The organism is Mesorhizobium sp. CA5 (genome assembly GCF_020165105.1).
Taxonomy (GTDB): Bacteria; Pseudomonadota; Alphaproteobacteria; order Rhizobiales; family Rhizobiaceae; genus Mesorhizobium.
Genome location: NZ_JAIUHJ010000007.1, coordinates 55,930 through 282,159 on the forward strand (window position 1 = coordinate 55,930; position 226,230 = coordinate 282,159).

General features: G+C 64.1%; 197 protein-coding genes, 2 other RNA genes and 1 pseudogene. 68 read left to right on the forward strand and 132 right to left on the reverse strand.

Features of this window, described 5'->3' with window-relative positions:
• Nucleotides 1-76 precede the first annotated feature (76 nt).
• The gene (locus tag LB529_RS11225; protein WP_095764800.1) at nt 77-487 is read right to left on the reverse strand and encodes a winged helix-turn-helix transcriptional regulator; all 411 of its coding nucleotides are present in this window, start codon (nt 485-487) and stop codon (nt 77-79) included.
• Nucleotides 488-753: 266 nt separating this feature from the next.
• On the opposite strand from LB529_RS11225, the gene LB529_RS11230 reads away from it, so the two are divergent.
• The gene (locus tag LB529_RS11230; RefSeq protein WP_224711107.1) at nt 754-1,647 is read left to right on the forward strand and encodes an SDR family oxidoreductase; all 894 of its coding nucleotides are present in this window, start codon (nt 754-756) and stop codon (nt 1,645-1,647) included.
• 145 nt (nt 1,648-1,792) lie between these two features.
• Here the strand turns inward: LB529_RS11230 and LB529_RS11235 are convergent, their stop codons facing one another.
• The 3 genes from LB529_RS11235 to LB529_RS11245 form a co-directional block, all read right to left on the reverse strand.
• Nucleotides 1,793-3,709: a potassium transporter Kup gene (locus LB529_RS11235; RefSeq protein WP_224711108.1), complete on the reverse strand. Its 1,917-nt coding sequence runs from the start codon at nt 3,707-3,709 to the stop codon at nt 1,793-1,795.
• A gap of 147 nt (nt 3,710-3,856) precedes the next feature.
• Complete coding sequence (locus LB529_RS11240) at nt 3,857-5,770, reverse strand: potassium transporter Kup (RefSeq protein ID WP_095765532.1); 1,914 nt, start codon at nt 5,768-5,770, stop codon at nt 3,857-3,859.
• A gap of 86 nt (nt 5,771-5,856) precedes the next feature.
• Nucleotides 5,857-6,597, reverse strand: coding sequence for a pyridoxine 5'-phosphate synthase (locus LB529_RS11245; protein ID WP_095764797.1), 741 nt, complete (start codon nt 6,595-6,597; stop codon nt 5,857-5,859).
• A gap of 109 nt (nt 6,598-6,706) precedes the next feature.
• On the opposite strand from LB529_RS11245, the gene LB529_RS11250 reads away from it, so the two are divergent.
• Entirely contained in the window at nt 6,707-7,105 is a 399-nt protein-coding gene (locus tag LB529_RS11250; RefSeq protein ID WP_140626916.1) for an STAS/SEC14 domain-containing protein, read from the forward strand.
• A gap of 230 nt (nt 7,106-7,335) precedes the next feature.
• Here the strand turns inward: LB529_RS11250 and LB529_RS11255 are convergent, their stop codons facing one another.
• The 9 genes from LB529_RS11255 to LB529_RS11295 form a co-directional block, all read right to left on the reverse strand.
• The gene (locus LB529_RS11255) at nt 7,336-8,463 is read right to left on the reverse strand and encodes an ATP-dependent RecD-like DNA helicase (protein ID WP_224711109.1); all 1,128 of its coding nucleotides are present in this window, start codon (nt 8,461-8,463) and stop codon (nt 7,336-7,338) included.
• A gap of 135 nt (nt 8,464-8,598) precedes the next feature.
• The gene (locus LB529_RS11260) at nt 8,599-8,949 is read right to left on the reverse strand and encodes a nitrile hydratase accessory protein (RefSeq protein ID WP_224711110.1); all 351 of its coding nucleotides are present in this window, start codon (nt 8,947-8,949) and stop codon (nt 8,599-8,601) included.
• A complete protein-coding gene (nthB, locus tag LB529_RS11265) occupies nt 8,936-9,595 on the reverse strand; it encodes a nitrile hydratase subunit beta (protein ID WP_224711111.1) in 660 nt (219 codons plus the stop codon). Before nthB ends, LB529_RS11260 begins: the two co-directional genes overlap by 14 nt.
• Complete coding sequence (gene nthA, locus LB529_RS11270; protein ID WP_224711112.1) at nt 9,592-10,209, reverse strand: nitrile hydratase subunit alpha; 618 nt, start codon at nt 10,207-10,209, stop codon at nt 9,592-9,594. Before nthA ends, nthB begins: the two co-directional genes overlap by 4 nt.
• 64 nt (nt 10,210-10,273) lie before the next feature.
• Nucleotides 10,274-13,426, reverse strand: a complete 3,153-nt coding sequence (locus tag LB529_RS11275) for an efflux RND transporter permease subunit (RefSeq protein ID WP_224711113.1) — start codon at nt 13,424-13,426, stop codon at nt 10,274-10,276.
• Nucleotides 13,423-14,727, reverse strand: a complete 1,305-nt coding sequence (locus LB529_RS11280) for an efflux RND transporter periplasmic adaptor subunit (RefSeq protein ID WP_224711114.1) — start codon at nt 14,725-14,727, stop codon at nt 13,423-13,425. The genes LB529_RS11275 and LB529_RS11280 overlap by 4 nt, the downstream gene beginning before the upstream one ends.
• A gap of 356 nt (nt 14,728-15,083) precedes the next feature.
• On the reverse strand, nt 15,084-15,680 hold the full coding sequence (locus LB529_RS11285; protein ID WP_095764789.1) for a LysE family translocator: 597 nt from the start codon (nt 15,678-15,680) through the stop codon (nt 15,084-15,086).
• A gap of 105 nt (nt 15,681-15,785) precedes the next feature.
• Nucleotides 15,786-16,361, reverse strand: coding sequence for an acetolactate synthase small subunit (gene ilvN, locus LB529_RS11290; protein WP_027169049.1), 576 nt, complete (start codon nt 16,359-16,361; stop codon nt 15,786-15,788).
• Nucleotides 16,362-16,503: 142 nt separating this feature from the next.
• Nucleotides 16,504-18,285 carry an acetolactate synthase 3 large subunit gene (locus tag LB529_RS11295; protein ID WP_224711115.1) on the reverse strand — a complete coding sequence of 594 codons (1,782 nt, stop codon included), beginning with the start codon at nt 18,283-18,285 and terminating at the stop codon, nt 16,504-16,506.
• A 344-nt stretch (nt 18,286-18,629) separates the two neighbouring features.
• Here LB529_RS11295 and LB529_RS11300 point away from each other — a divergent pair, with 344 nt between their 5' ends.
• Both LB529_RS11300 and LB529_RS11305 read left to right on the forward strand, forming a co-directional pair.
• Entirely contained in the window at nt 18,630-18,785 is a 156-nt protein-coding gene (locus LB529_RS11300) for a hypothetical protein (protein WP_224545423.1), read from the forward strand.
• An 83-nt stretch (nt 18,786-18,868) separates the two neighbouring features.
• Complete coding sequence (locus LB529_RS11305; RefSeq protein WP_224711116.1) at nt 18,869-20,677, forward strand: NAD(P)/FAD-dependent oxidoreductase; 1,809 nt, start codon at nt 18,869-18,871, stop codon at nt 20,675-20,677.
• 52 nt (nt 20,678-20,729) lie between these two features.
• On the opposite strand, the gene LB529_RS11310 is transcribed toward LB529_RS11305, so the two are convergent.
• The 3 genes from LB529_RS11310 to LB529_RS11320 all read right to left on the reverse strand — a co-directional run bounded on the left by LB529_RS11310 (nt 20,730) and on the right by LB529_RS11320 (nt 24,347).
• A complete protein-coding gene (locus LB529_RS11310; protein WP_224711117.1) occupies nt 20,730-21,890 on the reverse strand; it encodes a PcfJ domain-containing protein in 1,161 nt (386 codons plus the stop codon).
• Between the two features lie 718 nt (nt 21,891-22,608).
• On the reverse strand, nt 22,609-23,199 hold the full coding sequence (locus LB529_RS11315) for an HD domain-containing protein (protein WP_224711118.1): 591 nt from the start codon (nt 23,197-23,199) through the stop codon (nt 22,609-22,611).
• Complete coding sequence (locus LB529_RS11320; RefSeq protein ID WP_224711119.1) at nt 23,196-24,347, reverse strand: gamma-butyrobetaine dioxygenase; 1,152 nt, start codon at nt 24,345-24,347, stop codon at nt 23,196-23,198. Before LB529_RS11320 ends, LB529_RS11315 begins: the two co-directional genes overlap by 4 nt.
• A 109-nt stretch (nt 24,348-24,456) precedes the next feature.
• Here LB529_RS11320 and LB529_RS11325 point away from each other — a divergent pair, with 109 nt between their 5' ends.
• Nucleotides 24,457-25,341: a LysR family transcriptional regulator gene (locus tag LB529_RS11325; protein WP_224522806.1), complete on the forward strand. Its 885-nt coding sequence runs from the start codon at nt 24,457-24,459 to the stop codon at nt 25,339-25,341.
• Here the strand turns inward: LB529_RS11325 and LB529_RS11330 are convergent.
• The 3 genes from LB529_RS11330 to LB529_RS11340 are packed head-to-tail and all read right to left on the reverse strand — an operon-like array spanning nt 25,333 to nt 26,791.
• Nucleotides 25,333-25,872 carry a GNAT family N-acetyltransferase gene (locus LB529_RS11330; RefSeq protein WP_224522807.1) on the reverse strand — a complete coding sequence of 180 codons (540 nt, stop codon included), beginning with the start codon at nt 25,870-25,872 and terminating at the stop codon, nt 25,333-25,335. The genes LB529_RS11325 and LB529_RS11330 overlap by 9 nt on opposite strands.
• A 38-nt stretch (nt 25,873-25,910) precedes the next feature.
• Nucleotides 25,911-26,219, reverse strand: coding sequence for a hypothetical protein (locus LB529_RS11335; RefSeq protein ID WP_095764783.1), 309 nt, complete (start codon nt 26,217-26,219; stop codon nt 25,911-25,913).
• 5 nt (nt 26,220-26,224) lie between these two features.
• Nucleotides 26,225-26,791 (reverse strand): helix-turn-helix domain-containing protein, encoded by a 567-nt coding sequence (locus LB529_RS11340; protein ID WP_224600842.1) that lies wholly within the window; start codon nt 26,789-26,791, stop codon nt 26,225-26,227.
• A 153-nt stretch (nt 26,792-26,944) separates the two neighbouring features.
• Here LB529_RS11340 and LB529_RS11345 point away from each other — a divergent pair, with 153 nt between their 5' ends.
• Nucleotides 26,945-28,777, forward strand: coding sequence for an ATP-binding protein (locus LB529_RS11345; protein WP_140839838.1), 1,833 nt, complete (start codon nt 26,945-26,947; stop codon nt 28,775-28,777).
• 182 nt (nt 28,778-28,959) lie between these two features.
• On the opposite strand, the gene LB529_RS11350 is transcribed toward LB529_RS11345, so the two are convergent.
• Nucleotides 28,960-29,751, reverse strand: coding sequence for a GGDEF domain-containing protein (locus LB529_RS11350; RefSeq protein ID WP_140839836.1), 792 nt, complete (start codon nt 29,749-29,751; stop codon nt 28,960-28,962).
• 125 nt (nt 29,752-29,876) lie between these two features.
• On the reverse strand, nt 29,877-30,821 hold the full coding sequence (gene miaA / locus LB529_RS11355; protein WP_224600995.1) for a tRNA (adenosine(37)-N6)-dimethylallyltransferase MiaA: 945 nt from the start codon (nt 30,819-30,821) through the stop codon (nt 29,877-29,879).
• On the opposite strand from miaA, the gene serB reads away from it, so the two are divergent.
• Nucleotides 30,811-31,698 (forward strand): phosphoserine phosphatase SerB, encoded by an 888-nt coding sequence (serB, locus tag LB529_RS11360; RefSeq protein ID WP_224711120.1) that lies wholly within the window; start codon nt 30,811-30,813, stop codon nt 31,696-31,698. The two genes, miaA and serB, sit on opposite strands and share 11 nt — an antisense overlap.
• The gene (locus LB529_RS11365; protein WP_224711121.1) at nt 31,695-32,267 is read left to right on the forward strand and encodes a GNAT family N-acetyltransferase; all 573 of its coding nucleotides are present in this window, start codon (nt 31,695-31,697) and stop codon (nt 32,265-32,267) included. The genes serB and LB529_RS11365 overlap by 4 nt, the downstream gene beginning before the upstream one ends.
• A 46-nt stretch (nt 32,268-32,313) precedes the next feature.
• On the opposite strand, the gene LB529_RS11370 is transcribed toward LB529_RS11365, so the two are convergent.
• The 6 genes from LB529_RS11370 to LB529_RS11395 all read right to left on the reverse strand — a co-directional run bounded on the left by LB529_RS11370 (nt 32,314) and on the right by LB529_RS11395 (nt 38,013).
• Nucleotides 32,314-33,831, reverse strand: coding sequence for a DegQ family serine endoprotease (locus tag LB529_RS11370; protein WP_140545373.1), 1,518 nt, complete (start codon nt 33,829-33,831; stop codon nt 32,314-32,316).
• A 147-nt stretch (nt 33,832-33,978) separates the two neighbouring features.
• Entirely contained in the window at nt 33,979-34,164 is a 186-nt protein-coding gene (locus LB529_RS11375; RefSeq protein WP_224711122.1) for a DUF2065 domain-containing protein, read from the reverse strand.
• A gap of 5 nt (nt 34,165-34,169) precedes the next feature.
• Complete coding sequence (gene hflC, locus LB529_RS11380) at nt 34,170-35,120, reverse strand: protease modulator HflC (protein ID WP_224522814.1); 951 nt, start codon at nt 35,118-35,120, stop codon at nt 34,170-34,172.
• The gene (gene hflK / locus LB529_RS11385; RefSeq protein ID WP_140839826.1) at nt 35,120-36,235 is read right to left on the reverse strand and encodes an FtsH protease activity modulator HflK; all 1,116 of its coding nucleotides are present in this window, start codon (nt 36,233-36,235) and stop codon (nt 35,120-35,122) included. The genes hflC and hflK overlap by 1 nt, the downstream gene beginning before the upstream one ends.
• 246 nt (nt 36,236-36,481) lie before the next feature.
• Nucleotides 36,482-37,000, reverse strand: a complete 519-nt coding sequence (locus LB529_RS11390) for a dihydrofolate reductase (protein WP_224522816.1) — start codon at nt 36,998-37,000, stop codon at nt 36,482-36,484.
• The gene (locus LB529_RS11395; RefSeq protein ID WP_224711123.1) at nt 37,000-38,013 is read right to left on the reverse strand and encodes a DUF4424 domain-containing protein; all 1,014 of its coding nucleotides are present in this window, start codon (nt 38,011-38,013) and stop codon (nt 37,000-37,002) included. The genes LB529_RS11390 and LB529_RS11395 overlap by 1 nt, the downstream gene beginning before the upstream one ends.
• 143 nt (nt 38,014-38,156) lie before the next feature.
• On the opposite strand from LB529_RS11395, the gene cobF reads away from it, so the two are divergent.
• A complete protein-coding gene (gene cobF / locus LB529_RS11400) occupies nt 38,157-38,921 on the forward strand; it encodes a precorrin-6A synthase (deacetylating) (protein ID WP_224711124.1) in 765 nt (254 codons plus the stop codon).
• A gap of 101 nt (nt 38,922-39,022) precedes the next feature.
• On the opposite strand, the gene LB529_RS11405 is transcribed toward cobF, so the two are convergent.
• From LB529_RS11405 to LB529_RS11430, 6 genes are all read right to left on the reverse strand, one after another.
• On the reverse strand, nt 39,023-39,364 hold the full coding sequence (locus LB529_RS11405) for a winged helix-turn-helix domain-containing protein (RefSeq protein ID WP_224711125.1): 342 nt from the start codon (nt 39,362-39,364) through the stop codon (nt 39,023-39,025).
• An 87-nt stretch (nt 39,365-39,451) separates the two neighbouring features.
• Nucleotides 39,452-40,564 (reverse strand): molybdenum ABC transporter ATP-binding protein, encoded by a 1,113-nt coding sequence (gene modC, locus LB529_RS11410; RefSeq protein WP_224711126.1) that lies wholly within the window; start codon nt 40,562-40,564, stop codon nt 39,452-39,454.
• Nucleotides 40,561-41,265: a molybdate ABC transporter permease subunit gene (gene modB / locus LB529_RS11415; protein ID WP_095764769.1), complete on the reverse strand. Its 705-nt coding sequence runs from the start codon at nt 41,263-41,265 to the stop codon at nt 40,561-40,563. The genes modC and modB overlap by 4 nt, the downstream gene beginning before the upstream one ends.
• A gap of 22 nt (nt 41,266-41,287) precedes the next feature.
• Nucleotides 41,288-42,082, reverse strand: a complete 795-nt coding sequence (gene modA / locus LB529_RS11420) for a molybdate ABC transporter substrate-binding protein (RefSeq protein ID WP_224711127.1) — start codon at nt 42,080-42,082, stop codon at nt 41,288-41,290.
• Between the two features lie 387 nt (nt 42,083-42,469).
• Nucleotides 42,470-43,264 carry a thymidylate synthase gene (locus LB529_RS11425; RefSeq protein ID WP_224711128.1) on the reverse strand — a complete coding sequence of 265 codons (795 nt, stop codon included), beginning with the start codon at nt 43,262-43,264 and terminating at the stop codon, nt 42,470-42,472.
• Nucleotides 43,265-43,495: 231 nt separating this feature from the next.
• Nucleotides 43,496-43,807: a DUF2853 family protein gene (locus LB529_RS11430; RefSeq protein ID WP_042644091.1), complete on the reverse strand. Its 312-nt coding sequence runs from the start codon at nt 43,805-43,807 to the stop codon at nt 43,496-43,498.
• A 166-nt stretch (nt 43,808-43,973) separates the two neighbouring features.
• Between LB529_RS11430 and ssrA the strand changes: the two genes are divergently transcribed.
• Together ssrA and LB529_RS11440 are read left to right on the forward strand one after the other, a co-directional pair.
• Nucleotides 43,974-44,334, forward strand: a transfer-messenger RNA (tmRNA) gene (ssrA, locus tag LB529_RS11435).
• A gap of 100 nt (nt 44,335-44,434) precedes the next feature.
• Nucleotides 44,435-44,992 (forward strand): AAA family ATPase, encoded by a 558-nt coding sequence (locus LB529_RS11440; protein ID WP_224711129.1) that lies wholly within the window; start codon nt 44,435-44,437, stop codon nt 44,990-44,992.
• 46 nt (nt 44,993-45,038) lie between these two features.
• Here LB529_RS11440 and LB529_RS11445 read toward each other — a convergent pair whose 3' ends face one another.
• Complete coding sequence (locus LB529_RS11445) at nt 45,039-46,244, reverse strand: multidrug effflux MFS transporter (protein WP_224626163.1); 1,206 nt, start codon at nt 46,242-46,244, stop codon at nt 45,039-45,041.
• A gap of 188 nt (nt 46,245-46,432) precedes the next feature.
• Between LB529_RS11445 and LB529_RS11450 the strand changes: the two genes are divergently transcribed.
• From LB529_RS11450 to LB529_RS11465, 4 genes are all read left to right on the forward strand, one after another.
• Complete coding sequence (locus LB529_RS11450; protein ID WP_095764764.1) at nt 46,433-47,116, forward strand: TetR/AcrR family transcriptional regulator; 684 nt, start codon at nt 46,433-46,435, stop codon at nt 47,114-47,116.
• 116 nt (nt 47,117-47,232) lie between these two features.
• Nucleotides 47,233-47,763, forward strand: coding sequence for an SspB family protein (locus tag LB529_RS11455; protein WP_095765528.1), 531 nt, complete (start codon nt 47,233-47,235; stop codon nt 47,761-47,763).
• A 9-nt stretch (nt 47,764-47,772) separates the two neighbouring features.
• Nucleotides 47,773-47,970, forward strand: coding sequence for a DUF4169 family protein (locus LB529_RS11460; protein WP_224711130.1), 198 nt, complete (start codon nt 47,773-47,775; stop codon nt 47,968-47,970).
• Nucleotides 47,971-47,978: 8 nt separating this feature from the next.
• Nucleotides 47,979-48,206, forward strand: coding sequence for a ribbon-helix-helix domain-containing protein (locus LB529_RS11465; RefSeq protein WP_140545388.1), 228 nt, complete (start codon nt 47,979-47,981; stop codon nt 48,204-48,206).
• Here LB529_RS11465 and LB529_RS11470 read toward each other — a convergent pair.
• Nucleotides 48,203-50,008, reverse strand: coding sequence for a chloride channel protein (locus LB529_RS11470; RefSeq protein ID WP_224602048.1), 1,806 nt, complete (start codon nt 50,006-50,008; stop codon nt 48,203-48,205). The two genes, LB529_RS11465 and LB529_RS11470, sit on opposite strands and share 4 nt — an antisense overlap.
• A gap of 170 nt (nt 50,009-50,178) precedes the next feature.
• Here LB529_RS11470 and LB529_RS11475 point away from each other — a divergent pair, with 170 nt between their 5' ends.
• Nucleotides 50,179-50,607: a MarR family winged helix-turn-helix transcriptional regulator gene (locus LB529_RS11475; protein WP_224549771.1), complete on the forward strand. Its 429-nt coding sequence runs from the start codon at nt 50,179-50,181 to the stop codon at nt 50,605-50,607.
• 36 nt (nt 50,608-50,643) lie between these two features.
• Here LB529_RS11475 and LB529_RS11480 read toward each other — a convergent pair whose 3' ends face one another.
• Entirely contained in the window at nt 50,644-54,564 is a 3,921-nt protein-coding gene (locus LB529_RS11480) for an AsmA-like C-terminal region-containing protein (protein ID WP_224711131.1), read from the reverse strand.
• 196 nt (nt 54,565-54,760) lie between these two features.
• On the opposite strand from LB529_RS11480, the gene LB529_RS11485 reads away from it, so the two are divergent.
• The gene (locus tag LB529_RS11485) at nt 54,761-55,729 is read left to right on the forward strand and encodes a Dyp-type peroxidase (RefSeq protein ID WP_224711132.1); all 969 of its coding nucleotides are present in this window, start codon (nt 54,761-54,763) and stop codon (nt 55,727-55,729) included.
• A 15-nt stretch (nt 55,730-55,744) separates the two neighbouring features.
• Here LB529_RS11485 and LB529_RS11490 read toward each other — a convergent pair whose 3' ends face one another.
• On the reverse strand, nt 55,745-57,160 hold the full coding sequence (locus LB529_RS11490) for an FAD-binding oxidoreductase (protein WP_224711133.1): 1,416 nt from the start codon (nt 57,158-57,160) through the stop codon (nt 55,745-55,747).
• Between the two features lie 151 nt (nt 57,161-57,311).
• On the opposite strand from LB529_RS11490, the gene LB529_RS11495 reads away from it, so the two are divergent.
• Both LB529_RS11495 and LB529_RS11500 read left to right on the forward strand, forming a co-directional pair.
• Complete coding sequence (locus LB529_RS11495) at nt 57,312-57,797, forward strand: thioesterase family protein (protein ID WP_224711134.1); 486 nt, start codon at nt 57,312-57,314, stop codon at nt 57,795-57,797.
• A gap of 145 nt (nt 57,798-57,942) precedes the next feature.
• Nucleotides 57,943-58,140, forward strand: coding sequence for a hypothetical protein (locus LB529_RS11500; protein WP_140839787.1), 198 nt, complete (start codon nt 57,943-57,945; stop codon nt 58,138-58,140).
• Nucleotides 58,141-58,200: 60 nt separating this feature from the next.
• Here the strand turns inward: LB529_RS11500 and LB529_RS11505 are convergent, their stop codons facing one another.
• Complete coding sequence (locus tag LB529_RS11505; protein ID WP_224711135.1) at nt 58,201-58,677, reverse strand: Lrp/AsnC family transcriptional regulator; 477 nt, start codon at nt 58,675-58,677, stop codon at nt 58,201-58,203.
• A gap of 88 nt (nt 58,678-58,765) precedes the next feature.
• On the opposite strand from LB529_RS11505, the gene LB529_RS11510 reads away from it, so the two are divergent.
• Nucleotides 58,766-59,689, forward strand: coding sequence for an EamA family transporter (locus LB529_RS11510; RefSeq protein ID WP_411962481.1), 924 nt, complete (start codon nt 58,766-58,768; stop codon nt 59,687-59,689).
• A 60-nt stretch (nt 59,690-59,749) separates the two neighbouring features.
• Here the strand turns inward: LB529_RS11510 and LB529_RS11515 are convergent, their stop codons facing one another.
• Complete coding sequence (locus LB529_RS11515; RefSeq protein WP_224522834.1) at nt 59,750-60,652, reverse strand: dienelactone hydrolase family protein; 903 nt, start codon at nt 60,650-60,652, stop codon at nt 59,750-59,752.
• Nucleotides 60,653-60,889: 237 nt separating this feature from the next.
• Here LB529_RS11515 and LB529_RS11520 point away from each other — a divergent pair, with 237 nt between their 5' ends.
• Complete coding sequence (locus tag LB529_RS11520; RefSeq protein ID WP_140839779.1) at nt 60,890-61,327, forward strand: hypothetical protein; 438 nt, start codon at nt 60,890-60,892, stop codon at nt 61,325-61,327.
• Nucleotides 61,328-62,443: 1,116 nt separating this feature from the next.
• Here LB529_RS11520 and LB529_RS11525 read toward each other — a convergent pair.
• Complete coding sequence (locus LB529_RS11525) at nt 62,444-64,756, reverse strand: glucose/quinate/shikimate family membrane-bound PQQ-dependent dehydrogenase (RefSeq protein ID WP_224711136.1); 2,313 nt, start codon at nt 64,754-64,756, stop codon at nt 62,444-62,446.
• Between the two features lie 182 nt (nt 64,757-64,938).
• On the opposite strand from LB529_RS11525, the gene LB529_RS11530 reads away from it, so the two are divergent.
• The gene (locus tag LB529_RS11530) at nt 64,939-67,689 is read left to right on the forward strand and encodes an ATP-dependent helicase (RefSeq protein ID WP_224711137.1); all 2,751 of its coding nucleotides are present in this window, start codon (nt 64,939-64,941) and stop codon (nt 67,687-67,689) included.
• Between the two features lie 9 nt (nt 67,690-67,698).
• On the opposite strand, the gene LB529_RS11535 is transcribed toward LB529_RS11530, so the two are convergent.
• From LB529_RS11535 to LB529_RS11555, 5 genes are all read right to left on the reverse strand, one after another.
• Nucleotides 67,699-68,757 carry an ABC transporter permease gene (locus tag LB529_RS11535; protein ID WP_224711138.1) on the reverse strand — a complete coding sequence of 353 codons (1,059 nt, stop codon included), beginning with the start codon at nt 68,755-68,757 and terminating at the stop codon, nt 67,699-67,701.
• Nucleotides 68,754-69,545 carry an ATP-binding cassette domain-containing protein gene (locus LB529_RS11540; RefSeq protein WP_140543322.1) on the reverse strand — a complete coding sequence of 264 codons (792 nt, stop codon included), beginning with the start codon at nt 69,543-69,545 and terminating at the stop codon, nt 68,754-68,756. The genes LB529_RS11535 and LB529_RS11540 overlap by 4 nt, the downstream gene beginning before the upstream one ends.
• A 76-nt stretch (nt 69,546-69,621) precedes the next feature.
• Nucleotides 69,622-70,629 carry a substrate-binding domain-containing protein gene (locus LB529_RS11545; protein WP_224626199.1) on the reverse strand — a complete coding sequence of 336 codons (1,008 nt, stop codon included), beginning with the start codon at nt 70,627-70,629 and terminating at the stop codon, nt 69,622-69,624.
• A gap of 106 nt (nt 70,630-70,735) precedes the next feature.
• On the reverse strand, nt 70,736-71,644 hold the full coding sequence (locus LB529_RS11550) for a sugar phosphate isomerase/epimerase family protein (protein ID WP_224711139.1): 909 nt from the start codon (nt 71,642-71,644) through the stop codon (nt 70,736-70,738).
• Nucleotides 71,641-72,672: a Gfo/Idh/MocA family protein gene (locus LB529_RS11555; RefSeq protein ID WP_224711140.1), complete on the reverse strand. Its 1,032-nt coding sequence runs from the start codon at nt 72,670-72,672 to the stop codon at nt 71,641-71,643. The genes LB529_RS11550 and LB529_RS11555 overlap by 4 nt, the downstream gene beginning before the upstream one ends.
• Nucleotides 72,673-72,868: 196 nt before the next feature.
• Here LB529_RS11555 and LB529_RS11560 point away from each other — a divergent pair, with 196 nt between their 5' ends.
• From LB529_RS11560 to LB529_RS11575, 4 genes are all read left to right on the forward strand, one after another.
• The gene (locus tag LB529_RS11560) at nt 72,869-73,894 is read left to right on the forward strand and encodes a LacI family DNA-binding transcriptional regulator (RefSeq protein ID WP_224600810.1); all 1,026 of its coding nucleotides are present in this window, start codon (nt 72,869-72,871) and stop codon (nt 73,892-73,894) included.
• A gap of 150 nt (nt 73,895-74,044) precedes the next feature.
• Complete coding sequence (locus LB529_RS11565) at nt 74,045-75,517, forward strand: esterase-like activity of phytase family protein (protein ID WP_224711141.1); 1,473 nt, start codon at nt 74,045-74,047, stop codon at nt 75,515-75,517.
• 117 nt (nt 75,518-75,634) lie between these two features.
• Complete coding sequence (locus tag LB529_RS11570) at nt 75,635-76,207, forward strand: MATE family efflux transporter (protein WP_224711142.1); 573 nt, start codon at nt 75,635-75,637, stop codon at nt 76,205-76,207.
• The gene (locus LB529_RS11575; protein WP_224711143.1) at nt 76,162-77,106 is read left to right on the forward strand and encodes an MATE family efflux transporter; all 945 of its coding nucleotides are present in this window, start codon (nt 76,162-76,164) and stop codon (nt 77,104-77,106) included. Before LB529_RS11570 ends, LB529_RS11575 begins: the two co-directional genes overlap by 46 nt.
• Before the next feature lie 32 nt (nt 77,107-77,138).
• Here LB529_RS11575 and LB529_RS11580 read toward each other — a convergent pair whose 3' ends face one another.
• Entirely contained in the window at nt 77,139-78,347 is a 1,209-nt protein-coding gene (locus tag LB529_RS11580) for an MFS transporter (protein ID WP_224711144.1), read from the reverse strand.
• A gap of 137 nt (nt 78,348-78,484) precedes the next feature.
• Between LB529_RS11580 and LB529_RS11585 the strand changes: the two genes are divergently transcribed.
• Nucleotides 78,485-79,060, forward strand: a complete 576-nt coding sequence (locus LB529_RS11585; protein ID WP_140839754.1) for a TMEM175 family protein — start codon at nt 78,485-78,487, stop codon at nt 79,058-79,060.
• A 3-nt stretch (nt 79,061-79,063) separates the two neighbouring features.
• On the opposite strand, the gene LB529_RS11590 is transcribed toward LB529_RS11585, so the two are convergent.
• Nucleotides 79,064-79,345 carry a hypothetical protein gene (locus tag LB529_RS11590; protein WP_140626825.1) on the reverse strand — a complete coding sequence of 94 codons (282 nt, stop codon included), beginning with the start codon at nt 79,343-79,345 and terminating at the stop codon, nt 79,064-79,066.
• Nucleotides 79,346-79,516: 171 nt separating this feature from the next.
• Here LB529_RS11590 and LB529_RS11595 point away from each other — a divergent pair, with 171 nt between their 5' ends.
• Nucleotides 79,517-80,383, forward strand: a complete 867-nt coding sequence (locus LB529_RS11595; RefSeq protein WP_224626217.1) for an SDR family NAD(P)-dependent oxidoreductase — start codon at nt 79,517-79,519, stop codon at nt 80,381-80,383.
• Nucleotides 80,384-80,391: 8 nt separating this feature from the next.
• On the opposite strand, the gene LB529_RS11600 is transcribed toward LB529_RS11595, so the two are convergent.
• From LB529_RS11600 to LB529_RS11610, 3 genes are all read right to left on the reverse strand, one after another.
• Nucleotides 80,392-80,886: a low affinity iron permease family protein gene (locus LB529_RS11600; RefSeq protein WP_181174725.1), complete on the reverse strand. Its 495-nt coding sequence runs from the start codon at nt 80,884-80,886 to the stop codon at nt 80,392-80,394.
• Between the two features lie 297 nt (nt 80,887-81,183).
• Complete coding sequence (locus LB529_RS11605) at nt 81,184-81,852, reverse strand: DapH/DapD/GlmU-related protein (protein ID WP_224711145.1); 669 nt, start codon at nt 81,850-81,852, stop codon at nt 81,184-81,186.
• 64 nt (nt 81,853-81,916) lie between these two features.
• A complete protein-coding gene (locus LB529_RS11610; protein ID WP_224600994.1) occupies nt 81,917-82,345 on the reverse strand; it encodes a CreA family protein in 429 nt (142 codons plus the stop codon).
• Between the two features lie 230 nt (nt 82,346-82,575).
• Here LB529_RS11610 and LB529_RS11615 point away from each other — a divergent pair, with 230 nt between their 5' ends.
• The 3 genes from LB529_RS11615 to LB529_RS11625 all read left to right on the forward strand — a co-directional run bounded on the left by LB529_RS11615 (nt 82,576) and on the right by LB529_RS11625 (nt 85,975).
• Nucleotides 82,576-83,160, forward strand: coding sequence for an SCO family protein (locus tag LB529_RS11615; RefSeq protein WP_224549661.1), 585 nt, complete (start codon nt 82,576-82,578; stop codon nt 83,158-83,160).
• The gene (locus tag LB529_RS11620; RefSeq protein ID WP_224711146.1) at nt 83,160-84,032 is read left to right on the forward strand and encodes a 50S ribosomal protein L11 methyltransferase; all 873 of its coding nucleotides are present in this window, start codon (nt 83,160-83,162) and stop codon (nt 84,030-84,032) included. Before LB529_RS11615 ends, LB529_RS11620 begins: the two co-directional genes overlap by 1 nt.
• A gap of 98 nt (nt 84,033-84,130) precedes the next feature.
• Nucleotides 84,131-85,975 (forward strand): aminopeptidase P family protein, encoded by a 1,845-nt coding sequence (locus tag LB529_RS11625; protein ID WP_224711147.1) that lies wholly within the window; start codon nt 84,131-84,133, stop codon nt 85,973-85,975.
• 446 nt (nt 85,976-86,421) lie between these two features.
• Here the strand turns inward: LB529_RS11625 and LB529_RS11630 are convergent, their stop codons facing one another.
• The 11 genes and pseudogenes from LB529_RS11630 to LB529_RS11680 form a co-directional block, all read right to left on the reverse strand.
• Nucleotides 86,422-86,718, reverse strand: a complete 297-nt coding sequence (locus LB529_RS11630; RefSeq protein WP_224708530.1) for an AzlD family protein — start codon at nt 86,716-86,718, stop codon at nt 86,422-86,424.
• Nucleotides 86,715-87,443 (reverse strand): AzlC family ABC transporter permease, encoded by a 729-nt coding sequence (locus LB529_RS11635; RefSeq protein ID WP_095769034.1) that lies wholly within the window; start codon nt 87,441-87,443, stop codon nt 86,715-86,717. The genes LB529_RS11630 and LB529_RS11635 overlap by 4 nt, the downstream gene beginning before the upstream one ends.
• Before the next feature lie 224 nt (nt 87,444-87,667).
• Nucleotides 87,668-89,062, reverse strand: a complete 1,395-nt coding sequence (locus tag LB529_RS11640) for a glutamine synthetase family protein (RefSeq protein ID WP_224711148.1) — start codon at nt 89,060-89,062, stop codon at nt 87,668-87,670.
• A gap of 22 nt (nt 89,063-89,084) precedes the next feature.
• The gene (locus LB529_RS11645) at nt 89,085-90,182 is read right to left on the reverse strand and encodes a branched-chain amino acid ABC transporter permease (RefSeq protein WP_224711149.1); all 1,098 of its coding nucleotides are present in this window, start codon (nt 90,180-90,182) and stop codon (nt 89,085-89,087) included.
• Nucleotides 90,183-90,197: 15 nt separating this feature from the next.
• On the reverse strand, nt 90,198-91,097 hold the full coding sequence (locus tag LB529_RS11650; protein ID WP_224522853.1) for a branched-chain amino acid ABC transporter permease: 900 nt from the start codon (nt 91,095-91,097) through the stop codon (nt 90,198-90,200).
• Nucleotides 91,098-91,103: 6 nt separating this feature from the next.
• A complete protein-coding gene (locus tag LB529_RS11655; RefSeq protein ID WP_224600797.1) occupies nt 91,104-91,808 on the reverse strand; it encodes an ABC transporter ATP-binding protein in 705 nt (234 codons plus the stop codon).
• Nucleotides 91,809-91,824: 16 nt separating this feature from the next.
• Entirely contained in the window at nt 91,825-92,979 is a 1,155-nt protein-coding gene (locus tag LB529_RS11660) for an ABC transporter substrate-binding protein (protein ID WP_095769010.1), read from the reverse strand.
• A gap of 42 nt (nt 92,980-93,021) precedes the next feature.
• Nucleotides 93,022-93,687 (reverse strand): annotated as a pseudogene (locus LB529_RS11665) (ABC transporter ATP-binding protein); the annotation flags it as partial.
• 199 nt (nt 93,688-93,886) lie between these two features.
• The gene (locus tag LB529_RS11670) at nt 93,887-94,471 is read right to left on the reverse strand and encodes a helix-turn-helix domain-containing protein (RefSeq protein WP_224711151.1); all 585 of its coding nucleotides are present in this window, start codon (nt 94,469-94,471) and stop codon (nt 93,887-93,889) included.
• Between the two features lie 71 nt (nt 94,472-94,542).
• Entirely contained in the window at nt 94,543-95,382 is an 840-nt protein-coding gene (locus LB529_RS11675) for an N-formylglutamate amidohydrolase (protein WP_224711152.1), read from the reverse strand.
• Nucleotides 95,360-96,769, reverse strand: a complete 1,410-nt coding sequence (locus LB529_RS11680; protein WP_224711153.1) for an aldehyde dehydrogenase family protein — start codon at nt 96,767-96,769, stop codon at nt 95,360-95,362. The genes LB529_RS11675 and LB529_RS11680 overlap by 23 nt, the downstream gene beginning before the upstream one ends.
• On the opposite strand from LB529_RS11680, the gene LB529_RS11685 reads away from it, so the two are divergent.
• Together LB529_RS11685 and LB529_RS11690 are read left to right on the forward strand one after the other, a co-directional pair.
• Nucleotides 96,768-96,947, forward strand: coding sequence for a hypothetical protein (locus LB529_RS11685; protein ID WP_224711154.1), 180 nt, complete (start codon nt 96,768-96,770; stop codon nt 96,945-96,947). The genes LB529_RS11680 and LB529_RS11685 overlap by 2 nt on opposite strands.
• Nucleotides 96,948-97,706, forward strand: a complete 759-nt coding sequence (locus LB529_RS11690; RefSeq protein ID WP_224711155.1) for an SDR family NAD(P)-dependent oxidoreductase — start codon at nt 96,948-96,950, stop codon at nt 97,704-97,706.
• Nucleotides 97,707-97,731: 25 nt separating this feature from the next.
• Here LB529_RS11690 and LB529_RS11695 read toward each other — a convergent pair whose 3' ends face one another.
• The 21 genes from LB529_RS11695 to mraZ all read right to left on the reverse strand — a co-directional run bounded on the left by LB529_RS11695 (nt 97,732) and on the right by mraZ (nt 123,714).
• On the reverse strand, nt 97,732-98,424 hold the full coding sequence (locus LB529_RS11695) for a DUF2461 domain-containing protein (protein WP_224711156.1): 693 nt from the start codon (nt 98,422-98,424) through the stop codon (nt 97,732-97,734).
• The gene (ligA, locus tag LB529_RS11700) at nt 98,424-100,631 is read right to left on the reverse strand and encodes an NAD-dependent DNA ligase LigA (protein ID WP_224600790.1); all 2,208 of its coding nucleotides are present in this window, start codon (nt 100,629-100,631) and stop codon (nt 98,424-98,426) included. Before ligA ends, LB529_RS11695 begins: the two co-directional genes overlap by 1 nt.
• A gap of 137 nt (nt 100,632-100,768) precedes the next feature.
• Nucleotides 100,769-102,442, reverse strand: a complete 1,674-nt coding sequence (recN, locus tag LB529_RS11705) for a DNA repair protein RecN (protein ID WP_224711157.1) — start codon at nt 102,440-102,442, stop codon at nt 100,769-100,771.
• Between the two features lie 8 nt (nt 102,443-102,450).
• The gene (locus LB529_RS11710) at nt 102,451-103,320 is read right to left on the reverse strand and encodes an outer membrane protein assembly factor BamD (RefSeq protein WP_095769002.1); all 870 of its coding nucleotides are present in this window, start codon (nt 103,318-103,320) and stop codon (nt 102,451-102,453) included.
• Between the two features lie 202 nt (nt 103,321-103,522).
• Nucleotides 103,523-104,470 carry a UDP-3-O-acyl-N-acetylglucosamine deacetylase gene (gene lpxC / locus LB529_RS11715; protein ID WP_224711158.1) on the reverse strand — a complete coding sequence of 316 codons (948 nt, stop codon included), beginning with the start codon at nt 104,468-104,470 and terminating at the stop codon, nt 103,523-103,525.
• 356 nt (nt 104,471-104,826) lie between these two features.
• A complete protein-coding gene (gene ftsZ / locus LB529_RS11720) occupies nt 104,827-106,476 on the reverse strand; it encodes a cell division protein FtsZ (protein ID WP_224711159.1) in 1,650 nt (549 codons plus the stop codon).
• Nucleotides 106,477-106,543: 67 nt separating this feature from the next.
• Complete coding sequence (gene ftsA, locus LB529_RS11725; protein ID WP_095768999.1) at nt 106,544-107,851, reverse strand: cell division protein FtsA; 1,308 nt, start codon at nt 107,849-107,851, stop codon at nt 106,544-106,546.
• A complete protein-coding gene (locus LB529_RS11730) occupies nt 107,848-108,792 on the reverse strand; it encodes a cell division protein FtsQ/DivIB (RefSeq protein ID WP_224635991.1) in 945 nt (314 codons plus the stop codon). The genes ftsA and LB529_RS11730 overlap by 4 nt, the downstream gene beginning before the upstream one ends.
• Complete coding sequence (locus LB529_RS11735; protein ID WP_224711160.1) at nt 108,780-109,706, reverse strand: D-alanine--D-alanine ligase; 927 nt, start codon at nt 109,704-109,706, stop codon at nt 108,780-108,782. Before LB529_RS11735 ends, LB529_RS11730 begins: the two co-directional genes overlap by 13 nt.
• Before the next feature lie 312 nt (nt 109,707-110,018).
• Nucleotides 110,019-110,984 carry a UDP-N-acetylmuramate dehydrogenase gene (gene murB / locus LB529_RS11740; protein WP_140839711.1) on the reverse strand — a complete coding sequence of 322 codons (966 nt, stop codon included), beginning with the start codon at nt 110,982-110,984 and terminating at the stop codon, nt 110,019-110,021.
• Nucleotides 110,981-112,387: a UDP-N-acetylmuramate--L-alanine ligase gene (gene murC, locus LB529_RS11745; RefSeq protein WP_140839709.1), complete on the reverse strand. Its 1,407-nt coding sequence runs from the start codon at nt 112,385-112,387 to the stop codon at nt 110,981-110,983. Before murC ends, murB begins: the two co-directional genes overlap by 4 nt.
• The gene (gene murG, locus LB529_RS11750; protein WP_224711161.1) at nt 112,384-113,508 is read right to left on the reverse strand and encodes an undecaprenyldiphospho-muramoylpentapeptide beta-N-acetylglucosaminyltransferase; all 1,125 of its coding nucleotides are present in this window, start codon (nt 113,506-113,508) and stop codon (nt 112,384-112,386) included. Before murG ends, murC begins: the two co-directional genes overlap by 4 nt.
• Nucleotides 113,509-113,514: 6 nt before the next feature.
• On the reverse strand, nt 113,515-114,666 hold the full coding sequence (gene ftsW, locus LB529_RS11755; RefSeq protein WP_140839705.1) for a putative lipid II flippase FtsW: 1,152 nt from the start codon (nt 114,664-114,666) through the stop codon (nt 113,515-113,517).
• Complete coding sequence (gene murD / locus LB529_RS11760; RefSeq protein ID WP_095768992.1) at nt 114,666-116,066, reverse strand: UDP-N-acetylmuramoyl-L-alanine--D-glutamate ligase; 1,401 nt, start codon at nt 116,064-116,066, stop codon at nt 114,666-114,668. The genes ftsW and murD overlap by 1 nt, the downstream gene beginning before the upstream one ends.
• A gap of 10 nt (nt 116,067-116,076) precedes the next feature.
• The gene (gene mraY / locus LB529_RS11765; protein ID WP_095768991.1) at nt 116,077-117,159 is read right to left on the reverse strand and encodes a phospho-N-acetylmuramoyl-pentapeptide-transferase; all 1,083 of its coding nucleotides are present in this window, start codon (nt 117,157-117,159) and stop codon (nt 116,077-116,079) included.
• A gap of 26 nt (nt 117,160-117,185) precedes the next feature.
• Nucleotides 117,186-118,619, reverse strand: coding sequence for a UDP-N-acetylmuramoylalanyl-D-glutamyl-2,6-diaminopimelate--D-alanyl-D-alanine ligase (locus LB529_RS11770; protein WP_224711162.1), 1,434 nt, complete (start codon nt 118,617-118,619; stop codon nt 117,186-117,188).
• Nucleotides 118,616-120,070: a UDP-N-acetylmuramoyl-L-alanyl-D-glutamate--2,6-diaminopimelate ligase gene (locus LB529_RS11775; protein WP_224711163.1), complete on the reverse strand. Its 1,455-nt coding sequence runs from the start codon at nt 120,068-120,070 to the stop codon at nt 118,616-118,618. Before LB529_RS11775 ends, LB529_RS11770 begins: the two co-directional genes overlap by 4 nt.
• 54 nt (nt 120,071-120,124) lie before the next feature.
• Nucleotides 120,125-121,846 (reverse strand): peptidoglycan D,D-transpeptidase FtsI family protein, encoded by a 1,722-nt coding sequence (locus LB529_RS11780; RefSeq protein ID WP_224632943.1) that lies wholly within the window; start codon nt 121,844-121,846, stop codon nt 120,125-120,127.
• Complete coding sequence (locus tag LB529_RS11785; protein WP_095768987.1) at nt 121,843-122,238, reverse strand: hypothetical protein; 396 nt, start codon at nt 122,236-122,238, stop codon at nt 121,843-121,845. Before LB529_RS11785 ends, LB529_RS11780 begins: the two co-directional genes overlap by 4 nt.
• A 4-nt stretch (nt 122,239-122,242) precedes the next feature.
• Nucleotides 122,243-123,259 (reverse strand): 16S rRNA (cytosine(1402)-N(4))-methyltransferase RsmH, encoded by a 1,017-nt coding sequence (gene rsmH, locus LB529_RS11790; RefSeq protein WP_224711164.1) that lies wholly within the window; start codon nt 123,257-123,259, stop codon nt 122,243-122,245.
• Nucleotides 123,256-123,714 carry a division/cell wall cluster transcriptional repressor MraZ gene (gene mraZ / locus LB529_RS11795; RefSeq protein ID WP_140839693.1) on the reverse strand — a complete coding sequence of 153 codons (459 nt, stop codon included), beginning with the start codon at nt 123,712-123,714 and terminating at the stop codon, nt 123,256-123,258. The genes rsmH and mraZ overlap by 4 nt, the downstream gene beginning before the upstream one ends.
• A gap of 389 nt (nt 123,715-124,103) precedes the next feature.
• Here mraZ and LB529_RS11800 point away from each other — a divergent pair, with 389 nt between their 5' ends.
• Nucleotides 124,104-125,219 (forward strand): cystathionine gamma-lyase, encoded by a 1,116-nt coding sequence (locus LB529_RS11800; protein ID WP_224711165.1) that lies wholly within the window; start codon nt 124,104-124,106, stop codon nt 125,217-125,219.
• A 5-nt stretch (nt 125,220-125,224) separates the two neighbouring features.
• Here LB529_RS11800 and LB529_RS11805 read toward each other — a convergent pair whose 3' ends face one another.
• The 7 genes from LB529_RS11805 to LB529_RS11835 all read right to left on the reverse strand — a co-directional run bounded on the left by LB529_RS11805 (nt 125,225) and on the right by LB529_RS11835 (nt 129,200).
• Nucleotides 125,225-125,515 carry a type II toxin-antitoxin system RelE/ParE family toxin gene (locus tag LB529_RS11805; protein WP_140839689.1) on the reverse strand — a complete coding sequence of 97 codons (291 nt, stop codon included), beginning with the start codon at nt 125,513-125,515 and terminating at the stop codon, nt 125,225-125,227.
• Nucleotides 125,512-125,796, reverse strand: a complete 285-nt coding sequence (locus tag LB529_RS11810) for a type II toxin-antitoxin system ParD family antitoxin (protein ID WP_224711166.1) — start codon at nt 125,794-125,796, stop codon at nt 125,512-125,514. Before LB529_RS11810 ends, LB529_RS11805 begins: the two co-directional genes overlap by 4 nt.
• A gap of 156 nt (nt 125,797-125,952) precedes the next feature.
• Nucleotides 125,953-126,349: RNase P RNA component class A (gene rnpB, locus LB529_RS11815), an RNA gene on the reverse strand.
• Between the two features lie 136 nt (nt 126,350-126,485).
• Complete coding sequence (locus LB529_RS11820; protein ID WP_140839685.1) at nt 126,486-127,187, reverse strand: lytic transglycosylase domain-containing protein; 702 nt, start codon at nt 127,185-127,187, stop codon at nt 126,486-126,488.
• A gap of 185 nt (nt 127,188-127,372) precedes the next feature.
• Entirely contained in the window at nt 127,373-128,140 is a 768-nt protein-coding gene (locus tag LB529_RS11825; RefSeq protein WP_224522877.1) for an N-acetylmuramoyl-L-alanine amidase, read from the reverse strand.
• A complete protein-coding gene (locus LB529_RS11830; protein WP_224711167.1) occupies nt 128,137-128,856 on the reverse strand; it encodes a J domain-containing protein in 720 nt (239 codons plus the stop codon). The genes LB529_RS11825 and LB529_RS11830 overlap by 4 nt, the downstream gene beginning before the upstream one ends.
• 131 nt (nt 128,857-128,987) lie before the next feature.
• Nucleotides 128,988-129,200 (reverse strand): hypothetical protein, encoded by a 213-nt coding sequence (locus LB529_RS11835; RefSeq protein WP_095768981.1) that lies wholly within the window; start codon nt 129,198-129,200, stop codon nt 128,988-128,990.
• Between the two features lie 175 nt (nt 129,201-129,375).
• On the opposite strand from LB529_RS11835, the gene LB529_RS11840 reads away from it, so the two are divergent.
• From LB529_RS11840 to LB529_RS11850, 3 genes are read left to right on the forward strand one after another with little or no spacing between them, the layout of a single operon-like run.
• Nucleotides 129,376-133,008 (forward strand): hydantoinase B/oxoprolinase family protein, encoded by a 3,633-nt coding sequence (locus LB529_RS11840; RefSeq protein ID WP_224711168.1) that lies wholly within the window; start codon nt 129,376-129,378, stop codon nt 133,006-133,008.
• 32 nt (nt 133,009-133,040) lie between these two features.
• On the forward strand, nt 133,041-134,339 hold the full coding sequence (locus LB529_RS11845; RefSeq protein WP_224711169.1) for a DUF3419 family protein: 1,299 nt from the start codon (nt 133,041-133,043) through the stop codon (nt 134,337-134,339).
• The gene (locus tag LB529_RS11850) at nt 134,336-135,001 is read left to right on the forward strand and encodes an SAM-dependent methyltransferase (protein WP_224711170.1); all 666 of its coding nucleotides are present in this window, start codon (nt 134,336-134,338) and stop codon (nt 134,999-135,001) included. Before LB529_RS11845 ends, LB529_RS11850 begins: the two co-directional genes overlap by 4 nt.
• 10 nt (nt 135,002-135,011) lie before the next feature.
• On the opposite strand, the gene LB529_RS11855 is transcribed toward LB529_RS11850, so the two are convergent.
• Nucleotides 135,012-136,394: a serine hydrolase domain-containing protein gene (locus LB529_RS11855; RefSeq protein ID WP_224711171.1), complete on the reverse strand. Its 1,383-nt coding sequence runs from the start codon at nt 136,392-136,394 to the stop codon at nt 135,012-135,014.
• A 234-nt stretch (nt 136,395-136,628) separates the two neighbouring features.
• Between LB529_RS11855 and LB529_RS11860 the strand changes: the two genes are divergently transcribed.
• Together LB529_RS11860 and LB529_RS11865 are read left to right on the forward strand one after the other, a co-directional pair.
• Nucleotides 136,629-137,420, forward strand: a complete 792-nt coding sequence (locus LB529_RS11860) for a GH25 family lysozyme (protein WP_224711172.1) — start codon at nt 136,629-136,631, stop codon at nt 137,418-137,420.
• Between the two features lie 183 nt (nt 137,421-137,603).
• Nucleotides 137,604-138,782 (forward strand): lytic murein transglycosylase, encoded by a 1,179-nt coding sequence (locus LB529_RS11865; RefSeq protein WP_224711173.1) that lies wholly within the window; start codon nt 137,604-137,606, stop codon nt 138,780-138,782.
• Nucleotides 138,783-138,876: 94 nt separating this feature from the next.
• Here LB529_RS11865 and LB529_RS11870 read toward each other — a convergent pair whose 3' ends face one another.
• Complete coding sequence (locus LB529_RS11870; protein WP_224711174.1) at nt 138,877-140,097, reverse strand: alanine racemase; 1,221 nt, start codon at nt 140,095-140,097, stop codon at nt 138,877-138,879.
• Nucleotides 140,098-140,313: 216 nt separating this feature from the next.
• Between LB529_RS11870 and LB529_RS11875 the strand changes: the two genes are divergently transcribed.
• Nucleotides 140,314-141,234, forward strand: coding sequence for a DMT family transporter (locus LB529_RS11875; protein WP_224711175.1), 921 nt, complete (start codon nt 140,314-140,316; stop codon nt 141,232-141,234).
• A gap of 371 nt (nt 141,235-141,605) precedes the next feature.
• Here LB529_RS11875 and metF read toward each other — a convergent pair whose 3' ends face one another.
• Together metF and LB529_RS11885 are read right to left on the reverse strand one after the other, a co-directional pair.
• Nucleotides 141,606-142,523, reverse strand: coding sequence for a methylenetetrahydrofolate reductase [NAD(P)H] (metF, locus tag LB529_RS11880; protein ID WP_224522885.1), 918 nt, complete (start codon nt 142,521-142,523; stop codon nt 141,606-141,608).
• Nucleotides 142,523-143,545, reverse strand: a complete 1,023-nt coding sequence (locus tag LB529_RS11885; protein ID WP_224711176.1) for an ArsR/SmtB family transcription factor — start codon at nt 143,543-143,545, stop codon at nt 142,523-142,525. The genes metF and LB529_RS11885 overlap by 1 nt, the downstream gene beginning before the upstream one ends.
• Before the next feature lie 139 nt (nt 143,546-143,684).
• Between LB529_RS11885 and tsaA the strand changes: the two genes are divergently transcribed.
• From tsaA to LB529_RS11900, 3 genes are all read left to right on the forward strand, one after another.
• Complete coding sequence (tsaA, locus tag LB529_RS11890) at nt 143,685-144,191, forward strand: tRNA (N6-threonylcarbamoyladenosine(37)-N6)-methyltransferase TrmO (RefSeq protein ID WP_224544846.1); 507 nt, start codon at nt 143,685-143,687, stop codon at nt 144,189-144,191.
• Complete coding sequence (locus tag LB529_RS11895; protein WP_224544847.1) at nt 144,188-144,502, forward strand: DUF2293 domain-containing protein; 315 nt, start codon at nt 144,188-144,190, stop codon at nt 144,500-144,502. Before tsaA ends, LB529_RS11895 begins: the two co-directional genes overlap by 4 nt.
• A gap of 145 nt (nt 144,503-144,647) precedes the next feature.
• Nucleotides 144,648-145,490 (forward strand): SDR family oxidoreductase, encoded by an 843-nt coding sequence (locus LB529_RS11900; RefSeq protein WP_224711177.1) that lies wholly within the window; start codon nt 144,648-144,650, stop codon nt 145,488-145,490.
• A gap of 40 nt (nt 145,491-145,530) precedes the next feature.
• On the opposite strand, the gene LB529_RS11905 is transcribed toward LB529_RS11900, so the two are convergent.
• Nucleotides 145,531-146,160, reverse strand: a complete 630-nt coding sequence (locus LB529_RS11905; RefSeq protein WP_224711178.1) for an MOSC domain-containing protein — start codon at nt 146,158-146,160, stop codon at nt 145,531-145,533.
• 184 nt (nt 146,161-146,344) lie between these two features.
• On the opposite strand from LB529_RS11905, the gene LB529_RS11910 reads away from it, so the two are divergent.
• A complete protein-coding gene (locus LB529_RS11910) occupies nt 146,345-146,911 on the forward strand; it encodes a methyltransferase family protein (RefSeq protein WP_224711179.1) in 567 nt (188 codons plus the stop codon).
• A 10-nt stretch (nt 146,912-146,921) separates the two neighbouring features.
• Here LB529_RS11910 and LB529_RS11915 read toward each other — a convergent pair whose 3' ends face one another.
• Nucleotides 146,922-148,043 (reverse strand): beta-ketoacyl-ACP synthase III, encoded by a 1,122-nt coding sequence (locus LB529_RS11915; protein WP_224711180.1) that lies wholly within the window; start codon nt 148,041-148,043, stop codon nt 146,922-146,924.
• Nucleotides 148,044-148,162: 119 nt separating this feature from the next.
• Nucleotides 148,163-148,936, reverse strand: a complete 774-nt coding sequence (tam, locus tag LB529_RS11920; protein ID WP_224709570.1) for a trans-aconitate 2-methyltransferase — start codon at nt 148,934-148,936, stop codon at nt 148,163-148,165.
• 148 nt (nt 148,937-149,084) lie between these two features.
• Between tam and LB529_RS11925 the strand changes: the two genes are divergently transcribed.
• Nucleotides 149,085-149,729: an MT-A70 family methyltransferase gene (locus LB529_RS11925; RefSeq protein WP_224711181.1), complete on the forward strand. Its 645-nt coding sequence runs from the start codon at nt 149,085-149,087 to the stop codon at nt 149,727-149,729.
• 7 nt (nt 149,730-149,736) lie between these two features.
• Here the strand turns inward: LB529_RS11925 and LB529_RS11930 are convergent, their stop codons facing one another.
• A complete protein-coding gene (locus LB529_RS11930; RefSeq protein ID WP_224709572.1) occupies nt 149,737-150,546 on the reverse strand; it encodes a BglII/BstYI family type II restriction endonuclease in 810 nt (269 codons plus the stop codon).
• A 3-nt stretch (nt 150,547-150,549) separates the two neighbouring features.
• Nucleotides 150,550-152,199, reverse strand: a complete 1,650-nt coding sequence (gene ettA, locus LB529_RS11935) for an energy-dependent translational throttle protein EttA (RefSeq protein ID WP_224711182.1) — start codon at nt 152,197-152,199, stop codon at nt 150,550-150,552.
• Nucleotides 152,200-152,463: 264 nt separating this feature from the next.
• Between ettA and LB529_RS11940 the strand changes: the two genes are divergently transcribed.
• A complete protein-coding gene (locus tag LB529_RS11940; RefSeq protein WP_224711183.1) occupies nt 152,464-153,741 on the forward strand; it encodes a sensor domain-containing diguanylate cyclase in 1,278 nt (425 codons plus the stop codon).
• 28 nt (nt 153,742-153,769) lie between these two features.
• Here LB529_RS11940 and LB529_RS11945 read toward each other — a convergent pair whose 3' ends face one another.
• Entirely contained in the window at nt 153,770-154,777 is a 1,008-nt protein-coding gene (locus LB529_RS11945) for a ribonuclease T2 family protein (RefSeq protein ID WP_224711184.1), read from the reverse strand.
• A gap of 194 nt (nt 154,778-154,971) precedes the next feature.
• Here LB529_RS11945 and LB529_RS11950 point away from each other — a divergent pair, with 194 nt between their 5' ends.
• The 3 genes from LB529_RS11950 (at nt 154,972) to LB529_RS11960 (ending at nt 158,808) form a co-directional block, all read left to right on the forward strand.
• Nucleotides 154,972-155,904: an alpha/beta fold hydrolase gene (locus LB529_RS11950; protein WP_224711185.1), complete on the forward strand. Its 933-nt coding sequence runs from the start codon at nt 154,972-154,974 to the stop codon at nt 155,902-155,904.
• 82 nt (nt 155,905-155,986) lie between these two features.
• Nucleotides 155,987-157,162, forward strand: coding sequence for a CaiB/BaiF CoA transferase family protein (locus LB529_RS11955; RefSeq protein ID WP_224711186.1), 1,176 nt, complete (start codon nt 155,987-155,989; stop codon nt 157,160-157,162).
• Nucleotides 157,159-158,808, forward strand: coding sequence for a thiamine pyrophosphate-binding protein (locus LB529_RS11960; RefSeq protein WP_224711187.1), 1,650 nt, complete (start codon nt 157,159-157,161; stop codon nt 158,806-158,808). The genes LB529_RS11955 and LB529_RS11960 overlap by 4 nt, the downstream gene beginning before the upstream one ends.
• Before the next feature lie 65 nt (nt 158,809-158,873).
• Here the strand turns inward: LB529_RS11960 and LB529_RS11965 are convergent, their stop codons facing one another.
• The 5 genes from LB529_RS11965 to LB529_RS11985 all read right to left on the reverse strand — a co-directional run bounded on the left by LB529_RS11965 (nt 158,874) and on the right by LB529_RS11985 (nt 163,776).
• Nucleotides 158,874-159,311: a CHRD domain-containing protein gene (locus LB529_RS11965; RefSeq protein WP_140839627.1), complete on the reverse strand. Its 438-nt coding sequence runs from the start codon at nt 159,309-159,311 to the stop codon at nt 158,874-158,876.
• A 169-nt stretch (nt 159,312-159,480) separates the two neighbouring features.
• Nucleotides 159,481-160,452 carry an ABC transporter substrate-binding protein gene (locus LB529_RS11970; RefSeq protein WP_095768959.1) on the reverse strand — a complete coding sequence of 324 codons (972 nt, stop codon included), beginning with the start codon at nt 160,450-160,452 and terminating at the stop codon, nt 159,481-159,483.
• A gap of 39 nt (nt 160,453-160,491) precedes the next feature.
• Nucleotides 160,492-161,646, reverse strand: a complete 1,155-nt coding sequence (locus LB529_RS11975; protein WP_224711188.1) for an ABC transporter permease — start codon at nt 161,644-161,646, stop codon at nt 160,492-160,494.
• Nucleotides 161,643-162,521, reverse strand: coding sequence for an ABC transporter permease (locus tag LB529_RS11980; RefSeq protein WP_224711189.1), 879 nt, complete (start codon nt 162,519-162,521; stop codon nt 161,643-161,645). The genes LB529_RS11975 and LB529_RS11980 overlap by 4 nt, the downstream gene beginning before the upstream one ends.
• Nucleotides 162,522-162,984: 463 nt before the next feature.
• Nucleotides 162,985-163,776 (reverse strand): ABC transporter ATP-binding protein, encoded by a 792-nt coding sequence (locus LB529_RS11985; protein ID WP_224711190.1) that lies wholly within the window; start codon nt 163,774-163,776, stop codon nt 162,985-162,987.
• A 119-nt stretch (nt 163,777-163,895) separates the two neighbouring features.
• Between LB529_RS11985 and LB529_RS11990 the strand changes: the two genes are divergently transcribed.
• Nucleotides 163,896-164,300, forward strand: a complete 405-nt coding sequence (locus LB529_RS11990; RefSeq protein ID WP_411962116.1) for a cupin domain-containing protein — start codon at nt 163,896-163,898, stop codon at nt 164,298-164,300.
• A 17-nt stretch (nt 164,301-164,317) separates the two neighbouring features.
• Here LB529_RS11990 and LB529_RS11995 read toward each other — a convergent pair whose 3' ends face one another.
• The 3 genes from LB529_RS11995 to LB529_RS12005 all read right to left on the reverse strand — a co-directional run bounded on the left by LB529_RS11995 (nt 164,318) and on the right by LB529_RS12005 (nt 167,461).
• Nucleotides 164,318-164,692, reverse strand: coding sequence for a hypothetical protein (locus LB529_RS11995; RefSeq protein ID WP_224711192.1), 375 nt, complete (start codon nt 164,690-164,692; stop codon nt 164,318-164,320).
• 2 nt (nt 164,693-164,694) lie between these two features.
• Nucleotides 164,695-166,146: a dihydropyrimidinase gene (gene hydA / locus LB529_RS12000; protein ID WP_224711193.1), complete on the reverse strand. Its 1,452-nt coding sequence runs from the start codon at nt 166,144-166,146 to the stop codon at nt 164,695-164,697.
• A 64-nt stretch (nt 166,147-166,210) separates the two neighbouring features.
• Nucleotides 166,211-167,461, reverse strand: coding sequence for a Zn-dependent hydrolase (locus tag LB529_RS12005; protein ID WP_224711194.1), 1,251 nt, complete (start codon nt 167,459-167,461; stop codon nt 166,211-166,213).
• A gap of 121 nt (nt 167,462-167,582) precedes the next feature.
• Between LB529_RS12005 and LB529_RS12010 the strand changes: the two genes are divergently transcribed.
• A complete protein-coding gene (locus LB529_RS12010; RefSeq protein WP_095768951.1) occupies nt 167,583-168,221 on the forward strand; it encodes a TetR/AcrR family transcriptional regulator in 639 nt (212 codons plus the stop codon).
• An 84-nt stretch (nt 168,222-168,305) separates the two neighbouring features.
• Here LB529_RS12010 and LB529_RS12015 read toward each other — a convergent pair whose 3' ends face one another.
• On the reverse strand, nt 168,306-169,634 hold the full coding sequence (locus tag LB529_RS12015; RefSeq protein ID WP_224711195.1) for an aspartate aminotransferase family protein: 1,329 nt from the start codon (nt 169,632-169,634) through the stop codon (nt 168,306-168,308).
• 239 nt (nt 169,635-169,873) lie between these two features.
• Between LB529_RS12015 and LB529_RS12020 the strand changes: the two genes are divergently transcribed.
• Nucleotides 169,874-170,503, forward strand: coding sequence for a TetR family transcriptional regulator C-terminal domain-containing protein (locus tag LB529_RS12020; protein ID WP_095769027.1), 630 nt, complete (start codon nt 169,874-169,876; stop codon nt 170,501-170,503).
• A 306-nt stretch (nt 170,504-170,809) separates the two neighbouring features.
• Here the strand turns inward: LB529_RS12020 and LB529_RS12025 are convergent, their stop codons facing one another.
• On the reverse strand, nt 170,810-171,682 hold the full coding sequence (locus LB529_RS12025; RefSeq protein WP_224711196.1) for a helix-turn-helix transcriptional regulator: 873 nt from the start codon (nt 171,680-171,682) through the stop codon (nt 170,810-170,812).
• A gap of 104 nt (nt 171,683-171,786) precedes the next feature.
• Between LB529_RS12025 and LB529_RS12030 the strand changes: the two genes are divergently transcribed.
• Nucleotides 171,787-172,632, forward strand: coding sequence for an SDR family oxidoreductase (locus tag LB529_RS12030; RefSeq protein ID WP_224711197.1), 846 nt, complete (start codon nt 171,787-171,789; stop codon nt 172,630-172,632).
• On the forward strand, nt 172,629-173,351 hold the full coding sequence (locus tag LB529_RS12035; RefSeq protein WP_224711198.1) for an SDR family oxidoreductase: 723 nt from the start codon (nt 172,629-172,631) through the stop codon (nt 173,349-173,351). The genes LB529_RS12030 and LB529_RS12035 overlap by 4 nt, the downstream gene beginning before the upstream one ends.
• A gap of 41 nt (nt 173,352-173,392) precedes the next feature.
• Here the strand turns inward: LB529_RS12035 and LB529_RS12040 are convergent, their stop codons facing one another.
• The 5 genes from LB529_RS12040 to LB529_RS12060 all read right to left on the reverse strand — a co-directional run bounded on the left by LB529_RS12040 (nt 173,393) and on the right by LB529_RS12060 (nt 178,280).
• Nucleotides 173,393-173,851 (reverse strand): carboxymuconolactone decarboxylase family protein, encoded by a 459-nt coding sequence (locus LB529_RS12040; RefSeq protein ID WP_224602168.1) that lies wholly within the window; start codon nt 173,849-173,851, stop codon nt 173,393-173,395.
• Nucleotides 173,852-173,887: 36 nt separating this feature from the next.
• The gene (locus LB529_RS12045) at nt 173,888-174,406 is read right to left on the reverse strand and encodes an RrF2 family transcriptional regulator (RefSeq protein WP_224711199.1); all 519 of its coding nucleotides are present in this window, start codon (nt 174,404-174,406) and stop codon (nt 173,888-173,890) included.
• A gap of 344 nt (nt 174,407-174,750) precedes the next feature.
• A complete protein-coding gene (preA, locus tag LB529_RS12050; RefSeq protein WP_224626322.1) occupies nt 174,751-176,064 on the reverse strand; it encodes an NAD-dependent dihydropyrimidine dehydrogenase subunit PreA in 1,314 nt (437 codons plus the stop codon).
• Between the two features lie 2 nt (nt 176,065-176,066).
• On the reverse strand, nt 176,067-177,431 hold the full coding sequence (locus LB529_RS12055; RefSeq protein ID WP_224626325.1) for an NAD(P)-dependent oxidoreductase: 1,365 nt from the start codon (nt 177,429-177,431) through the stop codon (nt 176,067-176,069).
• A gap of 114 nt (nt 177,432-177,545) precedes the next feature.
• Nucleotides 177,546-178,280 (reverse strand): gamma-glutamylcyclotransferase, encoded by a 735-nt coding sequence (locus LB529_RS12060; RefSeq protein ID WP_224626327.1) that lies wholly within the window; start codon nt 178,278-178,280, stop codon nt 177,546-177,548.
• Between the two features lie 424 nt (nt 178,281-178,704).
• On the opposite strand from LB529_RS12060, the gene LB529_RS12065 reads away from it, so the two are divergent.
• A complete protein-coding gene (locus tag LB529_RS12065) occupies nt 178,705-179,481 on the forward strand; it encodes a VOC family protein (protein WP_224626329.1) in 777 nt (258 codons plus the stop codon).
• 28 nt (nt 179,482-179,509) lie between these two features.
• On the opposite strand, the gene LB529_RS12070 is transcribed toward LB529_RS12065, so the two are convergent.
• Nucleotides 179,510-179,998, reverse strand: coding sequence for a hypothetical protein (locus LB529_RS12070; RefSeq protein ID WP_224626331.1), 489 nt, complete (start codon nt 179,996-179,998; stop codon nt 179,510-179,512).
• A 196-nt stretch (nt 179,999-180,194) separates the two neighbouring features.
• Here LB529_RS12070 and LB529_RS12075 point away from each other — a divergent pair, with 196 nt between their 5' ends.
• Nucleotides 180,195-180,587 (forward strand): DoxX family protein, encoded by a 393-nt coding sequence (locus LB529_RS12075; RefSeq protein WP_224600748.1) that lies wholly within the window; start codon nt 180,195-180,197, stop codon nt 180,585-180,587.
• 186 nt (nt 180,588-180,773) lie between these two features.
• On the opposite strand, the gene LB529_RS12080 is transcribed toward LB529_RS12075, so the two are convergent.
• Nucleotides 180,774-183,200, reverse strand: a complete 2,427-nt coding sequence (locus LB529_RS12080; RefSeq protein WP_224711200.1) for an FAD-dependent oxidoreductase — start codon at nt 183,198-183,200, stop codon at nt 180,774-180,776.
• Between the two features lie 64 nt (nt 183,201-183,264).
• Nucleotides 183,265-184,803 (reverse strand): trimethylamine methyltransferase family protein, encoded by a 1,539-nt coding sequence (locus tag LB529_RS12085; protein WP_224711201.1) that lies wholly within the window; start codon nt 184,801-184,803, stop codon nt 183,265-183,267.
• Between the two features lie 211 nt (nt 184,804-185,014).
• Here LB529_RS12085 and LB529_RS12090 point away from each other — a divergent pair, with 211 nt between their 5' ends.
• Complete coding sequence (locus LB529_RS12090) at nt 185,015-185,605, forward strand: hypothetical protein (protein WP_095768936.1); 591 nt, start codon at nt 185,015-185,017, stop codon at nt 185,603-185,605.
• A gap of 367 nt (nt 185,606-185,972) precedes the next feature.
• Here LB529_RS12090 and LB529_RS12095 read toward each other — a convergent pair whose 3' ends face one another.
• The 6 genes from LB529_RS12095 to LB529_RS12120 all read right to left on the reverse strand — a co-directional run bounded on the left by LB529_RS12095 (nt 185,973) and on the right by LB529_RS12120 (nt 200,629).
• Nucleotides 185,973-188,306: an ABC transporter ATP-binding protein gene (locus LB529_RS12095; RefSeq protein ID WP_224711202.1), complete on the reverse strand. Its 2,334-nt coding sequence runs from the start codon at nt 188,304-188,306 to the stop codon at nt 185,973-185,975.
• Between the two features lie 50 nt (nt 188,307-188,356).
• A complete protein-coding gene (locus tag LB529_RS12100) occupies nt 188,357-189,514 on the reverse strand; it encodes an ABC transporter permease (RefSeq protein WP_224711203.1) in 1,158 nt (385 codons plus the stop codon).
• Between the two features lie 12 nt (nt 189,515-189,526).
• Entirely contained in the window at nt 189,527-190,561 is a 1,035-nt protein-coding gene (locus LB529_RS12105) for an ABC transporter permease (protein ID WP_140699362.1), read from the reverse strand.
• A 148-nt stretch (nt 190,562-190,709) separates the two neighbouring features.
• Nucleotides 190,710-192,368 (reverse strand): ABC transporter substrate-binding protein, encoded by a 1,659-nt coding sequence (locus LB529_RS12110; protein WP_140839585.1) that lies wholly within the window; start codon nt 192,366-192,368, stop codon nt 190,710-190,712.
• Between the two features lie 276 nt (nt 192,369-192,644).
• Nucleotides 192,645-198,698, reverse strand: coding sequence for a translocation/assembly module TamB domain-containing protein (locus tag LB529_RS12115; RefSeq protein WP_224711204.1), 6,054 nt, complete (start codon nt 198,696-198,698; stop codon nt 192,645-192,647).
• 2 nt (nt 198,699-198,700) lie between these two features.
• A complete protein-coding gene (locus LB529_RS12120) occupies nt 198,701-200,629 on the reverse strand; it encodes an autotransporter assembly complex protein TamA (protein WP_224711205.1) in 1,929 nt (642 codons plus the stop codon).
• A 277-nt stretch (nt 200,630-200,906) separates the two neighbouring features.
• Here LB529_RS12120 and LB529_RS12125 point away from each other — a divergent pair, with 277 nt between their 5' ends.
• The 7 genes from LB529_RS12125 to LB529_RS12155 all read left to right on the forward strand — a co-directional run bounded on the left by LB529_RS12125 (nt 200,907) and on the right by LB529_RS12155 (nt 213,703).
• Nucleotides 200,907-206,387, forward strand: a complete 5,481-nt coding sequence (locus LB529_RS12125) for an alpha-2-macroglobulin family protein (RefSeq protein WP_224711206.1) — start codon at nt 200,907-200,909, stop codon at nt 206,385-206,387.
• Nucleotides 206,388-206,496: 109 nt separating this feature from the next.
• Nucleotides 206,497-208,602, forward strand: a complete 2,106-nt coding sequence (pbpC, locus tag LB529_RS12130; protein WP_411962487.1) for a penicillin-binding protein 1C — start codon at nt 206,497-206,499, stop codon at nt 208,600-208,602.
• 1 nt (nt 208,603) lies between these two features.
• Nucleotides 208,604-209,542 (forward strand): M15 family metallopeptidase, encoded by a 939-nt coding sequence (locus LB529_RS12135; protein ID WP_318012556.1) that lies wholly within the window; start codon nt 208,604-208,606, stop codon nt 209,540-209,542.
• A gap of 201 nt (nt 209,543-209,743) precedes the next feature.
• A complete protein-coding gene (locus LB529_RS12140; protein WP_140839575.1) occupies nt 209,744-210,772 on the forward strand; it encodes a sulfate ABC transporter substrate-binding protein in 1,029 nt (342 codons plus the stop codon).
• Between the two features lie 90 nt (nt 210,773-210,862).
• Nucleotides 210,863-211,714 (forward strand): sulfate ABC transporter permease subunit CysT, encoded by an 852-nt coding sequence (gene cysT, locus LB529_RS12145; protein ID WP_140839573.1) that lies wholly within the window; start codon nt 210,863-210,865, stop codon nt 211,712-211,714.
• Nucleotides 211,707-212,591: a sulfate ABC transporter permease subunit CysW gene (gene cysW, locus LB529_RS12150; RefSeq protein WP_140839571.1), complete on the forward strand. Its 885-nt coding sequence runs from the start codon at nt 211,707-211,709 to the stop codon at nt 212,589-212,591. The genes cysT and cysW overlap by 8 nt, the downstream gene beginning before the upstream one ends.
• Nucleotides 212,592-212,662: 71 nt before the next feature.
• Entirely contained in the window at nt 212,663-213,703 is a 1,041-nt protein-coding gene (locus LB529_RS12155; RefSeq protein ID WP_095768924.1) for a sulfate/molybdate ABC transporter ATP-binding protein, read from the forward strand.
• Nucleotides 213,704-213,718: 15 nt separating this feature from the next.
• On the opposite strand, the gene LB529_RS12160 is transcribed toward LB529_RS12155, so the two are convergent.
• Both LB529_RS12160 and LB529_RS12165 read right to left on the reverse strand, forming a co-directional pair.
• Nucleotides 213,719-214,117, reverse strand: a complete 399-nt coding sequence (locus LB529_RS12160) for a type II toxin-antitoxin system VapC family toxin (protein ID WP_224711207.1) — start codon at nt 214,115-214,117, stop codon at nt 213,719-213,721.
• Nucleotides 214,117-214,389, reverse strand: a complete 273-nt coding sequence (locus LB529_RS12165; RefSeq protein ID WP_095768922.1) for an antitoxin — start codon at nt 214,387-214,389, stop codon at nt 214,117-214,119. The genes LB529_RS12160 and LB529_RS12165 overlap by 1 nt, the downstream gene beginning before the upstream one ends.
• A gap of 231 nt (nt 214,390-214,620) precedes the next feature.
• On the opposite strand from LB529_RS12165, the gene LB529_RS12170 reads away from it, so the two are divergent.
• The 3 genes from LB529_RS12170 to LB529_RS12180 all read left to right on the forward strand — a co-directional run bounded on the left by LB529_RS12170 (nt 214,621) and on the right by LB529_RS12180 (nt 217,538).
• Nucleotides 214,621-215,607, forward strand: coding sequence for a sulfate ABC transporter substrate-binding protein (locus LB529_RS12170; RefSeq protein ID WP_224711208.1), 987 nt, complete (start codon nt 214,621-214,623; stop codon nt 215,605-215,607).
• 246 nt (nt 215,608-215,853) lie between these two features.
• Nucleotides 215,854-216,303: an RrF2 family transcriptional regulator gene (locus LB529_RS12175; protein WP_040984137.1), complete on the forward strand. Its 450-nt coding sequence runs from the start codon at nt 215,854-215,856 to the stop codon at nt 216,301-216,303.
• An 89-nt stretch (nt 216,304-216,392) separates the two neighbouring features.
• The gene (locus LB529_RS12180) at nt 216,393-217,538 is read left to right on the forward strand and encodes a hypothetical protein (protein ID WP_224711209.1); all 1,146 of its coding nucleotides are present in this window, start codon (nt 216,393-216,395) and stop codon (nt 217,536-217,538) included.
• Nucleotides 217,539-217,550: 12 nt separating this feature from the next.
• Here LB529_RS12180 and LB529_RS12185 read toward each other — a convergent pair whose 3' ends face one another.
• The 7 genes from LB529_RS12185 to LB529_RS12215 form a co-directional block, all read right to left on the reverse strand.
• On the reverse strand, nt 217,551-218,054 hold the full coding sequence (locus tag LB529_RS12185) for a gluconokinase (protein WP_224711210.1): 504 nt from the start codon (nt 218,052-218,054) through the stop codon (nt 217,551-217,553).
• Between the two features lie 44 nt (nt 218,055-218,098).
• A complete protein-coding gene (locus LB529_RS12190; RefSeq protein ID WP_263497228.1) occupies nt 218,099-219,070 on the reverse strand; it encodes an ABC transporter permease in 972 nt (323 codons plus the stop codon).
• A 23-nt stretch (nt 219,071-219,093) separates the two neighbouring features.
• Nucleotides 219,094-220,074 carry an ABC transporter permease gene (locus tag LB529_RS12195; protein ID WP_095768918.1) on the reverse strand — a complete coding sequence of 327 codons (981 nt, stop codon included), beginning with the start codon at nt 220,072-220,074 and terminating at the stop codon, nt 219,094-219,096.
• Nucleotides 220,071-221,615: a sugar ABC transporter ATP-binding protein gene (locus tag LB529_RS12200; protein ID WP_224711212.1), complete on the reverse strand. Its 1,545-nt coding sequence runs from the start codon at nt 221,613-221,615 to the stop codon at nt 220,071-220,073. The genes LB529_RS12195 and LB529_RS12200 overlap by 4 nt, the downstream gene beginning before the upstream one ends.
• A 70-nt stretch (nt 221,616-221,685) precedes the next feature.
• Nucleotides 221,686-222,810 carry a sugar ABC transporter substrate-binding protein gene (locus LB529_RS12205; RefSeq protein ID WP_224531863.1) on the reverse strand — a complete coding sequence of 375 codons (1,125 nt, stop codon included), beginning with the start codon at nt 222,808-222,810 and terminating at the stop codon, nt 221,686-221,688.
• Between the two features lie 295 nt (nt 222,811-223,105).
• Complete coding sequence (locus tag LB529_RS12210) at nt 223,106-224,134, reverse strand: LacI family DNA-binding transcriptional regulator (RefSeq protein ID WP_224531865.1); 1,029 nt, start codon at nt 224,132-224,134, stop codon at nt 223,106-223,108.
• A gap of 165 nt (nt 224,135-224,299) precedes the next feature.
• Nucleotides 224,300-225,529: an MFS transporter gene (locus LB529_RS12215; RefSeq protein WP_224711213.1), complete on the reverse strand. Its 1,230-nt coding sequence runs from the start codon at nt 225,527-225,529 to the stop codon at nt 224,300-224,302.
• Between the two features lie 155 nt (nt 225,530-225,684).
• Here LB529_RS12215 and LB529_RS12220 point away from each other — a divergent pair, with 155 nt between their 5' ends.
• Nucleotides 225,685-225,972 (forward strand): DUF3175 domain-containing protein, encoded by a 288-nt coding sequence (locus tag LB529_RS12220; protein ID WP_140544432.1) that lies wholly within the window; start codon nt 225,685-225,687, stop codon nt 225,970-225,972.
• Nucleotides 225,973-226,230 lie beyond the last annotated feature (258 nt).

The window sequence follows — 226,230 nt, forward strand, 5'->3', positions numbered from 1 at the left end:
CAACCCGACCCTGCGGGGACAATCCCGCTTGGAACGCGCCGGATCAATCGGGCGCTTTGACGCTTGTGTCGAGAGATCAGCCCTGGGCGGTGTCGAAGGCGGCGCGCGCGTCGCGCACCGCGTCATGATTGAGTTCGGCCCATTGAACGAGCTGTTGCAGAGGCAGGAACATCGAGCGTCCAAGATCGGTCAGGCTGTATTCGACGCTCGGCGGCTTGGTCGGGAACACCTCGCGGTGCACGTAGCCGTCCCGCTGCAGATCATGGAGCGTCTGCGTCAGCATGCGCTGCGAGATGTCGGGAACCAGCCGGCGCAGCTCGCCAAAGCGATAGGGCTTCTCGGCCAGTGCCATCACCAGCAGCGAGCTCCATTTGCCGCTGATGCCCTGGATCACGTCGCGGACCGGACAATCGGCGAAATTCGCGCCGTTCGTCATGGCCTTGTAGACCTCGAGCTTGGCTTTCAGATTGAAGATCTTGCTGTCCATCGCGACACCCGCTGATCGAAACTAAAGCATCTCCCGAAAGTGGGAACCGGTCTCGGGATAAAGACATGCGTAAATCAAACCTAAAGCGCATGGAGCGAATCTGAAAGATCGCGACGCGCTTTAGGCCGGCCGGGGTGGTTCCCTGGCAGTGCCTACCTCCCGAAAAACTGCCTTCTTTACGGCCTGCGGTCAATTCCTATTTTAGCGCTGGTCTCTTTTTGAGACCATCGATCAGACCCGCCATTGGCATTTTCAAGGGATACCCGATGACCGAAACCCTTCTCGTAACCGGTGCTTCCGGCCATCTTGGCCGCGCCGTCATCAATCATCTGCTTGGCGAACGGAAAGTCGCGCCAGCCAATATCATCGCCACCACACGCAACCCGGAAAATCTCGCCGATCTGGCTGCGCGGGGCGTCGCTGTGAGAGTTGCCGACTTCGACGATAAGGCTTCGCTGGAAGAAGCGTTCACGGGCGCCGACCGGGTGCTTGTCATCTCGACCGGCGAGCTCGACCTGAAAAGCGACCGGCGCCTGAAACAACATCAGACAGCGGTGGCGGCGGCCAAGGCGGCCAAGGTCTCGCACCTGCTCTACACCTCGATGCCCAATCCGGAGCCCGGCTCGCCGGTGCTGTTTGCTGGCGACCATTACGGCACCGAAGAGGCGATCAAGGCGAGCGGCATCCCCTACACCATCTTCCGCAACGGCTGGTATCAGGAGAACCTGTTCAGGTCGCTGCCGCATGCCATTTCGTCGGGCAAGTGGTACAGCTCGGCCGCCGACGGGCGCATCGCTCACGGCGCGCGCGACGATATGGCGGCCGCCATCGCCGCCGGCCTCGCATCCGGCTCCAAGGAAAGCCACATCTACACGCTGACCGGCCCGCAGGCCTATACCACGAATGAAATTGCGGCGCTGGTAAGCGAAGTGACCGGCAAGCCGCTGGAGGTCATCCAGTTGCCGGACGAGGCGCTGACCGAAGGGGTGAAAGCGGCGGGCGTTCCCGAGGATTTCGCCCGTATCATCGTCTCCTTCGATGCCAACACCCGCGCCGGCCGCATAGGCGAGGTGACCGATGCGGTCGAGAAGCTCTCAGGCCGCAAGCCGCGGACGCTGAAGCAGTTCCTCGAAGCGAACAAGGCCGCATTGCTCGGCTGAAGTCTGGCGCGCCTGGGAGGTCGTCCCCCCGGCGCGCTTCACTTCGATTTCTTGGGCATCCGAGCCGGATCGGGCTTTCACCGGTCGCGACAAGCGCGCCTTTCCGAGATGCGGTGTCCAGCCGCGGCAGGCATCGCCCAGCCTCTCAGATCGCGACCTGCGTGCCAATCTCCACCACGCGTCCGGTGGGAATCTGGAAATACTCGGTCGCGTCCGACGCCGTCTTCGCCAGGCCGATGAACAGGCGATCCTGCCAGATCGGCATGCCGGAATTGGGCGAGGCTTTCAGCGAACGGCGCGACAGGAAGAAGGACGTCGTCATGATGTCGAACTTCCAGCCCTGCTTGCGGCAGATGGCCAAGGCACGCGGAATGTTGGGCTGCTCCATGTAGCCGAAGGTCAGCGTCACCCGCATGAACAGCTCGTTGACCGTCTCCAGCTTGACGCGCTCGCTGTCGGGCACCACAGGCTGCGGCGCCGTCACCACCGACAGGATGACGTTCTTTTCGTGCAGCACCTTGTAATGCTTCAGGCTGTGCATCAGCGCCGTCGGCGCGCTCAGCGGATCGCTGGTCAGGAACACGGCGGTGCCCGAGACCAGCTGCGGCTTCTTCTTCAACAGGTTTCCCGCCAGGAAATCGAGCGGGATCTCGTTACGGCGCGTCTTGTCGAACAAATAGCGGCTGCCGCGCACCCAAGTCCACATGCCGAGGATAATGGCGAAGGCGACCGCGAGAGAGGCCCAGCCCCCCTCGAACACCTTGACGATGTTGGAGGCGAAGAAGCCTATGTCGATCAGGGCGAACACCGCCGTCAGGCCGATCGCCGGCCAGATATTCCACTTCCAGATGCGTGTCATGACGATGAACAGCAGCGTCGTCGTCACCAGCATGTTGCCTGTGACGGAAATGCCATAGGCTGAGGCGAGCCTGCTGGATTCGCCGAAGCCAACCACCAATAGCATCACCACCAGCGCCAGGAGCATGTTGACGCGCGGCATATAAACCTGGCCGGACTGCTTCTCCGACGTATGCAGGATTTCGAGTCGCGGCAGCATGTTGAGCTGCACCGCCTGTCTGGTCAGCGAATAGGCGCCGGAGATGACGGCCTGGCTGGCAATCACGGTCGCTGCGGTCGCAAGGACCACCATGGGGATCAGCGCCCAGCCCTCATTCATCTCGAAAAACGGGTGGCCGACCGTGCCCCCCTTGGCAAGCACATAGGCCCCCTGCCCGGCATAGTTCAAAAGCAGGCAGGGAAACACGATCGCAAGCCAGGCCAGCACGATCGGCTTGCGGCCGAAATGGCCGAGGTCGGCATAGAGCGCCTCGGCGCCGGTGACGGCCAGGAAGACGGCGCCGACCGTGACGAAGGACACGTCGGGCGAACTGATGAAGAAGGCCACGATGTAGTGCGGGCTTATGGCCCACAGGATTTCCGGGTCCGAGATGATGTGCTTCAGCCCGGAAACGCCGATGGCAAGGAACCATATGGCGGTGACCGGCCCGAACACCAGGCCCACACCGCCCGTGCCGAAACGCTGCACCGCAAACACGGCTGCGAGAATGAGCAATGTCAGCGGCACCACATAGGGCTGGAAGGCGGGTGTGACGACGTTCATGCCCTCGACCGCCGACAGCACCGAGATGGCTGGCGTGATGACAGCATCGCCGAAGAACAGCGACGCGCCGACGATGCCGATGCCGAGCACGATCGCCGAGCGTGTCGGAAAAGTGCCGCGCGCCAGCGCCATTAGCGACAGCACGCCGCCCTCGCCGCGGTTGTCGGCGCGCAGCACGAACATGATGTACTTCACCGTGACCGTGATGGTGAGCGACCAGATAATCAGCGACAGCACGCCGAGAATGTCGGCGCGGTTGGCCACGTCGCCGCCCGACGAGGCGTGCAGCGCCTCGCGGAAGGCGTAGATCGGGCTCGTGCCGATATCGCCATAGACGACGCCGAGCGCCCCCAGCATCAACACCTTGGCGCTGTGCTGTTCGATCTCTGGATGGCTCGATTGGTCGACGGGTTCTGCCTCAGCACCATTGGCAAGGGCCATGGACCACACTCCGATAAAACGCGCGGTGCTCTACGCTTGCTGCAGTGCAATATCAAGTGCCCTAGCGTGAGGGCTCCCATGCCGCCGACGCACGGCTTCACTGTGCACGGAGCGCGCCTGCATCGTCATCCGATAGAAACGGCCTCGTCAGATAGCGACCTGCGTGCCGATCTCGACCACGCGTCCGGTGGGAATCTGGAAATACTCCGTCGCATCCGCAGCCGTCCGCGCGAGGCCGATGAACAGGCGATCCTGCCAGACCGGCATGCCGGAATTGGGCGAGGCCTTAAGCGAGCGGCGCGACAGGAAGAAGGACGTCGTCATGATATCGAACTTCCAGCCCTGCTTGCGGCAGATGGCCAAGGCGCGCGGAATGTTCGGCTGCTCCATGTAGCCGAAGGTCAGCGTCACGCGCATGAAAAGCTCGTTGACCGTCTCCAGCTTGACGCGCTCGCTGTCGGGCACGACCGGCTGCGGCGCCGTCACCACCGACAGGATGACATTCTTTTCGTGCAGCACCTTGTAGTGCTTCAGGCTGTGCATCAGCGCCGTGGGGGCGCTCAGCGGATCGCTAGTCAGGAACACGGCGGTGCCCGAGACGAGCTGCGGCTTCTTCTTCAACAGGTTCGCCGCGAGGAAATCGAGCGGGATCTCGTTGCGGCGCGTCTTGTCGAAGAGGTAGCGGGTTCCGCGGATCCAGGTCCACATGATCAGGCCCATGAGGCAGGCGACGGTGATCGACACCCAGCCCCCTTCGACGATCTTGACAACGTTGGCCGAGAAGAAGCCGAGATCGATGACGCCGAACAGCAATGCCAGCGCCAGTGCGGCCGCAACCTGCCATTTCCAGAGCCAGCGCATGACGACGAACAAAAGGATTGTCGTCATCAGCATCTCGCCGGTCACCGAAATGCCGTAGGCCGAGGCGAGCGCGCTCGAGCTGCCGAAACCGACGACCAGAAGCATGACGCCGAGTGCCACCAGGAGATTGACCCTCGGCATATAGATCTGGCCGCTCTGCATCTCGGATGTGTGCTGCACTTCGATACGGGGCAGAAGGTTGAGCTGCACGGCCTGCCGTGTCAGCGAGAAGGCGCCGGAAATGACGGCCTGGCTGGCGATGACGGTGGCCGCGGTCGCCAGGCCCACCATCGGCATCAGCGCCCATTCGGGCAGCATCTGGAAGAACGGGTTGGTGGGCTTGCCGCCATGCGAGAGCACGAAGGCGCCCTGCCCGAAATAATTCAGGAGCAGGCAAGGAAAAACGATTGCGAACCAGGCCATCACGATCGGCTTGCGGCCGAAATGGCCGAGGTCGACATAGAGCGCCTCGGCGCCGGTGACGGCCAGGAACACGGCACCCACGGTGACGAAGGCGCCCGTCGGCGTGGTGGCGAGATAATAGATCGCGTAATATGGATTGATCGCCAGGAAGACGGATGGGTCGTCGACGATATGATAGACGCCAGCCGCTCCGATGGCCACGAACCATGTCGCCGTCACGGGTCCGAACACCGCCGCCACCTTGCCCGTGCCGAAGCGTTGCACGGCGAAAAGCACGGCCAGGATGACCAGCGTGATCGGGACCACATAGGCATCGAGCGCCGGGGTGACGACTTTCAGGCCCTCAACCGCCGAAAGCACCGAGATCGCCGGCGTGATGATCGAATCGCCGAAGAACAATGCCGCGCCGCAAAGGCCGATAACCAGGATGAAACGCGAGCCCGGGGGGTAGGCGCTGCGCGCCAGCGACATCAGCGACAGCGTGCCGCCTTCGCCCTTGTTGTCGGCCCTGAGCACGAAGGCGACATATTTTATCGTGACGATGATGGTGAGCGCCCAGACGATCAGTGACAGCACGCCGAGCACGTCATGGCGGGCGACCGAGCTCGACGAGGCATGCAGCGCCTCGCGGAAGGCGTAGATCGGGCTCGTGCCGATATCGCCGTAGACGACGCCTAGCGCGCCAAGCATGAGAACCTTGGTGCTGTGCTGCCGCTCGGTTTCGGCATGGCCCGAGCGTTCGAGGGATTCCGTCTCGCTGGCGTTGGCTAGCACCATGAACCCCATTTCATCAGATTCGCCACGCTTCGAGGTCGCCGCAACGCGCGGGACGCACCGAAACTGCCGGAGTTACGCAAGGCGCCCTACCATCCGCAGGCCTTCAAGAACCGCCCGACAGTGCCGGCCATGCCATACTCCAGCGCATCCGCTGTCAACCCATGTCCGATCGATACTTCGGCTAATGCCGGAATGCGTTTGGCCAGCGGCGGCAGGTTCTTCACGGTCAGATCGTGGCCGGCATTGACACCGAGCCCGGCCGCGAACGCCGCATCAGCGGTTTTTCCCAACCTTTCCAGTTCTTTCGCCGCCTTTGCGGAATCAGAATGGTAACCTCCATATGGCCCGGTATAGAGCTCGATGCGGTCGGCGCCGGTGTCGCGAGCCGCACTGACCGCGTCCGGATCCGCGTCGGAAAACAAAGACACGCGAAACCCGCCCTTCTTCAACCGCTTGACGATCGGAGTGAGGAACGCCGCCTGGGCGACGAAGTTCCAGCCATGGTCAGAAGTCGCCTGCGCAGGGTCGTCCGGCACCAGCGTCACTTGCTCGGGCTGGTTCTTTTCGACAAGCGCCAGGAAATCCTCGGTCGGATAGCCCTCGATGTTGAATTCCGCGCCCGGAAACTCGTCGTCGATCAGCGCCCTGATCTCCGGCAGGTCGGAATGCCTGGTGTGCCGCTCGTCAGGGCGCGGATGGACCGTCAGCCCGTGCGCGCCGGCGGCAAGCGCTATGCGGCCAAGTCCGGTCACGCTCGGCCATGGCAGGTCGCGACGGTTGCGCAGCATGGCGACCGCGTTGAGATTGACCGAAAGCTTGGCGGGCATGAGCTGGGGTCCAGTGGATCGGCGCGCATCTATAGCGCCTTTGACGGGAACAGATAGAGGGTTTCGCGTGTTCCAGGGGATAGATGGAGGCTAAGATAAGGATTTGCCAGTGAATTTCCTCGAAGCCGTGCCGGCGATCCGCCGCATCGAGACCAATCGCGATGCGCTTTTCGCCATCGACGTCGTCGGCGATGTCTCGCCGGCCGATGCGGAAAACCTGTTCGGCCTGCTGGAGGCCGCCTACGCGCTGCATCCCAGGATCGACGTGCTGGTGAGGTTGACCGACGAGGAAAGCGTCGACTGGGCCAATATCAAGCAAGACACGCTCAAGCAGGGCGTGGCCGACGCGATGCAACATGTCGTGCGCTGCGCGGCCATCGGCGAGCCGAGCTGGGCCCCCCTCGTCGCCGGCCTTTTCCCCAAGACGCTGCCTTTCGAATTCAGGCGCTTTGGCGTCGACGACGAGGAAGCCGCCTGGCAATGGCTTGGCGCAAGACCAACGGACTAGGGTTGTTGAGATTCAGGTCAGGCCGAGCCGGAGTCGAAGACGGGCGCGAAGCGACCAAACTGGATGGTTTCCGGGAACCGGCCTACGCCGGCCGGAGCCTTCATAGAGCGGAGACGCTTATGAGAGCTTCGGCCGGCGAAGGCCGGAGCGGAGCGTGCCTGACGTATGTGCGCACCGGAAGCGCAGGAAGCCGCCATTTGCAGGCCGGCCTCACCTGAATCCCAACAACCCTAGCGCACGACCGTCAGCCGCTCGGCGGCGCGGGTGATGGCGGTGTAGAGCCAGCGCTGCCTGGTTTCCTTGAACGCCCAGCTCTCGTCGAACAGCACCACGTCGTTCCACTGCGAGCCCTGCGCCTTGTGCACGGTCAGCGCATAGCCGTAATCGAAATCGTCGAAGCGCTTCTTCTGCTGCCAGGGGATTTCGGCATCCGGATCCTCGAATGCCGCCTTGAGCAGCTTGATCTTGGCGACGCCGCGGTCGGGGTCGTCCTCTTCCGGCGAGACCAAAAGGTTGATGCCGGGCTTCACCGTCTCGCGCGACGAGGTCATCACCTTCCACAGCGAACCGTTGAGCAGCCCCTTGGCCGGGTCGTTGCGCAGGCAGACCAGCTTGTCGCCGGCTTGCGGGAAGTCGGCGTTGAACCCCTTCAGCTCGCGCAGCCTTTGATTGTAGCGCCGGCGCGTGCGGTTGGTGCCGACCAGCACCTGATCGGCCTTGAGCACCAGCTCCTGGTTGACTGCTTCCCTGCCGATCACCTGCGCCGTACCGTAGTCGCCATGCATGAATTCGCGGCCCTCGCGCACGTCGAGCGCCAGCCGGATGATCGGATTGTCGCGCGCTTGGCGATGGATCTCGGTCAACAGAACGTCCGGCTCATGCTCGGTGAAGAAGCCGCCGCCCGAGATCGGCGGCAGCTGCGCCGGGTCGCCGAGCACCAGGATCGGCGTGCCGAAACTCTGCAGGTCGCGACCGAGCTGCTCGTCGACCATCGAGCATTCGTCGATGACGACAAGCTTGGCGCGCGAAATCGGGCTTTGCCGGTTGAGCGAGAAGGTCGGCGACATCGAGGTCTTGCCGGTCACCTCGTCCTCGACCGATTCCTCGCCTTTCGGCCTGTAGATCAACGAATGGATGGTGCGGGCGTTGGTCGCCCCCTTCGAGCGCAGCACCTGCGCCGCCTTGCCGGTGAAGGCGGCGAACTGCACCTGGCCGTCGACATGCTCGGCGAAATAGCGCGCCAGCGTCGTCTTGCCGGTGCCGGCATAGCCGAACAGCCGAAAGACCTGCGGCCGGCCCTCCTTGAGCCAGCGCCCGACCGCTCTCAAAGCCTCATCCTGCTGGGGAGAAAATTCCATCAGTGCGACAGACCGGATTCGCAGGCGAAAGACAAGATTGGCCGCCATATCGACCGTTGTCGGCTGCGGGCGCAAACGCCTCCGACAACTCAGGCTATCAGTCGCAAACCGGAACGTAAAGAGAACAAAGACGATCTATCGGCCTGCGCCCGGATCATTCTCCAGCAGGATCGGCTTGCCATGTGGCGTGGCGTGCGCGGCGCGTTCCCAGGCGGCGGCGAGTTCATCCACCTCGCCCTTGCGGGCGACACCCTTCCTGGACAAAAGCTTCTCCAGCGCCGCCAGCCAATGCTCGTAGTAATCGTGACCGTCCGTTGCGGCGCTTGGCTGCTTCACCTCGGCTGAAAGCGCCTCCGCCCATTCGCTCCACGAAAACAGGCCCTTGCCGTGCAGCGCAACGGTCAGTGCGAAGGCTTCGGCCTGCCACGGCTCGGCGAAGACCGGCTCGTCGAAACCGGCCGGCAACGCACCTTCATGCCGGCTCAAGATAACTCTCCCAGGCATCGATCGAGACGCTGAGCGTCGGATCGGCGCCTTCGCCCCAGATTTCGGCCCCGTCGAACACCACGGTGTAGACCCATTGCGGGTTCTCGCCCTTGCCGTGCGCATTGCTGTCGGGGAAGACGAAGCTGTCGCGCACCGCCTCAATCCTGCCGTTCTTGCCGCGCGCATAACTCGGCAGGCGCGTATGGCCGGTCGGGTTGAAATTCTTTGTGCGCACGCGATCGCCCGCTCGGAAACGCGCCGGGGTAGCGACCGGCCGGTTGCAAGGCCCGCCCTTGGCGAGCACCGCCGGCACATCCGCCGCCTTCAGCACTCTCTTCGGCGTCGCGGCGGGATCGACTGCCTTGCCGGCGGCAAGGTCGCGCTCGGTGACGAAGCCGTGGCGTTTCAGGAGCACTTCCAGCGCCTTGATCCAGATCTGGTAGTAGCTCGATGAGTAATAGTCGGCGGGATGCAGCGATTCCCGCGCATGCCGGCTCTCGTCGATATTCCAGGCGCCCATGCCGCCGGCGGTGAGCGTCACGCCCAGCGCGCGCTTTTCCCACGCCGCGTGGAAATAGGGCTCGTCCTTCTCGGGCGCGACCGGCCCGAAACCCATTTGACCGCCGAGATCCTGCGGTCCGTTCATGCGGGTTCCCCTTCCGGCTCTTTGGCAAGCGCGGTGCCGATCATCGCATCGCGGCTGACCAGTCCGGCGAGCTGCTCTTCGCTCCAGCCCTCGGTCCCCTTGGGACGCATCGGCACCACCAGGTAGCGAAGCTCGGCTGTCGAATCCCACACACGGATCTTCTTCTGCGCCGGCAGCGTCAGCCCGAACTCCTCCAGCACGCCGCGCGGATCGATGACCGCCCGCGAGCGGTAAGGCGGCGCCTTGTACCAGACCGGCGGCAGGCCGAGCACCGACCACGGATAGCAGGAGCAGAGCGTGCAAACGACGAGGTTGTGCGTCTCCTCGGTGTTGAACACGGCCTGCATGTGCTCGCCCTGCCGGCCGGTGTAGCCCAGCGACGCGATCGCCGCGGTCGCGTCGCGCTTGAGCCATTCGGCATAGTCAGGATCGTTCCAGGCCTTCGCCACCACCCGCGCCCCGTTGCGCGGGCCGATCTTCGTCTCATAGGTGTCGACGATGACGTCGATGGCCGCAGGGTCGATCAGGCCCTTTTGGGTCAGAATCGTCTCCAGCGCGCGCACGCGCGCCGCGAACGGATCGAGCTCGTTGTCGTGGTCATGATCATGGGACATGGTCACAGACTAGGATCGGCTGCGGCTGGCCGCAAGCGCCACGGCTTGGGCCAGTCGGAGCGATCTACTCGGCTGCCGTCTTCTGCGGCTCGGGTTCGCCGTCGAACAGCGAGGCTTGCTCGCCGCTTTCCACCACATGCAGCGCCGGCCGGCTCTTCTTCGACGAGAAGCTGAGCAGCCAGCCCGAGAAATTCTCGAAATAGACGTAGATCACCGGCGTGACGAACAGCGTCAGCGCCTGCGAGGCGAGCAGGCCGCCGACCACGGCAACGCCGAGCGGCTGGCGCAATTCGGCGCTGGCGCCGGTGCCGAGCGCGATCGGGAACGTGCCCATCAACGCCGCAAGCGTCGTCATCATGATGGGCCGGAAGCGCATCAGGCAGGCTTTGTGGATGGAATCCCTCGCCGACATGCCCTGCCGCCTGAGCTCCAGCGCGACGTCGACCATCATGATGCCGTTCTTCTTGACGATGCCTATCAGCATCAGGATGCCGATCACCGCGATCACCGACAGATCCATGCCAGCGAAGCGCAGCGCCACCACGGCGCCCAGCACCGCCGACGGCAGGCCGGTGAGGATGGTGAGCGGGTGGATGAAGCTCTCATAGAGCATGCCGAGCACGATATAGATCGTCAGGATCGCGCCGCCGATCAGCAGCCCCTGATTGGCAAGCGAATCCTGGAAGGTCTTGGCCGTGCCGGCAAAGCTCGTCGAGATCTCCTTCGGCATGCCGATCTGGTCTTTGAGCTGGTCGATGCGGGTCACCGTGTCGCCGAGCGATACGCCTTGCGGCAGGTTGTAGGAGATCGTCACCGCCGGAAGCTGACCGAGCTGATTGATCGTCAGCGCGCCGGCCGTGCGGTCGACATGGGCGAAGGCGCCGAGAGGCACCAGGCTGCCGCTCGCCGTCCGCATCTGGATGGCGAGCATCCGCTCGGGCGACCATTCGATCTCGGGATCAAGCTCGGTGATGACCTCATAGCTGTCGGCCGAACCGAAGATCGTCGAAACCTGGTCGGTGCCGAAGCCGCCATAGAGGGCGGAACGCAGCGTGTCGGTGTCGATGCCGAGCTGGGCGGCCTTGTCGCGGTCGATCACCAGCGAGGCCTGCAATGCGTTGTTTTGCAGGTCGCTGGTGACGTCGGTGAATTTCGTATGGTCCGCGGCCATCGCGTCGTTCAGCTTCTGCGCCCAGATGTCGGTCTGGCCGGTGTCGAGCCCCTGCACCACGAGCTGATAGGCGCTGGCCGACGACCGCGAGCCGAGCCGCAGGTTCTGCACGGGCTGCATATAGGTCTCGATGCCCGCCACGCCGGCCAGCTGGCGTCTCAGATCCGAAAGCACCTTCTCGATGTTGGGCCGCTGATCCTTGCCCTTGAGCTGGACGAAGAGCTGGCCCTGGTTGAGCGCGTTGTTGCCGCTACCCGCCGACCAGGCCACATGGTCGACATAGGGCGACTTCGAAAACACGCTGGCCACCTGCCCTTGCAGCTTCGCCATGGCGTCGAACGAGATGTCCTGGCGCGCGATCGTGGTCACCGATATCTGGCCGATATCCTCCTGCGGAAAGAAGCCCTTCGGGGAGACCTGGATCACCCACACCGACGCCGCGGCGGTCGCGATGAAGACGAGGAACACCAGGAAAGTGTTTCGCAGGCAGAAGCCCAGGATCCGGTCATAGCCGCGCGTGATGAGGTCCGGCTTATGGCCGGGGGCGTGCTTTTCGCGATCGGCCTTGGTCACCGACAACAGACGCGAGCAGAGCATCGGCGTCAGCGTCAGTGACACGAACATCGAGGCCAGGATGGCGACGGTCACCACGACGGCGAATTCGTTGAAGATGCGGCCGATGACGCCGCCCATCAGAAGCACGGGAATGAACACCGCCACCAGCGAGATCGAGATCGAGATGATGGTGAAGCCGATTTCGCGCGCTCCCTTCAACGAAGCGTCGAAGGCGGACAGCCCGTCCTCTTCCATATGGCGGAAGATGTTTTCCAGCATGACGATGGCGTCGTCGACGACAAGACCGACAGCCAAAGTCAATCCCATCAGCGAGATATTGTCGATCGAGAAGCCGAACAGGAACATCGCGCCAAGCGTGGCGATCAGCGAGATCGGCACCGCCACCGCCGGGATGATCGTCGCCGTCACCCGGCGCAGGAATACGAAGATCACCAGCACCACAAGCGCGATGGTCAAGAGCAGCGTGAACTGGACGTCGTCGACGGCCTGGCGGATCGATGTCGAGCGGTCATTGAGCAGCTTGATCTGGGCGGCGCCCGGCATCTGGTCCTGGAAGGACGGCAGCATCGCCTTGACCTTGTCGACGACGTCGACGGTATTGGCGTCGGGCTGGCGCTGCACGGCCATGATGATCGCGCGCGTGCCGTCATACCAGCTCGCCGTCGTCGTGGTCTGCACGGAATCGACGACGCGCGTCACGTCGCCCAGCCGCACCGGGCGGCCGTTCTTGGTGGCGATGATGAGGTTGGAGAAGCCTGCGGCGTCGGTAAGCTGCGTGTTGGCAGTGATCGTCAGCTGCTGCTTGTTGTTCTGCAGCACGCCGAGCGGAGTGTTGCTGTTGGCCGAGGTAATGGCGGCCTGCAGCTGATCGATCGAGATGCCGCGCGCGGCGAGCGCGGTCGGATCGATCTGGATGCGCACGGCGTATTTCTGCTGGCCGAAGATCGAGACCTGGGCCACGCCGTCGATGGTCGACAGCGACGGTGACATGACGTTTTCCGCGAAGGCGTCGAGGTCGGTCAGCGGGACCGTGTCGCTGACCAGCGACATCAGAAGGATCGGCGCGTCGGCCGGATTGACCTTGCGATAGCTTGGCGGCGAGGTCATTTCCGGCGGCAGCGATCTTTGCGTGCGCGCGATCGCCGCCTGGACGTCCGCCGCCGCGGCATCGATGTCGCGGTTGAGCACGAACTGGATGGCGATCGAGGTCTGGCCGAGCGAATTGGTGGTCGAGATCGAATCGATGCCGGCGATCGTCGCGAATTGCTTGATCAGCGGCGTCGCCACCGATGTCGCCATCGTCTCGGGCGAAGCACCGGGAAGGCTGGCCGAAACGTTGACCACCGGAAATTCAGCGCTGGGCAGCGCCGCCACCGGCAGGAACTTGTAGGCAAAAATACCGCCCAGAATGAGGGCGAACGACATCAGAAGGGTGGCGACAGGCTTGCGGATGCAGAATTCGGAGATCATTGGCTCGCCCCGCCGGCCTTGTCGGCCTCCGCGACCTTGGGCGATGCCTGTTCACCGGATCCCGCGGCGGCTTTGCCTTCATGCACCGCCGCGCCGTTTTTCAACCGTGTCTGGCCTTCGACGACGACCTTCTCGCCGCTCTTGAGCCCATCGCTGATGGCGCTGTTTTGGCCTTCCGTCAGCGCCACCTGCACCGGCCGCATCTCGACGGTGTTGTCCGGCTTGACGACGTAGACGAACGGCCCCTTCTGGCTCGGCTGCACCGCGACCGTGGGAACGGAGGTCATCTGCGGCATGATGCCGGCCTCGAGCACCACGTTCACATACTGCCCAGGCCACAGCGAAAGATCCGGATTCGGTATGCTCGCCCGCGTGGCGATGGTGCCGGAGGCCGTATCGACGCTGGAATCGACGAAATCGAGTGTGCCCTTGCCGATCGGCGTGGGATCGCCGGTCTTGGTCAGCGTCACGTCGCCTTGCTGCGGGTCGGCGAGCGCCTTATGCAAAAGGGCAAGGTTGCTCTCGGGCAGCGTGAAGTTCACCTGCAGCGGATCCATCTGCGTGATGGTGACCAGCGGCGTCGAGCTGCTCGCGTTGCCGTTGCTGGTGGTGACGAGATCGCCGACCGACACATTGACCGCGCCGAGCCGGCCCGAGATCGGCGCCGTGATCGTTGCATAGCTCAATTGCACGGTGTCGGCATCAATGGTCGCCTTGTCGGCGTCGATGGTGGCGGCCGCGGCCTTCTGGGCCGCCAGCGCCTGATCGTAGGTCTGCTGCGTGCCGGCCTGCTTGGCGACGAGGTCCTTCGCACGCTGCAGATCGGCCTGGGCGCTCACCAGCATCGCCTGGTCCTTGGCGAGCTGCGCCTGATCCTTGGCGAGCTGCGCCTTCAGCGCGCGGTCATCGAGCGAAATGAGCAGATCGCCGGCCTTGACCATCTGCCCGTCCTTGACCGCGATCGACACGATCTGGCTCGAAACACGGGCATTGATATTGACCACCTCCGGTGACGAGACGAAGCCGATGGCATAGCGGCGGATCGGAAAATCGGCTGTCGTCGCGGTGGCGGAGACGATCGAGGCCGAACGCGGACCACCGGCTTTCGCATTGTCGCTTTTCGCATTGTCCGGGGCACCGGCCGCTTTATCGCCGCTCGCCGTCTTGTCCGTGGCGGCCGCGCTTTCCTGCTTGCCCGAAATCAGCTGCTGGACCTTGGCCGACGTCGTGGGCGAAAGATAGAGCCCGGCGCCCGCCAAACCGGCGACCGCAACAACTGCAAAGGCGATTTTTCCGCGCATCGACAAATAAGCCTTCTACCCGACACGCCGATCCCGGTGGTCCATTCTAGCTCGCTTCACGACCTCGTGCCGCGATTTTCGTGGAGTAGATAGGACAAGGCTTTGGCCGAAAAGGGCCAAAACGGGGCATTACGAAGATTTAATGTGCACTGCACAATGGCTAGGCAGCCGGCAAACGAATCCAACGAACGCCTCTGCGACCAGTCCGAAAACTGTCAGATGTGTTGAGATTCAGGTCAGGCCGAGTCGAAAAGGATGGTTTTCGAGAACCGGAGCGGAGCGTACTTTTCGTACGTGAGCACCGGAAGCGCAGAAAGCCAGCGTTGGCAGGCCGGCCTCACCCTGAATAGGCATATCTAACGGAGCATCGGCCACAGCGTCGCCGCCAAGAGCACGCCCATGGCGATATTGAACCATTTCAGCCGCACCGGATCCGACAGAAAGCCGCGCAGCGCCGTGCCGAAGCCGGCCCATACCGAAACGCTGGGCAGGTTGACGATGGTGAAGGCGATCGAGATGAGCGCCACCGAGACGAACGGGTGATCGGCATTGGTGTAGACGGCCATCGCGGTGATCGCCATCACCCATGCCTTGGGATTGACCCACTGGAATGCGGCGGCGTCGATGAAGCGCATCGGCCGTCCCTGCGCCCCCTTTCCGTCGCTTATCGAGCGCGACATGGCGATCTTCCAGGCGAGGTAGAGCAGGTAGGCGGCGCCGGCGATCTTCAGCGCCGTATGCAGCGCCGGCACCGCGGTCAACACCGCGCCGAGCCCGAAGCCGACGGCCAGCAGCAGGACCAGAAAGCCGATGCTGATGCCCAGCATGTGCGGAACCGTCCTGGCGATACCGAAATTGACGCCGGAAGCCAGCAGCATGAGGTTGTTCGGCCCCGGCGTGATCGAAGTCACGAAGGCATAGACCAACAGGGCAAGGAATGTGTCGAGCGACATGTTATCCTCCCAGATATGTCAGCCTTACTGTCCTTTTAGCAAATGCGCAAAAGCCAGAAACGGGCAACCGCCGGGCCAAAGTTTGAAACAGGACGGTCGCCCTGTTCACATTCCCTGCGGGCCGCGGTTCATCGCGGCGACGCCGGTGCGGCAGATCTCGACCAGGCCGAGCGGCTTCATGATGGCGATGAACTGGTCGAGCTTGGACCCCTTGCCGGTGATCTCGAAGATGAAATGCTCGGTGTTGGCGTCGATGACCGAGGCGCGGAAAGCATCCGCGAGCCTCAGCGCCTCGACCCGGGCGTCGCCTGTGCCGGCGACCTTCACCAACGCGAGCTCACGTTCCAGCGGGCGCTCCTGCCCAAGCTCATGCGAGCGCACGGTCAGGTCGACCACCCGGTGCACCGGCACGATGCGCTCGAGCTGATGCTTGATCTGCTCCATCACATGCGGCGTGCCGCGCGTCACGATGGTGATGCGCGACAGATGCTTCTCATGCTCGGTCTCTGAAACGGTAAGGCTTTCGATGTTGTAGCCACGGCCTGAGAACAGGCCGATGACGCGGGCAAGCACGCCCGGCTCGTTGTCGACCAGCACGGAAAGCGTGTGCGTTTCCGGCTTTTCGGTTTCCTTGGCGATGAAATAGGCGGAGCCGGTCGGTTGAAGGTGCTGTGCGTTCATAAGGTGAATCTCGATTTCAGACTTTTGAGCTAATTCTCTGTTTGCGCACGGCTTTCTCGCGACAGCCCCGCCTTGATGGCTGGTGTTATGGATGGAGCATGATGTTGCCCGAAAACCGCTTCTCACTTTTCGGCATCATGCTCTAAACCAATTCCCTGCCCTTGGCGTCGATGGCGTTGGCCACCGCCTCGTCGGTCGCCTCGTCGGGCAGCAGCATCTCGTTATGCGCCTTGCCCGACGGGATCATCGGGAAGCAGTTGGCCAAGGTCGCCACGCGGCAGTCGAACAGCACCGGCTTCTTGACCGTGATCATCTCGCGGATCGCGTCGTCGAGCTCGTCCGGCTTGTCGCAGCGAATGCCGTGGCCGCCATAGGCTTCCGCCAGCTTGACGAAATCCGGCATCGCCTCGGTGTAGGAATGCGACAGCCGGTTGCCGTGCAGCAGCTGCTGCCATTGGCGCACCATGCCCATATACTGGTTGTTGAGGATGAATATCTTGATCGGCGCCTCGTATTGCACCGCCGAGCTCATCTCCTGCATGGTCATCTGCACCGAAGCGTCGCCGGCAATGTCGATGACCAGCGCGTCGGGATGCGCGATCTGCACGCCGAGCGCGGCCGGCAGGCCATAGCCCATCGTGCCGAGGCCGCCCGACGTCATCCAGCGATTCGGCTTGTCGAAATGATAGTGCTGCGCCGCCCACATCTGGTGCTGGCCGACCTCGGTGGTGATGTAGGTGTCCTTATCTTTGGTCAGTTCGTAGAGCCGCTGGATCGCGTATTGCGGCATGATGACCTCGTTGTTCATCTTGTAGGCGAGCGAATCCCGCGCCCGCCATTTCGCGATCTGCTCCCACCACGGATAAAGCGCCTTCTTGTCGACCTTGGCGGTCGCCCGCCATAGCCGCACCAGATCCTCCAGCACGCGGCCGACATCGCCGAGGATCCCGACATCGGCATGGACGTTCTTGTTGATCGAGGATGGATCGATGTCGATGTGGATCTTCTTCGAGTTCGGCGAGAACGCACTCAGCCGGCCGGTGATGCGGTCGTCGAAGCGCGCGCCGATGCAGACCATCACGTCGCAATCATGCATGGCCATATTGGCTTCGTAGGTACCGTGCATGCCGAGCATCCCGACCCAGTTCTTGCCGGAGGCCGGATAGGCGCCCAGCCCCATCAGCGTCGAGGTGATCGGAAAACCGGTGAGGTCGACCAGCTCGCGCAGCAGATGGCTGGCTTCCGGACCGGAATTGATGACGCCGCCGCCCGAATAGATGATCGGTCTCTTCGCGCCCGCCATCAGCTCGACCGCGGCCTTCACCTTCTCCAGATCGCCCTGGACCTTCGGTTGGTAGCTGGTGCGCGGCGCCGTCTGCGGCGGCACGTAGATGCCCTTGGCGAACTGCACGTCCTTCGGGATATCGACCACGACCGGGCCGGGACGCCCCGTCGTCGCGACATGGAACGCCTCATGGATAGTGGCGGCGAGCTGGTTGACGTCCTTCACCAGCCAGTTGTGCTTGGTGCAGGGCCGCGTGATGCCCACCGTGTCGCATTCCTGGAAGGCGTCGGAGCCGATCAGCGAGGTCGGCACCTGGCCGGTCAGGCAGACCAGCGGGATCGAATCCATCAGCGCGTCCTGCAGCGGCGTCACCGCATTGGTGGCCCCGGGGCCGGACGTCACCAAAAGCACGCCGGCCTTGCCGGTCGAGCGGGCATAGCCTTCGGCCGCGTGGCCGGCGCCCTGCTCGTGCCGCACCAGAATGTGCTCGACGTCGTCTTGCTGGAAAATCTCGTCGTAGATCGGAAGCACGGCGCCGCCCGGATAGCCGAACACATGCTTGACGCCGTTGTCCTTCAGCGCCTGCACCACCATTTCGGCGCCCGTCATTTCGCGCCGCTCGTTCTGTCCGTTGCTCATCGGTCTGGTCCCGTAATGTTCGCCGCCTGGCGATTTGCTGGTCGTTTAGTCGTGTTCAAGGCAATAAAAAAGGCCCCCGAGGGAGCCTGTGTGATGCGCATGGGAGGTTTTCGCCCGGCGGTTACACCGCCTTGCCCACGCGCCAGCCTACGAGAATGAGTGCCGTTTTCATGGGCGCGGACAATAAGGGCCAAAACGCGGGCTCGTCAATGGGGTCCAGCGCGAATTCACTCGCCTGTGGGAGACGGCGCCTGCGCGCACCCCCCCACAGCTACCATAGTACAGTTGAGCGTCGCTCTCCGACGCACCACTATACGCTGGCAAAAGACGTGCGAGGAGGACGCATGGCTGGCGAGCACATACGCGAGATCGAGCAGGTCCTGTCCGGCGTGCGATCGTCTCGCGACGATGTCATAGTTCAATCCTGGCTGCGCTGCATCGATACCCATCGACTCGATCCGGCACGGCCGATCGAAGCCCATATCGTCCTAACAGATTGATTTCATTGCAATCGCTCATGAGCATCGCGGTTGGCAGGCTGCTTACTGCTCATGCCGGACTCTAACAAAGTGGAGGAGAACAAATGCTCGAGAGAACACCCACCACCAAGGCGCAAGCGCTGCTCGACAAGTTCGGCAAGGCGCTGGAAGCCGGCGACATCGACAGCGCCGTCAACTGCTTCCAGGCCGATTGCTACTGGCGCGACCTCGTCACCTTCACCTGGAATCTGAAGACGATGGAGGGCCAGGACCAGATCCGCGACATGCTGCAGGCGACGCTGGCCAGCACCAAGCCGGCCGGATGGGCGGTGGCCAAGGGCGAGGAAGCGAGCGAAGACGGCGGCGTCATCACCGCCTGGATCACCTTCGAGACGAGCGTGGCGCGCGGCTTTGGCCTCGTGCGGTTCAAGGGCGACCTGATCTGGACCCTGCTCACCACCATGGCGGAGCTGAAAGGCCATGAGGAGAAGGCCGGCTTCACGCGTCCTCTCGGCGCCAAGCACGGCCACGGCAAGGGCCGCAAGACCTGGCGTGAGGAGCGCGACGACGAGATCGCCGAGCTCGGCCACACCAAGCAACCCTATGTCGTGATCATCGGCGGAGGCCAGGGCGGTATCGCGCTCGGCGCCCGGCTGAAACAGCTCGGCGTGCCTACCATCATCGTCGAGAAGAACGAGCGTCCGGGCGACTCCTGGCGCAAGCGCTACAAGTCGCTCTGCCTGCACGACCCGGTCTGGTACGATCACCTGCCCTATATCGACTTCCCGAAGAACTGGCCGGTCTTCGCGCCCAAGGACAAGATTGGCGACTGGCTGGAAATGTACGCCAAGGTGATGGAGCTGAACTATTGGTCTTCCACCACCGCCAAATCCGCCAAATACGACGAGAAGGCCAAGGAATGGACGATCGTCGTCGAGCGCGGCGGCAAGGAGATCGTGCTCAAGCCGAAGCAACTGGTGCTGGCGACCGGCATGTCGGGCAAGGCGAACTGGCCGAAATACAAAGGCCAGGATATCTTCAAGGGCGAGCAACAGCACTCCTCGACCCATCCCGGACCGGACAAATACCGCGGCAAGAAGGTGGTGGTCATCGGCTCCAACAACTCGGCCCACGACATCTGCGCGGCGCTGTGGGAAGGCGGCGCCGACGTGACCATGGTGCAGCGCTCGTCGACCCACATCGTCAAGTCGGACACGCTGATGGATATCGGGCTTGGCGCGCTCTACTCCGAGCAGGCGGTGGAGAGCGGCATGACGACGGGCAAGGCCGACATGATCTTCGCTTCGTTGCCCTACCGCATCCTGCACGAGTTCCAGATCCCACTTTACCGGCAGATGAAGGAACGCGACGCGAAATTCTACGACGACCTGGAAAGGGCCGGCTTCATGCTCGACTGGGGCGACGACGGCTCGGGCCTGTTCATGAAATATCTGCGCCGCGGCTCCGGCTACTATATCGATGTCGGCGCCTGCGACCTCGTCATCGACGGCTCGATCAAGCTGAAGAGCGGACCGGGCGCCGCGGTGCAGGAACTCACCGAAACCGGCGTCAAATTCGTCGACGGCACCGAATTGCCGGCTGACTTGGTGATCTATGCCACCGGCTACGGCTCTATGAACGGCTGGGCCGCCGACCTCATCTCGCAAGAGGTGGCGGACAAGGTCGGCAAGGTCTGGGGCCTCGGCTCCGCCACCACCAAGGATCCGGGTCCCTGGGAAGGCGAGCAGCGCAATATGTGGAAGCCGACGCAGCAGGAAGCGTTGTGGTTCCACGGCGGCAACCTGCACCAGTCGCGCCACTATTCGCAGTATCTGTCGCTGCAGCTGAAAGCTAGGCAGGTGGGCCTGCCGACGCCTGTTTATAGGCTGCAGGAGGTGTACCACAAGGCATAGTTGCTGTTGTGCAAAGGACCCGCGCGGCGTCTCCGTCGCGCGGGTCTTCAGTTTAGGCCCTGAGCATCACACCTCTCGCCTTGGCCCAGCGCTCGATGATCTTGCGCTCCTCCGGCAAGGCCAGGCGGTTGCCGAAACCGCGCACCTGGACCGCGCGGTTCTGCGGATCGACCTCAATCGTCAGGAGTCGCTCGATCTTGCCTAGGGCCGTACGCCGCAGCACCCAGATCGAGGCGTTTCCAGCGATGCATTTGGCCGCGTATGTCGACACGCAGTGATGCATCGCGCGGCTCTCGGCGACCAGATCCTCAGCCGTCTTCAACTGCCGAACGAAGAAGCGCTCGCCGCGCACCTTCGCCTCCTTGGCCGAGGGTTGCCATTCCCAGTCCTCGAGGCGCGACCCGTCCCAGGCACCGCGCTCGGCCTGCGTTCCAGCGCCTCGTTGGGGACGTCCAGCGGCGCGCCGGCGCATGGCCTCGATGCGCTCGATCGCGGCGATGTCGCGATGCCAGTCCAACATCTGGCGGCGCAGCGATGGGAGCGTGCGCCCCTTCAGGCTGTAGGCCGTATCACGCTGATGCATGGCGCCGATGTAATCGCACAGATCGTCGATCTCCTCCTTCGAAGCGGGATGTCCGCAGAAGAAGCGCACCACCTCGCGCCAGAAGGCCAGTTCGCGGCGCGGCGTGCGCGCGATCTTCGTTCGCGCAAGCCGGGCCGCCAACCCCTTGTCATCCGTGTAGGACCGGGCGATCGCCAGCCAGAATGCTTCGGCGAAACCAATGTCGCCGGACGCGGTGAGGAAGCAATGCACCTCCTTGCGCGACAGCCATGCGTTGGCGCCGGCCTTGTAGAGCGAGTCGCCACGCGCGACCGTCACATACCAGGACTTGCGAAACGCGATCTCGTTGGCGTCCAGGCCCGTGGTGTCCAGCCAGACGCTCTCGAGCGCAGCCGAAATCGGGTAACGCGCATAGAGATAACGTGCCGCGGCCAGCCGCAGGCGCGCGCGGTCCCGCGTCTTCAGCTTCGGACGCCACAGCGCGCCGTCGCGGATCGCCATGCCGGCAAAGCCCGAGCGTGCATCGTCCAGTGCCCGCTCGAAATCCGGAACGGGACGCGTGGCGGCGAAAACCTGCCGCAGCCTTGCATCATAAGCTTCGATACGTTCGCGCTCGGCGTCTTGCCTGCGCTGGAGCATGGACCTTGCCATGACCGTTCTTCCCTGTTGGAACCCTGTCAGCCGCGCGCATTTCCAGCGTCGGCACGGATCGTGACGATCTGGATTGCGGGATCATTGACAGGTCTCCTCTCGGGAATGACGGGTTATAGATGGCGGGCTCTTTAGGCTCGACACAAACATGACGCAAGCGCCATTCTCTTAATGTTTACAACGGCCTGCTTAAGTGTTGCAAAGGCGCATCTGAGTTCTTCGGACGGCCGTCAGCGTTCGCGGAAAGCGCTCGCTCGCCGTCGTTGTGCTCCGCGCGTATCAACCGCGCGGAGAAGATAACTGCCCGCCGCAGGTCGCGGACGGCGCTCGCATCATCAGGAAGTTTGATATCCGCGGTAGCGGCTCAACTGGTCCGTCCGCCGCGAAGGCGCGAAATGCCTGAACAATATCTCATCGTCGCCTCCATTAAAAAGCGTTGTCGGTACCGGCACGGCCCGTTGAAAACGAACTGGCCACATGCAGGGCGCGCCTAATACCTCCGTTTGCCCACGACAGCAAGGAGCCCGCTAAGCTCGGCATCGTCGGGTTCCAATGAGGCCTCGCCATTCCGCCCCTTGGGCCTGGAAGCAATTGGATCCGGCGCGCGAGCACTTGCGGCAGGCAGGAGGCCGCGGCAGCCGTCCGGCAGGTATGCAACCAGCGCGCTTTCGCCATCGAAGCAAAAACACATGGCCGCCTCCTTCCCGGTTATGTTCGGCTAGGCCGCTTTTTCAGCCGCGAACTTCTTCACCACTCGCTCGAGCAAAGGCACGTAGTCGCGAAAGGCCCGCGTCTTCATGTCGGCGATTTTGCCGCCTTCGTCCCAGATGCGCACGCGCACCGCTTCGTCGTGGAAGGGATTGCTGCGGAACTCAGCCACCTCCTCCGCGCTCATCGGCCCGCCCTGCAGCGACAGCGTATGCACCGAAGCCGGCGACAGCTTGCTGAAATAGGTCGGATCGGTGGCGCAGAGATAGCGCTTGGCCGAGACATGCAGCCTAACGCATTCGACGATGAGCGGCGGGAAGAAGGGCGCCAGCACCTCACCGCCCGCCTCGTCATGGTGCTTGTCCTCGACGTCGTCGGGCGAATAGGTGCCGAACTCGCTGGTGTAGTGGCCGATGTCGTGCAGCAGCGCCGCCGCCACAAGCTCCTCGGGCGCGCCGTCCTGCTCGGCCAGCCACGCGCCCTGCAGCATATGCTCCGACATGGTGACCGGCTCGCCGAGGTAGGATTCGGCGCCGCGGCGCTCGAAAATATCGGCGATGAATTCGACGATGTTGCCTGCGTTCAATTCGTTGGGCTTCATTCCGCCGCCTCCTTGAAACCATGCTCGATCGCCGCAAGCGTCGACAGCAGGCCGTCCTTGTCGGCGTAGCAGCCCTGCAGCCAGCGCTTGCCGCTGCCGGAAAACGCCTTGCGCGCATGCATGACGCGGGTGTTGTCGACGATGAAGGATTGTCCCGCCTCGAGCTTGAACGTCACCTCGAAAGCAGGATCCTCGATCAGCTCGGCGAACCGGCGGTAGGCCGCATAGTATTTCTCCATCGCGGCGAAGGGCACGTCGACCGCCGGCGCCAGCGAGCGGTTGTTGAAGCGGATGCAGATGAGCTCCCCATCGGGCCCGAGCTCGATCATCGGCCGCTTGGACTGGAGCCGCACGCCCGACGAGCCGGCATATTCGAAGCGCGCCGGATAGGAAGAGAGCAGCCGGAAGCCGTCCGGGTTCTCCGCCTGAAGCGCCGCCGCCACCGCGAACCCGTCGACGACGCTGGATTCGCCGCCTTCCACCGTGTTCTCGATGCAGGCGAGGATCTGCAGCGTCGGCACCGGATCGCGATAGGGATTGTCGGTATGCGCCTGCAGCCCGAGATTGGTGTAGGCGAGATTGTTTGGATTGACTTCGGCCCGCACCTCGAACCAGCGCCCGTAATTGGTTTCCCTGATGTAGCCGAACAGGTCGGCCAGCTTGCACAGCGCGCCGGATTCGGCAGGCAGGCCGTCCATCACGGCAAAGCCGAAGCTGCGGACCGCGGCCAGCCAATGCCGCAGCACATCGCTGTCGCGGCTGGCCTCCGTATAGGTCGCGCGCGGCACGGAATTCTGCATTGTGGCTTTCGTCCAGCGCTCTATGTCGCCTCCCGTCCAGCCGGGTTCGCGCGCCTGCTGGCGATCATAGGCATGAGAGCGGAGCCAGCTTGAGGGAAAGCTGACGGCCTTGCCTTCAGGAGCGAATGTGACCTCCAGCGCTCCGCCCCTGATCTCAGCCGCGCCGATCCGCGTCTCGGCCGGAATGTCGAGGATGGTGATCAGCCGCTGTCCGTTGCCGGCGCTGCGCGTCTTGTCGTCCAGCGCGTTGTCGCGCAGCCATATGGCATGGAAGCGGCTGCGCGCTCCGTCCTTCCAGCCAAGCTCGATGGTTCGTCCCTCGTCGCCCAGCGTCACTGTCGTCAACATGCCCAAAAGCTCCCATCCTAGATCGCGGCTGCGGGTACGGATTGCATGGTGGCTTCATCAAAGGCATAATTCAAATTATCGTTTTTCGGGTGATGGCGCTAAATTTCTGATGGCTGGAAGAACTTTCGATGCGATACCTCCGCTCGACTGGCTGCGCAGTTTCGAGGCGGCCGCCCGCCTGTCGAACTTCACTGCCGCGGCCGCCGAGCTCGGACTCACGCAAGCCGCCGTCAGCCAGCACATCCGTTTTCTGGAGGAGCGGCTCAAAACGCGATTGTTCGCGCGTCTGGCGCGCGGCGTGGCTCTGTCGCCGGAAGGCGCGGCCTATCTCCCGCACATCCAGTCGGCATTCGCGACCATCGGCAACAGCACGAACGAGCTGTTCGAGCCGCGTGCCGTGCAGATCGTCAGCATCCGCGTCCCCATCTCCTTCGCGATGCTGGTGCTGGTCCCGGCTCTTCCGGACCTGGCAAAGGTGCTGCCGCAGATCCGGCTCGATCTGGTGACCATCCATCGGCCGACCGACTACGACCAGCCGGGCTCGGCGCTCGACATACGTTTCGGCAACGGATCCTTTCCCGGGCGCGAGGCCGACCGGCTGACCGTCGAGCGGCTTGTCCCGGTCGCGGCTCCGCCGCTCGCCCAAGGTGGCGAGTGGACGTCGTTGCCGCTTCTCCTGGTGGCGGGCGCGCGCGAGATGTGGGCGGAATGGTTCGCAGCCGCGGGAGTTGCCGGCCATCCCCGGCGCTCGCACCGCTTCGACAGTTTCGTCGCCGCCATGGAAGCCGCGAAGGTCGGCGCCGGGGCGCTGCTCGGCTCGCGGCCGCTGATCGACGCGGCCCTCAAGGACAAGGTTCTCGTCAGGCTTTCCGATTTCGAGCTTTCGAGCCCATCGGGCCATTTCCTGACGAGACCGTCATCGTCGCGACTCTCCGGCGCCGAGCAGGATTTCCGCCGCTGGCTCCTGTCGCACATTGCCGGAAGTTCAGGATAGCGTGTCGGCCGCTGCCCCGATCCGTTTCCAGTAGATAAGGGTGCCGGTGAGCCCGCCGTGTGGCTTGAGCGCGAAATCGGGGATCTCTCCAGCCAAGGTGAAACCAAGTTTCTCATAAAGCCCGGCCGCGCCCTCTTCGCTGGCCGTGTCCAGCACCAGCAGCGTACGGCCTTTCTCGACGGCCAGTTTCTCCGCTGCCCGCATCAGGGCGGTCGCGACGCCTTTGCCACGATGGTCGCGGCCGGTCATCAGCTTGGCGATCTCGGCGCGGTGCGGTTGGTTGGGCGGGAAGTCGAGCAACAGCGTGACGGTGCCGGCAAGCACCTCGCCATGCCATGCGCCCAGCACCGCCCTTTCGCCGCGCGCCGCCGCGGCAAGCGACTTGCGCCAGAATTCCCGCGCGGCCTCCGCCGACAATGGATGCATGAAGCTCACCGATCCGCCGGCGGCGACCGTCTCGATCAGCAGATCGGTGAGCATAGCGATGGTCGCCGCATCGTCGCTCAGCGCCCGGATTTCAAGGGAGTTCATGCTGGCGCTCTCCAGGTGATGATATGTCGTTGACGAGGTCATTCGAAATGGCTGATGCGTTTGCGTCGTCGCGCCCGCCTGATTTCGGCGATGCGGTCGGCGTCGTCCTCGCCGAGATGGCGGCCACGCTCCAGGATCTCGAGCGTATATTCCTCGTAGGTCAGACCGAGCCGTTCGGCTCTCTCCAGCCGCATCAGCATGACGGCGTGGCTTGGCGCCTTCCAAGCCTTGTCGTGGGCGGCGCGCCAGGCGAGGAAAATGTAGGCATCGCCCTTGCCCCAGGGCGGGCCGTCATAGTCGTCGAGCGGCGGCCCGCCATTGTGCGAGCGTTTTGGCCGGCGAGACATCGGAGTCAGTCCCTGACCAGCGCCACGAGATACTCCGCCGCATCCGGTCCGGGAGCATGAAAAACGCAATCCGAGGGCGCGCCCAGCGCCAGGCAGTCGCCAGGCTCGAGCCGGTGCACCACATCGCCCTCAGTGAAGTCCAGCCTTCCGTCGATCAGCCATATCTGCTGTTTGATGAAGGCGTAGGACGCCGCCGGCAGACTGACCTTGGCACCTGCCGGAAGGCTGACCCTGACCAGTTCCAGCGGCATCTGCGATGCCGGCGATAGATGCCGCCTGATGTACCCGGTTGCCGGATCTTGCCAGATCGGCTGCTCGTCCCGGCGCGAAATACCGCCGCCTTGCATCTCGGCCCGCGCGATCAGCGTCGACAGCGTCATGCCGAAGGCCGCCGCGATGCGCACCAGAAGCGCCGCGGTCGGACTGGTCGTACCGCGTTCGATGGCGCTCAGCATCGCCTTCGAAACGTCCGAGCGCTCGGCCAATTCGGCAAGCGACCAGCCCCTCAGCGTTCTTTCGGAGCGTATCCGCCTGCCGATCGTGGCGGTAATACCATTCGATATATCATCCATTCGTCCAATATATCGGATTTTCTCGGCCTGGAAAGAGGCCAGTCGATCGAATTGTCACGGCGGGCTTAACGCTGCCTACACCATCCGACCTCACCTGACTTTAACCCCGATTGGGTAGGGTCGAGGCTCCAGGGGAATGGGATCAGGTCAGCCATGTTTGTCGAACGCGAAGCCTCCGTTGGCGAACCGACTTCGCAGGAGCGCCGCAACATCCAGCAGAACGACAAGCGGATTCTGGGCAATGTCGTGCAATGCGACGGCGCGCGCGCCACCATCAGTGCCCATGCCGAAGACACCGAAGGCGCGATCAGCGGCCTTTGGACGGTCGGTAAGATGATCTCCATCAATCTCGGTTCGACACGAACGGTCGGCCTTGTCTATGCCATCGGCAAATCGGATCGCGCCTGGAACCACGAAGGGCAGAATCCGATCGAAGTCAGCGTCGAACTGGTCGGCGAGGTGCGCGACGGCGTCGAGCCCGGCGCCAAGCCGGTGTTCGACCGTGGCATCACCACCTACCCGCATATCGGCGCCATTGCTCACCGCATCCGAACCCGCGACCTGCAGGCGGTCTACGATCTGGCCGGGCGCCATTCGGTGACGATCGGTACCCTGTCGCAGGATGAATCGATCGATGCCAACATCGCCATCGACGACACGCTGGCGCGTCATTTCGCCATCGTGGGCACCACCGGTGTCGGTAAGTCGACAGCTGTCTCGCTGCTGTTGCGCAAGACGATCGAGGCGCGTCCGGATCTGCGCGTGCTCATCCTCGACCCGCATAACGAGTTCGCCGCCTCGCTGCCGGAATATTGCGTGAAGGTCGATTCCAAGACGCTCGACCTGCCGTTCTGGATGTTCAGGCTGGAGGAGTTCGCCGAAGTGCTGTTTCGCGGCCGCGAGACGGTGCCCGAGGAAGTGGATGTCCTGCGCGACCTGATCCCCGCCGCCAAGAACCTTTACCGCAACCCGAATTCCGGCACCTATGTCAGGCGCGGTAGCGACGCGCTGACGGCGGACACGCCAGTGCCCTACCGCGTCGCTGATCTCATCAAGCAGATCGACGAGCGCATGGGCATGCTCGAAAGCAAGAACGACCGCCCGACCTTGAAGTCGCTGAAAACGCGAATCGAATCGGCGGCAGCCGATCCGCGCTACCGCTTCATGTTCAATTCGCGGCTGATCGAGGACACCATCCACGAAACGATCGGCAACATTTTCCGTGTCCCCAACCATGGACGCCCGGTCACCTGCTTCGAGATGGCGGGCATGCCTTCGGAAGTCGTCAATTCGGTCTGCTCGGTGCTGGCACGCCTGGCCTTCGACCTGGCGCTGTGGAGCGAGGGCCGGCTGAAGCTGCTGCTGCTTTGCGAGGAAGCCCATCGCTACATGCCGGCCGATCCGCGTCTCGGCTTCGCGCCGACAAGGCACGCGCTGTCGCGCATCGCCAAGGAAGGCCGCAAATATGGCTGCTATCTCGGCGTCGTCACTCAGCGTCCGGGCGAGCTCGACCCGACCATCCTGTCGCAGTGCTCGACCTTCTTCGCCATGCGGCTTGCCAACGAGCAGGATCAGGCCATCATCCGCTCGGCGATCGCCGATTCCTCGGCCTCGACCTTGGCGTTCCTCTCCTCGATGGGGCAGCGCGAAGCCATCGCCTTCGGCGAAGGCGTGGCGACCACCATGCGGCTGAAGTTCGAGAAGCTGCCGCAGGAGTTCATCCCGGGCACCGCCAAGGGCGAGAAGATCGAGTCTTCCGTGGATGGCAACGACGTCGATCTCGCCATGATCGTCGAGCGGCTGCGCAACGTGCCGAAACCGCAGCAGGCCATGGCCTTCGCTGAGGCTGTGGATTCCTCCCGCCAGGCCGGCGACCCGGACTACAAGAAGCCGGCCACCGCCGCGCGCGTGCAGCCGGACGACGACTTCGACACTCGCTACGGCCTGAAGCCCTCGACGTTCGGCATGCGCCAGCTCAACGATTGAGCCTCCATTCTAATCTAGCCCGCGGTCGGTTCGAATAGGCAAATCTCGTCAGGAAATTCGTCAGGCTGAGTCGAATGGAGTCGCTGTCGAGAACCGGAGCGGAGCGGACGTAAAGTCCGTGAGCACCGGAAGCGCAGAAAGCGGCTCCAGGCGGCCAGCCTCACGAATTTGATGATGAGATTTTAGGCGCAGACGCGGTTGCGGCCTTGCTTCTTCGCCTCATAGAGCTGGCGGTCGGCACGGCGGTAGAAGTCCTCCGCGCTCTCCTTGTGATCCCAGACGGCAAGGCCGACGCTGGTGGTGACCTTCAGCCGCACATTGCCCGACATGATCGACATGTTGGCGACCGCCTTGCGGATGCGCTCGGCGAACCTGGCGAGCAATTCGACATCCATGTTGGGGGTGACGACGGCAAACTCCTCGCCGCCCAGCCGCGCCACCACGTCGTGATAGCGCGTCATGCCCCGCAGGCAGGTGGCGACGGCCCTCAGCACCTCGTCGCCGACGTCATGGCCATGCGTATCGTTGACCTGCTTGAAATGGTCGAGATCGAGGATCATCAGCCCGACCGGCCTGTCGATGCGGCGAAACTCGTGGAGATATTCGCGCAGCGCATCATCGAAATAGCGGCGGTTCTGCATTCCGGTGAGACTGTCGGTGAGCGCCGCCTGCTCGAGCGTCTGCGAGCGGGCGCTGAGCGAAACCGTCATGGCCCTGAGCTTGCCCTCTTCCCGCACCTGGCCGCGGATCAGCGGGTAAATGAAGAAGGTGCCGAAGAACAGCGCGGTTGCCAGCAGCGCCCCGGTGACGAACAGAAGTTTGTTGAGATAGACGATTCTGTCGACGCGCGATGCGGCATCGAGGTCGGCGGCGATGTCCTGCAACTGGCCATAGGCATGGAAGGTCACCAGGCCCGCGGCCAGGATCACAAAAATAAAGACGAAAAATGCGGATTCCGCCTTATGGAAACGCATCAACTCCCCGCGGCACTGTAGCCCCAAAGGTTATGGCATGGCCGACCTTACGGACCGTTAATCCGAACAACCCTGGCGAGAATTGGAGCCGGCGATTTTAAGGCGCTGATTGAAAAAGCTTTTAGTCAGTCCTGAACAGCCGGTTCGTCGCCCGGCCGCAGCCTGCGCCACTCCGCGCCCAGCTGATGCCTGAACCATGTCGACTGACGCTTGGCATATTGCCGGGTCGCGATCTTGGCGCGCTCGATCGCTTCGGGAAAACCCAAGTGTCCGGCCATGGCCGCCTGCAGCTCCCGCACGCCGATCGCTTTCATCGCCGGCAGGTCCGGATCGATGCCGAGCGCGGTGAGTCGACGCACTTCGTCGAGAGCGCCCTTGTCGAGCATCTGGTCGAAGCGCGCGTCGATGCGCCGAACCAGTTGCTCGCGGTCCGGCTCGATGACCAGGAAGCGCGCGCTGTCGCGATCGATCAGCGGCCGTCCGCGCACCGCCTGCCATTCGAGGATCGAGCGCCCGGAAGCGTCGAGCACTTCGAGCGCCCGCACGATACGCTGGCCGTCGGTCGGCCTGAGTTGCATGGCCATAGCCGAATCCTCGTGCATCAGCAGGCGATGCAGCCTTTCGGCCCCTTGCTCCTTGAGCTCGTAGCGCCAGCGCTCGCGAACGGACGCCGGAATGTCCGGCATATCCGAGATGCCTTCGGTCAGCGCGCGAAAGTAGAGCCCGGTGCCGCCGACGAAAACGACCGGACGGCCCGACAGCACGCCGTCTTCGATCAGCTTTGTCACGTCGCGCAGCCAGGCGCCGGTGGAATAAGCGGTGGCGGGATGGACATGGCCGTAAAGGAAATGCGGAACGCGTGCCATTTCGGCGGCGCTCGGCCGCGCCGTCAGGACGTCGAGCACCGAATAGCCCTGCATGGAATCGGTGTTGACGATGATCCCGCCATTGCGTTCGGCGAGATCGAGCGCCAGCGCCGACTTGCCGCTGGCGGTCGGCCCGGCTATCAGGGTCGCGTTCTTGATGCGGCCTTCGCCCGCCTGCCTGCCGGAATCTTCGATGCCGCTGATCGCCACTTTAGTGTCCCGTCCAGAAGCCCGCGCCGTGCCGGCCTCGCTTGCGAATATGGCCTTGCGGGCCGCCGGCGCAAGCGCCGTTCATTGGCTGGCTGAGGACGTCGCCTGCGACCTCGTTTTGCCGCAGACGCCGGATATCGGCAAAATGACCGCCAATCTGCGCGCGGCGCTGGCTTCCGAGCCGGTCGACGTCATCGTCCAACCGGCCGAAGGCAGGCGCAAGAAGATCCTGCTCGCCGATATGGATTCGACCATGATCGACCAGGAATGCATCGACGAGCTTGCCGACGAGATTGGCGTCAAGGATCATGTGGCGGCGATCACCGCGCGCTCGATGAATGGCGAGATCGCCTTCGAGCCCGCCTTGCGGGAGCGCGTCGCCTTGCTGAAAGGCCTCGACACAGCCGTGGTCGACCGCATCATCGCCAATCGGCTGACGCTCGCCGCCGGCGGCCGCGCGCTGGTGCAAACGATGCGCGCCCATGGCGCCTGGACGGCGCTGGTCTCCGGCGGCTTCGACGTCTTCACCAGCCGCATCGCCGATATGCTGGGCTTCCAGGAAAACCGCGCCAACCGCCTGATCGAGAAAGACGGCACGTTCACCGGCATGGTGGCCGAGCCGATCCTCGGCCGCGCCGCCAAGGCCGAAGCGCTGCTCGATATAGCGAAGAGGCTCGGACTGACCACCGAGGACGCGATTGCGGTTGGGGACGGCGCCAACGACCTCGATATGATCCGTCTTGCCGGCACTGGCATCGCGCTTCACGCCAAGCCGACGGTGGCCGAGCAGGCCCGCATCCGCATCGATCACGGCGATCTGACCGCGCTGCTCTATCTCCAGGGCTATCGCCGGGATGAGTTTTCAGAATGAAGCCGATCCGCACCGAGCGCCTGATCCTGCGCAACTGGGAAGAGCGCGACCGCGCGCTTTTCCACCGCATCAACTCCGACGAGCGCGTGATGGAATTCTTCCCGTTCCGCCGCGACCGTGCGACCGCCGACGCCATGATGGACGAATTCCGCGGCTGGATCGAGGAGGATGGCTACGGCTTCGCCGCCGCCGAGATAGCGGCCACCGGCGAATGCATCGGCTTCGTCGGCCTCCTGGATACGGATGATGTGCCATCGCTACCGGACGGCACGATCGAGATCGGCTGGCGGCTGGCGCCGGAATTCTGGGGCAAGGGCTATGTCACCGAAGCGGCTGAAGCCTGGCTCGCCTATGGCTTCGAAACGCTGAGGCTGGAGGAGATCGTCTCCTTCGCCGTCGCCAAAAACTATCGCTCCATCGCCGTGATGAAGCGCCTCGGCATGCGAGCCGATCCTGGTGCCGATTTCGACCACCCCGCCGTGCCGGACACCCACCCGCATCTCAAGCGGCATGTCCTCTACAGGCTGTCGCAACGCGACTGGCAGGCACGAAAAAGGGCGGCTCGCTAGCCGCCCTATTCATTGCAAAATCAATCGGTTATCGGACGTTCCGGACTCAATCCATCCGGATCGTCACGAAGCGCAGTTCGCCGGTCTTCGACGCCAGCATCAAGAGCGCGTTCTTGCGGCCCTGCTCCTTCAATGCGCCGATCCGGTCCATGACGTCCTTCGGCGTGCCGACCGATTCCTGCGCGATCTCGGTGATCACCTCGCCGGGCTGGATGCCGCGCTCGGCCGCCGCCGAATTCTTGGCGACGTCGGTGATGACCACGCCGGACACATCGGCCGCGATGCCGAACTTCTGCCGTGTCTGGTCGTTGAGCTCGCCGACCGTCATGCCGAGCACCGAGGCCGTCGACACCGGAGGCGTCGCCTTGTCGCCCTTGTCCTGGTCGGTGTTGCCGTTCTCGCCGCTGGCCAGCTTCTCGCCGTCCTCCAGCCGTCCGAGCGTCACCTTGACGGTCTGCTCGACGCCCTTGCGCACGATGACGACGTCGACCGCTTTGCCGACCGGGCTTTCGGCGACGACACGCGGCAGGTCGCGCATTTCATGGATATCCTTGCCGTCGAATTTGATGATGACGTCGCCGGCCTGCACCGACCCGTTGTCGACCGGCCCGCCCTTGATGACGCCGGCCACCAGCGCGCCCTTGGCGGTCGCCATGCCGAGGCTCTCGGCGATGTCCGCCGTCACCGGCTGGATGCGCACGCCAAGCCAGCCACGCCGCGTCTCGCCATACTGGCGAAGCTGGTCGACGACGCCGGCGGCAAGCTGCGAGGGGATGGAAAAACCGATGCCGATCGAGCCACCTGACGGCGAGATGATTGCCGTATTGATGCCGATGACCTCGCCCTCGGCGTTGAACAGCGGGCCGCCGGAATTGCCGCGGTTGATGGCGGCGTCGGTCTGGATGAAGTCGTCATAGGGGCCGGAATTGATGTCGCGGTTGCGCGCCGAGACGATGCCGACCGTCACCGTGCCGCCCAGGCCGAAAGGATTGCCGATCGCCATCACCCAGTCGCCGACGCGCATCTTGGTGGAATCGCCGAATTTCACCGCGGTCAGCTTGTGACCCTTGGGGTCGACCTTCAGCACCGCGACATCGGTCTTGGTGTCGGTGCCGACGAGCGTCGCCTTCAGCGTGATGCCGTCGGAGAAATTGACTTCGATATCGTCGGCATCGGCGATGACGTGGTTGTTGGTCACCACAATACCCTGCTCGGCGTCGACGACGAAGCCGGAGCCGAGCGACTGCACCTTCTGCCCGGCGCCGCCCTTGTCGCCGCCACGGTTCTTGAAGAAATCGTCGAAGAAGTCCTGGAACGGGGAGCCCTCGGGCAGCTGCGGCATCGGCACCGCGCCCGGCCCTTCCGTGCCTTTCACCGTCTGTGAGGTCGAGATGTTGACCACCGCGCCAAGCAGGCGCTCGGCGAGATCGGCGACCGAGGGGGGCCCGTCGGAGGCGATCGTCGGTGTGACGAAGGACGGGACGGCAACAATGCCGACCGCAAATGCGGTGGCGCCGGCGAAGACCATGCGCCGCGCCGCGCGCAACAGGGTGTCGGATATCATCGTGGCCTCCCGGTATGTCTGAAAAGGACAGGCGTTTTCCGCAAAGACGCCCTGTTCGGCTCATGTTGGCAAGAAATACGGCACGTTTGCGGCTATGCCAGTCTTCTCAGGATAAATCGTCCGTCGCCGCGGCACCAATGAATTTCATCAGCCGCGAACCAGCCACACAATGGCGACGCCAACCGCGATTGCCGCCAATCCTCCGAACCGCAGCGCGGTCTCGGGCATCGACTGCATTTCGCTCGCCAGTTTCCGGGCAAGGCCCGGAAACCCGCCATAGACCAGGCCCTCTATCACCAGGACCAGCCCGATCGCCGCGACAAAGTCCTGCACCGCCGCTACTGGGCGGTGCTGGGTTGCGCGGCCGGTGCGGCAGGCGTCGCGGGCGCGGCCGGCTGCCCGGGCTGAGGCTTGCTGCCCGGATCGCGGAAGTAGCGGAAGAACTCGGATTCGGGCGAGAGCACCATCGTCGTTCCGGTGCTGTCCAGGGCCGTGCCGTAGGCATTCATCGAGCGATAGAAATCGAAGAAGGCCGGATCGCGCTTATAGGCGTCCGCGAAGGTCGCGCTGCGCTGCGCCTCGCCCTCGCCGCGCAGGATTTCCGATTCCTTCTGCGCCTCGGCGACGATCTCGACAACCTCGCGGTCGGCACGCGCCCTGATGCGCTGCGCCGCCTCGTTGCCGCGCGCCCTCAGACGCTCGGCTTCCGCCAGGCGCTCGGCCTTCATGCGGTCATAGGTCTGCTGCGAGACCTCCGCCGTCAGGTCGGTCCGGCGGATGCGCACATCCTCGATGTCGAGGCCGAGCGAGGTCGCATCGGGGCGAAGCTGATCGCGCACCTCGCGCATCATGACGCCGCGTTCCTCCGAAAGCGCGGCCTCGAAGTCGCGCAGGCCATAGACACGGCGCAGCGCCGCATCGAGACGTGTCCGCAGCCGTGCCTCGGCCAGTTCAACCTGACCGGACACCGCCGCGCGGAACGTGCGCGGATCCGAGATGCGATAGGCGATGAAGGCATCGACCTCGTAGAACTTGCCGCCCGAGACCTGGACGCGGATGTTGTCGAGGTCGAAGCGCATCACCCGCTTCTCGACCATCTGCACGCTGTCGGCATCGAAGAAGGCGAACGGCGCCTTGAAGTAGATGCCGGGCTCGTTCTTGACGTCGATGATCTCGCCGAACCTGAGCACGATCGCCTGCTGGCCGGCATTGACGACGAACACCGCGGAGTAGAGCAGGAACAGAAGGACAGCCGCGATGACGGCGATGATGGGAAGACGGTTGGCCATCACTGGTTGCCTCCCGTCGTGACGCCGCTCAGCGGGGCCGGCGCCGGCTGCGCTTTCGGCTGCAAAGCCGGCAGCGGCAGGTAAGGCAGCACGCCCTGACCGTTGCCCTGCTCGACGACGACCTTGTTGGAGTCCTTCAGGATCTTCTCCATGGTTTCGAGGTAGAGGCGCTTGCGCGTGACGTCGGGCGCCTTGGCATATTCGTTGTAGACGGAGATGAAGCGCTGCGCCTCGCCTTCCGCCTCCTGCACCACGCGATTCTTGTAGGCGGCGGCGTCCTCGCGGACCTGAGCCGCCTGGCCGCGCGCCTGGCCGAGCTTCTGGTTGGAATACTGGTTGGCCTGCTCGACGAACTTGTCCTCGTCCTGCTCGGCGCGCTGCACCTCGTCGAACGCGTCGGCCACCTCGCGCGGGGGCGCTGCGTCCTCGATCGAGACTGCGTTGACCTGGAGACCGGTCTTGTAGCCGTCGAGCGTGCCCTGGATGATCTCGCGCACCCCGGTTGCGATACCCTGGCGATCGTCGCGGAAGATGTCCTGCGCCGGCCGCCGGCCGACGACTTCGCGCATGGCGCTCTCGGCGACCTGGGTCAGCATGCCGTCGGGATCTGAAACATCGAACAGATAGGCTTTGGGATCGGAGACCTGGTAGGCGACCGAGAACTGCACGTTGACGATGTTCTGGTCGCCCGAGAGCATCAGCCCGGAGCCGCTGCTCGACCCGCCGCCGATGCTGACGAGCTGCTCGGAGATTTTGGCGGTCTCGACCGTTTCGATCGGCCACCAGTGGAAATGCAGGCCCGGCTGCGAAAGCTCGGACTTCGGCTGGCCGAAGCGCAGTTCGACCGCAACCTCGTCGGGCTGCACGGTATAGATCGCCTTGAAGGCCCACAGCACGATGAGCGCCACCGCGATCAGCCCGAGCACGGCCGGGCTCGCGCCGCCGCCGCCCGGAAGCGCGCGTCGCAGCCTGTCCTGGCCGCGGCGGATGATGTCCTCAAGATCGGGGGGCGAACCCTGCGGGCCGCTTGGCCCTTTCGGTCCCTGCCCCCAGGGCCCCTGATTGCCGCCGCCGCCCCATGGGCCGCCGCCACCGCTCTTGTCGTTCCAGGGCATGAATGTCCTTTCGCTTCGGTTCCCTCAGGCCTTGCGGCGCAATCCTAGCGCATGACCACGAAAACCCATATCGGTTTTCGAAAAGGAATCATGCCCCAAAATCAAAGTATTACGGCGGCCTGTTGCGCGTCCGGTTGGACGCGCGCCGCTGCAACACCGTTCTTCTATAGGGACGCCTTGACCCGCTTTCAACGCGATGTGCCATCGTCCCGTGCGATTTGGACGGGTAGCGACCCTTTGTCGTCGTCAACGATCGTCGCGCCGGCGCTCGTAAACCGTGTAACGCGTGGCGTGGCTGTCTTTCTCTCCGGCAGGAAAATCCTCGGCGCTGACGACTTGCCAGATGCTTGGATCGATCGGCGGGAAATGCGCATCGCCATCGACGCTGGCCAGCACATGGGTCACATGCAGCCGGTCGGCAAGCGGCAAGGCCTGGGCATAGATCTCGCCGCCACCGACCACGCAGACCTCCTCAACTCCCGCCATGCAGCGTCCGCGCACCCTGGCCAGCGCGATCGCGTCATCCAGCGAATGGGCCACCTCGATGCCCTCGGCGCGCCAGGCCTTGTCGCGCGTCACCACGATATTGAGCCGGCCGGGCAGCGGCCGGCCGATGCCTTCATAGGTCTTGCGGCCCATGATGATCGGCTTGCCCATCGTGTCGGCCTTGAAGCGCTTGAGATCGGTGGAAAGCCGCCACGGCAGGCCGCCTTCGCGGCCGATCACGCCGTTTTCGGCGATGGCGACATAGATCGCGATATCCATCAGCCGCCGTTCCCGCCATTGTCCGACGGCTCAAGCAGAAGGATGTCGATATCGTGCTCGGGATAAAAATCCTTCGCGGTGACCTCGAACGTCGTCGGCCCGACCTTTTTGACATTGTCGCCGCAAAAGGAGACGAGGTTTTTTGGGCTGCCCTTGTCGATAGTGAGCTTGAAATTGCCAATCGTCCCGGCCGCCCAGTTGCCGCCGGTGGTCAGGATATAGGCGATGCGGCTCTCGTAATATTTCGGATAACCGTCCGGATTTGCCTTGGCCGCCTTGCGCACCGCGTTCTCGAACGTCTGATCGATGCAATAGCGGGTCTTGTAGGCCGCATACTGGCCCTGGAACTGCCCATCATAGAAAAAGCTGACCGAGGAGGTGCCCCCGACGCTGGGCTTGTAGCGGTGCCAGACATGAACCTCCTTGTTGGCCGGGAAGGTCGAGCGCCACCAGTAGGTCGAGCGCAGCTGCCAGAACGGCGCAAAGGTGGTTTGCATGCCCGAGCCGTCATCGGCGGTATCTTCGATGATAATGCCGCGATCTTCCCAGTCCTTGGCGATATCCTTGGGCAGCTTCGCCAGCGCCGCCTTGGCGGCGCCGCCGAATGGATAGAGCGGCACGTTCTGCGCCTTGAGGTCGGCGGTGATGTCGATGCCGAGCGCCAGCGCCTTTTGCTCCAGCTGCGGCTTCGCATCGACGCCGTCGATCGTCACCTCGAAGCCGAGGAAATTGTCGCTCTGAGCCTCCGGGATTGCCGGCATCTCGTTCGGATCGCCCTCGATGTCGGGCATCGGGAACGCGACGATGGAGCTGACATCCTTGTCGGTGTTGTTGCGGAAGACATAGTCGACCGTCACCTTCTCCGGCGAGATGAAAAGGTCCTCGCTCTGCATGGCGACGGCGTCGCTGCGCGACAGGATCAGCCCGCCTGTGCCGAGCTCGGCGACGGAATCATTGGCGAAGGCCGGAGCGGCCGTTATTACAAGCGCTGCGGTCGTTACGGTGCGTAACATGGACCCCCTCCTCTGTGCCGCGATACCCGGATCAGCCGGATGCGCTCTTCCATCTACCCGTTTCAAGATAGCGTTTCAAAGCCCTTCGTCACCGGATACGGGTACTTCTGGACACCGCGTCGCCGATCGGGCAGGAGATCGCCATGCGCAAGCTTCTCGTCATCGGCATCGGCGCCGGCAATCCCGACCACATGACGGTACAGGCCATCGACGGCCTGAACCGCGCCGACGCGCTGTTCATTCCCGACAAGGGAGCGAAGAAGAACGATCTTGCCGATCTGCGCCGGCAGATCTGCGACCGCTTCGTCACCAATCCGAAATCGCGCCGGGTCGAGTTCGATGTGCCGGTTCGGGCCGAACCGACATCGTCCTATCGTGTGACAGTCGACGACTGGCACGAAGCGATCGCCGAGATCTATGAGGCTCTGATCCGCGACGAGCTTGCCGAAGATGGCTGCGGCGCGTTCCTGATCTGGGGCGATCCGTCGCTCTATGACAGCGCGCTGCGCATCCTCGAGCGCGTGCGCCTGAGAGGCAATGTCGGTTTCGAGCTCGAGGTCATCCCCGGCATCACCGCGATCCAGGCGCTGGCCGCCGCCCACGCGACCGCGCTCAACCGCATCGGCGATTCGATCCTGGTGACGACCGGTCGCCGGTTAACCGAAGAAGGACTGCCAGCCAATGCCGGCTCCACCGTCGTCATGCTCGACGGCAAATGCGCCTTCAACACGCTTGCCGACAAGGACGTCCTTATCCAGTGGGGCGCCTATCTCGGCACGCCGGACGAGATCGTCATCTCCGGTCGCATGGGCGACGTCGGTGCCGAAATCGAAAGGGTTCGTGAAGACGCCAGACGAAAGAAGGGCTGGATCATGGACATTTATCTGCTGAGAAAATCAGGGAATTAGGCAGTAGGGAATAGGGAATAGGCAGTAGAATAATGGACTATTGGAGGCCTCGGTTTTCAAGCATCCAAGACATCTTGTCCTACTGCCTACTGCCTACTGCCTCATCCAGCATCGATCTCCACCTGCAGAGCCTGCATATGAACGGCGGCGGCCGATGAAGCGGCTCGCTCTATCGCCCTGAAACGGCTGACGACCGCCAAACCCACCGATGTCAACTGCGCGCCGCCGCCTTTACGGCCGCCGGTCTGCGCCGCGACCAGCGGCTTGCCGAACACGCGGTTCATGTCCTCGACCAGGTCCCAGGCATGCTTGTAAGACATCTCCATGCCGCGCGCCGCGGCCGAGATCGAACCGAAGGCGGCGATCTGCTCCAGCAGTTCGACCTTGCCCGGGCCGATCCGGCCGTCGGGGTCGAGGTTTATCCGCAGGCTCAGCGACGGCATCTCATCTCCTTGATGTCACGGCACGACAATAGCCCCAATGGAAAGGAAGCGCTATTCCAAATATACATAGCGACATGATCGAGATCCTCAAACGCCGACTTCGGCAGGCAGGCCGGCGCCGGTGTTTGCGCGATCGAAGCTCACCGTCTTGATGACCGCGAAGACCTGGCTTCCCAGCTCGAGGCCAAGCGCCTGCCGCGATTGCTCGGTGATCCGCGCGACCACAACCGCGCCATGGCAATCGATGCCGATTTCGACCTCAGGCCCCTCGCCCGGCTTCATGCCGACGATTGTTCCCGGCAGAATGTTGAGCGCACTGAGGCCAGCGGGTTTCTCGATGGCGACCATCACATCGCGCGCGCGAATGCGAATGCGCACCGGAGCGCCTGCTGCCCGCGCCACTTTCGGCACGCGGATTTCGCCGGCCTGTGAGCCGAGCACCGTCATGCCAAAAGCCTCGTCGTGATGCAGAACTTTGGTGTCGAGCACCGCCCCACCCTCGCCGCGCTCCTCTGCCGGCAACAGGTCGAGCCGCTGCATGATCGCCTCGGTCGGCCCCGCGGCCGCGACCTTGCCTTGCGAAAGCACCACGACGTCGCTCGCCAGCCGCGCCACCTCGGCCACGGAATGGCTGACATAGACGATCGGGATCTTCGTCTCGTCGCGCAGCCGTTCGATATAAGGCAGGATCTCGGCCTTGCGCGCTTCGTCGAGCGAGGCGAGCGGCTCGTCCATCAGTAGAAGTTTCGGGCTGGCAAGCAGCGCGCGGCCGATTGCGACGCGCTGCCTTTCGCCGCCCGACAGTTTCGCCGGCCGCCGGTCGAGCAGGTGACCGATGCCGAGCAGGTCGACCACCGCATCCATCTTGGCGTAGCGCTCGGAAGGCGGCGTGAACCAGCGGCCGTAGCGCAGATTGCCGGCGACGCTCATATGCGGGAACAGTTGCGCATCCTGGAACACCATGCCGATGCGTCGCTTGTGCATGGGCACGAAGATGCGCGCGGCGGTGTCGCCCAGCACATTGCCATCGACCGAGATAAGTCCCTTGTCCGGACGGATCAGGCCGGCGATCAGGTTGATCAGCGTCGACTTGCCCGAGCCGGAGGGCCCGAACAGCGCCGTCAGCCGGCCGGCGCTCTCGAAACGGGCTTCCACGGCGAAATCGCCGAGGCGATGGCGGATGTCGACCGAGAGCGTCATTCGATGTCCATCCGCCGGCCGACGCGCCGCGCCAGCACTTCCGAGGCGATGAGCGCGACCATCGAGATGACGATCGAGATCAGCGTCAGCCTGAGCGCGCCTTCATCGCCACCCGGCACCTGTGTGAAGGTGTAGATCGCCGAGGGCAGCGTCTGCGTTTCGTTAGGGATGTTGGAGACGAAGGTAATGGTGGCGCCGAATTCGCCCATCGCCTTGGCGAAGGAAAGGATCGCGCCGGCGATCAGGCCGGGCAGGATCAGCGGCAGCGTGATGGTGGCGAACACCCAGAGCGGATTGGCGCCAAGCGTGCCGGCCGCTGCTTCGATTCTGCGGTCGACAGCCTCGATCGAGAGCCGGATAGCCCGCACCATCAGCGGAAAGCCCATGACCCCGCAGGCCAGTGCCGCGCCTGTCCAGCGGAACGAGAAAATGATGCCGAAATGCTCGGCAAGGAAGGCGCCGGCCGGGCCGCGCCGGCCGAAGGTGAGCAAGAGCAGATAGCCGGTCACCACCGGCGGCAGGATCAGCGGCAGATGCACTAGCCCGTTGAGCAGCGTCTTGCCCCAGAAACGCCCCCGCGCGAGCAGGAGCGCGATCAGGATGCCCGGCGGCAGGCTGGCGATCATCGCCACCGTCGCCACCCTGATCGACAGCCGCACCGCATTCCATTCGTCGGGAGTGAGGTCCAGCAGCCAGTTCATGATTGTGTTTGCGCGGCCTTTCTCAGTTGCTCGGTGCGAGCACCGTGAAACCCTGCTCCTTGAACAGGTCGGCGGCCTTGGCCGACTCGACGCATTTCAGGAAGTCCGCCGCATCCTTGTCCTTCGAATCGGCGGTCTGGGCAATCGGGTAGATGATCGGCGGATGCGAATCTTCCGGGAAGGTGCCGACGACCTTGACGCCCTTTTCGGCATGCGCGTCGGTGGCGTAGACGATGCCCAGAGCCGCCTCGCCCGTCGACACCAGCTTGAGAGCTGCACGCACATTCTCGGCCTGCGCGATCTTGCCCTCGACGGACGACCAGACGCCCAGCGATTCCAACGCCGCCTTGCCGTATTTGCCGGCCGGCACGGCCTTGAGATCGCCCATGGCAAGCCTGCCGTCGCCGATCAGCTTGGCGAGGTCGAAGCCCTTCTCGACCTTGGTCTCGACCGCGGAATCCTTCGGTGCCACCAGCACGAGCTGGTTGCCGAGCAGCTTCACTTCGGTATCAGGCTTGGTCAGCTTCTTGTCCGAGAGATATTTCATCCAGTCGAGGTCGGCCGAGACGAAGATATCGGCCGGCGCGCCGCCTTCGATCTGCTTGGCCAGAGCCGAGCTCGCCGCGTAGGAAATGGTCGCTGCTTCGCCGACTTCCGGCTCGCATGCCTTGTTGACCGCGTCGAGCGCTTCCTTGAGGCTGGCCGCGGCAAACACGACGACCTTGTCGTCGGCATGGGCCGCCGGCACCGCCGTCATCAGCATTGCCGCCAGACCGCCAATGGCGATCGTCTTCAACCCGAAACCCTTGCCCGTCATGAAGTCTCTCCCTGGTTTCAAATCCGTACCGCCAAAAGCCTTGGACCGATATATCCGTATGAACATAACAAGGGAAGGCTTTTCACCTGTCGCGGCATTGTGCGCCGGCGCGATCTCAGCCTACGGTGAATGCAAAACGGAAGGGGCGAAGCTCAAGGAAAGACGCATGAAGATCAGCGCCTGCAACACCTCAAGGCGTAAGGTGACCGAGATCGTCAAGGGAAGCCACCGCTTCGCATGTCAGATCGACATCGGCGGCGACGCGTCAGTCACCGCGTCAATCACCAAGCGGTCGCCGACCTCGCGCTCGAGAAGGGCAAGCAGGGGGCTATGCGGTAGTCAAGGCCTCGGACGTCATGGTTGGCATCGACTAGGCCGAAAACTGGCTCATACCGCGATGGGCGCCTTGATATTCGCATCCGCGAAATAATTCTCGAGGCGGAAATCCTCGAAGCGGAAGGCGAAGAGGTCCTTCACTTCCGGATTGATCCACATCGTCGGCAAGGCCTTGGGCGTGCGCCGCAGCTGCTCGCGCGCCTGCTCGAAATGGTTCGAATAAAGATGCGCATCGCCCAGCGTGTGAACGAAGTCGCCGGGCTTCAGCCCGGTGACCTGCGCCACCATGAGGGTGAGCAAGGCATAGGAGGCGATGTTGAACGGCACGCCGAGGAAAATATCGCCCGAGCGCTGGTAAAGCTGGCACGAGAGCCGGCCTTCCGAAACATAGAACTGGAACAGGCAGTGGCAGGGCGGCAGCGCCATCGCCTCGACTTCGGCCGGGTTCCAGGCCGAGACGATCAGCCGGCGCGAGTTGGGATTCCGGCGTATCTCCTTCAAAAGGCTCGCAATCTGGTCGATCTCGCCGCCACGCCCGTCCGGCCATGAGCGCCATTGCTTGCCATAGACCGGCCCGAGATCGCCGTTCTCGTCGGCCCATTCGTCCCAGATGGTGACGCCATGATCATTGAGATATTTGATGTTGGTGTCGCCGGCCAGAAACCACAAAAGCTCGTGGATGATCGACTTCAGATGCAGCTTCTTGGTGGTCGTAACCGGAAAGCCGCGCGAAAGGTCGAAGCGCATCTGGTAGCCGAACACCGAGCGCGTGCCTGTCCCGGTACGGTCGCCACGGTCGATGCCATTCTCCAGCACATGCTTCAACAGGTCGAGATATTGGCGCATCGGCTCTGCCTCGATTCGAGTGACATATAATCATAGCGAATGTGCGCGCCGACGCCACGTCTGTCTGAAATCCTTCCCTACGCGAGGCGGCAGGACCTTTTCAGAATTCGCTCTGGCGAGTCGAATAGCGTGGTTTTCGAGAACCGGAGCGGAGCGTACTTAAAGTACGTGAGCACCGGAAGCGCAGAAAACCGCGCTAGTCGGCCGCCAGAGTAGAATTATCAAAAGGTCCTACAGAGAGCCGAGTTTGCCGAGATCCTTCGCAACCAGATAATAGAAGGTCACGCGGCTCTTGGTGTTGTCGGCCTGCATCGCCTTGCAGGTCTTCTCGATCGAGGCATTCGCCTTTGCGGCATCGGCGATGCCGAGCTTCTTGCCGATCCAGTTCTCCCGCACGCGGTCGAGTTCCTTCGGGTCGGTGCAGGACACCAGCGAGGAATCGCGGTTCCTGAGCGCAATGCCCAGATGCTTGACGATCTTATCGACCGCGTCGGCGCTGGCGCCGGCATCATATTTCTTCACATCCGCAAGATAGTCGGCCATCAAACTTCCCCTCGTCGGCGCCACGGATCCGATCGATGAGGGTTGTGGCGCGCCGCGCAACCTGTGCGCTAGGTCAGAGACTCCTCACCGGCAGCGAGATTTGATTGAGTAGGCGCGCAAGTCAACCCTGGCTGCCGTTTGGCACAACCGGTTAAGCGCCGGTTTTGGCCTTTATTTTTCCTTCGCCGCTCCCTATATACGGTTCGTCGGCTTGACCGACTATGGCGATAAACAGGCGATGAAATAAGCCGTTCGGACCCGGGGGCGGTACCCGGCGCCTCCACCAAAAACCGCTCTGGCTGACGGAGCGGCTTTTGCTGGGGGCGAAATAGGATCGACGAAGGTGTAAAGATCGTACTTTTGCCCGGCATTGTACCACCGTTATCGGGCTAAACTTATAGTTGCCAACGACAACTATGCGGAAGCTCGTCTCGCTGCTTAATGCGGCGCGAACGCTTCAAATCAAGCCCTAGAGGTTCGCACTTCTAGGCGGGGTTCGGAGGTACCTGGCAACAGAAACCTCCACCTTCCCCCTCCTTGCTTCTCCCCAATCAACCGAACGGCCAAGGCTGGTCCGGCGCCTGATGCGCGGGCACAGCCTTGCCGCCCATCATCCATGGACAGGCGATGCAAGACGATACCGATCGATTTTTCGTGCTGACCGGCGGCCCCGGCTCCGGCAAGACCACGCTGATCGAGGCGCTGCGGGCCCAAGGCTTCGCGACCGCGCCCGAAGCCGGGCGCGGCATCATCCGCGACCAGATGGCCATCGGCGGCCCTGCCCTTCCCTGGCGGGAGCGCTCACTCTTTGCCGAGCTGATGCTGTCTTGGGAGCTGCGCTCCTGGCAAGCCGCTCGTGCCGAGTCCGGCCAGGTGTTCTTCGACCGCGGCGCGCCCGACACGATCGGCTATCTCAGGCTCTGCGGCCTGCCGGTGCCGGACCACCTCACGAGCGCGGCTGAAAAATTCCGCTACGCGCGCCGCGTCTTCGTCGCCCCGCCATGGCCGGAGATTTTCATTCAGGACGACGAGCGCCGGCAAACGCTCGAGGAAGCCGAGCGCACATTCCGTTCGGTGACCGGCGTCTATGCGGAGCTCGGCTACGACCTGGTGCCGTTGCCTCTCGCTCCGGTCGATGAACGGGTGCGCTTCGTCCTCGATCAAACAGCTTCGCCAGGAACATGAAAAAGGCCGGTATCGACCCGGCCTTTCTATCTCCTCAACGGCTGTCCTACTCCGCCGGCGCTTCGACCGCTTCGCGCGCGCGGCCGAGCGTCAGCTTGGCCAGAGTGAAGGAGATCACGGCGCACAGCGCGATGCCGGCCACCATCGGCAACGGTGTGCCGTCGAAGAAGATGCCGGCGACGCCCATCGCCAGCGCGCCGATGGCGAAGTGCAACGTGCCCATCAGCGCCGAGGCCGTGCCGGCGATCTCGCCATGCTCTTCCATCGCCAGCACCGAGGTGGTGGGGATGACGAGGCCAAGGAAACCGTAGCCGACAAAAAGCAGCGCCGCCATCACGTCGAGCCGGTCGACGCCCGACGCCATGATCGCGAACAGCGCCACCATTACCGTGGCATAGCCGGTGACCGCCACCCAGACGACACGCTTCAACCCGAAGCGGTCAGCCAGCAACCCGGTCAGCTGCGACATGCCGATGAACGCGACCGCGTTGATCGAGAAGAAGACGCTGTAGACCGACGGCGACAGGCCGTAATGGTCGATCAGGATGAAGGACGAGCTCGACAGATAGACGAAGAAGCTCGCAATGCCGAAGCCCGCAATCGCCACGAGGCCAAGGAAGTTGCGGTCGCCCATCAGGTAGCGGTAGCCGGCAAGCGCCGTGCCGAACGATGAGCCGGCGCGCTCTTCGACGGGCCGCGTCTCCTTGAGCGAGGTGGCAAGCAGGATGGTGGCCAAAGCGGCCGCGCCCGTCACCGTCCAGAACACGGCGCGCCAGCCGAAGCTCTCGATGATTTGGCTGCCGGTCAGCGGCGCCAGGATCGGCGACACCGAGAAGACCAGCATCAAGAGCGACATCAGCTTGGCGGCCTCGTTGCCGGTGTGCAGGTCGCGCACGATGGCGCGCGGCACTGCCATGCCGGCGCTGGCGCCGAGACCTTGCAGAAAGCGGAAGGCGATCAGCCACTCGATGGTCGGCGCCATCGCCGAGCCGACGCCGCCGACCATGAACAGCGCGAGGCCGGCGTAAAGCGGCGTCTTGCGGCCGACCATGTCGGAGATCGGGCCGACGACGATCTGCCCAAAACCCATCGACAGAAAGAAGATCAGAAGGCTCATCTGCACGGCGGCGGTGCCGGCATGCAGGTCCTGGCCGATCGAAGGCAGCGCGGGAAGATACATATCGATCGCAAATGGGCCGATCGCGGACAACAAGCCGAGCACGACCGCGATGCGGAGGAATTTGGGACTCATGATAAGGCTCTTTCGGATCTGGTTGCCGCCGCAAAATGCCGGCGTCTAAACCCAGGACGTTCCATCCCGCGGAAATCCTACGCCCAAGGGCGAATTTCTTCGCCCCTTCCGTGCGGGCTTCCCTTTATTGTGTCCATAAATTTAGACAGGCTTGTCCAATTCGTCAATCACCGCTATATAGATTTTTCATGAAGCACGGCGTTTCTCCTGACACTTTCCCGCCACGCAGCCACGAGGCCAAGCGCGTGTCGGTGGTCGACGCCGCCGCTTCCGTTTTCTGCCGCGAAGGCTATGCCGGCGCCAATATCGACCTGATCGCGGCCGAGGCCGGCGTTTCACGGCAGACCGTCTACAACCACCATGGCGACAAGGAAAAGCTGTTCGTCGCGGTCGTACGCGACCTGACGGAGCGCTGCAATGCCGGCATCTTCGCCACCATCGCCAGCTTTCCCGATCAGCCCACGGACCTGGAAGCCGACCTGATCGCCTTCGCCGTGCGCATGAACCGCAACTGCATCTGCAACCGCGACGGCCGTTTCCTGCGCAAGCTGATCCAGGCCGAAGGCGAGCGTTATCCGGAACTGTTTGCCGAATGGCGCGAGCAAGGCCCGGGCCGTACCTGGTCGGCGCTTGCCGCGCGCTTTGCCCGGCTTGCCTTCGCCGGCCACCTGTCGATCGGCGACCCCGACGTCGCGGCGCGTCAGTTCTTCGCCCTCGTCAACGCCGAGCTTCAGATCACTTTCATGCTGGGCGGCGTGCCCACCGAGGAAGAGGTGCTGCGCTCGGCCACGAACGGCGTGCGGACCTTTCTCGGCGCCTTCGCCAGAAGGAAATCGCCAGCTGCCAAGCAGGCTGCGCTCGCTCACGCCTGAGCCATCAAATCGCCGGCACCCCTCTTGGCCTCACGGCTTTGCGCCTATATGCGGTTTACGCCGCGCTCAAGCTTGATTACAGCTATGCGGACGATTCAACGGAACCCGACCATCAGATGGCCGACGACCACATCCGCTACGACATTCTGGCCCAGGAGGCTCTGCGCGGTGTCATGCGCAAGGTCCTGGCCGAGGTCGCGCGCACCGGCCTTCCGGGAAATCATCATTTCTTCATCACCTTCCTGACCGGCGCGCCGGGCGTGCGCATTTCGTCCAGGCTGCGCGAGCGCTATCCGGAGCAGATGACCATCGTCATTCAGTTCCAGTATTGGGACCTCAAGGTCACGGATGCCGGCTTCGAGGTCGGGCTTTCCTTCTCCGATGTGCCGGAAAAGCTCGAAATCCCCTTCTCCGCCGTGCGCGGCTTCTACGATCCGTCGGTCAATTTCGAGCTCGAATTCGACGTCAAGACGGAAAGCGCGGAAGACGAGGCCGCGGCTCCGGCCCCCGAACCGGTCGCCGTCGTCCCCGAGAAGAAGGCGGAAAACAAGAAGAAGGCCGCCGAGGCCGAAAAGAAGCAGGCGGTCGCCGAGACCGGCGCCAAGGGCGCCGACGTCGTTTCGCTCGACGCCTTCCGCAAGAAGTAGCCCGGCGCCATGGGCGAGGTCATCAATCTCCGCCAGGCCCGCAAGCATAAAGCGCGCACCGAGAAGGAACGCCGGGCCGGCGAGAACCGGGCGCTGCACGGCCGCTCGAAGACAGAGCGCGAGCGTGACAGGCTGACATCGCAGAAGGCCGAGAAATTCGTAGCCGGCCATCGCCGGGAAAAATCCGACGACCCTGGCGAGCGCTGAGTCCTGCAATGGCCGCGGTCGAGAAACGTTCGGTAACGATCCGCGGTCACCGCACCAGCTTTTCCCTGGAACAGCCCTTCTATGACGACCTCATCGCCATCGCCGCCGAGCGCTCGCTGTCGCTCGCGGCCTTGGTCGCGGAGATCGACGAGACTCGGACCCGCGACGCGAACCTGTCATCCGCGCTGAGGCTCTACGTGCTGGCCTGGGCTAAACGCGGCGCCGCCGCGCCCTAGACCGCGCTATCGCTGATGCTCTGTTGCGTCTTGCGCTTTGCGCCGAAGCTCAGCAATGCCGTGCGGTCGCGCTCCTCCGCCTGCTTTTTCGACCTTACCCGCATCATGTCTTTCCAGCCGATATAGCCGACGAGCCGTTCATCCTCGCGTGAGACGACCGGCAGATGCGAGACATTGGCGAGCAAAAGCTTGTCGGAAAGCGCTTCGAGATATTCGTCCGGATAGGCCAGCGTGATCTTGTTGCCGGCCAGCAATTCGCCCAGCGTCGCCTTGCGGTGCTTGCCGTTACGGCGCCAGCGCAGGATCGCCGGCGGATCGATGACGCCGAGCACATGCCCCGCTTCATCGATGACCGGGAAGCTCGGATGCCGAGTATCCGGCGCCGTCAGGAAGGTTGCCGCGCCATGTAGCGTCATCGTTCCCGGCACGCTCTCGACCTTGGTGGTCATCACTTCCTTGACCCTGGTCAGGGCGAAAGGATCGACGCGGTATTCTCGCACGAGGTGATGCCCGCGCCGCGCCACTTTCTCGGTCAGGATCGAGCGCTTCATCAACAGCACGGTGACCGCATGCGCGGTGGCGCAAGCGGCAATCAGCGGCACCAGCACATGCGTGTTGCCGGTAAGCTCGGTGGCAAAGAAGGTCGCGGTCAGCGGCGCGCGCATGGTGCCGCCCATCGTCGCCGCCATCGCCAGCAGCGGCCAGAAGCCGGGGCTTGCCTCGGGCAGGATACCCGAAAGCACCGCGCCCATCGCGCCGCCCATGATGAGCAGTGGCGCCAGCACGCCTCCCGAGGTCCCAGACCCCAGCGCAACCGACCAGATGACGGCCTTCACCACCAGCAGCAGCAGCGCGGCGGTGGCGACGGTGCGGCCGTCGAGCATGTTGGCGATGTTGTCGTAGCCGACGCCAAGCGCGTGCGGTTCGATAAGTCCGCCGATGCCGACCACCAGGCCGCCGATCATCGGCCACCACATCCAGTGTATCGGCAGCTTCAGGAAGGCGTCCTCGCAGGCATAGACCAATTGCGTCAGCAGTCCTGAAAGAAGTCCGGCGGCAATGCCGATCAGCACCCAGCCGCCCAGCCCGGCGATCGATGAATCCATGCTGCCCGAGAACGGAAAGATCGGGCTCGGCAGGTGAAGCAGGCTGCGCTCGACTTCCGCGACGATTGCCGCGACGGCGACGGGGATGAAGCTGCGCGGCGTCCATTCGAACAGGAGCAGTTCGACGGCAAGCATGATGGCGGCGATCGGCGTGCCGAACACCGTCGTCATGCCGGCCGCTGCACCCGCCACCAGCAGCGTCTTGCGCTCATTGTCGCTGACCGGCAGCATCTGCGCGATCAGCGAGCCGATGGCGCCGCCGGTCATGATGATCGGGCCTTCGGCGCCGAATGGTCCGCCCGAGCCGATCGAGATCGCCGACGATAGCGGCTTCAGCACCGCGACCTTGGCGTCGAGCCGCGAGCGTCCGAGCAGGATTGCCTCGATGGCTTCGGGAATGCCGTGGCCGCGGATCTTCTCGCTGCCGAAGCGCGCCATCAGGCCGATGATCAGCGCGCCGATCACCGGCACGATCACCGCGGCGAGCCCGAGCGGCGTGTCCTCGAGCCTTAGTTCAGCCAGCGAGAACTGGCCGAAATAGGCGATGTTGGTGGCAAGACGGATGAGCTGCAGGAGCACGATGCCGGCAAAAAGCCCGGCGGTCGCCACCACCACGGCGATGGCTGCAATAATCAGCACGCGCGGATCGGTCGTGAAGTCGCGAAGATGGCCGTTGCCGGCACGAGCGGATTTCATTTTGGGAGCCTGAACTTTCTGACGGCACGTAGACCGCCCGGTTTCAGGTGGCTTCATATCGTAACACGATATAAATCTGCAAGGCTGTTTCAATCGCTGCGCCGCGTCATTTTGGACGGGGATTGCGACGGCCAGTTGAGCTTTTGCACGAAAAGACCATAAGTCGGGAAATGACGCCGCCGAAACAACGCCCCGCCATCAGCCAGGCCGACTACCAGCGGCTGTCGCAGTTCCGTTATCTGATCCGCCGCTTTCTCGAATTCAGCCAGGTCCAGGCCAACGAGGCGGGCCTCACGCCGCGCCAGCACCAGGCGCTGCTAGCGATCAAAGGATTTCCAGGCGGCGGACCGGTGGCGGTGGGCGACCTTGCCGAGCGGCTGCGCATTCGCCACCACAGCGCGGTGGAACTGGTGAACCGCCTCGCCGAGGCCGGCCTGGTCATACGCGATCAGGACAAGAGCGATCACCGGCGCGTGCTGCTGCAGCTCACCCCTTTGGCCGACGATCGCCTGGCCGACTTGTCGGCCGCGCATCTCGACGAGCTTTCGCGCATCGAGCCGATGCTGCGGCGCCTGCTCTCGCGCCAGGAAGAGTCCTAGGCGCGGTGGCTGATTTCGCTACGCGCGGCGTGAAGCTCAGCCGCCGTCGAGCGATTTCAACAGATTGTCAATCGTGAACGGGTTGGCCTTCGGCTTTGCCGGCGCCGGCGCCGAACCGTCATTGACACCGGGCAGCGACCGATCGGTCTTCGGCTCGGCCGCCTTGCGCTCCGCCTCCAGCTTCTCCTGCTCCGCCTTCTTGCGATCGGCTTCGGCCTGCGCCTTGGCCGCCTCATCCACGGCCCGCTGCTCGGTCTCGGCCTTCGCCTGTGCGTCGGCCTTCGCCTTGGCGTCGGCTTCGGCCTGAGCCCTGGCGTCGGCTTCCGCCTTGGCCCTGGCCTCTTCATCCGCCTTGGCTTTTGCCTCGGCCTCCGCTTGTGCCTGCGCTTCAGCCTCGGCTTTTGCCTTGGCTTCCGCCTCGGCCTTCTGCCGCGCCTCCTCCTCTTGCCGGCGCAGCTCCTCGGCCGCCTTGTCGCGCTCCGTCTGTAGCGCCGCGTAATAGCGCACCTCGCGCCGCAGCCGCTGCTTTTCGAGAAGCGCCGCCTGCATCGCCTCGACCCGCTGCTGCTCCTTCTCCAGCGCGCGCTGCGTCAGGAACTGCGCCAGCGGACCACTGTCGAATTGGGGCGCGGCCCCGAGCGGACCGGCCAGGCTGAAATTGACGGCCGGCTCGGAACCGACCAGTGCCTCCTCGCCGGGACGATAGGTCAGCGTCCCCTTTGCCGTGACGGTGCTTGTGTTGAGATCGGCGGTCACGTCGGCGGACAAGGTCGCGCCGGGATTATCGAGGCTGACCGGCGGCACGCGCAGTGTCCCATTGGCGATGGTGAAGGCCACATCGGTGTCACCAGCGGCGAAGCTGCCTTCGCCTGCGATCTGCGGCGCGAACTCCGCGGTCTTGGCCGTGTCGATATCGCGTCCAATCGCATCGGCCTTGGCGATGATGGCGCCGAAGCCGTCCGGATTGATGCCGTCCACCTTCAATCCCTTCAGCGCCGCGGTGCCAGAACCGGACAGGGCCGCAATCATGGCATCGACCGATTTGCCGCTGGTCGACAAGGCCGCCGAGAGATCGCCGCTGCCGCCGATGCCGGCGCCGGGCAGGACCGCGGAAAGGTCGCTGCCGGCCAGCCTCATCTGGCCGGAGAACAGGCCGGTGCCCTCCGTGTTCTTCAGGTCGAACAGGCCGGTCAGCTCGCCGCCGTAAAGCTTCGCCTTGAGTTCCGAGACGTGGATGCCTTCGCGATCGAGCTTCAGCGAGAATGAAGCGTCATGCGCCGTGGCGAAGGACCCGACGGCGAGCGCCGATGTGTTGAGATCGAGGTCTGCGTTGAACGGCAAGGTCGACTTCTGGCTGAACGGCGTCGTCGGCCAGCCGCCCTTGGCGGCAGCGAAAGACTGGTCGCCGAACAGCGAGACCGTCAGCGGATCGAGGTCGAGCTCGTCGAGCGCCAGCGCCCCGGCAAGATGCGGCAGACCATCCTTGGCGTCGATGTTGACGTCGCCGGACACCGCCGCCTTGTTGATCGAACCGGTGAGGCCGCTCAGCACCAGAAGCCCATTGCCGAAATCGGCATCGGCCGCCAGCGACGTCGACGTCCCCGTTCCCATGCCGGGCAGGCCTACCCCCGTCGTCATCAGCCACGGCTCGATATCGGCGGCACTAAGATTGACCTTGCCTTTTGCAGTGGGGCCTTGCGCCGTCTCGGCGACGGTTCCGTCGAAGCTTGCCCTGAAGTCGTCGGCCGTCAGATTGAAGCTGGTCGCGAGACCGCCGGCGACCGAGCCCTTCGCCGAGACCTCGGTGTTGGCATGGCCGAGCATCCCGAGCGGCAGCGCCGGCAGGCCGTAAAGCGCAAGCAGCGTGGCGGCATTGTCGTTGCGGGCGTTGAAGGTGATCGATACCGGCGCCTCGGAGAGCTTGTCCGCGGTTCCCTTGCCGGAAAGCGAAGCCGAAAAGGCCGAACCGCCGGCCTTGCCTTGGGCCGAGAGCGCCAGGCCCGTGGTGCCGTCGCCATTGTCGGCGGCGCTGGTCAAGAGATCGATGCGCGCGTCCTGGAACAGTTCGGGATAGGCCGCCGCACGGCTGGCCAGGCCTTTGAGCATGGGATTGTCGGGATAATGCTGGGCCGCGACGTCGATCAGCGGCTTGAGATCCACCGCCACCACGGAAGCGTTGAGCTTGCCGGTCGGGCTCTGCGGGAAATCCTTGATCCGGCCCGTGGCGCTGATCGAGGCGCCGGCCAGGCCGCCGATCGAGAGCCGGTCGATCTCGAGCAGGCCCTCGCGCAGCCGCAGCGCCGTGTCGACACTATCGGCGCTGAACCCGCCGGCGCTGACCGGACCCGCCTTGATCTGGAAATCGAGATCGCGATCCGAAAAGCGGTTGGCGCCCTTGTCGCTGATGAAGATCGAGGCGAAGGCCGCGAGCCCGTCCAGATCCATCTCGCCGCCCGTCAGCCGCATCAGCACCGATGGCCTGGCGCCGTCCGGCTGGCTGGAATCGATGCTGCCTGAAAATTTCGCCTTGCCGAGGATGAGTTCGAGATCGCTGAACGACTGCCGGTTCTCGCTGAGATCGACCTTGGCCTTGAAGCCTGCCGCCGGCAGCCGGCGGATCGCCTCGTCGACATCCTTCGACAGCCAGGCGGCAAAGCCGGAAGGCTGTCCGACGGCCAGCAGCAACGAGCCGGTGAAGCCGAAATGATCTTCGACGCTCAACATGCCGTCGGCTTCGAGCGTTGTGCGGCCCGGTAGCGTCGCGGCAAGCGACTTGACCGACCAGCCCCCTTCGGCCGGCTCGGCCGACAGCCGCACGTCGCGCACCGTCGTGTCGCCCGCCACCACAGCCGGCAGCCTGACCTCGACCTTGCCCGGTATGGTCGGCTTCGGCATGTGCTGCAGCGTCCGCTCGAACGCCGCAATGCGCTGGTCGAGCGTGAAGCCGGCGCCGGTGGCCCCGCCGACGGCCTCGTCGAACTGCACCTGCGCCCCGCTGGCCTCGACCGAGAAATGGGGCTTCAGGCCGAGATCGACCGATGCCTTGCCGTCGGCGGTATAGGGATTGTCGAGCGGCCCGGTCTCGAAGCGGAACTCATCGACATCGAGCTTCTGGTGGTCGAGCGCGAACTTGCCGTTCAGCCGGAAGCCCGGGTCGGGTTTGCCGGTGCTGACCTTGACCGGCTCGCCCTCGTTGCCGCGCAGCTCGGCCGAATTTCTGTCGTCGCCCGAAATCTTGAACTGGCCGGAATAGCCCGCGGCGCCCTTGACGATGCCGGCATTGCCGTCTGCTTCGATGATCAGCGGATAGGCATCGGGATCCGCTTTCAGCCGGAGCCGCATCTGGCCGTCCGGCTCCACCTTGCCGGTGGAAGCCGAGACGTCGGCCCGCAGGCCGTCGAAGCGCAGCGTTCCGTCCATCCGCCACGGGCCGGTGAGCGCCTTGGCCGAAATCGTCGAGTTGATCTCCGAGATCAGGTGGCTGCGCCCGCCGGCGGCATGGCGCAGTTCGATTTGCCCTTCGCTCACCGACAGCTTCTCGATCGCGATCTGGCCCGGATCGAAGGGAGCCGAGGGCCGGAGCGTCCAGTCGACGGTGCCGTCACCGGCGATATTGATGACGGCTTTCGGGTGCACCAGCCGCATGTCGAAGATCAGCACCTCGCCGCGCAGGAACGGCGCGAGCTCCGCATCCATGGAGAAGGTCTCGACCGTCATCGCCGGCTGGCCTTCCGGCCCGCCCGCGACCTCGACATTCGAGAAGGTCACCGACGGAAACGGCAACAGCCGCGCTGTCGCGTCGCCCTTCACCGTCACCTTGCGGCCGAGGACGGCGCTCGCCTCGCGCTCGAAATCGCCCCGGTAACCCGTCCAGTCGATGAAATACGGCACCACCAGCGCCGCGCACAGCACCAGCACGAACAGGCCACCGAAGATCACGAACAGGCGGGCGAGCATCTGTTTCCCGGGTTGAAAGTCAGCCGCACTCTACCCGCATCCGCGTGTCGATAAAGAGGCAATTCAACGCGCGGCAACGGCCAACGTCTCCAGTTGCGTGAAGGCTCGCGCTCGCGATATCTCTTTTGCAAATCCCCTGCCCTTCCGGTCACGATCGTGACCACCCAAAATCCGAACCCAACACGGAGCGTTCCCGATGTCAGGCAAGAACTGGGACAGAGTGCCGATCGACGCGCAGAGCGTCGACGCTCCGCTGTCGACGGCTGCGATTTTCCTTGTTGTGACCGTCGGCAGCGACGAGGCCGCGCTTTCGAATGTCGCTTCGGTGCTGGGCGAGCTCGACGATCTCGTCAAGAACGTCGGCTTCCGCGACTTGTCGGGCCGCCTGTCCTGCATCGCCGGCATCGGCGCCGCGCTCTGGAACCGTCTGTCGCCCGGCCGCCGGCCGCGCGAGCTGAAACCCTTCGCGCCGATCGAGGGCTCGGCGCATTCGGCGCCCTCGACGCCGGGCGATCTCCTGTTCCACATCCGCGCCGAGCGGCCCGACATGTGCTTCGAGCTCGAGCGCATCCTGCTGGATCGCCTGGCCGGCAGCGTGACCGTCGCCGACGAGGTGTCCGGCTTCCGCTATTTCGACGCGCGCGACCTCCTGGGCTTTGTCGACGGCACCGCAAATCCGACCGGCCTCGACCTGCCCGCCTCTGCTTTGATCGGCGACGAGGACGGCGACTTTGCCGGCGGCAGCTACGTCGTCGTACAGAAATACCTGCACAACATGGCAGCCTGGAAAGAGACGCCGACGCATGTCCAGGAAGAGATCATCGGCCGCACCAAGATCGACAACATCGAGATCGATGACGACGACAAGCCGCGTAAATCGCACAAGTCGCTGGCCACCATCGAGGACGACGCCGGCAATGAATACGACATCCTGCGCGACAACATGCCGTTCGGCCGCCCGGGTCAGAATGAGTTCGGCACCTATTTCATCGGCTACACCCGCTATCTCTGGGTGATCGAGAAGATGCTGCAGCGCATGTATATTGGCGAGCCGCCCGGCGCCTATGACCGGCTGCTCGATTTCTCGACCCCGCATACAGGTACGACCTTCTTCGCGCCGACGCGGCCGATGCTGCAGAAGCTGGCCGAAGGCGTGGGAGGATAGCCGCCGGCCGGCGGATCAGCCCGCTGCCGGCAGGATCTTGCCCGGGTTCATGATGTTGAGCGGATCGAGCGCCTGCTTGATCGTGCGCATGACATCGACACCATGGCCGAGCTCGTGGCGCAGGAAGCCGACCTTGCCCTGGCCGATGCCGTGCTCGCCGGTGCAGGTGCCTTCCATAGCGATGGCGCGCATGTTGAGCCGGGCGACGAATTTCTCGGCGAGCGCGATCTCTCCAGGGTTGTCGACATCCATCAGCACCAGCACATGGAAATTGCCGTCGCCGGCATGGCCGACGATCGGCGCGACAAGCCCCATCTCGGCAATGTCGGCTTCGGTCTCCGTGACGCATTCGGCAAGCCGCGAGATCGGCACGCAGACGTCGGTCGACAGTCCCTTGGCGCCGGGGCGCAGCGTCAGTGACGACCAATAGGCGTCGTGCCGCGCGTTCCAGAGCTTTGTCCGCTCTTCCGCGACGCTGGTCCATAGGAACGGCCCGCCACCCTGCTCCTCGGCGATCATGCCGAACATCTCGGCCTGCTCGGCGACGCCCGCGTCGCTGCCGTGGAACTCGACGAACAGGCACGGACTCTCCGGATAGTCGAGCTTGGAATAGTTCTTCATCGCCCGCATCTGCAGCGCGTTCACCAATTCGATGCGCGCCACCGGGATGCCCATCTGGATGGTCGCGATCACCGTGTTGCAGGCGGCCTCGAGGCTCGGAAACGGGCAGACGCCGCCGGAGATCGCCTGCGGAATGCCCTGCAGCCTCAGCGTCAGCGAGGTGATGACGCCGAGCGTGCCTTCGGAGCCGACCAAAAGCCGCGTCAGGTCGTAGCCGGCCGAGCTTTTCTTTGCTCGCTTGCCTGTCGTCACCGTCTCGCCGTCGGCCATGACGGCGGTCAGCGACAGCACGTTTTCGCGCATTGTGCCGTAGCGCACCGCGTTGGTGCCGGACGCCCTGGTCGCCGCCATGCCGCCCAGCGACGCATTGGCGCCAGGATCGATCGGGAAGAACAGACCGGTGTCGCGCAGGTGCCGGTTGAGGTCCTCGCGCGTCACGCCGGGCTCGACCGTGCAGTCAAGGTCCTGCGGGTTGACGGCGAGGATCCGGTTCATGCGCGACGTGTCGATGGAAATGCCGCCGCCCGGCGCATTGGTGTGGCCCTCGAGCGAGGAGCCGATGCCGAAGGCGATGACAGGCACGCGGTGTGCGGCGCAGGCGCGCACGATCTCCTGCACGTCCGCGCTCGTCTCGACGAACGCGACGCCGTCCGGCGCCTGGGTCGGAATGTAGGTGGTGGTGTGCGCGTGCTGACCGCGTATCGCGTCGCCGGTCTGGAAGCGCTCGCCGAAGCGCTGCTTGAGAATGCCGAGCACCGCGGCGATGCCTTCCTCATTACGTTCGACGGGGTTGAGGTCGCTCAAAGCCATGAATTCCTCCGCGAATGGACCAGCAGCCACGCTTGTAGTGCAGCTATGAATGATGCCTAAAGCAATCCTAGGAAAAGTGCCAAGCGATTAGCTCGGCGACTTCACCGTAGCCGTCCGTCCGCCCTGTGCAGCGACCATCGAGGAAACCAAAATGACGATCCCCGCACCGATCATTTCCGGCCCAATGGCCATCGAGAAGGAATGGATCGACTATAACGGCCATCTCAACATGGCCTATTATAACGTGCTGTTCGACCGCTGCTCGGACCAGGCGTTCGAACTGATGGGCATGGGGCCGAACTACGCCAAGGAGCGACGCCTTACCATCTACACGGCCGAAGTTCACGTCTGCTACGTGCAGGAGTTGCACCTCGACCACAAGGTCAACGTCTCGTTCCAGCTGATCGATGATGACGAGAAGCGGCTGCGTGCCTATCAGGAAATCCGCCACGCCGACGGCTGGCTGGCGGCGACGTCCGAATCGCTATCGCTGCATGTCGACATGGAAGGACCAAAGGTCGCTCCCTTCCCCGCCGACGTGATGGCCCAGGTCGAGGCCATGCGCACCGCCCATGCCGGACTGCCGATGCCGGAACGCGCCGGCCGCTCGATCGGCATCAAGCGCAAGGGCGCTTGAAAACTCGGACGCCCGCGTTAACCTTACCAAGGCTTTAACGTGAACAAGTCGGTTGAGTCCGTTGAACGACTCACTGGCGCGTTCGAAAACCGCCGTACCGGGTTTGCGCGGGGGCGGCTGGCGGAATGCGGTGCGAGGACAGTGCATGAAAACCGACATCAAGGTCGAAGTGGAACGGTTGGCGGCCGATCCACGCATCACCGACTATGATTTCTGGCGATCGCTGAAGAACGTCAACAATGAGATCTTCCACATCGCCAACAACAACGAACCCATCCCGTTCGACATGATCCGCTGGCGCATGATTCTGAAGCAGGCGCGCATGAAGCGCGGCCACGCTTGATCCATCGTCGCTGCCTCATCCTCCCTGACCAGCCATAGCTGCCGAGTCATAACCGCCGAATCATGGCTGCTTGAACCCGCCCAGCGGCGAGCGCGGCTTGACCGGTGACGACTGGATGATAGCGGTGTTGGTCATCGCATAGGGAATAATTCGGTCGATCACCCGCTCGAGCTCGCTGACCGAGCCGACATGGGCGAGCGCGATGAAGCAGTCCTCGCCGGTTACCCGATCGCATTGCGCGATTTCCGGCAGCTCGCGGATGATGTCCGCCACAACGGAAAGCTGTCCCGGCACCGGCCGGATTCTGAGCCATGCCGACAGCTTCATGCCGAGAGCGGCGGGATTGATCCTGACCGTATAGGCTTCGATCACGCCGTTATCCTGCAGCTTGCGGATGCGCTCCGCCACGCTCGGCGCCGACAGCCCGACAGCGCGCGCGAGCTCCGCTGTGCTGATGCGCGCATCCTTTTCCAGGAACCGCAGGAGCTTCAGATCGATCGAATCCAGATTGGCATTTTCACTTCGAAGGTTTTTCAAGCCAAATCTCTTCCATCAGAAAGCAAACCGTCAATCAAGCCATTCATCACACATGTAATCCGCGAGTTTCGCCTGCGATAATGCTCGCATGAAAACGCGAACGCAAATTCCAGCTGCAAACCGGGCCGCCGCCGATGCGCACCCCGCCCTCGCCGGCCCCACCATGCTTGCTGGAATGGCCAACGCGTTGCCGCCGCATGTTTGGTTCTGGGTCAGCGCCGTGTTCCATTATCTCGGGCCGGCTTTCGCCGTGCTGCTTTTCGCTCAGGTCGGCGTGCTCGGCATGGCCGGGCTACGCATCGCCACCGCCGCTCTCATCTTCGCCCCATTGACCAGGCCTTGGCGCGTTTTCGCCGGCGCCGATCGCGCTCAACGACTTCTGCTGCTCGCATTCGGCATCTGCCTGGCGGTGATGAACTGCTCGTTCTATCTGGCGCTCGATCGGTTGCCGATCTCGCTGGTGGCGGCGATCGAATTCGTCGGCACGATCGCGGTCGCGCTGGTTGGCCTGCGCAGCCGGCGTAACTTTGCCGCGCTCGCCATTGCCGTTGTCGGCACCTTGCTGCTCATCGACGTGAAATGGTCCAGCGATCCGGTCGGCTTGTTCTGGGCCTTTTTGAACGGCGCCCTCTTCGTCGGCTACATCGTGATCGGTCACCGCGTCGCCCAGGCAGGCATCGGCATCGGTGGCCTCGGCGCCGCTATGGCGGTCGCTTTCCTCACCGTGTTGCCCATTGGCTTTCGCGAGGCGCTGCCCGCCTTCGCGTCGCCGCAGCTGCTCGGCGCCGCGATCGGCGTCGGCATCTGCTCTTCGGTCATCCCCTACATCTGCGACCAGCTCGCCATGGCGAGGTTGCCGCGCTCGAGCTTCGCGCTGATGCTCTCGCTCCTGCCGCTAACCGCAACGCTGATCGGCGTCATCGTGCTGCGCCAGGTACCGAGCGTCACCGACTGCATCGGCGTTGCGCTGGTCATCGCCGGCGTCGCCTTCCACAAGCCGGTGCAGGAATGATCTGCCGACGGCTGTGGTGGGGCCGTTTGCAGGCCGGGCTCACCTGAATATCAATACGCCTTAGGCCAGTTTCTCCTTCAGGAAAGCAATTGTCCGGCCCCAGGCGAGATCGGCGGCTTTCTTGTCATAGCGCGCGGCCGAGGTGTCGTTGTTGAAGGCGTGGTTGGCACCCTCATAGACATAGACCTTGTATTCGACATGGGCGGCGTCGAGCGCCTTCTTGTAGGCATCGATGCCGGCGTTGGTGCGTTCGTCCAGCCCGGCATAGTGGAGCAGCAGCGGCGCCCTGATTTTTTGAGCGTCCTCGGCCTTGGGCTGCATGCCGTAATAGGCGACACCGGCGCTGAGGTCGGGCCCATGGACGGCGAGTTGGTTCACCGCGCCGCCGCCCCAGCAGAAGCCGACCGCCCCGACCTTGCCGTTGCCGTCCTTGAGGCCCTTGAGATAGGCGATCGTCGCCACGCCGTCGGCGGCGACTCTGGCCACGTCGAGCTTGGTGAACATGTCGCGCGCCTTGTCCTCGTCGGAGGGCGTTCCGCCAAGCGGCGACAGGAAGTCCGGCGCTAACGCGATGAACCCCTCCAGCGCCACGCGCCGGGTGACATCGCGGATATGCGGGTTCAGCCCCCTGTTCTCGTGGATGACGATGACGCAGCCGAGCTTGCCTGACTGGTTCGCGGGCTTGACCAGATAGCCCTTCATCTCGCCGCTTGAGCCGGGATAGGTGATGTCCTCGCCCTTAACGCGGCTGTCGTCTTCGGCGACGATCGCCGCTTGAGCGGAATTGGCCGCCAGCATCGGCGCGATCGCGGCCGCCGCGGCACCCGAGCCCGCCAGCTTCGTCAACTGCTCCATGAAGCGGCGGCGGTCGAGCGTCAGATGCGTGTATTCGTCATAGGCATCGATCATCGCCTGCGTGATGACAGGCTGCGTGACGACGGGCTTGGCAACGGGGCTGGTCATGATTTCCTCGACGGTTGGCGGTGGACCGCAAGATAGGGTCGAGTATCGCATGGTCCAGTCACGCCCGGTGACGACCCATATGGGCGGAACCCTGATGAGCCAACCCGCCGTCGCGCCGACAAGCCAGCGCGATTCATCACATTTTGGTCATTTCCGAAAGGCTTGATGGTGCTGTCACATTAGGACGTGAAGTTGCCTGAGCGCCCTACCGAAACGAATGACGAAAAGGGGAATGCCATGAACATCCAGGATATCATCAACACCGTTTCCTCGAAGGCCGGCCTCGACGAGCCGACCACCGAGAAGGTTGTCGGCACCATTTTTTCCGTGCTCGAGCATGAGGCTGAAGGCACCAGCATTTCGTCCTTCTTCGACCAGATCCCCGGCGCCGGTGAGTTGGCCCAGAAATATGACGTGATGGCCGCCGGTGCGACGGCCAATTCGGGCGGCGGACTTCTGTCGTCGCTGCAGGGCGCGCTGGGCGGCGTGCTCGGCGAAAAGGCCGGCGCGCTGATCAACGGCATCGCCGCGCTCAAGGCGTCCGGCCTCGACATGGCGCAAATCCGTCAGGCCGGCGAGACCTTGATCAAGCAGGCCGAGGTTGCCGCCGGCCCTGATCTGACCAACCAGGTGCTGGACCAGGTGCCCAGCTTGCGGGGTCATCTCGGGCTTTGAAGCATTCCGAACCGCTCTTGAGCGGCTCGGCCTTTCGACGGCAAAGCTGATCCGCTTTTGACGACCGAAGGCCTCCCAATGGCGAAGCCGCTTAGTCCACCTTATGGGGAACAAGATAGTTCGTAGTTTTTGTGCCTCGGGTGACTGTTAGGGCGGAATATCCAGGCGGCGGCGAATCGGTAACCGTGGCGTCAACCTCCCTGCATCGGCCAATAACTTCGCCGACAGGGGACTTAGCCAAACGATCCGCCAAGGCCGCTCTGCATTCATCGGCGGAGTAGATTTGAGGCGCGATTTCGAGCGGCCGACAAGCCCACCCGGGACTGCACGAAAGCAAAACCATTATCGCTGACGCCTCTGGTCCCATTTCGAATTTTCCTTAACGCTCATCCGACGTGACAAAGGACAGTGCGATTAGGTCATCAACGTCGATGCCGCCGCGACCATTGTCCAAAATGTCGGCGAGAGCTCCCGACCTACGCCGACTGGCAGTGCCTTTGGAAAGGGCCAGCTTAGCCGAGTAGCCAAGGCGCAATTTGGTCTTGCAGTCATCGTACCTGAAGATGCTTACCGCCTTGAACCATGAACCGGTTTTGATGGATCGGCGAGTGGCAGTTACGGCACTCGTAACGGATGCTGACGTCCCGCAACTCATTGGAAATCGACACCGTCCACCTCCTGCCCGCCCCTAACGGATGCCCGCCATCCTGGGGGTGACGGGCATCCATAAACTGGCGATGAAGGGACTCATGTCCGCCAGTCGGGGACACAATGAGATAGTGGGCTATATGTTTCGTCCTTGGGACCAATGCTTGTGATGTGCGACTTCAGTCGGAACCGATAGCCCGACTGGGGACTTGCGCCAGGAACGAACCAACCGACCCTCCGTTGACCCACTGCCGGAAGCTCCCGCTACAGCGGTTGAGCACAAAGCAGAGGCTCCAGCGCTGGCGGGTTACGCGCTGGAGCCGTCTTAAAAGGTTGGAGCGAGAAAATGAAAGACTATCGGAACAGTGTCCTGGAGGCTCGTTGGCTTCTCGCCGTACCCGCGTCGCTTCTCCTGACCGTCCTGCTGGCCGGCTTCTTGCTTTCGTAGCAGGCCGGCCTCGCCTTGTCCTATTTCGGCAGCGTGTAGGCCATCACGTAATCGCCTGGCTTGGTGCCGACCGAGCCGTGGCCGCCGGCGACGATGACGACGAACTGGCGGCCGTCGGCCACCGTATAGGTCATCGGCGTCGACTGGCCGCCCGCCGGCAGCCTCGCCCGCCACAGCTGCCTGCCGGTGGTGAGGTCGTAGGCGCGCAGATAGTCGTCCACCGCGGCGCCTAGGAAAGCGACGCCGCCCGCCGTGATCATCGGCCCGCCGATGCCGGGAACGCCGACCTTGAGCGGCAAAGGCAGCGGCGTCATGTCGTAGACAGTGCCGTTGCGGTGCTTGTAGGCGATGTTTCCCGTCTTGAGGTCGACGCCGGCGACATATCCCCAGGGCGGCGCCTGGCAGGGAATGCCGAGCGGCGACAGGAACGGTCCCATCACCACCGCGTAAGGCGCGCCTTCATTGCGGTTCAGCCCCTGCTCGCTGCCCTTGGTATCGCCCGGCGGCGGCACGTCCGCGCGCGGGATGAGCTTCGAGGTGAAGGCGAGGTAGGTCGGCATGCCGAACATCACCTGCCGCACCGGATCGACCGCGACGCCGCCCCAGTTGAAGACGCCGAAATTGCCGGGATAAATCAGCGAGCCCTGCAGCGAGGGCGGTGTGTAGCGTCCCTCATAGCGCAGCTTCTTCAATTCGATCCGGCACGCCAGCTGGTCGAACATGGTGATGCCCCACATGTCGGCGCCGGTCAGCGGCTTGGGATTGAAGGACAGGTCCGAGGCCGGCTGCGTCGGCGAGGCATGATCGCCCTCGATCGCGCCGCCGGGCGCCGGCACGTCTTTCACCGGAATGATCGGCTCGCCGGTGCGCCGGTCGAGCACGTAGAGATCGCCCTGCTTGGTCGGCCCGACCAGCGCCGGCACGACGCCGTTCCCGGTGGTGATGTCGACCAGCGACGGCTGCGCCGGCACGTCCATGTCCCACAGATCGTGATGCACGGTCTGCCGGACCCAGCGCAATTGCCCGGTGTTGAGATCGAGCGCGGTGATCGAGGAGGAGAATTTCTCGACATTGGCGCTGCGGCCCATGCCGAGCTGGTCCGGCGTCTGGTTGCCGAGCGGAACGTAGAGCAGTCCCAGCTTCTCGTCGGCGCTCGCCGTCGACCACATGTTGGGCGAGTTGTGGGTGTAGGTTTGCCCGGCGGGCAGCGGCGTCGTCACGTCCGGATTGCCGGAATCCCAATTCCATAGGAGCGCGCCGGTGCCGGCGTCGAAGGCGCGGATGACGCCGGACGGTTCCTCGGTCGAATAATTGTCGTTGACCGCGCCGCCGACGATGATCTTGCCGGCGACGATCAGTGGCGCCGACGTCGAATAGTAATAGCCCGACTTCGGATAGGGCATGTTGGCCATCAGGTTCAGCGTGCCGGCCTCGGCGAAGGACGGACACACCTGCCCGTTCGCGGCATCGAGCGCGATCAGCCGGGCGTCGGAGGTCGGCAGATAGATGCGCGCGGCGCAAGGCTGGCCGGCGGCGATCTTGGCGTCGGCATAATAGGACACGCCCCGGCAGGTCTGGTGCTGGCGGTTGGGGTCGAGCTTGATCTTCGGATCGTAGCGCCACTTCTCCTTGCCGCTCGCGGCATCGATGGCGATGGCGAAATTATGCGGGGTGCAAATGAACAGCGCATCGCCGATCTTCAGCGGCGTCACCTGATAGGTCGTCTCGCCGATATCGTCGGGGCCTTTCAGGTCGCCGGTGCGATAGGTCCAGGCAGGCTGCAGCTTGGCGACGTTGTCCGGCGTGATCTGGTCGAGCGGCGAATAGCGCTGACCGAAAGGCGTGCGGCCGTAGAACTGCCACTCGCCGGCCGGGATGTCGCCGCCGAGATTGGCGGCCGTCGCCGCCTTTTCGGTGCCCAGCGTGCCGCCGATATCCATGGGATCGGCGGTCATCGAATAACCGGCGACCGCGAGCGAGGCGAGCACGGCCAGGATCAGCGGCGCGCGTCCGTCCGGCCCCCGCAGCCCCCGCCTTGCCCACGGCGTCAAAAGCCACAGGGCAATGAGCACGATGACGCCGCCGCGCGGACCGAGCTGCCACCAGTCGAAGCCGATTTCCCACACCGCCCAGCATAAAGTGGCAAGCACGAACAGCGCGTAGAGCCAGAGCGAGGTCGACCTGCGCCTGAACAGCAGCCAGGCGGTGATCAGGAAGACCAGGCCGGCGATCAGGTAGTACCAACTGCCGCCCAGTGCGATGAGCCAGACGCCGCCGCCGCCGAGAATGAGACCGATGAGGAAGAGGACGAGGGAGGTGATGGTGACAGCCAAGACGGTGCTCCTTCGACTGTTGCGCCTTTGCGGCCGCTCTGAGGCGACGGCGCGCCGTCCCTGCCCTGCCGGCAGCTTTCCCTCGCTCGCTCCGGCTGTCAAGTTGGGGGCAGACACGCGAAACTAGAACAAAACGTAGACAGTTCTGGTCTTTCGCTGCCGAATCACTACATTCGGGGGCGATGTCGGGCTTTTCCGAGGACATGCCTTTTTTCGATGAACCGAATGCGCGGCCGGCAGCGGCTCCATCCGGCATAGCCGCGCGCGCCATGGCGGCGCGCAGCGGGCAGAACGGCGTGCCCGATTATCTGAAGGGCCTGAACCCGGAGCAGCGTCTCGCCGTCGAAACGACGGAGGGCCCGGTTCTGGTGCTTGCCGGCGCAGGCACAGGCAAGACGCGGGTGCTCACCACGCGCATTGCCCATATCCTTGCCACCGGCAGGGCCTTCCCCTCGCAGATCCTGGCTGTCACCTTCACCAACAAGGCCGCGCGCGAGATGAAGCAGCGCATCGGCATCCTGATCGGCGAAGGCAATGTGGAGGGCATGCCGTGGCTCGGCACCTTCCACTCGATCGGCGTGAAGCTGCTTCGGCGCCACGCCGAGCTTGCCGGGCTGAAATCGGACTTCACCATTCTCGACACCGACGACGTGGTGCGGCTGATCAAGCAGTTGATCCAGGCCGAAGGGCTGGACGACAAGCGTTGGCCGGCCAAGACCTTCGCCCAGATGCTCGACAACTGGAAGAACAAGGGCCTCGGCCCCGACGAAATAGCGGAAGGCGATGCGCGCAGCTTCGGCAATGGCAAGGGCCGCCAGCTCTACAAGGCCTACCAGGAACGGCTGCAGACGCTGAATTCCTGCGACTTCGGCGACCTGCTCTATCATCCGATCCGCATCTTCCGCGCCTATCCGGACGTGCTGAAGGATTACCACCGCAAGTTCAAATACATCCTTGTCGACGAGTACCAGGACACCAACACCGCGCAATACATGTGGCTGCGGCTCCTGGCGCAGCGGCCGGGGACTCCGAGAAATGGGGCCCCGGGCGGCCGCGCACCGAGCGCATCGAAATCTATCGATAGAACAGAAGGTGGTCACTACAGACCACCAATTCCCGGAGAGGAGCCGTTAGCCTCCAGCGATGAATGGGACGTTTCGGCCGAAGGCCGCAAGCCCGATTGGGCGTCCGAGCCGTTGCGAGGCCCCCGCGGAGGGCCCGCGCCGGCAGGCGCGGAACAGCCCGTGAGCGTAAATATTTGCTGCGTCGGCGACGACGACCAGTCGATCTATGGCTGGCGCGGCGCCGAGGTCGACAACATCCTGCGCTTCGACAAGGATTTTCCGGGCGCCACCATCATCCGGCTGGAGCGCAACTACCGGTCCACCGCGCATATTCTGGGCGCGGCCTCGCACCTCATCGCCCACAATGAGGGCCGCTTCGGCAAGACGCTGTTCACCGACCGCGACGACCCCGAGGACGACAAGGTTCACGTCCACGCCGCCTGGGACTCGGAGGAAGAGGCCAGGGCCATCGGCGACGCGATCGAGGCCTACCAGCGCCAGAAGCATAATCTCAACGACATGGCGATCCTGGTGCGCGCCTCCTTCCAGATGCGCGCCTTCGAAGACCGCTTCATCACGCTTGGCTTGAACTACCGCGTCATCGGCGGCCCGCGCTTCTACGAGCGCCTGGAAATCCGCGATGCATTGGCCTTCTTCCGCGTCGTCGCCAATGGCGGCGACGACCTCGCCTTCGAGCGCATCGTCAACGTGCCGAAGCGCGGGTTGGGCGAAGCCACCATCCGCCAGATCCATGACACGGCGCGCGCCATGCGCATCCCCATGCTGGAGGCCGCCGCAACGCTCGCCGAAAGCGACGAGCTGAAGCCGAAGCCGCGCGCGGCGCTGCGCGAGGTCGCAGCCAATTTCGAGCGCTGGCAGAAGGCGCTGGAAACCACCCCGCATACCGAGCTTGCCGAGACCATCCTGGAGGAAAGCGGCTACACCGACATGTGGAAGAACGACCGTTCGGCGGATTCGCCCGGCCGGCTGGAAAACCTCAAGGAACTGATCCGCTCCATGGAGGAGTATGAATCACTGCGTTCCTTCCTCGAGCATGTCGCGCTGGTGATGGAGGCCGAGCAGGGCGAATCGCAAGATGCGGTCTCGATCATGACGCTGCATTCGGCCAAGGGCCTCGAATTCGAGACCGTCTTCCTGCCTGGTTGGGAGGAAGGCCTGTTCCCGCATCAGCGCGCGCTGGACGAAGGCGGACGCTCCGGCCTCGAGGAAGAGCGCCGGCTCGCTTATGTCGGCCTGACGCGCGCCAAGAAGAACCTGCATATCTGGTTCGTCTCCAACCGCCAGATTCACGGCCTGTGGCAATCGACGATCCCGTCGCGCTTCGTCGACGAATTGCCCGAAACCCATATCGATATCGCCGACAGCGGCAACAGCTACGGCGGCTACGGCAACCCCTATGGCGGCGGCTCGTTTGCTTCCGGCCGCGGCGGCGGACGACAGAACCCCTACGGCGCCTCGCGCTTCGACAATATCGGCGCCAAGGACCAAGGCAGCTTCTCCAACACCTATGCCACGCCCGGCTGGCAGCGCGCGCAGGCGAACCGCACCGAGGCGACCGACCGCAACTGGGGCACGCGCTCCGGCCACCAGGTCGAGCGCATCGGCTATGGCGAGACCGATTCAGGCTACGGCGCCGGCCGCACCAGCGTGAAGGGCCGCACCATCGAGGGCGAGTTGGTCGCCAAATCCGTCGCCGACACGCCGTCCGCCTTCAATGTCGGCGACCGCGTCTTCCACCAGAAATTCGGCAACGGCAACATCGCGGCCATCGACGGCAACAAGCTCACCATCGACTTCGACAAGGCCGGCCAGAAACGCGTGCTGGACGGTTTTGTCGCGCCGGTGTGACCGCCCTCCTCACCGATATCGTGCCTGGTTCCACTTATGACCGAGCAGCGACAGGATGATGATCAGCCCGTTGAAGAACTGCACGTAGAAGCCGCTCAGGCCCGCCGCCACCACGCCGGTCTGGATGAACGACACCGTAACTGCGCCGATCGCGCCGCCGACCACGGTGCCGATGCCGCCCCAGGTCGGCGTGCCGCCGACGAACACCGAAGCCAGCACGGGCAGCAGATAGCCGTCGCCCGCCGTCGGCCACCAGGTGAAATTGATCATCACCGAGAAGGTGCCGGCGATCGCCGCGCCGATCCCGACGAAGACGAACACCTTCACCCGAACCCATTTGACGTCAATGCCCATCTGTCTTGCGCTGTCGGGATTGTCGCCGACCACTTTCACCTGCGCGCCGAAGCGGTGGCGGTTGTAGAGCAGCGCCGAGAACACGACGAAGGCGATCGCCCAGAAGACCTGCACGGGGATGCCCCAGACCTGGCTGGAGAAGATCTTGTAGGCCGAGCTGTCGGCAAGGCCGGTCAGCGCCGTCGATCTGCCTTCGTTGATGATCTGGATCAGCCCGCGCAGCAGGAAGTTCATACCGAGCGTGGCGATCAGCGACGACAGCCCGCCATAGACGACCAGCGAGCCGACCAGGAAGCCGAGCAGCGTGCCGGTGACGAGCGCCGCCGCGATGCCGATAAACGGATCGTAGCCGGCCTGCACGACCAGCGCGAAGACCCAGGAGGCAAAGCCCATTGTCGCGGGAAATGACAGGTCGATCTCGCCGCAGGTGACGACGAAGACCAGCGGCACGACCACGAATAGCGCCACGGGAAGCGTCGTCAGCACCGAGCTGTAGAGATACCAGGTGGTGAAAACGGTCGGGTTGGCGATGATGAACACCGCCATCATGACGATGAACACGGCGAGCGTGCCGAGCGAGGCGCGATTGTCGAGCACGAAGCCGCGCAGCCAGTGATTGGACGGATGGCTCCATTCCTTGACCGGTCCCTTGGCCGCCTTGCCGCTTGCCGTTCCCAGAGGCGTTTGCAGATCGGGTTCCATCGCCTTGCTCATTGCGCTCCCTGCTCCGCGTCCTCATGCAGTCCCGGCAATCCGCCGGGGTGTGCTACGTCTTCCATGAAGTTGATGAGGTCTTCTGCCGACTTGACCTCGTTGCGGTCGGCCGCGAGCGCCACCTTGCCGCGGTCGAGCACGACGAAGCGGTCGGCAATGTCGAAGACATGGTGAATGTTGTGCCCGATGAACAGGATCGAGCGGCCGCTCGCCCGCACCTGGCGCACGAAATGGAAGACCTTGGCGGTCTCGGTCAGCGACAGCGCCGTCGTCGGCTCGTCGAGGATGATCAGTTCCGCCTGCTTGTAGATGGCGCGTGCGATCGCCACGCCCTGGCGCTCGCCGCCGGAAAGCTGGCCGACGATCGAGTGCGGCGTGAACACTTTCGAGGTGAAGCCGATCTCGCGCATCAGCCGGCTCGCCTCCTCGATCTCCTTGTCGACCTTCAGCCAGCCCATGAAGCTGGTCAGTTCGCGGCCCATGAAGATGTTGCGCACGATCGTCTGCTGCACGGCCAGCGCGCGGTCCTGGAACACCGTCTCGATGCCGGCGTCGCGCGAGCGCGCCGCGCTCCACCCGGTGACCGGCTTGTCCCGCACCAGGATCTCGCCGCTGGTCGGCTTGACCACGCCGGACAGGATCTTGATCAGCGTCGACTTGCCGGCGCCGTTGTCGCCGATAAGGCCGACCACCTCGCCGCGGTCGACACTGAGGTTGACCCCGCCCAGCGCATAGACCTGGCCGTAGGATTTCTTGATGTCGCGCAGTTCGATGATGCGTTCGCCCATGCGATCCTCGCTGGAATTGTCTGTCTGCCGGTCATCTCGCCGGCCGGGCAATAATCCCGGCCGGCGGCTTGGGAGGTCAACGCAATGCCTGCTTGGCGAGCTCGGAGACGATCTCGTAGTTCTGCGGCGTGACGAAGCCGGCGCCGGTGTCGACATTCATCGGCGCCAGCCCCAGCACCACCTGCTGGCAAAGGCTGAGGATCGGCAGATAGCCCTGGAGGAACGGTTGCTGGTCGGCGGTCAGTTGCACCCAGCCGCCCTTGAAGCCTTCGACGATCTGCGGACTGGTGTCGAAGCCGAAATTGAAGATGTCGCCCGGCTTCCTGCCCGCCGCCTGCATGTAGGTGGCGACATTGCCGAGCATCTGGCCGCCGGGATAGCCGACCGCCTTGACGTCGGGGTGGTTGAGCAGTGCCGCCGTGATCACCGGAATGGCGAGGTTCGGATCGGACGCCCATTCGCCGCTCGGTGGCGAGGACAACTGGATCACCTCGACGCCCGCCTCCTTTAGGGCCGCGACAGTGCCGCGCTCGCGCGCGCCGCGGTTCTCGTTCTCGAACGGACCGATCATGATCGCCTTGTCGCCCGCCTTGAGCTTGCCGAGCTTGAACGCCTCGGCACCGAGCGCGCGGCCTTGCTGCTCCTGCTGCGCGCCGACATAGCCGCCGCCGAACGCCGCCACCACTTTCGGCACCGGCACGTTCTGGTACATCATCTTGATGCCGTCCTTATGCGCCTGTTCGGCCAAAGGCATGATCGCCGCGTCGCCCGGATGGCCCATCATGGCGATGCCCTGCGGCTTGACCGCGACCGCCTCGCGCAATTGCTGCACCATCTTCTCGACGTCCCACTGGGAGAAGATGTAGTCGACCTTCGGCCCGAGATCGGCCGCCGCCTGCTTGGCGCCATTATAGACGATGGTGCCGAAGGCGTCGCCCTCGGCGCCACCGACGAAGAAGCGGATGTGTACGTCCTTGCACCATTGCGCGTCGAGCGCGTGCGCCGGCAAGGCAGAGATCGAGGCGCAGAGCGCCGTGGCAGCCGCCACGACGGTCGAGCGCAGAACAGTCCTTCTGGTCGTCATGCACGTTCCTCCCTTTTAGACCCCTCCCGATGGAGGGTTTCGAATTGATCTGCGTCCTCGGTCGGCCGGCTCCTCCCGCCGGCCAATCCTCACATCGAATCTGGCCTCAAGCCGGATTGGGCACGTAGCTGTTCCCTCCCCGGCATTGCTTCAGATAGTCGAGCGCGCGCGCCTGTCCGGTGATCTCGAGGTCGCCGCGATAGACCGGATCGTGCCAGCCCTCGATGTCGATGGCGCCCTTGTAGCCAGCCAGCCGCAACTCACTGATCACCCGCGTCCAGTCGCTGTCGCCGAAGCCTGGCGTGCGCATCTGCACGAAAGGCAGTCGGCCGAACACGCCATGCTCGCGGATCACGTCCCAGCGCACGGTCGCGTCCTTGCCGTGGACATGGAAGATGCGCGGCGCCCATTTGCGGATCTGCGGTATCGGGTCGATCAGATACACGAGCTGATGGCACGGCTCCCATTCCAGCCCGAGATTGTCGTTTGGCAATTCGTTGAACATCAGCTCCCAGGCATCGGGATTGTGAGCGATATTCCAATCGCCGCTCGCCCAGTTGCCGTCCATCGCGCAATTCTCGAAAGCGATGCGCACGCCCTTGTCGGCGGCACGCTTGGCCAGCGGCCCCCACACCTCGCGGAAGCGCGGCAGGCTGTCGGTCAGCGGTCTGCCACGGATGCGGCCGGTGAAGCCGCTCACCGTCGAAGCGCCGAACAGATGCGCATTATCGATCACCGTCTCCCAAGCCGCCAGCACACCGCGATCGACCTCCCCATTCTCGAGCGGATTGCCGAACACCCCGATCGAGGACACGGTCACATCGGCATCGCCGATCGCCTCGCGGATCTCGCCCGCCAGGCGCTTCAGGTCCTTGCCGCCCAGCGTCTGCCAGAAGAAGGGCTGGATGCTCTCGAAGCCGAGCGGCAGGATTTGCCTGACATAGGCGGCCGGATCTTCGAGATTGGCCCGCACCATGGTGCCGATCCTGATATCGAGAAGCGGGTTTGCCGTCATTGTGCTTCCTTGGCGATTGTCACGCGCCGCCCGCTCTCCGCGCTCTCGATGGCGCCGAAGACCATGGCCAGGCTTTTGATGTTGTCGGCGCCGCGCGTCTCCGGCTCGGCGCCGGTCTCGATCGCGTGCATGAAATCCCGGATGATGCCGAGATGGCCGTCGACGCGGTCGGCGGGATCGAGCGGCGGCACTTCGATGGGCTGGGTCTTGTCGATGATCCCGTCGCGGCCGGACGCAATCACCTCCGCCTTCAGCCCGTCGTGGCCGTCCCACAAAAGGCTGCCGCGCTCGGCGACGATGCGCCAGCTTCCCTCCCAACTCGTGCGGAAACCGTCGGCGCACCAGGAACCGGCATAGGTGAAGACCTTGCCGCCGCCGAGGTCGAAGACGGCGCTGGCCGACGACCCCTGCCGATACCAGGAATTCACGGGTTCCCATTCCTGGCAATAGACGCTGGCCGGCTCGCCGGCGACCATGTAACGCGCGGCATCGAACGTGTGGATCGCCATGTCGAGCAAGAGCACATGGGCCATCTCCTCGCGAAAACCGCCGAAATGCGGCGCGACGAAGAAGTCGGCGTGGATGCTGGTCGGCTTACCGATGACGCCGGAGTCCAGGAAGCGCCTGATGCGCCTGACATTGGGGACATAGCGGCGGTTCTGGACGACGGCGTGGATGCGCCTCGCCTTGCGCGCTGCCTCGACGATGGCGCGCGCATTCTCGGGGCTGTCGGCCAGCGGCTTCTCGGTGAGCAGATGGCAGTCGTGCGCGAAGGCCGAAAGCGCGACCTCGCGGCGTGCGGCGGGAACCACGACGTCGAACACGGCATCGGGCTTGGTCTGGTCGAGGACGGCGTCGAAGTTGGTGCCGATGATGGCGTCGGACAGCGCGTATTCGCGCGCCCTCGCCTGGGCCCGCTCGGCATCGAGGTCGACGAGGCCGACAATGGCGAGCCCGTCGATCTGCTTCACGGCATCGAGCCAGTGCTTGCTCATCGCTCCGCACCCGGCCAGGACGACCCTCATCATCCAGCGCTCCTCCTCCGCCGGTCCCTCCAGACCGGACGTCACGGCGTCCACGGCGTCACCGTAAACGTTTTTCCGTAAACGTTTACGAGAACACACCCGATGGCGTAGAATGTCAACCGGCTGCTTGCAAAAATCGCCCCGAAGCCTTGGCCTGAGCGGCAGCCGGTGCTAGCCAAGGCAAGGGGAGAATCCGTCCTTGGCGTCCAGCATCCACGATCTCGCGCGTCACCTGAACATCTCGATCGGCACCGTGTCGCGCGCGCTGAACGGCCGTGCCGACGTCAATGCCGATACACGCCAGCGTGTGCTCGAAGCAGCCAGGAAGCTGAACTATTCGCCCAATCAGTCAGGCCGCAGCCTGCGCCAGGGCGCCACCCGCTCGATCGCCTTCATGCTGCAGCCGCATCCCGGCGACCAGCAATATGGCGAGCCGTTCTTCATCCCGTTCCTGACGGGCCTGCAGGCGCGGCTCGCCGAGCATGACCTGGATCTGATGGTCGTCATGGGTGAGCCGGGCCAATATCAGCAGGAGCGGTTGCGCCGCGTGGTCGAGACGCGCCGGGCCGACGCGGTCGTGTTGGCCAATACGCGAAGGGAAGACGATCGGATCGAGTATCTCAGCAAGGCCGGCTTTCCCTTCGCCACGCTTGGCCGAAGTCAGTCCGGCGGCGACACATATCCTTCACTCGATATCGATTTCGAAAGGGCGGGTGATGAAGCCGTCGACCGGCTGGTCGCGCGCGGCCACCGCCGCATTGCCGCTATTCGCCCTTCGCTTGATCTCAACTTCGGCTACCTGTTCCTCGACGGCTACCGCAAGGCACTGAAGCGGCACGGTATCGAGGTCGACCCCGACCTGATCGCCGACGGCTTCATCAACGAGACCGGCGGCTACCAGGTGACGCCGCAAGTAATGCGCTCCAAGAACCCTCCGACGGCGATCATCTTCAACAATGACGCGATGGCGCTCGGCGGCTGCAAGGCGCTGGCCGAGATGGGTATCAAGCCGGGCCATGACATGGCCGTGATCGTCATCGTCGACACGCCGCTCTGCCGCTACTTTTCGCCGACGCTGACCGCCTTCCGTCCGTCGCTGGAGCCCATGGGCCGGCGGCTGGCCGAGATGCTGCTCGCTTCGCTTCCCGCATTCGCCGGCCCTGAGGGCACACGCATCATCCGCGAAGTCTGGCCGCTGGAGCTGATCGCAAGAGAGAGCGATTGAGCGGAGGCTTTCCCTTCTCCCCTTGTGGGAGAAGGAAACTGTCACGCAACCATCACGTTCGCGTCCTAGACCGCTCGATGGGAACCGGCTCGCCGCATCGCCGATGCGCGTTCCTTCCAGGCCGCTCTGCTCGTCAAGAAGGGGATATCGATGAAACATCTCAACCGAACCGTCGCGCTCGGCGCGGCACTTGCCTTGTTCACTTCCCTGACCCCGGCGCTCGCCGACGGCGTCGCTTACGTCAACAAGGGACTCGTCGGCATCGGCCGCATCCCGGCCAACCAGAAGGACAAGTTCGGCGAGACCTTCGGTTCAGGTTCAGGCATGGCGATCGACACCAAATCCTGGACGCGTGAAGGGGCCACCTACAAGGGTTCGCTCTGGCTGCTGCCGGACCGCGGCTACAATGTCGTCGGAACCACCGATTATCGCCCGCGCCTCAACACCATCTCGATCGAGCTGGCGCCGACAGCACCCGGCGCGGCGCCCGCTGCCGGACAGGAACAGTCGGGCGTCAAAGCGACGCTCGCCGACACGATGCTTCTGACCGACGACAAGGGCGCCGACGCCACCGGCCTCGATCCGTTGAACGGCGTGCGCGCCGCCGCCGGCGACATGCCGATGCTGCCTGAGGCCAATGGCAAGCTGGCGCTCGATGACGAAGCGATCGTGCGGCTGCCGGACGGCACGATGTTCATCTCCGACGAATATGGTCCCAACATCTACCGCTTCTCGGCCGAAGGCCGTCTGATGTCGGCGACCCAACCGCCCGCGGCGCTGGTGCCGATGCGCCACGGCAAGCCGAACTTCGCGTCCGACAACCCGGGCCCGGGCGCTGCCGAGCCCGATCCGAAGGATCCCGAAACCGGCCGCCAGAACAACCAGGGCCTCGAAGGCATGTCGATGACGCCGGACGGCAGGTTCCTGATCGCCGTGCTGCAGTCGGCGCCCCGCCAGGACGGCGGCGATTCCGGCTCGACCCGCCAGAACACCCGCGCGCTGGTTTACGACGCTTCCGATCTCGCCCACCTCAAGCTGGCGCATGAATATGTCGTGCCGTTGCCTGTGTTCAAGGATGCCAAGGGCAAGACCAAGGTGGCCGCTCAGAGCGAGATCGTCGCACTCTCCGACAAGAGCTTTCTGATGCTGGCGCGCGACTCAGGCAACGGCCAGGGCGTTAAGGGCGACGAGTCGCTGTACCGCAAGATCGAGATCGTCGACCTCTCCGCCGCCACCGATATCGCCAACGGCCCGTTCGACGCCGCCGACAAGCCGGTCGCGCCGAAGGGCATGCTCGATGCGTCGGTGACGCCGGCCAAGCTGACGCCGTTCATCGACATCAACGACAAGGGCGAGCTCGGCCGTTTCGGCATGCACAATGGCGCGCCGAACGACAGGGACAACCTCTCGGAGAAGTGGGAGGCGATGTCGCTGGCGCCGGTGCTCGATCCGAAGCTGTCCGACGACTATTTCCTGTTCGTCGCCAACGACAACGACTTCCTCACCCAGGACGGCTTCCAGGTCGGCGCTTCGTACAAAGCCGAGGACGGCGCCGATGTCGACACCACCTTCCTGGTCTATCAGGTCACACTCCCCGGCCTTTCTGGAAACACCACTCAGTAATGGGATGCGGTCGGCTGCCGCGGCAGCCGACCCTTTCTGAAGGGATGCATGAGAATCAGGCCTGCGATAGCATCGCGGGCCTGATTCAGTTTCGGCCCCACCACCATGGATAACAACATGGATGACAAACAGCCCACCCGCCGGCGGACTCACGACCTGACCAGCGGTCCAATTCCGCGCACGCTGCTTTTGTTCGCCCTGCCGGTGCTGGGCTCCAACGTGCTGCAGTCGCTCAACGGCTCGATCAACGCGGTCTGGGTCGGCCGCTTCCTCGGCGAGGCGGCGCTGACGGCGACCTCCAACGCCAATCTGGTGCTGTTCCTCATCCTCGGCACCGTCTTCGGCATCGGCATGGCGGCGACCATTCTGGTGGCGCAGTCCGTCGGCGCCCGCGACCTGCCCGAGGCGAAGCGCATCGTCGGCACCAGCGCCACCTTCTTCTTCCTCGTCTCGGTCGTGTTCGCCGTCTGCGGCTGGATCTGGGTCGACGCCATCCTGACCGGGCTCGGCACGCCGGCCGATGCCTTGCCTTTGGCGCGCGCCTATTTGCGCATCATCTTTGTCGCCGTGCCGATGATGAATCTTTTGTCCTTCGTCATGACCGTGCTGCGCGGCGCCGGCGACTCGCGAACCCGTTCGTCTTCATGGCGCTGGCGGTCGTGCTCGACGTCGTGCTCAATCCGCTGCTGATCCGCGGCATCGGCCCCTTCCCCGAGCTCGGCATTGCCGGTTCGGCAATGTCGACGCTCATAGGCCAGACGGTGAGCGTGATTGCCATCCTGATCGTGCTTTATGTGCGCAAACACCCGCTGCGGCTGGCGGGCAGCGATCTCTCGCTGCTGCGGCCCGACCCGAAATTGCTGCGCATCGTCGTCTTCAAGGGCATTCCGATGGGGCTGCAGATGATCGTCATCTCGGCGGCGGCATTGACCGTGATGGGCATCGTCAATTCCTACGGCTCCCAGGTAGCCGCCGCTTACGGCATCGCCGCGCAGCTCTGGACCTACATCCAGATGCCGGCTCTGGCGATCGGCGCCGCCGTCTCCTCGATGGCGGCGCAGAATGTCGGCGCCGGGCGCTGGGACCGCATCGGCAGGGTCGCGGCGTCGGGCGTCGGCTTCAACTTGGTGCTGACCGGCGCGCTGGTGGCGCTGCTTTTCGTCTTCGACCGCGCAGTGCTCAGCCTCTTCCTCAGCACCGACAGCGCCGCGATCGACATCGCCGCCCACATCAACAAGGTGGCGTCCTGGTCGTTCATCCTGTTCGGCGTCACGATCGTGCTGTTCGCCACGGTGCGCGCGACCGGCGCTGTCATGCCGCCGCTGATCATCCTGATCATCTCGGTGTTGATCATTCGCACCGGCTTTGCCTATTCCATGCGCAGCGTCATCGGCCAGGAGGCGCTGTGGTGGAGCTTTCCGGCAGGTTCGATCGCCTCGCTGGCGCTCGCCGCCGCCTATTATCGCTTCGGCCGCTGGCGCACGATGCACATGATCGAGGACCGGCCGGCCGCCGGCGAGCCGCCCGACACGGGCCTCGGCGTGCCGCGCCAGCGCGCGCAGCTCCTGCCGGAGACGCCGAACGGCTAAAATCCGCGACGACAGGAAAACGTGAAAATCCGCTACCGCGCGTATTTGGCGCCGAAGCCAAGCGCCACCAGCGAGAAGACGACGATCATGCCGGCAAAGGCCAGGCTTGCGATGATTGCGTTCGCCAGGCTCGACAGGATGCCGATGCCGATCACCGGCAGCGCGTTGCCGCAGAAGCAACAGATGAAGAAGGCCGACACCACCTCGGCGCGGCGGTCGGCCGGCGCGATCTGATTCACCACTTGCAGGCCGCCGCGATAGCCGAGCGCCGCCGCCACGCCGCAGACCGCCGTCGCAACGATCATCAGGACCATCGAGGCATAGACCTGCGCCGCCACGATCAGCGCCACGGTCGGGATCATCAGCACCAGCGCGGCAAGCATGGTGGAGCGGCTGGAGAGCCATGTGGTGGCGACGATGGTGATGGCCGCCACAATCGACAGCTCGAAGAAAAGCCCGCCAGCCTCGGCATGATTGGTCACATGCAGCTGCTGCGCCAGGATGCTCGGCGCCAGCGCCGCGTAGAAGCCGACCAGCGCCATGGCGCCGAAGCCGGTCACCGCCGGCGCCACGAACTGCGCGCGGATGTTGTCCGGCACCGAAAGCCGCGGCCGCAGCGAGACCTCGGAAAACCGTCCGGGCCTGGAGACGGTTTCCTGCGTGCGCCAGATCAGCAGGGTGACCAAGGCAAGCAGGACGAGATAGACGGCGAATGTCAGCCTGAGCGGCCAGGGCGCATATTGGGCGAGCAGCCCCGACATGAGCGCGCCGGCCCCGAGACCGACAAAGTTGGTGCTGGTGGCGATGACGGCGGCGCGCGACTTGTCCTTGCCTTCGATCAGCTCGGCCAGCCAGGCGGTGCCCGCCCCCGCGCCGACACCGATGCCGAGCCCGCTCAGGATGCGGGCGATGTCGAGCCAGGCGAGGTTTTCAGCGAAGAGGAAAAACAACGCGCTGACCACGGCAACGCCCATCGCCGCTAGCGCGGCGGGGCGGCGGCCGACGACATCCGACAGGCGGCCGAAAAACAGCAACGCCGCCAGATTGCCCACCACATAGACGGCGTAAACCAGCGTCAGCGTGACCTGCGAGAAGCCGAAGGCCTGCTTGTAGATCACATAAAGCGGCGTCAGCGCGGTGCTGCCGGCAAAAAGCGCTGCGATCATGGCGGCGACGACGGCCATTGCCGCGCCGCCGCCAAGCTCATTGTCACGCGTCATGGTTTGAGCGTAGCTGGTCATGGCAACCTCCGGGGGTTGCAAGCCCAACGCCTATATAATGGCGCTGTTCCAGCCACCGAATGTCCTCCTGACAACCTTGACAGGATGGTCTTGTACGAAATCCTCGCGTAGCTTTTGTCGGCCGACGAGGAGGAACCATGGGCAAGGGACGGGTCGAGGCATTCACCGATGGTGTCGTCGCCATCATCATCACCATCATGGTGCTGGAGCTGAAAGTGCCGCATGGCGAAGATTTCTCAGCGCTTCTGCCGCTGTGGCCGGTCTTCTTCTGCTATGTGCTGTCCTTCATCAATGTCGGCATCTACTGGAACAACCTGCACAACATGTTCCACACCGTGCAGCGGGTCGATGGACGCGTGCTGTGGGCCAACCTGAACCTTTTGTTCTGGCTGTCGCTGATGCCGGTGACCACCGCGTTCATGGGAGAGAACCACTTCGCGCCCGTACCGGTCGCCGTCTATGGCATCGACCTCGCGCTTTGCGCCGTCGCCTACACCATCCTGGTCCTCAAGTTGCGCCATCTGCACGGCGCCGACACGACTTTCGCCAAGGCCGTCGGCCGTGACAACAAAGGCAAGATCTCGCTGGCGCTCTATATCGCCGCAGTCCTGCTCAGCTTCCTCAACCAGTGGATCAGCGTGGCGATCTATGTGCTTGTAGCGACCATCTGGTTTGTGCCGGACAAGCGCTTCGAACGGTTGGTCGAGAAATAACGCTTACTTCCGCATGGTTTTCAGCTTTTCCGCCGCCGAGGCGGCAAGGTCGGCATAGCGCTCCTCCAGCCTCTCGGCCGCCTTGATGATCGGAAAGTCATGGCCGAATTTCTCCAGCGCCAGTCTTAGCTTCTCGGCGAAATCCGCCTGCTTCTCCAACGCCGCAAACAGCGTCTTCACCTGCGTCTCGCTGATGTCGGGATTGGCGAGCATCTTCGGCACCTCGCGGCTCATCTGGTCGCCGTTGACGGTTTGCTCCTTCAGGATTCCGATCCAGTCGGTCAAATGCCGAACTCCTTTTTGGGACAACATGCGCGGCGTGCGCTGCGATGGTCAACCCGTTGCGGCTTTCGTCGTCAACCCGTTGCGGCTTTCGCCGTAATCACCGGACGAACCGGCCTTGCCTCGGCGGCGCCTGGCGTTAAGTTCGGCCCGACCCGAACAAGGATGGAACTCATGACCAGCGACGCCCAGATCCAGACCGCCCTGCCCGCCTTCGCCTCCGGCAATGTCGCCGTCATCACCGGCGGCGCCAGCGGCATCGGCCTTGCCGCCGCAAAACGGTTCGTGGCAATGGGCATGAAGGTGGTGCTTGCCGACATCGGCGGCATGCGCCTCGACCAGGCGAAGCAGGCGGTCGCCGCGATCGGCGGCGAGGATGCCGTCCTCCCAATCCCGACCGATGTCTCCAGGGCGGAAGAGGTCGACCGGCTCGCGGAGCTCGCTTACGGTGCCTTCGGTGCGGTGTCGGTGCTGATGAACAATGCCGGCGTCGGCAACAATCCGGGTAAGCCGTGGGAGAACCGCGACGCCTGGAAGCGGCTGCTGGACATCAATTTCTGGGGCGTCGTGCATGGCGTCGAAGCCTTCGCGCCGCGCATGCTCGCCGCCGGAAAGCCGGGCCTGATCATCAACACCGGGTCCAAGCAGGGCATCACCACGCCGCCCGGTAACCTCGCCTACAACGTCTCCAAGGCCGGCGTGAAGACTTTTACCGAAGGGCTGGCGCATGCGCTGCGCAACGAGCCGGGAGCCAAGGTGTCGGCGCATCTGCTGATCCCGGGCTTCACCTATACCGGCCTGACCGAAGGCGCGACGGAAAAGCCCGCCGGCGCCTGGACCGGCGAACAGGTGATCGACTTCATGCTGACATCGCTGATGGAGGACGACTTCTACATACTCTGCCCGGACAACGAAGTGACGCGGCCGATCGACGAAAAGCGAATGGCCTGGGCGATGGGAGACATCATCGAGAACCGCCCTGCCCTGTCGCGCTGGCATCCCGATCACAAGGATGCCTTCGCGGCCTTCATGAACCGCTGACGGCCCTGTCAAGCCGCGGCTTTCTTCTTGGATGCGTTCTTCCCGGCCGCGGTCTTCTTTGTGGCCGCGCCGGCGGTCTTCGGCGCATGCTTGGTGCCGTTCTTTCCGGCGACGGCCTTCTTGGCCGCCTTTTCGGCGATCTCGCTGTCATGCCGTTTTGCCGCCGCCTCGCATTTCGAGCGGATCTCCTCCACCTCTGACTCCGTCAGGTGTTCGATTCCGATGAAATGGTTATGGGCGCGGCTGACCCTGATCAGTTCGTCCAGCTTGGCCTGGATCGCGGCGCCATCGCGATTTTGCGTGTTCTGGATCAGGAACACCATCAGAAAGGTGATGATGGTGGTGCCGGTGTTGATGACCAATTGCCAGGTGTCCGAGAACCCGAAGAGCGGTCCACTCAACGCCCATACAACCACGATCGCCACACAGATGGCGAAGGTGGGCGGCAGCCCCGCCAGATGTGCCACCTGGTTGGCTATCCGCGTAAAAACCTTCTCGATCATGCAAGTCCCTCGAACCGTGGATGTGCTGGCATTTGCGAAGAAACAAGCTGCCGCCCGCTCCGGTTCCGCGGGATCGAATTTTGTGCCGACACGTGCACGCAATCGGCTACACGCAGAAAGCGCAGTTTCGCGAAAAAACACCTTATCCGTTTATTTGCAATAGTGCCGGTGCAGGCCGAAAGCCTGTTCCTTCCGCTTCACGGCGGTTTACCTCCAGCCCCTTCCGCTGCGCCACCCCCGCATGGCGGAAGGGGCATTTAGTTCCGAGAGTGGAAGGCACCGGTCAGACAGCGCCGGTCATGTGCTTGACGGCGTTCCGCCCGTGTCAGTGAGCGTTTCTTCCCAGCGATCGAGAAAGGCTTCGATCGGCATGGCCTGCATGTCGGGGATTGCGCTCGCCAGTTTCTCGGGCGGCCAGTCCCACCAGGCAAGGGCTTCGATGCGCGCCGCGACGGTGGCGGAGAACCGCCGGCGCAGCGGCTTTGCCGGAACGCCTGCGACGATCGTGTAGGGCGCGACGTCATGTGTCACCACCGCATTGGCGCCGATGACCGCGCCGTTGCCGATCGCGACACCCGGCATGATCACCGCGCCGTGTCCGATCCAGACATCATGGCCGATACTGACTGATTTCGCTTGCCGTCGCGCGCGAAAAGCCGTGTCGACGCCCAGCCAGCGAAAATACTCGTTCGGCCGGTAGCTGACCTTGTGCTGCGTCAGCCGCTCGATCGGATGCTCGAGCGCGTTGATGCGGCTGTTCGCGGCGATCGAGCAGAACTTGCCGATTGTCGTATAGATCGCCTCGCAATGGCGTTCGAAATAGGAAAAGTCGCCGACGCTCACCTCGCGCAGGATCACCCGCTCGCCGATCGAGGCATAGCGGCCGAGCTTGCATGCCTTCAGCTCCGCGGTCGGATGGATGCGCGGCTCGGGATCCTTGAGGACGAGGGTTTCAGGACGACCCATGAGAGGCCTTTACGCCGGCGGGGACGGCCCTGCAAGCGCGGCCTGCCCCCGCCAAGCCTATCGGCTATTGCGGCTTGCCCTTGGTCCACACCACGTTCTGGCCGTAAAGCGGCACGGTCGTGACCGACATCTTCGCCGAGCCGTTCTGCACCTGGCGCGAATGCGACAGATAGATCAGCGTCTCGTTCTTCTTGTCGTAGATGCGGTTCACCACCTGCTTTTTCCAGATCAGGCTGAGGCCCTGCTTGAACACCTCCTCGCCGCCCTCGCCCATGTCGATGTCGCCGATGGTGATCGGCCCGGTCTGGCGGCAGGAGATCGACGAATCGGAAGGATCCTCGAACCAGTTGCCCTTATGCAGCCGGTCGATGATGCTGCGGTCGAAATAGGCGACATGGCAGGTGACGCCGTCGACCTTCGGGTCCTTGATCGCGTCGACCATGATGTCGTTGCCGACCCAGTCGACACCCACTTTACCCACTTCGTCAGCCATGGCCGCGCCGGAGCTCAGGGCAAGACAGGCGGCGAACAAGCCGATCAGTTTTCGCAAGGAAGCCTCCTCGGTTCACGTTTGCCGACGTCAGGTGGGACAGGATCGTGGCGTTTGCAAGCCGATCGGCCCGCCCGGCGGCTTGCGGCAACGCGACATCTTTGCGCGCCCGGCGCCGACCCGCTAAGACTGTCGCCGAACTGGCTTCCAGCCAAAGCAACGGACATTCACTAATGATGCGCTCAATCCTGGTCGGCATTCTCGTCCTGATGGCGGCGGGCATCGGCTGGCTGACATTCGACTGGTACCGGGGCCACTATGGCGGCGAGCCCTTCGGCGCGCCCTTCACGCTGGTCGACCAGAAAGGCGCGCCGATCACCGAAGCCGCCTTCAGGGGACACCCCAGCGTCGTGTTCTTCGGCTTCACCCATTGCCCTGAAGTCTGCCCGACGACACTGTTTGAGCTCGCCGGCTGGCTGAAGACGATGGGCGACAGCGGCAAGGACCTCAGCGCCTATTTCGTCACCGTCGATCCGGAACGCGACACGCCGGAGACGATGAACACCTATGTCAGCAACTTCTCCGACCGGATCACCGGCATCACCGGCGAGCCGGACAAGGTGCACGCCATGGCCAAGGCCTTCGGTATCTATTGGAAGAAGGTCGACACTGGCGACGGCGACTACACGATGGACCACACGGCCTCGGTGCTGCTGCTCAACGCCAAGGGCGATTTCGCCGGCACCATCGCCTATGGGGAGAGCGCCGACACCGCGATAGCCAAGCTGAAGCGGCTGGCTGCGGGTGGGCAAACCTGATGGGCCAGACTAGGCTCCACTTCACCGCCAACAAGCTCGAGGCCGACCGCATCTTTGCCGCACTGGACGCCGCCTTCGAGGAGGACGGCCTGCCGATCGCCGTGCTGGAGCTCGACGAGGAAAAAGACATCCACGAAGTGTCGCTTTATGCCGATGGCGACGTCGATCCCGTGGAGGTCCGGGTCAGGGATGTCCTCGCCGGTCTCGGCCTGTCGAAGCCTGTCGAACGTGAGGTCCTTCCCGACGTCGACTGGGTGTCGCGCTCGCTGGAAGGGTTGAAGCCGGTCCGCGCCGGACGCTTCTTCGTCCACGGCTCGCACGACCGGGCCAAGCGTCGCAGTGGCGACCTCGCCATCGAGATCGAGGCGGGCCTTGCCTTCGGCACCGGACACCACGGCACCACCGCCGGCTGCCTCGAAGTGCTGGAGCAGGTGGTGCTGCGCGAGCGGCCGCGCAACGCGGTCGACCTCGGCACCGGCAGCGCCGTGCTTGCGATTGCGCTGGCCAAGCTCGCGCATATCCGGGTGCTGGCGACCGACATCGATCCGGTCGCCGTCCGCGTCGCCGCCGCCAATGCCCGCCTCAACCACGTCAAGGCGCTGGTCGAGACGGTTACGGCGCCCGGCTTCCATCATCCGATCTTCGCCAGGCGCGCACCTTTCGACCTCATCGTCGCCAACATCCTGGCCCGGCCGCTGATGCGGCTCGCGCCCGAAATGGCCAAGCACATCAGTCTCGGCGGCTCGCTGGTGCTCTCCGGCATCCTCGACCGGCAGCGCGACGCGGTGATCTCGGCCTATGTCGGCCAAGCCTTCCGCCACGTGCGCACCTTGCATCGCGAGGGCTGGGTGACCATCCATCTCAAGCGCTGAGGCCGGGTTGCATCCAGCCGATCTGGCCCTGCCGAAATCGATTCCGATTTCCGGGGTCATGCGCTACGCTCGCAACAAGCATCGAAGAGAGGCCAAAAATGTTCCAGACCTTTGATTCCGCTGGTGATCCTGCCGTCGGTAAGCCGCGTGTGGCGCAGCTGCGGCAATGGCTGGCTGAGAATGGTTTGGATGGCTTCCTTGTTCCCCGCGCGGACGAGCACCAGGGCGAATATGTCGCCGACCGCTCGGCGCGGCTGAAGTGGCTGACCGGCTTTTCCGGTTCGGCCGGCGTCGCGATCGTGCTGCGCGACCGCGCCTTCATCTTCGTCGACGGCCGCTACACGCTGCAGGTGCGCAATGAAGTCGACCTGTCGATCTTCACCGTCGAAAGCCTTGTCGACAATCCGCCGGCCAGCTGGATCAAGGACAATCTCGGCAAGGGCGCAAGGCTCGGCTTCGACCCCTGGCTGCACACGATCGGCGAGATCAAGGCGCTGAAGGCATCGGCCGAGCAATCCGGCGCGACATTGGTGCCGCTCGACAGGAATCCCATCGACATCATCTGGACGGATCAGCCGGACCCGCCCCGCGCGCCTGTCGAGATCCATCCGCAGAATCTTGCCGGCGAGCTCCCCAAGGACAAGCTCAAGCGGCTGGCGGGCGCGATCGAAAAGGACGGCGCCACCCATGCGGTGCTGACCGATCCTTCCTCGATAGCCTGGGCCTTCAACATCCGTGGCGGCGACGTGCCGCATACGCCCCTGGCGCTCGGCTTCGCCATCCTCGCCGCCGATAGCAAGCATCAGCTGTTCATGGACCAGCGTAAATTCCCGCGCCAGGTCGCAGCCTATCTCACCCAGCTTGCCGATCCGCATGATCCGGGCGAGTTCGAAGCCGCCATCGTCGCGCTAGCCAAGGACGGCGCCAAGATCGCGCTCGATCCGGTGCTGGCGGCGGAGAAGCTCCGCATGCTGGCCGAGGACAATGGCGGCACGGTCGTCTTGGCGGCCGACCCGGCGCGTATCCCCCGCGCGACCAAGAACCAGGCCGAGATCGCCGGCAGCCGCGCCGCGCATCGCCGCGACGGCGCCGCGGTCGCCAAGTTGCTGTGCTGGCTCGACCGCCAGAAGCCCGGCACGCTGGACGAAATCGCCGTCGTCACCAAGCTTGAGGAGGTGCGCCGGCAGACCGGCGAGGAAACGCAGATGCCGCTGCGCGACGTCTCCTTCGACACGATTTCCGGCGCCGGCCCGAACGGCGCCATCATGCACTACCGCGTCTCGCGCGCCACCAGCCGCAAGCTTGAAAGCGGCGAGCTGTTCCTGCTCGATTCCGGCGGTCAGTATCAGGACGGAACCACCGACATCACCCGCACTGTGCCGATCGGCCAGCCGAGCGAGGAGATGCGCGAGCGCTTCACCCTCGTGCTGAAGGGCATGATCGGCATCTCGACGCTGCGCTTCCCCGCCGGCACGCGCGGTTCGGAGATCGACGCCGTTGCCCGCGTGGCGCTGTGGAAGCATGGCTGCGACTTCGCCCACGGCACCGGCCACGGCGTCGGCTCCTACCTCGCCGTGCACGAAGGGCCGCAGCGCATCGCCCGCACCGGCACAGAAAAGCTGCTGGCCGGCATGATGCTGTCCAACGAGCCGGGCTACTACAAGGAAGGCGCCTACGGCATCCGCATCGAGAACCTGATCCTAGTCACGCCGGCGGAGCAGATCGAGGGCGGCGACATCGCCATGCATGGCTTCGAGACGCTGACGCTGGCGCCGATCGACAAGCGGCTCATCCGCACCGATCTGTTGCACCGGGACGAATTGCAGTGGCTCGACCGCTATCATGCCCGGGTGCTCTCCGAGATCGGCCCGATGGTCGACGGCGAAACGCTGGCCTGGCTGGAGAAAGCCACCGCGCCGCTGCCCCACGATGCGAAGATTTGAGGTGAGCTTCTGTCTCCCGATTCGACGGCTACGCCATGCACACATCTTCTGTGACTGGCGCGACTGATCAGGCCGAAGCCTTGATTGCCACGTGGTTTCCCCAATCCGTCGCTGCTTCGCAGCGCCACCTTTCCCCCTCCGGAGGGAAAGGAAGGGAGCCTTGCTGGACGAGCGTTGGCGGCAAGAAGCTCGGCGCCTTCCTCTCCCCCGTCGATCGGGGGAGAGGTGGCTCGGCGAAGCCGAGACGGAGTGGGGGTCGACCAGCGCAGCGTAAGACAATGCATGCGCCAAGCTGCCATGCACGCTATCGCCCAAAGACCAGCCGCTTGGGAAATGTGTGCATCCCCTAGCGCTCCACAGGGAGAAACGCCCAGTTCATCCTCCGAAGCTGCTGCGGAGGACGGGCAGGACAATGAGGGGCAGCGCCAGCCATTCAGGATGGAAAGCTATCCGACGAACTGCCTCGCCAGAATCAGGACAGCGGCTCCAGCCAGAAACATCGCCATCAGGCCACCGCGCAGCGACACCAGCACGGTGACGATCAACGCCGCCCATTCGGCGGGTCCAGCATGCAGCAGCTCCGGCGCGACGAGGGTCGTCAGCACCGCGGCCGGCACGGCGTTGAGGCCGGCCTCGACGCGGGGATGGATCGTCTCGAAGCGCGAGATGACGAGGTGGCCGCCGATTCGGGTCAGATAGGTGGCGACGGCGCCGGCCAGGATGATCCAGAAGGTCGTGCTCATGGCCGCTTGCCCACGCCGCTGTGATGCGGCGGCAGGATCACCGCCAGGACGATGCCGGCGACCGCGCCGATCGAGACATGCCAGGGCGAGCCGACAGTTCTGTAGGCGATGATCGAGGCGACGGCGCTGGCGGCGACGACGGGCGCCCAGAGCGGCCGTTTGCGAAAGCCGAGCACCAGGCCGAGGAAATAGATCGGCAAAAGGAAATCGATGCCCAGCGCATGCGTGTCGGGGATCAGCTTGCCGAACACCGCGCCCAATCCGCTTTCGATCACCCAAAACACATAGACCGGCAGGCCGAGCCCGAGATACCAGACGAAGCCGACGGGCCGGCCGGACTCGGCCCTTGCCTCGGCGATGGCGAATTGCGGATCCGTCAGGATGAAATAGCCGAGCGCCTGCTGCAGCACCGGCCAATGCGCGATGCGCCTGCCGATGCCGGCCGAATAGAGCACGTGGCGAAAGTTCACCGCGAAGATCGACAGCACGATCAGCCATGGCGCGACATGCTGGCCGAACAGTTCGATGCCGACCATCTGGCTGGCGCCGCCATAGATCATGGCGCTCATCAGGAAGGCTTCGAGGACGGAAAACCCATTGTCGACGGCGATCGTGCCGAACAGGATCGCGAACGGCGCGGAGGCGACGACCACCGGCATTGAAAGCCGCACGCCGTCCCAGAAATCGCCGCCCGTTCTGCCTTCAGAGATTGCTTCCGCTGCCATGCGCCGCTCCTCGTGCATGTCGCCCAGAAGTGCGCAGCGGTTCTGGGACAACGACATGCATCAACAAAAGACTTAAAGCGCGTCGCCTGGATTCGTTCAGCGCACGCGCTTTAAGAGCGGCTTGATTTAGAGAGCGTCGCCTCCAATGTCACACCAATTCGCTTGACCCAGCGATCAGCGGAACTGATCGCCGGGTTGCGAAACGTTGGAAATCTTCAGGCAGCTCAGCTGACGAAATAGCGCTGCCACTCGAAGTCCGTGATATGCGAGGCCTGCCAGGCATCGAAGGCCGCCTGCTCGGCGCGGCGGCTTTCGGCGTAGTTGTCGCGGAACGCTTCGCCGAACGCCTCGGCGCAGAAATCGGATGCGGCGAAGGCTTCAATAGAAGCATTCAGCGTGCGCGGCAGCTTCGGCTTGTCGAGATTGGCGAGGTTGCTCGTCACCGACGCCTCGAGCGGTAAATCCTTCTCGATGCCTTCGCAGCCGGCCGCCAGGATCGCGGCGATCGAGAGATAGGGATTGACGTCGGCGCCAGGCGCCCGGTGCTCGAACCGGCACGCGGCATCGTTTGGCGTGGTGATGGCGCGGATCGGCGCGGTGCGGTTCTCGAAGCCCCAGGCGACGTCTTCCGGCGACCACGCGCCGCGATCGAAGCGGCGGTAGGAGTTGACCGTCGGCCGGAAGAAAATATGGGTCTCCTGCATGCGGTTGAGCACGCCGGCGAGGAATTTCTCGCCGACCGGCGTCAGCCGGTTCGGTCCAGCCGCGAAGGCCGGCTTGCCGTCCCGCCACAGGCTGACATGATGGTGCGCGCCGCAGGCGCTTTCCTTGCCCGGCGGCTGGAAGCGCGTCATGAAGGTCGCCACCAAGCCATGCTCGGCGCACAGCTCGCGCAGATGCAGCTTGGCGCGCATCGCGGCATCCGCCGCCGCCAACGCGCTCTTCGGCGTCAGCGCGTATTCATACATGCCGTAGCCATATTCGGTGACCAGCGAGGCGACGCCGATGTCGATGCTCTTCATGCGCGTAATGAACTCGGCGGCGAAATCCTGGTATTCGCCACTGCGCACGAGGTCGTAGTTGATCAGCGAATGGCCCCATGGCTTCAGCTCGCGATAACGGCCGGCGCGCATCAGATCATGGTCGGCGTGGAAAATGCCGAACTCGTATTCGAGCGCGAATTTCGGCTCATAGCCAAGCGCCCTCGCGCGCTCCTCGACGCGCGCCAGAACGCCGCGGGGATCATACGGGCAGATCGAGCCGTCCAGCATGTAGGAGCGCGTGATGGCGGAGGCGAATTTCGGCTTCCAGCCATGCTGCACCACTGTGTCCGGATCGATGATACCCTTGATATTAGGAAAGCCGTTCTCCTCATTGGCGCTCGGCGAGGCGAAGGCGACGTCGCCCATCGGCTGGCCGTCGCCATGCGTGACGCAATAGAGGATGGCATTGATCGACTCACCGGCTGTGGAGAGCTTCAGCGGCGCGATCTTGGAGCGCACGACGCCTGACGTGTCGACCGTATGCACCTCGATGAACTCGACGCCGCGCGATGCGAGCTCGGCCTGCAACGCCTCGAGCTTCGGCGCATACTCCGCCACCCTGTCCTCAAATTCCACGTTCAACCTCCACCACGAAAAGCTATTTGGCCCTGCGCCGCAAAAGAAGCGACAGCAGCTCGTCGAGCTCGTGCCGTCCGCTGATGCCGCTCGGCCGGAACGCCATGCAAAGCACGATGACAACGCCGAGCGCCACGCCCGACAGGCCGAGCAGCTGCGGCATCTGGATACCCGCGACCGTCACGCCGGACTCGATGCTGCGGATGAATTCCAGCCCGATCGAAAGCACGATGACGCCGGTGACCGCCCCAGTCACCGTTGCCATGCCGCCGAGGATCAGCATCGCCAGCGTGTTGAAGATCATCTGGAAATAGAACAGTTTTGGGCTGATCGTGCCGGCGAAATAGGCGTAGAGCACGCCGGCGAGCCCGCAGATCAGCGCCGACAGCACCCATGACATAAGCCGCAGTTTCTTCGCATCGATGCCGAGCGCAGCCGCAGCCTGAGGGCTCTGCGCGCTGGCCCGCAGCTGCAAGCCCCAGCGGCTGTCCTTGAACAGTCGCGCCGCCACGATCGCCATCACCGCGAAGACCAGCATCCACGGCAGGCCGACCACTTTCGGAATGCCGAAGAAAGCCTGGTTGCCCTTGAACAGATTGGTCCAGTTGAGGAAAACCGAATGGACGATGATCAGCAGCGCCAGGCTGACGATGGTCGCAGCGACCCCCGACAGCCGGCTGATCACCTTGCCGCTGACCAGCGCCACGATGCCGACCACCAAGAGCGCAATGAGCGCCGACGAAACCGGATCGAGCTCCAGCGTCGCAAAGCCGAACGGCGCGTTGGGGATCGACAGCTTCTTCATGGCAAGCGGCGTCGACAGGATGGCGACGCCATAGGCGCCGAGCCCGACAAAGGCGCTGTGGCCGAGATTGGCGATGTTGGAATTGCCCATGAACACTTGCAGGCCGACCACGACGATCAGGTTTACGAAGGCGCCGAGTGCGAGAAAGGTGTAGTAGGTCGGCGCGAAGTTCAGCACCAGGAGCCCGATCGCCAGCACCGGCAGCGCTGTCACCAGCCCGCCGATCAGCGAGCGGAGGATCGCGTTGCCGGGCTGCGCGGTGGCGGCCGGCGCCGCCATCTGTTCGACCGCTTGCGAGAGTTCGGAGCCTGCCACGTCAGATCTCCCGCCCTAAATCTCTTTGTCGCCGAGTTCGATGCGCTGGCCGAGCAGGCCTTCCGGCCGGTAGACGAGCAGCGCGACGATGATGGCGTAGGTGAGCGCGTCCCGGAAGCCCGCATATTCCTGCGGCAGCGCGACGAGCAGGCCGACTTCGATGAAGCCGAGCAGCATGCCGCCGACCGCAGCACCCGGCAGCGAGCCGAAGCCGCCGATGACGCAGGCGACAAAGGCCTTCAGCACCAGGCCGAAGCCGAGATCGGGTGAGACGCTGCCGCGCCGCGCCAGGATGAAGACGGCGGCGATGCCCGCCAGCGCGCCCGAAATCGCAAACGCCGTGGCAATCACTCGGTTTGCCTTGATCCCCATCAGCCGCACGGTGGCGAAGTCGCGCGCGGCAGCGCGAATGGCGAGCCCGAGCGTCGAGCGGTTGAGGAAGAGCACGAGCGCAAGGATGGTCAGGCCCGACACGATCAGTTCCATCACTTGCAGCGAGGAGACGGCGAAGGGGCCGAAGAACCACATCTGGTTCAAGCCGTTGAGGATCGAGACCGACTGCGGCTTTGGCGAGACCAAAAGCATGAAAAGGTTCTGCACCACGATCGACACGCCGAAGGCGGTGAGCAGCCCGGTGGTGGTCGGCGCATAGCGCACCGGCCGGAAGGCGACGCGTTCGAACACCACCGCCGCCAGCGCCGCCATGCCGACGGCAAGCAGCACCGCGACGAAGGGCGAGGTCAGCCCGAGCGCGGCAGCCAGGAACACGCTGTAGGCCGAGACCCCGATGATCTCGCCATGGGCGAAATTCACCAGCCCCATGATCGAGAAGACGACGGCGAGCCCGAGCGCCACCAAGGAATATTCCGCACCGAAGGCGAGCGCGTTGAGGAGTTGCTGCAAGGCGTAATCCATCGCCGCCTACCCGCCGATATAAAGGTTGAACAGGCCGTGCTCGTCGGCGAGCCTGGCCGGTGGTCCGTCATAGCGCAGCGTGCCCGAGCTCACGACATAGACGCGGTCAGCAAAGCGCAGCGCCTGCTTGGCGTTCTGCTCGACCACCAGCAGCGTCAGCCCTTGCGCCTTGAGTTCGCCGATGAAATCGAAGATGCGCGCCACGATCTTGGGCGCGAGCCCCAGCGACGGCTCGTCGAGCAGCAACAGCTTCGGCCGCGACATCAGCGAACGGGCGATCGCCAGCATCTGCTGCTCCCCGCCCGAAAGCGTGCCGGCCGCCTGGCCGAAGCGTTCGGACAGCACCGGGAACAGCGACAGGAACCGCTCGATGTCCTGGCGCACGCTGGCGGGGTCGCGCCTTGTCGCGGCTCCTAGCCGCAGGTTTTCGCCGACGCTCAGGTTGGAGAAGATGTGCCGGCCTTCCGGCGTCGCGGTCAGTCCGGCGCGGATGCGGTCCTCGGTGCGGACATGCGAGATGTCCTTGCCGTCGAGCACGATGCGGCCCGAAGCCGGCGTCACCAGACCGGTCAGCGCGTTGATGGTCGAGCTCTTGCCGGCGCCGTTGGGCCCGAGCAGGGCGACAAGCTCGCCCTGCCCCACCTCGAGCGACAACTCGCGCACCGCCGTGACGGCGCCATAGCGCACGACAAGCTTCTCAACCTTCAGCACGTGTTCCCGGCCCCGCTTAGTTCAGCGCCGGAACGAAGGTCGGCGGCGTGTCGGTGATCAGCACCCGCTTGCCGTCGGCAAAGCCCATCACCGGCACGGCTTTGACCGGATAGCCCTTCTTCTCGGCGAAGGAGATCGTCGGCGCGGTGGTGCCCGGATAGCCGCCAGGCGCGCGGATCGCCTCGCGTAAGGCGGCGGGGTCGACGGTGCCGGCCTTTTTCGCCGCTTCGTAGCTGATCTGCACCATGTCGGCGCCGAGCGCGTCGAAGATGCCGTTGATCTTGTAGCCGTCGGCCTTGCACTGGGCGAGGAACTTGTCGATCGGGCCGTCGACGCCGGTCGCGCCATGGGTCGCGAACATCACCTTTTCCAGCGACTTCGGATCGCCGACCGTGCCTTCCAGCGACTTGTCGTCGAAGGCATCGCAGCCCGCCACCCACCCCTCGTAGCCGTTGGCGCGCAATTGCCGGATCAGGATGCCGACATCGGGCAGCACGGCGCAGATATGGATCGCGTCCGGCTTCTGCGGCAACGCCTTGATCGAGGCGATCTGCGGCGACCAGTCGGTGGTGCCGTAGGAATAGTTGAATTTGCCGACCACCTTGCCACCGAGATGCTCGAACACCTCGCCGAACCACTCCGGCAGCTTCTCCGAATAGGAACCGGCATCGGGCGACACCATCAGCGCGACGGTCCGCGCGCCCTTGCCGTAAAGCGCATTGGCTGTGGCCGAGGCATTGATCGGATCGGGCACGGCGCCGGCGATAAAGTTGTCGAGCCCGGCCTGCTGCATCTCGAGCTGCGTGTTCGGCGCCGAGAACACGGTGGCGCCATAAGGCTGCGCGGTCTGCGCCATCGGGATCAGCGCATCGGGAAACGGCACGCCGGTGATCACCTGCGCGCCGGCATCGAGGAATTTCTGGCCGAGCGAGACCGAAAGCTGCGGATCGGAGCGGTTGTCCTCGATCATCAGCTCGACCTTGGGATCGTTCGCGCTTGCGGCCTTGTTCAGCCTGTCGGCCATGCAGCGCGCGCCCTCGGCCTCGCTATAGGGCGCGTAGGCGCCGGTCATGGCGACCGCAAGCCCGATCTTCAGATCGGCGGCGCCTGCATGCCCGGCCTGCAGCAGTCCCGCGGTCAGCACCGCGGCTCCCAGCAAAATCTTTTCCATTCTACCCCTCCTTCCTCTCATTGCGGTTGTTCTTCCGGGCCTTCAGGCCGTCTCTGACTGCCCGACATAGACCTCGATGACGCGCGGATCGCGCCACACGTCTTCCGTCTCGCCCGAAGCGATCACCTGGCCCTGGTCCATCACGCAAAGCCGGTCGCAGAGCCGGTTGATGAAGCGCAGGTCGTGATCGATGACGATGGTCGCGCAGCCGACGTCGCGGCGAATGCCTTCGATGGCGATGGCCAGCGTCTCCGACTCGGCCTCGTTGAGACCGGCGGCCGGTTCGTCGAGCAACAACAGCGACGGCCCAAGCGCCAGCGCGCGGGCGATCTCGAGCCGACGCTGGCTGCCATAGGGCAGCGTTCCGGCCGGGCTGTCGGCGAAGCCTGCGAGCTCATATTGCTGCAGCAGCTGATCGACGCCGATGCGCTTGGCGGCATCGGGGCGCACGGCCCGACAGGTGATATGCGCGACCTCGACATTCTGCCGTACTGTCAGATCCTTGAATAATCTGATGGTCTGGAAGGTGCGGCCGATCCCTGCCCGCGCGCAATGCTCCGGGCTGCGGCCGGTGATCTCTTCGCCCGCGAGGCGCACGCTGCCGCTGTCCGGCTTGAGCACGCCCGAAATGGCGTTGACGAGGGTGGATTTGCCGGCGCCGTTCGGACCGATGAGACCGAGGATCTCGCCCGCCTCGCAGGTCAGCGAGGCGCTGCGCAACGCCTGCACGCCGCCGAATGTCTTGCTGACTGCCCCAACCGACAGCATCGGTCATCTCTCCCATTCCCGTCCGCTGGCTGTTCTCCTGTCGGCCGGTCAAAAGGATGCTAGTCCCCCGACTTTTCCATAACAAGTATTTTTTTCCATTCTAGAAAAATTCTTGAGTGGAAGGGCTGAGGCCCGTCGGTCAGACGCCTGCGCCCGGCGGCAGCCCGTCGCGCGGCACCGTGTTCGACATCAGCATGATGACGGGCTCGTCGCCGAGCGCCACATAGGCGTGCTGCATTTCGCCGTCGAACAGGATGCTGTCGCCGGGCTGCAGGACGCTCGGGTCGTAGTGGAGCGTGTGGAGCTGCAGGCTGCCGCTCAACACATGGATGAACTCCTCACCCGAATGGCTGCGCCAGCCGCCGTTTTCCTCGAAGGTTCTGGCGCGCAGCGTCACGCGCCAGAAAATATTGGTCTTGTCGCGGAAATCGCTGCACAAGACCTCGAATTCCATGGCGTTGCCTTCGTGCAGGATGCCGCTGCCGGCGCGCGTGATCGAGCGGCGCGCCTGCGGCCCGGGCTTCGGGCTGAACAGGAAGGAGGCCACCGGCACGTGCAGCGCGCCGGCAATCATCAGCGCGATATCGACGGTCAGCCTGGCCTTGCCGTTCTCCAGCTTCGAGAGCTGGGACACGGAAAGGCCCGAGCGCTCGCTGAGATCGCGCAAGGTGATGTTCTGCTGCTTGCGCGCGTCGCGGATCTTGCTGCCCACATTGCCTTGCATCGTCCACGCCCTTGGCTGCCGTGTTTCCAATTCGACAAGCTCTAGCGTTCCGATATTTGAGCGTCCAGCCTTCAGACGGCTACGGCTGATTGCGGCCATAGGGATATCGCGACGGTAGCGAAGGCAGCCTCCAGGAGGCGGCTGACGCGTTCGAAAGTTTCCGGATCGGCAAGCAAGTCGTTGCGCAGCTCGAGGTAGAGGCAGGGCCGGCCCTGCTGCAGCCCGTGCCGGTTCAAGGTATAGCCGACAGCCTGGCGCCAGTCGTAAGGTTCGTTATCGCCGATTCTGAAGCCTGCTTCCGGGCCTTGGGCCCTGAGCGTTTTCAGCACCGAGGCGACGAAGGGCGACTGTTCCCGCCACAGCACGCCGATATCCACATTGCGCTTCACGCCGCCCATCACCGGCGTGAAGGAGTGCACCGAAATCAGCGCCCGCCTGCCGACAGCGGCTTCGATGATTGCCCGTTCGACCGGCGCCCAGGCGACGAGCTTGCGCAGCCTCGCATCCGCCGCGTCCACAGCGAGATTGCCCGGCACAGGGATGCCGCCGAGGTCGGGACGCATGAAGTCCCACTCCTCGGCGGGGCGGTTATAGTCGAGGAACAGCCGTGAATAGCGCGCGATCACCGCCGGCGCCCGCAGCGTTCGCGAGAGCCGGCGCGTCAGCGCGTCGACGCCGATGTCCACCGCGAAATGCGTGCCGAGATAAGGCTCCGCCAGGCCAAGGTCGCGCCACGGCGCCGGCACGACGTTGCCGGCATGCTCGGCAATCAGAAGATAGGGGCTGGTCGCATCCGGCAGCAATCGTTCCACCCCGGCCCCGACGAGCGCCGCGACGGCCGCGTCGCTAAGCTTTTCAAGGTCCCGCACGACCGGGCGCCGCTGGCGGTCAGGCGATGACGGAGCGGACATGATAAGCCTTCGCCGCCGTCGCCTCGATGAGGCCGGCGCGCCCGTTGGCGCGGCCAAGACCGGAATTCTTGATGCCGCCCCAGGGCAGATAAAGGTCGGCGTGATCGCATCGGTTGAGATAGACGGTGCCGGCCTCGACCTCGTCGAGCAAGGCCACGCCGCGTTCGACATCGCGCGTCCAGATCGAGGCGCTGAGGCCGTAGTCGCTGTCGTTCATCAGGCGGATCGCCTCGTCGTCGCCGCCGACGGCCTGGACGCAGGCCACCGGCCCGAACAGCTCGTCGCGCATGATCGGCATGCTGTGGTCGACGCCGGTCAGCACCTCCGGCGCGACATAGGCGGTCCCGAGGCTTGCCGCCTTGCGCGCGCCATCCTGCGGCATCAGGCGCTTCGCCCCTGCTCGCACCGCGCTTTCGGTGAGGCCGCGGATGGTGTCGGCCGCGACCGCGCGCACCACCGAGCCGACCATCGGCTTTTCAGCGATCGGATGGCCGATCGACCACTTCGCCGTCTCGGCGACCAGCGCCTCGACGAAACGGTCGTGAATCAGGCCGTCGACATAGATTCGTTCCACCGAGCAGCAGGACTGGCCGGCGTTGGAATAGGTACCCTCTGCGATCAGCGGAACCGCCGCCTCGAGGTCGGCGTCGGAGCGCACATAGGTCGGATCCTTGCCGCCAAGCTCGAGATGGACCTGGGTGAAGGTGCCGGCCGCCGCCGCATGCACGCGCCGGCCGCCATTGACCGAACCGATGAAATTGACGGCGTTGAAGACGCCGGAAGCGATCAGCCGCTCCGCATCCGGATGATCGAGATGCAGGCACTGGAAGACCCCTTCCGGCCCGCCGGCCGCGCGAAAAGCCTCCTCGGCCAGCTCCGCGATCAGCGGCGTCTGCGGCGAATGCTTGAAGATCACCACATTGCCCGCGGCAAGAGGCGACGTGACCAGATAGCCGAGCATGGCGGTCGGGTAGTTCCAGGCGCAGATCGAAAGATGTAGGCCGCCGGCCACCGGCTTGGCATAGCGGCGGATGTTCTCATCCGACGGATAGGGCGTGTCGGCCAGCGTCTCGGGCGCGGCACCGGCAAGCAATTCGCCGATCAGCGCCAGGCGCGGCGTCTCGTCGGCTTGCCACAAGGGCCTGCCGATCTGCCACGCCACCGCCTCGGCCAGCGGAGCGGCGCGCGCCTTCATCTCCTCGCCGAAGCGCAGAAGGATCGCCAGGCGCTCGGCCAGCGGCGTGCGCCGCCAGCCCGGCAGCGCCGCGCGAGCGCGGGCGACGGTCGCCTCGATCGCGGCCCCGTCCGCATAGTTGCGCTGGGCATAGATCGAGCCGTCGACAGGAGAGGTCACCGAGAAGGTCCGCGCGCCGGAATGCAGGGTCATGGTCTTGGAATCCACCCAAAAGGAAGCTGTCAGCCACGGCACGATATCGCGATTTTCTATTTTGGCAAATTTTTTCGAATATGGCTTGATGGATTTTTTGTCGGCCCCTATTGTCCCGCCATCGCACCTTGGCGCAGAGATAGCGCCGCGCCTTGCAGCAAAAACCGAGGGGAAATGAATGGTCGTCTATGATTTCACGGGCCGGCATGCGGTCGTCACCGGAGCTGGCGGCGGGATGGGCGAAGCGATCGCGCTGGCGCTGCTCGATGCCGGCGCCTCCGTCACCGCCATCGACATCAAGCCGCGTCCGGCCTCCCTCGCCTCGTATGACGAGCGGCTCACCTTCGCCCAGGGCGATTTGACCGACGCGGCCTTCGTGGAACGGACCATCGGTGCGGCGGGCCGCGAGCGTGGCGGCATCGACTATCTCGCCAATGTCGCCGGCGTATTGTTGTTCGGTCGCGACAAATCGGCGCTCGAAATGGACCTCGATGTCTGGGATCAGGTCTTCAACATCAACTTGAAATCCTTCGTGCACACCGCACGCGCGGTCGTTCCGCAGATGCGCGCCGGCGGCCGCGGCGGCGCCATGGTGCATTTCTCGACCATTCAGTGGTATCGCGGCGACCCGAAGCCTCAGGATGCCTATCAGGCCTCGAAGGCAGGCGTCTGCGCGCTGTCGAAGTCGCTTGCCATGCAGCTTGCCGGCGACGGCATCCGCTCCAACGCGATCTGCCCCGGCATGGCGCTGACGCCGCTGCAGGCGCGCTGGGACACCGAAGAAAAGCGCGCCGCCGTGGCGAATTATACGCCGCTCGGCCGCATCGGCACGCCGCAGGACATGGCAAACGCCGCGCTCTTCCTGCTCTCGGACGCCGCGAGCTACATCACCGGGATCGAGCTTGCCGTCGACGGCGGCCTGCTGATGCGGATGTAAGCCCGGCGACAGCCGGATGACGGCATCAGGCCGTGACAGCCGTCCCCTGGATCGCCCGGCCCCAGTCGAGCAGCGGCTTGGCGCCAAGCGTGAAGCCGACGAGATCGTCGACCAGCGCCGGCGAATGGATCGTCGCCGGATCGATGTCGTGCCGGACCACGAAATGCCGGTTGCGCACCGCCTGGGCGAGATCCTCGTCACCGACATCCTCGAAACCGCGCGGCGCGCGCTTCAGGCGGTCTTCCGCATCGAGCGCGAGGCCGGCCTTTTTGAGCGATGCGACCATGCCGCGGAACGCGGCCGGCTTGGTCACGATCGCCTTGCGCATCGCCTGCAGCAGTTCCGGCGCCGGCTGCCACCAAGCCACACCGGCAAAGCAGCGCTCCAGACCGATATGCACATAGAAGACGCCCTGCTCCATCTTGGTGCCGTCGGGCGACAGGATCGCCGAGAGATGCCGGTTGTAGGGCCGCTTGTCCTTGGAAAAGCGCACGTCGCGATTGATGCGGAACAGCGATTTCTTGCGGTCGCCGCGCAAGCCGAGCTTGGCCGCCTCGAAACGCTCTGTGAGCGTCTCGACCAGATCGCAGAACGGCCCATGCAGCTCGCTGTCGTAAAGGTCGCGGTTTTCCTGGAACCACTCACGGCTCTGGTGGAAGTCGAGCGCCTTCAGGAACGGAATGGCCTTCGGCCCAAAACCCTTGAACGCTCCAGTCATTAGCCGCCCCTGCCGATCCGCTGCAGCCATGTGTCCTCGTCGATCACCTCGATGCCGAGATCGCTCGCAACTTTCAGCTTCGAGCCGGCGCCGGGACCCGCCACCACCAGGTCTGTCTTGGCCGAAACCGAGCCCGCGACCTTGGCGCCGAGCCGCTCCGCCATCGCCTTGGCTTCCGAACGCGTCATCTTTTCCAGCGAGCCGGTGAACACCACCGTCTTGCCCGAGACTTCGCTGCCGGCCGAGATTTCCATGACGTAGGGTTTCGGATGAACCTGCGTCAGCAAGGCGTCCAGCACATCGTCATTGCGCTCATTGCCGAAGAAGTCGCGCAACGCGTTGATCACCGTGTCACCGATGCCGTTGATCGACGGGAAGACGCTGTGCGGATCCTCGGCCTTCGCCGTCTCCTTGCCGATACGGATCAGCTCCTCGATGGTCGAGAATTGGCGGGCAAGCACGGCAGCCGTCGTCTCGCCGATATGACGGATGCCGAGCGCGAAAATGAAACGGTCGAGCTCCGGCTCGCGGCGCGCATCGATGGCCGCAAACAGCTTGTCGAGACCTTCATAATTACGCTCCTCGACGCTGCGAACATTCTTGCGCGCCTTGCCCGAGGCTTCCTCGCGCAGCCTCGCCTGCTCCTCCCGTCGCTCGGCCAGCGCCCTGGTGACGGCGGGCCTTCGGTCCTTCAGCGTGAAGATATCGGCGGCGGTCTTCACCAGCCCCGAATTGAAGAACAGGTCGATGTTTTCGGCACCGAGGCCTTCGATGTCGAGCGCGCCGCGCGACACGAAGTGACGCAGCCTTTCGACCGCCTGTGCGGCGCAGATCATCTCGCCGGTGCAGCGCCGCCGCGAATCCTCCTTGCCCGTCTTCTCGTTGATCTCGCGCGTCGCCGGCGAGCCGCAGACCGGGCAGGTATGCGGGAATTCATAGGGCACCGCGCCAGCGGGCCGCTTATCGATGACGACGCTGACGATCTGCGGGATGACATCCCCTGCCCGCTGAATGACCACCGTGTCGCCGATACGCACGTCGATGCCGTCGCGGATCGGCTGGCCGTTGCTGTCGAAGCCCTTGATATAGTCTTCGTTGTGCAGCGTGACATTCTCGACCACCACGCCGCCAACCGTGACCGGCGCAAGCCGCGCCACCGGCGCCAGCGTGCCGGTACGGCCGACCTGGATGTCGATCCTCTCGACGGTCGTCATCGCCTGCTCGGCCGGAAATTTGTGGGCGACCGCCCAGCGCGGCTCGCCGGTGACGAAACCCCAGCGGCGCTGCAGCTCGAGCTGGTCGACCTTGTAGACGACGCCGTCTATGTCGTAGCCGAGCGAGGAGCGCTGCTCCTCGATGCGGTGGTAATGCGCGATCAGGTCGTCGATGGACTTCGCCCGCACCATCAGCGGGCTGACCTTGAAGCCCCATTCCTTGAACTTCTGTACGGAATCGAACTGCGTCGGAGCCGGATCGGCGGTGGTGTAGCCCCAGGCATAGGCGAAGAATTTCAGATTGCGGCTGGCGGTGACCGATGGATCCTTCTGGCGCAGCGACCCTGCAGCCGTGTTGCGCGGATTGACGTAATCCTGGCCGCCGACCGCCGCTGAACGCTGCTTCAAAGCCTCGAATTCGGCATAGGTCATGTAGACCTCGCCGCGGATCTCGATGATTTCCGGCCAGCCCGAACCCTGCAACTTCTTCGGGATGTCGGCAATCGTCTTCAGATTGGCGGTGATGTCCTCGCCGACCGTGCCGTCGCCACGCGTCGCGCCCTGCACGAACACGCCGCTCTCGTAGCGCAACGAGGCCGACAGCCCGTCGATCTTCGGTTCGGCGGTGAAGGCGATGTCGAGGTCCTTGTCGCGGTCGAAGAAACGCCTTCCGCGCTCGATGAAATCGGCGACGTCCTGGTCGGTATAGGCCTTGGCGAGGCTCAGCATCGGCACCGCGTGCCGCACCTTGGTGAAGCCCTCCGCGGGCGGGGCGCCGACCCGCCGCGTCGGCGAATCCTCGCGCACGAGATCGGGGAAGCGCTCTTCGATTGCGAGGTTGCGCCGGCGCAGCGCATCATACTCGGCATCGGTGATAGTCGGCGCGTCCTCGGTGTGATAACGCCGGTCATGCTCGGCAATCTCCGCCGCCAGTTGCTTCAGCTCATCCGCGGCTTCGCCTTCGCTCAACGAATCGACGGGTTTTTCCGACATGCATCAGTCCTTGGATTGTGGCGCGCCACTATAAATCAGGATTTGACGGCAGGGAGTGGGCTTGCGCAAAAATCATTGCTGAACAGCACGATGCAGCCATCTGCTGACTCGGATTGGAACCGAAGAGGCCCAACCTTCTATGCGGCAGCCGTATTCTCGCGCAGCAACCGCTCCGCTGCCGCGCGCGCTTCGTCGGTGATGGTGGCGCCGGCCAGCATCCGCGCGATTTCTTCCTGGCGCGCGGCGCGGTCCATTTCGGCAATGCCGGTGGCGACGCGGTCCTTGCCGCCGGATTTGGAGATCAGGAAATGCGTGGCGGCGCGTGCCGCAACCTGCGGCGCATGCGTGACGGAAAGCACCTGTACCCGCTTTGACAACCGCGCCAGCCGCTGGCCGATGGCGTCGGCCACCGCGCCGCCGACGCCGGTGTCGATCTCATCGAACACCAGGGTCGGCGCCGAGCCGCGATCGGCCAGTGCCACCTTCAGCGCCAAAAGGAAGCGTGAGAGCTCGCCGCCGGAAGCGACCTTCATCATCGGTCCCGGCCGGGTGCCCGGATTGGTGCGCACCCAGAATTCGACCTGGTCGATGCCTTCTTCCATGCGGCTTTCGGCATCGCTTCCCATCTCGACGATGAACTCGGCCCGTTCGAGCTTGAGCGCCGGCAGTTCCGCCATCACAGCCTTGGTCAGCCCCGCCGCCGCCGCATGGCGCAGCGACGACAGCTGCGCCGCGGAAATATCGTAGGCCTCGCGCGCCGCGGCGGCCTGCTTGGCCAGCGCGTGCAGCCGCTCCTCGCCGGCATCGAGGTCGGCAAGATCGGCCACCATCGTGTCGCGCAGCTGCGCCAGATCGTCGACCGCGACACTGTGCTTGCGAGAGGCGGCGCGCAGCGCAAACAGACGCTCTTCCGCCTTCTCCAGACGCTGCGGATCATATTCGGTGGCGCGAAGCGCCGCTTCCACGCCGGACTGTGCGGCGTCGAGCGAGATCATCGCTTCGTCGAGCGATTTCACCGCGTCGTCGAGCAGGCCGGGGGCTTCGCTGGACTTGCGCTGCAGCCGCCGCAACAAGCTGGCGAGCTGCGGCAAGGGCGAGGACGGCCCCGATAGCACATCCTGCGCATCATGGATCTCGGCGGCGATCTTTTCGACGCGCATCATCGTCGCGCGCAACTCCGCAAGCTCCGTTTCCTCGCCCGGCTGCGGGTCGAGTCTTGCGAGCTCGGCCACGGAAGCGCGCAGATAATCGGCTTCGCGCGCCGCCGCCTCGACCTTGGCGCGATGCCGGGAAAGCTCCTGCTCGCAGTTTCGCCAGTACCGCCAGGCTTCGCCCGTGCCGCGCACGGCGCCCAGATGGCCGCCGAAACTGTCCAGCAATTCGCGATGCGCGCCGGGATCGACCAGTGCCCGCTCGTCATGCTGGCCATGGATCTCGACGAGGGCGCGGCCGACATCGCGCATCAGGGTGACGCTGGAGGGCTGGTCATTGACGAAGACGCGGGTTCGGCCATCGGCCGTCTGCACGCGGCGCAGGATGATGTCGCCATCATCCTCGATGTCGTTTCCGGCGAGCAACGCGCGTGCCGGATGGTTGCGCGGCACGTCGAACACGGCAATGACCTGGCCTTGCGCGGCGCCATGGCGGACGAGCGAGGCATCGCCCCGCGCCCCAAGCGCCAGCGACAACGCATCGAGCAGGATGGATTTGCCGGCGCCGGTTTCGCCGGTCAGTACCGAAAGCCCAGGCAGGAAGTCGATGTCCAGCTTCTCGATCAGGACGATATCGCGGATCGACAGTCTGGATAGCATCGCAAGCTTCAGGCGCCGGTGATCAGCTTCCCGGCCTTGGAAATCCACGATCCGGCATTTTCGCGGGGTTCAAGCCCGTTGCTCTGCAGGAGCTTGTAGGAATCCTTGTACCACGGGCTGTCCGGATAATTGTGACCAAGCACCGCCGCGGCCGTCTGCGCTTCCGAGGTCAGGCCCATCGCATAGTAGGACTCGGTCAGGCGCGCGAGCGCCTCCTCGACATGGCGGGTGTTGGAATAGTTCTCGACCACGGTGCGGAAACGCTTCACGGCGGCGATGTATTCGCGGCGCTCGAGATAGTAGCGGCCGACCTGCATCTCCTTGCCGGCGAGCTGGTCGCTGGCGAAGCGGATCTTGTCCTTGGCGTCGCCGACATATTCGGAGTTCGGCCAGCGCGTCACCAGATCCTGCATGGTCTGGATGGTCTGGCGCGCTTCCTTCTGGTCCTGGGTGACGTCCTTGATCTGCCGATAGTAGGAGAGGCCGATGATGTACTGTGCGTAAGCCGCGTCGTCTGTCGAGGGATAGAGGGTCAAGTAGCGCTTGGCCGAACCGATCGCCTCGTCGTAATTGCCGGCGCGATAATCGGCGAAAGCGCCCATCACCATCGATTTTCGTGCGAATTCGGAATAGGGATGCTGGCGGTCGACCGCGTCGAACTTCTTGCTCGCCTCATCGAGGCGGCCGGCATTCATGTTGGCCAGGCCCTGGTTGTAGAGAACGTCGGCCGGCTCGGTCTGGTCGACATAGGTCGCCAGGTTGACATCCTTCTCGGAGGACATGCAGGCCGACAGCACGAGCGCGGGAGCAACCACCGACAGCGCCAGCAAAACACCCCGACGCGGCGTTACCGATTGACCAACTCGCGAAAAAAACATGTTTGGATTCCGCCCCTTCGGCGTCGTTTCGGTCCCGGGCCGAAGCCATAAACCATTATCCCCTTGCCCGGCAACGCTATGTCCGGCCAATCGCACATTTTTGTGGCGGGCTGACGCTACGCCGGAGGTTGTGCAATTTCAGCGATTCGTGATGCAATCATGCAACACAAGCCGAGCTACAAAACCAGAAAACGGTTAAAAATCAGATCACCCAAGGTGCGTAGACCGGCCGACTGACGGCGATCATCTCGGCGACGCGGCCGCGCTCGCGGCGCCTCGTCTCGACTATCTCGAAGGCCGTGTGGTCGGAAAGCAGCCGACGCAACGCAGACGCGTTCATCCGGTGGCCGCCGCGATAGGAACGGAAACAGCCGATGAAGCGCGCGCCGGCCAGCGCCAGATCGCCCATCGCATCGAGCGTCTTGTGACGGGCGAATTCGTTGGGATAGCGCAGCCCGCCGACATTGATGACGCGGTTGTCGTCGCCGATGACAAGCGAGTTTTCGAGCGACGAGCCGAGCGCGTAGCCGGCGGCCCAAAGCCGTTCGACATCCTTCATGAAGCCGAAAGTGCGGGCCCGCGCGATGTCGCGGCGGAAGATGTCGGGATTGATGTCGGAGGCGAATTGCTGGCGGCCGATCGCCGGGCTCTCGAAATCGATCTCGACCTCGAACCGCGTGCCGTCATAGGGGCGGAACTCCGCCCAGGACGCGCCGGCTTCCACGCGCACCGGCTTGACGATGCGGATATAGCGGCGCTTCACCGCCAGCGTCTCGATGCCGGCCTGGTCGATGGCTTCGACGAAAGCCGTGGCGCTGCCGTCGAGTATCGGGACTTCCGGACCGTCGATCTCGATGATGAGATTGTCGATGCCGAGGCCGAACACCGTCGCCATCAGATGCTCGACGGTGCCGATATGATCGCCGGCCGGATCGCCAAGCATGGTGCAGAGATCGGTGGCGCCGACTTCCGCGACCAGGGCGCGGAGCTCCCGGGCTTCGCCGCCATTCGAAAGATGAAAGACGATGCCCGTATCGGCGTCGGCCGGCAAGAAATGAACAGTGACGGTTTTGCCGCTATGGACGCCGATGCCAGCCAGCATCGCGCGCGATTTCACTGTCGTCTGATAGTCGTGCAAGAGTAACCCCATAGCCCCAAATGCCTGCGCCCGCTTTATCGGCCTTGGGTATCTTGCAGCCAGGTGATGGCCTGGCGCTCGCATAGGATGCGGCAAAATAAGCAAGAGCGTGCGGCTCTGTGTGAATCGGCAGGCTGGGCTACTCCCCGAATCCCGGCAAACCGACTTTAGTCCGTGGCGAAGATAATGGCCCGCCCTGGAGACTCCAAATCACGGTTTCTTACCCCGTGTAACCACGGAAATGCGTCAGAAACAGCTCGTAAAGTCTTGTTTTAAATGTCTTTTGCAAAAGCAACAGGCAGACGATTTCCCGTCTGCCTGTTAACAACTGTTATATACCGTTAACGATTGGCGGTCCGCCGTATCGATCAGTTGGCCTGGCGGCGCAGGAAGGCCGGGATTTCCAGCTGGTCGTCTTCCTGGACTGTGCGGGCCTGCGGCGTCAGCCGGCCCTGGTCGTCGAGCTGGCCGCGGCGCGGCGCATAGAGCGCAGGATCCTGGCTGGCGAGACGGCGCATCTCGGGCGCGGCCTGGCGCAGCTTCGGCTCGCGCGGCTGCGCCGGCTGGAGCCGGGCGGGCTCTTCCTCGCGGCGGGTAAGGCCGTTGGTCAGCCGCTTGATCAGTCCCATCGGACCGCTGTTCTCATGGTCCGCCGGCCGGCTCTTGGCTTCGACTTCAGCCCTTACCACCGGCGGAAAGTCTTCCACGCGCGGCATACGCTGCGGCGCCGCGGCCACCGGCTGCGGCATCTCGCGCTGCTGCATGACCTGCTGCGGCACCACCGGCTGCGGCTGCGGCTGCGCAGGCGGGGCTTGGAAGATCTTGCTCTGCGGCCGGAAATCGTCCATCGGCACGGCGCGCGGCTGCGCCATGGCGGCGGCATTTGCCTCGGCAAGCTGGATCGCCTCCGCGACCGGATCGGCCGCGCGCGGCTCATAGGCCTGCGGCTGAACCGGAGCGGGGCGGATTTCGGCTACCGGAGCCGCCGCCGGGCGGGCGGCCGGCTTCTGCGGCGCGCGAATCGAGATCGGCGCAGCCGCGATTTCGGCCGCCGACTTGTCGATGCCGGTGGCGACGACCGACACGCGGATCACGCCTTCCAGCTCTTCGTCGAAGGTGGCGCCCAGGATGATGTTGGCGTCCTGGTCGACTTCCTCGCGGATGCGGGTCGCGGCCTCGTCCACCTCGAACAGGGTGAGATCGCGGCCGCCGGTGATCGAGATCAGCAGGCCCTTGGCGCCCTTCATCGAGGTCTCGTCGAGCAGCGGGTTGGCGATGGCGGCTTCAGCGGCGGCCATCGCGCGGCCCTCGCCCGAAGCCTCGCCCGTGCCCATCATCGCCTTGCCCATCTCGCGCATCACCGAGCGGACGTCGGCGAAGTCGAGATTGATCAGGCCTTCCTTGACCATCAGGTCGGTGATGCAGGCGACGCCCGAGTAGAGCACCTGGTCGGCCATTGCGAAGGCATCGGCGAAGGTGGTCTTGTCATTGGCCAGCCGGAACAGGTTCTGGTTGGGGATGACGATCAGCGTGTCGACGCATTTCTGCAGTTCCTCGATGCCCATGTCGGCCGTCTTCATGCGGCGCTGACCCTCGAAATGGAACGGCTTGGTGACAACACCGACGGTGAGGATACCCTTCTCGCGCGCCGCGCGGGCAACGACCGGAGCGGCGCCCGTGCCGGTGCCGCCGCCCATGCCGGCGGTGACGAAGCACATATGGGTGTTGGAGAGATGATCGATGATCTCGTCGATGCACTCTTCCGCCGCCGCGCGGCCGACTTCCGGCTGCGAGCCGGCGCCGAGGCCTTCGGTGACATGCGCGCCGAGCTGGATCAGCCGCTCGGCCTTGGACATCGTCAGCGCCTGCGCGTCGGTGTTGGCCACCACGAACTCGACGCCGCGCAGGCCGGCTGTGATCATGTTGTTCACGGCATTGCCGCCGCCGCCGCCGACACCGAACACGGTGATGCGTGGCTTGAGCTCCGTGATGTCCGGCTTCTGCAGATTGATGGTCATTGTCTCCGTCCTTTGCCTTTCCCGCCGCCTCGCCGCTGCGGCCGCCTATGGGGCTGTCCCCGTCAAATTAAAAACTGTCTCTCAACCACTGACTCATGCGATGCAGTTTTCCGCCCGTTCCGGTCATCCTGAAACCGGAAAGTCCTTTCGCCGAATGGCTCTCGAAGCTCGCCATCTGCGGATAGATCATCAGTCCGACCGGGGTCGAGAACGCCGGTCCCTTGGCCGCCTCCGGCAGGCCTGCGACGCCGAGCGGCCGGCCGATGCGCACATTGCGCCCGAGAATGCGGCGCGCCGCTTCCGGCAGGCCGGCGAGCTGGCTTGCGCCGCCGGTGAGCACCACCCGCTTGCCGACGGCATTGCCGTAGCCGGACTTGTTCAGCCGGTCGCGCAGAAGCTCCAGCGTCTCGTCGATACGGGCGCGGATGATGCGCGTCATCACCGAGCGCGGGATCTGCAGCGGCACATCGCCTTCCTCGCCGATCGGCTGGATCGAGACGAGGTCGCGGTCGTCGGCGCTGCCGGGCAGCGCCGAGCCATGCATCACCTTCAGCCGTTCCGCGGCATCGAGCGAGGTCGATAGGCCCTTTGCCATGTCGAGCGTCACATGGTTGCCGCCGATGGCGATCGCATCGCCATGGACGAACTTGCCCTCCGAGAAGACCGAGATGGTCGTCGTCCCGCCGCCCATGTCGATGCAGGCTGCGCCCATTTCGAGCTCGTCGTCGACCAGCGAGGCAAGCCCGCTGGCATAGGGCGTCGCCACCATGCGCTCGACCGACAGATGCGAGCGATTGATGCAAAGCTCCAGATTTCGCATCGGCGCCGCGTCGCCCGTCAGCACATGCATGTCGACGCCAAGCGCATCGCCCATCATGCCGCGCGGGTCGCGCATGCCGCGCTCGCCGTCGAGCGAGAAACCGACGGGCAACGAATGGATCACCTCGCGCTCGGCCCGGAGCGCCTGCTTGGCGCCGGCGGCGAGCACGCGCTTGATGTCGACTTCCTCGACCTGATGGCCGCCGAGATTGATCGTCGCCGAGAAGGCTTCGCTCTTCAGCCGGCCGGCCGTCATGTTGACGATGAGGGAATCGACGGTGAGCCCGGCCATGCGCTCGGCCGCATCGACGGCAAGCCGGATGGCATGCTCGGCGCGATCGAGATCGACCACCACGCCGGACTTCACGCCTTGCGATTTCTGGTGGCCGATGCCGATCACCTGGATGCGATGCGAACGTCCGCGCAGCAGCTTGCCGTCCTCGTTCGGCTTCAGCTTCGCCACGACGCAGCAAACCTTGCTGGAGCCGACATCGAGCACAGTGAGCGTGCCCGACCGGCGCGAAGAAGCGTCGCTGCCGCCGCCAAGCCAGCTCATATCTTTCTCTCCACCTTGCGCTTGGCCAGGGACTTCGGCTTGTCGCTGAGCGCTGCTTCGCGCTGTGTCGCCGCTTCCGGCGACAGCTCCACGACCAGCCGGTCGGAAAGCCGCATGTCGACGGCGGCGATGTCGCGGGTCAGCAATCCGTTGTCATGGTCGATCTTGACGAGCTCGGCGATCGCCTGGTCCTCGCCGTCTTCCGGCAGCTTGATCGTGATGCCGTTCTCAAGCCTCAGGTCCCAGCGCCGTTCGCCGACCCGAATGTAGCCTTTGACCCGCGCCGCAAGCTCGGGATAGCGCTCGATCTTGGCGAGGAAGGCCGGCGCCATGGCCGGCGCGCCGGTGCCGATGATCAGCGGCAGCAGCGCCTGCTTGCCGCCCGAGAACGGTGCGATCATCTCGCCCGATCGCTCGATGACCGAGACCGAGGTGCCCTGCTGCCAAAGCGCGAAGGGTTGGCGCTCCTCTATGCGCACTTCCAGCGTATGCGGGTAGATCTTGCGCACAGCGGCTCCCTCGACCCACGGCAGCGTCGCGATGCGCGCGCGCGCGGCCTCGGCGTCGAAGCCGATCAGCGAGGTCCAGCCGTCGAGGCCGAGCCGGTCGAGCACATCGATCTCGGAGGTCTGGCGGTTGCCGACCACCTTGATTTGGTCGACGGCAAAGCCGGTGCGCGCCGTCACGCCCTGCACGATGCTGTCGGCGTAGCCGCCGAGATAGGCGCCGTAGGCGCTGCTGGACGCGATCAGCGCAGCGGAAAGGATCGCCGCCGAAAAGCGCGGCGCCTCATACTCTCCGCTGCACAAACGCGCCAGCACGCGCATCGGCCGGCGAAGCTGACGCGGCAGCACGAAACGGTCGAATGACAGCGACATACCGAACAGCGCGAGACCAGCCGCGCCGACGCCATTACCCTGCCCCAACCTCAACGCAGACACGAAGCGTCCTCCACCATCCAACTCAACAAATCGCCGAACGAATGTCCCGCTTGCGCGGCGATTTCAGGCACCAGAGACGTCGGCGTCATGCCCGGCTGAGTGTTGACCTCGAGCCAGACAATCTCGCCGTTTTCGGAGTGGCGATCGTCGTAACGGAAGTCCGATCGGGAGACGCCCCGGCAACCAATGGCAAGATGAGCCTTGAGGGCCAGTGTCTGTATTTTTTGGTAAATATTCGGTGAAATTTTAGCAGGGATTTCGTGTTTTGATCCGCCGGGAACGTATTTTGAATCGTAATCGTAGAAGGAATGCCCGGTCGGGATGATCTCGCAGACGCCGAGCGCCACATCGCCCATCACCGCGCAGGTCAATTCGCGGCCATGAATGTAGCGCTCGACCATGACGATCTCGCCATATTGCCATTCCGTGGAGCCGATCACCTGCGGCGGATGCGACTGCCCCTCATGCACGATGACCACGCCGAAGCTCGACCCCTCATTGACCGGCTTGACCACATAAGGCGGCTTCATCGGATGCCTGTTCTGGACGGCGAAGCGGTTGACCACCTTCGACTCCGCGACCGGAATGCCGGACGCCTTGGCGATTTTCTTGGCCTGCTCCTTGTTCATGGCCAAGGCCGAAGCGAGCACACCCGAATGGGTGTAGGGAATTGCGAGATATTCGAGAATTCCCTGGATGGTGCCGTCCTCGCCGAACGGACCGTGCAGCGCGTTGAAAGCGACATCAGGCTTGAGCTCGGCAAGCACAGACCCGACATCGCGCGAAACATCGACCCGGGTGACCTGATAGCCTTCATTCTCGAGCGCATCCGCACACGCCTTCCCCGAGGACAGAGACACGGGCCGCTCCGAGGAGAATCCACCCAGGAGGACAGCCACATGCTTCTTCTTCATCCCGTCATCCCCTCTCACGCCGGGCCTGCAACCGATATTCCCGCACCGCATTTCCAAACATTGAGTCCGAGCCCTCCGGCAGGTTGCCCCCCAGACGGAAAACGCGGCTTAACGCGTCGAACGACTCAAATCAGGAAACGCTTTAGGGCCAGAGAATCAGAGAGTTGATTCGCTGGCAAGTACCTATGATTCCGAGAGATTCACTTTCCGCGAAAACAGCCGCAAAAAGTGAATTGTGAGTCTTTGAGGCAACGGTTCTACGGCTGTTTCAGATCACTGGAAGTTCAAGCATCACATGAACTTAAGCCTAAGCTAAAGAAGCTGCCCGAGAAACTCCTGCACCGCATGGCCGGGCCTGAAATTGCCGAGGCGCTTGATCTCCCAGTGCAGCCGGATGCCCGAATTCTCGAGCACCCGCGCCCGCACCGTCTCGCCCAGATATTCGAGGTCGTAGCCGGTGGCCGTGCCGGTGTTGATCATGAAGTTGCAATGCATCGGCGACATCTGCGCGCCGCCGATCATCAGCCCGCGGCAGCCGGCCTTGTCGATCTCCTTCCACGCCGAGGTGCCTTCCGGATTCTGGAAGGTCGAGCCGCCGGTCTTCTCCCTGATCGGCTGCACCGTCTCGCGATGGTTCTGCACGGCATCCATTGCCGCCTTGATCTCCGCCTTGTCTTCCGCAAACCCTTCGAAAATGGCCGAGGTGAAGATCAGTCCTGCAGGCGCGGACGAATGGCGATAGGCATAGCCCATATCGGCATTGCTCAGCGTATGGAGATTGCCCCTGCGATCCAGAGCCCTCACCTCGACGACCCGCTCACGCGTCTCGACGCCGTTGGCGCCGGCATTCATCCTGAGCGCGCCGCCGACAGCGCCAGGAATGCCGTGATAGAAATGGAAGCCGCCGATGCCGGCTTCATACGCCACCGCCGCGAGGCGCTTGTCCGGCGTCGCCGCGCCGGCTTTGATCGTGGTCGGCCCGGTGGTCTCGGCCTCGCCGAAACCCTTGGCCGAGAGCCTAACGACAAAACCCGGAATGCCGCCGTCGCGCACCAGAAGGTTCGAGCCGACACCGACCACCACGACCGGTATCTCTTCCGGCACCGCGCGCAGGAAGGCCGCGAGGTCCTCCTCGTCGGCCGGCTGGAACAGCGCCTCGGCGAGGCCGCCGGCCCGGAACCAGGTGATCTTGTCCATCTCGGCGTTCGGCGTGATACGGCCGCGTAGGCCGGCAAGCTTGTCGCCGAGTTTATCGATCAGGTCCTGGCCGCGCATCATGAGGGCGTCCCACCAAGTTCCTTGGGCAGCGCATAGGCCCATTGCGTGATGTTGCCGGCGCCGAGGAAGACGACGAAATCGCCGGGCTTGGCAAGCTCGCGAATGGCGGGCGCGATTGCTGCCTGACCATCGATATAGCGTGCGTCGCGGTGGCCGCCGGAGCGGATGCGCGACACCAACGCGTCGGAAGTCACGCCTTCGATGGGTTCCTCGCCGGCCGCGTAGACCGGCGCCACCATGACCGTGTCGGCGTCGTTGAAGCAGACCGAGAATTCCTCGAAGAGATCGTGAAGCCGGGTGAAGCGATGCGGCTGCGCGATGGCGATGACACGCCCCTTGGTCGCGCTGCGCGCGGCCTTCAGCACCGCCGCGATCTCGACCGGGTGGTGGCCGTAATCGTCGAACACCTCGACACCGTTCCACGAGCCCGTACGGGTGAAGCGCCGCTTGACGCCCGCGAAGGACGAAAGGCCCTTCTTGATCGCCTCGGCCGAGAGGCCAAGCTCATGCGCCACCGCGATCGCCGCCGTCGCGTTGGAGACGTTGTGCCGGCCGGGCATCGGCAGGCGCAGGTCATTTATCGACGTCGTGCCCCGCCCCTTGCGATCGCGGATGACGATATCGAATTCGGAAATCGCGCCTTGCATGCGATGATTGGTGAAGCGCACGTCGGCCTGCGCGTTCTCGCCATAGGTGATGACGCGCCGATCCTCGATGCGGCCGACCAGCGCCTGCACTTCCGGGTGGTCAGTGCACATCACGCCGAAACCGTAGAACGGCACGTTCTCGACGAACTGGCGGAACGCCTCGCGCACCTTGTCGAAGCTGCCATAGTGGTCGAGATGCTCGGGATCGATGTTGGTGACGACGGCGATGTCGGCCGGCAGTTTCAGGAAGGTGCCGTCGCTCTCGTCGGCTTCGACCACCATCCACTCGCCGTCGCCCATGCGGGCATTGGTGCCGTAGGCGTTGATGATGCCGCCATTGATGACGGTCGGGTCGAGCCCGCCGGCCTCGAGCAGCGTCGCCACCATCGAGGTGGTCGTCGTCTTGCCATGCGTGCCGCCGATGGCGACCGCCTGGCGGAAACGCATCAGTTCGGCCAGCATCTCGGCCCGGCGCACGATCGGCAAAAGCTTCTCGCGCGCGGCCTTGAGCTCAGGGTTGGACTTCTTGATCGCGGTCGAAACAACCACGACTTCGGCATCGCCGACATTTTCGGCCTTGTGACCGACGAAGCATTCGATGCCCTTGTCGCGCAACCGCTGCACATTGGCGCCGTCGGCCTGGTCGGACCCTTGCACCTTGTAGCCCAGATTGTGCAGCACCTCGGCGATGCCGCTCATGCCGATGCCGCCGATGCCGATGAAATGCACAAGGCCGATCGTCTGCGGCATCTTCATGGGCGCGTCCTCCTGTAGTCCGAAACCGTTTTGCCGGACGCAATAGCCTCTGTCAGATCGGCGAGCAACCGCGCCGCGTTCGGTTTCCCGGCCGAGCGGGCGGCGGCGGCCATGGTCGCCAGCCGGTTCGGGTCCTTGACCAGCCCGCCGACCAGCTCGGCGATGCGCGCCGCCGACAGCGTCGACTGCGGATGGAGCTCGGCTCCCCCAGCGGCGGCAAGGGCTGCCGCATTCGCCGCCTGATCGTGGTCGAGCGCGTGCGGATAAGGCACCAGCAGTGCCGGCCGGCCGATGACGGCGATTTCCGAAACCGTCGAGGCGCCGGAACGCGACATCACCAGATGCGCCGCCCCGATGCGCGCCGCCATGTCGGTGAAGAAGGGCGAGACCTGGATGTCGACCCCGAGATCGGCATAGGCGGCCTTCACCCGCGCCACATCCTCGGCGCGCGCCTGCTGGGTGATGACCAGCCGCTTGCGCAGGTCTTGCGGCAGCAGCGCGATCGCCGCGGGCACCGCATCGGAAAAGAACTGCGCGCCCTGACTGCCGCCGAACACCAGGAAGCGGAACGGTTCGCCCTCGTTCGACACCACGTAAGGCATTTTCGCCGCATCGAGGACCTGCGGCCTGACCGGATTACCGGTGGTCACCGTCTTTGCGCCGTCAGCGCTGGCGCCCTCCGGCAGGAAACCGCCGGCAATCGCATCCACGCGGCCGGCAAGCGCCTTGTTGGCGCGGCCCATGACGGCGTTCTGCTCATGGATCAGCGTCGGCACTTTTCGCCTTGTCGCGGCATAGAGCGGCGGCAGCGTCGGATAGCCGCCGAAGCCGACGACAGCCTCCGGCTTGATCCTGGCGATTACACGGCCGGCCTCCCGCACGCCCTGCCAGATCTTCCAGAAGGCCGAGAGCATGGCGACCGGGTTCTTCGAACCCAGCGTTGCCGAGGGGATGGTGTGAATGTCGGCTGCCGGGAAATGGCGGGAATAGCGCTCGGCGCGATTGTCGGTGGCAAGATGCACCTTCCAGCCGCGCTCGATCAGCTCATGCGCCAGCGCCTCGGCCGGAAACAGATGTCCGCCCGTTCCGCCGGCCGCAAGCAGGATGACACCCTTCGCCATCCTGCCTCATTCCGCCGGCATTGCGCGCTGCGAAAGGACGAAGCCCATCTGCTTGCGCTTTTCCGGACGCTTGCGCGTCAAGGCGAGAACCATGCCCATCGAGACGGCGATGGCGATCTGCGAGGAGCCGCCATAGGAGATGAAGGGCAGCGTCATGCCCTTGGCCGGCATCAGCTGCAGGTTCACGCACATGTTGATGGCCGATTGCAGGCCGAAGACGGTGACGAGGCCGCCCACCCCATAGCGGGTGAAATCGTCCTGCTCCTTGAGCGCGATGCTCAGGCCGCGCAGCACGATGAAGGCGAAGATCGACATGATGAAGAAGCACATTATGAGGCCGAACTCCTCGCCGGCGACCGAGAAGACGAAGTCGGCGTGGCTGTCGGGGATGACCCGCTTCACCGTGCCCTCGCCCGGGCCGACGCCGAACCAGCCGCCATTGATCAGCGCCTCGCGGCCCATATCGACCTGGAAGGTGTCGCCTTCGCCGGTCATGAACTTGTCGATGCGCGCGGCGACGTGCGGAAACACCGTATAGGCCGCGAACACGCCGCCGACCCCGGCAGCCCCCAGCGCGACGATCCAGAACCAGGGCAGGCCGGCCATGAAGAACATCACGCCCCAGGTGCCCAGCACCAGCATGGTCTGGCCGAGATCGGGCTGAGCCACCAGAAGCGAGATGACCAGCGCCAGCAAAAGCATGGCGAACAAATTGCCGGGAATGTCTGGCTGGCGCCTGTGCTCCGCAAACAGCCAGGCGCAGATGATGACGAAGGCCGGTTTCAGGAACTCGGACGGCTGGATGGAAAGACCGGCGAGCGATACCCAGCGACGCGCCCCCTTCACCTCGACGCCGATGTAGAGCACCGCCACCATCAGCACCAGCATGATGCAGATCATCACCAGCGACATGCGCCTTATCTGCCGCGCCTCCAGGAAAGAGACTGCCAGCATCACGATAAGCGCCGGGATGGTGAAGATGATCTGGCGTGTGGCGAAGTGGAAGCTGTCGAGGCCGATGCGCTCGGCCACCGCCGGACTTGCGGCGAAAGACAGCACGATGCCCAGTCCCATCAGCGACAGGAATGCCGCCAGGAACCAGCGATCGATCGTCCACCACCAGGTGGCGACAGGACTTTTGTCGAGACGGCTTTGCATCAACGTGGCCCTCCGATGGATTTCACCCCATCAATAGCAGTCGCAGCTTGCCTGAAGGCTTCGCCGCGAACTTCGAAATTCTTGAACTGGTCGAAACTGGCGCAAGCCGGCGAAAGCAGCACCACGGCCTCGCCGCCGGTGTCCTTTGCCGCGTCGTTGGCGGCATGCTCGACCGCCGCCGCCAGCGTTCCGGATATCTCGTAAGGTACCGCCTCGCCGAGCGTCGCCGAGAAGGCGGGCGCCGCCTCGCCGATCAGATAGGCCTTGGCGATGCGCGGGAAGAAGCCGCGCAGCGGCTCGATGCCGCCTTCCTTGGGCAGGCCGCCGGCGATCCAGTAGACGCGGTTGAAGCTCGACAGCGCGGGTGCGGCCGCATCGGCATTGGTCGCCTTGGAATCGTTGACGAACAGCACATGGTCCTTGCGGCCGACCTGCTCCATGCGATGCGCCAGTCCGGGGAAGCTTTCGAGCCCGGCCTGGATCTCGCCGAGATCGAGCCCGATCCTCAGGCACGCGGCGACGGCGGCCAGCGCGTTCTGCGCGTTGTGCTGGCCGCGCAGCGACCCGATGCCTTCGAGGAAGGCGACGCGGCTGTAGCGGCCGTGCACGGCTTCCATCAGATTGGTGCCGTCGGCGAAATAGCCGTCGGTCAAAGGCAGGCGCTTGGAAATGCGGATGACCTGCCGGCCGGCGCGCTCCAGCCGGTCGGCGATCTGGGCGCACCAGGAATCGTCGACGCCGACGATCGCGGTGTCGCTGCCGGCGACCAGCCTTTCCTTGATCGAGGCGTAGTGCGCCATCGTGCCGTGCCGGTCGAGATGATCTGGCGTAAGGTTGAGCAGGATGCCGGCGGTCGGATTGATGGAGGGCGCGAGATCGATCTGGTAGGACGAGCACTCTACGACATAGTGCCGCGTCGGCTCGGGCGGATCGAGCGTCATGACGGCACGGCCGATATTGCCGCCCATCTGCGTGTCGCGGCCTGCCGACTTCAGGATATGCGCCGTCAGCGCCGTCGTCGTCGACTTGCCGTTGGTGCCGGTAATCGCGATGAAGGGTGCTGCCGGCGCGTGGCTGTTGCGTTCGCGGCAGAACAGCTCGATATCGCCGATCACCTCGACGCCGGCGCCGCGCGCCAGCTCCACCGTCCAATGCGGCTTCGGATGCGTCAGCGGCACCCCCGGCGACAGCACGAAGGCGGCGAAACGCGGCCAGTCGGCGGCGCGCAGATCTCCGGTCGTAATCCCCGCGGCCGCTGCCTTGGCGACGCTGTCCGGATTATCGTCCCAGGCCAGCACCTCGGCGCCGCCTGCGATCAGCGCATGCGCGGTGGCGATCCCCGAGCCGCCAAGCCCGAAGAGCGAAATGCGTTTGCCTGAAAAGGAAGCGGCGGGGATCAAGCAGCGAGTCCTATCTGAGCTTGAGGGTGGACAGGCCGACCAGCGCCAGGATGACGGCAATGATCCAGAAGCGTATCACCACCTGGCTTTCGGTCCAGCCGAGCTTTTCGAAATGGTGATGGATCGGCGCCATCAGGAAGACGCGCTTGCCGGTCATCTTGAAATAGCCGACCTGGATGATGACCGACAGGATCTCGACCACGAACAGGCCGCCGACGATGACCAGCACGATCTCGTGCTTGGTGGCGACCGCGATGGTGCCGATCAGCCCGCCCATCGCCAGCGAGCCGGTGTCGCCCATGAAGATCGCGGCCGGCGGCGCGTTGAACCAAAGGAAGCCGAGGCCCGCGCCGATCACCGCGCCGAGCACGACGGCGAGCTCGCCGGTGCCGGGAACGAAATGGATCTGCAGATATTCGGCGAACACCGCGTTGCCCGAAAGATAGGCGATGACGCCGAAGGACGCCGCCGCGATCATGATCGGCACGATCGCCAGGCCGTCGAGGCCGTCGGTCAGGTTCACCGCATTGCCGGCGCCGACGATCACGAAGCAGGAGAACGGCACGAAGAACCAGCCGAGATTGATCAGGAATTCCTTGGCGAAAGGGAACGTCAGCGACGACGAGAACGGCGCCTGGCCATTGTGCATGATCACCCAGGCGGCGATGGCGGCGATGACGAACTCGATCGCCAGGCGAGCCTTGCCGGAGAAGCCCAGATGCGACTGCTTGGTGACCTTGAGATAGTCGTCGTAGAAGCCGATCGAGCCGAAGCCGACGGTGACCAGCAACACGACCCAGACATAGATGCTGGACAGGTTTGCCCATAAGAGCGACGAACCGATGATGCCGGACAGGATCATCAGCCCGCCCATGGTCGGCGTTCCGGCCTTCTTGAAATGCGTCTGCGGGCCGTCGGCGCGGATCGGCTGGCCCTTGCCTTGCCGCAGACGCAGCGAATTGATGATCGTCGGCCCAAAGATGAAGACGATCAGCGCCGACGTGATCAGCGCGCCGCCTGTACGAAAAGTGATGTAGCGGAAGACGTTGAAGAACGAGATCTTGTCCGCGAAATCGACGAGCAGTGTGAACATGGTCCTTCCGTCCCCCGGAGCCCGACCTAGGCCGGCTTAATGTTTGTGGCTTCCGCCGGAAATTTGCCGAGCAATGCCTCGACCAGCTTTGAAAACCCGATGCCCTTCGACGACTTGACCATCACCACGTCGCCGGGCCTGAGCGCGGCGATCACGATCGGCTTCAGTTCTTCCGCTCCCGATCGATACTCGGTTGCAATGTCTGACGGCAGGGCCTCGGCCAGCGCCTGCATTTCCGGCCCGCCGAGAAAGACGTTGCGCGTGCCCGTGCCGACGATCAGCTTGGCAAGCGCTGCGTGGAGATCTGCCGAATGGCTGCCGAGCTCCAGCATGTCGCCGAGCACGGCGATGCGCCGGCCCTCGCCCGCGACCGGCGTGGCGTTGAGCAGCGCCATTGCCGCCGCCATCGACGCCGGATTGGCGTTGTAGCTCTCGTCGATCAGCGTGATCGGCCCGTTGGGATGATGCAGAATATGGCGCCGGCCCCGCCCGCGCTCGGCCGAAAGATCTGCCAGTGCTGCCGCGACCTTGTCGAGGTCGGCGCCGACCAGCTGCGCGGCGCCCAGCACCGCCAGCACGTTCTGCACGATATGGCGGCCGGGCGCCCCGACACGAGCCGTCAGGTCTTTCTTGCCGATCTTGACGGCGATGTCGGAATGGTCGGCATGAAGCTCGCAGCCGACAAGGCGGAACGCCGAGCGGACATTTTCGCCGAAGCCGAAGACATGCTCGACGCCCGCCTCTTTCGCCATTTTGCCGAGCAGCTTCCAGCGTGGATCGTCGCGGTTGAGCAGCGCGGCGCCACCCGGCTCGATTCCCTCGAAAATCTCGGCCTTGGCCATGGCGATCTCGTCGAGATTCTTGAAGAAGCCAAGATGAGCGGCGGCGATTATGGTCACGATGGCGACATGCGGCCTGACCATCTTGACCAGCGGCCGGATCTCGCCCGGATGATTCATGCCGATCTCGAAGACGGCATAGTCGCAGTCCTGCGGCATGCGCGCCAGCGTCAGCGGCACGCCCCAATGGTTGTTGAACGACTGCGCAGAAGCGTGCACCTTGCCGACCGCCGACAGCACATGCCGCAGCGCTTCCTTGGTGGTCGTCTTGCCGGCCGATCCCGTGACCGCGATGATCCTGGCCTTCGAGCGAGCCCGCGCCGCCACGCCGAGCTTCTCAAGCGCTGCAAGCACGTCCTGCACGACGATCATCGGCGCCGTCAGCCGGCCAAGCGAAGGCAGCTTGCCCTCGGCGACGACCAGCACCGCCGCTCCGGCTTTGACCGCCGCTGTCGCGAAATCATGGCCGTCCATCGTTTCGCCCTTGATGGCGAAGAAGGCATTTCCCGGCTCCAGGCTGCGGCTGTCGATCGAAATGCCGGTGATGCCGTCCGGCAGCAAGCCGATCGGCCTGCCGCCCATGGCTTCGACCAGCGCTTCCGACGTCCACAGCAGGTTCATGCGGCGCGCTCCTTGAGCGCCTCACGCACTTCCTCATGGTCGGAGAAGTGAAAGGTTTCGGTGCCGACGGTCTGGCCTTCCTCATGTCCCTTGCCGGCGACGATGAGCGTGTCGCCGGCGCGAAGCATCGCCACCGCCTCGTGGATCGCCTTGCGGCGGTCGCCGATCTCGATGGCGCCGGGCGCGGCAGCAAGGATCGCGGCGCGGATGGTCTCGGGCACTTCCGTACGCGGGTTGTCGTCGGTGACGATGACGACATCGGCGAGCCGGGTCGCGATCTCGCCCATGATCGGCCTTTTTCCCCGGTCGCGGTCGCCGCCGCAGCCGAACACCACGACGACGCGCCCCGTGGTGAAAGGCCGGACCGAGGTCAGCACATTCTCCAGCGCATCGGGCTTGTGGGCGTAGTCGACATAAACGGGAGCGCCGGCCGCGGTGGCACCGACGAGGTCGAGCCGGCCCGGCGCACCCTTCAATTTCTCCAATGCCGCCAAGGCCTTGCCCGCGGGTGTTCCAGTCGCGATGGCAAGCCCGGCCGAGACCAGCGCGTTGGCGATCTGGAAATCGCCGGCCAAAGGCAGGTCGACCTCGTGCAGCACGCCGTCGGCCACGATTTCGGCGCGCTGGCGATGCCGCTCATGCTCGACCCGCTTCAGCGTCAGGAAATCGCCATGGCGGCCGACGGTCAGCACTTCCAGCCCCGCCGCTTTCGCGGCTTCGATGGTCGGCTCCGACCACGGATCGTCGGCAAAGACGATGGCGGGCGCGCCCTTCGGCAGCAGCGTGTCGAACAGGCGCAGCTTGGCGCGGTGATAATCCTCCACTGTCGGATGGTAATCCATGTGGTCGCGGCCGAGATTGGTGAAAGCGCCGGCCGCCAGCTTCACCCCGTCGAGACGGCGCTGGTCGAGACCGTGGCTCGAGGCTTCCATCGAGGCGTGGGTGACGCCCGCATCCGCCAGCTCCTTGAGCAATCGGTGCAGCGCCACCGGATCGGGCGTCGTCAGCGAGCCATATTCGTTGCGGCCGGGCGCCACCACGCCGGTCGTGCCGATCGAGGCGGCGGCAAAACCCGCCTGCTCCCAGATCTGGCGGGTGAAGGCGGCGACGGATGTCTTGCCGGCGGTGCCGGTGACGGCGACCATGGTCTGCGGCTGGCGTCCGAAGAAGCGCGCGGCGCTGAGCGCCAGCGCCAGGCGCGGATCATCGACGGGAAGGACCGGGATCGACAGGCTGGAGACGCTCACGCCCTTGCCGGTGACGATCGCAGCCGCGCCGCGGGCCGCGGCATCGGCGGCATAGGTCGAGCCGTCCGCCTTGCTGCCGGCAAGCGCGAAGAAGACGACGCCGGTCTTGACCGAGCGGGAATCGGAGGAAAGTCCGGTCACCTCCAGGTCGGGGGAAGCTGTTCCCTCAACAGGTAGGATGCCGGCTAGATCTTTTAGATGCATTGAGTCCCGTTCACCGCAACAAAATAGCGCGCAGTTGCCGGCGCGCCCCAAGAATCACTGATAGGAAACCAGCGTTGCACCATTTTCATGGCTGAAATCTGGCTTCACGCCAAGCATGGCCGCAGAACGCCTGATGATATTGCCAGCCATAACTCCCGCATTGTTGGCGGCGACGTCGGTCATCCCGGGCTTTTCCGGATGAGGAGCGTCGGCGATCGTGAACACCAGAAATTGCGGATCGTCCATCGGGAAGGCGGCGACGAAGGTGTTGAAGTTCAACTCCTTGGAGTAGCGGCCGTTGATGACCTTCTCGGCCGTTCCTGTCTTTCCACCGACCCGGTAGCCGGGGGCCCTGGCGTTTCTGGCCGAGCCCTTCTCGGCGTTGAGCGTATAGAGGTAGCGCATGCCTTCGACCGTCTTGTCGCTGACCACTCTCTTGGCCACCGCCATGGCCTCCTCCTCGCTGCGGACCAGGAATGTCGGCTCGATCAGATAGCCCTGCATCAGCGCCGCGCAGCCGACGGCGGCCTGCAGAGGCGTCGTCGACACGCCGTGGCCGAAGGCGATGGTGAACGAGTTGACCTGTTTCCAGACCTTGGGTTCGGTCGGGCGGGCGACTTCCGGCAGTTCGGTCTGCATCCGGTCCAGAATCCCAAGGCGGTGCAGGAATTCGCGATGCCCCTCGATGCCGACCAGCTCGGCCTCCCTGGCCGACCCGATGTTGGACGAAAAGAGAAACACTTCCGGCAGCGACAGCACGCGGTTCTTGCCGTGGAAATCGTGGATGGCCTGATGGCCGACCCGGATCGGATGCGAAGCGTCGAAGCGGCTCGTCATCGTCGCCTTGCCGGAATCGAGCGCCATGGCCGAGGTGAAGCTCTTGAAGGTCGAGCCCATCTCGTAGAGACCCGCCGACATACGGTTCAGCCGGTCTTTTTCCTGGGCGTTATAAGGATTGTTCGGATCGAAATCCGGCACCGAGGCCATGGCCATCACTTCGCCGGTCTTGATGTTCAGCACGACGGCGCCGGCGCCGATGGCGCGATATCGCTCTAAGCCTGCGGCGATCTCGTCGCGCACCACATGCTGGACGCGCAGATCGATCGAAAGCCTGACCGGCTTGAGATCCTTGGCCACGGCGAGCCCCGACGCCTGCAGGTCGCTCAGCCCCTGCTCGTCGATATACTTCTCCATGCCTGAGATGCCCTGGTTGTCGATGTTGGTGAGGCCGACGATATAGGACGAGGTCTCGCCGCTCGGATAGAAGCGGCGCTTTTCGGTGCGGAAGCCGAGGCCGGGAACGCCCAGCGCCAGGATGTCGGCCTGCTGCTTCGGCGTCAGCTGGCGCTGCAACCAGACGAAGCCGGCGCCGCTCTTGAGCTTGCGATAGGTCTGCTCGTAGTCGATCTCCGGCAGCACGGTCGACAATCTCTCGATCGCTTCGTCGGCGTCGACGATGCGGCGCGGCTCGGCAAACAGCGACGCGGTCTTGATGTCGGTCGCCAGCACCTCGCCATTGCGATCGACGATATCCGGACGCGATGCAGTGACGCGGTTCTCCGGGCCGCCCGAAAGATCGGGATTCTGCAGCCCGAGATAGACGAGCCGGCCGGCAATGGTTGAATAGATGGTGAAGAACACCGCCATGGTCATGACGATGCGCGTCTTGGCCTTGCCGCCGGTCGCCTTGCGGGCGGCGTCGACGACGATCGAGCCGTCCTCAACCTGCTTCTTCCGGCGCGTCAGCAGGCCGCCGATCCTTGGAAGGCCGATCATTGAACGGTGCTCCCGGTGACCACCGGATCCTTGCCGTCCGAGGGCTCCTTGCCCGAATTGTCGGCCATGCCGCCAAGCTGCTGCGAGGAGAGGTCTTCGATGGTCACGGGTTTCACCGGAATGTCGTCGAGCCCGCCGATCTGGTGCGCGTTGACCGGTTCGAGCCCGAGCTGGCTCTTATAGACGTCGGCAAGCTTCTGCAGTCGCGACGGCTGAGTGAGCAGGCTCCAGTCCGCCTTGAGGAGATCGATGGTCTCTTCCTCGTAGTGGATCTGCGCCTGGATCTTCTGCACGGCCGCCTGTTGCTCTTCGGCTTCGCGCTTCGTTTTGTAGGTCAGCGCCGCGGCCGAGACCATGACGGCGATCAGGACTATGTCGCTGGTACGAAACACGTGCTCACCTCTCCCCCGGCCGCTCGACGGCGGGAAGCTTTGGAAGGCCGAAAATCGAAAAATCGCCGGCGCGCGCCGGCGCCTCGGTGCGGATCGCGGCGCGCAGCCTGGCCGAGCGCGCCCGCGGGTTGGCGTCCAGCTCGGCCTCTCCCGCCGTCACGCCGCCGCCGGCCTTGCGGAAGGTCGCAATGCGCACGGGCGCGTCAGGCATGTGCCGCGAGCCGCTGGCCGCCTCGGAGCGGTCGGCGATGAAGCGCTTGACGATGCGGTCTTCCAGCGAATGGAACGTCACTACGGCTAGCCGTCCGCCGGGCTTCAGCGCCCGCTCGGCAGCCAGCAGCGCCCTTGCGAGCTCGCCAAGCTCGTCATTGACGAATATGCGCAGCGCCTGGAAGACACGCGTGGCCGGATGGATCTTGTCCTTCGGCCCGCGTCCGATATGGGTTTCGATGGCGTCGGCGAGATCGAGCGTGCGTTCGAAGGGCTTCTTCTCGCGACGGCTCTCGATCATGCGCGCGATGCGGCCGGCATGGCGCTCCTCGCCGAGAAAGCCGAAGATGCGGGCAAGGTCGCCCGCCTTGAAGGTGTTGACGACGTCGGCGGCAGAGAGACCCGCCTGCGCCATGCGCATGTCGAGTGGCCCGTCGGCGCGAAAGGAAAAGCCCCGCTCCGCCTGGTCGAGTTGCATCGAGGAAACGCCGATATCGAGCACCACGCCGTCGGCGCCCTCGACATGCTCGTCCAGCGTTGAGAACGGCGCCTGGACAAGCCTCAGCCTGCCGCCGGACTGTCGTTCGAGCGCCCTGCCCGCCGCGATCGCGTCCGGGTCGCGGTCGATGGCGACGACGGAGGCGCCGCGCTCGAGGATGGCGCTGGTGTAGCCGCCGGCGCCGAATGTCCCGTCGACGATCGTCTCGCCGGCCTTCGGCGCAAGCGCGTCGATCACCTCGGCAAGGAGGACCGGAATGTGACGGGCCGGTCCGCCAACGGCGTGAGGGTCATCGCCGTGGCCAGCCATCATTCCGATCGCTCCCCGGGCTTCGTCCCCTGCCGAAGCTGCAAAAGCCTGGCCCGCGCCTGCGCCCCATAGGCGGCAAGCCGTCCGGGCTCCCAGACTTGAAAGAAATTGCCGCGGCCGACAAAGGCCACCTCGTTCGAGATGCCCGTATGCTCGCGGATGAAATCGGTCATGGTGATGCGGCCGTCCTGGTCGAGCTTCAGAAATGTCCCGTCGCCATGGCAAAAGAACGACATGTCGTCCGCCGTCTGCAGAAAGGGATCCTCCAGCGCGATCCGCTGCTCGTAGCGGTCGAGCAGGTCGAGCCCGCCGACATCCATGGCCGGCAGATCCAGGCAGCGTAGCGCGTAGAGTTCCGAATAGCCGCGTTTTTGCACCACGGCGCGAAAATGCGCCGGAACGGACACCCGCCCCTTCGCATCGATCTTGCTCACCGTGTTTGACAGAAACCGGTCCAATAAACGCTACAGCCGCTGTTGCCGCTGCACCCCTCATGTTGTTCTCCGCGCCCCTGCCGCATTTGCGGCAAATCGCTTCATTCACCGGGGCGAAAACCGACAAACGCGCAGCCGCCGCGGCTGCCCGATTGGCGTACGCTTCACCCTGACGCGGAACGAAAGCTTGATCTGAATGGGATATCATGGGGCACTATGGGCGTCAACGGGAGCAGGCATCACAAACAAACGCGCCACAACCAGAAAGCGCAGGCTGAAGACACGTCTCGTCTTTATCGTCCATTAAGCCTAACGAAGCGTTTAGAGCCCTCTGGCCCAAAAAGACCCAGCTTGCCGCGCACAGCCGGCGCGCATAGCGTCGGTTGAAGTTTTCTGCCCAAAGGATCGAGCCGATGTCCGACACTGCGAAGTCACGCGCCGCGACACTTGCCCATTTGCGCAGCGCCGATTTCGCCAAGGGTGATCCCATTGCCTTGCCGCTGACCATGGCCTCGATCTTCCACGCACCGGGCGACGCGACGGGTTTCGATCAATATGGCCGCTTCAGCAACCCGACCTGGCATGCGGTCGAGCAAGCGCTCGGCCACCTGGAAGAGGCGCAATGCATTATTTTTCCGTCGGGAATGGCCGCGATTTCCGCGGCTTTGTTCGCGCTCGTCAAATCGGGCGACCACATCCTCTTGCCGTCGGACGGCTATCACACGACACGGGCCTTGGCTGAGCGTTTTCTGAAACCGCTCGGCGTCGCTTATGACGTGAGGCCGACGGAAAGCATGCTCGATGGCGGCTTCGCCGGCTACCGGGCGGTTTTCGTTGAAAGTCCGTCGAACCCGCGACTGGACATTTGCGACATCGCCGCCGTCGCCAGGGCAGTCCATGCGCAAGGCGGAACCCTGATCGTCGACAACACGACGATGACGCCCTTCGGCCAGCGCCCGCTCGATCTTGGCGCCGACATCGTGGTCTCGGCCGACACCAAGGCGATCAATGGCCATTCGGACGTTCTCTTTGGCCATGTCGCCAGCCGCGATCCCGACATTGTCGCCAGGGTGAAGGATTGGCGCGAGACGGCCGGCGGCATCCCCGGTCCGTTCGAAGCATGGCTGGTGCATCGCGGCCTCGAAACGCTGGAAGTGCGCTTCGATCGCATGTGTTCGTCGGCTGAAACCATCGCGCAGCGGCTGAAGGGTCATCGCGCCGTCAGCGGCCTGCGCTTTCCCGGGCTCGAGGGCGATGCCTCGCACAATCTGGCGCGCGCTCAGATGGAGCGCTTCGGCTTCCTGATTTCGTTCGAGCTGGCTTCCGAAGAACAGGCAGAGGCGTTCATCGACGGTTGCGCGCTGATCGAATCGGCAACCTCCTTCGGCGGCGTGCACACATCGGCCGAGCGGCGTTCGAAACGCGGCGACGCCGTTCCGCCGGGCTTCGTTCGTCTCGCGATCGGTTGCGAACCTGTCGAGGAACTCTGGAAGGCAATCGAGGCGTCGCTGGACAAGCTCGGCGCCTAGTCCCGCTATATCAGGTCGTCAGCCTCGATTTTGCGTCGGCCATGCAGGACGCGAAGGATTTCGATCGCGTCGTTGCCAATCCGATAAAACGTAAGATACTCCCCGACAACGAGGTGGCGGATGCCCGGCAAGATATCATCGCGCGGCGCGCCTGATTGGGGATGAAGGGTCAGCAAATCCCATCGCCTCTGAAGAGCTTCCACAAAACGGACTGCGGCGTTTGGGTTGCGGGCAGCGATGTAGTCGCCGATAGTTTCGAGGTCCACCAATGCCTGTGGAAGCAGGCAGTACTTCACTCGTCAGCGCCTTTGGCTTCCGCCATCTTCGCATATTTGGCGCGCAATCGCTCCATTAAGGGGGGGCCGTCCAGCGCAGGTCCGCTGTCGATGCCTTCCTGCACCAGTTCCCGCAATTCCTCGACGGTATAGCCGAGCAAGTCGCGCCGCTCCTTCCATTGCCTGAGCGCATCGCGGATCACCTCGCTGGCCGAGGCGTATTCGCCAGCCGCGACGACATCGTCGACCGCGGCCGCCAGTTCCGGTGAAAGTGTGATACTGCGTTTATCGACCTGGCTCATGATGCACTCCTGCTCTTCCCCGAAGGTACGATTTAATCGCACCAGCTTCAAGGACAGGTTCGACCACGCCGCGGAAGCTGTCTTGCGGAATGCTTGAATCGGAAGATACGCCTGTCGGCGTAACCTCCTGATCCCGTTCGGCTATCGCTACGAGAAAATGCCAGCTGGCCTGTAAGCCGGGTTCTGTATGGCCCTCGCCTCGCGGCGAGAACGTGGCGGCCATTCATCTTGGGCGCATGTTGCCACGCGCCTCACGCAACCTACCCGGACGGTGGGCCGGAAACAGCCCTCGAAGGTTTCCCCTCGCACCGCCCCTATTCGGTTTTGCTCCCGGTGGGGTTTGCCTTGCCGCTTCTGTTGCCAGTCGCGCGGTGGGCTCTTACCCCACCCTTTCACCCTTGCCGTGGCCGAAGCCGCGGCGGTTTGCTTTCTGTGGCACTTTCCCTGGGGTCGCCCCCGCCGGCCGTTAGCCGGCACCGTGTCTCCATGGAGCCCGGACTTTCCTCACCCGCAACCTTTCGGCACGCGCGGGCGCGGCCGCCCGGCCAGCTGACAAGGGCGTATAAAGGGATTCCCGCCTGAAAACGCAAACGAAAAAGCTGTTGCCGTCGCTCAGATGCGCAGCGGTTTGGGACAACGACGCGCTTGAAACAGACACGCGTCGCCCAAATCCACTTCGGCGGACGAGCTTAGGCCGGCGAACCCAGCGCTGCCATCTGCACCTTCACCTTGCTGCAATAGGCGGCCGAAATCGGATTCATCCGCGTCGCGCCGTGGCCGGCATTGTATTTCAGGATCGTGCCGCAGGTGGTGCCACCGCCGAGACCCTGCGCCATCGCGAGGTACTTCATGCCGTATTTGATATTGGTGTCGGGATCGAACAGCCCCTTGGCCGAACCGGTGTAACCCATCATGCGCGCCGTGGCCGGCTTGATCTGCATCAGGCCGATCTCCCCGGCGCTGCCGACCAGATTCGGCCGGTAGTTGCTTTCGATCTTGATGACGGCGCTGGCCAGGGACACCGGCACGCCGTAGCTCGCGGCATAGCGGGCAATGATCGACGAATACTGGCCGCCGCCGGGTGCGGCGGGTGTCGCCAGAGCGATTTTGCCCGCGGGGATCGAGGCTGTCGTGGTGAGATCGATCGTCTTTCTGCCGCGCTTGGCGCGCTTGGCCGTCGATTTCGCCGCCCTGGTCGCGGCGGCCTTCTGCAGCTTAGCCGGGGCTCTCTTGATCTTTGGCGCTTTGTTCGCCGGTGCAGCCTTGGTCGTAGGGGCGACGGCAAGGCCATTGTCTGCCCTAAGGCTTAAGGGGGCGCTGTTTGCCGGACTGAAGGCAAAGCTTATTACTCCGGCAGCAACGGCTGCCGCTACAACGGTCAATTTCTGCATGTAATCCTGTTCTGTTAGAACCGCGCGAAGAACTTCGCGCAGTTGTGTCAATTCAACATCGGAGCGTCAGGGGGGCTAGACGTCCAACAACTTGCGGGAGAGGCATTTGGCGGCGGAATTGGCGGCAATGAAGGCGGCGCAATTCACTTTAAATAACAGGTTGTAATTTAATGACCTTATCGCGACTATTTGGCAGAGGCTGCCGCGACGGAAGTCAGGAGCCTCTGCAGCGTGCGGATCGTCGAATTGTCGGCCACGCCATCCACCAGCCGCCGCCGGAAATGCCGCTGGAACGCCGCCACCGCGATTTCCGTCTGCCGGTCGTAAATACCCGATATCTCAATACCATAGCCATAGAGCGCCAGCATCGACTGCAGCGCCTCGACATCGGAGCCGGTGTCGCCGGCCTTCAACGCGGCGCCCGGTTTTATCGGCGCCGCGGGTACGAGGTGACCGATACCGGCCGCGAACAGAACCTTCCACGGAAATTTTTCGCCCGGGTCGACCTTGCGGCCCGGCGCCACGTCGGAATGGGCAAGCACCCTTGTCGCTGGGATGGAATAACGGCCCACGATGCCCGCGCACAAATCGATCACGGCATCGATCTGCCGCCTCGGGAAGGCTTTGTAGCCCAGTGAATGCCCGGGATTGACGATCTCGATACCGACCGAACAGGAATTGATGTCGGTGCGCCCGAGCCAGGAGCTCTTGCCGGCATGCCAGGCGCGATCGCTCTCGCGCACCATCTGGATGATGCGGCCATCCTCGTGGACAAGATAATGCGAGGACACTTCACTTGCCGGATCGCACAGCCACGCCTCGGCGCCGGCGCCGGTTGCCATGCCGGTATAGTGCAGCACGATCATGTCGGGCCGCAGCGTCTCGCGGCGCGGACCGAAATTCGGCGACACCCGGACCTCGGCACCTGGCTGGTCGGGCAGGAAACCGCTCATGCGTGCCTGAGGCCCCGCTCGATCATTTCATATGCGGCATTGATCGCCGCGACCCTGGTCGTGGCGATCTTGATGAATTCTTGCGGCAAGCCGCGTGCGATCAACCTGTCGGGGTGATTGTCCGAGATCAGCTTGCGGTAGCGCTTCCTGATTTCCTCGAACGGCTTGCCGCGCTCGATGCCCAGTACGACGTAAGGATCGGCGGCGCCGAGATTGACGTGCCTGGACAGGATCATCTCGTAATGCGCCTCGTCGATCCGGAAGATCTCCGCGATCCGATGCAGGAACTGCCCTTCCCGCTCATGGATCAGGCCGTCAGCCTTGGCGATATGGAATAGGCCGTCGAGTATGTCTTCAAGCATCATGCAGTTGGCATGGCCGGAACCGCAGAGTTGCGCCATGCGCCGGGCGTAGGTCTCGAACCCGGCGACGTCCTGCTTGGCGATGTCGTAAAGCCGCGCCACGTTGCGCGTCTCGCTCGGCGGCACCTCGAAGATGTCCTGGAAGGCGCGCACCTCGTCCTGGGTGACGATGCCGTCGGCCTTGGCCATCTTGGCCGAGAGCGCGATCATCGCCACCGAAAAGGCTACGCGCCGGCGCAAGTCCGGATCGCCGGAAAACACGGTGCGCACAGCTTCAACGACGTCCGCGACGCCCGAGGACGCCGACGACGAAACACGAGCGATGAAGTCGCCAAGGCGGTCCCAAATCGACATGTCGGCTTCATAGAGCGAACCGGGCGGTTCTATCAAGCCGGGACGATGCCGCAGTTGACCGGCGATGCGCGGGATCGACGGCGCAAAAAGAAGGCCGGCAGTGCCGGCCTTCTTCGATTGTGGGACGGCCCTTACTGCGCAGGCGCGGTAGGAGCCGGTTTTGTTGCCGGAGCCGGTTCAGCAGGCTTCGAAGCGTCGGGCGAAGCCGGTTTCATCGGCTGTTCGTTGGCCGGCGGATTGGTGCTCTGGGTGGTGGTATTGTCAGTGCCGGTACCACTGTCGCTGCAAGCCGCGACTCCCAGCAGGGCGAGCGCCGAGACCGACGCCAGAATGAGCTTCTTCATGCTATCTCTCCTTCGACAGACGCTCACATTTCGGTGAGCGGTCGCAGGGGAAATGCATCAGCCATCTGCCGGTTTCGTAACGTTGCATTTCCACGTGTAACATCAACTTGCGATTGCTGGCGCCGAAATCGCGAACTAACACAACATACGCCCAAAGAGATTATGGATAAGCAGAATGCCGGCAGCCGTGGGAACTGGGAAATGGGACTTCTGGATCGACCGCGGCGGCACCTTTACCGACATCATCGGCCGTGATCCGCGGGGCCGGCTGCACCCCCGAAAACTCCTGTCCGAAAATCCCGAGGCGTATGCGGATGCCGCCATCCAGGGCATCCGCGACCTGTTGGGCCTGAAAACCGGCGCCGCCATCTCCGCCGACGCGATCGGCGACGTCAAAATGGGCACGACCGTAGCCACCAATGCGCTGCTCGAGCGCAAGGGCGACCGTGTGCTGCTGCTCATCACCAAGGGGTTCCGCGACGCTTTGCGCATCGCGTATCAGGCAAGGCCGGATATCTTCGCCAAGGAGATCATCCTACCGGAGCAGCTCTACGAGCGGGTGATCGAGGTCAATGAACGCGTGCGCGCCGACGGCTGCGTCGAGCGCCTGCTCGACATCGCGGCCTGCCGCCCAGCGATCGAGCAGGCGAAGGCCGACGGCATCGACGCGGTCGCCATCGTCTTCATGCACGCCTGGAAATACCCGGACCACGAAAAGGCCGTGGCGAAAGTCTGCCGCAAGATCGGCTTCAGCCAGATCTCGGTCTCTCACGAGGTCTCTCCGCTCATCAAGCTGGTCGGCCGCGGCGACACCACCGTGGTCGACGCCTATCTGTCGCCGATCCTGTCGCGCTATGTGCAGCGGGTGGCCGGCGAACTGGGCGCCGGACCGCGCCTGATGTTCATGATGTCGTCGGGCGGCCTCACCGCCGCCGACATGTTCCAGGGCAAGGACGCGCTGCTTTCGGGACCGGCGGGTGGCGTCGTCGGCATGGTCGAGACGGCGAAGCTCGCCGGCTTCGAAAAGGTCATCGGCTTCGATATGGGCGGTACGTCGACCGACGTCGCCCACTATGACGGCGAATATGAGCGCGCTTTCGACACCGAGGTCGCCGGCGTTCGCATCCGCGCGCCGATGATGCGCATCCACACCGTCGCCGCCGGCGGCGGCTCGATCCTGCACTATGAGGCGGGCCGCTTCCGCGTCGGCCCGGATTCTGCCGGCGCCAATCCGGGGCCTGCCGCCTACCGGCGCGGCGGCCCGCTCGCCGTCACTGATGCCAATGTCATGCTCGGCAAATTGCAGCCCGATTTCTTTCCGGCGATTTTCGGCGCGGGCCAAGACCAAGCGCTCGACATCGGCACGGTTGGCGAAAAATTCGCGGCCCTTGCCGCCGAAATCGGCGACGGCCGGACGCCCGAGGCGGTCGCCGAAGGCTTTGTCACCATCGCCGTCGAGAACATGGCCAACGCCATCAAGAAGATCTCGGTGCAGCGCGGCTATGACGTCACCGAATATCTCTTGAACTGTTTTGGCGGCGCCGGCGGCCAGCACGCTTGCCTGGTCGCCGATGCGCTCGGCATGGAGGCGGTGCTCATCCATCCCTTCTCCGGCCTTCTCTCGGCTTACGGCATCGGCCTCTCGTCGGTCTTCGCCTCGCGCCAACAGGGTCTGCTGCAGCCGCTTGCCGAAGAATCCCGCGCGGCGATCGAGGCACTCATCGCGGCACTGCGCGGCGACGTCATTGCCGAGCTCGGCGAGCAAGGCATTGCCGGGGACGCGGTTTCAACGAGGCCTGTCCTGCATATCCGCTATGACGGCACCGATACGGCGCTGCCGGTGAATTTCGAGCATGGCTCGATCTTCCGCGCCAGAAGCGATTTCGAGGCCGCGCACAAGGCGCAGTTCGGTTTCGTCTATGACGATAAGCCGATCGTCGTCGAGACCGTCGCCGTCGAAGGCATGGAAGTCGCCCGACAGGACAAGGCTGAAGCCCCGGCGCTCGCCGGACCGGCAGGAATTGACGCCAAACCTTTGGAAAGCCGGCGCATCTACACCGAAGGCCGCTGGCACGAGGCGGGCGTCTATCGCCGCGAAGGCCTGCGGCCGTCCCACACTGTCGCCGGGCCCGCGCTTATCATCGAGCCGAACCAGACCATCGTCGTCGAGCCGGGCTGGCGCGCCGAAATCACCGGTCTCAATCACGTCGTGATACGCCGGACAGAAAGAAAGGCGCGTGCCGCGGCGCTCGGCACCGAAGCCGATCCAGTGATGCTGGAGGTCTTCAACAACCTCTTCATGTCGATCGCCGAACAGATGGGCGTGACGCTGCAGAACACCGCCTATTCGGTCAACATCAAGGAACGGCTCGACTTCTCCTGCGCCGTGTTCGACCGCCATGGCGCGCTGGTCGCCAACGCGCCGCATATGCCGGTGCATCTGGGTTCAATGGACCGTTCGGTGGAGACAATCATCCGCTTGAACTCCGGCGATATCCATCCCGGCGACGTCTTCGCGCTCAACGCGCCCTATAATGGCGGCACGCATTTGCCCGACATCACCGTAGTGACGCCGGTGTTTGACGACGCCCGCAAGGAAATCCTGTTCTGGGCGGCCTCGCGCGGCCATCACGCCGATGTCGGCGGCACCGCGCCGGGCTCGATGACGCCGCTTGCGACAACGGTCGACGAAGAAGGCGTGCTGTTCGACAATTTCCGCATCGTCGATCGCGGCCGCTTCCGCGAGAAGGAGCTGGAGACGCTGCTGACCGACCATCCTTATCCGGCGCGCAATCCCGTCCAGAACATCGCCGACTTGAAGGCGCAGATCGCCGCCAACGAAAAGGGCGTGGCGGAGCTGCGCAAGATGGTCGCGCATTTCGGGCTCGATGTGGTCGAGGCCTATATGGGCCACGTGCAGGACAATGCCGCCGAGAGCGTGCGCCGCGTGATCGAGCGGCTTCCCGACAGCGCGGCGTACGAATATCCGACCGACACCGGCCAGGTGATCAAGGTGAAGATCACCGTCGACCGGCAAAGGCGCGAGGCGACCGTCGATTTCACCGGCACGTCGCCTGTCATGAAGAACAACTTCAACGCGCCGGAGCCCGTCGCCCGCGCCGCGGTGCTCTATGCGTTCCGCGTCATGGTCGAGGACATGATCCCGATGAATGCCGGGTGCCTGAGGCCGATCAACATCGTCATTCCGGATGGTTGCATGCTCAAGCCGTCCTATCCCGCCGCCGTCGTCGCCGGCAATGTCGAAACCTCGCAGCATGTCACCAACGCGCTGTTCGGCGCGATGGGCGCGATGGCCAACGCCCAAGGCACGATGAACAACCTCACCTTCGGCAACAAGAAATACCAGTATTACGAGACGATCTGCTCCGGCTCGCCGGCCGGCCGGATGAATTCGGGCCGGGGCTTTGCCGGCACGTCCGGCGTCCATACCCATATGACCAATTCGCGCCTCACAGATCCGGAGGTGCTGGAACTGCGCTTCCCCGTCGTGCTGGAAGACTTCCATATCCGCAAGGATTCCGGCGGCAAGGGCAAGTGGAATGCCGGCGACGGCACCAGGCGCACCATCCGCTTCCTCGAAAAGATGGAATGCGCGATCCTGTCCTCGCACCGCAATCGCCCGCCCCAGGGCCTCGACGGCGGCGGTGACGGCGAGGCGGGCTCGACCAAGGTCAGGCGCAATGACGGCTCGGTCGACGTCCTGAAGGCCTGCGACCAGACCACGCTCGATGCCGGCGAGGCCGTCATCGTCACCACGCCGACACCCGGAGCGTTCGGAAAAGCGTAAGAACAGCGTCAACAGGCTGTCACCTGCCTGTCATGCCGCTGCGCTACCCGCTTGCGCCAAAGCAAACGGGGAATCACCTTTCTATGTCGGACGTATCCGGAGAACTCGTTTATCGTCGAGGCAAGGAAGTCGGAAAGGCCGTCTACCAGAACCGGGCATTGTCGAAGGACGGCATTTCCGAGCGGCTCTTCGCCTTCCTGTTCTCCGGCCTCGTCTATCCGCAGATCTGGGAAGATCCCGATGTCGACATGGAGGCCATGCAACTTGGCGCCGGGCACCGAGTCGTCACCATCGCCTCGGGCGGCTGCAACATCCTGGCTTACCTGACCCGCACGCCGGCCCGGATCGACGCCGTCGATCTCAACGCCGCGCATGTCGCGCTGAACCGCATGAAGCTGGAAGCGGTGCGCCACCTGCCGTCGCAGGGCGACCTGTTCCGCTTCTTCGGCGCCGCCGGCACCAGTCACAATTCAGATGCCTATGATCGCTTCATCGCGCCGCATCTCGATCCGGTCAGCCGCCATTACTGGGAACGCCGTAACTGGCGCGGCCGGCGCCGCATCTCGGTTTTCGATCGTAACTTCTACCAGACCGGCTTGCTCGGCCTCTTCATCGCCATGGGCCATCGCGTCGCAAAACTGTTCGGCGTCGATCCCGCCGGCATCATGAAGGCCGGGAACATCGGCGAGCAGCGCCGCTTCTTCAATGAGGAACTGGCACCGGTCTTCGACAAGAAGCTGCTGCGCTGGGCGACCTCGCGCAAGGCTTCGCTGTTCGGCCTCGGCATCCCGCCGGCACAGTATGACTCGCTGATCACATCCGGCGACGGCTCGATGGCGAGCGTGCTCAAGGCGCGCCTTGAAAAGCTCGCCTGCGATTTCCCGCTCAAGAACAATTACTTCGCCTGGCAGGCCTTTGCCCGACGCTATCCGCAGCCCGGCGAGGCGGCGCTGCCTGCTTATCTGGAAGAGCGCAACTACAAGACGATCCGCGACAACATCGATCGCGTCGCCATCCACCACGCCAATCTGATCAAGTTCCTGGCCGCCAAGGATGCCGGCACCGTCGACCGCTTCGTCCTGCTTGACGCGCAGGACTGGATGACCGACGACCTGCTCAACGCGCTGTGGACCGAGATCACTCGCACGGCCTCGGCCGGCGCCCGCGTCATCTTCCGCACCGCGGCCGAACCGAGCCTCCTGCCCGGCCGTGTCTCCAGTTCGCTGCTCGACCAGTGGACCTACGAGGCCGACGCGTCGCGCGAATATTCGGCAAAAGACCGCTCGGCGATCTATGGTGGCTTCCACCTTTATGTGAAGCGTCCTGCATGAGCACGACGGAGCTGCCGGCCAGCCATGCCGAACTGATGGACGGCGTCTACCGCTGGCAGCGCCACATCTATGATCTGACCCGCAAATACTACCTGCTCGGCCGCGACCGTCTGATCGACGGGTTGGACGTGCCGCAAGGCGGCACCGTGCTGGAGCTTGGCTGCGGCACCGGCCGCAACATTGCGCTTGCCGCCCGCCGCTATCCGGATGCGCGCTTCTTCGGTTTGGACATCTCGGCCGAGATGCTGGAGACGGCTAGCGCGGCCATTGCTCGCGAAGGCCTGTCCGACAAAGTCAGGCTGTCGCGTGGCGACGCAACCGACTTCGATGCCATGGCGCTCTTCGGCATCGCGCAGTTCGACCGCGTCTTCGTGTCCTATTCGCTGTCGATGATCCCCGGCTGGGAAAAGACGGTTTCGGCCGCACTCGCCGCGCTTGCGGCCGGCGGCTCGTTGCATGTCGTCGACTTCGGCCAGCAGGAAGGCCTGCCACGCTGGTTCCGCGCCCTGCTGCGCGGCTGGCTGCGGAAATTCCATGTCGCGCCGCGCGCCTCGCTGCGCGATGTGCTTGAATCGGAATCGCAGCGCAGCGGCGCAACCTTCCGCTTCAGAACGCTTTATCGCGGCTACGCCTGGATGGCCGTGATCGGATCCCGCAAATAAAAGAACGCGATCAGCGCAGCGCCTTCACCAGCGCGCTGATCATCGCTTGTGGCCGATAGCCAAACTTGCCCGGCGTCAGACCTAGCCTCACCACCACCAACTGCTCGGACGGAATGATCGCCACCGTCTGTCCGTCATGGCCCTCCATCCAATAGGTGTCCTTGGGCAGGCCTGCAGCGACGCCCGCGCCGGGATTTTCCTCATCGCCCGGCCCCTCGATCCAGACCTGGCCTTTGCCATACACCTTTGAGGCCGGTGCGGCCTCGCGCATCCAGTCGACGAAACCGGCGGGCAGGATCTGGTTTCCGTTCCAGACGCCGCCCTGCAGCAGGAACTGGCCGAAGCGCGCCCAATCATGGGCCGTGGCATAGAGATAGGACGAGCCGACGAAGGTACCTTGCTCGTCGGTCTCGAGCACCGCGCTATGCATGCCGAGCGGCTCGAACAGCGCCGTGCGCGGCCATGCCAGCGCCTTCGCCTTGTCGCCGATCGCGTCCTGCCACAGCCGCGACAGCATCACCGCCGTGCCGCTCGAGTAGGAAAACACTTTTCCCACCTCGCCGGCCAGAGGTTGGGCCTCGGCGAAGCGAGCCATGTCCGGTTCGAGATAAAGCATGCGCGTCACGTCGGCGACATCGCCGTAATCCTCGTTGAACGCCAGCCCGCTCGACATCGCCATCATGTCGGCAAGGCTGATGGCGGCGCGGCCGTCGGTCTTCCACGGTGCGAAGAGCCCCTTGTTATCGAGCGCCAGCTTGCCGTCCTTGACCAGCGTGCCGACGATCGCGGCATTCACCGTCTTGGTCATCGACCAGCCAAGCAGCGGCGTCTTGGCCGAAAAGCCCTCGCCATAACGCTCCGCGATGATCCGGCCGTTCTTCACCACCACGATGGCGCGCATGCCGGTGCCGGCCATCGCGGCATCGTCGACGATCTTCGCGACCTCGGGGTGCTGCGAAGCATCGACCCGCTCGCCATCGGGCCAGAGCGCGTCGGGTTGCGCCGCGGCCGGCGGCGCGGCGTGCAGCGACGTCTGCCTTGCCTTGCCGGTGTCGCCATCGGCAACCGACGCGCAACCGACGCCGTCGCGCTCGACCGCGACACTCTTGCCGAAAACCCAAAGCAGGCCGGCCGAAACCAGTCCCCGCTCCTTGTCGACGGAGACCTTCATCAGCTTCAGCAACGGATGGCCCGGCGCCTGCACGTCGACGGCCAGGACCTCTTTGGCGTCGCGGCCGGCGATGAAGACGTTCGAGCAGACGATCTTGGCCGAGTAGCCGGAGCCGACGCGGATGAGTTCTGGCGGCGCGAAATAGAGCCAGGCGAAGAGCGCCGCCACCGCCAGGATCACAAGCCCAAGCAGCCATTTGATGAACTTCACGACGGCCCGCATCTTTCCCCGCCTTTTGGATTCGCCGGCTCGATTTATGTCATCGATTTGCCGCCATTGCTTCCGCAAAATCGCCGGCATCGTCGAGCGCCGTCAATGGATTATCAACCATGTTCGGCGATCAAATGAGCAACTAGGACGGTCTTGTGGGGCGATCGTCCGGAGGGGGCCCGCGTAAGCGACCACCATCGATGAAGGACCCATCAGCGGCCGGCTGATCCCGGCTCGGGGAATATCATGCGCCGTCTTGCGGCCATCCTGATGCTTACGCTGCTGGGCGCCTGCTCGACTGTGGAGGACCTCTCACCATTGTCGCCGTCGTCGCAGGCGGTTGCCGTGCGCGCGCCCAAATTCGAGGACTCCAAGCCGCATGAGTGGGACAGCGGCGCGCCATGGACCTACGCCATCCACGGCACGGACGTCTCCAAATACCAGAGCTCGATCGACTGGCCGACCGCCAAGGCCAGCGGCATCTCCTTTGCCTTCATCAAGGCGACGGAGGGCGGCGATCGTTTCGACGACTATTTCAACGAGCACTGGGCGCGTACAAGGGCCGCCGGCGTCCCGCGCGCAGCCTATCATTTCTTCTATTTCTGCACGCCGGCCGAAACCCAGGCGCGCTGGTTTATCGCCAATGTCCCGAAAGACCCGTCGGCAATGCCGCCGGTGCTCGATATGGAATGGAACCCGAAATCGCCGACCTGCAGGCTGCGCCCCGATCCGGCCACCGTGCGCAGCGAAATGACCGTCTTCCTGCAAATGGTCGAGCGCTATTATGGCAAGAAGCCGATCATCTACACCTCGGTCGACTTTTTCGACGACAACCAGTTGGCGACCTTCCGCGGCTATCCCTATTGGCTGCGCTCGGTCGCCGGCCATCCGCGCGAGAAATACGGCAGCCACCCCTTCACCTTCTGGCAGTACACCGGCACCGGCATCGTGCCCGGCATGACCGGCAAGTCCGACATTAACGTCTTCAACGGCTCGGAAGCTGCCTGGAAGAAGTGGCTGCGGCAGAACACCCGTTGACATCGGCCGCCGCGCCTGCTTTTCGACACGGCGGGCGGCGAAACATGCAACCGCTGGTAATCTGGAGCGGCGTACTCGTGCGAGTGCCTGGCGAGGCTCCTGAGCTTTGAAATCCTCGCATGCGCCCGTCCGATCCCGTCCGGGGTCGCGATCGGGTCATGCGCCGGTCTCGAAAGGAAAGCGATGCGATTGCGCGTTGAAATCCTGGCGGCGCTCTTCCTCGGCGCGCTTGCGATGCCCGCGGCGGCGCAGGAATGCGGCGGCGATTTCGAGGCCTGGAAACAGGGCGTGGCGGCAGAAGCCAAGGCGGCCGGCGTCGGCGCCGTCGGGCTCGACGCGCTGGAGGACGCCACCATCGACCAGCGGGCATTGGCGCGCGACCGCGCCCAGGGTGTCTTCACCCAGACTTTCACCGAATTCGCCAACCGCATGATTTCGACCTACCGCCTGAAGCAGGGTGCGGCCAATCTGAAGAAATATGCCGAAATCTTCGACCGCGCCGACAAGGAGTTCGGCGTGCAACCGGCCATCATCGCTGCTTTCTGGGGGCTGGAGACCGACTTCGGCGCCGTCCAGGGCGACTTCCATACGCTGAATGCGCTGGTGACGCTTTCGCATGATTGCCGCCGCCCTCAGCTGTTTCGGCAGCAATTGGTGCCGCTGCTTACCTTGATCGACCGCGGCGTGCTGCCGGCCGACGTCAAGGGCGCCTGGGCCGGCGAGATCGGCCAGACCCAGATCCTGCCGACCGACTATCTGGCGCGCGGCGTCGACGGCGACGGAGACGGCAAGGTCGATCTGAGGAACAGCGTGCCGGACGTCATCATGACCACGGCCGACAAGATCATGTCGCGCGGCTGGAAGCGCGACCAGCCCTGGGTCCAGGAAGTGCGCGTCCCCGACGAGATGCCATGGGACCAGACCGGCCGCACCAACAAGCTGCCGCTGTCGCAATGGGCGCAATGGGGCGTCACCGAACCCAACGGCAACCCGCTCATCGACAATGGTCTCAAGGCTGGTCTGGCGCTGCCGATGGGCCGCAAGGGTCCCGCCTTCCTGACCTATGACAATTTCGACGTCTATCTGGAATGGAACCAGTCCTTCACCTACGCGCTGACGGCGGCAGTGCTTGCGAGCCGCCTTGCCGGCGCGCCGCAATTCGATCCGCGCACGCCCGAGCAAGGCCTGAGCGGCGACCAGATGAAGGCGCTGCAGACCAAGCTCGAGGCCAAGGGCTACGACGTCGGCACCGTCGACGGCATCCTGGGCACCAACACGCGCGAAGCGGTCCGCAAGGAGCAGATGCGCCTTGGCCTGCCGGTAGACGGTTGGCCGACGCCGGAGCTTTTGGCGAAATTGTGAGAGCGAATAGCGAATAGAGAGTAGCGAATAGGGTTGGCCGGCGCTTCTTTCGCTTACACACTATTCGCTATTCGCTATTCGCTACTCCCTACTCCTAATCCGCCATCGTCTCCAAACTCGCGAACCCCTGCGGCGCGTCGCCCTCGTCGAACGGCGTCGTCACCTCGACAAATGTGTCTGGGAAGAAGCCGTTGAAGCGGGTCCTCAGCGACAGCGAGTAGGCGCCGATATGGCCGATCTCGATCCAGTCGCCGGTGTCGACCGTTTCCGGCAGCCAGAATGGCCTGGAAAGGATATCGACGGAATCGCAGGTCGCGCCGCAGACCTTGAACGGCACGATGGTGTTTTCGTTGCCGTTGCGGGTACGGATCGCGGGATCGGGAATGAAGCGCGCCGGCAGCGTGATCTTGCCGGTCCATGAATCCGACAACGACGCCCAGATACCGTCATTGATGTAGAGCCGCTTGCCCTTGCGCAACAGCACACGCACGATCAGCGAGAGACATCGCGCTACGATCACGCGTCCGGGCTCGGCCACCAAGGGCATCTGGTCGAATTGATATTCTTTCAGGTCGCCGGCCAGCCGCGACATCAATTGGCCGAGCGACGGCATCTCGATGTGCCTGCGATTGGGGTCGTGGCCGTATTCGGCGGGAAAGCCGCCGCCGACATCCAGCCCGGCAATGTCGAAGGTCAGGCGGTTGCGCACCCAGTCCGCCGAGGCGAGCGCACGTTCATAGGTATCGGGATCCTCGATCTGGCTGCCGACATGGAAGCAGAGGCCGACCTTGTAGCCGGTGCGGTTCAGCCGCTCGGCAAGCTCGACCGCATTGGCCGGCCCGGCGCCGAACTTCTTCGACAGCTCGTAAGCCGCGTGGCCCTTGGTCTGGATGCGCACGAAGATGGTGAGAGCGCCAGGATCGATATCGAGCGCACGCACGACGCGCGTCAGCTTGGTGATCTCGTCCTCATGGTCGAGCGAGATCACCCGGATGCCGTATTTTTCAAGCGCCAGCTTGATGTCCGACTGCGCTTTGACCGGGTGCATGTAGAGCATCTCGGCGTCGGGCGAGACGGCGCGCACGGCGGCGAACTCGCCGGGCGAGGCGACGTCGAAGGCGCTGACGCCGGCTTCCACCAGCGTCTTGAGAACGATCTGCTCGCCATTGGTCTTGACCGCGTAAGCGGTCTTGCCGGGAAACATGCCCATGAACTGCAGGGCATCCTCCTTCAGCACCTGCGGGCGGAAACAGTAGACCGGATCGTCGGGACGAAGCGCCAGTGCCGCCTCACGGGCATTTTCGAATCGCTGCATGGACGAATCCTCGGGTCTGGAGCGCGCACAATTAATCCTAGCTAGCCGCCAAAGAAAACAGTTCTGTGTCTTGGCTACCCGGAGCGGTCTGCTGCACATTTTGGCGACGCTAAACCACCGGTCAGGTTTCGGGTGGCCCTTGCCGCCGAACCCGATATCGGTTCTTGAGATGCTTTACGGCTCGAGGTTGCGATCGGCCCCGGGGAGGAACAGGACATGTCGATTACGGCCGGCGCCGCGCCGACGCGCGGAGCGATGACGCTCAAGGATTGGGCGCAGCTTCTCCTGCTCGGCGCGATCTGGGGCGGTTCGTTCTTCTTTGCCCGCATCGCCGTTTCCGAGATCCATCCGCTGGCGCTGGTGCTGTTTCGCGTCGCCATCGCCGCGGCGGCACTTCACCTCTATCTGGCAGCCCGCGGCCCTTCGTTCCGGCTCGCCTTCCCGCATGCCGGCCTGTTCTTCCTGCTGGCGCTCACCAACAATGTCGTGCCCTTCTCGCTGATCTTCGCCGGCCAGACGCAGCTCGGCGCCGGCGTCGCTTCGGTGCTCAACGCCACGACGCCGTTCTGGACGCTGATCCTGGCCAATGCGCTCACCACCGACGAGAAGCTGTCCTGGAACAAGTTCGCCGGCATCGCGCTCGGTGTCGCCGGCACCGCGGTGATGATCGGACCCGGCCTGCTTGCCGGGCTTGGCGGACCGGTGTGGGCCAAGTTCGCACTGATCGGCGCTTCGATCTCCTACGCCGTCGCCCTGATGATCGCGCGCCGCTTCAAGGGCGTGCCGTCGCCCGTCATCGCCACCGGACAGCTGACCGCATCGACCATCATCATGATCCCGCTCGTGCTGATTGGGTATGGCCCCGCGGGGCTTTTCTCGGTCTCGCCGCCCGTCTGGGCCGCGGTTTTGGGCCTGGCGCTGCTTTCAACCGCCTTTGCTTACATCCTCTATTTCAATCTCGTCGCCTCGGCCGGCGCCACCAATGCCTCGCTGGTCACCCTGGTCGTGCCGGTCAGTGCGGTGCTGCTCGGCTTCCTGTTCCTCGGCGAGCGCCTGGCGCTGTTCGAAATCGGCGGCATGACGCTGATCGGACTCGGCCTGGTCACCATAGACGGTCGCCTGTTTGGCCGATGGTAGCGGTGTCATGCCACGGCTCTGCCACAATTTATTCACAACGCTTGAGGCGGCTTTTGCCGAAGAGTTTCAACGGCTAACGATAAATCGGAAGTCGCAAATCCCATAATCATGTCGCATTGCAGCACGTTTTCCGCTTGCCTGTAACCCAAATGACTCTAGATTCCGGCCATAGCTCTGAAGAGGAGGCTATGGCATGGGACTGACGAGGCCGATCAACGCGTTGATGATTTGTGCCGCATTCGCATTCATCGGTGCCCTTATCATAGGTGTTCTTCCCTGACCCGCCAAAACCGGGAAGACCAGTACCGAGATATAGTCCAAACAGTTCGAAAAGGCCGGGTTCTACCCGGCCTTTTCCGTTGCAGCCTGCCCTATGCGGCGGCCGAACCCGCCGCCTCCGTCTCATGCGAGCGGATGCCGATCATGTGGCAGACGGCAAAGACGAGATCGGCGCGGTTCATCGTGTAGAAATGGAAGTCGCCGACGCCGCGCTCGACAAGGTCGAGCACCTGTTCGGCGGCCACGGCGGAGGCCACGAGGGCATGCGTCTGCGGGTCGTTCTCCAGCCCCTCGAACCGCTCGGCCAGCCAGGCCGGCACCAGCGCCCCGCAGCGCGACGAGAAATTGGCGACCTGGGTGAAATTATGCACCGGGAGGATGCCCGGCACGATCGGGATGTAGATGCCGGCGCGGCGCGCCCGCTCGACATAGCGCTCGTAAAGGTCGTTGTCGAAGAAGAACTGGGTGATCGCCCGCGTCGCGCCATTGTCGGCCTTGCGCTTCAGCATATCGATGTCGGTGGCAAAATCCGGGCTTTCCGGATGCTTTTCCGGATAGGCCGAGACCGAGATGTCGAAATCGCCGGCGTTCTTCAGCGCCCCGACCAGTTCGGCGCCATTGGCATAGCCATCGGGATGCGGGTGGTAACTTGCGCCGACACCGGCCGCCGGATCGCCGCGCAACGCGACGAAACGTTTGACGCCCATATCCGCGAATTCGCGAATGACCGTGTCGACCTGATCGCGCGCGGCATCGACGCAAGTCATGTGCGCCGCCGGCGTCAGCGTCGTCTCGTTCAAGATGCGCTTGACTGTGCGCGCCGTGCGCTCGCGGGTCGAACCGCCAGCGCCGTAGGTCACCGAGACGAATTTCGGTTTGAGCGGCTCCAGCTTTGTAACCGTGTCCCAGAGCCTTGCTTCCATCTCGTCGGTCTTCGGCGGGAAGAATTCGAACGAGACCCGGACCTTGTCACCGATGTCGGGGCGGCGGGAAAAGCGGAACTGGTTCATCAGGCTGTTTCCCCCATTGGATATGCCTTGGCGGGTAGCGAGTCATTGGATGGATCGGCGATCAGCAGTCGCCGATCGCGGCCGAGCCAGAGCTTCACCGTAAGCCTTGCCTCGTTACCGCCACGCGGCTCGAATTCCTGGCTGTCCTCGAGGTCGAGGCCGGCCTCGGCGAACCAGTCGGACATCTGCCGATCGGAAAAGCCCAGCCGCATATGCGCGTGCTGGTCGCGCAGGAATTCGAGCGCGTGCGGCGCGAAGTCGACGACGATCAGCCGGCCCGATGGCCTGAGCAGCCGCGCGGCTTCGGCGATGGCGCGGGCGGGATCGTCGAGATAGTGCAGCACCTGGTGGATTGTGACGAGATCGAAGGCGTTGCGCTCGACCGGCGGCGAGAAGATGTCGCCCTGGCGTACCTGCGCATTGGCGATGCCGGCCTTGTCGAGATTGGCGCGCGCCACGCTCAGCATCTCGCGCGACATGTCGATGCCGACGCCGCGCCGGTAGAGCGGCGCAAAGATTTCGAGCAACCTGCCCGTGCCGGTGCCGAGGTCGAGCATCGACTGGAACGGCCGCTTGCCGACGAGCTTGATGAGTGCCGCTTCCACCGCGCGGTCCGGCACATGCAACGAGCGGATGTGATCCCAGCTCGCGGCATTCTCGGAGAAATATTCGGCCGCCCGGTCCTGCCGCTTGCGCTTGACCGCCGCCAGCCGCTCAAGATCGCGCACCACCTGCGGATCGGCCTCGCTTATGGCCGAGACCAGACGCTGGACGAAGTCGCGCGAATTATCGATGTCGGTCAGCCTAAAAAAAGCCCAGGACCCTTCCTGATAGCGGCCGATCAGCCCGGCATCGAGCAGCAGCTTCAGATGCCGCGAGACGCGCGGCTGCGACTGGCCGAGGATCTCGGTGAGGTCGGAGACGGTGAGATCCCCGCGCGCCAGCAGCACCAGGATGCGCAGCCGGCTGGATTCGGCCGCCGCCTTCAATGTATCTACCATTGTGTCGAGCGAGACATGCATGAGCGGGCTCTCGTTGAAAGATATAAAGATATGTTTATGTCGATTTTGATACCCTGGCAAGCGCTATGTCGCTTCCGGACAAGAAAATGGCGCAGCCGTGATCCGCGCCGGCAGGCGGTTTCTGGGCGGGATGAACAGGATGTTTGAGACACGCCAAGGTGAAATGCTTCTTGCGGTCGACCCGGCGCAGTTGCCGCCGGATGGCCATGTGGTCTTCATCGGCCGCATCGTCTCACCATGGACCAGTCGCGAGCATTGCCCCAAGAACATGCGCGCCGCCCGGGAAACCGGGCAACCCGCGACAATCCTGATTGACCAGCCCTATCGCCCGGGGTTGCAAAACCTGGAGCGCGCCAGCCACGTCGTCATCCTGTCCTGGCTGCATCACGCGCCGCGGAATCTGATTGTGCAGAAACCGCGCCATGCGGCTGAACCGAAAGGCGTTTTCTCGCTGCGCTCCCCTGCCCGGCCCAACCCTGTCGGCCTGCATGTAGCGAAGCTCGCCGCGCTCGACATCGAGGCCGGTCGGATCGAGATCGACGCCATCGATGTGCTCGACGGCACACCGGTCATCGACATCAAGCCTTATTACGCTTCCACGGATGCCTTCCCGGAAGCGACGATTGCCGGGCGAGACGAGAAATGAGCGCCCCCACCGGCCGCCGCCGTGCCATCGCCAAGGCGCTGACCGCACTTTTGCCGCTTGCGCCCTATGCCGACATGGAAAAGATCCGCGCCGACGCCGGTTCCGTGCATATGAAGACCCTGCCCCCGACGATCGCGGTATGGCTGGCCACCATCGCCCATGTCCGCCATGTCCACACAGATTATGAGAAGTTGCTCGCCGAGGGCTATGACCGGGATTCGGCGCGCTTCTTCGTCATCGGGCGGACCAATGAGGTTCTCACCCGTTGGCGCGCTACACGCCTGCTTCAGGAAGACGACGAGGACGAATAGGCGTCTGCGCGCTCTACGCCGCATCCCGCCAATTAATTCGGGTGCCGCCTCTGGAAAAACGGCGGCGGCGCCGTACATGGGGATAAACGGAGATTCCTCCGTTTACCCCCCGAATTCATCGCCCTCTGGGCAAGGATAGCAAATCATGACTGATAAGGTTTGGTTCATCACCGGATCGTCGAAGGGTTTTGGCCGCGTCTGGGCCGGGGCCGCGCTCGCCCGCGGCGATCGCGTCGCCGCAACCGCGCGCGACGCAGGCACGCTTGCCGATCTCGTGAAGAAATATGGCGACAAGGTTGCTGCCATGCAGCTCGACGTCACCAATAAACAGGCGGTCGACGCCGCGATTGCCGAAGCGCAGAGGCGCTTCGGCCGGCTCGATGTCGTCATCAACAATGCCGGCTACGGCCATTTCGGCGCCATCGAGGAAGTCACCGAGCAGGAAGCGCGCGACCAGATCGAGACCAACGTCTTCGGCGCGCTTTGGGTGACGCAAGCCGCGCTTCCCATCATGCGGGCGCAACGCTCAGGCCACATCATCCAGATCTCCTCGATCGGCGGCGTCAACGCCTTTGCCTCGCTCGGCCTTTATCACGCCTCAAAATGGGCGCTGGAAGCCTTCAGCCAGTCGCTCAGCCTCGAGGTCGCGGAGTTCGGCATTCACGTGACCTTGGTCGAGCCGGGCGGCTTCTCCACGGACTGGGCCGGGCCGTCGGCCAGGGTCTCCAAACCATTGGACGCCTATGAGCCGGTCCGCGCAGCGATGGCCGAGCGCCGCAGCCGTTCCGTCGCTGGCGATCCGCAAGCGACCGGTCCGGCGATGCTGGCGATCGTCGATGCCGCCGAGCCGCCGCTCAGGGTCTTCTTCGGCGACGGCGGACTGCCGATGATCCGGCAGGAATATGCCAACCGCATCGCCACTTGGGAGAAATGGGATCACGTCTCGGTAATGGCGCAGGGCGCCAACAAGAACCGCAAGGCGGCCTAACCGCGAACGCCGCGCCGCGAAAGCGGCGCGGCCTCTTTGTTCAGGCTCGATAGGTCCACTGCTCGGGCACCCGGATGGAAATCTCTTCGCCAGCTCTTATGACGCCCGGCTTCTCGACCCAGGCGACAAGGCCGCGCAGCCGTTTCGCCTCCTTTGGGAAGAGCAGCGCGGTGACCTCCTGATCCGCTGCGCCGACATGCTCGGCGATCGACTGCCCGGCGAACCGGCACGGCTTGTTCTGGCCGTCGACCTTGAGCGTCACGCCGTCCTTGAAGAACATCAGCGAGCCGGCCGGCAGCATCGAAAGATGCGGCACGCCCTCGACCACAAGATTGGCGCCGATCCACTCCGGCTTGATCTGCTCGAGCCCCATGCGTTGCGCGATGATGGCGAGCTCGTCCGCGGCCACAAGCGACAATTGCCGCTCGTTGCGCATTTCGGTGCCGCGCGGATACCAAGGCTCGCGCCCGCCCGACCGCCGCGTTGCGCCGGCATGGAAATCGCCCTCGATGCCGTCGAAGCCGAGCCGCAGTTCCTCGACCGCCCTCGTCTCGAAATGGTCGTGCGGAGCCGCATAGAGCGCCGCCGCCTTTGCCGTCAGCTTGCGGCCGGGCACGATGTCGATTGTCGGTTCGGCCGCTGGAAAAAGCTCTAGGTTCGTTTCCTGCATGCCGCTGGTCTAAAGGCCGCTGAAAAGGCGGTCCAGTCGAAAGCGCTGATGATCCGATCACATCGTTTGATGGCGATCACGACGTTATTACCAGAAAACGCCGCCCCGCTGCACACGCGTCGCATTGCCGCCGTGCGGCCGTCATAAACGATGCGCGCTATATCGGGAGGGAGGAGGCTCGATCATGCAGGTCGGACACGCTGTAGCGGCGCTTTGGCTGTTCTGGGTGGTATCCTGGCTCCTTGCCGCTAGCTGGGCAGATCCAGCGCAAAAGCGCGCCGATCTCAAGTCGGAGGCGCGCTATCGGGTCCTTTGGCTGGCCGGCACCATCCTGCTGTTCGTGCCGGCGCACGGCTATGCCGGCCGGCTGCGGCTGTGGACGCCGACGCTTGCCGAAGCCTGGATCTGCGTCGCCTTGATCGCCATCGGCATCGCCTTCGCCTGGTGGGCGCGCCTGCATCTCGGCCGGCTGTGGTCGGCCAATGTCACCGCCAAGGCTGATCATCGCGTCGTCGATACCGGCCCCTATGGCCTGGTCCGCCACCCGATCTACACCGGACTGCTGCTGTCCGTCCTGGCGACCATGGCCGTCAAGGGCACGGTCTGGGGCATCGCCGGCGCCGCGCTGCTGCTCGTCGGCGTCGTCGTCAAGGCGCGGCTGGAAGAGAGCTTCCTGCGCGGTGAGCTCGGCCCGGCCTATGACGATTACGCCAGGCGCGTGCCGATGCTGGTGCCCTTCGCGCCGGCGTGAAGTCGCATCCTCAAAGCATCCTGAGCAGCGCGCCGCCGATCGAATAGCCGGCGCCGAAGGCGCAGATCAGGCCGAAATCGCCGGCCTTCATGTCGGCATGGTTCTCCGACAGCGCCACGATCGCGCCGGCCCCGGCGGTGTTGCCGAGCCGCTCCAGCACCATCGGCGCGCGGTCATGGTCGACGTCGTGACCGAAGGACAGTTTCAGGATCATGGCATTCATGCGCGCATTGGCCTGATGCAGCCAGAAGCGGCGGATGCCTGCCGGCGTCAGCCCGTGCTCGGCCAGGAACTCGACGATGAATTTCTGGCCGGCGACGGTGACTTCCTTGAACACCTTGTTGCCGACCTGCTTGATGAGGTTGCCTTCCAGGTTGATCATGTAGGGATCGTTCTGGGCGGTGCGCGTATGGTAGCCGAGATTGGTGCGGATGTTGTTCGACATCTGCGTCCAGGTGCGCGTGTCGAGCACCTCGAAACGTCCTGGCCGCTTCTCGCCTTGCGCCAGCCCCTCGACGACCATGGCGACCGAGGCGTCGCCGAAGATGAAATGCGTCTGCCGGTCGCGGAAGTTGAGATGGCCGGTGATGATCTCCGGCGTCGACACCAGGATGCGCTTGTGCGCCCCTGCCCTCACCAGGTTGACCGCGACATGCAGCGCCGCCGCGGCGGAAGAGCAGCCAAGCCCCATGTCGAAGCCGGCGCCTTTGGTGCCCAGCGCCTCCTGCATCTCGATGGCGATGGCCGGATAGGGCCGCTGATGGTGCGAGGCCGAGCAGATCACCAGGTCGATGTCCGACCCGTCGACCCCGGCATGGGCAAGCGCCTTCCTGGCAGAGGCGAGGCCGAACTCCGCCTCCAGCGACAGCGCGTCGTCGGGCCGCGCCGGAATGCGCGGCGACATGCGGGTCGGGTCGAGAATACCCTCGCGCTCGATCACATGGCGGCTTCTCACGCCGGAGGCATGCACGATGAAGTCGCTGTCCGATTTCTGCAAGAGCGGCTCGCCGGTGTCGGCGCGGCGCGCGTTCTCGGTATCGACCCAGCTGTTGAAGCTTGCGACCAGCTCTTCATTGGTGATGACGGGTTCAGGGATTTCGGCGCCGATGCCGCTGATGATGACGCGATGCATGTCCAATCCGTCCGAGGGGGCGCCAAGTTGTGCCGAGGCGAGGCGCTACACTTGTCGCATTTGCCCGATTTATTCCAGCTTAATTCGACAACCACCGCTGGCATTCAGGTGGTGGATGCTCAAGCGCGCTTGGCCACGATGAAGATGCGCGGGAAGCGCAGCAGCACCTTGCCGGTAGCCGTTTTCGGATAGGCTTTGGCGATCTTGGCGGTGTAGCTGTCGAGGAACAGCTTCTTCTCATCCGCATCGAGCGGATCGAGGAAGGGCTTCAGGCCCGTCGACTTGACCCATTCGACGATCGCCTCGGCATCGGCCAGCGGATGGTTGTAGATGGTGTGCCAGATGTCGAGCCGGTCGGCGAGCGGCGACAGAAGATCGTAGTAGAAGGACACCGGCGGCAGCGGCGGGCGCGCCGCGCCCTCGAGCTTGCCCGCAAACGTCACTTCCGCCGCGGTCTCGCGCATCAGCTGGTGCGAAGGCTCGCCGAGATTGTCGGGCATCTGGATGGCGAGGGCGCCGCCGGGCGCCAGCAATCCCATCAGCCGCTGGAACACCGCCGGATGCTCCGGCAGCCATTGGAAGACGGCGTTGGCGAAGATGACGTCGACGGGATGCTCGGGCCGCCATCCGGCGGCATCCGCCAGCTCGAAATTGACATTCGGCAGCCGCGCCCGCGCCTTCTCGATCATGTCGGGCGAAGTATCGAAACCAAGCACCTCGGCGTCCGGCCAGCGCTCGACCAGAAGCTCGGTGGAATTGCCCGGACCGCAGCCGATATCGACGACGCGGCGCGGAAAATCGACCGGCACCTGCGCCACCAGATCCCGCGCCGGCCGCGTGCGCTCATCCTCGAACTTCAGATATTGGGCGGCGGACCAGTCAGCCTTGGACATCGGAACCTCTTTGTTGCCCCGCAGGACGGCCGGATACGCATATGTCGAAAACTGCACAATGTGCCAGACATATCGACACGAATCGTGTCAGTCTTGACAGAAGGGAAAAGTTCCTCTTTTGTTCTATAGCATTTCCCAGGGGGCCACGGTGAACGCCGAAGCGATGAATGCAGCCATCGATTTGGCAAAAAGGACAGCCGGCAAGCGCTTTCACACCGTGCTGGCCGATCCGCCATGGCGTTTTACAAACCGCACTGGAAAAGTTGCTCCTGAGCATCGTCGGTTGTCTCGCTACGAGACAATGACAACCGACGACATCTGCGCCCTTCCCGTGGCAGAGCTAACCTTACAACCTGCGCACCTCTATCTTTGGGTCCCCAACGCGCTTTTGCCGGATGGCCTAACGGTCATGCGCAGCTGGGGATTCGAATACAAATCGAACATTGTTTGGCACAAGGTGCGCAAAGACGGCGGCTCCGACGGTCGAGGCGTCGGCTTCTACTTTCGCAACGTGACGGAGCTTTTGCTGTTCGGCGTGCGCGGAAAAAACGCGCGCACGGAAGCCCCTGGACGCAGCCAGGTCAATTATCTCTCATCGCGCAAGCGCGAGCATTCGCGGAAGCCCGACGAGCAGTACGAATTGATTGAGAGCTGCTCGAAAGGCCCGTATCTTGAGCTTTTTGCCCGCGGCACCAGGCCGAAGTGGACCTATTGGGGCAACCAAGCGGACGAGGACTACAAGCCGACTTGGAAGACATACGCCTACAACTCAGCGGCAGAGCCTGCTGAATGATAGCTGATCATTCATCGCCGACGGCATCGATTATCGGCTGAAGACTTGAAGGATCTTCTCCGAAGCTGACGATCGAATCTGGCAGCCCAATTGTCACGATAGGACAAGGGTTGCCCACTCCTCGGGAAATGCGGTCGTCCAGTTTTCGCCAATGAGTGGTGGCTTCGCCGAATTTATCGGCCACAAATTTGTTCGCGAACGCCTCCCTAAAAGTCACGGGATTCTTCGAACGTTCTATACGTTTCATTATTGCGGCGCGTTGGCGCGCAGTCGGATCGTATCCCCACCGCAGCAAATCATCAAAGGATTGTATTTGCCGCTCATCGAAAAACCGCAGAACCAGATCGAGCATGTTGTCATGCAGTGATCTCCCGCGCGTAACTATTATACCGACAGAAATAGCCCCTTCGGCATGCAGCCGTTTGAAATTCTCAAGGTCTCGATCAAAAAATGGGTCTTTGTTATTCCATTCGATTTCAAGCGCTACTACCGCGTCCGATCCGTTCCGCTGAGGGAGGCGTCGAACGTGGTCCATTTTGTGAGAAATCGCTTCTTTACCGACTCCATTGATCACTTTTTCAATGGTGAAGGTCGTCGTCAACCAACCAGCGGCTGCCAATCCGCGTCGTAGCCGCTGGGTATTCTTCGTTTCGCCGCCGCCTCCAGCAATAATCTCCTCAATCGGGATCGACGCGGCAAGGAGCACATCTTCCAATTCCGCCACGGCATCAGGAAAATCGACCGAAACAATCGCCTCGGCATGCGAATGAAATTCGACCTGAAATCCTTTGGCTGAAAGACGATCGAAAAGCGCCATGTTTTACCGCGTCAGCCGCTTGTGGGTCATGCGGTGCGGAGTCGCCGCTTCGGCGCCCAGGCGGCGCAGCTTGTCCTTCTCATATTCCTCGAAATTGCCCTCGAACCATTCGACATGCGCGTCGCCTTCGAAGGCGAGCATGTGGGTGGCCATGCGGTCGAGGAACATGCGGTCGTGGCTGATGATGACGGCGCAGCCGGCATAGGCTTCGAGCGCGTCTTCCAGAGCGCCCAGCGTTTCGGTGTCGAGGTCGTTGGTCGGTTCGTCGAGCAGAAGCACATTGCCGCCACCCTTCAGCATCTTGGCCAGGTGGACGCGGTTGCGCTGGCCGCCCGACAGGTTGCCGACCTTCTGCTGCTGGTCGCCGCCGCGGAAGTTGAACGACGAGCAGTAGGCGCGGCTGTTGACCTCGTGCTTGCCGAGCTTGATGACTTCGGCGCCGCCGGAAATCTCTTCCCACACGGTCTTGTTCGCATCGAGCGCGTCGCGGCTCTGGTCGACATAGCCGAGCCGCACCGTCTCGCCCTTGCGGATCGAGCCGGCATCCGGCGTTTCCTGGCCCGTGATCATCTTGAACAGCGTCGTCTTGCCGGCGCCGTTCGGGCCGATGACGCCGACGATGCCGCCCGGCGGCAGCTTGAACGACAGGTTCTCGATCAGGAGCTCGTCGCCGAAGGCCTTGTTGAGGCCTTCGACCTCGATGACGAGATTGCCGAGGCGCTCGCTCGACGGGATGACGATCTGCGTGTCGGTCGGCTTGCGGTTCTGCGACTGCTCGACAAGTTCCTCATAGGCCTTGATACGCGCCTTGGACTTGGTCTGGCGCGCCTTGGGCGAGGACTGGATCCACTCGCGCTCGCGCCAGATCGACTTCTGGCGGGCGTCGTCCTCGCGGCCTTCCTGGATCAGGCGCTTGGCCTTGGCGTCGAGATATTTGGTGTAATTGCCCTCGTAAGGGATGCCGCGGCCGCGATCGAGCTCGAGGATCCAGCCGGTGACGTTGTCCAGGAAGTAGCGGTCGTGGGTGATGATCAGCACCGAGCCGGGATAGTCGCGCAGATGCTTTTCCAGCCATTGCGTGGTCTCGGCGTCGAGATGGTTGGTCGGCTCGTCGAGCAGCAAGAGGTCGGGCTGTTCGAGCAGCAGCCGGCACAGCGCCACGCGGCGGCGCTCGCCGCCCGACAGGTTGGTCACTTCGGAGTCAGGCGGCGGACACTGCAGCGCGTCCATCGCCATCTCGACCTGCTGATCCAGGTCCCAAAGATTGAGCCGGTCCATCTCGTCCTGGAGCTTGGCCGACTCGTCCGCCGTCTCGTCGGAATAGTTCATCATCAGCTCGTTGTAGCGCTCGATGATGGCCGTCTTCCTGGCGACGCCGTCCATGACGTTCTCGCGCACGGTCTTGGTGTTGTCGAGCTGCGGCTCCTGCGCCAGGTAGCCGACGGTTGCGCCCTCGGCCAGCCATGCTTCGCCCTGGAACTCCTTGTCGAGCCCGGCCATGATGCGCAGGATCGTCGACTTGCCCGAGCCGTTGGGGCCGAGAATGCCGATCTTGGCATCCGGATAGAAGGACAGGTGAACGTTATCGAGCACCTTCTTGGTGCCATAGGCCTTCGACAGGCCGGACATGTGATAGATGAACTGGCGAGCCACGCGCGCTTTCCCTGGAAACTGAAGTGTCAAGGTGGATGGGGGTTGGGCGCTATGTAGGCGATGAAGCGTCGAACGGCAATCGCTTTCGGCGCGAAACGCGCCAATCCGCACGGATTCGCCGGTTTGCGGCGCCCAAATTCACTCAGGGCTTTTTCGCCGCTCTCGCGATCGTGCGAAATCAGAGCTTAACCATTCGCCTTCAAAACGATGTTAGGTTGGAAATCGCGGCCATGCTGCGGTTTCGGGAAGGATCGGATCGACGACGTGCTGAACGGTGCCCTGCTCCTTGCCGAAGCGGTTCTCTATTTCGGCGCCATGGTCACGCTTTTCCGTTTCCGGCGCCGCATCGGGCTTGGCGTGTTCATCTGCGCGCTCGGCGTCATGCATTTCCTCGAAACCTACCTTGCCAGCGTCTTCTATGTCGCGCTGCCGTTCGGGCTGGTGTCGCCGGGCTCCGCCGTGCTCTTCTCCGGCAAGCTCGTCATGCTGCTTCTGCTCTACATGAAGGAGGATGCGGCGACGGTTCGCCAGCCGATCTACGGCCTGCTGCTTGGCAACGCCGTGATGATCGGGCTGGTGCTGGTCCTGCGCCTGCACGCGATCGCTCCACTTCCAAGCGGCAAGCTTCCCGACATCGCCTTCATCGACGAGATGGGTTGGCTGATGGTCTGGGGCACCTCGCTGCTCTTCGTCGACTCCATCCTGATCATCCTGCTCTACGAGAAGCTCGGCAGCTATCTGCGCGCTAGGCCATTCATGCGCATCCTCGCATCGGTCGCCTGCGTGCTCACCTTCGATCAGGCCGGCTTCTTCACCGCGCTGCATTTCGTCGCCGGCGCGCCGGTCGAGGTCTTCTTCGGCGGCTGGTTCGCCAAGATGGGCGCCGCGCTTGCCTATAGCGGCATGCTCGTCGCCTATCTGAAATGGGTCGAAGACCACGATGTCGCTGTGCCGCGCGGCCTCTCCGACATTTTCGACGCCCTCACCTATCGCGAACGCTACGAAGCGCTGATCAAATATGTCGGCCGCGACGGCCTCACCGGCCTGCTGCATCGCGGCAGTTTCGATGCCGACGGCGAGTCCGCGGTGTCGTCCGCCATCAGGATGGGCAAGCCGCTCAGCCTGCTCATTGTCGACGTCGACCAGTTCAAGTCGATCAACGACAGCTTCGGTCATGCCGAGGGCGACAAGGTGCTGAAATCGATGGCTGCCCTGCTGGCCGAGACCGTCGGCGGCAACGATCAGGTGTTCCGCATCGGCGGCGAGGAATTCGCCGTGCTGACGCAACAGTCGCACGCGCCGGCCAGGCTGCTCGGCGAGACTATCAGGAACGCCACGAAGACCTCGGCGCATACCGGCCGCTACAACATCACCGTGAGTGCCGGCGTCTCCACCGTCAGCGAGACGACGCGCTGTCTTGCCGACATTTTCGCGCTGGCCGACCAGCGCCTCTACAAGGCGAAGTTGAGCGGCCGCGACCGCGTGGTCGGCGAACCTGGCAGCGAGGCTATCATCCTGCAGGCGGCCTCCCGATCAGCCTGACAAAGAACGGGCTGACCAAAATTCTCGCCTATTGAAAACCGATCGCGTCGACCGTGCCCTTCGGGCAACCGGCCTTGGCTGTCGGCGCCGACGCCATCAGGAGATCGGCCAGCTTGCTGTCCGGGCCGATCGGACCGGACAGGCCGAGCGTGATCTCGCCGATCATACGCCTGCCGCTCGACGGATCGACCAGACACGACACGCGTACGCGATCCCCGGCGCCGGGACCGAAAGCCTGGTTGAAGGCGCCGCGGATCGCATCCGATGTCAGCTGCTTGCCGATGTTCTTGTTGAACAGATCGCGCACCGCCGAGGCGTTCACCGCCCGCATCAGGTTCAGCGCATCGGAGAAATAGTCCTGCTGGTTCTTGCCGTAGCAGGTGCCGTGCTTGATCCATTCGTGCCGCTCCAGTTTGGAGGCAGTGCCCGGCATCACCTGGTCGAGCTCGGCACGCGTCTTTGCGTCGAGCTCGACCGGCGGCAGGTCTCCCCAATGCGCCGGATTGTCATTGGCCTTGTCGTTCGCCGAGACCTGGCAATAGAAATTGCCGTTCGGCTGCGGCCACAGCCCATGCAGCGTGAAGTGCGAGGCATCGAACTCGCTCGGGCTCTGTGCCTTGCATTCGGGCTTGCTCGCCTTGGTCTCGCAGAAAGCCGGCTGCCAGCTCAGCGCAAAGACATATTCGGGTTTGCCGGAGGCCACCGCCGACTTGGTCTGACCGGAAGGCGCCGGCGTGGTAGCTGCACTGCCGCCGGTGACGTGGCCGCAGTTGATCTTCACCCAGCGCCGCTCGGGATCGGCGCCCGGCACCTGGATTAGGTAGTGCGTGGGCTCGTCCTTGTTGCCGGCAAGAAGGTCGTAGCTTTTGCCTGTCTCGGTCGAGATGTTGCCGGGGTTTTTGCCGCTCTTGATGGCCTGCGTCGCAGGGCAGGCGCTGTCGGCAACGAACGTGCCGCTCATCTTCACGTCGGCATGCGCCACCCCGGCACCGGCCAGAGCCAGCACCATCGAACCCCATAATGCCCAAACCCGCATCCCGCTCTCCCGGCGATCATTGAACCGTATTGGATACGTCACACTAGAACAGTCGACGTGTCAGAATTGCGATCTTTTTCGCCGCTCGAAAAAACAATCCCCAGCTGAGCGCTTCCCATTGGCATGTTCGCAAGCGCGCTCATCCTCTTGACGCCGGCAAACGCCGCGCCCAACAGTCGCCGAGGGAGCGACACATGCCATTCGACAGAAAGACCAGGCTCGCCTCACCGACCGGGGCCGACCTCAATCTCTATGTGAAACACGCGGAGGCGAAGCCACGCGCCGTGGTCCAGATCAACCATGGACTGGCCGAGCACGCGGCGCGTTATGCCCGCTTTGCCGATTATCTCGCGCCGCGCGGATTCCATGTCTATGCCCATGACCATCGTGGCCATGGCGCGACGAAGGCGCCCGACGCGCCGCTCGGCAAATTCGCCGATAGCGACGGCATCGCCAAGGTGATCGCCGATGTCGAGGCCGTGCACGACCTGATCGCGGCCGAGCATCCCGGCTTGCCGGTGATCGCCTTTGGACATTCGCTGGGCGCCTCGGTGGCGCTGAACTTTGTCCTGCGCCATTCCGGGCGTGTCCATGCCGCCGCGATCTGGAACGGCAATTTCTCGCAAGGCCGGCTCGGGCAACTGGCGCTTGGCATTCTAGGCTGGGAGCGGATGCGGCTCGGCTCCGACGTGCCGTCGCGGCTTCTTTCCAAGCTCACCTTCCAGGCTTGGGGCAAGGCGGTGCCAAATCACCGGACCCTGTTCGACTGGCTGTCGCGCGACCCGGTCGAGGTCGACAAATATATCGCCGACCCGCTTTGCGGCTGGGATGCGTCGGTCTCGATGTGGCGCGACGTAGTCGACATGGCGCTGCACGCCGGCAAGGATTCCAGCTTCACCGGCGTCCGCCGCGACCTTCCTTTCAATCTCATCGGCGGCGAGAAGGACCCCGCGTCGGACTACGGCAAGGCGGTCCATCACCTGGCAACGCGCATGCAGGCAATGGGCTTTTCGAATCTGGTTTCAAAGGTTTACCCGGAAACCCGCCATGAAAGCCTGAACGATATCAATCGCGATGCCGTCATGAATGATTTCGTCGCTTGGGCGGACAGCGTGCTGAAATCCTGATCCGGCTTGGCCCACTGCAAGGGCCGTGACAGGTGCGGCTGCTGTTGATAGAGCCTGCGTTTCCGACCCATTACGGTGATCCATGGCCGAACCTCCGCTGAAAGGCATCCGCGTTATCGAGCTCGCCCGCATCCTGGCCGGTCCCTGGGCCGGGCAGTTGCTCGCCGATCTCGGCGCCGATGTCATCAAGGTCGAGAGCCCCGATGGCGGCGACGACACTCGCAAATGGGGTCCGCCCTTCGTCATGAGCCATGATGGCGAGAACCTGTCGGCCGCCTATTACCACTCCTGCAATCGCGGCAAGCGTTCCATCGCCGTCGATTTCTCCAAGCCCGACGGTGCCGGGACGCTGCGCAAGCTGGTCGCCACCGCCGACGTGCTGATCGAGAACTTCAAGCTCGGCGGTCTGAAGAAATACGGCCTCGACTACGAGAGCCTGAAGGCGATCAATCCGCGCCTCGTCTATTGCTCGATCACCGGCTTTGGCCAGGACGGTCCCTACGCGCCGCGCGCCGGCTACGATTTCATCATCCAGGCCATGGCCGGCATGATGTCGATCACCGGCGAGCCCGGCCGCGAGCCACAGAAGGCCGGCGTCGCCATCTCGGATCTCTTCACCGGCCTCTATTCGGTGATCGCCATCCAGGCAGCACTGCGCCACGCCGAAAAGACCGGTGAGGGCCAGCATATCGACATGGCGCTCTTCGACAGCCAGATCTCGGCGCTCGGCAACCAGAACCTCAACTATCTGATTTCCGGCAAGTCGCCGGTGCAGATGGGCAATGCGCATATGAACATCGCCCCTTACGAGGTGCTGCCGGTCAGGGACGGCCACATCATCCTGGCGGTCGGCAATGACGGCCAGTTCGGCAAGTTCTGCGCGGCGGTCGGGCTGACCGATCTGCCCGCCAATCCGGATTTCGCCACCAACCCCGCCCGCGTCGCCAACCGGGTGAAGCTGCGCGAGCTGATCATCGCGACGCTGAGCACCTGGGACCGCGATCCGCTGTTGGCGAAGCTCGAGGCTGCCGGCGTGCCGGCAAGCCCGATCAACACCATTGGCCAGATGTTCGACGATCCGCAGACCATCGCGCGCGGCATGCGGCTCGATCTCGACGACGGCCACGGCAATCGCCTGCCTTCGGTGCGCGCGCCGATGGTGATGTCGGGCACGCCGCTCGTCTATGAACGTCCCTCGCCGCGCCTTGGCGAGCACACGCAAGAAATCCTTGCCGAATTGGAGAGAGCAGCAAAATGAAAACCGGCGGACAACTGATCGTCGAGGCGCTGGAAGCGAACGGCACCGACCGCATCTTCTGCGTCCCGGGCGAATCCTATCTCGCGGTGCTCGACGCGCTGCATGACTCTTCGATCCGCACCATCGTCTGCCGCCAGGAAGGCGGTGCTGCGATGATGGCCGACTGCCAGGGAAGGCTGACCGGCAAGCCCGGCATCTGCTTCGTCACCCGCGGCCCCGGCGCCACCAACGCTTCGGCCGGCGTCCATATCGCGATGCAGGATTCGGTGCCGATGATCCTGTTCATCGGCCAGGTCGCCAGCCACGCCAAGGAGCGCGAGGCCTTCCAGGAGGTCGACTACAAGCGCTTCTTCGGCGACATCGCCAAATGGGTGGTCGAGATCGACGACGCCGCGCGCATTCCAGAATTCGTGACCCGTGCCTTCGCCGTCGCAACCTCCGGCCGTCCCGGCCCGGTGGTCATCTCGCTGCCGGAAGACATGCTGACCGACGAGGTCGAGGCGCCGGAAGCGCTCCCGCACACGCCGGTCGAGACGCGTCCCGGTGAAGCCGAGCTCGACGCACTGGAGATATTGCTGAGCAACGCCAAGCGTCCCTTCGTCATCCTCGGCGGCACGCGCTGGAACGGGGAAGCGGTGGCGCATATGCGCCAGATCGCCGAGGCCTGGTCGCTGCCGGTCGGCTGCTCCTTCCGGCGCCAGATGCTGTTCGACCATCTGCATCCGAATTATGCCGGCGATGTCGGCATCGGCATCAATCCCAAGCTGGCGGAGCGGATCAAGCAGGCCGACGTCGTGCTTTTGATCGGCGGCCGCCTGGGCGAGATGCCGTCTTCCGACTACACGCTGCTGAAAAGCCCCTACCCCGACCAGGCGCTGGTGCATGTCCACGCCGATGCCGGCGAGCTCGGCCGCGTCTATCGGCCGACGCTCGCCATCAATGCTTCGCCCGCCGCCTTCGTCGAGGCTTTCGCCAGGCGCAGGCCAACGGCCAAGCCTGCCTGGGCGGCCGAGACGGAAAAGGCGCACGCCGCCTATCTCGAATGGTCGACGCCGCCGCAGACCGGCCCGGGCGCCGTCCAGATGGGCCCGATCATGGACTACCTCGGAAAGGTTCTGCCGGAAGATGCCATCCTCACCAATGGCGCCGGCAACTATGCCACCTGGGTGCATCGCTTCTACCGCTCGCGCCGCTTCGGCACGCAGGCGGCGCCCACGTCCGGCTCGATGGGCTACGGCACGCCGGCCGCGGTCGCCGCCAAGTCGCTGTTCCCGGATCGCACTGTGGTTGCCTTCGCCGGCGACGGCTGCTTCCTGATGAACGGCCAGGAGTTCGCGACGGCTGTCCAGTATGACCTGCCGATCGTCGTGATCGTCGTCAACAACGGCATTTACGGCACGATCCGCATGCATCAGGAGCGGGAATATCCAAGCCGCGTCGTCGCCACCACCCTCAAGAACCCTGACTTCGCGGCGCTCGCCCGCGCCTATGGCGGCCATGGCGAGACGGTGGAAAAAACCGCCGACTTCGCACCGGCCTTCGAACGCGCGCGCGCCAGCGGCAAGCCGGCGATCGTCGAGATCAAGCTCGATCCCGAAGCGATCACGCCGACCCGCACGCTGACGCAGATCCGCGACAAGGCGTAAGGCAGCCTGCTGCCTTTCTGCCGGCTGCACGACAAAAGCGGCGGTGAACCGCCCCTTTTGCGTCTTTACATCGCCTTCTCGATCTGGCCGCGGATCTCACCGTCCTTGTTCTTGGCGGTGTGGACGTTGACGTAGTATTTGCCGGCTTCCAGATCGGCTGCCTGCGCGTCGGTCAACGTCGCCGATCCCTTGATCGGGCTCTTCAGCTTCTTGAACGGGATGACCGGGTCCGCGTTTGCGCCCATATCTGCCGGGCCGTGGATGTGGGCAGCCACGGCAGGCCCGCTAAGGCCGGAATATTTGACGTTCCAGCTGAGCTTCTTGCTTGTGGTGTCGAAGGTAAGTGTGGCGGTTCCCTTGCCCTTGGTGGTGACGGGCGGACTCTGCTGACTGCCGTCGAGCGTCGCCTTGTACTTCACCATCTCGGCCATGGCCGGCGATGCAAGAAGGAAGGCGGTCGAAACGGCCAAGGCCGAAAGCATCGGCACGGATAGGATGCGCATGAAGAACCTCCGTTGATTGCAGCATCCTTCGCGGCTCCCCGGCGCGCGGATGCGCCAATCAACGGCTGAGCGGCCCGATGTATCCCGGCGCACACGGTTATTTTACCGCGGGGCAACGAGAAAGGGGCGGTCGCCCGCCCCTTTCCAACTTCCGCGCTGAGAGCGGACCTTACTTGATCGCCTTGTCGGTGATCGCGGTCGTGTAGGCGCCGCTCGCCTCCTTGCTGATGATCTTCTGGTCCAGCAGCGCCTTGGCGGTGCGCTCGTAAGCGGCCGGGATCAGCTTGCCGTCGGCATTGTCGACCAGCTTGGCCACTTCCTTCATCATGAACTTCTGGTGGTTCTCGTCCTGGCCGCCGGCGTCCACGACGATCTCGGCCGCCTCGTCGGTGTTCTCCGTGGCGTATTTCCAGCCCTTCATCGAGGCGCGCACGAAGCGCACCATCTTGTCCTCGAAGGCCGGATCCTTGAGCTTGTCCTCGAGCGTGTAGAGCCCGTCCTCCAGAAGGTCGTTGCCCATCGCGGAGTAGTTGAACACGACCAGGTCTTCCGGCTTGTAGCCGGCGTCCAGCACCTGACCGTATTCATTATAGGTCATCACCGAGATGCAGTCGGCCTGCTTCTGGATCAGCGGCTGCACGTCAAAACTCTGCTTGAGCACGGTCACGCCGTCCGGGCCGCCATCGGTCTTGAGGCCGATCTTGTTCATCCAGGCGTAGAACGGATATTCGTTGCCGAAGAACCAGACGCCCAGCGTATGACCCTTGAAGTCGGCTTCCGTCTTGATCGGGCCGTTCTTGGGGCAGACCAGTTCCATGCCCGCCTTCTTGAACGGCTGGGCGATGTTGACGAGCATCACGCCTTTGTCGCGGGCCGCGAGCGCGCCGCCCATCCAGTCGACGATGACGTCGGCGCCGCCGCCGGCGATCACCTGCTCGGGCGCGATGTCCGGGCCGCCCGGCTTGATGTCGACGTCGAGGCCTTCGGCGTCATAGAAGCCCTTGGCCTTGGCGACATAATAGCCGGCGAACTGGGCCTGCGTGACCCATTTCAGTTGCAGTGTCACCTTGTCGGCGGCCATCGCCTGGAAGGCGGCCAGCGACATGGCGCCGGCCAGAGCAGAAATCAGCAGTCTTTTCATCTTATTACCCTCTGAAGTTAGCACCCAAACCCACCGCCCCTATCCACCTCGGACAGAGGGATGCCAAAACGTGACGGCTCTCTCGATGAGAGCGACCACGCCATAAAAGACCGAACCCGCCAGTGCTGCAACTGCGATTTCGGCCCACACCATGTCGATGTTCATCCGCCCGACTTCCGTCGAGATGCGGAATCCCATGCCGACCACTGGCGTTCCGAAGAACTCCGCGACGATGGCGCCGATCAGCGCCAGCGTCGAGTTGATCTTCAGCGCGTTGAAGATGAACGGCATGGCCGCCGGCAGCCTGAGCTTGAGCAAGGTCGGCCAATAGCCCGATGCATAAGTGCGCATCAGGTCGCGCTCCATATGCCCGGATGCGGCAAGGCCCGCCACCGTATTCACCAGCATCGGGAAGAAGGTCATGATGATGACGACCGCGGCCTTGGACGGCCAGTCGAAGCCAAACCACATGACCATGATCGGCGCCACGCCGATGATCGGCAGCGCCGAAACCATATTGCCGATCGGCAGCAGGCCGCGCCGCAGGAACGGCACACGGTCGGCGAGGATAGCGACGGTGAAGCCGGCGAGATTGCCGACGACATAGCCGATGAGCACCGCCTTGAAGATCGTCTGCCGCACATCCGATCCCAGGATCGGCAGCGAGTTGGCGATCCGCGCGCCGATGGCGCTGGGCGGCGGCAAGAGGATGAACGGGATGCCGGCACCGCGCGTCACCGCCTCCCAGATGATCAGGATCCAGGCGCCGAAGATCGCCGGGATGATCAGGCGCAGCGCGTTCCTTGCGACGCTCCCGCTCGGACGCAACCAGGCGAGCAAGGCAACGCAGCGCCAGGCCAGCAGCCAGGCAGCGGCAAGCAGCAGGAAATAGGGCGCCAGCGCCGTGCCCTCGAAACCGGCTATGCCTTTGACCAAGAGCCAGGCTGCGGCATGGGCGCCGACGAAGAGCACGATGGCCTCAACGACCGGCGTCAGCCTTAAGGTCGAGACCAGCGCCGCAATGAGCAGCAGCCCGATGATCAGCCCCTTGGCGCCCATATAGGGATAGGCCAGCGTTGCGGCCGGCTCCGCCAGCACGGCTGCCTCCGGCTTCGTCATTGCGCCAAGCGCAAAGGCGATGAGACAAAGCAGGATTGCCAGCACCGATTGCCATGATGGCTTCAGCCAATTCATGCCGGCCTCCCGCCCATGGCGCGGTCGACCAGGCGTCCGGCGATGCCCACCACCATCACCAGCAGCGCCGCGACGACGGACCCCGCGACCAGCGCCGACCAGATGTCGATGGTCTGACTGTAGTACGCGCCGGCGAGCAGCTTGGCGCCGATGCCGGCGACGGCACCCGTCGGCAACTCGCCGACGATGGCGCCGACCAGGCTCGCCGCCACCGCCACCTTCATCGAGGTGAACAGGAACGGCACCGAAGCCGGCACCCTGAGCTTCCAGAAGGTCTGCGAGGCGCTGGCGTTATACGTATGCATCAGGTCGAGATGCATGATCTCGGGTGAACGCAGGCCCTTCACCATGCCGACGGCGACCGGAAAGAACGACAGATAGGTCGAGATCAGCGCCTTGGGGATCAGGCCGGTGATGCCGATCGCGGCCAGCACCACGATGATCATCGGCGCCACCGCCAGGATCGGAATGGTCTGCGAAGCAATGATCCACGGCATCAGGCTGCGGTCGAGCGTCGCCACATGCACGATGCCCACCGCAATCAGGATGCCGAGAGCGGTGCCGAAAGCAAAGCCGAGCAGCGTCGACGACAGCGTCACCCAGGCGTTGTAGACCAGGCTGCGGTTCGAGGTGACGGACCGCAGGAAGGTGTTTTGGAAGAAATTCACCGCCACCTGATGCGGCGCCGGTAGCGTCGGCTTCGGCTGCGACAGCGTCTTGCCGATGAACTCGACGATACCCGGCGTCTCATTGGCACGGCGGTCGAGATCGCGCTGGAACGGCGCGTTGAGGATGACGGCGAAGACATACCAGAGCACCACCACGCCGGCGAGGATGCTGGTGACGGGGATGATTTTCGAGCGGAAGGTGTCCATCTAGCGCTGCCCTTCTCCTCTCCCCCACGGGGAGAGGGTGGCCGGAGCGAAGCGAAGGCCGGGCACGTTCGACTGGAGTGCTGCGGCGCGGGTATTTTTCGTCATCCTAGGGCGGAGCAAGGAGCGAAGCGACGCGGCGCAGACCCTAGGATCCATTCCGTTACTTCTGAGCTCCGCAACGTTCCAGAATACAGCTCCCTGCGCCACGCTCTGCTCGTCGGGTATTCTGAGCCGCTTACGCCCTTCGACCAGCATTACGGAATGGATCCTAGGGTCTGCGCTCCGCTTCGCGTCGCTACGCCCTAGGATGACGAAATCGCGATGGCCGGCTTCTTTAACACGCGGGGTGGCGCGCCTGTTCCGCCCTAGGATGACGAAGGCGCGAGTGGCCGTCCCCTCACCCGGCCGCTGCGCGGCGACCCTCTCCCCGGAGGGGAGAGGAGAGAGCTCATCCTCCCGCCCCTCAATCATCATAGCTGTGCCCTGCCCTCAAGCCATCCCGCACCCGTGCGGCGATCGCCAGGAATTCAGGCGTCTCGCGGATGTCGAGCGGCCGCTCTCTCGGCAGCGTCGATTCGATGATGTCGGTGACGCGGCCTGGCCGCGGCGACATCACGACAATGCGCGTCGACAGATAGACCGCCTCGGGTATCGAATGGGTGACGAAGCAGATCGTCTTGTTGGTCCGCGCCCAGAGATCGAGGAGCTGCTCGTTCAGATGGTCGCGCACGATCTCGTCAAGCGCGCCGAACGGCTCGTCCATCAAGAGCAGGTCCGCATCGAAGGCTAAAGCACGCGCGATCGAGGCGCGCTGCTGCATGCCGCCGGAAAGCTGCCAGGGGTATTTCTTCTCGAAGCCGGAAAGGTTGACCAACTCCATCGTGCGCTTGATGCGCTCGGCCTGCTCGACCTGGCTGAGGCCGATGATCTCCAGCGGCAGCGCCACGTTGCGCTCGATCGTGCGCCACGGGAACAAGGCCGCCGCCTGGAAGACATAGCCATAGGCGCGTTTCTCGCGCGCCTGCTCCGGCGTCATCCCGTTGACGGAGATCGTCCCGGAGGTCGCCTTCTCCAGATCGGCGATGACGCGCAGCAAGGTGGTCTTGCCGCAGCCGGACGGGCCAATGAAGGAAACGAATTCGCCCTTGCCGATGGTCAGATCGACGTCGGAGAGCGCCTGCACCGGACCGTCATTGGTCTGAAAAGTGAGGCCGAGCTTGCTTGCCGAAACGACGGCTGGCGGCTGTTCGGTCATTGGCTGCAGCCTGCCTTTTGCAGCCGCCGCCGCGCTGTCCGCAATCCGGTTGATTTTATGATAGCGTTGCTTTCCACTCGTCCTGTCCCACCCGATCGACGCCGCCCGGAGCCTTGCCGATGTCGCCTAAACCCACCTGTCGTCTCGTTCGCCCCGAAAGCACCTATCAGGGCAAGCAGGGGCTGAGCTATTTCGCCGGCATCGCCGCCGAAACCGTCGGCTCCTCCGGCATCTGCATGCATCTTCTCACCATGCCGCCCGGCGCGCGCGCCAAGGCGCACATGCACGAAAGCCACGAGACGGCCATCTACGTGCTCTCCGGCGAAGTCCACACCTGGTACGGCGACCGGCTCGAGCACCACATCGTCGTCAAGGCGGGCGACCTCTTCTACATTCCGGCGGGCGTGCCGCATCTGCCCGCCAATCTGAGCGACGCCCCGTCTTCGGCGGTGATCGCCCGCACCGATCCCAACGAGCAGGAAAGCGTCGTCCTGCTGCCGGAACTGGATGGCCTCGTCGCCTGACCCTGACGGGATCGCCGTCATTTGCATCGCGCGACTTCGCCCATCACATTGCCGTCTTCGTCAGCCACCACCAGCTTCTTCGCATTCTTCGCGCTGCGCTTGATGGTGAACCTGGTCGGCTGTCCCTCTTCGCCTTCAGCCTCGCATTTTGCCGTCACCACCAGCGATCCATCGGCCCGCGCTTGGCGGTCGCTGAAGGTGCAGGCGCTGGCTGCCGTGATCAGTTCCTTGTCGGTCAGAAGCAGCATCTTGTCGGCAGCGACCTGCTGGCCGTTCCGGTTGATGCAGCCATATTTGTCGCCATAGGGCTTGCTGAGGTCTATGCCGGCGGCATGAGCCTGGCCGGCGGCCAGCATCGCGGCCGCCGCGATCGCAAGATGAAGAGCCCGCATGGTCAGACCCCGGTGGCCGGAATGCCGGTTCGCTCGACCTTGCGCGGCGCGGAAATCTCCTTCCAGGTCGACAGCGCCCGGTTGACCGCGGCGTTCGGCTCGCGGGCGACGAACTCGCCATGGCCGGCCTTGGCCTTCACGTCCGCCTCCTCGATCGAGAGTTCGCCGCGCGAGAAGACGAAGCGCGGCAGGCCGGTCACCTCGACGCCTTCGAAGACGTTGTAGTCGATCACCGACTGCTGGTTCTTGGCCGAGATCGTCTTCTTACGCTTCGGATCCCACACGACGATGTCGGCGTCGGCGCCTTCGACGATCGCGCCCTTCTTCGGATACATGTTGAGGATCTTGGCGATGTTGGTCGAGGTCACCGCGACGAACTCGTTCATCGTCAGCCGCCCGGTGTTGACGCCTCTCGTCCATAGAACCGGCAAGCGGTCCTCGAGCCCGCCGGTGCCGTTCGGGATCTTGGTGAAGTCGCCGATGCCGTTGCGCTTTTGGCTGGTGGTGAAAGAGCAGTGATCGGTCGCCACGACCTGCAGCGAGCCGGCCTGCAAGCCGGCCCACAGCGAATCCTGGTGCCACTTGCTGCGGAAAGGCGGGCTCATCACCCGGCGCGCTGCATGGTCCCAGTCCTTGTTGAAATACTCGGTCTCGTCGAGCGTCAGATGCTGGATCAATGGTTCGCCGAACACCCGCATGCCCTTCTGGCGGGCGCGGCGGATCGCTTCGTGGCTCTGCTCGCAGGAGACATGCACGACATAGAGCGGCACGCCCGCCATATCGGCGATCATGATGGCGCGGTTCGTCGCCTCGCCCTCCACCTCCGGCGGGCGAGAATAGGCATGGCCTTCGGGGCCGTTGTTGCCGGCCGCTAAAAGCTTTTGCGAGAGCGCCGCAACCACGTCGCCATTCTCGGCATGGACCAGCGGCAGCGCGCCGAGATCGGCGCAGCGCTGGAACGACGAGTACATCTCGTCGTCGTCCACCATCAGCGCGCCCTTATAGGCCATGAAATGCTTGAACGAGGTGATGCCCCGGTCGACGACTTGAGCCATCTCGTCGAACACCTGCTTGCCCCACCAGGTGATCGCCATGTGGAAGGAATAATCGCAGGACGCTTTCGAGGTCTTGTTGTCCCACATCTGCAGGGCTTCCAGCAGCGATTGCTGCGGCGCCGGCAGGCAGAAATCGACCACCATCGTCGTGCCGCCGGAGAGCGCGGCGCGCGTGCCGGATTCGAAATCGTCGGCCGAATAAGTGCCCATGAAGGGCATTTCGAGATGGGTATGCGGATCGATGCCGCCCGGCATGACATAGCAGCCCGTGGCGTCGAACTCATGGTCGCCGTGCAGGTTGGAGCCGATGGCGACGATCTTGCCATGCTGCATCAGCACGTCGGCCTTCCAGGTACGGTCGGCGGTCACGATGGTGCCGTTCCGGATGACTTTGGTCATATCTGTTCCCCTGTTCTTTCGCGCTTCTTTGCGAGCGGCGTTGCGAGGTGACTGGTCTAGGCGGTCATTCAACGATTCCAGCTGTCTCGACCACCGCATGGAACAGCACATCGGCGCCCGCCGCCGCCCATTCCTTGGAGATGTCCTCGGCCTCGTTGTGGCTGAGGCCGCCGACGCAGGGGCACATGACCATGGTCGCCGGTGCCACCTTGGCCGCCCAGCAGGCGTCGTGGCCGGCGCCGGAGATGATATTCATATGGCTGTAACCGAGCTTTTCGGCGGCTGTGCGCACGCGGCCGACCAGCGTCGGATCGAAGGTCACCGGGTCGAAATGGCCGACCGCCTCGACCGAGCATTTCACGCCAAGCGCCTCGCAGATCTTCGGCGCTTCCTTTTCGATGCGGGCGCGCATGCCGTCGAGCTTGGCCTGGTCCGGCGAGCGGATGTCGACGGTGAAGACCACCGTGCCTGGCAGGACGTTCCGGGAATTGGGCGAGAACTTCACTTGGCCCACCCCGCCGACGGCGCCGGGCTGGTTCTCCATGGCGACCGTCTGCACCATCTCCAGGATGCGCGCCATGGCAAGGCCTGCATTGACGCGCATGTTCATCGGCGTCGAGCCGGTATGCGCTTCCCTGCCGGTCAGCGTGAACTCCAGCCACCACAGGCCCTGGCAGTGGGTCACCACGCCGATTTGCTTGTTCTCGGCTTCGAGGATCGGGCCCTGCTCGATATGGTATTCGAAATAGGCGTGCATCTTGCGCGCGCCGACCGTCTCGTCGCCCACCCAGCCGATCCGCTTCAGCTCATCGCCGAAGGTCAGGCCGTCGAGATCCTTGCGGGCATAGGCATATTCCTGGGTGTGCACGCCGGCGAACACGCCCGAGGCGAGCATCGCCGGCGCGAAACGAGCGCCCTCCTCGTTCGTCCAGTTGGTGACGACGATCGGATGCCTGGTCTTGATGCCGAGATCGTTGAGCGAGCGCACCACCTCCAGGCCGGAAAGTACGCCGAGCACGCCGTCATATTTGCCGCCGGTCGGCTGGGTGTCGAGATGGGAGCCGACATAGACCGGCAGCGCGTCCGGATCGGTGCCGGCCCGCGTCATGAACATGGTGCCCATCTGATCCACGCCCATGGTGAGCCCGGCCTCATCGCACCAGGACTTGAACAGCTCGCGGCCGTGCTTGTCGGAATCGGTCAGTGTCTGACGATTGTTGCCGCCGGCAATGCCGGGGCCGATCTTCGCCATCTCCATGATGGAATCCCACAAGCGGTCTGAATTCACTCGCAGATTTTCACCAGGTGCGGCCATTTGCGGTTCCCATTTTCACCAGGGGTCTTGTCGCCCCTTGAGTGGTTTGCATCCTGACCGTATGGTCAGCTTTCAGACTACACAAGCTGACCAAGCGGTCAACGAGAATCTTGGGGGAGACATGAGCGAATCCACCCGTCCCATGCGGCGACAGGACATAAGGCGGGAGAATGAAAAAGCAATTCTGCTCGCCGCCGAAAAGGTGTTTGCGGAAGCCGGGTTCGGCGGCGCCACGATGCAGCTGATCGCCGATCTGGCGGGACTGCCAAAGGCAAATCTCCACTACTATTTCGCCACCAAGGAAGAGCTCTACCGGTCCGTCGTCCAGAACATTTTCGAGATCTGGCTGCAGGCGGCCAATTGCTTCGACGCGGCGCGCGGCCCGGTAGACGGCATCAGCGCCTACATCGACGCCAAGATGGAAATATCGCGTCGCCACCCGGACGGCTCGAAGGTCTGGGCCTCGGAAGTCATGCACGGCGCGCCCGTGCTTCAGGACTATATGGAATCGACGCTGCGCGAATGGACCGACGGTCGCGTCGAGATCATCAGGCGCTGGATCGAGGAGGGCAAGATGGACCCGGTCGACCCGCGTCATCTCCTCTACATGCTCTGGGCCACGACCCAGCATTACGCCGATTTCGGCCACCAGATCGAGACGCTGAACGGCGGCAAGTCGCTCTCCGACCGGCAATGGCGGGAAGCCAAGGAAAACATCAAGCGGGTGATCCTGACCGGCATCGGCGCGCAGCCCGCCTGAACCGCCTTATCCAAGATCGGCGCGCCCGCGCCGACCTCACCTGCTGGGCCGCGGACACCTCCCCTGAAGGTGTCCGCCGGCTTGTCAGTCGATCGACCTCAGCACGTCCCTGACGTGGTCGATCAGCTCGTTGATCTGGCCCTTGGTGATGATCAGCGGCGGCGACAGCGCGATGATGTCGCCGGTGGTGCGGATCAGCGCACCGCGTTCGAACGCTTTGACGAAGGCCGAGAACGCCCGCTTGGTCGGGCTGCCGGCGATCGGCGCCAGCTCGATCGCGCCGATCAGGCCGATGTTGCGGATGTCGATGACATGCGGCTCGCCCTTCAGCGAATGCAGCGCGTCTTCCCAGTAAGGCGCCAGCTCCTCGCCGCGCGTCAAGAGACCCTCTTCCTTGTAGGTGTCCAGCGTGCCGAGCGCCGCAGCGCAGGCGATCGGATTGCCGGAATAGGTGTAGCCGTGGAAGAACTCGATCATGTGCTCCGGGCCGGTCATGAAGGCGTCATGGATCTCCTTCTTGACGAACACCGCGCCCATCGGGATAACGCCGTTGGAGACGCCCTTGGCGGTGGTCATGATGTCCGGCGTGACGCCGAAATAGTCCGCCGCGAACGGCGCGCCGAGGCGGCCGAAGCCGGTGATCACTTCATCGAAAATCAACAATATGCCGTGCTTCGTGCAGATTTCCCGAAGCTTCTGCAGGTACCCCTTCGGCGGCAGGATGACGCCGGTGGAGCCGGCGACCGGCTCGACGATGACGGCAGCGATGGTCGAGGCGTCATGCAGCGCGATGAGCCGCTCGAGATCGTTCGCGAGCTCGGCGCCATGCTCCGGCACGCCCTTCGAGAAGGCGTTCTTGTCCGGCAGATGCGTATGCGGCAGATGGTCGACGCCGCCGAGCAGCGTGCCGAACATCTTGCGGTTGGAGACGATGCCGCCGACCGAGATGCCGCCGAAATTGACGCCGTGATAGCCGCGCTCGCGGCCGATCAGGCGGGTGCGCGAGCCCTCGCCGCGAACGCGGTGATAGGCGATCGCCATCTTGAGCGCGGTGTCCACCGATTCCGATCCGGAATTGGTGAAGAAGACATGGTCCATGCCCTTGGGGGCGATATCGACCAGCCGGTTCGCCAGCTCGAACACGATCGGATGGCCCATCTGGAAAGCCGGCGCGTAGTCGAGCTCGGCAGCCTGGTTCTGGATCGCCTTGGTGATCTTCGGCCGGCAGTGGCCGGCGTTCACGCACCACAGGCCTGCGGTGCCGTCGAGCACCTTGCGGCCGTCGCTGGTGGTGTAGTGCATGTCCTTGGCGGACACGAACATGCGCGGCGCCTGCTTGAACTGCCGGTTTGCCGTGAACGGCATCCAAAATGCGCTGAGATCGTTCGGCGTGACTTTCAGCCGGTTGGACATGACCAGGACTTCCCCTTGTAAGCGTGTTTCGGTGCGGCCAACGCTTGGTCTTTGCTGCGTTTTCGTGCTACGCAAATTTTTGACCGGTTGGACAAACGTTAGCACCGCCTGTCGGCGGTCAGGGGATTACTAGCGGAAATGCGGCATAAAAAGCGCGCTCCACAGCCCAAGGAAAAACTGGTCCAGACAATTGGTCCAGAGAGCCGGCGCGAAGACGGCCGGCCAGGATGACGGCGGCGATGGAAGGCTCCGCTCCCCGCCGCACCCGCATCCAGCAGGAAAAGCGCGAGCTGATCCTCGAGGCCGCGCTCGAAGTCTTCTCCGCCAACGGTTTTCGCGGCTCGACCATCGACCAGATCGCCGAAGCCGCCGGCATGTCGAAGCCCAACCTTCTCTATTACTTCCGCCGCAAGGAAGACATTCACGAGACGTTGATGCAGCGCCTGCTCGACACCTGGCTGGCGCCGCTGCGCGAGCTTGACGACATCGGCGATCCGCTGACGGAGCTCAGAAGCTACATCCGCAGGAAGCTGGAGATGGCGCGCGATTTTCCGCGCGAAAGCCGGCTGTTCGCCAACGAGATCCTGCAGGGCGCGCCGCGCATCAAGCCGATGCTGGAGGGCGAGCTGAAGACGCTGGTCGACGAGAAGGCCGCCGTCATCAAGGGCTGGATGCGCGCCGGCAAGATCGCCCGCACCGATCCCTGGCACCTGATCTTCTCGATCTGGGCGACGACGCAGCACTATGCCGATTTCGACGTCCAGGTCCGCGCCGTGCTCGGCGCCGACCGCGGCGGCGACGGCCGCTTCGAGGACGCAGCGCGGTTTCTGGAGCAGCTGTTCCTGGATGGGCTGAAACCGAAGGGGTAGCGTCGACAAGTTGGCTTAGCAGGTGGGCCCGTATGTGGGGCCAACTTATCCGCCATGTTGTTTTTGCTGACCTTGGATTGGCCGAGGCGCCCATCACTTCGTCATCCACGGGCGGAGCAAGGAGCGAAGCGACGCGGCGCAGACCCGAGGATCCATTCCGTGATCTCGGAGCGCCGCCACTGTCCAGAATCCTGCTCCGCTGCACCCTTCGATCAAGGTAACGGAATGGATCCTCGGGTCTCCACGTCCGCTTCGCTCCCGCTCCGCCCGTGGATGACGAAGCTGGGGGGCTGCCGCCAGCCAGCCTCACGCGCTGCGTTTCTGGACCGATTGTGCATCCAACAATTTCTGCAGCTTCACCACCGAGTTCTGCTCCGCCAGCGGCGTGTAGACGATCAGCCGCATGTCTGAGCCGTCGTCGATCGACAGGCTCATATGCTCGAACGTCATCGCGCCGGCGATCGGATGCCGCAGATGCTTCAGGCCGGAGAGCCGATGCACCACATCGCGCTGCGGCCACCATTCGCGGAACTCGGGGCTTGAGCGCATCATCAACTCGATCAGCCGCTCGAAATCCGGATCGCCGGTGTATTTCGCGCTCTCGGCGCGGAACGCGGCAAGGGTCGCGCGCGCCAGCTGCTCCCAATCCACCAAAAGGTGGCGCCGGTGCGGATCGGTGAACACGCCGTGGATGATGTTGCGGGCATCGCCCTCCAGCAGGCCGTAATCACCGAAAATGGCGACGGCCGCGTCATTCCATGCCAGCACGTCCCAGCGCGGGCCTACGACATAGGCGGGCTGCAGAACCAGGCTCTGCAGCATGTGCAGCAACGGCCCCTCGACCTTTCCCTGCACGATGCGGCGCCGCTCGGGCTGCTGGCGGCCAGCGAGCGTGAACAGATGCCGCTGCTCGGCGGCGTCGAGCCGCAGCGCCTGGCAGAGAGCCGACAGCACCTCGACCGAAGGCCGCACGTCCCTGCCCTGCTCCAGCCAGGTGTACCAGGTCGTGCCGACGCCGGCGATCATCGCCACTTCCTCACGCCGCAGGCCGGGCGTGCGCCGCCGCGCGCCGCAGGCGATGCCGGCGGTATCAGGCGAAAGTCTCTCGCGACGGGAACGCAGGAAGGCGCCTAGCTCGCGCCGGCGATGATCTTCGGGAGAATGGGCGATAGCATCCATGTGCCTATTATAGCAGTACCGATACCAGGATAAAGTTTGAACTGTTTGAGATGCGCGCCGTGTCCCATCTTTCCGTTCAGAGCAGCACAAGGAGGCTCTGAAACATGGAACTCAAGGATAAGACTATTCTCGTCACCGGCTCGACCGACGGCGTCGGGCGCGTGGTCGCCGAGCGGCTCGGTGCCGGCGGCGCCCGGCTGCTGGTGCATGGCCGCGACGAAAGCCGCGGCAAGACGATCGTAGCCGCCATAGAGGCAAAAGGCGGCAAGGCGGAATTCCTCGCCGCCGACCTCGCTTCGCTTGCCGAAGTGCGCCGTCTCGCCGAAGCGGTGCGCGCCAGGACCGATCGGCTCGAAGTCCTGATCAACAATGCCGGCGTCGGCACCGGCGGCCAGGCCGCCAGCCGGCAGGTCAGCGCCGACGGCTACGAGTTGCGCTTCGCCGTCAACTATCTCGCCGGTTTCCTGCTGGCGTCGGAGCTCTTGCCGCTCATCAAGGCAAGCGCGCCGGCGCGCATCGTCAATGTCGCCTCGGCCGGCCAGCAGGCGATCGACTTCGACGACGTGATGCTGACGCATGGCTATAGCGGCGTGCGCGCATACTGCCAGAGCAAGCTGGCGCAGATCCTGTTCACAATCGATCTGGCGGAGCAGCTCGACGGCACCGGCATCACGGTCAATGCTCTGCACCCGGCAAGCTACATGGACACAACGATGGTGCGGCAGGCCGGGGTCACGCCATGGAGCTCGATCGAGACCGGGGCCGACGCCATTCTCAACCTGGCAACATCGCCGGCGCTCGAAGGCCGCAGCGGCCGTTACTTCGACGGCCAGCGGGAGTCGCGCGCCGACGCCCAGGCCTATGACGAGAAAGCCCGCCGCCGGTTGCGCGCGCTTAGCCTCGAGCTGATCGGACAATCTTCCGCAACATCCAGGGAAAAGCATTCATGAACGAGACTATCGAACATTGCGTCATCATCGGCGGCTCGTCCGGCATCGGCCTTGCCACGGCCAAAAGGCTGGTCAGCCCCACGATGAAAGTGACGATCACCGGCCGTAACGAGGAGAAACTCAAAGGCGCATGGAAGACGCTTGGCGCCACCGTCGGCAAGGCAGCGTTCGATGCCACCAAGCCGGACGAGGTCCGGAATTTCTTCGAGCGCCTCGGGCCGTTCGATCACCTTGTTCTCGCCGCCAGCGGCGGCAAGGGACTGGGACCGTTCGCGACACTCGACCTCGCCGACATCGGCAGCGGCGTCGATGAAAAGATCCGGCCGCAACTCTCCTGCCTGCAGGCGGCCCTGCCGACCTTGAATAAAGCTGGATCGGTGACTTTCATCTCGGCCGTGTCGGCGCAGATCGCCGCGCCCGGCATCGCTGGCATCGGCGCCATCAACGGCATGCTCTTGACCGTCGCGCCGATCCTCGCCGTCGAGCTGAAGCCGCTGCGCGTCAATGTCGTGGCGCCCGGCGTCATCGACACGCCCTGGTGGGATTTTTTGCCGAATGACCAGCGGCAGGCGGTGTTTGCCGAATATGCCGGCAAGACGCCGGTCGGCCGTATCGGTCGCGCCGAGGACGTCGCCGAAGCGATCGCCTTCCTGGTCTCGAACAGCTTCATGACCGGCCAGGTGCTGACCTGCGACGGCGGCCTGCGCTTTGCTGCGTGAACAGGCGCGCGGATCTCTTATCCGCGCGCCAAGCCGTTCGATCAGGCGGCCTTGGCGGCCGGCATCGGATGAATGGCGTGGAACGGAATGCACAGCCGGTTCCAGGTGTTGATCATGCCGAGCGCGACCGAGAGCTTGACCAGTTCCTCTTCCGAGAAATGCTCGAGCGTGCGGGCGTAGAGCTCGTCCGACACGCCATTGTCGGCGATCAGCGTCACCGCCTCGGTCCATGCAAGGGCGGCGCGCTCGCGCTCGGAAAACAGCGGCGATTCCTTCCAGGCCGCGACGAGATAGAGCCGGGTTTCGCTCTCGCCGTCGCGCCTCGCCTCACGGCTGTGCATCTCCACGCAGTATGAGCAGCCATTGATCTGCGACGCCCTGAGCTTGATCAGATGCAGCAGGCTCACTTCCAACCCGCATTCGTCGACGGCCTTGTTGAGCGCCGACACCGCCTTCATGATTTCCGGCGCCTTGGCAAAGAACTGCAGTCTCTGTTTCATCGTCTTTTCCTTCCGGGTTTTTGGTGGGTTAGAGGTTCAAATCTGCTTCGGTGAAGCGGATTTCTGGGGCCGCTGGTGGCGCTCGACGAAGGCGCAACTCGCGGCATAGGATCGCGGATCGCCTTCGGCCGCGTACTCCGCCACGATGTCGGACAGCTTCACTTCGGCGAGCGCCGCTCGATACGCGCGCTCGGCCTTGAGCATCGCGGCATTGATGCCGCAAGGTTTCACATAGGCCGAGGCGTCGAGCTTGACCGGGCCGCGCTGGCGGATCTCGCCGCAACGGAAGGCGGGCTCCCTGCCCTCCACTGCAAGCACAATGTCGAGCAGCGTGATGCGCTCGGCCGCCCGCGCCAACCTGTAGCCGCCCGCCGGCCCCGGCACCGATTCCATGATGCGCGCCGCCGTGAGCTGATTGAGATGTTTCAGGAGATAGCTCGGCGACAGACCAAATTGCTCAGCCAGCGCCGCGCCCGGCATGGTGCTGTTGCCATCGACGCTGGCCAGCGTCGCCGCGCAATGGATTGCCGCCTCAACGCCATCGCCGAGCTTCATCGTGCCGATCTCCTAATCATGGATATCTTTTATCATGGATAATTTTTATCTGCAATAGAAAAATGAAGGTTGCCCGCCGATTCGCAATGACAGAGTGAGGGAGAATTGGCGCTTCGCGGGACTTGGGTTCCTCGCACCCCGCAAAGCGGGGGAGAGGTGGCCCGGCGAAGCCGGGATGGAGAGGGGGACGCCTTCTGTGAAGCCAATACCGGTCAGGGACTAGGCGCAAGAAAGATAAAAGACAATCACGGGCCTCAGCGGTGTGCAACCGCCGCGAAAGCCCCTCTCCGTCCCGGCTTCGCCGGGCCACCTCTCCCCACTTCGTGGGGCGCGGAACCCAAGCTTTATTCCGCGGCCACCTTGGCCATCGGATTGTTGGGGTGCGTCGTCCAGTTGGCGTAGACCGGCGACACCGGCAAGCCGGTGCGCTGGTCCAGCACGCCGGCGGCCAGCGGCTGCATGGTGATGCAGCCCTCCACCGGACAGACATTGACGCAGAGATTGCAGCCGACGCATTCGGCTTCGATCACCTCGAAATGCCTGACACCGTCGACCATGCTGGTGATCGCCTGATGCGAGGTGTCCTCGCAGGCGATGTGGCAGCGGCCGCATTTGATGCAGGCATCCTGGTCGATATGCGCCTTGGCGACATAGTTGAGGTTGAGATACTGCCAGTCGGTGACATTGGGCGTGGCACGGCCAATGATGTCGGAGAGCGAGGCGTGACCCTTCTCGTCCATCCAGTTCTCCAGCCCTGCGATCATCTCCTGCACGATCTTGAAACCATAGGTCATCGCCGCCGTGCAGACCTGCACGTTGCCGGCGCCGAGCGCCATGAATTCGGCGGCGTCGCGCCAGGTGGTGATGCCGCCGATGCCTGAGATCGGCAGGCCATGCGTTTCCGGATCGCGCGCGATCTCGGCCACCATGTTCATGGCGATCGGCTTCACCGCCGGGCCGCAATAGCCGCCATGCGAGCCCTTGCCGTCGATGGTCGGCTGCGGCGCGAAATTGTCGAGATCGACGCCGGTGATCGAGTTGATGGTGTTGATCAGCGACACAGCATCGGTGCCGCCGGCATGTGCGGCCCGCGCCGGCTTGCGGATGTCGGTGATGTTGGGCGTCAGCTTGGTGATGACCGGCATGCGCGTGTACTGTTTGCACCAGCGCACGACCATCTCGATATATTCCGGCACCTGGCCGACCGCCGAGCCCATGCCGCGCTCGCTCATGCCGTGCGGGCAGCCGAAATTGAGCTCGATTCCGTCGGCGCCGGTCTCCTCGACCAGCGGCAGGATCGCCTTCCAACTCTCCTCCACGCACGGCACCATGATCGAGGCGATCAGCGCTCGGTCCGGCCAGTTCATCTTCACCTGCTTCATCTCGCGCAGATTGGTCTGCAGGTCGCGGTCGGTGATCAGTTCGATATTGTTGAGGCCAAGCAGGCGGCGGTCGGCGCCCCAGATAGCACCGTAGCGCGGGCCGTTGACGTTGACGACCGGCGGGCCCTCCTCGCCCAGCGTCTTCCATACCACGCCGCCCCAGCCGGCCTTGAAGGCGCGCTCGACATTGTAGGCCTTATCAGTCGGCGGCGCCGAGGCCAGCCAGAACGGGTTGGGCGATTTGATGCCGACGAAATTGTTGCGGATATCTGCCATGCTCATGCCCTCCCGTTAGAGGTCAGTGCCCGGTGGATGCTCTCGGCCGCGTCGCGCCCTTGCGCCACCGCCGAGACAGTCAAATCGTCGCCGCCGAAGATGCAGTCGCCGCCGGCCCAGACCTTGGCCAGCGAGGTGCGGCCTTCGGCATCGACCTTGATGCGGCCGCCTTCGAGCTCGATCTGTTCCGCGCTGCCGTTGAGATGCGCCGGCACGAAGCTCTGGCCGATCGCCTTGAACACCTGGTCGGCATTGAGCCGCAGCGTCTCGCCGGTGCCGACAAGCTTGTCGCCGCTCATGGCGGTGTATTCGAGCTCGATGGCCGACACCTTGCCGTTCTCGGCAATGACGCGCTTCGGCTGCAGCCAGTGGCGGATGGTGACGCCATTGGCGGCGGCCAGATCCTGCTCGAACTCCGAAGCATTCATGTGCTCCTGGCCGCGCCGGTAGCAGATCGTCACCTCTTCCGCGCCGAGCAGCTTCGACTGCACCGCGGCGTCGATCGCCGTCATGCCGCCGCCGATGACGACGACGCGCCGGCCGACCGGCAGGCTGGAAAGATCGCTCGCCTGGCGCAGTTCGGAGATGAATTCCACCGCGTTGGCGACGCCGTCGGCGTCCTCGCCATCGGCGCGCAGCGCGTTGACGCCGCCAAGCCCCATGCCGAGGAAAACCGCATCATAGTTGCGGATCAGGTCGGCAAGCTGGAAGTCGCGGCCGAGCGCCTTGCCGTTCTGGATGTCGATGCCGCCGATCGCGGTGATATAGTCCACTTCCGCCTGGGCGAAATCGTCGACGCTCTTATAGGCGGCGATGCCGTATTCGTTGAGCCCGCCGGCCTTCGGCCGCGCCTCGAGGATGGTTACGTCATGGCCGTGGCGGGCAAGCCGATGCGCCGCCGCCAGCCCCGCCGGGCCGGCGCCGACCACGGCGATGCTCTTCCCGGTCGGTTCGGCGCGCTTGTAGAACTGCTTGTTCTCGCTCATGGCGACGTCGGTGGCATAGCGCTGCAGCCGGCCGATCTGCACCGGCTTGCCTTCGGCCACCTCGCGCACGCAGGCCTCTTCGCACAGCGTCTCGGTCGGGCAGACGCGGGCGCACATGCCGCCGAGAATATTCTGGTCGAAGATCGTCTTGGCCGAACCCAGCGGATTGCCCGTCGCGATCTGCCGAATGAATAGCGGGATGTCGATCGACGTAGGGCACGCGTTCATGCACGGCGCGTCGTAGCAGAAGTAGCAGCGATCGGACTCGACCAGCGCCTCGTGATGATCGAGCGGCGGATGTAGGTCGGAAAAATTGTCGGCATATTGCTCGGAAGACAGCCGGCCGCCGGCAATGCCTTCGATGAAATGACCAGTCGCCATTCCAGTTCCCCTTGTTGTCGTTTTGGGGAAGGCTAGCACGTTTTATTTTTTTATCAATTGGTCAATTTTCGGCCAAGCCACTGTATTGTTTGCGCAAAAACATGATTAATGTAGTCATGTTATAGCCGGCTCGGCAACCTTTGCTGTGTCATGGCTTGTGACGCTGTGGCCATGGATGGACCGGATCTCGTCCGCCACCAGTTCCTGCAGCCGCCACAGATTGCGGTCATGGATGCCAAAGGTCTCGAGGTGGCTGACGGTGTTGTAGAGATATTCGGCGCCGGAGCCGACATGGCCGCAGGCGCGTGCCAGTATCTTCGCCACGCTTTCCAGCGGCTGCCCGAGCGAAGTGCCCTTGCCGGTCACGCCGACCCAGAAGCCGAGCGCCCGCAAAGACCCTTGCGCCGTTCTTACCGGAACCCAGCGGACCGAGCTGACGCTTTCGTGGTCGTCGATTTCACGCCGCAGCAATCGCTCGATCTGGGCTGGTTTCGCGCCCTCCGGCAAACGATAGATGACCCCGTCGCAGCGCCCGCCCCGTTCCAGCGCCATCATCAATCCAGGCTGCTCGCGGCTACCGCGCCAGCGCTTTATGTCGAGGCAGAACGATCGATGCCAGCCATGCGCGGCCGCGCGCCTTTGCTCGACCGATTCGAAGGCCGGCTTCCAGATCAGCGAGCCATAGGCGAACACCCACAGCGGACCGTCGTCGGCTTCGCCGGACAGGCGCATAGCAAGCGTCCGGAAATCATCATCGCTTAGCTGTGTCCAGCTGCCATCGGGACCAGGGTCGACCTCGTCGCGATGGCACAAGGCCACGAGCTCAGGCGTGAGTGACATTCGACGCATGAAGACAGCCCCCTCTTTGAGGCCAGCAAAGTCGAAAAGCGCCGGATACGCAAGATCGTGGGCCTAATGCATGTCACCGAGAAGTGTGCAGCGGTTCTGGGTGACAACGACATGCATCAAGACAAGGACTCAAAGCGCGCCGCCTGAATCCGTTTCAGCGCGACGCGATTTAAGCCGCTTGCCGTCCTCGAATTCTGGCCCAGATGTCGGATTCCTGTCGTCAGGATCGTCCTAGGGTGTGTTGAGATTCAGGTCAGGCCGCGCCGAAACGGGGGGTTTCGAGAACCGGAGCGGAGCGTACTCAAGTACGTGAGCACCGGAAGCGCAGGAAACCGCCGTTTGCAGGCCGGCATCACCTGGACATCAACATACCTTAGGATGGATCGAACAACGATCGCTGCCCGAACCGGTGAGGAGACCGACCATGCCGAAATCCCCGCAACCTTTCTTCTGGTACGAGTTGATGACCACCGACCTCGACGCCGCCGAGGCTTTCTACACCGCCGTTGTCGGCTGGCGGGCCGAGCCCTTCGACAAGGCGCCCGGCATGCCCCGCTACATCGTCGTGAACTCCGCCATGCGCGGCGTCGGCGGGCTGATGACGATGCCGGAAGAGCCCGCCAAGATGGGCATGCCGCCAGCCTGGATGGGCTACATCTACACCAAGGATGTCGACGCCTCGACGCAAGCGCTCAAGGACGCCGGCGGCGCCGTCCACCGCGCACCGGACAACATTCCGGGCGTTGGCCGCTTCGCGGTCGTTGCGGACCCGCAAGGGGCTTCCTTCATGTTCCTGCAGCCTAATCAGGCCGAGCAGCCGCCGGTGCCGGCGACCACGCCCGGCCATGTCGGTTGGCATGAGCTCTACACATCGGACTGGAAAGCCGCCTTCGATTTCTATTCCAGCCAGTTCGGCTGGGAGAGCGCCGGCCAGTTCGACATGGGCGAGATGGGCATCTACCAGACTTTTGGCGCCGGCCCCGAATCCGGCGGCGGCATCATGAACAAGCCGCCGCAGATCCCGGTTCCCGTCTGGCAGTTCTATTTCAACGTCGACGCCATCGACGCCGCCGCCAAGCGCGTCACCGACAATGGCGGCAAAGTCATCATGGGTCCGATGGACGTGCCGAGCGGCCAGTGGATCATCCAGTGCCAGGACCCGCAAGGCGCGCATTTCGCGCTGCTGGCACCGGTTCGGTAATAGCACCACTCGGCGGGCTGGCGCTGGATCATTCCGGCGTCAGCACCGCCAGCTTCAGATCGGCTTTCTTGGCGCCGCTGAGCTGGACGACGGCCGCTCCGCCCTGGAGCTTGAAACGCACGCTTTTACGAATGCCCGGGCAGGCCTTCACGCCGCTGAAAGCCGCCGATTTCACGATCTTGCCATCCTGCACGACATCGATCCAAGCCTCGTCGGACAAGCTGAACTGCAGCTCGCCTTCAGGCGGCACCGTCACATTTGCCGTCGCGCCGAAGGTGCCGGCTTTCGGTGCACGGTCAGGCGGCACTTCAAAGCTGACCGTGTCGACAGCCGCGAGCGAGAAATCCACCGCTTGGCCGACCGTCAAGGTGGCGCCGGACTGGGCGGCGGGCGCGGCCGGAAACAGGGCCTGCTCACGTTCAACCGGCCATTTGAAGGCGTCGCAGCCGGTGTCTGCGGCTGCGGCGAAGCTGGTGCCCGCAAGGATTGCGAATAGGCTGATGACGACTTTTCTCATGGTTAAGGGACCTGCCTGGTTTGATGCGTCACCCTTAGTAATACAACCATAAGGATATGTATGCAACCATAGAGAGAAGAAATATGGGGATTGAAGTCATTTCCACTCACCGATTGTTGATGGCAGGCCATGGGAAGTGAGTGGTCCGTCGCCGGGCGATAACTTAAGGCCCGAGCGGCGTACAATGGAGTTTTAGATGAAGCTTTTCGAAAGCCTTGCCCAGTACCGTCCGCAAGCGTTGGGCGTGTTGCGCATCATGACCGCCTTGCAGTTCATCGAACATGGCTCGCAGAAGCTGTTCAACTTCCCGGCCGCTGCCGAGCCACATGCCCTCACCGGGTTGACGACGGCTGCCGGCATTCTCGAATTCGCCGGCGGCATCCTGCTGGCGCTCGGCCTCTTCACCCGCCCGGTCGCTTTCCTCCTGGCCGGCGAAATGGCGATCGCCTATTTCATGGCGCACATGCCGCGCGACTTCTTCCCCGTCAACAACGGCGGCGACTCGGCGATCTCCTTCTGCTTCATCTTCCTCTATCTGATCTTCGCCGGGGCCGGCGCCTTCGCGCTGGATAACCGCCGCAGCGCCTGAAGCATCGAAGGGTGCGCGCCTGGAGGCTTTTTGTTTTGACGCAATTCCGGATCGGAAACCGCTTCGCACTTTTCCTGGAATTGCTCTAGAGCATGATCCCGAAAAGTGGGAACCGGTTTTCGGAAAAGATCATGCTCCAACAAAGAGTTAGAGCAGGATGACGATTCAACGAAACGTCATCCTGCTCTAGCCGCGCATCCGCTCGAAATTGGCGTCGAACAGCGGCGCCGCCTGGATGCGCGCCGCATGGCGCTTGCCGAGGATCTCGATCTCGAAACCGTCCGGTCTGTCGGCGATCTCCTTGGGCACATAGCCCATAGCGACCGACTTCTTCGAGTGATGCGCATAGCCGCCCGAGGTGACCCAGCCGCGCACAACGCCGTCATGCCAGATCGCCTCGTCGCCGATCACATCGGCATCGGTGGCGTCGACGATGAAGCTGCGCAGCCTGAGCTTGCCGCCGTCTTTGCGCTCGGTAAGTGCTGCTTCCTTGCCGATGAAATCAGCCTCCTTGCCATAGGCGACGAAGCGGTCGAGCCCGGCCTCAAGCGGCCCATAGATCGGCCGGTACTCGCGCGCCCATGAGCCATAGTTCTTCTCGAGTCTCAGCGCATTGAGCGCGCGCGAGCCGAACAGGCCGATGCCTGACGCTTCGCCCGCGGCCAGCAGCGCCTGGTATGCGGCGCGCTGATATTCGGGCGCCACCCAAATCTCGTAGCCGAGATCGCCGGTGTAGCTGACGCGGCCTACCAGGCACGGTGCCATGCCGATATCCACCCGCGCAGCCGCCATGAAAGGGAACGCCGCGTTGGAGACATCGGCACGGGTGACCTTGGCGAGCACTTCCCTGGCCTTCGGCCCGGCGATCGCAAGGCCGGTGAGCTTCTGCCCCAGCGCCTCGATCCGCACCGAGCCGTCCTTCGGCAGATGCGCCTCGAACCAGCGCATGTGGTATTGCTCGGCGATGCCGGAGCCGGCGATGAACCACTCTGCGTCGTCGATGTTGGCCAAAGTGAAATCGCCGATGAGTTTGCCGTCGTCCTTCAGCATCGGCGCCAGGGTCATGCGGCCGCGCTTTGGCAGCCTGCAGGCAAGCATGCGGTCGAGCCAGGCGGCCGCGCCCTTGCCCGTCACCTTGTATTTGGCGAAGTTCGAAATCTCCGACAGGCCGACGCCGTCGCGCACCGCTGCGACTTCCTTGGCGACATGGCCGAAGTCAGTCGAACGCCGCCAGGAAAACTCGTCCTTGACGCCATCCGGCGCATACCAGAGCGGCACTTCGAGCCCATAGGACACGCCCCATTGCGCGCCCTTGGCCGACAGCGTGTCATAGACCGGCGTCGTCTTCAGCGGCCGACCGGCCGGCAGTTCCTCATTCGGGAAGCGGATCGAGAAACGGCGCGAATAATTCTCGCGCACCTTGGCGTTGGTGTAAGCCATCGTCGCCCAGTCGCCGTAGCGCGCCACGTCCATCGCCCAGATGTCGGCGCCCGGATCACCCTCGATCATCCAGTTCGAGAGCGCGAGCCCCACGCCGCCGCCCTGGCTGAATCCTGCCATGACGCCGCAGGCGACCCAGAAGCCCGGCAGGCCGCGCACCGGGCCGACCAGCGGATTGCCGTCCGGCGCAAAGGTGAAGGGGCCGTTGATGATCTGCTTGATGCCGGTTTTCTGGAAAGCGGGGAAATGGCGGAAGCCGACTTCGAGCGACGGCGCAATGCGGTCGATGTCCGGCTCCAGGAGCTCATGGCCGAAATTCCAGGGTGTCTGGAACTCGGACCAGACTTTGTTGGCCTTCTCGTAAGTGCCCATCAGCATGCCGCCGCGCTCCTGGCGCAGATAGAGCTCGCCGTCGAAGTCCACGGCATGAATGATCTCGGTGCCGGTCTTCTTGTTCCAGTCGGCGACCTCCGGCATGTCCTCGGTGATCAGGTACATGTGCTCCATGGCCAGCACCGGCAGCTCGAGCCCGACCAGGCGGCCGACCTCCCGCGCCCACAGCCCGCCGGCATTGACGACATGCTCGGCGATGATATCACCCTTGTTGGTGATGATCCGCCACAGCCCGTCGGGACGGCGCACGATGTCCTCGACCTTGGTGAAGCGCTCGACCTCAGCCCCCAGTTTCCGCGCCGCCTTGGCATAGGCATGCGTCACGCCGGACGGGTCGAGATGGCCGTCCTCCTTGTTGCGGACGGCGCCGACAAACTGGCTGGGATCGATGAGCGGCATCAGTTCCGCCGCTTCCTTGGCCGATATCACTTCGAGGTCGATGCCGAGATAGCGGCCCTTGGACACCATGCCGCGCAGCCAGTCGAGCCGCGCTTCGGTCGCCGCCAGAAGCACGCCGCCGGTGAGGTGCACGCCGGTGGCCTGCCCCGACAGTTCCTCGATCTCCTTGTAGAGCGAGATCGTGTATTTCTGCAGCTTGGCAACATTGGGGTCGCCGTTGATGGTGTGCATGCCTCCGGCCGCATGCCAGGTCGACCCCGACGTCAGTTCGTCGCGCTCCAAAAGCACGACATCGGTCCAGCCATGGCGGGCAAGATGGAACAGCACCGAGCATCCGACGACGCCGCCGCCGATGACCACGACCTTTGCATGCGACTTCATGGACTTTTCTCGTTGGTTCAGTGAGTTGAGAGATTGAAATGAATCAGGATGGGAAGCTGTTCCCTCACGGCTCACCCTGCCCGATCGCTTCCTTGCGGCGCGCCATATAGGCTTCGAGCGCCTCGCGCACCGCGGGATCCATGGCCGGCTGGACATATTCCTCCAGCGCCTTCTTCCACAGCCGCGTCGCGCGCGCCGTCGTGTCGAGCGCACCCGCCTCCTGCCAGGCCTCGTAATTCTGCCAGTTGGAAAGCATCGGCTGGTAGAAGGCGGTGGCGTAGCGCTCCAGCGTGTGCGGTTCGCCGAAGAAATGGCCGCCGGTCGGCACCGCGCCCAGCGCCTCGACCGCAAGCTCCGCCTCGTCGACGACGATCGGCCGCAGGAACTCCATCATGTGCTGGATCATCTCGACATCGATGATGAGCTTTTCGAACGACGCCGTCAGCCCGCCTTCCTGCCAGCCGGCGGCGTGGTAGACGAGATTGCCGTGGCCGAGCACCGCGCCCCACAGCGCCATCATCGTCTCGTAGGCGCCCTGCGCATCGGCGGCATTGGAGGCCGAGCCAGGCGTCGTGCGGTAAGGCAATTTGTAACGCCGCGCCAACTGCCCGGAAGCGATGTTGGCCTTGGTGTTCTCCGGCGTGCCGAAGGCGGGCGCGCCCGATTTCATGTCGACATTGGAGGTGAAGGCGCCATACATCACCGGCGCGCCCGGACGCACGAGCTGCGTCAGCGCGATGCCGAACAGCGCCTCGGCATTCTGCTGCGCCAGCGCGCCGGCCAGCGTTACCGGGCTCATCGCCCCCATCAGCGTGAACGGCGTCACCGCCACCGACTGGCCGTATTCGGCCATGGTCATCAGCCCTTCGGCCATCATCTCGTCGAAGCGGCGCGGCGAGTTGACCGAAATGATGGTGGTGACACCGGGGTCCTCTCCCATCTGCTCAAGCGTCAGCCCGCGCGCGATCGCCATCATCTCGATGCCGTCTAGCGCCCTGCCCCGCCCGATCGCCGAGACGTGGAAGCATTTGTCGGTCAGCGTCAGATTGGCGAAATAGGTATCCATATGCCTGGTGTTCGCCGGCAGCTCGACCGGGGCGCAGACCTGGTTGCCAAGCATGTGGATGCAGTTGAAATGCTGCGCCAGCCGGACGAGGTCCGAGTAGTCGGCAAGGTTGCCGGCGCGGCGGCCGCGTTCCATGTCATGCACATTGGGCGGCCCGGCGACGAGCGTGAAGTTGATGGTGCTGCCGCCAAGATGGATGGCGTGGTCCGGGTTTCGGGGCGTCAGCGTATAGGCCGAGCGCGTCGACTTCAGCGCCTCCTCGACCATGCCGCGATCGACGCGCACATTCATCGAGCCGTGGTCGACCTTGGCGCCGGCGCGCTCGAGCAGCGACAGGGCGCGTGCGCTCATCACCTCGATGCCGAAATTCTCCAGTATGTGCATCGATGCCTGGTGGATGACCTCGATCTGGTCGGCCGACAGCAGCGCCATGGGCGGATAGGGATTCTCCACCCGCCGCGCCGGCAGTTGCGGGATGGCGGCTGGTCCCCGGTTGCTGGTGCGCTCGGCGCCGCGCTTGCGTCTTGGTTCGCTCATGCGCACATCAGAGCGCCGGCATCGCATGCGAGCTGTCAGGAATTCGTCATTTGCCGGCGCGATTTTAGCCAAGGCGGCATTTTTCAAAATCGGGGAAAAGAATAGCGACACAACCGGTCGCAATATCGATATTCGGCTTTTCGCGCTTCGGGCGCCCGCGTTAAGGAAGCGCGCAACACTCCTTTTATGATTTCGGCCTATTCGTCTTCCAATGCGTAGGTCGAGTTTTAGTAAAATTGTCGCTGTCTCCGTGCTGCTGGCGCTTTCGGCCTGCGCGACGGCGCCCAGTCACATCAACAATGTCTGCGCGGTCTTCGACCAGAATGACGGCTGGTTCGACAACTGGCAGTCCGCCGCCGAACGGACCGAGCGGAAATACGGCGTTCCCGTCCCCGTGCTGATGGCGACGGTGCGCAAGGAATCCGGCTTCAAGAGCAATGCCCGCCCGCCGCGCACCAAGCTGCTCGGCTTCATCCCGTGGACGCATGTCTCGAGCGCCACCGGCTACTCGCAGGCGCTCGACGGCACATGGTCGCAATATCAAAGCGAGACCGGCAACTGGGCGGCGCGCCGCACGCGCTTTGCCGACGCCATCGATTTCGTCGGCTGGTACCACTCAAAGACGGCCGACACGTTCGGCGTCGCCCGCAACGACACCTACAATCTCTATCTGGCCTATTATCTCGGCTGGACCGCCTATGGCCGCGGCAACCGCGGCGATGGCGGCGTTCAAAACTACGCGCGCGCCACCGACCAGATGGCGCGCGATTACGCCGCGCAGATGCGGCAGTGCGGCAACTAGTTCCTCAACACGGTTATTTTGAAAGATTGAAGGCTTGTCGGGCAAGGCTATCAACGCAAACGCTGGCGATGAGCTGAAGGCTCCTGAACCTCGTCATTCTAGGGCGGAGCAAGGAGCGTAGCGACGCGCGCAGACCCTAGAATCCATTCCGTTACCTAGACCGAAGTGTGCAACGGTGCAGAATTTCTGGACCGCCGCGGCGCTTCCATGTCACGGCATGGATCCTCGGGTCTGCGCGCGTCGCTACGCTCCTTGCTCCGCCCGTGGATGACGATCGCGATAGGCGTCTCGGCCAATCGCCAAGGCATGGGCTTTGCCAACGCACACATAACCAACCGGTCAAAACTTCTATGTTAAGGAACCGGGTCTAGTGCCGCCTTGTCGTGTCCTTCGGCCTTGAGACACCGGTTTCCGAATCCTCGTCGCGCACTTCGTGGCGACGGGCTTTGAGCACCTCGTCGTTCTCCTCGACGCCCTTTCCGATCGCATCGGCCTCCGCGCTGGCGTTTTTGCCGTCGGGCCGCTGCGGCGGCGAACCGGCAAAGCCTGGCCCCTCGCCGTGCGGCGCATCATCCGGCACGCCTTCACGCGCGGCATGTTCCTTGTCGAACTTGATGACCGGTTCCATCTTGGCCAGGACATCGTCCGAGAGCCAGCACAGGCTCATATGGCCGTTGCCGAGATTCTTCACCGGCGGCACCTTCGTCTCGCACAGATTGTCGGGCACCAGCCTCTTGTAGCCGCAGCGCGTCTGGAACGGGCAGCCGGTCGGCGGGTTCATCGCCGACGGGATGTCGCCTTCCAGCACGATGTGCTTCTTGACCACGCTGGTGTCGGCGATCGGGATAGCCGACAGCAGCGCCTCTGTATAGGGATGGTAAGGCGGCGAGAAGATCTGATCGGTCGTGCCTTGCTCGACGATGTAGCCGAGATACATGACGACGACGCGGTCGGCGATGTAGCGCACCACCGACAGATCGTGGCTGATGAACAGCATCGTCGTCTTGTTCTTGCGCTGGATGTCCATCAACAGCTCGGTCACCGCCGCCTGCACCGAGACGTCGAGCGCCGAGACCGGCTCGTCGGCCACCACCACCTTGGCGTCGCCGGCAAAGGCGCGCGCGACGCCGATACGCTGCTTCTGCCCGCCCGACAACTGGCGCGGCTTGCGCGTTTCGAAGGCGCGCGGCAGCTTCACCAGATCGAGCAGTTCCAGCATCCGCTGGCGCCGCTCGGCGACTGTCCTGCCGACTTTGAACTTCTCCAGCGTGCGGATGATCTGCGAGCCGACCGTGTGGCTGGGGTTCAGCGTGTCGAACGGATTCTGGAACACCATCTGGATCGAAGACACCGTCTCGACATTGCGGCGCTCGATGCCGGTCGACTGGATCTCCTTGTTGCCCAGCGTCACGGTGCCGGAGCTTGCGGTCTCGAGGCCCAACAACACCTTGGCGAGCGTCGACTTGCCGCAGCCGGATTCGCCGACAATCGCGACCGTCTCGGATTCGCGCGCGGTGAACGAGATCGTCTCGTTGGCCTTGACGACGCGGCCTTCGCTGGAGCCGAACACCTCGCTGCCGCCGACCTTGTAGTATTTCTTGAGATCGTCGATCTTGAGCACCGGCGCGCCGGGCTCGACCTTTTCGTTAACCTTCTTGGCACCGGGCGGCAGCGCCTCCCAGTCGATCTCGTTGAACCGCACGCAGCGCGAGAAATGGCCCTCATGGCCCTCGACCGGGATCATCGGGATTTCCGCGGCGTTGCAGACGCCCTCGACGAAATGGTGGCAGCGCGGCCCGAAATTGCAGCCCTTCGGCCGCTCATGCGGCAGCGGCAACTGTCCAGGAATGGAGATCAGCGGCCGCGAGTTCTTGTCCGCGCCAGGCAGCGGGATCGAGCGGAACAGCCCTTGCGTGTAGGGATGGCGCATCCGGTCGAACACGTCCTCGATCTTGCCGGTCTCGACCGCTTCGCCGGAATACATCACCGTGATCTTGTCGCAGGTCTCGAGGATGAGGCCGAGATTGTGCGACACGAAGATCATCGAGGTGCCGAACTTCTCGCCCAGACCTTTGACCAGCTCGACGATGCCGGCCTCGACGGTGACGTCGAGCGCGGTCGTCGGCTCGTCGAGCAACAAGAGCGCCGGCTTGGAAAGCAGCGCCATGGCGATGACGATGCGCTGCTGTTGGCCGCCGGAAAGCTGGTGCGGATAGGAGCGCATCATGCGCTCCGGGTCGGGCAGCTTCACCGCCCGCACCATCTCCAGGGCGCGGTTGTAGGCCTCTTCCTTCGACACCTTGTCGTGGATCAGCGGCACTTCCATCAGCTGCTGGCCGATCTTCATCGCCGGATTGAGGCTCGCCATCGGCTCCTGGTAGATCATGGCTATCTTGTTGCCGCGGATCGAGCGCAGCTCATCTCCGGAGAGCTCGCCCATGTCCTTGCCCTGGAACTTGATCTTTCCGCCGACGATCTTCCCGATGTTGGAGAGGTCGCGCATTATCCCGAGCGACACGGTCGACTTGCCGCAGCCGGACTCGCCGACGATGCCCATCGCCTCGCCGGGCATGACCGTGCAGGAAAAATCCATCACGGCCGGGATCTCGCCCTTGCGGGTGAAGAAGGAGATCGAGAGGTTCTCGATCTCGATGATCGGCTGACTGGTCGCCTTGGCTGGATCTCGAACTGCCTCGTTCATGGGTCGCTCCAATCCTTGGTCCTTGGAAGATGGGGCCGAAAACCCCGCCATCAATCTTTCATCGACTGTTCACGCAGCGAATCCGCCAACAGATTCAGTCCCAGCACGAACGACATCAGCGCGATGGTCGGCGGCAGCGCCGGGTGGATGAAGGACCGCAAGAGGCGGCTGGCGTCCTTGATCGCGGTGCCCCAATCGGGGCTTTCCGGCGCCAGGCCCAGGCCGAAATAGCCGAGCGTTCCGAGCAGGATCGTCGTGTAGCCGATGCGCAGGCAGGCATCGACGATCAGCGGACCCCGCGCATTGGGCAGGATCTCCCACAGCATGATGTACCAGGGCGATTCACCGCGCGTCTGCGCCGCCGCCACATAATCGCGCGTCTTGATGTCCATGGTCAGCCCGCGCACGATGCGGAACACGCCCGGGCTGGAGGCGAACACCACCGCCACGAAGATGTTGAGCTGGTTGGGATCGATATGGACGATGCGCAGCGGATCCTTGTCGAAGACGAGGCCCGTATAGATCCAGCCGCCTAGGACCAGCGTGATGCCGAGCAGGATATAGAGCCGGTCCGGCCGGTTCTTGTAGCGAGTCCAGAACAGCACGCAGAAGAAGATGATCGGGAACAGGAAGAACAGCCCCGCCATCCCATAGGGGATCGGCGTGTCCATGATGCCCGGCGTTACCAGCAGGTAGAACAAGAGGATGACCGGGAAGGCCAGCACCAGATTGGCAAGGAACGACAAGAGCGTGTCGATCTTGCCGCCATAATAACCAGCCGGCAGGCCGAGCGTGATGCCGACCATCAGCGCGAAGCCGGTGGCGGCCGGCGCGATGATCAGCACGATCTGGCTGCCATAGACCATCCGCGAGAACACGTCGCGGGCAAGCTTGTCGCCGCCGAAATAATAGACGAGCTTCGATGCCGGCTCGATCGCCCCGGGCAGCGTATCCTTCATCACCGAGACCTGCGCCAGCGGATCGAAGGGCGAGATGGTGGAGGCGAAGATCGCCGTGAACAGCCAGAACAGGCAGATGAAGACGCCGGCGATGCCGACGCCGCTGTCGAAGAGCTGGCCGTAGAGCCCAAGCCGCTTCTTGTAGGTAAAGCTGGCGCCCATCACTAGGATGAGCCCGACCCACACCGGCCAGAACCGCCAGAGCACGCCGATAACCACGTTGAAGGCGCTGATATATACGGTTTGCATCGGCCCCTGCCTCTACTGAACCCTGATACGCGGATTGAGAAACGCGTAGCCGACGTCGGAAATCAGCTGCGTGATCAGCACGATGAACACCGAGACCAGCGAGCAGCCGAGCAGCAGGTCGATGTCGTTGTTGCCGGCGGCCTCGACCAGCGTGTAGCCGAAACCCTGGTAGCGGAACATCACCTCGACGATGACGACGCCCGTGAGCAGCCACGGGAACTGCAGCATGATGACGGTGAAGGGCGCAATCAGCGCGTTGCGCAACGCATGCTTGATGACCACGCTGCTGAAGGACAGGCCCTTCAGCCGGGCGGTGCGGATATATTGCTGCGTCATCACCTCGACCATCGAGGCGCGTGTCATGCGCGCGATATAGCCGATGCCGTAGATCGCCAGCGTGATCACCGGCAGCGTGAAATTGTAGAAGGTGATGCCCTGGCTGGCGGACGCCGCCGAGCCGTTCAGCCAGCCGAGCCAGGATGCGAAGATGACGGTGAAGATGACGCCCGACACATATTCGGGCGTCGCCGTCGAGGCGATCGAGGCCACCGACAGCACGCGGTCGGTGCGCGAGCCCTCGCGCATGCCGGCGAGAATGCCGATCAGCAGCGAGATCGGCACCATCACCGCCAGCACCCAGAACATCAACAATCCGGTGGCGCCGAGGGCCGGGAACAGCTTGGCCGCGACCGTCGTCTTGAACTTGGTCGAGCAGCCGAAATCGCCTTGCAGGACGCCCGAGAATGTCGGCTCGGCCGGGTCGTTGCAGAACGAGAAGCGCTGCGTCGTCTTTCCGGTCGCCGGATCGGTGATCGGATGCTTCGGCAGGACGCCCAGCCACTGGCCGTAGCGCACGAAGAAGTTCTGCCGGTAGCCATGATTGACCAGCCAGCTTTCGAGCTGGTCGGCTGGCGTGTGCATCTCGGTCTGGCTGATCGCCAGTTTCTTCAGATTGGGCTCGAGATTGACGAGAAAGAAGACGACCAGCGTCAGGCACAGCATCGTGAGCAGTATCGTGCCGATGCGTCTGGCGATGAATGAGAACATGTGCCCCCCTGCCGGCCGGGTTGGGGTCAGATACGTTCAACCCTGTTTCGAAAAGCGGATGACGCCCCGCCGCCGCTGCAGGATATGCAACGGCGACGAAGCTGCAAATACGAGGGGCCGCGGCCCCCCGTATCGATCGCGCTATGGATCATGCCTGCTCGAGCCAGACCTTGCCGAAGTCGTGCTCGTAGGTGGGGTGCATCGAGTGGTTCTTCACCTCGGGCTTGATGTTGATGTAGAGCTTGCGCCAGTAAGGCTGGATGATGATGCCGGAATCTTGCAGGGTCTGCTCGATATCCTTCATCACAACCTTGCGCTTCTCCGCATCGGCAATGCCGAGCGCCTCGTTCACCTTCTTGTCGAAGTCCGGATTGGCGTAGGCCGTCTCGTTCCACGCTTCACCGGTGCGGTAAGCGATGGCGATCACCTGGATGCCCAGCGGGCGCATGTTCCAGTTGGTTTCCGAGAACGGATACTTCGTCCAGTCGTTCCAGAAGGTCGAGCTCGGCAGCACGGTGCGCTTCACCTTGATGCCGGCTTCGCGCAGCTGGGCGGCGATCGCGTCCGTGGTGTTCTTGTGGTAGTCCTCGTCGTTGCTGATCAGTTCGTGCTCGAAATCGATCGCGCCGGCCTCCGTCAGCATCTGCTTGGCCTTGGCGATGTCGCGCTTGACCTCCGGCAGCTTGACGTATTCCGGATGGATCGGCGCGACGTGGTGGTTTTCGGCCGGCGTGCCGGCATTGCCGTAGCCGAGCTGCAGCACGGTGGCGTTGTCGACGGCAAGCAACATCGCCTGACGAACCTTCTGGTCGTCATAGGGCTTGTGGGTGATGTTGAAGCGCGACACCACGGTGGCAGCCGTCACGACTTCCGAGACCGGAGCGCCGACGTCGGCGATGATCTTGATGTAGTCGGCGGTCGTTTCGTGGTTGGTCTGGACTTCGCCCGACTCGAAGGCAGAGACGGTCGCGGCCGGATCGGTGCCGTAATCGATGAACTCGACGCCGTCGAGGAAGGCCTCGCCCTGCCACCACTTGCCGGTCTCGCGGCGCTTGTAGACCACCTTCTGGCCGACGTCGTAGGAGACGAGCTCGAACGGACCGGTGCCGATCGGGCAGCTCTTGAAGTTGGCGCCCTTCTCGTCGAAGGTCTTGTGCACGACCAGCGCCGGATAGTCGCAAAGGTTCGGGATGATGGCGATGTCGGGCTTGGTCAGCTTGAGCTTGACGGTCATGTCGTCGACCTTGACGACGGAGCCTTCGCGCAGCTTTTTGGTCGTGTCGTCGACGAGGCTGCCGAGGCGGCCAGGCATGGAGTTGCCTTCCGCGCCCTTATCCGCCCAGCGCGTGAAATTGTAGATCACGTCGTCGGCGGTGAACTTGTCGCCGTTGTTCCATTCGACGCCCGGCCGCACATGCAGCGTGTATTCGGTGGCGTCGTCGTTGATGTCCCAGCTCGCCAGCAGATACGGCGCGAAAGTATATTCCTTCGTGTATTTCACCAGCGGCTCGAGCGCCTGGCGCTCGGCATTGGAGATTTCGGACCAGTCGGCGGTGCGCGGATCCTTCGGATCCTTGATCGACATCGCGACCTTGAGCACGCCGCCCTTCTTGCCCTGCACGTCCTCGGCCCGGGCCGGGGTCGGCGCGGCGAGGCCGAGCATGCCATAGGCCATTGCCGTCGATGCGCCGAAGACGCTGGCCATAGCCAGGAATTCGCGGCGGTCCACGCCGCCCGACTTGGCTTCTTCAGCCATTTTCAGGATGTGATCGGGAACACGATCACCATTGCTCTTATAGATTGCCATGACTTACTCCCATTGTTGGCTTTCCGCCTTTTAACATTCCGCATCCAGACCGTGATGTCAAAACACGGTGTGGAGTAGGAACATGCCAGGGAATGTGCATCTTTGGCTACAACCCGGTTCGCGCGTTAGCGACAGTCTTGACGCAAATTTGTTATCGCGAGGCGGATTTCCAAAAAAATCGTTGCGGGCGATTAAATCAATACATTTTATACGGATAACGGCCCCGTCCCCGCGGCGGCCAGCCTGCTGGGCAGACACAGAAGCGCCGGCGCGGCCTCAATATTCGCGTTCGTAGAAGACGCCGCCCTTGGCTTCGCCGGCATCATTGGCCTCGCCGCGCAGCTTCACGCCGCGACCGACATTGAGGTCGATCGTGGCTTTGCCGGAGCCCGGCTTGTCGCCCTTCTGTATGGTCACATAGGTGCGGTCGTTGAGGTATTTGCCGGCCGAAACCGCGGTGCCGCCCTTCTCGTCCGTCGTCACGTCGAGATCGTCGACGCCGATTGCGTTGCGCAGGCTGTCGAGCAGCGAGGTCGTGCCGCCGGCGCCTGCCAATTGCGCGGCGGCGTCGGCGAGCTGGGCGATCTGCAGCGGTGACAGTCTGGACATGGATTGACCGAAGATGAGCTGCGCCAGGACCTCGTCCTGGGGCAGCGCCGGCACCGAGGAGAAGTTGAATTTCGGATCGGTCGCCTCGCCGGAAACCACGATTGTCACGGTGGCACTGCTTGTCGTGGTGGTCGCGGTGAGATTGAGGTAAGGCACCAGCGATCCCTGGAACCCGACCGTGCCCTCCGTGAATGTCAGCCGTTTTGCAAGGATCGTTAACCGTCCGCGCTGCAAGGTGAAAGTGCCCACGGCCTGCGGTGACGACGCCGGGCCGGTTAGTTTGAGCGAGCCGCCGAGCTCGGCGTCGACGCCCCTGCCCTGGATGAAGATCTGGTTCGGCGCGTTGACCGTCACGTCAAGCATCAGGCCGCTGCCGCCCTTGCTGCTGCCGCTGGACGTTGGCGGGCGCAGCGCCTTGTCCTGTGCCCGCACGGCGCGTGGCGCGTTCTTGTGCTTGACGTTGAGTTCCGAGAGTGACCCGGGCAGCTTGTCCGGAACGGTGATGACCGTCCTCGCCAGATTGATGGTGCCGGCGATCACGGGTGCCGAGACCAGCGGCCCCTTGACGGTCAGGTCGCCGCCGAGATTGGCGGTCACCACCCGGCCGTCGGTGTAGCGGCCATCGCTGAGCTTGATCGATAGGTCGGCCGGGAAGCCTTGCGCCGGCGTGATGCCCACCGTGCCGCTGGCCGACAGGCTGCCGCGCGTCGACAGCTTTCCGGTCAAGCGATTGATCCTGGCGACGCCGCCGCCGATCGAAACGTCGGCGTCGATATCGTTGACCGCCAGGCCGGAACGCGCATCGATAAGGCGCGCGCCGGATGTCGTGACTTTGCCGCTGATCACCGGCGCGGATGCGGGACCGCGCACCTGCACATCGACATTGGCAGTGCCGTTGAGCGCCAGACCTTGCGCGGCGAGCTTGGCGGCAAGGAAGGAAAACGGCACCTTGCCCTTGAAGTCGAGCGCCAAGGTGGGCGTGCCTGTCGTCGCCACCGTGCCGCCACCCTTGAGGCCGAGGCCGGCGCCATCGCTGATGTCGGCATCGAAAGCGAGCTTGTTGCCGGCGAAGGTTCCCGACGACGACACATTCATGCCGCCGAGGCCAGCGCCGCGCGTCTGCGAGGTCTGCACGCCGGACGCATCGATGTTGAAGGCGGCCGATGGGGTCGCCGGCGCGCCGGTGACCTTGACCGTCCCCGAGACCGAGCCGGCCGCGTCGAGACCCGGCGAGAAACTGTTGGCGAGCGAGATCGGCACCCGAGCCAGATTGGCGTTAATGTCGAGCGTCTGCGCGACCTTGCCCGTCACCGTCGCCGTGCCGCCGCCGAGATTCAGCACCAGCCGGTCGAGCGTCGTCACCCCGTTGGCGATGGTCACGGTCGAGGCCTGCGCGATCGCGGCCTTGATGCCCTGCATCGTCGCTTGGCCCGACGCGAGCTCGACCGTCGTCGTGCCGTTGGCGATCCTTACCCGGCCGGCTGCCTTCGCCGGGATATTCTTGACGGTGGCGCCGCCGGAGAAGCCGGTCCAGTCGCCGTCGCGCTTGAGGTCGACATCGATGCCGGTGATGGCGGTGCCGCCGGAAGTCACGCTCTCGGCGCGTATCGTGCCGCCAATAACCGGTGCTGCCATGTAATTCGCGATCTGCGCGTCGATGGCGACATTCCTGGCGGAAAGATCGCCGCGCTTGATCTCGGAGGTGTTCGCCTTGACGGCGACATTGGCCCCGTTGGCTGCCTTGGTAAAAGCGATCGTGCCGCGCACATTGCCCTCGGCCTTTTCCAAGGCCAGCGCGGCCAGCGGCCCGATATCGGGCAGGTCGAGCGAAACGGTGCCGACCGGCACGAAGGCGTCGTCGAGCGCGAGATCGCCCGAAATCTTATTCGGGCCGAGCGACAGCAAAAGTCCGTTGATCGCGCGGCTGCCATTGGTCGTGGCGAGCACCGCGCTGCCTTGCAGATTCTGCCCGGCGACATTGCCGGTGAGTTCAACATTGGCCGCCGGATTGGCGGCATCGGCCTTGCCGCTGGCCGTAAGCTTCAGTCCCGTGATCTCGCGCGCCGCCACGGAAAGCCGGTCGCTGCTCACCGTCATCGACAGGTCCGGCGTGGTGACCGGGCCTTGCGCGTTCAAGACAAAGGCGACGGCGCCCTTGGCGTCTTTCGACAGCCCCGAAACGTCGCTCAACGCGCCTCTGATCCCGGCGGCCAGCTTGCCGTCGGCAAGGCTCGCCTGCCCGTCGGCGCTGAGCGCGCCGGAATTCAGTTTCAGCCCGTCGACATTGACATTGCCATTGGCATCGCGCTTCAGCGAGGCGCTCAACGCAGCGCTCTCGCCAAGCATGCCGCGCACCGCCGCCGGCAAGGCTGAAGAGGCGACATTGGCGTTCATATTGAGGTCGACCGAACCGTCGCCCAGCGATATCCGGCCGGCGACCTGGCTGTTGAGCGCATCGCTTCTCAAGGAGCCGCTGTCGACGGCAACGGCATCGGTCGTCAGGCGGCCATTGACCTTGGCCGTGACCTTGCCGGCGATCAGCGGCGCGATCGTCGGATTGTCGAGGCCGATCCTGTCCACCGACACCGTGCCGGAAACCGGACCGGCCCGCCCCTTGAGGTCGAAGGCGTCCGAATGCAGCGCCAGGATGAGGCCGTCGACCGTCGCCTGGCTGGCGGCAATGGAAGGCAGGATCGCGGACACATCGAGCCGCGCCTGCGTGCTTTCGCCCGCCATCTTTGCCGACAAGGACTGGACGGCGATCTTGACCGGGCTTTGGGCGCTGCCGAGCGTCAACGGCAGGCTGGCTCCGGACGAGGTAAGGTCGAGGGAGAAATCGCTGGCGCCGTTCGGGTTGAGGGTGCCGGCGGCCTTGCCTGAAATCCCTTCGCCCGACAGCGTGGCGTGGTCCAGGGCGACGCCGCCCGCCAGCGTGTAGCTGCCCGCGGCGTCCAGATCCAGCGGCCCGAGCCCAGCCTGGCGGGTCTGGCTGGTCTCGGCGCCCGCCACCTTCGCGTTGAACTGAATGTCGGGATTGGACGATGGACCCGTGACGTGTGCCGTGCCCTCCAGCGTTCCGGCCCCGTCGAGGCCGGGCACGAAATCATTGGCGAGCGCCAACGGGAGGTTGGCGAGATTGGCCGTCAGGTCCAGTGCCTCACCGGCACTGCCGGAAACCGTCGCCGAGCCGCCGCCGAGATTGAGCGCGAGCTTCTCGATGGCGGTCACGCCATTGGTGATGGAGAGGCTGGAAGGCTCGGCTATGGCCGCCTTGATGCCGCGCACCGTCGCCTCGCCGGAAGCGATTTCCACGCTTGTCGTGCCGTTGGCGATCTTCACCCGGCCGATGGCGGTGGCCGGAATGCCGGACGCCGTGGCGCCGCCGGTAAAGTTCGTCCACTCGCCGTCGCGCTTCAAGTCGATGCCGATGCCGCTGATGACCGTGCCGCCGGAGGTCACGCTATCGGCCTTGATCGTGCCTGAGATCGCCGGCCCTTTCAGGTAGTTGGCGATCCGCGCGTTGACGGTGATGGCTTTCGCCGCCAGATCGCCGCGGGCGATCGACGTGCTGGTCGCATTTACCGTGACGGTCGGCACCTCGCCGTCCTTGGCGAAGGCGATCGTGCCGTTGATATCGCCGGCCGCGCTCTGATTCGCGAGCGCCGCAAGCGGTCCGATGTCGGGCACGGCAAGCGTCAGCGTGCCGAGCGGCAGGAACTTGTCGTCGAGCGCGAGATCGCCCGAGACCTTGTTGTCGCCAAGCGCCAGGCTGAGGCCCCTGATCGAGCGCTTGCCGTCGGCCGTCACCAGCGAGGCTGCGATGTCCAGCGCCTGCCCCTCGGCGCTGCCCGTCAGCGAGATTTCGGCGGACGGGTTGGCGATGTCGGCCTTGCCCTTGGCCGAGAGTTTGATGTCCTTCACCGTGCGGCCGGCGGCCGTTAGGCTGGCGCTATCTGCTGAAACGGAGAAATCCGGCGCCCAGCGCGGGCCGCTCGTGGTCAGCGCGAAATTGACCCCGCCGGCAAGCGGCGTGCCGGCGAGCGACGACAGTGGCGAGACATCGCCCAATGTGCCTTTGACGCTGGCCTGGATATCCGATCCTTGCATGCTGCCGGTGCCGCTGGCGCTGAGCGAGCCGGAACTGATCTCCAGCGAATTGGCGGCGAACGCGCCTTGCGGATCGCGCGTGGCGGTGGCCGAGAATTTCACCCGCTCGCCAAGCAGCGAGCTGATCTGCGGCGGCAATGCCTTCGAGACGGCGTCGGCATTCATTTTCAGCGTCATCGACAAATCGGCCAGCGCCACATTTGCCGTCAGCCCGGCATTGAGCGCATCGCTGCGCAAGGTGCCTTTGTCGATGGTCACGGTCTCGCGGCTGATCGTGCCGGAAAGGTCCGCGGCGAGCCTGCCGGTCACCAGCGGCGCCAGCGTCGCCACATCGGTCTTCAGGCCGGCGGCCGCGAGCTTGATGGCGACCGGGCCGCTAACGGTCTCGATGTCGAAGCCGTCGGAATGGATCTCGCCCGTAATATTGTTGAGCTGCGTGCCGCCGACGGCGACCGAAGTAAGCGACGTGCCGATATCGACTATCGGCGCCTTGCCGTCGCCGAAGGCGCGCACCGTGGCCTTTTCGACCGCGACCAGGATCGGAACCGCGCTGTTGCCGACATCGACGGTGACCGGCTTGTCCTTGGCGGAGAGCTCGACCGCCAGGTCGCTGGCGCCCTTCGGATTGACATTGCCGGTGGCAGTGCCGTGCACCGCATCGCTCTCTATGATGGCCTGCTCGATATCGATCCCACCCGACGCGGTCGCCGTTCCGGCGAGGTCGAAGCTCGTCTTGCCGGCAAACAAAGCCTTTATCTTCTCCGGCAGGAACTCTTCGAACTGGCCGTCGCCCTTGGCCTCGATGCGGTGGCCCTTGTCAGTGAGCTGGTGCCGACCGGTCAGCTGGCTGACGATCCGGCCGTCGACCATGAAGGTGCCGACGCCGCTCCAGTTGGCCAAAGGCCCGCCGCCGGAAACGACGATGTTGACGGGCGGCGCATCCGGCAGCTTGAGCAAATTGGCGATGATGCCGCCGGCCGGTTCCGACGCCTTGAGGTCGAGGTCGAGCTTGTTGTCGGCCGGCGCAAAGTGGATTTTGGCGTCGACATTGCCTTGCTTGCCGTCATGGCGGCTGACGTTGAGCACGCTTTCGATCGCCAGCGGCGACGGATCGGCCTTGAGCGAACCCTTGGCGGCCAGTTCGGCGATGCCGCTGCCGGCAAGCTCCTGTCCAAGCGCGATCTCCGGCAGGTCGATCTGCTTCACGTCGATCGACACCGGCAGGCTGGACGAGCCACCTTGCGATGGCTGCTGGATCGGCTGCGGCAGCCGCGCCAGCTCGATGCGCTCGGCGGCTAAGTGATCGGCATTGAAATTCCAGGACAGCAGCGCCGCCGGCGACCAGTCGAGCACTACCTTGCGCGCCACCATCCAGGGGCCGGCGCGGTCTTCCAGCACGATGTGGTCGACCCTGAGCGCGCCCGACCAGATGCCTTCGATGCCGCTGACCGTCACCTTGCGGTCCTCGCTCGAAGCGACCTTCGAAATCAGGCCGGCAAGATTCTGCCGGCCGCCTTCGGTGCCGGTCAGAACGACAAGCGCGCCGATCGCCACCACGAGCAGCACAAGCAGCGCGTAGAGGCAGATACGGAGGATGCGCCAGACCATCTTCATCGTCAGAACGCCTGGCCGATGCCGGCATAAATGCCGAAATGCGGATCGCCCGGATCGCGGTTGAGCGGCACGGCAGCGTCGATGCGCAACGGCCCGAAGGGAGTAATATAGCGCAGGCCGACGCCGGCGCCGACCTTCACATTCGAGAAATCGGGGAAGGATTTGGTCGAGACGGTGCCGGCATCAACGAAGGGCACGATGCCGATCATGTCAGTGATGCCGATGCGCATCTCGACCGAGGTCTCGAAGAAGGAGAGACCGCCGACCGGCTGGCCGTCAATGTCTTTCGGGCCGATGCCCTGATAGGCATAGCCGCGCACCGAACCGCCGCCGCCGGAATAGAAGCGCCGGTCTGCCGGCACGTTCTGCAGCCCGGTGCCGACGATCGAGCCGAGCGTCGCGCGTTCGGCGAGCACGAACCGGCTTGCCGTGTCGAGCGACTGGTAGGTGTAGCCCTCGCCCTTCAGCTTCAGGAACGTCGCGCCATTCAATATGTCGTAGCTCGGCTCGGCATAGGCTAAGAAGCGGAATCCCCTGGTCGGGTTCAGCTTGTTGTCGCGGCTGTCATAGACATATTGCAGCGGCACGCTGGCGATCAGATAGGTATGCTTGCCGAAGGCGTCGGTGATCCTCGAATAGTCGAGGTCGAACTCGGCCGACACCCGCTGCTTCTTGTCGAGGTCATAGGAGACGCCAACATCGCCCTTGACCGAGAAATGGTCATAGGCATCGGGGTGTTCGAGCACCGTCTTGATGCCGGTGAAGAACTTCGACGTCGGCCCGAGCACCCCCGGCTTCTCGAACATGACGCCGGCATTGTAGTTGAGCGCGGAAAGGCTGTTGCTGCCGATGCCGCTGATCGACCCGTCGATGCGTAGCTTCTCCGCCTGGCCGAACAGGTTGCGGTGGCCCCAGTAGCCTTCGAGCCCCAGGCCTTCCGTGTTCGAGAAGCTGCCGCCGACGCCGAAATAGCGCGGTTTCCGCTCGCTCACCTGGACGCCGATCGGAATGTTGCCGTTGGCGTCGAGCCTGTCGCCTTCCTTGATCGTCACGCTGTTGAAGACCTCTAGCCCGAGCAGCCGGTCGCGCGCATCGTCGATCTCCTGCGGCGAATATTGCCGGCCCCGTTTCAGCCCGGTCATGTATTCGGTGAAGTCGCGATCGACCTTTTCCGTGCCCTCGACCGTCGTGTCGCCATAGCCGGCGACCGGGCCGGCGGCCACCGTCAACGTCACGTCCAGCGTCGAGCTGGTGTGCTCGGCGACGATCTCGCGGTTCGTGACCTTGGCAAGCGGCCTGCCCTCTTCCTTCAGCGCCCGCACGATCAGCAGTTCAGCCTTGAGCACCGCGCCTGAACCGGCATCGCCGCCGGCGATCAGGCCGAAATCGGCTGCCGCCAACCCCGCCGCATCGCCCTTCAGCCGGATGTTGCCAAGCGTGAATTTCGCCCCGGGGGAAACCGTTATGACCACCGGAATGGGCTGTGGCCCTTTGAACTCGGCATCCGGCGGCAATTCGTCGATCGACTTGCCCTCGATCGTGATGGTGACCACGCCTTCGTAGCGAGCATCGGCGTAGAGGGCGGCGACGAGCTGTTCGCGGTCGCCGCGTGCCTTGGCCATCAGGCCGAGCGACCCCGACACCGGATGATCCTCGTCATTTTTCAGCGCCGAGGCGTTTTCGAGCCTCTTGATCAGATCCTTGTCGGCATCAGGCGCATTGATCGTCACCGAGTAGCGCAGCGGATCGACGATGTCGGCATCCTCGTCCTTGGACGAGCCCCAAAGCTTGATGCCGAAAATCTCGAAAGCCGCCGCCTGCCGTACCTCTGCGGTCAGCACGGTCGAGCAGACGAGCGCGAAAAGCAGGGCGCGCGGGAGCCCGCGCCCTGGCGCGATCCCCTTTGACATCTGCGTTTCATGCGCCGGCATTAAGACAACCTAGTCGACAAAACTAAAATTGGAATGAAGTTCCGCAACGTTCGTAAAGGGGCCACAATCCAATTGTCTGAAATAGACCGGGCTTGGAATTCACACCTTTTGCATTTTCGCAAGAATGTGTGATCCGTCTCACAGAGGTTCTGTCGAAATACCGGCCTTTGGCCGGCATGGAAACCGTTCGCGGGTGATAAACCTGCGGCGCTCCGGCGTTGACAAGCCTGCACGAAGCTTGATCATGCCCGGACGCTGGCGATGTCTGGAGGGTGGTATGGCAATGCGCGCGGCTCGTGGTCTCTCTTTGCTTCTTCTCATCTTTTTCGCCCTGGGCGGAGCGGCCTTTGCGGCCGAAGCCCGGAGAATCGTGACGACCGATAATTCCGACTATTTCGGCTTCGACCTGAGGTCGGAGCAGAATGTCAGCCTCGACCAGTGCAAGACCGCATGTCTCGGCGATCCCGCCTGCCGCGCCTTCACCTACAACACCAAGGCCAAATGGTGTTTTCTCAAATCCGACTATAACCAGTTGAAATCCTTCACCGGCGCAGTCGCCGGCAAGGTCGCCAATGTCGACGGCGATCCCGATATCGGCGCTCCGCCGGCACTGGCTTTTTTTCCCAACTGGATGGCCGACCAGGCCCAGCAGTTCCGCAACAAGCTGACCGATCCGGCCTATGACAAGCCGACCGAAGGGCTTGCCGCCCTGCAGGCCGCCGCTGAGCAGGCATCGCTTACCGGCGACCATCGTCTTGCCATGCAGAAATACCAGGCCGCGGTCTCGGTGCTGCCCGATGACGGCGCGCTGTGGCTGGCGCTGGCGCGCGAGACGCTTGCCGTGCAGCCGGCGTCGAACACCACTGAACCTTCGACTTTGCCGATGAATGTCACCTCGGCGGCCTTCAACGCCTACAAGCTGGTGCGCACGGCAAAGACCCGTGCCGAGGCGCTGGCGCTGCTTGGCGCCGGCCTCGACAAGCGCGACCTCTACCGGCCCTCGCTGCAGGCCTATGAGGCGAGCCTTGCGCTGGTGAGCTCGCCGGCCGTCCAGGCCGACTATGCCGATCTCAAGGCGCGCAAGGGTTTTCGCGTCGTCGAGCACACCGTCGACGCCGATTCCTCCTCGCCGCGCATCTGCGCCCAGTTTTCCGAGGAGCTGGTCAAGACCGGGGTCGATTATTCGCAATTCGTGACGGTCGACAACGCCGCGCCCAAGGCCGTCGAGGCCAAGGACAAGCAGATCTGCGTCGAAGGCCTGGAACACGGCCAGCATTATGACGTGACCTTCCGCGCCGGCCTGCCGTCGGCGATCGGCGAGACGATCGCCGCGCCCGTCGTGCTGTCGATCTACGTCCAGGACCGCGCTCCCTCCGCCCGCTTCACCGGCGACAGCTTCGTGCTGCCGGCCGGGGCGCGCCGCGGCATCCCGGTCGTCACCGTCAACATGAACGCCGCCAAGATGACGCTCTACCGCATTGGCGATCGTTCGCTGGCGCAGCTCCTGTCCGGTTATCAGTTCCTGCATCAGCTCGACGGCTATGACATTTCCACCATTTCCGACCAGATGGGCTCGCCCGTCTGGTCGGGCACGCTCGAAATCGCCAATGATCTCAATAAGGAGGTTACCACTTCGTTCCCGGTGGATGAGGCGATCCCACAGCGCAAGCCCGGCGTCTATGTGCTGACCGCGCAGCCGGTCGACGACAAGAGCGACGACTATGGTTCACGCGCCACGCAGTGGTTCGTCGTCTCCGATATCGGCCTTTCCACCTATACCGGCCAGGACGGCCTCAACGTCTTTGCCCGTTCGCTGGGCTCGGCCAAGCCGATCTCCGGCGCCGAATTGACGCTGCTTGCCAGGAACAACGAGATTCTCGGCACGGCGACGACCGACGCCGAGGGCCACGCCGTCTTCAATCCGGGCCTCACCCGCGGTGAGAACGGCATGGTGCCGGCCGTGCTGATGGCCAAGCAGGGCGACAACGACTTCGTCTTCCTCGACATGGGCAAGGCCGGCTTCGACCTGTCGGATCGCGGCGTCGAGGGGCGCGCCTCGCCAGGCGCCCTCGACGTTTATGCCTGGACGGAGCGCGGCATCTACCGCGCCGGCGAGGACGTTCACGTCGCGGCCCTCGCCCGCGACGGCGCGGCGAAAGCGGTCGAGAACCTGCCGCTGACCTTCATCTTCACACGTCCAGACGGAGTCGAGAACCGCCGCATCGTCAGCAATGGCGAGTCCGCCGGCGGCCACGCCGTCGACCTGCCGCTCGAGGCCAACGCCATGCGCGGCACCTGGACGGTGTCTATCTACACCGACCCCAAGCAGTCGCCGGTCGCCAGCCAGATGTTCCTGGTCGAGGATTTCGTGCCGGATCGCATCGAATTCGACCTGACCGCCGACAAGAAGGAGATCGCCCAGGGCGAGACCGCCAACGCCTCCGTCGACGGCCGCTTCCTCTATGGCGCGCCGGCCGCGGGCCTCGCGCTTGAAGGCGAGCTGACGCTGTCGACCACAAGCAGTTGGGACAGCTTCAAGGATTTCAGCTTCGGTCTGGCCGACGAGCAGTCGAGCGAGCCGACCGTCACGCCTCTCGCCAACCTTCCCTTGGTCGGCGATGACGGCAAGGCGACTTTCCCGGTGACGATCGACCAGTTGCCGTCGACCACCAAGCTGGTCAACGCCAAGGTCACCGTGCGCATGCGCGAGGCCGGCGGCCGCGCCGTCGAGCGCTCGCTCGACATCGGCGTTCGCCCGCAGCGCGACGTCATCGGTATTCGCCCGGATTTCGAGGGCGATGAGGTGCCACAGGGCGGCACCGCCAAGTTCAGCATCATCGCCGTTGACCCGAACGGCAAGCGCGAAGACCTGAAGGGCGCGCAGTGGTCGCTGGTCAAGGTCGAGCGGAACTATCAATGGTACCGTTCCAACAATTCCTGGAACTACGAAGCGGTCAGCCTCACCAAGGCTGTCGCCAACGGCGCGGTCGACCTGAAGGCCGATGGCGAGGCGACGGTGTCGCTGCCCGTCGACTGGGGCCGCTACCGGCTCGAGGTCGAGACGGCCGATCCCGACGGTCCGGCGACCAGCTATGAGTTCGACGCCGGCTGGTACGTCGCCTCGACCACCACCGAGACGCCGGACGGCCTGGAGATCGCGCTGGACAAGGACACTTATGCCGCCGGCGAAGTCGCCAAGCTGAAGGTCTCGCCGCATTTTGCCGGCGAGCTTCTGGTCACCATCGGTGCCGAAAAGCTGCTGAAGACCGTCACCGCTTCGGTGCCGGCCGGCGGCAGCACCGTAGACATCCCCGTCGGCGCCGACTGGGGCGCCGGCGCCTATGTCACCGCGACCTTGTTCCGGCCCGGCGACGCGCAGGAATCGCGCATGCCTGCCCGCGCCATCGGCATCCAATGGCTGTCAGTCGATCCTGGCTCGAAGAAGCTGGCGGTCAGCCTGACGCCGCCGGAAAAGACCGTGCCGCGCCAGCAGCTGTCGATCCCGGTCGCCGTCAGCGGCGCTCAGGCCGGCAGCAATGCCTATGTGATGGTGGCTGCCGTCGACGTCGGCATCCTCAACCTCACCAACTACAAGGCGCCCGATCCGGAGGACTGGTTCTTCGGCCAGCGCATGCTGGGGCTGGAGATCCGCGACCTCTACGGGCGCCTGATCGACGGCTCGCTCGGCGCCATGGGCAAGATACGCACCGGCGGTGATGGGGCGAACATGCAGGCGCAAGGCAGCCCGCCGACGGAAAAGCTGGTCGCCTTCTTCTCCGGCCCGGTCGAGCTCGATGCCAATGGCAAGGCGCGCGTCGATTTCGACATCCCGCAGTTCAACGGCACCGTGCGCGTCATGGCCGTCGCCTGGACCAAGGATGCGGTCGGCCATGCCCAGACCGACGTCATCGTTCGCGATCCGGTGGTGATCACCGCCGGCCTGCCGCGCTTCCTGGCGCCGGGCGATGCGGCGACCATGCGCCTCGACATCGCCGACACCGACGGCCCGGCCGGCGACTATGCACTTTCGGTCACCACGACCGGCGACCTGTCGACCGGCGACAAGCCACTGCCCGAGAAGCTGACTCTCGCCCAGGGCAAGCGGCAGTCGCTCTCCTTCCCGCTGGTCGCCAAGACCGCGGGCGACGCCTCGGTCACAGTCAAGCTCGCGCATGCCGATGGCACGGAAGTCGAGCAGACGCTCTATTTGCCGGTGCGCCCGGCGCAGCTTCCGGTCACCAACCGCATGGTTGTTGACCTCAAGCCCAATGGCGGCTCGCTGCGCGTCGACAAGGAACTGCTTGCCGCAAGCGTGCTCGACGGCGCTTCGGTCAGCGTCGGCGTCTCGCAGTCGTCCGCGCTCGACGTGCCGTCGCTTCTGATGTCGCTCGACCGCTACCCCTATGGCTGCGCCGAGCAGACCACCAGCCGCGCCATGCCGCTGCTCTATGTCAACGACATGGCCAAGAGCATCGGCATGGAGAGCGATCCGGACCTGCATGGCCGCATCCAGGACGCCATCTACAAGGTGCTGTCCTACCAGGCGGCAAGCGGCAGCTTCGGCCTCTGGGGCCCCGGCTCCGGCGATCTGTGGCTCGACGCCTATGTCACGGAGTTCCTGACCCGGGCGCGTGAGCAGAAGTACGATGTGCCGGCGCTGGCCATGAACCAGGCGCTCAACAACCTGCAGAACGCACTCGGCTACGACCAAGACGTCCAGGACAAGGGCAGCGAGATCGCCTATGCGCTCTACGTGCTCGCCCGGAACAAGAAGGCCTCGATCGGCGACCTGCGCTATTATGCCGACACGCAGCTCGAAGCCTTCTCCAGCCCGATGGCCGTCGCCCAGTTGGCGGCAAGCCTGGCGCTCTATGGCGACGCGCAGCGTTCGGAAGCCACCTTCCAGACGGCGCTCAGGCTGGCGAAGTCGGAAACCGACTACGACTACTACCGCTCGGACTACGGCTCGCGGCTGCGTGACGGCGCGGCGATGCTGGCGTTGGCGGCAGAATCGAAGCCGGTGCCGAGCATCATGCCGCAGCTGATCAAGCTGGTGGGCGTGGCGCGCGCCGACGCCCGCTGGACGAGCACGCAGGACGAATCCTGGATGCTGCTGGCCGCGCGGGCGCTGAAGGAAGGCAATGATTCCATCACGCTTTCCGTCAACGGCGCGCCGCATTCGGGCGGCTATTCCGACCAGGTCGCCGGCAGCGAGCTTGTCGACAGCCCCCTCACCATCGCCAATACCGGCGCGACGCCGCTGCAGGCGGTGGTGACCGCGGTCGCCGCGCCGGTCGAGCCGCTGCCGGCCGGCGGCGACGGCTTCACCATCGCGCGCACTTACTACAAGCTCGACGGCACCGAGGCCAATGTCACCGAGGCCAAGCAGAACGAGCGCTACGTGGTCGTGCTCAAGGTCTATGAGCAGAACAAATGGCCGTCGCGGCTCCTGATCACCGACCTGTTGCCGGCCGGCTTCGAGATCGACAATCCGAGCCTGGTTTCCAGCGCGCAATTGTCGAACTTCTCCTGGCTGGCGCAAACCGACGCCGCGCATCTGGAGTTCCGCAACGACCGCTTCGTCGCCGCTTTCAATCCGAACGAAGGCGACGGCGACCGCAACATCACGCTGGCCTATGTCGTGCGCGCCGTGACGCCGGGCACCTACGCCCATCCGGCGGCGACGGTGGAGGACATGTACCGGCCGCAATATTCGGCCCGCACCGCCACCGGCATGATGGAGGTGAAGGCCGAGTAGCGATGACAAGGTCGCCGATATCTCCCTTCTCCCCGTCTCCATACCGGGAGAAGGGGCCGGTTCACCCTCCGAAGCTGCAGCGTAGCTGCTGCGAAGGACGGGCAGGCGGATGAAGGTCAGCGCCATGCTTTCCAGGAAATTTCTCAGACGCACCGCGATCGCAGGTCTTTGCCTCGCCGGCTTGGCAGCGCTTTCCGTCGCCGCGCTCTGGGAGCTCGACCGCGCTTTCCCGCTGCCGCTGCCGGCAAAGCTGACGGTCTCGACGGAGGTGCAGGACCGCGACGGTCAGCTGCTGCGCGCCTTCGCCACGCCGGACGGCTATTGGCGGCTCGAGACCCGCCTCGACCAGGTCGACCGGCAATTCGTCGACATGCTGGTGGCTTACGAAGACAAGCGCTTCTGGGATCACCGCGGCGTCGATGTCCTGGCGCTTTGCCGTGCCGCCGGCCAGCTCGTCACCAGCGGCCATATCGTTTCCGGCGGCTCGACCTTGTCGATGCAGCTCGCCCGGCTGATCGAACCGCGCGACGGCCGCAGCCTCGGCTCCAAGATCAAGCAGATGCTGCGCGCCATCCAGATCGAACGGCGGCTCACCAAGCAGGAAATCCTCGAGCGCTATCTGACGCTAGCGCCTTATGGCGGCAATCTCGAAGGCGTGCGCGCCGCATCGCTCGCCTATTTCGGCAAGGAGCCGAAGCGGCTTACGGTTTCGGAAGCCGCCCTGCTCGTCGCGCTGCCGCAATTGCCGGAGAAGCGCCGGCCCGACCGCAATCTCGGCATTGCTCATGCCGCGCGCGACCGCGTGCTCACCCGTATGGTCTCGGCCGGTCTGCTCGGCGAACGCGAAGCCGCGCGCGCCGCGCTGGACGACGTCTCCGGCCTGCGCAGAAAATTGCCGACGCTGGCCGCGCATGCTTCCTATGCCATGCTGCCCAGGGCCGTGCCAGGCAAGCCGCTGCAGCTCACCATCCGCAAAAGCGTGCAGCAGGGGCTGGAACAGGTGGCAAGGGATGCCGCCAGGAAGCTCGGGCCGAAACTTTCCGTCGCCATGGTCATGGCCGATGCGCGCACCGGCGACATTCTGGGCGAGGTCGGCTCGGCCGATTTCTTCGATGCCAGCCGCTCCGGCTGGATCGACATGACCAAGGTGGTACGCTCACCCGGCTCGACGCTGAAGCCCTTCATCTATGGGCTGGCCTTCGAGCAGGGGCTGGTGGCGCAGGAGATGATCATCGAGGACAGCCCCGCCGATTTCGGCGGCTACCGTCCGAAGAATTTCGACATGGGCTACCAGGGCGACGTCTCGATCCGCCAGGCGCTGCAATTGTCGCTCAATGTGCCGGCGATCCGCGTGCTCGACGCCGTCGGTCCGGCACGACTGACGGCGCGCTTTCGCCAGGCAGGCGTCAACCCGATCCTGCCGGTCAACGAAGCGCCGGGCCTGGCGATCGGACTTGGCGGCGTCGGCGTGACCTTGCGCGACCTGGTGCAGCTCTATACGGGGCTGGCCAATGGCGGCAAGATGCATACGCTACGTGACGGCACCGAGCCGGCCGATGCCGAGCGCACCACCGCCGCCATTCTCGACGACCAAGCGGCCTGGCAGATCAACGACATCCTGTCCGGCGTGAAGCCGCCGGAAGGCGCCATGCAGCGCGGCATCGCCTACAAGACCGGCACCTCTTACGGCTATCGCGATGCCTGGTCCGTCGGCTTCGACGGCCGCTATGTGCTAGGTGTGTGGGTCGGCCGCGCCGATGCCAGCCCAATCCCCGGCCTGTCGGGCTATGTCTCGGCAGCACCCATCCTGTTCGAGGGCTTCGTCCGTTCCGGCCTTGCCGGTGTGCCGCTGCCCGGCCGGCCGCCGGGCGTCTTCAACCCCAAGCGCGATGAATTGCCGGTGACGCTCGCCCGCTTCGGCGCCGGCGCCGACGGTCTGGTGCAGGCCACCGCCACCGAGCCGGCGCCAACCATCATCTTCCCGCCCAACGGCGCCCGCGTCGACCTCGGCACCAATTCGGCCGAGGCCACGCCGCTGGTGCTGAAGCTGCAAGGCGGCCGGGCGCCGTTCCGCTGGCTCGCCAACGGCAAGCCGCTCGCCGGCATCGACCGCCGCCGCACCGCGACCTGGCAACCCGACGGCACCGGCTATTCGACGCTGACGGTGATCGATGCTGCGGGGCGAGCGGCAAGCGTGAAGGTTTTCGTTGAATAGGATGCGGCAAGCGATTCAGCAGATTGCGTTTTTCCATCTTCTGGATGGTGCGAGGCCCCCCTCTCTGGCCTGCCGGCCATCTCCCCCTCAAGGGGGGAGATCAGCAGCTTCGTGGCCTTCGCTAATCTTCAACGTTGGAAAGGCGGGCCCAGCGCCGAAACTGCCAATCTCCCCCCTTGAGGGGGAGATGCCCGGCAGGGCAGAGAGGGGGGCTTCGGGCCGACTTTTGTCGGGAGCATTCTTCGCAGCGCTTGCGCTAGCAATCGCGAGCCCTCCCTCAGCCCGCGCCGATCCCCTGCCCGCCGGCTTCGTCATGCTCGCCGATATCGACCCGACCATTCGCCAGGATATCCGCTACGCCGGCCTTGAAAACTTCCTGCACCGCAAAGCCGACGGCTATGAGGCGCCGGTCTGCATCCTGACGGCGCAGGCGGCGAAGGCGCTGTCCAGCGTCCAGAAAGCCATGACTGCCAAAGGCCTGACGCTGGTCGTCTTCGACTGCTACCGCCCCGCGCGAGCGGTTGCCGATATGGGCAGGTGGACAAGAGAAGGCGGCCGGCCTGACCCGCAATGGTATCCGACCGCCGAGCGTGGCGATCTCATCGCCAAAGGCTATATCGGCGAGTTCTCCAGCCATTCTCGAGGTTCGACGGTGGACCTTGCCATCGCCGAGCCCGGCAATAAAAGCGCGGTTCATCCGGCCTGCGGTGCGCCGGACGGCGGCACGCTCGACTTCGGCACCGGTTTCGACTGCTTTGACCCAAAGAGCGAAACCGCCAGCGCCTTGATCGACGCCGAAGCCACCGCAAACCGCAAGACGCTGCTGATCGCAATGCGCGCCGCCGGCTTTCGCAACTATGCGCGCGAATGGTGGCACTTCACCCTGGCCAAAGAGCCTTTCCCAAAACAGCGCTTCGATTTCCCGGTTAACGCCAATTGAGGCGCCCTGGGGTTGTCATCACCCTGACCGCTTCTAATTAGGGCCGGCGGATGAAGCCCTGCGGCCGCTGGCTGAGGAAGTTATTTCCTCAACCGGCCCAAGCTCGGCGAAAAATTGCTTCGAGGAGATGAAAAAGGCAACATTCAATGCATCTAAATTCTATAAACTTGGTAGAGTTCGTGCAGTTCAACGGAGGCCGGAATGACCAAACCTCATTTCAGGAAACTGCTCGGCGCGCTGGTCGCCACGTCTGTCCAGTTCGGCACGCTCGGTTTCGCGTTTGCCGACACGACCATTTTGAATGTGTCCTATGACCCGACACGTGAGCTCTATAAAGCCTATGACGAGGCGTTCGCCGCGCACTGGAAGGCTGAGACCGGCGAAACCGTCACCATCCAGCAGTCGCATGGCGGTTCCGGCGCGCAGGCCCGGGCGGTGATCGACGGCCTCGACGCCGACGTCGTCACGCTGGCCCTCGAAGGCGACATCAACGCCATCGTCTCAAAGACGAAGAAGATCAACCCGGATTGGCGCACGAAGTTCGAGAACAACTCCGCACCCTACACCTCGACCATCATCTTCCTGGTGCGCAAGGGCAATCCCAAGGGCATCCACGACTGGAGCGATCTGGTGAAGGACGGCGTCCAGGTGATCACGCCGAACCCGAAGACGTCCGGCGGCGCCCGCTGGAACTATCTTGCCGCCTGGGCCTACGCAAACGCCAATGACGGCAACGATGAAGCCAAGACCAAGGAGTTCGTCGGCAAGCTCTATGCGAACGTCCCGGTCCTCGATACCGGCGCGCGTGGCTCGACGGTGACCTTCGCGCAGAAGGGCCTGGGGGATGTGCTGATCGCCTGGGAGAATGAAGCCTATCTCGCGCTCGACGAATTCGGCGCCGACAATTTCGACATCGTCTACCCGCCGACCTCGATCCTGGCGGAACCGCCGGTCGCGGTCGTCGACGCCAATGTCGACGCCAAGGGCACGCGCAAGGTCGCGGAGGCCTATCTGGGCTGGCTCTATTCCAAGGAAGCGCAGACCATCATCGCCAAGAACCACTATCGCCCGGCCAAGCCCGACCTGGTGCCAGCCGAGGACCTTGCCAAGCTGCCGGCAATCAAGCTGGTCACCATCGACGACCCGCAATTCGGCGGTTGGAAGAAAGCGCAGCCTTACCATTTCGGCGACGGTGGTATATTCGACCAGATCTACAAACCGGCGCAGTGAGGACGGACGGCCGGAGCCTCACGGGCGTCCCGGCCGAATGCTACTGCGCGGAGCCATTCCGGTTTGAATAGAAGGACGATCCAGGACAGCATGACCACAGCACCCGTCAAGGCGGGGTGGCGATTCAAGCAGCCGAGTGTCATTCCGGGTTTCGGACTGACGCTCGGCTTCTCACTTGCCTACCTCACGCTCATCATCCTCATCCCGCTTTCGGGGCTGGTCTGGCGTTCGGCAGCGCTCGGCTGGGCCGATTTCTGGGCGATCGCCGTCGACCGACGCACCCTCAACGCGCTGAAGATAAGCTTCGGCACCGCCTTCCTGGCGGCTGTCGTCAACGTCGTGTTCGGCACCATCGTCGCCTGGGTGCTGGTCCGCTACCGCTTCCCTGGACGCCGCATCGCCGACGCGATGGTCGACCTGCCCTTCGCCCTGCCAACGGCCGTCGCCGGCATCGCGCTCACCACGCTCTATGCACCGAACGGCTGGATCGGCCAGCTTCTGATGCCGCTCGGCATCAAGGTCGCCTACACGCCGCTCGGCATCGTCGTCGCGCTGGTGTTCATCGGCCTGCCCTTCGTCGTGCGCACGGTACAGCCGATCATGGAAGAGATCGACAAGGAGGTCGAGGAAGCAGCCGCCACGCTCGGCGCCAGCCGTTTCCAGATCATCACCCGCGTGCTTTTTCCGGGCCTGGCGCCGGCGATCATTACCGGCTTCTCCCTCGCCTTCGCGCGCGGCGTCGGCGAATACGGCTCGGTCATCTTCATCGCCGGCAACCTGCCCTTCAAGTCCGAGATCGCGCCGCTTCTCATCGTGATCAGGCTTGAGGAATACAATTACGAGGCGGCGACCGCGATCGCCGCGATCATGCTGGCGCTGTCCTTCGTGATGCTTTTGGTGGTCAATCTCGTCCAGACATGGAGCCGCAAGCGCTATGGCTGATCCCGAGATCAAATCCTACGAGCCGCATCACGAGAGCCAGTCGGCTGCGGTGACCGAAAGCCGGCCCGTCAAGGCCGTGCTGATGGCAATCGCCTTCGCCTTCCTTGCAGTCTTCCTGCTTTTGCCGCTGATCGTCGTCTTTCATGAGGCGCTTGCCAAAGGCATCGGCGCCTACACGGAAGCCCTTTCCAGCCCCGATACGCGCTCCGCCATCCGCCTGACGTTGCTTGTGGCGGCGATCTCGGTGCCGCTCAACGTCGTCTTCGGCATCTCTGCCGCCTGGGCCATCGCCAAGTTCGAATTCAAGGGCAAGGCGTTCCTGACCACGCTGATCGACCTGCCCTTCTCGGTCTCGCCGGTCATCTCCGGCCTGGTCTATGTGCTGCTCTTCGGCGCGCAGGGGCTGCTCGGCGCCTGGTTGAAGGCGCATGGCATCGTCATCCTCTTCGCCGTGCCCGGCATCGTGCTGGCCACCATCTTCGTCACCTTCCCCTTCGTCGCCCGCGAGCTCATCCCGCTGATGCAGGAACAGGGCAATGGCGACGAAGAGGCGGCGCTTTCGCTGGGCGCCAGCGGCTGGCAAACCTTCTGGTATGTGACGCTGCCCAACGTCAAATGGGGACTGCTCTATGGCGTGCTTCTGTGCAATGCGCGCGCTATGGGCGAGTTCGGCGCGGTCTCGGTGGTTTCGGGCCATATACGCGGCCTCACCAACACCATGCCGCTGCATGTCGAGATCCTTTATAACGAATACAACGCCGTCGGCGCCTTTGCCGTCGCTTCGCTGCTGGCCGGCCTGGCGCTGGTGACGCTGGTCTTGAAAACGCTTTTGGAGATGCGCTACGGCGCCGAGCTTGCCGCGACACGCGGACACTGAACACTACCTGTCGCCCGAGAGTGCCTGGCAGTTTGGGAACACCGACAGCATCAACGAACCGAGGGATTTGCATGGAAGTTCGCGTCGTCAACGTGCGCAAGGAGTTCGAGCGGTTTCCAGCGCTCCATGATGTATCGCTCGACATCAGGTCCGGCGAGCTCATCGCGCTGCTCGGGCCGTCCGGCTCCGGCAAGACGACGCTGCTTCGGCTGATCGCCGGCCTGGAACGGCCGACCAAGGGCGCGATCTTCTTCGGCGACGAGGACGCCTCGCAGAAGTCGATCCAGGAGCGCAATGTCGGCTTCGTCTTCCAGCATTACGCGCTGTTCCGCCACATGACGGTTGCCGACAACATCGGCTTCGGCCTGAAGGTCCGGCACGGCGCCGCAAGGCCGTCGGGGCAGGAAATCCGCCGCCGGGCCCTGGAATTGCTCGATCTCGTCCAGCTGTCGGGCCTGGAGAAACGCTACCCCGCTCAGCTTTCAGGCGGCCAGCGCCAGCGCGTCGCGCTCGCCCGCGCCATGGCGATCGAGCCCAAGGTGCTTTTGCTCGACGAACCGTTCGGCGCGCTCGACGCACAGGTTCGCCGTGAGCTGCGCCGCTGGCTGCGCGAGATCCACGACCGCACCGGCCACACGACCGTCTTCGTCACGCATGACCAGGAAGAAGCGCTGGAGCTTGCCGACCGCGTCGTCGTCATGAGCCAGGGCCGCATCGAGCAGGTCGGCACCGCCGACGATATCTACGACACGCCGAACTCGCCCTTCGTCTACTCCTTCATCGGCGAGTCGAGCTCACTGCCGGTCAAGGTCGAGAACGGCGAGGTGTGGATCGCCGACCGGCCGATCGGGCTCTCGGCGCCGCATGCGCCTTCCGGTGAGGCGATCCTCCACTTCCGTCCGCATGACGTCGACCTGGTCGACGGCTGCAGCGGCTGCATCGCCGGCACCGTTGCCGCCAGCCGCCGCGTCGCCGGCACCAGGCGCGTCGAGCTCGAGATCGGCGGTGAGCGCCAGCGCGTCGAGATCGAGCTGCCCGTAGACCATCCTGCGGCGCAGAAGAGCCGGGTGGCTTTCAGGCCGCGACGCTGGAAGCTTTTTCCGGCGTCGTGATCGTCGCGTCGAGCGCTACTCCAACCAGTTCTCGAGCTTCAGCTTGCCGATCCGGCTGAACTCGGCCATGTTGGCTGTCACCAGCGTGGAACCTGACGCGCAGGCGTGAGCAGCGATAAAGAGGTCGTTGTGGCCGATGGTCTCGCCCCTGCCTTCCAGTTCGGCGCGCAGCGCGCCGTACTCGGCATCCGCCGGCACATCGAGCGGCAGCACCGGAATCTCGGCCAGCAGTTCCTCGACCTTCTTGAGCAACTTGGCTGATCCCTTCCTGGCGCAGCCGTACCGCAGTTCCGAAGCGACGACGATGCTGGTGCACACGGCAGCGTCCCCCTCGCGCGCCATCGCATTGGCGGCCTTGCCGGTCGGGTTTCTGATCATGTCGCTTATGATGTTTGTGTCGAGCATGAACCGCATCAAAAAATGTCCTCGGGTCCGACGGGACTATCCTTGATCTCGGGGAAGTCATCCTCAGGACCCAGCGGGGCTTCCTTCGCCCACTGGGCGAGCAGCGCCGTGAGACCTGATTTACGAATGGGCTCGATAACAAGACGGTCGCCCTCGCGGCTGATCAGGACCTTGTCGCCGGGGAGTTCGAACTCGACTGGAATCCGCACCGCCTGGCTGCGGTTGTTGCGAAACAGCTTTGCCTCCTTCGGCGGCGTCGCTGCATGGCGTTGTTGGCTCATCACGGCATCCCCTTGTATATGCCATATGTATATGCCAAGGCACCGAAGCGCAATCTTTTTGCCTATGATATCGCCCCACAATGACTCTTGCTGGAAAGAAATCCTAACAACCGACTATTCCGGCGGTGACTTTTTTCACCTGACGCCGTCTAGCCGGCGCGCGTGTCTCGCCGCTCAACAGCGCCACGGCTATCATCGGCCATTGCCATATTTTCCTCGGAGCCCGTTTTCATGAAGCGTCTGTTGCTCGGCATCGCGGCTGTTGCCGGTCTCGTCCTCGCATCCTCCCAAGCCTGGTCAGCCGACAAGCTTTTGAATGCGTCCTATGATGTCGGCCGCGAGTTGTTCGCCGACATCAACAAGGCCTTCATCGCCAAGCACCCCGGCGTCGCGATCGACCAATCGCACGCCGGCACCTCGGCGCAGGCGCGCGCGATCGCCGAAGGCCTTGGCGCCGATGTCGTCACCTTCAACCAGGTCACCGATGTCGACTTCCTGGTCAAGAAGGGCCTCGTCTCGGCCGACTGGCAGAAGAATTTCCCGGACAACGCCTCGCCCTTCTATTCGCTGCCGTCCTTCCTGGTGCGCGCCGGCAATCCCAAGCATATCAAGGACTGGAACGATCTGGCGCGCGACGACGTGCAGGTGATCTTCCCGAACCCGAAGACATCCGGCAATGCGCGCTACACCTATCTCGCCGCCACAGCCTACGCCAAGGAAGCCTTCAAGGGCGACGACGCCAAGGTGAAGGAGTTCATCACCAAGCTCTTCAACAACGTGCCGATCTTCGACACCGGCGGCCGCGCCGCCACCACCACTTTCGTCCAGCGCGAGATCGGCGACGTGCTGATCACCTTCGAGTCGGAGACGCGCGGCATTCGCAAGGAGTATGGCGACGACAAGTTCGAGCAGGTCACGCCTTCGGTCAGCCTGCTGGCCGAGTTCCCCGTAGCCGTCGTCGACAAGGTCGCCGACGAGCATGGCAGCCGCGATCTCGCCAAGACCTATCTCGACTTCCTCTATACGCCCGAGGGCCAGGAGATCGCCGCCGGGAACGGCTTGCGTGTCCGCGACGCGACGGTCGCCGCCAAGCACAAGACGGACTTCCCGGATGTCCGGCTGCTGACCGTGGAGGACGTCTTTGGCGGCTGGGACAAGGTGCAGAAAGAGCATTTCGCCGCCGGCGGGCTGCTCGATCAGGCCTACGGCAGCCGTTGAAAGCTCCGCAATCAGGAAGAGCAGGAAAGCCGGCTTTGCCGGCTTTTTTCATGTAAGCGGGGCTGCATGAGTTCGCGGGGAAATCCCAACCCAAATGTGAAAAACGTTACGAAGAATCAACGCGTTTGTGCCTAAGCTGCGGTGCGAATTATTGGGCCAGGCGGCGTCAGGCGGTCAAACTGTCATGATTTGCACACAAACAACCGCCAGATGCAGGCGCATTGGGGTTGATGAACTGAATCGGGCATGCTGACCAAAAAAGGCAAATACGGCCTCAAGGCCCTCGTGCATCTTTCCGGCCTGCCGGCTGGCCAGCTTGCATTCGTCAACGACATCGCCGTCGCCAACAACATCCCGAAGAAATTCCTGGATGCGATCCTGGGCGAATTGCGCAATGCCGGTTTCGTCCAGAGCCGCAAGGGCAAGGAAGGCGGTTATCGCCTTGCCCGTCCCGCTTCCGAGATCAAGATCGGCCATGTCGTGCGCGTGCTCGACGGGCCGCTGGCGCCGATCCCTTGCGCCAGCCGCACGCAATACCAGCGCTGCGAGGACTGCGACGAGGCCACCTGCCAGGTCCGCCATATGATGCTGGAAGTGCGCCAGGCGATCGCCGAGGTGCTCGACAACCGCAGCCTCGCCGCTATGCGCGACGCCGACAACGACGATTTCCCGGCGGAGCTCACCTCTCAGATTTGAAGCGACCCGGCCCTGACGGCAGTCCCGTCGGTTGCTTGTCTGCTTTCCACGCAGTAAAGCGGCTGGAGGATAAAACAGGGCTCTGACGCATGAGGCTGCCTTGGCTTGGCAATTCCCGTAAGGCCAGCCGGCAATCATCGTCGAACGACATCTATCATACCGAGATCACGGCCGATGTGCCTGTACCGGAGCGCGGCGAGTCCGTTCGCTTCTTCAGCCGCAAGGTGGTGCGCCCCGGCAAATTGCGTCGCTTCACCAATCGGGATCCGCGCGAGAGCCTGTTGTCCTGTTTTTATCTCGGCGTCGCGGCGATGCTGCCGGTCTCCTGGTGGAGCTCGATCTGCGGCTGGGTGTCCAGGCTCAGGCGCAAGCGCCACTTCCGCAAGGAGTTTGCCCGTTACGACGTCGCGGTGAAGGCCGTGCTCGGCGATGCCGTCGACACGAAAAGCATGTTCGAGGCGCAACTCGCCGCCGTTCACCGCCGGCGGCTGACGCTTGCGGCGCATCTCGTCGCCGGCTGGCGCTGGTCGCCGGCGATCCGACTCGAAGGCCTCGAGGCTCTGCAACAAGCCCTGCGCAACGGGCGCGGCGCCATCGTGTGGTGCGACCAGTTCACGGCGCAGACGATCATGGGCAAGCGCGCCCTGCATGAGGCCGGCGTCGATGCCCATCAGGTGAGCGCACGCTACCACGGCTTCTCGCCGAGCATGTTCGGCCTGCGCGTGATCAACCCGCCGCTGGTCAGGCTCGAGAACCGCTTCCTGAAAAGCCGGATCGTCTTTGAGCGCACCGACGCCTATCAGGTCACCACGCGTATCCAGAAGGTGCTGAAAGCAAACGGCGTGGTGCTGATGACCAACACCGTCTATGCCGGCTCCGCCTTCACCGAGGCCGCCATGGGCGAGCGCGGCTGGACCCACCTCGCCTCGGCGCCGGCAAACTTCGCCGCGCGCGCCGGCGCTGGGCTGTTTCATATGGCGACCATCGAGACGGCGCCCTTTCGCGAATATAGGGCGATCGTCAAAGAACTGAGCGCGACGCCAGAGGCGCCCGCATCGTCTGCCAAGGACATGACAGGGAAGACCCTCGTCGTTCAGGCGGGATTTGTCCTGTCGAAGCGCGACCGGATGCTGGAGACGCTCAAACTCTGTCCTGAGCAGATGATGGCCTGGTCGAGCGCCGTGCGGCTGACCGAGCAGCCAGCCGAAGCCGCGATCGGCAACGACGAAGCCTGATTGCCAACTGATCTAGCGGACGATCTCCTGCAGGATCCCTGCAACACTTCGCGTTCCGTCGACCGTCACGGCCCGTTCGTCCGCCGCAGGCTCCTCCAGCGTGGCGAACTGGCTGTCGACGAGGCTGGCGGGCATGAAATGGCCCTTGCGATCGGCGACCCGTCGCCAAGCAGTCTCCCGATCGATCCTGAGATAGAGGAAGACCATACCGGGGCAGAAGCGGCTCAGCCGGTCACGATAACTTCGCTTCAGCGCCGAGCACGCCGCCACCGCCTTCCGCCCATGGGCAACCGAGGTCGCGATACGCTCGCCTATGGCGTCGAGCCAGCCCGCGCGCAACGCATCGGTCAGCGGCTCGCCGCGCGCCATGCGCGCCACATTCTCCGGCGGATGCAGCAGGTCTCCTTCGATGAAGTCGGCGCCCAGCGCCTTGGCGAGCGCCTCGCCGACGGCGGTCTTGCCGCAGCCGGCAACGCCCATGACGACGATGGCGGGCGCCGTCCGAAGATCGTTCATGCCAGGCTCCGGGGTCTGCGGTCTTGCGCTCGCCTCATTTACCCTCAGCGGCTTGCCGGCGCGCGCCCGTAAAGCAGGAGCATGGCGACGATGACGACGCCATAGATGATCTGCCGCCCTGCTTCCGGCATCTGCATGACCGAGAGGATGGATTGCAGGAGTGTGATCAGGATCACGCCGGCCACTGTGCCCAGATAGGAGCCCCGCCCGCCCAGGATCGATGTGCCGCCCAGGACAACCGCCGCGATCGACGGCAGGAGATAGGCATCGCCCATGGACTGCGCCGCCTTGGATGCATAGCCCGCCAGAAGCACGCCGCCAAAGGCAGACAACCCGCCGGAGACGGCGAAGGCGATCATGACGATGCGACGCGTGTCGATGCCGGACAGATAGGCGGCGCGCTCACGGTTGCCGATGCCGTAAACGGCGCGGCCGAAGCTTGTGCGGGTCAGCGCGAAGACCATCGCGGCGCCGATCAGCACCCAGATGATGACGGCATTGGGAACGCCCGGGATGGTGAAACCGGTTGCCAGGTAGCGCATCGCGGCGGTCGCCGAATCCTGTGGCGAGAAGCCGCCTGTGTAGACCACCATCAGCCCTTGCGCCACGGCATTGGTGGCTAAAGTAATGATCATCGAGGGGATACGCAGATAGGCGACACCGATGCCGTTGACGATGCCTACCGCCACGCCGCACAGGACGCCGAAGGGGATGGCGAGAGCAACGCCGACCGGCCCGTAAGCCGCGGCCGCGCAGGCCATCATGGCGCCGGCGGCCACGGCCCATGGCACGGAAAGGTCGATCTGGCCAAGCAGGATGACCAGCATCATGCCGGTGGCGATGACGCCGAGGAAAGACGCGACCTTCAACTGCTGCAGGAGATATTCCGGCGATAGGAAGTTGCGCGAATAGAGGCTGCCGAGCAGGAGCAGGACCCCGATGCAGGCAAAGGCCGTCAGCACTGCCGGGTCGGCGCGCCGGATGAATTTGGGCATGCGGCCGGCAATGCCGCCCATGATGCCGCCATGCGTCGTTTCGCTCACAGGAACCACTCCAGCCGGTTGCGTACCCGAAACAGCGCGAAGGCGCCAAGGCTGACCGCGATCAACAGGATAACGCCCTGGAACAACGGCTGCCAGAGCGGATCGAAATCGAAGACGAATAAGAGGTCGCCTATGGTGCGAAAGGCAAGCGCGCCGAAGATCGCGCCGATGGCGCTGCCCTTGCCGCCGAACAGCGACACGCCGCCGAGCACGACGGCGGCGATCGAAAACAGCGTGTAGGCGTTGCCGCTGGCATAGGCCGCCTCGCCCGTATAGGTGAAGAAGGTCAGGAACAGTCCGCCGATCGCCGCAAGCAGGCCGGCAAGCGTATAAGCCAGCAACTTGCCTCTGCGGATCGGCACCCCGGACATGTAGGCCGCCGTCTCCGACGAGCCCGCGGCATAAGCGGCGCGCCCAAGCTCGGAGCGACTGAACGGCACCCAGACGACAAGCACGATGACGAGCAGCGCCACGAGGCTCGCCGGCACGACGCCGAAGAAACGCCCAGTCAGGAAATCGGCAAGATCCTCGTTGACCGATCCGCCCGGAACGGGTCGCAAAAGCAAGGCCAGGCCGAAATAGACGGCGCCCGTGGCGATGGTGGCCACGATCGGCTGCAGCCGCCCGTAGATGACAATGGCGCCGTTGACCGCCCCGCAGATGAGCCCGGTGCCCAGCACCGCCAGCACGCCGAACGCCGTTTCCAGGCCGGTGCCGACCACCAGCCATGAAGCCATGCAGTTGGTCAGCGTGAAGATCATGCCAACCGACAGATCGATGCCGGCGGTGATCACCACCAATGTCTGCGCCATCGCGACGAAGGCGAGCAGCACGCCCTTGTTGGCGGCCGTCTGCACGACATTGGCGGTGAAGCCGGCCGGATGGTTCGCGCTGTAAATGGCGAACATGACGATGAAGATGCCGAAGGCCAAAAGCGTTCCGCGTTGTTCGGCCAGCCGGTAGCGCCAATCCTTCACGCGTGCTCTCCCTGCCCGATGCGGACATCATCGCCGTGGATGTTGAGCGCGCTGGCGATAAGCGCATGCTCGGTGAGCCCCGCGCCGACCAGCTCGCGCTTGACCGCGCCGTCATAGAGCACGAGCACGCGGTCGCAGCAGCCGATCAGCTCGTCATAGTCCGTCGAATAGAACAGGATCGCAGCACCCGCATCGGCGAGGTTGCGCATCAGTTGGTAGAGCTCCTGCTTGGTGCCGACATCGATGCCGCGCGTCGGATCGTTGAGCAGGATGATGCGCGGCTGCCGCATCAGCCATTTGGCGATCACCACCTTCTGCTGGTTGCCGCCGGAAAGCGCGCCGACCGGAATGTCCAGGCCCGCCGTCTTGATCGCCAGCAGCCCGACCATGTCGTCGATCAGGCGCTGTTCGGCGGCGCGGTCGATGATGCCGGCCTTGGACAACCGGTCGAGTGCTGCAAACGACAGGTTCTCGCGCACCGTCATCGGCAGCATCAGTCCTTCGGTCTTGCGATCCTCGGGGATCAGCGCCATGCCGATGCGGCCGTGGCTGGCCGCGGTCGGGCTGGCGATCGAAACCGGCTTGCCGTCGATCAGCACCTCGCCGCGCAGGCCGCGCAGCACGCCGAAGAAGGCAAGCAGCAATTCGCGCTGGCCCTGCCCATCCAGACCGCCCAGGCCCACAACCTCCCCTGCCCTGACACTCAGCGAAATATTGTCCAGCCGGTCGGCCCAGGAGAGATTGCGCGCCTCGAGCACCGTCGCAGCGGCCGGGGCGGAAGCGGGTTTCGGCGGGAAGATATGGCTGTATTCGCGGCCGATCATCAGCTCGACCACCTCATTGTCGCTCTTCGAGCCGGCGGGGTAGCTGGCGACGTTGCGGCCGTTGCGGAACACCGTGCAATGGTCGGCGAGTTCCGCGATCTCGTTCATGCGGTGCGAGATGTAGAGCAGCGCCAGCCCTTCCGAGCGCAGCCGTTTCAACACCTCGAAGACCTTGGCGACGTCCGCCGCCGTCAGCGCCGAGGTCGCCTCGTCGAGGATCAGGATGCGCGGCTTCCGAGCCAGCGCCTTGGCGATCTCCACCATCTGCCGGCGCGACAGCGGCAGGTCCTTGACCAGCGCGCGGGGATGAATGTCGGAAGCGCCGGCGCGTGCCAGCGCTTCCTCAGCGATCTTCCGCTGCGCCTTGCGGTCGATCATGCCGAAACGCTTGGGTGGATTGGAAATGACGATGTTGTCGGCGACGCTGAGCTCCGGAATCAGCGACAGCTCCTGGAAAATGCAGACGATGCCGGCCTGGTTGGCGGCGGCAGGCGAAGCGAAAGTGACCTCGCTTCCGTCCAGTGTCATGCGCCCTTCATCCGGCGCCACGACGCCGGCCATGACCTTGATCAGCGTCGATTTGCCGGCGCCGTTCTCGCCGAGGATGGCGTGGATGCTGCCGGCGGTGACCGTCAGCTCGGCCTTCTCCAAGGCCCGCACGCCGCCATAGCGCTTGGATATGCCTTCCATGCGGAAGAGCGGAGCCGTGCCGTCCATCAGCCCTCCCCGGCCGGTTTTGATTGAGGAGACAGTGCCGCGGGGCTCGCCGCGGCACTGTCCAGTCAGACTATTTGTTTTCCTTGGTCTGGCCCATGATTTCCTGCGCGGTGAAATTGATGCCGCAGGTCGGGAAGGAATTGCCGACGAAGAAATTGTCGGACTGGTCGGGGAAGAAATCCTGACCCGCCTTGAAGTTCGGATCCTCGACGATGGCCAAAGGCAGCTTGACCGATTGCGGCACGACATTGCCTTCGAGCGCGGCAATCGCCGTCTTGATGGCAACCGCCACCTGGGCCGGGCCGGTACCGGCGGACGAGCATTTCAGCCCGTCGGCCGCATGCGCGGCGCAGAATTTGCGGAAGCCGTTTTCCGTCTCGCCGCCGAACGGCACGAACGGATGCTTGGCGTCGATCATCGCCTGCACGATGCCGGTGTCGCCGCCCTGCCCGGTGATGCCGTCGAACGGGCCGCTGGTGGCGATCGCGTCGGCCGTGGCCTTTTGCGCCACGCCGTCATCCCACTTGCCGACCACCTCGGTGACGGCCCACTTCTTGCCGGAACCGTCGAGCACCTCGTGGATGCCATTGTGGCGGTCGGTGTCGACCGAAGTACCGGCGACACCGCGCACCTCGAGCACCTTGCCGCCATTCGGCACATGCGCGACCAGCCACTTGCCCCAGAGCTCGCCGAGGCCCTTCTGATCGACATTGACGTTGATCGCGTCCTTGGTGTCGAGGATGTTGTCGAAGGCGACCAGCACGACACCGGCTTCCTTGGCGCGCTTGATGACCGGCCCGAATGCGGTCGGGTTCTGCGCGTTGACGACGATCGCGTCAAAGCCGGAATCGATGAAGTTGTTGATCGCCGAGATCTGCGCCGGCACATCCTCGCCGGTTGACACGACCTTGAATTCCTTGAGCTTCTTGGCGACATCCGGCTGCGCCGCATAGGCCTTGGCCGTCTGGATCATCTGAATGCGCCAGGTGTTGGCGATGTAGCCGTTGGCAAGCGCGATGCGGTATGGACCGTCCTTCTTCGGATACTTGAAAAACTGCGTGTCGGCCGACCACGGCGCGAAGCAGTCCGGCTCGGCCGCGGGCCCCTTGACGACCTCGGGTCCGGCGATCGCCGACGAACTCAGCATGACAAATGCGGTGGCGGCAATGACGCCGCCAACGAGTGACTTGATCATCGATATTCCTCCCAGTTGCAGTTCTGCTTGTTATGAATCTTTGGCGATACGGTCGGCAACCCTCCGGCCAACCAGACACCCACACAGGACGGCCGCGCCGCCCTGATCCTCCTCGTCCCCCTCAGCTCTCTGGCAATTTAGAAAACTATCATATTATACATAATAAACAAGTACGAGCTGTTGCTTATGTATAATAAACAGCCTTCCCGCCTCGCCGAGCCTTTACCGGCATGCAAATGGTAGCGCTACCATCTCAGGCTGTAAAGCATCATCTTAAGGAACCAACAGTACCGCGTCAGCGCGCGGTGCTCTCGCGCCGCATCAGCTCGAAACCGAGATCGACGATCCGCTGTTCCGGCCGGTTTCCGGCGATCGCCGACAACGCCATGGCGACGGCACGGGTGCCGATTTCATAGCGATGGGTGCGCACGCTTGTGATTGAAGGAAACGACACCTGCATCATGTCGAGATCGTTGAAACCGACAATGCCGATCTGCTTCGGCACGTCGATCGATGCGCGATGGCATTCGAACAGAACGCCAAGCGCGATATCGTCATTGTTGCAGAACACGCCGTCCAGCGTCGGCATCTTGGCCAGCGCGTCGCGGAACAACTCGCGCCCGAGCGTCACGCTTGACGGCACCGGCGTTGTGGTGACCAGCCGCGCGTCGAACAGGCCGGCGGCCTCCATCGCGGCGCGGTAGCCGGCAAGGCGCCGCTGCGAACGCGGATCCATCCGCGCGCCGATGAAGCCGATCTTGCGGTATCCGGCTTGCAGCAGGTGTTCGGCGGCGGTCCTGCCGCCGTCGAGATGCGAGAAGCCGACCATCATGTCAACCGGGTCCGGCCCGGTCTCCATCACTTGCACCACCGGGCAGCCGGCATTCTCCAGCAGTCGTCGCGCGCTGGGCGTCTGGTCTATGCCGGCCACGATCAGCGCCGCCGGGCGTTGCGATCCGAAGACCTGCAGCAGCCGCTCTTCCTCCAGGCCTGAATAATGGGTGTTGCCGATCTGGATGCGGAACGGACTGTCGGAAAGACTGTCATAGATGCCGCGCACCACCTCGGCGAAGACGTTGTTGGTCAGCGATGGCACCAGCACGCCGAACACCTCCGCGCGCGCCGAGGCAAGCGCGCGGGCGTTCGGGTCGGGCACGTAGCCGAGCTCGTCGACCGCGGCCTGTATCTGCCGTCGAAGGTCTTCCGACACCCGCCCGGGCTCACGCAAGGCGCGCGACACCGTGATCGCGCCGACACCGGCCTTGCGCGCCACGTCGGCAATGGTCGGACGGCCGCCGCCACGACGGGAGCGCGGCTTGGTCAAGGGCGAGCCTCGTGCGTCAAATCCCGCCTGCTGCGCGCTTGCAATGCCATTGACCCTGGTGTCGCCATCTAGCAGGCCTGTACCACATTCCCTGCCCTTGGCGTCGCGCAGCCGCGATTTGTTGTCAAGCTGAGGGCATTTCAGGAGAAGCGCCGGCGCGAGCCGTCAGGCCATGACGACGCCGCTGCGCCTTGCCCTCCAGAACACCACGACCATCATCAGGATGTTGAGCAGGTTCCACCCAATTCCGTTGAGGAACGCGGCCGCGTAAGATCCGGTGAGATCGTAGATCCAGCCCGACATCCAGCCGCCGATAGCCATGCCGAAAATGGTCGCCATGATGACGATGCCAACGCGCTGGCCGGCCTCCTTGGCGGGCATGTATTCGCGCACAATGATCGCATAGCAGGGCACGATGCCGCCTTGCGACAGGCCGAACACCAGCGAGACGACATAGAGCGAGGCAAGACCGTCGAAGGGAATGTAGAAGAACAGCGACAGGCACTGCAGCACCGAACCGATCAGCAAGGTCTTCACCCCGCCGATACGGTCGGCGACGAAGCCGGAAACAAGGCGGCTGACGACTCCGGCGGCCATCATGATCGACAGCATATCGGCGCCGTGGGCGACACCATAGCCGAGGTCCATGCAATAGGCGACGATATGCACCTGCGGCATCGACATCGCCACGCAACAGCCAAGACCGGCTATGACGAGCAGCGCCTGAAGGGCGGTCGGCGACAATGAGATCGGCTGGACCGGGCGTGCGCCTGGCGAGCCTGCGACGACCACCGGGGCGCGACGCCGCAGCATTATGACCAGCGGCGCCATAGTCACCAGGCAAGCGATGCCGATAGCCACATAGGTGAAGCGCCAACCCTCCGCCTTCATCAGCGGCGGTATGATTGCTGGCCAGACCGTTCCGGCGAGATAGCTGCCGGCCGCGGCCGTAGCCACGGCAACGCCGCGCCGGCGGTTGAACCAGTGCGAGATATCGGCGATCAGCGGTCCGAAAATCGCCGATGTCCCCACCCCGATGAGCAAGCCTTGGGCGAGCGTGAATTGCAGGATCGAAGTGGAGAGCGACGCCAGCGCGAAGCCGGCACCCAGGGCCATCGAGGAAACCAGCGCCGGGATCCAGTAACCGACACGGTCGATGGCGCGGCCGACCAGCACATTGCCGGCGGCGAAGCCGACCATTGTAGCGGTGTAAGGCATCGAGGCGGCGGCACGATCGACGCCGAACTCGGCCTGCACGGCGGGCAGGACCACGACTACGGCCCACATGCCGACGCCGCCGATCGTCGCCAGCAGCAAGGAGATCCCGAGCCGCGTCCACGCGTAGAAGCTGTCGATGCCGGCGCTGTTTGCCGCGTTTCCTGGAATTGTCGTCACGGCGTCTCCTGTTCGCGATTTCTTCGAGATCGCGCGTTTGAGCGCACTATCGGCCCATTTCCTGAGCCGAGCAGCGCCACGACCGGCAAATCCGTGGCTCCAGAACCGGGAACCCGCCTCACCTCATGGGGTTTCTCTGAAGGAAGGAGTTTGTCATGACCGCCAAGAAGAAATGGTCGGCCGACGTGACCGAACACAGCGACGCCCTCGATCTCGAGGAGCACGTCTTCGAATCCGATGACGCGAAGAAGATCGCCGCCTCGCTCAAGCGCTCGGCCGAGCACAGCCACCGCCGCAAGGCAGAGCCGTTCCAATCCGCCATGTCGATGTTGAATTTCTACATCAACCGTGCCGGCAAGAATCTGCCTGACGAGCGCAAGAAGGTGCTGGAAAAGGCGAAGGACGAGCTGCGTGTCGCCTTCGGTCGCGAAAAGCAGGATTAAGGGTTGCTGGGAGCGCTAGCACCAGTTCCTCAACACAGGGATCTGGAAAGATTGCAGGCTTGTCGGGCAAGGCTATCAGCATCCGTTTGGGGTGTTCAGCGCAAACGCTGGCGATGAGCTGAAGCCCCCCAACCTCGTCATTCTAGGGCGGAGCTACGCGAAGCGCAGCGCAGACCCGAGGATCCTGTGTGTTGGTTCTGGTGTATGGTTGAAGTGGGAAGGAGACCGAATGAATCCTGGTCGTCCTTTCGGACAGGC

What these genes read in the sequence shown, in the direction of transcription:
- LB529_RS11580 (WP_224711144.1), bottom strand. Translation starts at nt 78,347, where the DNA reads ATGACCAGCTACGCTCAAACCATGACGCGTGACAATGAGCTTGGCGGC.
- LB529_RS11870 (WP_224711174.1), bottom strand. Translation starts at nt 140,097, where the DNA reads ATGCAGCGATTCGAAAATGCCCGTGAGGCGGCACTGGCGCTTCGTCCC.
- LB529_RS12205 (WP_224531863.1), bottom strand. Translation starts at nt 222,810, where the DNA reads ATGATCAAGTCACTCGTTGGCGGCGTCATTGCCGCCACCGCATTTGTC.
- LB529_RS11830 (WP_224711167.1), bottom strand. Translation starts at nt 128,856, where the DNA reads ATGTCGATTTGGGACCGCCTTGGCGACTTCATCGCTCGTGTTTCGTCG.
- LB529_RS11570 (WP_224711142.1), top strand. Translation starts at nt 75,635, where the DNA reads ATGGATGACAAACAGCCCACCCGCCGGCGGACTCACGACCTGACCAGC.
- LB529_RS11275 (WP_224711113.1), bottom strand. Translation starts at nt 13,426, where the DNA reads ATGATCTCCGAATTCTGCATCCGCAAGCCTGTCGCCACCCTTCTGATG.
- modA (WP_224711127.1), bottom strand. Translation starts at nt 42,082, where the DNA reads ATGACGGGCAAGGGTTTCGGGTTGAAGACGATCGCCATTGGCGGTCTG.
- LB529_RS11450 (WP_095764764.1), top strand. Translation starts at nt 46,433, where the DNA reads ATGAAGCACGGCGTTTCTCCTGACACTTTCCCGCCACGCAGCCACGAG.
- LB529_RS11910 (WP_224711179.1), top strand. Translation starts at nt 146,345, where the DNA reads ATGCAGGTCGGACACGCTGTAGCGGCGCTTTGGCTGTTCTGGGTGGTA.
- LB529_RS12095 (WP_224711202.1), bottom strand. Translation starts at nt 188,306, where the DNA reads ATGAACGAGGCAGTTCGAGATCCAGCCAAGGCGACCAGTCAGCCGATC.
- LB529_RS12105 (WP_140699362.1), bottom strand. Translation starts at nt 190,561, where the DNA reads ATGTTCTCATTCATCGCCAGACGCATCGGCACGATACTGCTCACGATG.
- modC (WP_224711126.1), bottom strand. Translation starts at nt 40,564, where the DNA reads ATGACGCTCTCGGTCGACATCCGCCATCGCCTCGGCGATTTCGCCGTG.
- LB529_RS11840 (WP_224711168.1), top strand. Translation starts at nt 129,376, where the DNA reads ATGCCGGCAGCCGTGGGAACTGGGAAATGGGACTTCTGGATCGACCGC.
- LB529_RS11320 (WP_224711119.1), bottom strand. Translation starts at nt 24,347, where the DNA reads ATGTTGACGACAGTGACGCTGGGCGACGAGGGACGAACCATCGAGCTT.
- LB529_RS11425 (WP_224711128.1), bottom strand. Translation starts at nt 43,264, where the DNA reads ATGCGCCAATATCTCGACCTGTTGAAGCATGTGCTGGAGAATGGCATC.
- LB529_RS11550 (WP_224711139.1), bottom strand. Translation starts at nt 71,644, where the DNA reads ATGACGGCAAACCCGCTTCTCGATATCAGGATCGGCACCATGGTGCGG.
- murB (WP_140839711.1), bottom strand. Translation starts at nt 110,984, where the DNA reads ATGATGCGCGGCCAGGACCTGATCGATAAACTCGGCGACAAGCTTGCC.
- LB529_RS11480 (WP_224711131.1), bottom strand. Translation starts at nt 54,564, where the DNA reads ATGCTCGCCCGCCTGTTCGTGATCTTCGGTGGCCTGTTCGTGCTGGTG.
- LB529_RS11810 (WP_224711166.1), bottom strand. Translation starts at nt 125,796, where the DNA reads ATGAGCCAGGTCGATAAACGCAGTATCACACTTTCACCGGAACTGGCG.
- LB529_RS11615 (WP_224549661.1), top strand. Translation starts at nt 82,576, where the DNA reads ATGATGCGCTCAATCCTGGTCGGCATTCTCGTCCTGATGGCGGCGGGC.
- LB529_RS12200 (WP_224711212.1), bottom strand. Translation starts at nt 221,615, where the DNA reads ATGGACGGCACGGCTCCGCTCTTCCGCATGGAAGGCATATCCAAGCGC.
- LB529_RS11670 (WP_224711151.1), bottom strand. Translation starts at nt 94,471, where the DNA reads ATGCAAGGCAATGTGGGCAGCAAGATCCGCGACGCGCGCAAGCAGCAG.
- ftsA (WP_095768999.1), bottom strand. Translation starts at nt 107,851, where the DNA reads ATGAGCTGGCTTGGCGGCGGCAGCGACGCTTCTTCGCGCCGGTCGGGC.
- LB529_RS12030 (WP_224711197.1), top strand. Translation starts at nt 171,787, where the DNA reads ATGGAACTCAAGGATAAGACTATTCTCGTCACCGGCTCGACCGACGGC.
- LB529_RS11530 (WP_224711137.1), top strand. Translation starts at nt 64,939, where the DNA reads ATGTCGGGCTTTTCCGAGGACATGCCTTTTTTCGATGAACCGAATGCG.
- hflC (WP_224522814.1), bottom strand. Translation starts at nt 35,120, where the DNA reads ATGGCCAACCGTCTTCCCATCATCGCCGTCATCGCGGCTGTCCTTCTG.
- LB529_RS11850 (WP_224711170.1), top strand. Translation starts at nt 134,336, where the DNA reads ATGAGCACGACGGAGCTGCCGGCCAGCCATGCCGAACTGATGGACGGC.
- LB529_RS12220 (WP_140544432.1), top strand. Translation starts at nt 225,685, where the DNA reads ATGACCGCCAAGAAGAAATGGTCGGCCGACGTGACCGAACACAGCGAC.
- LB529_RS12060 (WP_224626327.1), bottom strand. Translation starts at nt 178,280, where the DNA reads ATGCGTCGAATGTCACTCACGCCTGAGCTCGTGGCCTTGTGCCATCGC.
- LB529_RS12075 (WP_224600748.1), top strand. Translation starts at nt 180,195, where the DNA reads ATGAAGCTTTTCGAAAGCCTTGCCCAGTACCGTCCGCAAGCGTTGGGC.
- ftsW (WP_140839705.1), bottom strand. Translation starts at nt 114,666, where the DNA reads ATGCAAAGCCGTCTCGACAAAAGTCCTGTCGCCACCTGGTGGTGGACG.
- LB529_RS11520 (WP_140839779.1), top strand. Translation starts at nt 60,890, where the DNA reads ATGAACATCCAGGATATCATCAACACCGTTTCCTCGAAGGCCGGCCTC.
- LB529_RS11990 (WP_411962116.1), top strand. Translation starts at nt 163,896, where the DNA reads ATGTCGCCTAAACCCACCTGTCGTCTCGTTCGCCCCGAAAGCACCTAT.
- LB529_RS12055 (WP_224626325.1), bottom strand. Translation starts at nt 177,431, where the DNA reads ATGGCGACTGGTCATTTCATCGAAGGCATTGCCGGCGGCCGGCTGTCT.
- ilvN (WP_027169049.1), bottom strand. Translation starts at nt 16,361, where the DNA reads ATGAACGCACAGCACCTTCAACCGACCGGCTCCGCCTATTTCATCGCC.
- LB529_RS12040 (WP_224602168.1), bottom strand. Translation starts at nt 173,851, where the DNA reads ATGAAACAGAGACTGCAGTTCTTTGCCAAGGCGCCGGAAATCATGAAG.
- LB529_RS11675 (WP_224711152.1), bottom strand. Translation starts at nt 95,382, where the DNA reads ATGTCCGCTCCGTCATCGCCTGACCGCCAGCGGCGCCCGGTCGTGCGG.
- LB529_RS11855 (WP_224711171.1), bottom strand. Translation starts at nt 136,394, where the DNA reads ATGCGGGCCGTCGTGAAGTTCATCAAATGGCTGCTTGGGCTTGTGATC.
- LB529_RS11310 (WP_224711117.1), bottom strand. Translation starts at nt 21,890, where the DNA reads ATGGCAAGGTCCATGCTCCAGCGCAGGCAAGACGCCGAGCGCGAACGT.
- LB529_RS11370 (WP_140545373.1), bottom strand. Translation starts at nt 33,831, where the DNA reads ATGATATCCGACACCCTGTTGCGCGCGGCGCGGCGCATGGTCTTCGCC.
- LB529_RS11660 (WP_095769010.1), bottom strand. Translation starts at nt 92,979, where the DNA reads ATGGAAAAGATTTTGCTGGGAGCCGCGGTGCTGACCGCGGGACTGCTG.
- LB529_RS11630 (WP_224708530.1), bottom strand. Translation starts at nt 86,718, where the DNA reads ATGAGCACGACCTTCTGGATCATCCTGGCCGGCGCCGTCGCCACCTAT.
- cobF (WP_224711124.1), top strand. Translation starts at nt 38,157, where the DNA reads ATGCGCAAGCTTCTCGTCATCGGCATCGGCGCCGGCAATCCCGACCAC.
- LB529_RS11995 (WP_224711192.1), bottom strand. Translation starts at nt 164,692, where the DNA reads ATGCGGGCTCTTCATCTTGCGATCGCGGCGGCCGCGATGCTGGCCGCC.
- murG (WP_224711161.1), bottom strand. Translation starts at nt 113,508, where the DNA reads ATGGCGAAGGGTGTCATCCTGCTTGCGGCCGGCGGAACGGGCGGACAT.
- murC (WP_140839709.1), bottom strand. Translation starts at nt 112,387, where the DNA reads ATGAAGATGCCGCAGACGATCGGCCTTGTGCATTTCATCGGCATCGGC.
- ligA (WP_224600790.1), bottom strand. Translation starts at nt 100,631, where the DNA reads ATGTCGGAAAAACCCGTCGATTCGTTGAGCGAAGGCGAAGCCGCGGAT.
- LB529_RS11930 (WP_224709572.1), bottom strand. Translation starts at nt 150,546, where the DNA reads ATGGCGCTTTTCGATCGTCTTTCAGCCAAAGGATTTCAGGTCGAATTT.
- LB529_RS11300 (WP_224545423.1), top strand. Translation starts at nt 18,630, where the DNA reads ATGGCTGGCGAGCACATACGCGAGATCGAGCAGGTCCTGTCCGGCGTG.
- preA (WP_224626322.1), bottom strand. Translation starts at nt 176,064, where the DNA reads ATGGCAGATATCCGCAACAATTTCGTCGGCATCAAATCGCCCAACCCG.
- nthB (WP_224711111.1), bottom strand. Translation starts at nt 9,595, where the DNA reads ATGAACGGACCGCAGGATCTCGGCGGTCAAATGGGTTTCGGGCCGGTC.
- LB529_RS11345 (WP_140839838.1), top strand. Translation starts at nt 26,945, where the DNA reads ATGTTTGTCGAACGCGAAGCCTCCGTTGGCGAACCGACTTCGCAGGAG.
- LB529_RS12065 (WP_224626329.1), top strand. Translation starts at nt 178,705, where the DNA reads ATGCCGAAATCCCCGCAACCTTTCTTCTGGTACGAGTTGATGACCACC.
- LB529_RS11350 (WP_140839836.1), bottom strand. Translation starts at nt 29,751, where the DNA reads ATGCGTTTCCATAAGGCGGAATCCGCATTTTTCGTCTTTATTTTTGTG.
- LB529_RS11470 (WP_224602048.1), bottom strand. Translation starts at nt 50,008, where the DNA reads ATGAAATCCGCTCGTGCCGGCAACGGCCATCTTCGCGACTTCACGACC.
- LB529_RS11285 (WP_095764789.1), bottom strand. Translation starts at nt 15,680, where the DNA reads ATGTCGCTCGACACATTCCTTGCCCTGTTGGTCTATGCCTTCGTGACT.
- LB529_RS12140 (WP_140839575.1), top strand. Translation starts at nt 209,744, where the DNA reads ATGACCAAACCTCATTTCAGGAAACTGCTCGGCGCGCTGGTCGCCACG.
- tsaA (WP_224544846.1), top strand. Translation starts at nt 143,685, where the DNA reads ATGTTTGAGACACGCCAAGGTGAAATGCTTCTTGCGGTCGACCCGGCG.
- LB529_RS11860 (WP_224711172.1), top strand. Translation starts at nt 136,629, where the DNA reads ATGCGCCGTCTTGCGGCCATCCTGATGCTTACGCTGCTGGGCGCCTGC.
- LB529_RS11465 (WP_140545388.1), top strand. Translation starts at nt 47,979, where the DNA reads ATGGCCGCGGTCGAGAAACGTTCGGTAACGATCCGCGGTCACCGCACC.
- LB529_RS11585 (WP_140839754.1), top strand. Translation starts at nt 78,485, where the DNA reads ATGGGCAAGGGACGGGTCGAGGCATTCACCGATGGTGTCGTCGCCATC.
- LB529_RS11865 (WP_224711173.1), top strand. Translation starts at nt 137,604, where the DNA reads ATGCGATTGCGCGTTGAAATCCTGGCGGCGCTCTTCCTCGGCGCGCTT.
- LB529_RS12100 (WP_224711203.1), bottom strand. Translation starts at nt 189,514, where the DNA reads ATGCAAACCGTATATATCAGCGCCTTCAACGTGGTTATCGGCGTGCTC.
- LB529_RS11405 (WP_224711125.1), bottom strand. Translation starts at nt 39,364, where the DNA reads ATGCCGTCGCTGAGCCTGCGGATAAACCTCGACCCCGACGGCCGGATC.
- LB529_RS12185 (WP_224711210.1), bottom strand. Translation starts at nt 218,054, where the DNA reads ATGAACGATCTTCGGACGGCGCCCGCCATCGTCGTCATGGGCGTTGCC.
- LB529_RS12025 (WP_224711196.1), bottom strand. Translation starts at nt 171,682, where the DNA reads ATGGATGCTATCGCCCATTCTCCCGAAGATCATCGCCGGCGCGAGCTA.
- lpxC (WP_224711158.1), bottom strand. Translation starts at nt 104,470, where the DNA reads ATGGGGTTACTCTTGCACGACTATCAGACGACAGTGAAATCGCGCGCG.
- LB529_RS12005 (WP_224711194.1), bottom strand. Translation starts at nt 167,461, where the DNA reads ATGGCCGCACCTGGTGAAAATCTGCGAGTGAATTCAGACCGCTTGTGG.
- LB529_RS11330 (WP_224522807.1), bottom strand. Translation starts at nt 25,872, where the DNA reads ATGAACTCCCTTGAAATCCGGGCGCTGAGCGACGATGCGGCGACCATC.
- LB529_RS11540 (WP_140543322.1), bottom strand. Translation starts at nt 69,545, where the DNA reads ATGGGCGAACGCATCATCGAACTGCGCGACATCAAGAAATCCTACGGC.
- LB529_RS12015 (WP_224711195.1), bottom strand. Translation starts at nt 169,634, where the DNA reads ATGTCCAACCGGCTGAAAGTCACGCCGAACGATCTCAGCGCATTTTGG.
- LB529_RS11485 (WP_224711132.1), top strand. Translation starts at nt 54,761, where the DNA reads ATGTCAGGCAAGAACTGGGACAGAGTGCCGATCGACGCGCAGAGCGTC.
- LB529_RS11945 (WP_224711184.1), bottom strand. Translation starts at nt 154,777, where the DNA reads ATGCGGGTTTGGGCATTATGGGGTTCGATGGTGCTGGCTCTGGCCGGT.
- LB529_RS11245 (WP_095764797.1), bottom strand. Translation starts at nt 6,597, where the DNA reads ATGCCCGCCAAGCTTTCGGTCAATCTCAACGCGGTCGCCATGCTGCGC.
- LB529_RS11510 (WP_411962481.1), top strand. Translation starts at nt 58,766, where the DNA reads ATGAAAACGCGAACGCAAATTCCAGCTGCAAACCGGGCCGCCGCCGAT.
- LB529_RS11555 (WP_224711140.1), bottom strand. Translation starts at nt 72,672, where the DNA reads ATGATGAGGGTCGTCCTGGCCGGGTGCGGAGCGATGAGCAAGCACTGG.
- LB529_RS11445 (WP_224626163.1), bottom strand. Translation starts at nt 46,244, where the DNA reads ATGAGTCCCAAATTCCTCCGCATCGCGGTCGTGCTCGGCTTGTTGTCC.
- LB529_RS12090 (WP_095768936.1), top strand. Translation starts at nt 185,015, where the DNA reads ATGCGTAGGTCGAGTTTTAGTAAAATTGTCGCTGTCTCCGTGCTGCTG.
- serB (WP_224711120.1), top strand. Translation starts at nt 30,811, where the DNA reads ATGCCGCTGATCGCCACTTTAGTGTCCCGTCCAGAAGCCCGCGCCGTG.
- LB529_RS11545 (WP_224626199.1), bottom strand. Translation starts at nt 70,629, where the DNA reads ATGACGACCAGAAGGACTGTTCTGCGCTCGACCGTCGTGGCGGCTGCC.
- LB529_RS11335 (WP_095764783.1), bottom strand. Translation starts at nt 26,219, where the DNA reads ATGTCTCGCCGGCCAAAACGCTCGCACAATGGCGGGCCGCCGCTCGAC.
- LB529_RS12070 (WP_224626331.1), bottom strand. Translation starts at nt 179,998, where the DNA reads ATGAGAAAAGTCGTCATCAGCCTATTCGCAATCCTTGCGGGCACCAGC.
- LB529_RS11565 (WP_224711141.1), top strand. Translation starts at nt 74,045, where the DNA reads ATGAAACATCTCAACCGAACCGTCGCGCTCGGCGCGGCACTTGCCTTG.
- LB529_RS11950 (WP_224711185.1), top strand. Translation starts at nt 154,972, where the DNA reads ATGCCATTCGACAGAAAGACCAGGCTCGCCTCACCGACCGGGGCCGAC.
- mraY (WP_095768991.1), bottom strand. Translation starts at nt 117,159, where the DNA reads ATGTTCACACTGCTCGTCGATTTCGCGGACAAGATCTCGTTCTTCAAC.
- LB529_RS11685 (WP_224711154.1), top strand. Translation starts at nt 96,768, where the DNA reads ATGGTCTTGGAATCCACCCAAAAGGAAGCTGTCAGCCACGGCACGATA.
- LB529_RS11225 (WP_095764800.1), bottom strand. Translation starts at nt 487, where the DNA reads ATGGACAGCAAGATCTTCAATCTGAAAGCCAAGCTCGAGGTCTACAAG.
- LB529_RS11875 (WP_224711175.1), top strand. Translation starts at nt 140,314, where the DNA reads ATGTCGATTACGGCCGGCGCCGCGCCGACGCGCGGAGCGATGACGCTC.
- cysT (WP_140839573.1), top strand. Translation starts at nt 210,863, where the DNA reads ATGACCACAGCACCCGTCAAGGCGGGGTGGCGATTCAAGCAGCCGAGT.
- LB529_RS11960 (WP_224711187.1), top strand. Translation starts at nt 157,159, where the DNA reads ATGAAAACCGGCGGACAACTGATCGTCGAGGCGCTGGAAGCGAACGGC.
- LB529_RS11620 (WP_224711146.1), top strand. Translation starts at nt 83,160, where the DNA reads ATGGGCCAGACTAGGCTCCACTTCACCGCCAACAAGCTCGAGGCCGAC.
- LB529_RS11825 (WP_224522877.1), bottom strand. Translation starts at nt 128,140, where the DNA reads ATGAGCGGTTTCCTGCCCGACCAGCCAGGTGCCGAGGTCCGGGTGTCG.
- LB529_RS11635 (WP_095769034.1), bottom strand. Translation starts at nt 87,443, where the DNA reads ATGGCAGCGGAAGCAATCTCTGAAGGCAGAACGGGCGGCGATTTCTGG.
- LB529_RS11365 (WP_224711121.1), top strand. Translation starts at nt 31,695, where the DNA reads ATGAAGCCGATCCGCACCGAGCGCCTGATCCTGCGCAACTGGGAAGAG.
- LB529_RS11460 (WP_224711130.1), top strand. Translation starts at nt 47,773, where the DNA reads ATGGGCGAGGTCATCAATCTCCGCCAGGCCCGCAAGCATAAAGCGCGC.
- LB529_RS12035 (WP_224711198.1), top strand. Translation starts at nt 172,629, where the DNA reads ATGAACGAGACTATCGAACATTGCGTCATCATCGGCGGCTCGTCCGGC.
- LB529_RS11305 (WP_224711116.1), top strand. Translation starts at nt 18,869, where the DNA reads ATGCTCGAGAGAACACCCACCACCAAGGCGCAAGCGCTGCTCGACAAG.
- LB529_RS11575 (WP_224711143.1), top strand. Translation starts at nt 76,162, where the DNA reads ATGGCGCTGGCGGTCGTGCTCGACGTCGTGCTCAATCCGCTGCTGATC.
- LB529_RS12180 (WP_224711209.1), top strand. Translation starts at nt 216,393, where the DNA reads ATGAGGCTGCCTTGGCTTGGCAATTCCCGTAAGGCCAGCCGGCAATCA.
- LB529_RS12170 (WP_224711208.1), top strand. Translation starts at nt 214,621, where the DNA reads ATGAAGCGTCTGTTGCTCGGCATCGCGGCTGTTGCCGGTCTCGTCCTC.
- LB529_RS11900 (WP_224711177.1), top strand. Translation starts at nt 144,648, where the DNA reads ATGACTGATAAGGTTTGGTTCATCACCGGATCGTCGAAGGGTTTTGGC.
- ftsZ (WP_224711159.1), bottom strand. Translation starts at nt 106,476, where the DNA reads ATGACCATCAATCTGCAGAAGCCGGACATCACGGAGCTCAAGCCACGC.
- LB529_RS11770 (WP_224711162.1), bottom strand. Translation starts at nt 118,619, where the DNA reads ATGAACCTGCTGTGGACGTCGGAAGCGCTGGTCGAAGCCATGGGCGGC.
- LB529_RS12155 (WP_095768924.1), top strand. Translation starts at nt 212,663, where the DNA reads ATGGAAGTTCGCGTCGTCAACGTGCGCAAGGAGTTCGAGCGGTTTCCA.
- LB529_RS11775 (WP_224711163.1), bottom strand. Translation starts at nt 120,070, where the DNA reads ATGCATCTAAAAGATCTAGCCGGCATCCTACCTGTTGAGGGAACAGCT.
- LB529_RS12085 (WP_224711201.1), bottom strand. Translation starts at nt 184,803, where the DNA reads ATGAGCGAACCAAGACGCAAGCGCGGCGCCGAGCGCACCAGCAACCGG.
- LB529_RS11690 (WP_224711155.1), top strand. Translation starts at nt 96,948, where the DNA reads ATGGTCGTCTATGATTTCACGGGCCGGCATGCGGTCGTCACCGGAGCT.
- LB529_RS11340 (WP_224600842.1), bottom strand. Translation starts at nt 26,791, where the DNA reads ATGGATGATATATCGAATGGTATTACCGCCACGATCGGCAGGCGGATA.
- hydA (WP_224711193.1), bottom strand. Translation starts at nt 166,146, where the DNA reads ATGACCAAAGTCATCCGGAACGGCACCATCGTGACCGCCGACCGTACC.
- LB529_RS12115 (WP_224711204.1), bottom strand. Translation starts at nt 198,698, where the DNA reads ATGAAGATGGTCTGGCGCATCCTCCGTATCTGCCTCTACGCGCTGCTT.
- rsmH (WP_224711164.1), bottom strand. Translation starts at nt 123,259, where the DNA reads ATGATGGCTGGCCACGGCGATGACCCTCACGCCGTTGGCGGACCGGCC.
- LB529_RS11230 (WP_224711107.1), top strand. Translation starts at nt 754, where the DNA reads ATGACCGAAACCCTTCTCGTAACCGGTGCTTCCGGCCATCTTGGCCGC.
- LB529_RS12160 (WP_224711207.1), bottom strand. Translation starts at nt 214,117, where the DNA reads ATGCGGTTCATGCTCGACACAAACATCATAAGCGACATGATCAGAAAC.
- LB529_RS11695 (WP_224711156.1), bottom strand. Translation starts at nt 98,424, where the DNA reads ATGACTGGAGCGTTCAAGGGTTTTGGGCCGAAGGCCATTCCGTTCCTG.
- LB529_RS11255 (WP_224711109.1), bottom strand. Translation starts at nt 8,463, where the DNA reads ATGGAATTTTCTCCCCAGCAGGATGAGGCTTTGAGAGCGGTCGGGCGC.
- hflK (WP_140839826.1), bottom strand. Translation starts at nt 36,235, where the DNA reads ATGCCCTGGAACGACAAGAGCGGTGGCGGCGGCCCATGGGGCGGCGGC.
- LB529_RS12010 (WP_095768951.1), top strand. Translation starts at nt 167,583, where the DNA reads ATGAGCGAATCCACCCGTCCCATGCGGCGACAGGACATAAGGCGGGAG.
- LB529_RS11895 (WP_224544847.1), top strand. Translation starts at nt 144,188, where the DNA reads ATGAGCGCCCCCACCGGCCGCCGCCGTGCCATCGCCAAGGCGCTGACC.
- cysW (WP_140839571.1), top strand. Translation starts at nt 211,707, where the DNA reads ATGGCTGATCCCGAGATCAAATCCTACGAGCCGCATCACGAGAGCCAG.
- tam (WP_224709570.1), bottom strand. Translation starts at nt 148,936, where the DNA reads ATGTCCAAGGCTGACTGGTCCGCCGCCCAATATCTGAAGTTCGAGGAT.
- LB529_RS11710 (WP_095769002.1), bottom strand. Translation starts at nt 103,320, where the DNA reads ATGTTTTTTTCGCGAGTTGGTCAATCGGTAACGCCGCGTCGGGGTGTT.
- LB529_RS11970 (WP_095768959.1), bottom strand. Translation starts at nt 160,452, where the DNA reads ATGAAAAGACTGCTGATTTCTGCTCTGGCCGGCGCCATGTCGCTGGCC.
- LB529_RS11985 (WP_224711190.1), bottom strand. Translation starts at nt 163,776, where the DNA reads ATGACCGAACAGCCGCCAGCCGTCGTTTCGGCAAGCAAGCTCGGCCTC.
- LB529_RS11835 (WP_095768981.1), bottom strand. Translation starts at nt 129,200, where the DNA reads ATGAAGAAGCTCATTCTGGCGTCGGTCTCGGCGCTCGCCCTGCTGGGA.
- LB529_RS12110 (WP_140839585.1), bottom strand. Translation starts at nt 192,368, where the DNA reads ATGGCAATCTATAAGAGCAATGGTGATCGTGTTCCCGATCACATCCTG.
- LB529_RS11490 (WP_224711133.1), bottom strand. Translation starts at nt 57,160, where the DNA reads ATGGCTTTGAGCGACCTCAACCCCGTCGAACGTAATGAGGAAGGCATC.
- LB529_RS11280 (WP_224711114.1), bottom strand. Translation starts at nt 14,727, where the DNA reads ATGCGCGGAAAAATCGCCTTTGCAGTTGTTGCGGTCGCCGGTTTGGCG.
- LB529_RS12135 (WP_318012556.1), top strand. Translation starts at nt 208,604, where the DNA reads ATGCGGCAAGCGATTCAGCAGATTGCGTTTTTCCATCTTCTGGATGGT.
- LB529_RS11905 (WP_224711178.1), bottom strand. Translation starts at nt 146,160, where the DNA reads ATGCAGGAAACGAACCTAGAGCTTTTTCCAGCGGCCGAACCGACAATC.
- LB529_RS12045 (WP_224711199.1), bottom strand. Translation starts at nt 174,406, where the DNA reads ATGAAGCTCGGCGATGGCGTTGAGGCGGCAATCCATTGCGCGGCGACG.
- LB529_RS11650 (WP_224522853.1), bottom strand. Translation starts at nt 91,097, where the DNA reads ATGGATTACGCCTTGCAGCAACTCCTCAACGCGCTCGCCTTCGGTGCG.
- LB529_RS11915 (WP_224711180.1), bottom strand. Translation starts at nt 148,043, where the DNA reads ATGCATCGCGTCATCATCAGCGGCATCGGCGCCGAAATCCCTGAACCC.
- LB529_RS11735 (WP_224711160.1), bottom strand. Translation starts at nt 109,706, where the DNA reads ATGAAGAAGAAGCATGTGGCTGTCCTCCTGGGTGGATTCTCCTCGGAG.
- LB529_RS11595 (WP_224626217.1), top strand. Translation starts at nt 79,517, where the DNA reads ATGACCAGCGACGCCCAGATCCAGACCGCCCTGCCCGCCTTCGCCTCC.
- LB529_RS11240 (WP_095765532.1), bottom strand. Translation starts at nt 5,770, where the DNA reads ATGGTGCTAGCCAACGCCAGCGAGACGGAATCCCTCGAACGCTCGGGC.
- LB529_RS12190 (WP_263497228.1), bottom strand. Translation starts at nt 219,070, where the DNA reads ATGGGCGGCATTGCCGGCCGCATGCCCAAATTCATCCGGCGCGCCGAC.
- LB529_RS11315 (WP_224711118.1), bottom strand. Translation starts at nt 23,199, where the DNA reads ATGAAGCCCAACGAATTGAACGCAGGCAACATCGTCGAATTCATCGCC.
- LB529_RS11325 (WP_224522806.1), top strand. Translation starts at nt 24,457, where the DNA reads ATGGCTGGAAGAACTTTCGATGCGATACCTCCGCTCGACTGGCTGCGC.
- LB529_RS11495 (WP_224711134.1), top strand. Translation starts at nt 57,312, where the DNA reads ATGACGATCCCCGCACCGATCATTTCCGGCCCAATGGCCATCGAGAAG.
- LB529_RS11820 (WP_140839685.1), bottom strand. Translation starts at nt 127,187, where the DNA reads ATGCAGAAATTGACCGTTGTAGCGGCAGCCGTTGCTGCCGGAGTAATA.
- LB529_RS11515 (WP_224522834.1), bottom strand. Translation starts at nt 60,652, where the DNA reads ATGACCAGCCCCGTTGCCAAGCCCGTCGTCACGCAGCCTGTCATCACG.
- LB529_RS11475 (WP_224549771.1), top strand. Translation starts at nt 50,179, where the DNA reads ATGACGCCGCCGAAACAACGCCCCGCCATCAGCCAGGCCGACTACCAG.
- LB529_RS11455 (WP_095765528.1), top strand. Translation starts at nt 47,233, where the DNA reads ATGGCCGACGACCACATCCGCTACGACATTCTGGCCCAGGAGGCTCTG.
- LB529_RS11980 (WP_224711189.1), bottom strand. Translation starts at nt 162,521, where the DNA reads ATGGACACCTTCCGCTCGAAAATCATCCCCGTCACCAGCATCCTCGCC.
- LB529_RS12120 (WP_224711205.1), bottom strand. Translation starts at nt 200,629, where the DNA reads ATGCCGGCGCATGAAACGCAGATGTCAAAGGGGATCGCGCCAGGGCGC.
- LB529_RS11680 (WP_224711153.1), bottom strand. Translation starts at nt 96,769, where the DNA reads ATGACCCTGCATTCCGGCGCGCGGACCTTCTCGGTGACCTCTCCTGTC.
- nthA (WP_224711112.1), bottom strand. Translation starts at nt 10,209, where the DNA reads ATGTCCCATGATCATGACCACGACAACGAGCTCGATCCGTTCGCGGCG.
- LB529_RS12080 (WP_224711200.1), bottom strand. Translation starts at nt 183,200, where the DNA reads ATGAAGTCGCATGCAAAGGTCGTGGTCATCGGCGGCGGCGTCGTCGGA.
- LB529_RS11600 (WP_181174725.1), bottom strand. Translation starts at nt 80,886, where the DNA reads ATGATCGAGAAGGTTTTTACGCGGATAGCCAACCAGGTGGCACATCTG.
- LB529_RS12175 (WP_040984137.1), top strand. Translation starts at nt 215,854, where the DNA reads ATGCTGACCAAAAAAGGCAAATACGGCCTCAAGGCCCTCGTGCATCTT.
- LB529_RS11440 (WP_224711129.1), top strand. Translation starts at nt 44,435, where the DNA reads ATGCAAGACGATACCGATCGATTTTTCGTGCTGACCGGCGGCCCCGGC.
- LB529_RS11610 (WP_224600994.1), bottom strand. Translation starts at nt 82,345, where the DNA reads ATGGCTGACGAAGTGGGTAAAGTGGGTGTCGACTGGGTCGGCAACGAC.
- LB529_RS11535 (WP_224711138.1), bottom strand. Translation starts at nt 68,757, where the DNA reads ATGAGCAAGGCGATGGAACCCGATCTGCAAACGCCTCTGGGAACGGCA.
- LB529_RS11845 (WP_224711169.1), top strand. Translation starts at nt 133,041, where the DNA reads ATGCCGCTGCGCTACCCGCTTGCGCCAAAGCAAACGGGGAATCACCTT.
- LB529_RS12165 (WP_095768922.1), bottom strand. Translation starts at nt 214,389, where the DNA reads ATGAGCCAACAACGCCATGCAGCGACGCCGCCGAAGGAGGCAAAGCTG.
- LB529_RS11295 (WP_224711115.1), bottom strand. Translation starts at nt 18,285, where the DNA reads ATGAGCAACGGACAGAACGAGCGGCGCGAAATGACGGGCGCCGAAATG.
- LB529_RS11885 (WP_224711176.1), bottom strand. Translation starts at nt 143,545, where the DNA reads ATGCATGTCTCGCTCGACACAATGGTAGATACATTGAAGGCGGCGGCC.
- LB529_RS11500 (WP_140839787.1), top strand. Translation starts at nt 57,943, where the DNA reads ATGAAAACCGACATCAAGGTCGAAGTGGAACGGTTGGCGGCCGATCCA.
- LB529_RS11800 (WP_224711165.1), top strand. Translation starts at nt 124,104, where the DNA reads ATGTCCGACACTGCGAAGTCACGCGCCGCGACACTTGCCCATTTGCGC.
- LB529_RS11965 (WP_140839627.1), bottom strand. Translation starts at nt 159,311, where the DNA reads ATGCGCATCCTATCCGTGCCGATGCTTTCGGCCTTGGCCGTTTCGACC.
- LB529_RS11395 (WP_224711123.1), bottom strand. Translation starts at nt 38,013, where the DNA reads ATGTTACGCACCGTAACGACCGCAGCGCTTGTAATAACGGCCGCTCCG.
- modB (WP_095764769.1), bottom strand. Translation starts at nt 41,265, where the DNA reads ATGAACTGGCTGCTGGACCTCACTCCCGACGAATGGAATGCGGTGCGG.
- LB529_RS11390 (WP_224522816.1), bottom strand. Translation starts at nt 37,000, where the DNA reads ATGGATATCGCGATCTATGTCGCCATCGCCGAAAACGGCGTGATCGGC.
- metF (WP_224522885.1), bottom strand. Translation starts at nt 142,523, where the DNA reads ATGAACCAGTTCCGCTTTTCCCGCCGCCCCGACATCGGTGACAAGGTC.
- LB529_RS11625 (WP_224711147.1), top strand. Translation starts at nt 84,131, where the DNA reads ATGTTCCAGACCTTTGATTCCGCTGGTGATCCTGCCGTCGGTAAGCCG.
- LB529_RS11430 (WP_042644091.1), bottom strand. Translation starts at nt 43,807, where the DNA reads ATGGCCGACTATCTTGCGGATGTGAAGAAATATGATGCCGGCGCCAGC.
- LB529_RS11605 (WP_224711145.1), bottom strand. Translation starts at nt 81,852, where the DNA reads ATGGGTCGTCCTGAAACCCTCGTCCTCAAGGATCCCGAGCCGCGCATC.
- LB529_RS12125 (WP_224711206.1), top strand. Translation starts at nt 200,907, where the DNA reads ATGGCAATGCGCGCGGCTCGTGGTCTCTCTTTGCTTCTTCTCATCTTT.
- LB529_RS11780 (WP_224632943.1), bottom strand. Translation starts at nt 121,846, where the DNA reads ATGATCGGCCTTCCAAGGATCGGCGGCCTGCTGACGCGCCGGAAGAAG.
- recN (WP_224711157.1), bottom strand. Translation starts at nt 102,442, where the DNA reads ATGCTATCCAGACTGTCGATCCGCGATATCGTCCTGATCGAGAAGCTG.
- pbpC (WP_411962487.1), top strand. Translation starts at nt 206,497, where the DNA reads ATGAAGGTCAGCGCCATGCTTTCCAGGAAATTTCTCAGACGCACCGCG.
- LB529_RS12020 (WP_095769027.1), top strand. Translation starts at nt 169,874, where the DNA reads ATGGAAGGCTCCGCTCCCCGCCGCACCCGCATCCAGCAGGAAAAGCGC.
- LB529_RS11955 (WP_224711186.1), top strand. Translation starts at nt 155,987, where the DNA reads ATGGCCGAACCTCCGCTGAAAGGCATCCGCGTTATCGAGCTCGCCCGC.
- LB529_RS11975 (WP_224711188.1), bottom strand. Translation starts at nt 161,646, where the DNA reads ATGAATTGGCTGAAGCCATCATGGCAATCGGTGCTGGCAATCCTGCTT.
- LB529_RS11235 (WP_224711108.1), bottom strand. Translation starts at nt 3,709, where the DNA reads ATGGCCCTTGCCAATGGTGCTGAGGCAGAACCCGTCGACCAATCGAGC.